This is a genomic window from Streptomyces sp. CB01881 (assembly GCF_002953255.1).
In the GTDB taxonomy this organism is placed as follows: Bacteria; Actinomycetota; Actinomycetes; order Streptomycetales; family Streptomycetaceae; genus Kitasatospora.
Window position 1 is genome coordinate 18,728 of sequence record NZ_CP026498.1, and the last position, 225,540, is coordinate 244,267.

General features: G+C 73.5%; 205 protein-coding genes and 6 pseudogenes (1 of these 211 running past the window's edge). 98 read left to right on the forward strand and 113 right to left on the reverse strand.

Features of this window, described 5'->3' with window-relative positions:
• Together C2142_RS00090 and C2142_RS00095 are read left to right on the forward strand one after the other, a co-directional pair.
• Positions 1-903: hypothetical protein (locus tag C2142_RS00090; RefSeq protein ID WP_194235739.1), on the forward strand; the 903-nt coding region annotated here is incomplete at its 5' end.
• 36 nt (positions 904-939) lie between these two features.
• Positions 940-2,193, forward strand: coding sequence for a tetratricopeptide repeat protein (locus C2142_RS00095; protein ID WP_148640471.1), 1,254 nt, complete (start codon positions 940-942; stop codon positions 2,191-2,193).
• A 55-nt stretch (positions 2,194-2,248) separates the two neighbouring features.
• On the opposite strand, the gene C2142_RS00100 is transcribed toward C2142_RS00095, so the two are convergent.
• The gene (locus tag C2142_RS00100) at positions 2,249-2,785 is read right to left on the reverse strand and encodes an HAD domain-containing protein (RefSeq protein WP_148640472.1); all 537 of its coding nucleotides are present in this window, start codon (positions 2,783-2,785) and stop codon (positions 2,249-2,251) included.
• A gap of 113 nt (positions 2,786-2,898) precedes the next feature.
• Positions 2,899-5,304, reverse strand: a complete 2,406-nt coding sequence (locus C2142_RS00105) for an excinuclease ABC subunit UvrA (protein ID WP_148640473.1) — start codon at positions 5,302-5,304, stop codon at positions 2,899-2,901.
• Positions 5,305-5,675: 371 nt separating this feature from the next.
• On the opposite strand from C2142_RS00105, the gene C2142_RS00110 reads away from it, so the two are divergent.
• The 4 genes from C2142_RS00110 (at position 5,676) to C2142_RS00125 (ending at position 12,366) form a co-directional block, all read left to right on the forward strand.
• Positions 5,676-6,389, forward strand: a complete 714-nt coding sequence (locus C2142_RS00110; protein ID WP_148640474.1) for a transglycosylase SLT domain-containing protein — start codon at positions 5,676-5,678, stop codon at positions 6,387-6,389.
• 247 nt (positions 6,390-6,636) lie between these two features.
• Positions 6,637-7,185: a hypothetical protein gene (locus C2142_RS00115; RefSeq protein ID WP_148640475.1), complete on the forward strand. Its 549-nt coding sequence runs from the start codon at positions 6,637-6,639 to the stop codon at positions 7,183-7,185.
• A gap of 368 nt (positions 7,186-7,553) precedes the next feature.
• The gene (locus C2142_RS00120; protein ID WP_206670876.1) at positions 7,554-8,876 is read left to right on the forward strand and encodes a serine hydrolase domain-containing protein; all 1,323 of its coding nucleotides are present in this window, start codon (positions 7,554-7,556) and stop codon (positions 8,874-8,876) included.
• Positions 8,877-9,600: 724 nt separating this feature from the next.
• Positions 9,601-12,366, forward strand: coding sequence for a M4 family metallopeptidase (locus tag C2142_RS00125; RefSeq protein WP_162002363.1), 2,766 nt, complete (start codon positions 9,601-9,603; stop codon positions 12,364-12,366).
• 216 nt (positions 12,367-12,582) lie between these two features.
• On the opposite strand, the gene C2142_RS00130 is transcribed toward C2142_RS00125, so the two are convergent.
• The 3 genes from C2142_RS00130 to C2142_RS00140 all read right to left on the reverse strand — a co-directional run bounded on the left by C2142_RS00130 (position 12,583) and on the right by C2142_RS00140 (position 15,617).
• Complete coding sequence (locus C2142_RS00130; protein WP_148640478.1) at positions 12,583-14,367, reverse strand: hypothetical protein; 1,785 nt, start codon at positions 14,365-14,367, stop codon at positions 12,583-12,585.
• A gap of 325 nt (positions 14,368-14,692) precedes the next feature.
• Positions 14,693-15,277 carry a hypothetical protein gene (locus tag C2142_RS00135; RefSeq protein ID WP_346766351.1) on the reverse strand — a complete coding sequence of 195 codons (585 nt, stop codon included), beginning with the start codon at positions 15,275-15,277 and terminating at the stop codon, positions 14,693-14,695.
• Positions 15,278-15,458: 181 nt separating this feature from the next.
• On the reverse strand, positions 15,459-15,617 hold the full coding sequence (locus C2142_RS00140; protein ID WP_162600477.1) for a hypothetical protein: 159 nt from the start codon (positions 15,615-15,617) through the stop codon (positions 15,459-15,461).
• Between the two features lie 240 nt (positions 15,618-15,857).
• On the opposite strand from C2142_RS00140, the gene C2142_RS00145 reads away from it, so the two are divergent.
• Both C2142_RS00145 and C2142_RS00150 read left to right on the forward strand, forming a co-directional pair.
• Positions 15,858-16,790 carry a hypothetical protein gene (locus C2142_RS00145; protein ID WP_148640479.1) on the forward strand — a complete coding sequence of 311 codons (933 nt, stop codon included), beginning with the start codon at positions 15,858-15,860 and terminating at the stop codon, positions 16,788-16,790.
• Between the two features lie 369 nt (positions 16,791-17,159).
• Positions 17,160-17,684 carry an AAA family ATPase gene (locus tag C2142_RS00150; protein ID WP_148640480.1) on the forward strand — a complete coding sequence of 175 codons (525 nt, stop codon included), beginning with the start codon at positions 17,160-17,162 and terminating at the stop codon, positions 17,682-17,684.
• Between the two features lie 87 nt (positions 17,685-17,771).
• Here the strand turns inward: C2142_RS00150 and C2142_RS00155 are convergent, their stop codons facing one another.
• Positions 17,772-18,089 (reverse strand): hypothetical protein, encoded by a 318-nt coding sequence (locus C2142_RS00155; RefSeq protein WP_148640481.1) that lies wholly within the window; start codon positions 18,087-18,089, stop codon positions 17,772-17,774.
• A gap of 114 nt (positions 18,090-18,203) precedes the next feature.
• Here C2142_RS00155 and C2142_RS00160 point away from each other — a divergent pair, with 114 nt between their 5' ends.
• Entirely contained in the window at positions 18,204-18,854 is a 651-nt protein-coding gene (locus C2142_RS00160; RefSeq protein ID WP_241003090.1) for a hypothetical protein, read from the forward strand.
• A 19-nt stretch (positions 18,855-18,873) separates the two neighbouring features.
• On the opposite strand, the pseudogene C2142_RS00165 reads toward C2142_RS00160, so the two are convergent.
• From C2142_RS00165 to C2142_RS00175, 3 genes and pseudogenes are all read right to left on the reverse strand, one after another.
• Positions 18,874-19,343: pseudogene (locus C2142_RS00165) on the reverse strand (DUF4037 domain-containing protein); the annotation flags it as partial.
• 73 nt (positions 19,344-19,416) lie between these two features.
• Positions 19,417-20,040, reverse strand: coding sequence for a phosphotransferase (locus C2142_RS00170; RefSeq protein ID WP_241002287.1), 624 nt, complete (start codon positions 20,038-20,040; stop codon positions 19,417-19,419).
• A gap of 321 nt (positions 20,041-20,361) precedes the next feature.
• Positions 20,362-20,652 (reverse strand): annotated as a pseudogene (locus C2142_RS00175) (transposase); the annotation flags it as partial.
• Positions 20,653-21,192: 540 nt separating this feature from the next.
• Here C2142_RS00175 and C2142_RS00180 point away from each other — a divergent pair.
• A complete protein-coding gene (locus C2142_RS00180) occupies positions 21,193-21,627 on the forward strand; it encodes a hypothetical protein (protein ID WP_148640483.1) in 435 nt (144 codons plus the stop codon).
• 197 nt (positions 21,628-21,824) lie between these two features.
• A complete protein-coding gene (locus C2142_RS00185; RefSeq protein ID WP_148640484.1) occupies positions 21,825-23,177 on the forward strand; it encodes an SMI1/KNR4 family protein in 1,353 nt (450 codons plus the stop codon).
• Here the strand turns inward: C2142_RS00185 and C2142_RS00190 are convergent.
• Both C2142_RS00190 and C2142_RS00195 read right to left on the reverse strand, forming a co-directional pair.
• Positions 23,146-23,415 (reverse strand): hypothetical protein, encoded by a 270-nt coding sequence (locus C2142_RS00190; RefSeq protein ID WP_148640485.1) that lies wholly within the window; start codon positions 23,413-23,415, stop codon positions 23,146-23,148. The two genes, C2142_RS00185 and C2142_RS00190, sit on opposite strands and share 32 nt — an antisense overlap.
• A 435-nt stretch (positions 23,416-23,850) precedes the next feature.
• Entirely contained in the window at positions 23,851-24,147 is a 297-nt protein-coding gene (locus C2142_RS00195) for a hypothetical protein (protein ID WP_194235740.1), read from the reverse strand.
• Between the two features lie 86 nt (positions 24,148-24,233).
• Between C2142_RS00195 and C2142_RS00200 the strand changes: the two genes are divergently transcribed.
• Together C2142_RS00200 and C2142_RS00205 are read left to right on the forward strand one after the other, a co-directional pair.
• Positions 24,234-24,395: a hypothetical protein gene (locus C2142_RS00200; RefSeq protein ID WP_153882739.1), complete on the forward strand. Its 162-nt coding sequence runs from the start codon at positions 24,234-24,236 to the stop codon at positions 24,393-24,395.
• Between the two features lie 68 nt (positions 24,396-24,463).
• Positions 24,464-24,574 (forward strand): annotated as a pseudogene (locus C2142_RS00205) (IS5/IS1182 family transposase); the annotation flags it as partial.
• A gap of 123 nt (positions 24,575-24,697) precedes the next feature.
• On the opposite strand, the gene C2142_RS00210 reads toward C2142_RS00205, so the two are convergent.
• Positions 24,698-25,159: a hypothetical protein gene (locus C2142_RS00210; protein ID WP_148640486.1), complete on the reverse strand. Its 462-nt coding sequence runs from the start codon at positions 25,157-25,159 to the stop codon at positions 24,698-24,700.
• A gap of 31 nt (positions 25,160-25,190) precedes the next feature.
• Positions 25,191-25,661 (reverse strand): cupredoxin domain-containing protein, encoded by a 471-nt coding sequence (locus C2142_RS00215; RefSeq protein ID WP_148640487.1) that lies wholly within the window; start codon positions 25,659-25,661, stop codon positions 25,191-25,193.
• A gap of 333 nt (positions 25,662-25,994) precedes the next feature.
• On the opposite strand from C2142_RS00215, the gene C2142_RS00220 reads away from it, so the two are divergent.
• Both C2142_RS00220 and argG read left to right on the forward strand, forming a co-directional pair.
• The gene (locus C2142_RS00220; RefSeq protein ID WP_148640488.1) at positions 25,995-26,792 is read left to right on the forward strand and encodes a hypothetical protein; all 798 of its coding nucleotides are present in this window, start codon (positions 25,995-25,997) and stop codon (positions 26,790-26,792) included.
• A 97-nt stretch (positions 26,793-26,889) separates the two neighbouring features.
• Positions 26,890-28,335: an argininosuccinate synthase gene (argG, locus tag C2142_RS00225; protein ID WP_148640489.1), complete on the forward strand. Its 1,446-nt coding sequence runs from the start codon at positions 26,890-26,892 to the stop codon at positions 28,333-28,335.
• A 147-nt stretch (positions 28,336-28,482) separates the two neighbouring features.
• On the opposite strand, the gene C2142_RS00230 is transcribed toward argG, so the two are convergent.
• The gene (locus tag C2142_RS00230) at positions 28,483-29,334 is read right to left on the reverse strand and encodes an SAM-dependent methyltransferase (RefSeq protein ID WP_148640490.1); all 852 of its coding nucleotides are present in this window, start codon (positions 29,332-29,334) and stop codon (positions 28,483-28,485) included.
• A 201-nt stretch (positions 29,335-29,535) separates the two neighbouring features.
• Between C2142_RS00230 and C2142_RS00235 the strand changes: the two genes are divergently transcribed.
• Complete coding sequence (locus C2142_RS00235; RefSeq protein ID WP_148640491.1) at positions 29,536-30,348, forward strand: SDR family oxidoreductase; 813 nt, start codon at positions 29,536-29,538, stop codon at positions 30,346-30,348.
• Positions 30,349-30,468: 120 nt separating this feature from the next.
• Here C2142_RS00235 and C2142_RS00240 read toward each other — a convergent pair whose 3' ends face one another.
• The 3 genes from C2142_RS00240 to C2142_RS00250 form a co-directional block, all read right to left on the reverse strand.
• A complete protein-coding gene (locus C2142_RS00240) occupies positions 30,469-31,194 on the reverse strand; it encodes a DUF2071 domain-containing protein (protein ID WP_174315562.1) in 726 nt (241 codons plus the stop codon).
• Positions 31,191-31,523 (reverse strand): metalloregulator ArsR/SmtB family transcription factor, encoded by a 333-nt coding sequence (locus C2142_RS00245; protein WP_148640492.1) that lies wholly within the window; start codon positions 31,521-31,523, stop codon positions 31,191-31,193. The genes C2142_RS00240 and C2142_RS00245 overlap by 4 nt, the downstream gene beginning before the upstream one ends.
• A gap of 154 nt (positions 31,524-31,677) precedes the next feature.
• Positions 31,678-32,439, reverse strand: coding sequence for an SDR family oxidoreductase (locus C2142_RS00250; protein WP_148640493.1), 762 nt, complete (start codon positions 32,437-32,439; stop codon positions 31,678-31,680).
• Between the two features lie 146 nt (positions 32,440-32,585).
• Here C2142_RS00250 and C2142_RS00255 point away from each other — a divergent pair, with 146 nt between their 5' ends.
• A complete protein-coding gene (locus C2142_RS00255) occupies positions 32,586-33,164 on the forward strand; it encodes a TetR/AcrR family transcriptional regulator (protein ID WP_148640494.1) in 579 nt (192 codons plus the stop codon).
• 133 nt (positions 33,165-33,297) lie between these two features.
• Here C2142_RS00255 and C2142_RS00260 read toward each other — a convergent pair whose 3' ends face one another.
• The 3 genes from C2142_RS00260 to C2142_RS00270 all read right to left on the reverse strand — a co-directional run bounded on the left by C2142_RS00260 (position 33,298) and on the right by C2142_RS00270 (position 35,823).
• Positions 33,298-33,990: an ester cyclase gene (locus tag C2142_RS00260; protein WP_148640495.1), complete on the reverse strand. Its 693-nt coding sequence runs from the start codon at positions 33,988-33,990 to the stop codon at positions 33,298-33,300.
• 189 nt (positions 33,991-34,179) lie between these two features.
• Positions 34,180-35,460, reverse strand: coding sequence for a sigma-70 family RNA polymerase sigma factor (locus tag C2142_RS00265; protein ID WP_148640496.1), 1,281 nt, complete (start codon positions 35,458-35,460; stop codon positions 34,180-34,182).
• A 12-nt stretch (positions 35,461-35,472) separates the two neighbouring features.
• Complete coding sequence (locus C2142_RS00270; RefSeq protein WP_148640497.1) at positions 35,473-35,823, reverse strand: YciI family protein; 351 nt, start codon at positions 35,821-35,823, stop codon at positions 35,473-35,475.
• Between the two features lie 186 nt (positions 35,824-36,009).
• On the opposite strand from C2142_RS00270, the gene C2142_RS00275 reads away from it, so the two are divergent.
• Positions 36,010-37,485 carry an MFS transporter gene (locus tag C2142_RS00275; RefSeq protein ID WP_148640498.1) on the forward strand — a complete coding sequence of 492 codons (1,476 nt, stop codon included), beginning with the start codon at positions 36,010-36,012 and terminating at the stop codon, positions 37,483-37,485.
• A gap of 79 nt (positions 37,486-37,564) precedes the next feature.
• Here the strand turns inward: C2142_RS00275 and C2142_RS00280 are convergent, their stop codons facing one another.
• Entirely contained in the window at positions 37,565-38,044 is a 480-nt protein-coding gene (locus tag C2142_RS00280) for a hypothetical protein (RefSeq protein ID WP_148640499.1), read from the reverse strand.
• A 172-nt stretch (positions 38,045-38,216) separates the two neighbouring features.
• Here C2142_RS00280 and C2142_RS00285 point away from each other — a divergent pair, with 172 nt between their 5' ends.
• From C2142_RS00285 to C2142_RS00335, 11 genes are all read left to right on the forward strand, one after another.
• Positions 38,217-38,678 (forward strand): NTP pyrophosphohydrolase, encoded by a 462-nt coding sequence (locus C2142_RS00285; protein ID WP_174315563.1) that lies wholly within the window; start codon positions 38,217-38,219, stop codon positions 38,676-38,678.
• 220 nt (positions 38,679-38,898) lie between these two features.
• Complete coding sequence (locus tag C2142_RS00290) at positions 38,899-39,519, forward strand: restriction endonuclease (RefSeq protein WP_346766352.1); 621 nt, start codon at positions 38,899-38,901, stop codon at positions 39,517-39,519.
• Between the two features lie 135 nt (positions 39,520-39,654).
• Positions 39,655-39,849, forward strand: coding sequence for a hypothetical protein (locus tag C2142_RS00295; protein ID WP_241002288.1), 195 nt, complete (start codon positions 39,655-39,657; stop codon positions 39,847-39,849).
• A gap of 272 nt (positions 39,850-40,121) precedes the next feature.
• The gene (locus C2142_RS00300) at positions 40,122-40,562 is read left to right on the forward strand and encodes an Lrp/AsnC family transcriptional regulator (RefSeq protein ID WP_148640502.1); all 441 of its coding nucleotides are present in this window, start codon (positions 40,122-40,124) and stop codon (positions 40,560-40,562) included.
• Positions 40,563-40,621: 59 nt separating this feature from the next.
• Positions 40,622-43,594, forward strand: a complete 2,973-nt coding sequence (locus C2142_RS00305) for an aminotransferase (RefSeq protein ID WP_148640503.1) — start codon at positions 40,622-40,624, stop codon at positions 43,592-43,594.
• Between the two features lie 350 nt (positions 43,595-43,944).
• Positions 43,945-44,280 (forward strand): sigma-70 family RNA polymerase sigma factor, encoded by a 336-nt coding sequence (locus C2142_RS00310; protein WP_148640504.1) that lies wholly within the window; start codon positions 43,945-43,947, stop codon positions 44,278-44,280.
• A gap of 231 nt (positions 44,281-44,511) precedes the next feature.
• On the forward strand, positions 44,512-44,928 hold the full coding sequence (locus tag C2142_RS00315; protein ID WP_206670877.1) for a DoxX-like family protein: 417 nt from the start codon (positions 44,512-44,514) through the stop codon (positions 44,926-44,928).
• A complete protein-coding gene (locus C2142_RS00320) occupies positions 44,925-45,926 on the forward strand; it encodes a DUF3419 family protein (RefSeq protein WP_148640505.1) in 1,002 nt (333 codons plus the stop codon). The genes C2142_RS00315 and C2142_RS00320 overlap by 4 nt, the downstream gene beginning before the upstream one ends.
• Before the next feature lie 67 nt (positions 45,927-45,993).
• On the forward strand, positions 45,994-46,740 hold the full coding sequence (locus C2142_RS00325) for a DUF2071 domain-containing protein (protein ID WP_148640506.1): 747 nt from the start codon (positions 45,994-45,996) through the stop codon (positions 46,738-46,740).
• 152 nt (positions 46,741-46,892) lie between these two features.
• Positions 46,893-47,657: a methyltransferase domain-containing protein gene (locus C2142_RS39045; RefSeq protein WP_241002289.1), complete on the forward strand. Its 765-nt coding sequence runs from the start codon at positions 46,893-46,895 to the stop codon at positions 47,655-47,657.
• Positions 47,654-48,076, forward strand: coding sequence for a hypothetical protein (locus C2142_RS00335; RefSeq protein WP_148640507.1), 423 nt, complete (start codon positions 47,654-47,656; stop codon positions 48,074-48,076). The genes C2142_RS39045 and C2142_RS00335 overlap by 4 nt, the downstream gene beginning before the upstream one ends.
• A 187-nt stretch (positions 48,077-48,263) precedes the next feature.
• Here the strand turns inward: C2142_RS00335 and C2142_RS00340 are convergent, their stop codons facing one another.
• Complete coding sequence (locus C2142_RS00340; RefSeq protein WP_241003092.1) at positions 48,264-48,872, reverse strand: DUF4360 domain-containing protein; 609 nt, start codon at positions 48,870-48,872, stop codon at positions 48,264-48,266.
• Between the two features lie 406 nt (positions 48,873-49,278).
• Between C2142_RS00340 and C2142_RS00345 the strand changes: the two genes are divergently transcribed.
• From C2142_RS00345 to C2142_RS00360, 4 genes are all read left to right on the forward strand, one after another.
• Complete coding sequence (locus C2142_RS00345; RefSeq protein ID WP_148640509.1) at positions 49,279-49,767, forward strand: HPP family protein; 489 nt, start codon at positions 49,279-49,281, stop codon at positions 49,765-49,767.
• A 175-nt stretch (positions 49,768-49,942) separates the two neighbouring features.
• Complete coding sequence (locus tag C2142_RS00350; protein ID WP_148640510.1) at positions 49,943-50,716, forward strand: class I SAM-dependent methyltransferase; 774 nt, start codon at positions 49,943-49,945, stop codon at positions 50,714-50,716.
• 168 nt (positions 50,717-50,884) lie between these two features.
• Positions 50,885-51,580 carry a response regulator transcription factor gene (locus C2142_RS00355; RefSeq protein WP_148640511.1) on the forward strand — a complete coding sequence of 232 codons (696 nt, stop codon included), beginning with the start codon at positions 50,885-50,887 and terminating at the stop codon, positions 51,578-51,580.
• A 113-nt stretch (positions 51,581-51,693) separates the two neighbouring features.
• Complete coding sequence (locus C2142_RS00360) at positions 51,694-52,149, forward strand: pyridoxamine 5'-phosphate oxidase family protein (RefSeq protein ID WP_148640512.1); 456 nt, start codon at positions 51,694-51,696, stop codon at positions 52,147-52,149.
• A gap of 126 nt (positions 52,150-52,275) precedes the next feature.
• Here C2142_RS00360 and C2142_RS00365 read toward each other — a convergent pair whose 3' ends face one another.
• From C2142_RS00365 to C2142_RS00375, 3 genes are all read right to left on the reverse strand, one after another.
• Positions 52,276-53,988: a GAF domain-containing sensor histidine kinase gene (locus C2142_RS00365; protein ID WP_241002290.1), complete on the reverse strand. Its 1,713-nt coding sequence runs from the start codon at positions 53,986-53,988 to the stop codon at positions 52,276-52,278.
• Positions 53,989-54,201: 213 nt separating this feature from the next.
• Positions 54,202-54,864, reverse strand: a complete 663-nt coding sequence (locus C2142_RS00370) for a hypothetical protein (protein ID WP_148640513.1) — start codon at positions 54,862-54,864, stop codon at positions 54,202-54,204.
• A 111-nt stretch (positions 54,865-54,975) separates the two neighbouring features.
• Entirely contained in the window at positions 54,976-55,944 is a 969-nt protein-coding gene (locus C2142_RS00375) for an EamA family transporter (RefSeq protein ID WP_148640514.1), read from the reverse strand.
• Between the two features lie 69 nt (positions 55,945-56,013).
• On the opposite strand from C2142_RS00375, the gene C2142_RS00380 reads away from it, so the two are divergent.
• Positions 56,014-56,937: a LysR family transcriptional regulator gene (locus tag C2142_RS00380; RefSeq protein ID WP_241002291.1), complete on the forward strand. Its 924-nt coding sequence runs from the start codon at positions 56,014-56,016 to the stop codon at positions 56,935-56,937.
• Positions 56,938-57,298: 361 nt separating this feature from the next.
• Complete coding sequence (locus C2142_RS00385; RefSeq protein WP_148640516.1) at positions 57,299-57,769, forward strand: flavodoxin family protein; 471 nt, start codon at positions 57,299-57,301, stop codon at positions 57,767-57,769.
• Between the two features lie 115 nt (positions 57,770-57,884).
• On the opposite strand, the gene C2142_RS00390 is transcribed toward C2142_RS00385, so the two are convergent.
• Both C2142_RS00390 and C2142_RS00395 read right to left on the reverse strand, forming a co-directional pair.
• A complete protein-coding gene (locus tag C2142_RS00390; protein WP_148640517.1) occupies positions 57,885-58,091 on the reverse strand; it encodes a DUF397 domain-containing protein in 207 nt (68 codons plus the stop codon).
• Positions 58,076-58,915, reverse strand: a complete 840-nt coding sequence (locus C2142_RS00395) for a helix-turn-helix transcriptional regulator (RefSeq protein ID WP_241002292.1) — start codon at positions 58,913-58,915, stop codon at positions 58,076-58,078. Before C2142_RS00395 ends, C2142_RS00390 begins: the two co-directional genes overlap by 16 nt.
• A 117-nt stretch (positions 58,916-59,032) precedes the next feature.
• Here C2142_RS00395 and C2142_RS00400 point away from each other — a divergent pair, with 117 nt between their 5' ends.
• Both C2142_RS00400 and C2142_RS00405 read left to right on the forward strand, forming a co-directional pair.
• On the forward strand, positions 59,033-59,236 hold the full coding sequence (locus C2142_RS00400) for a hypothetical protein (RefSeq protein ID WP_148640518.1): 204 nt from the start codon (positions 59,033-59,035) through the stop codon (positions 59,234-59,236).
• On the forward strand, positions 59,236-59,484 hold the full coding sequence (locus tag C2142_RS00405; RefSeq protein WP_148640519.1) for a hypothetical protein: 249 nt from the start codon (positions 59,236-59,238) through the stop codon (positions 59,482-59,484). Before C2142_RS00400 ends, C2142_RS00405 begins: the two co-directional genes overlap by 1 nt.
• Before the next feature lie 188 nt (positions 59,485-59,672).
• Here the strand turns inward: C2142_RS00405 and C2142_RS00410 are convergent, their stop codons facing one another.
• From C2142_RS00410 to C2142_RS00420, 3 genes are all read right to left on the reverse strand, one after another.
• Complete coding sequence (locus C2142_RS00410; RefSeq protein ID WP_148640520.1) at positions 59,673-60,179, reverse strand: GNAT family N-acetyltransferase; 507 nt, start codon at positions 60,177-60,179, stop codon at positions 59,673-59,675.
• Between the two features lie 132 nt (positions 60,180-60,311).
• A complete protein-coding gene (locus tag C2142_RS00415) occupies positions 60,312-60,986 on the reverse strand; it encodes a pyridoxamine 5'-phosphate oxidase family protein (protein ID WP_241002293.1) in 675 nt (224 codons plus the stop codon).
• A gap of 48 nt (positions 60,987-61,034) precedes the next feature.
• Positions 61,035-62,078, reverse strand: a complete 1,044-nt coding sequence (locus C2142_RS00420) for a zinc-dependent alcohol dehydrogenase family protein (protein ID WP_148640521.1) — start codon at positions 62,076-62,078, stop codon at positions 61,035-61,037.
• Positions 62,079-62,586: 508 nt separating this feature from the next.
• Here C2142_RS00420 and C2142_RS00425 point away from each other — a divergent pair.
• Positions 62,587-64,329, forward strand: a complete 1,743-nt coding sequence (locus tag C2142_RS00425; RefSeq protein WP_148640522.1) for a GAF domain-containing protein — start codon at positions 62,587-62,589, stop codon at positions 64,327-64,329.
• 44 nt (positions 64,330-64,373) lie between these two features.
• On the opposite strand, the gene C2142_RS00430 is transcribed toward C2142_RS00425, so the two are convergent.
• Positions 64,374-64,784: a hypothetical protein gene (locus C2142_RS00430; protein ID WP_174315564.1), complete on the reverse strand. Its 411-nt coding sequence runs from the start codon at positions 64,782-64,784 to the stop codon at positions 64,374-64,376.
• Between the two features lie 142 nt (positions 64,785-64,926).
• Between C2142_RS00430 and C2142_RS00435 the strand changes: the two genes are divergently transcribed.
• Positions 64,927-65,694 (forward strand): GNAT family N-acetyltransferase, encoded by a 768-nt coding sequence (locus tag C2142_RS00435; protein WP_148640523.1) that lies wholly within the window; start codon positions 64,927-64,929, stop codon positions 65,692-65,694.
• A 38-nt stretch (positions 65,695-65,732) separates the two neighbouring features.
• On the opposite strand, the gene C2142_RS00440 is transcribed toward C2142_RS00435, so the two are convergent.
• From C2142_RS00440 to C2142_RS00455, 4 genes are all read right to left on the reverse strand, one after another.
• Entirely contained in the window at positions 65,733-66,719 is a 987-nt protein-coding gene (locus C2142_RS00440; protein WP_148640524.1) for a nitroreductase family protein, read from the reverse strand.
• A 94-nt stretch (positions 66,720-66,813) separates the two neighbouring features.
• Positions 66,814-67,113 carry an SHOCT domain-containing protein gene (locus tag C2142_RS00445; protein WP_241002294.1) on the reverse strand — a complete coding sequence of 100 codons (300 nt, stop codon included), beginning with the start codon at positions 67,111-67,113 and terminating at the stop codon, positions 66,814-66,816.
• A 198-nt stretch (positions 67,114-67,311) separates the two neighbouring features.
• On the reverse strand, positions 67,312-68,028 hold the full coding sequence (locus C2142_RS00450; RefSeq protein WP_148640526.1) for a response regulator transcription factor: 717 nt from the start codon (positions 68,026-68,028) through the stop codon (positions 67,312-67,314).
• 121 nt (positions 68,029-68,149) lie between these two features.
• On the reverse strand, positions 68,150-68,755 hold the full coding sequence (locus tag C2142_RS00455; protein ID WP_148640527.1) for a hypothetical protein: 606 nt from the start codon (positions 68,753-68,755) through the stop codon (positions 68,150-68,152).
• A gap of 288 nt (positions 68,756-69,043) precedes the next feature.
• Here C2142_RS00455 and C2142_RS00460 point away from each other — a divergent pair, with 288 nt between their 5' ends.
• Both C2142_RS00460 and C2142_RS00465 read left to right on the forward strand, forming a co-directional pair.
• Positions 69,044-69,925: a universal stress protein gene (locus C2142_RS00460; RefSeq protein ID WP_148640528.1), complete on the forward strand. Its 882-nt coding sequence runs from the start codon at positions 69,044-69,046 to the stop codon at positions 69,923-69,925.
• A 52-nt stretch (positions 69,926-69,977) separates the two neighbouring features.
• Positions 69,978-70,916, forward strand: a complete 939-nt coding sequence (locus C2142_RS00465; RefSeq protein WP_148640529.1) for a universal stress protein — start codon at positions 69,978-69,980, stop codon at positions 70,914-70,916.
• A gap of 11 nt (positions 70,917-70,927) precedes the next feature.
• Here C2142_RS00465 and C2142_RS39050 read toward each other — a convergent pair whose 3' ends face one another.
• The gene (locus tag C2142_RS39050) at positions 70,928-71,347 is read right to left on the reverse strand and encodes an IS110 family transposase (RefSeq protein ID WP_241002295.1); all 420 of its coding nucleotides are present in this window, start codon (positions 71,345-71,347) and stop codon (positions 70,928-70,930) included.
• Positions 71,283-72,182: an IS110 family transposase gene (locus C2142_RS00470; RefSeq protein ID WP_241002296.1), complete on the reverse strand. Its 900-nt coding sequence runs from the start codon at positions 72,180-72,182 to the stop codon at positions 71,283-71,285. The genes C2142_RS39050 and C2142_RS00470 overlap by 65 nt, the downstream gene beginning before the upstream one ends.
• A gap of 505 nt (positions 72,183-72,687) precedes the next feature.
• Between C2142_RS00470 and C2142_RS00475 the strand changes: the two genes are divergently transcribed.
• Both C2142_RS00475 and C2142_RS00480 read left to right on the forward strand, forming a co-directional pair.
• Positions 72,688-73,221 (forward strand): flavodoxin domain-containing protein, encoded by a 534-nt coding sequence (locus tag C2142_RS00475; protein ID WP_148640530.1) that lies wholly within the window; start codon positions 72,688-72,690, stop codon positions 73,219-73,221.
• Positions 73,222-73,727: 506 nt separating this feature from the next.
• Positions 73,728-74,147, forward strand: coding sequence for an SsgA family sporulation/cell division regulator (locus tag C2142_RS00480; RefSeq protein WP_162002364.1), 420 nt, complete (start codon positions 73,728-73,730; stop codon positions 74,145-74,147).
• A 146-nt stretch (positions 74,148-74,293) separates the two neighbouring features.
• On the opposite strand, the gene C2142_RS00485 is transcribed toward C2142_RS00480, so the two are convergent.
• Positions 74,294-74,944, reverse strand: a complete 651-nt coding sequence (locus tag C2142_RS00485) for a DUF4190 domain-containing protein (protein ID WP_148640532.1) — start codon at positions 74,942-74,944, stop codon at positions 74,294-74,296.
• Positions 74,945-75,450: 506 nt separating this feature from the next.
• Between C2142_RS00485 and C2142_RS00490 the strand changes: the two genes are divergently transcribed.
• On the forward strand, positions 75,451-76,335 hold the full coding sequence (locus C2142_RS00490; protein ID WP_148640533.1) for an MBL fold metallo-hydrolase: 885 nt from the start codon (positions 75,451-75,453) through the stop codon (positions 76,333-76,335).
• 87 nt (positions 76,336-76,422) lie between these two features.
• Here C2142_RS00490 and C2142_RS00495 read toward each other — a convergent pair whose 3' ends face one another.
• Positions 76,423-77,730: a YncE family protein gene (locus C2142_RS00495; RefSeq protein ID WP_206670878.1), complete on the reverse strand. Its 1,308-nt coding sequence runs from the start codon at positions 77,728-77,730 to the stop codon at positions 76,423-76,425.
• Between the two features lie 258 nt (positions 77,731-77,988).
• On the opposite strand from C2142_RS00495, the gene C2142_RS00500 reads away from it, so the two are divergent.
• Positions 77,989-78,528 carry a hypothetical protein gene (locus C2142_RS00500; RefSeq protein WP_162002365.1) on the forward strand — a complete coding sequence of 180 codons (540 nt, stop codon included), beginning with the start codon at positions 77,989-77,991 and terminating at the stop codon, positions 78,526-78,528.
• A 27-nt stretch (positions 78,529-78,555) separates the two neighbouring features.
• Here the strand turns inward: C2142_RS00500 and C2142_RS00505 are convergent, their stop codons facing one another.
• Genes C2142_RS00505 through C2142_RS00515 form a run of 3 tightly spaced genes read right to left on the reverse strand, consistent with a single transcriptional unit; the run spans position 78,556 to position 81,421 of the window.
• Positions 78,556-79,272, reverse strand: coding sequence for an AIM24 family protein (locus C2142_RS00505; RefSeq protein WP_148640535.1), 717 nt, complete (start codon positions 79,270-79,272; stop codon positions 78,556-78,558).
• 30 nt (positions 79,273-79,302) lie between these two features.
• On the reverse strand, positions 79,303-79,995 hold the full coding sequence (locus C2142_RS00510; protein ID WP_148640536.1) for an AIM24 family protein: 693 nt from the start codon (positions 79,993-79,995) through the stop codon (positions 79,303-79,305).
• A gap of 34 nt (positions 79,996-80,029) precedes the next feature.
• On the reverse strand, positions 80,030-81,421 hold the full coding sequence (locus C2142_RS00515; protein ID WP_148640537.1) for a TerD family protein: 1,392 nt from the start codon (positions 81,419-81,421) through the stop codon (positions 80,030-80,032).
• A gap of 158 nt (positions 81,422-81,579) precedes the next feature.
• Between C2142_RS00515 and C2142_RS00520 the strand changes: the two are divergent.
• A pseudogene (locus tag C2142_RS00520) lies at positions 81,580-81,759 on the forward strand (permease); the annotation flags it as partial.
• A gap of 252 nt (positions 81,760-82,011) precedes the next feature.
• Here the strand turns inward: C2142_RS00520 and C2142_RS00525 are convergent.
• From C2142_RS00525 to C2142_RS00555, 7 genes are all read right to left on the reverse strand, one after another.
• Positions 82,012-82,491, reverse strand: a complete 480-nt coding sequence (locus tag C2142_RS00525) for a hypothetical protein (RefSeq protein WP_241002297.1) — start codon at positions 82,489-82,491, stop codon at positions 82,012-82,014.
• 80 nt (positions 82,492-82,571) lie between these two features.
• Positions 82,572-83,993, reverse strand: a complete 1,422-nt coding sequence (locus tag C2142_RS00530) for a GH1 family beta-glucosidase (RefSeq protein WP_241002298.1) — start codon at positions 83,991-83,993, stop codon at positions 82,572-82,574.
• A gap of 139 nt (positions 83,994-84,132) precedes the next feature.
• A complete protein-coding gene (locus C2142_RS00535; protein ID WP_241003093.1) occupies positions 84,133-84,969 on the reverse strand; it encodes a carbohydrate ABC transporter permease in 837 nt (278 codons plus the stop codon).
• Between the two features lie 67 nt (positions 84,970-85,036).
• Positions 85,037-85,978 carry a sugar ABC transporter permease gene (locus C2142_RS00540; RefSeq protein ID WP_148640539.1) on the reverse strand — a complete coding sequence of 314 codons (942 nt, stop codon included), beginning with the start codon at positions 85,976-85,978 and terminating at the stop codon, positions 85,037-85,039.
• Between the two features lie 38 nt (positions 85,979-86,016).
• Positions 86,017-87,303 carry an extracellular solute-binding protein gene (locus C2142_RS00545; RefSeq protein WP_148640540.1) on the reverse strand — a complete coding sequence of 429 codons (1,287 nt, stop codon included), beginning with the start codon at positions 87,301-87,303 and terminating at the stop codon, positions 86,017-86,019.
• 451 nt (positions 87,304-87,754) lie between these two features.
• A complete protein-coding gene (locus C2142_RS00550; RefSeq protein WP_148640541.1) occupies positions 87,755-88,846 on the reverse strand; it encodes a LacI family DNA-binding transcriptional regulator in 1,092 nt (363 codons plus the stop codon).
• Positions 88,847-88,982: 136 nt separating this feature from the next.
• A complete protein-coding gene (locus C2142_RS00555) occupies positions 88,983-90,098 on the reverse strand; it encodes an NAD(P)/FAD-dependent oxidoreductase (protein ID WP_148640542.1) in 1,116 nt (371 codons plus the stop codon).
• 82 nt (positions 90,099-90,180) lie between these two features.
• Here C2142_RS00555 and C2142_RS00560 point away from each other — a divergent pair, with 82 nt between their 5' ends.
• On the forward strand, positions 90,181-90,861 hold the full coding sequence (locus C2142_RS00560; protein WP_148640543.1) for a TetR/AcrR family transcriptional regulator C-terminal domain-containing protein: 681 nt from the start codon (positions 90,181-90,183) through the stop codon (positions 90,859-90,861).
• Positions 90,862-91,041: 180 nt separating this feature from the next.
• On the opposite strand, the gene C2142_RS00565 is transcribed toward C2142_RS00560, so the two are convergent.
• Positions 91,042-92,490, reverse strand: coding sequence for a glycoside hydrolase family 16 protein (locus C2142_RS00565; protein WP_206670953.1), 1,449 nt, complete (start codon positions 92,488-92,490; stop codon positions 91,042-91,044).
• Between the two features lie 363 nt (positions 92,491-92,853).
• Here C2142_RS00565 and C2142_RS00570 point away from each other — a divergent pair, with 363 nt between their 5' ends.
• From C2142_RS00570 to C2142_RS00580, 3 genes are all read left to right on the forward strand, one after another.
• Positions 92,854-93,216 carry a DUF1304 domain-containing protein gene (locus C2142_RS00570; protein ID WP_148640544.1) on the forward strand — a complete coding sequence of 121 codons (363 nt, stop codon included), beginning with the start codon at positions 92,854-92,856 and terminating at the stop codon, positions 93,214-93,216.
• Positions 93,213-93,767 carry a TetR family transcriptional regulator gene (locus C2142_RS00575; protein ID WP_148640545.1) on the forward strand — a complete coding sequence of 185 codons (555 nt, stop codon included), beginning with the start codon at positions 93,213-93,215 and terminating at the stop codon, positions 93,765-93,767. Before C2142_RS00570 ends, C2142_RS00575 begins: the two co-directional genes overlap by 4 nt.
• A 148-nt stretch (positions 93,768-93,915) precedes the next feature.
• Positions 93,916-94,389: a GreA/GreB family elongation factor gene (locus tag C2142_RS00580; RefSeq protein WP_148640546.1), complete on the forward strand. Its 474-nt coding sequence runs from the start codon at positions 93,916-93,918 to the stop codon at positions 94,387-94,389.
• Between the two features lie 87 nt (positions 94,390-94,476).
• On the opposite strand, the gene C2142_RS00585 is transcribed toward C2142_RS00580, so the two are convergent.
• Positions 94,477-95,127, reverse strand: a complete 651-nt coding sequence (locus tag C2142_RS00585) for a DUF1345 domain-containing protein (RefSeq protein WP_174315565.1) — start codon at positions 95,125-95,127, stop codon at positions 94,477-94,479.
• A 261-nt stretch (positions 95,128-95,388) separates the two neighbouring features.
• Between C2142_RS00585 and C2142_RS00590 the strand changes: the two genes are divergently transcribed.
• Positions 95,389-97,710: an FdhF/YdeP family oxidoreductase gene (locus tag C2142_RS00590; RefSeq protein ID WP_174315566.1), complete on the forward strand. Its 2,322-nt coding sequence runs from the start codon at positions 95,389-95,391 to the stop codon at positions 97,708-97,710.
• A 41-nt stretch (positions 97,711-97,751) separates the two neighbouring features.
• Here the strand turns inward: C2142_RS00590 and C2142_RS00595 are convergent, their stop codons facing one another.
• Positions 97,752-99,425 carry an FUSC family protein gene (locus C2142_RS00595; protein WP_241003094.1) on the reverse strand — a complete coding sequence of 558 codons (1,674 nt, stop codon included), beginning with the start codon at positions 99,423-99,425 and terminating at the stop codon, positions 97,752-97,754.
• A gap of 507 nt (positions 99,426-99,932) precedes the next feature.
• Here C2142_RS00595 and C2142_RS00600 point away from each other — a divergent pair.
• Both C2142_RS00600 and C2142_RS00605 read left to right on the forward strand, forming a co-directional pair.
• On the forward strand, positions 99,933-100,862 hold the full coding sequence (locus C2142_RS00600) for a LysR family transcriptional regulator (protein ID WP_148640548.1): 930 nt from the start codon (positions 99,933-99,935) through the stop codon (positions 100,860-100,862).
• A 142-nt stretch (positions 100,863-101,004) separates the two neighbouring features.
• Positions 101,005-101,802 carry an N-formylglutamate amidohydrolase gene (locus C2142_RS00605; RefSeq protein ID WP_148640549.1) on the forward strand — a complete coding sequence of 266 codons (798 nt, stop codon included), beginning with the start codon at positions 101,005-101,007 and terminating at the stop codon, positions 101,800-101,802.
• Between the two features lie 55 nt (positions 101,803-101,857).
• Here the strand turns inward: C2142_RS00605 and C2142_RS00610 are convergent, their stop codons facing one another.
• Positions 101,858-102,925, reverse strand: coding sequence for a hypothetical protein (locus C2142_RS00610; RefSeq protein ID WP_148640550.1), 1,068 nt, complete (start codon positions 102,923-102,925; stop codon positions 101,858-101,860).
• Positions 102,926-103,200: 275 nt separating this feature from the next.
• Between C2142_RS00610 and C2142_RS00615 the strand changes: the two genes are divergently transcribed.
• Positions 103,201-103,914 carry a hypothetical protein gene (locus C2142_RS00615; protein ID WP_148640551.1) on the forward strand — a complete coding sequence of 238 codons (714 nt, stop codon included), beginning with the start codon at positions 103,201-103,203 and terminating at the stop codon, positions 103,912-103,914.
• A 136-nt stretch (positions 103,915-104,050) separates the two neighbouring features.
• On the opposite strand, the gene C2142_RS00620 is transcribed toward C2142_RS00615, so the two are convergent.
• Positions 104,051-104,854, reverse strand: coding sequence for an NAD(P)H-binding protein (locus C2142_RS00620; RefSeq protein WP_148640552.1), 804 nt, complete (start codon positions 104,852-104,854; stop codon positions 104,051-104,053).
• Positions 104,855-104,917: 63 nt separating this feature from the next.
• On the opposite strand from C2142_RS00620, the gene C2142_RS00625 reads away from it, so the two are divergent.
• Complete coding sequence (locus C2142_RS00625; RefSeq protein WP_241002299.1) at positions 104,918-105,604, forward strand: AraC family transcriptional regulator; 687 nt, start codon at positions 104,918-104,920, stop codon at positions 105,602-105,604.
• A 422-nt stretch (positions 105,605-106,026) separates the two neighbouring features.
• On the opposite strand, the gene C2142_RS00630 is transcribed toward C2142_RS00625, so the two are convergent.
• Positions 106,027-106,353 carry a hypothetical protein gene (locus tag C2142_RS00630; RefSeq protein WP_148640554.1) on the reverse strand — a complete coding sequence of 109 codons (327 nt, stop codon included), beginning with the start codon at positions 106,351-106,353 and terminating at the stop codon, positions 106,027-106,029.
• 148 nt (positions 106,354-106,501) lie between these two features.
• On the opposite strand from C2142_RS00630, the gene C2142_RS00635 reads away from it, so the two are divergent.
• Complete coding sequence (locus C2142_RS00635) at positions 106,502-106,693, forward strand: hypothetical protein (RefSeq protein WP_148640555.1); 192 nt, start codon at positions 106,502-106,504, stop codon at positions 106,691-106,693.
• A gap of 251 nt (positions 106,694-106,944) precedes the next feature.
• Positions 106,945-107,082, forward strand: coding sequence for a hypothetical protein (locus C2142_RS00640; RefSeq protein WP_153882740.1), 138 nt, complete (start codon positions 106,945-106,947; stop codon positions 107,080-107,082).
• 197 nt (positions 107,083-107,279) lie between these two features.
• On the opposite strand, the gene C2142_RS00645 is transcribed toward C2142_RS00640, so the two are convergent.
• Positions 107,280-108,968 (reverse strand): AMP-binding protein, encoded by a 1,689-nt coding sequence (locus tag C2142_RS00645; protein ID WP_148640556.1) that lies wholly within the window; start codon positions 108,966-108,968, stop codon positions 107,280-107,282.
• Between the two features lie 135 nt (positions 108,969-109,103).
• On the opposite strand from C2142_RS00645, the gene C2142_RS00650 reads away from it, so the two are divergent.
• From C2142_RS00650 to C2142_RS00670, 5 genes are all read left to right on the forward strand, one after another.
• Positions 109,104-109,550 (forward strand): SRPBCC family protein, encoded by a 447-nt coding sequence (locus tag C2142_RS00650; protein ID WP_148640557.1) that lies wholly within the window; start codon positions 109,104-109,106, stop codon positions 109,548-109,550.
• A gap of 331 nt (positions 109,551-109,881) precedes the next feature.
• Positions 109,882-111,051 carry a peptidoglycan recognition family protein gene (locus tag C2142_RS00655; RefSeq protein ID WP_148640558.1) on the forward strand — a complete coding sequence of 390 codons (1,170 nt, stop codon included), beginning with the start codon at positions 109,882-109,884 and terminating at the stop codon, positions 111,049-111,051.
• 100 nt (positions 111,052-111,151) lie between these two features.
• Positions 111,152-112,048: an NAD-dependent protein deacetylase gene (locus C2142_RS00660; RefSeq protein WP_148640559.1), complete on the forward strand. Its 897-nt coding sequence runs from the start codon at positions 111,152-111,154 to the stop codon at positions 112,046-112,048.
• Positions 112,049-112,297: 249 nt separating this feature from the next.
• Positions 112,298-113,107, forward strand: coding sequence for a DeoR/GlpR family DNA-binding transcription regulator (locus C2142_RS00665; protein WP_148640560.1), 810 nt, complete (start codon positions 112,298-112,300; stop codon positions 113,105-113,107).
• Positions 113,108-113,382: 275 nt separating this feature from the next.
• Positions 113,383-113,901 (forward strand): histidine phosphatase family protein, encoded by a 519-nt coding sequence (locus C2142_RS00670; RefSeq protein WP_148640561.1) that lies wholly within the window; start codon positions 113,383-113,385, stop codon positions 113,899-113,901.
• Positions 113,902-113,911: 10 nt separating this feature from the next.
• On the opposite strand, the gene C2142_RS00675 is transcribed toward C2142_RS00670, so the two are convergent.
• Both C2142_RS00675 and C2142_RS00680 read right to left on the reverse strand, forming a co-directional pair.
• Positions 113,912-114,523, reverse strand: coding sequence for a maleylpyruvate isomerase N-terminal domain-containing protein (locus tag C2142_RS00675; RefSeq protein ID WP_148640562.1), 612 nt, complete (start codon positions 114,521-114,523; stop codon positions 113,912-113,914).
• Positions 114,520-115,473: an NAD(P)-binding domain-containing protein gene (locus C2142_RS00680; protein WP_148640563.1), complete on the reverse strand. Its 954-nt coding sequence runs from the start codon at positions 115,471-115,473 to the stop codon at positions 114,520-114,522. The genes C2142_RS00675 and C2142_RS00680 overlap by 4 nt, the downstream gene beginning before the upstream one ends.
• A gap of 132 nt (positions 115,474-115,605) precedes the next feature.
• Between C2142_RS00680 and C2142_RS00685 the strand changes: the two genes are divergently transcribed.
• Entirely contained in the window at positions 115,606-116,646 is a 1,041-nt protein-coding gene (locus C2142_RS00685) for a helix-turn-helix domain-containing protein (RefSeq protein WP_148640564.1), read from the forward strand.
• 78 nt (positions 116,647-116,724) lie between these two features.
• On the opposite strand, the gene C2142_RS00690 is transcribed toward C2142_RS00685, so the two are convergent.
• The 3 genes from C2142_RS00690 to C2142_RS00700 all read right to left on the reverse strand — a co-directional run bounded on the left by C2142_RS00690 (position 116,725) and on the right by C2142_RS00700 (position 120,635).
• Positions 116,725-117,756 carry an ABC transporter permease gene (locus C2142_RS00690; RefSeq protein WP_148640565.1) on the reverse strand — a complete coding sequence of 344 codons (1,032 nt, stop codon included), beginning with the start codon at positions 117,754-117,756 and terminating at the stop codon, positions 116,725-116,727.
• Positions 117,756-119,444, reverse strand: coding sequence for a sugar ABC transporter ATP-binding protein (locus C2142_RS00695; RefSeq protein ID WP_241002300.1), 1,689 nt, complete (start codon positions 119,442-119,444; stop codon positions 117,756-117,758). Before C2142_RS00695 ends, C2142_RS00690 begins: the two co-directional genes overlap by 1 nt.
• 147 nt (positions 119,445-119,591) lie before the next feature.
• Entirely contained in the window at positions 119,592-120,635 is a 1,044-nt protein-coding gene (locus tag C2142_RS00700; protein ID WP_148640566.1) for a substrate-binding domain-containing protein, read from the reverse strand.
• 404 nt (positions 120,636-121,039) lie between these two features.
• On the opposite strand from C2142_RS00700, the gene C2142_RS00705 reads away from it, so the two are divergent.
• Together C2142_RS00705 and C2142_RS00710 are read left to right on the forward strand one after the other, a co-directional pair.
• Positions 121,040-123,145 carry an RICIN domain-containing protein gene (locus C2142_RS00705; protein ID WP_148640567.1) on the forward strand — a complete coding sequence of 702 codons (2,106 nt, stop codon included), beginning with the start codon at positions 121,040-121,042 and terminating at the stop codon, positions 123,143-123,145.
• An 82-nt stretch (positions 123,146-123,227) separates the two neighbouring features.
• Complete coding sequence (locus tag C2142_RS00710; protein WP_346766353.1) at positions 123,228-125,372, forward strand: NPCBM/NEW2 domain-containing protein; 2,145 nt, start codon at positions 123,228-123,230, stop codon at positions 125,370-125,372.
• A gap of 67 nt (positions 125,373-125,439) precedes the next feature.
• On the opposite strand, the gene galK is transcribed toward C2142_RS00710, so the two are convergent.
• The 11 genes from galK to C2142_RS00765 all read right to left on the reverse strand — a co-directional run bounded on the left by galK (position 125,440) and on the right by C2142_RS00765 (position 140,311).
• Positions 125,440-126,576, reverse strand: coding sequence for a galactokinase (galK, locus tag C2142_RS00715; RefSeq protein ID WP_148640568.1), 1,137 nt, complete (start codon positions 126,574-126,576; stop codon positions 125,440-125,442).
• Entirely contained in the window at positions 126,573-127,691 is a 1,119-nt protein-coding gene (gene galT / locus C2142_RS00720) for a galactose-1-phosphate uridylyltransferase (RefSeq protein WP_148640569.1), read from the reverse strand. The genes galK and galT overlap by 4 nt, the downstream gene beginning before the upstream one ends.
• 150 nt (positions 127,692-127,841) lie before the next feature.
• Positions 127,842-128,879 carry a LacI family DNA-binding transcriptional regulator gene (locus C2142_RS00725; protein WP_148640570.1) on the reverse strand — a complete coding sequence of 346 codons (1,038 nt, stop codon included), beginning with the start codon at positions 128,877-128,879 and terminating at the stop codon, positions 127,842-127,844.
• Positions 128,880-128,934: 55 nt separating this feature from the next.
• Positions 128,935-130,650: a glycoside hydrolase family 36 protein gene (locus C2142_RS00730; RefSeq protein ID WP_148640571.1), complete on the reverse strand. Its 1,716-nt coding sequence runs from the start codon at positions 130,648-130,650 to the stop codon at positions 128,935-128,937.
• Between the two features lie 2 nt (positions 130,651-130,652).
• A complete protein-coding gene (locus C2142_RS00735; protein WP_148640572.1) occupies positions 130,653-131,489 on the reverse strand; it encodes a carbohydrate ABC transporter permease in 837 nt (278 codons plus the stop codon).
• Positions 131,486-132,427, reverse strand: coding sequence for a sugar ABC transporter permease (locus tag C2142_RS00740; protein ID WP_148640573.1), 942 nt, complete (start codon positions 132,425-132,427; stop codon positions 131,486-131,488). Before C2142_RS00740 ends, C2142_RS00735 begins: the two co-directional genes overlap by 4 nt.
• A complete protein-coding gene (locus C2142_RS00745) occupies positions 132,424-133,767 on the reverse strand; it encodes a sugar ABC transporter substrate-binding protein (protein ID WP_148640574.1) in 1,344 nt (447 codons plus the stop codon). The genes C2142_RS00740 and C2142_RS00745 overlap by 4 nt, the downstream gene beginning before the upstream one ends.
• Before the next feature lie 225 nt (positions 133,768-133,992).
• Positions 133,993-135,147 carry an aminotransferase class V-fold PLP-dependent enzyme gene (locus tag C2142_RS00750; RefSeq protein WP_148640575.1) on the reverse strand — a complete coding sequence of 385 codons (1,155 nt, stop codon included), beginning with the start codon at positions 135,145-135,147 and terminating at the stop codon, positions 133,993-133,995.
• Positions 135,148-135,327: 180 nt separating this feature from the next.
• Positions 135,328-138,267, reverse strand: a complete 2,940-nt coding sequence (locus tag C2142_RS00755) for an ABC transporter permease (RefSeq protein ID WP_148640576.1) — start codon at positions 138,265-138,267, stop codon at positions 135,328-135,330.
• 3 nt (positions 138,268-138,270) lie between these two features.
• Positions 138,271-138,987: an ABC transporter ATP-binding protein gene (locus C2142_RS00760; RefSeq protein WP_148640577.1), complete on the reverse strand. Its 717-nt coding sequence runs from the start codon at positions 138,985-138,987 to the stop codon at positions 138,271-138,273.
• A gap of 451 nt (positions 138,988-139,438) precedes the next feature.
• On the reverse strand, positions 139,439-140,311 hold the full coding sequence (locus C2142_RS00765) for a universal stress protein (protein ID WP_162002366.1): 873 nt from the start codon (positions 140,309-140,311) through the stop codon (positions 139,439-139,441).
• A gap of 346 nt (positions 140,312-140,657) precedes the next feature.
• Between C2142_RS00765 and C2142_RS00770 the strand changes: the two are divergent.
• Together C2142_RS00770 and C2142_RS00775 are read left to right on the forward strand one after the other, a co-directional pair.
• Positions 140,658-143,033 (forward strand): annotated as a pseudogene (locus tag C2142_RS00770) (phosphoketolase family protein).
• Between the two features lie 38 nt (positions 143,034-143,071).
• Positions 143,072-143,890: a universal stress protein gene (locus C2142_RS00775; RefSeq protein ID WP_148640579.1), complete on the forward strand. Its 819-nt coding sequence runs from the start codon at positions 143,072-143,074 to the stop codon at positions 143,888-143,890.
• 231 nt (positions 143,891-144,121) lie between these two features.
• On the opposite strand, the gene C2142_RS00780 is transcribed toward C2142_RS00775, so the two are convergent.
• On the reverse strand, positions 144,122-144,724 hold the full coding sequence (locus tag C2142_RS00780; protein WP_148640580.1) for a CBS domain-containing protein: 603 nt from the start codon (positions 144,722-144,724) through the stop codon (positions 144,122-144,124).
• A gap of 9 nt (positions 144,725-144,733) precedes the next feature.
• A complete protein-coding gene (locus C2142_RS00785) occupies positions 144,734-145,429 on the reverse strand; it encodes a CBS domain-containing protein (RefSeq protein ID WP_148640581.1) in 696 nt (231 codons plus the stop codon).
• A gap of 184 nt (positions 145,430-145,613) precedes the next feature.
• Here C2142_RS00785 and C2142_RS00790 point away from each other — a divergent pair, with 184 nt between their 5' ends.
• From C2142_RS00790 to pflA, 6 genes and pseudogenes are all read left to right on the forward strand, one after another.
• Positions 145,614-147,038: an MBL fold metallo-hydrolase gene (locus C2142_RS00790; protein WP_148640582.1), complete on the forward strand. Its 1,425-nt coding sequence runs from the start codon at positions 145,614-145,616 to the stop codon at positions 147,036-147,038.
• Between the two features lie 262 nt (positions 147,039-147,300).
• The gene (locus C2142_RS00795) at positions 147,301-147,543 is read left to right on the forward strand and encodes a DUF1918 domain-containing protein (protein WP_148640583.1); all 243 of its coding nucleotides are present in this window, start codon (positions 147,301-147,303) and stop codon (positions 147,541-147,543) included.
• A gap of 462 nt (positions 147,544-148,005) precedes the next feature.
• Positions 148,006-148,866: a universal stress protein gene (locus C2142_RS00800; RefSeq protein ID WP_148640584.1), complete on the forward strand. Its 861-nt coding sequence runs from the start codon at positions 148,006-148,008 to the stop codon at positions 148,864-148,866.
• 215 nt (positions 148,867-149,081) lie between these two features.
• Positions 149,082-151,725 (forward strand): annotated as a pseudogene (gene adhE, locus C2142_RS00805) (bifunctional acetaldehyde-CoA/alcohol dehydrogenase).
• A gap of 23 nt (positions 151,726-151,748) precedes the next feature.
• Positions 151,749-154,013: a formate C-acetyltransferase gene (gene pflB / locus C2142_RS00810; RefSeq protein ID WP_148640585.1), complete on the forward strand. Its 2,265-nt coding sequence runs from the start codon at positions 151,749-151,751 to the stop codon at positions 154,011-154,013.
• Positions 154,014-154,093: 80 nt separating this feature from the next.
• Positions 154,094-154,864: a pyruvate formate-lyase-activating protein gene (gene pflA / locus C2142_RS00815; RefSeq protein ID WP_148640586.1), complete on the forward strand. Its 771-nt coding sequence runs from the start codon at positions 154,094-154,096 to the stop codon at positions 154,862-154,864.
• 14 nt (positions 154,865-154,878) lie between these two features.
• Here the strand turns inward: pflA and C2142_RS00820 are convergent, their stop codons facing one another.
• The gene (locus C2142_RS00820) at positions 154,879-158,517 is read right to left on the reverse strand and encodes a hydantoinase B/oxoprolinase family protein (RefSeq protein ID WP_206670879.1); all 3,639 of its coding nucleotides are present in this window, start codon (positions 158,515-158,517) and stop codon (positions 154,879-154,881) included.
• A gap of 111 nt (positions 158,518-158,628) precedes the next feature.
• Here C2142_RS00820 and C2142_RS00825 point away from each other — a divergent pair, with 111 nt between their 5' ends.
• Positions 158,629-159,768, forward strand: coding sequence for a hypothetical protein (locus C2142_RS00825; protein ID WP_277347316.1), 1,140 nt, complete (start codon positions 158,629-158,631; stop codon positions 159,766-159,768).
• Between the two features lie 34 nt (positions 159,769-159,802).
• Here the strand turns inward: C2142_RS00825 and C2142_RS00830 are convergent, their stop codons facing one another.
• Entirely contained in the window at positions 159,803-160,426 is a 624-nt protein-coding gene (locus C2142_RS00830; RefSeq protein ID WP_148640588.1) for a hypothetical protein, read from the reverse strand.
• Complete coding sequence (locus C2142_RS00835) at positions 160,423-160,578, reverse strand: hypothetical protein (protein WP_153882741.1); 156 nt, start codon at positions 160,576-160,578, stop codon at positions 160,423-160,425. The genes C2142_RS00830 and C2142_RS00835 overlap by 4 nt, the downstream gene beginning before the upstream one ends.
• Before the next feature lie 229 nt (positions 160,579-160,807).
• Here C2142_RS00835 and C2142_RS00840 point away from each other — a divergent pair, with 229 nt between their 5' ends.
• The 4 genes from C2142_RS00840 to C2142_RS00855 all read left to right on the forward strand — a co-directional run bounded on the left by C2142_RS00840 (position 160,808) and on the right by C2142_RS00855 (position 163,722).
• Positions 160,808-161,089, forward strand: coding sequence for a dsRBD fold-containing protein (locus C2142_RS00840; protein ID WP_148640589.1), 282 nt, complete (start codon positions 160,808-160,810; stop codon positions 161,087-161,089).
• Positions 161,090-161,262: 173 nt separating this feature from the next.
• Positions 161,263-162,144, forward strand: a complete 882-nt coding sequence (locus tag C2142_RS00845) for a universal stress protein (RefSeq protein ID WP_148640590.1) — start codon at positions 161,263-161,265, stop codon at positions 162,142-162,144.
• A 293-nt stretch (positions 162,145-162,437) separates the two neighbouring features.
• Positions 162,438-163,121 (forward strand): DUF4389 domain-containing protein, encoded by a 684-nt coding sequence (locus C2142_RS00850; protein WP_148640591.1) that lies wholly within the window; start codon positions 162,438-162,440, stop codon positions 163,119-163,121.
• Positions 163,122-163,368: 247 nt separating this feature from the next.
• Entirely contained in the window at positions 163,369-163,722 is a 354-nt protein-coding gene (locus C2142_RS00855; RefSeq protein WP_148640592.1) for a putative PEP-binding protein, read from the forward strand.
• Between the two features lie 213 nt (positions 163,723-163,935).
• On the opposite strand, the gene C2142_RS00860 is transcribed toward C2142_RS00855, so the two are convergent.
• The 4 genes from C2142_RS00860 to C2142_RS00875 form a co-directional block, all read right to left on the reverse strand.
• Positions 163,936-164,316 carry a metalloregulator ArsR/SmtB family transcription factor gene (locus C2142_RS00860; protein WP_148640593.1) on the reverse strand — a complete coding sequence of 127 codons (381 nt, stop codon included), beginning with the start codon at positions 164,314-164,316 and terminating at the stop codon, positions 163,936-163,938.
• A 79-nt stretch (positions 164,317-164,395) separates the two neighbouring features.
• Entirely contained in the window at positions 164,396-166,108 is a 1,713-nt protein-coding gene (locus C2142_RS00865; protein ID WP_148640594.1) for a SulP family inorganic anion transporter, read from the reverse strand.
• Positions 166,105-166,452 (reverse strand): metalloregulator ArsR/SmtB family transcription factor, encoded by a 348-nt coding sequence (locus C2142_RS00870; RefSeq protein ID WP_148640595.1) that lies wholly within the window; start codon positions 166,450-166,452, stop codon positions 166,105-166,107. Before C2142_RS00870 ends, C2142_RS00865 begins: the two co-directional genes overlap by 4 nt.
• A gap of 3 nt (positions 166,453-166,455) precedes the next feature.
• The gene (locus tag C2142_RS00875; RefSeq protein WP_148640596.1) at positions 166,456-166,647 is read right to left on the reverse strand and encodes a hypothetical protein; all 192 of its coding nucleotides are present in this window, start codon (positions 166,645-166,647) and stop codon (positions 166,456-166,458) included.
• 275 nt (positions 166,648-166,922) lie between these two features.
• Between C2142_RS00875 and C2142_RS00880 the strand changes: the two genes are divergently transcribed.
• Together C2142_RS00880 and C2142_RS00885 are read left to right on the forward strand one after the other, a co-directional pair.
• The gene (locus C2142_RS00880) at positions 166,923-167,417 is read left to right on the forward strand and encodes a MarR family transcriptional regulator (RefSeq protein WP_148640597.1); all 495 of its coding nucleotides are present in this window, start codon (positions 166,923-166,925) and stop codon (positions 167,415-167,417) included.
• A complete protein-coding gene (locus C2142_RS00885; RefSeq protein WP_148640598.1) occupies positions 167,414-167,857 on the forward strand; it encodes a MarR family transcriptional regulator in 444 nt (147 codons plus the stop codon). Before C2142_RS00880 ends, C2142_RS00885 begins: the two co-directional genes overlap by 4 nt.
• Before the next feature lie 83 nt (positions 167,858-167,940).
• Here the strand turns inward: C2142_RS00885 and C2142_RS00890 are convergent, their stop codons facing one another.
• Positions 167,941-168,549: a GNAT family N-acetyltransferase gene (locus C2142_RS00890; RefSeq protein WP_148640599.1), complete on the reverse strand. Its 609-nt coding sequence runs from the start codon at positions 168,547-168,549 to the stop codon at positions 167,941-167,943.
• A gap of 9 nt (positions 168,550-168,558) precedes the next feature.
• The gene (locus C2142_RS00895; RefSeq protein ID WP_148640600.1) at positions 168,559-169,464 is read right to left on the reverse strand and encodes a LysR family transcriptional regulator; all 906 of its coding nucleotides are present in this window, start codon (positions 169,462-169,464) and stop codon (positions 168,559-168,561) included.
• 258 nt (positions 169,465-169,722) lie between these two features.
• On the opposite strand from C2142_RS00895, the gene C2142_RS00900 reads away from it, so the two are divergent.
• Positions 169,723-170,733, forward strand: coding sequence for an NAD-dependent epimerase/dehydratase family protein (locus C2142_RS00900; protein ID WP_148642097.1), 1,011 nt, complete (start codon positions 169,723-169,725; stop codon positions 170,731-170,733).
• A gap of 1 nt (position 170,734) precedes the next feature.
• On the forward strand, positions 170,735-171,643 hold the full coding sequence (locus tag C2142_RS00905; RefSeq protein ID WP_148640601.1) for an aldo/keto reductase: 909 nt from the start codon (positions 170,735-170,737) through the stop codon (positions 171,641-171,643).
• 80 nt (positions 171,644-171,723) lie between these two features.
• Here C2142_RS00905 and C2142_RS00910 read toward each other — a convergent pair whose 3' ends face one another.
• The 5 genes from C2142_RS00910 to C2142_RS00930 all read right to left on the reverse strand — a co-directional run bounded on the left by C2142_RS00910 (position 171,724) and on the right by C2142_RS00930 (position 176,108).
• Positions 171,724-172,230, reverse strand: a complete 507-nt coding sequence (locus C2142_RS00910) for a hypothetical protein (protein ID WP_148640602.1) — start codon at positions 172,228-172,230, stop codon at positions 171,724-171,726.
• Positions 172,231-172,339: 109 nt separating this feature from the next.
• A complete protein-coding gene (locus C2142_RS00915; RefSeq protein WP_148640603.1) occupies positions 172,340-172,645 on the reverse strand; it encodes a hypothetical protein in 306 nt (101 codons plus the stop codon).
• 108 nt (positions 172,646-172,753) lie between these two features.
• Entirely contained in the window at positions 172,754-173,755 is a 1,002-nt protein-coding gene (locus C2142_RS00920; protein WP_148640604.1) for a hypothetical protein, read from the reverse strand.
• Between the two features lie 534 nt (positions 173,756-174,289).
• On the reverse strand, positions 174,290-175,177 hold the full coding sequence (locus C2142_RS00925) for a PfkB family carbohydrate kinase (RefSeq protein ID WP_148640605.1): 888 nt from the start codon (positions 175,175-175,177) through the stop codon (positions 174,290-174,292).
• Positions 175,178-175,181: 4 nt separating this feature from the next.
• Positions 175,182-176,108, reverse strand: a complete 927-nt coding sequence (locus tag C2142_RS00930; protein WP_148640606.1) for a pseudouridine-5'-phosphate glycosidase — start codon at positions 176,106-176,108, stop codon at positions 175,182-175,184.
• Between the two features lie 112 nt (positions 176,109-176,220).
• Between C2142_RS00930 and C2142_RS00935 the strand changes: the two genes are divergently transcribed.
• Entirely contained in the window at positions 176,221-177,123 is a 903-nt protein-coding gene (locus C2142_RS00935) for a LysR substrate-binding domain-containing protein (RefSeq protein ID WP_162002368.1), read from the forward strand.
• A 64-nt stretch (positions 177,124-177,187) separates the two neighbouring features.
• On the opposite strand, the gene C2142_RS00940 is transcribed toward C2142_RS00935, so the two are convergent.
• On the reverse strand, positions 177,188-178,762 hold the full coding sequence (locus C2142_RS00940; protein ID WP_148640608.1) for a S8 family peptidase: 1,575 nt from the start codon (positions 178,760-178,762) through the stop codon (positions 177,188-177,190).
• A 234-nt stretch (positions 178,763-178,996) separates the two neighbouring features.
• Between C2142_RS00940 and C2142_RS00945 the strand changes: the two genes are divergently transcribed.
• The gene (locus C2142_RS00945; protein ID WP_148640609.1) at positions 178,997-179,266 is read left to right on the forward strand and encodes a hypothetical protein; all 270 of its coding nucleotides are present in this window, start codon (positions 178,997-178,999) and stop codon (positions 179,264-179,266) included.
• Positions 179,267-179,429: 163 nt separating this feature from the next.
• Here C2142_RS00945 and C2142_RS00950 read toward each other — a convergent pair whose 3' ends face one another.
• Complete coding sequence (locus C2142_RS00950) at positions 179,430-181,088, reverse strand: phospholipase D-like domain-containing protein (protein ID WP_148640610.1); 1,659 nt, start codon at positions 181,086-181,088, stop codon at positions 179,430-179,432.
• A 214-nt stretch (positions 181,089-181,302) separates the two neighbouring features.
• On the opposite strand from C2142_RS00950, the gene C2142_RS00955 reads away from it, so the two are divergent.
• Positions 181,303-182,151: a hypothetical protein gene (locus C2142_RS00955; RefSeq protein ID WP_148640611.1), complete on the forward strand. Its 849-nt coding sequence runs from the start codon at positions 181,303-181,305 to the stop codon at positions 182,149-182,151.
• A 212-nt stretch (positions 182,152-182,363) separates the two neighbouring features.
• On the opposite strand, the gene pgm is transcribed toward C2142_RS00955, so the two are convergent.
• Both pgm and C2142_RS00965 read right to left on the reverse strand, forming a co-directional pair.
• Positions 182,364-184,010, reverse strand: coding sequence for a phosphoglucomutase (alpha-D-glucose-1,6-bisphosphate-dependent) (gene pgm, locus C2142_RS00960; protein WP_148640612.1), 1,647 nt, complete (start codon positions 184,008-184,010; stop codon positions 182,364-182,366).
• 203 nt (positions 184,011-184,213) lie between these two features.
• Complete coding sequence (locus C2142_RS00965; RefSeq protein WP_148640613.1) at positions 184,214-184,513, reverse strand: YciI family protein; 300 nt, start codon at positions 184,511-184,513, stop codon at positions 184,214-184,216.
• 250 nt (positions 184,514-184,763) lie between these two features.
• Here C2142_RS00965 and C2142_RS00970 point away from each other — a divergent pair, with 250 nt between their 5' ends.
• The 4 genes from C2142_RS00970 (at position 184,764) to C2142_RS00985 (ending at position 187,074) form a co-directional block, all read left to right on the forward strand.
• Positions 184,764-185,057: a cupin domain-containing protein gene (locus C2142_RS00970; RefSeq protein ID WP_241003096.1), complete on the forward strand. Its 294-nt coding sequence runs from the start codon at positions 184,764-184,766 to the stop codon at positions 185,055-185,057.
• Positions 185,058-185,280: 223 nt separating this feature from the next.
• On the forward strand, positions 185,281-185,592 hold the full coding sequence (locus tag C2142_RS00975) for a hypothetical protein (protein WP_241002301.1): 312 nt from the start codon (positions 185,281-185,283) through the stop codon (positions 185,590-185,592).
• Between the two features lie 204 nt (positions 185,593-185,796).
• Positions 185,797-186,780: an aldo/keto reductase gene (locus tag C2142_RS00980; protein ID WP_148640615.1), complete on the forward strand. Its 984-nt coding sequence runs from the start codon at positions 185,797-185,799 to the stop codon at positions 186,778-186,780.
• 84 nt (positions 186,781-186,864) lie between these two features.
• Entirely contained in the window at positions 186,865-187,074 is a 210-nt protein-coding gene (locus C2142_RS00985) for a hypothetical protein (RefSeq protein WP_148640616.1), read from the forward strand.
• Between the two features lie 86 nt (positions 187,075-187,160).
• Here C2142_RS00985 and C2142_RS00990 read toward each other — a convergent pair whose 3' ends face one another.
• On the reverse strand, positions 187,161-187,550 hold the full coding sequence (locus C2142_RS00990; protein ID WP_241002302.1) for an alpha/beta hydrolase fold domain-containing protein: 390 nt from the start codon (positions 187,548-187,550) through the stop codon (positions 187,161-187,163).
• A 273-nt stretch (positions 187,551-187,823) separates the two neighbouring features.
• On the opposite strand from C2142_RS00990, the gene C2142_RS00995 reads away from it, so the two are divergent.
• Positions 187,824-189,356: an FAD-binding protein gene (locus tag C2142_RS00995; RefSeq protein ID WP_148640617.1), complete on the forward strand. Its 1,533-nt coding sequence runs from the start codon at positions 187,824-187,826 to the stop codon at positions 189,354-189,356.
• Positions 189,357-189,525: 169 nt separating this feature from the next.
• On the opposite strand, the gene C2142_RS01000 is transcribed toward C2142_RS00995, so the two are convergent.
• The 8 genes from C2142_RS01000 to C2142_RS01035 form a co-directional block, all read right to left on the reverse strand.
• Complete coding sequence (locus C2142_RS01000; protein ID WP_148640618.1) at positions 189,526-191,046, reverse strand: ABC transporter ATP-binding protein/permease; 1,521 nt, start codon at positions 191,044-191,046, stop codon at positions 189,526-189,528.
• Positions 191,043-193,727 carry a class III lanthionine synthetase LanKC gene (gene lanKC / locus C2142_RS01005; protein WP_148640619.1) on the reverse strand — a complete coding sequence of 895 codons (2,685 nt, stop codon included), beginning with the start codon at positions 193,725-193,727 and terminating at the stop codon, positions 191,043-191,045. The genes C2142_RS01000 and lanKC overlap by 4 nt, the downstream gene beginning before the upstream one ends.
• Positions 193,728-193,830: 103 nt before the next feature.
• Entirely contained in the window at positions 193,831-193,956 is a 126-nt protein-coding gene (locus tag C2142_RS01010) for a class III lanthipeptide (protein ID WP_194235742.1), read from the reverse strand.
• Positions 193,957-194,048: 92 nt separating this feature from the next.
• Positions 194,049-194,174, reverse strand: coding sequence for a class III lanthipeptide (locus C2142_RS01015; protein WP_194235743.1), 126 nt, complete (start codon positions 194,172-194,174; stop codon positions 194,049-194,051).
• A 111-nt stretch (positions 194,175-194,285) separates the two neighbouring features.
• A complete protein-coding gene (locus tag C2142_RS01020) occupies positions 194,286-194,411 on the reverse strand; it encodes a class III lanthipeptide (RefSeq protein ID WP_194235744.1) in 126 nt (41 codons plus the stop codon).
• 212 nt (positions 194,412-194,623) lie between these two features.
• Positions 194,624-197,539: a LuxR family transcriptional regulator gene (locus C2142_RS01025; protein WP_148640620.1), complete on the reverse strand. Its 2,916-nt coding sequence runs from the start codon at positions 197,537-197,539 to the stop codon at positions 194,624-194,626.
• Between the two features lie 133 nt (positions 197,540-197,672).
• Positions 197,673-197,885: a hypothetical protein gene (locus tag C2142_RS01030; protein WP_148640621.1), complete on the reverse strand. Its 213-nt coding sequence runs from the start codon at positions 197,883-197,885 to the stop codon at positions 197,673-197,675.
• A 53-nt stretch (positions 197,886-197,938) separates the two neighbouring features.
• The gene (locus tag C2142_RS01035; RefSeq protein ID WP_162002369.1) at positions 197,939-200,932 is read right to left on the reverse strand and encodes a type 2 lanthipeptide synthetase LanM family protein; all 2,994 of its coding nucleotides are present in this window, start codon (positions 200,930-200,932) and stop codon (positions 197,939-197,941) included.
• 328 nt (positions 200,933-201,260) lie between these two features.
• Here C2142_RS01035 and C2142_RS01040 point away from each other — a divergent pair, with 328 nt between their 5' ends.
• The 4 genes from C2142_RS01040 to C2142_RS01055 all read left to right on the forward strand — a co-directional run bounded on the left by C2142_RS01040 (position 201,261) and on the right by C2142_RS01055 (position 209,558).
• Positions 201,261-205,538 carry a bifunctional nitrate reductase/sulfite reductase flavoprotein subunit alpha gene (locus tag C2142_RS01040; protein ID WP_148640623.1) on the forward strand — a complete coding sequence of 1,426 codons (4,278 nt, stop codon included), beginning with the start codon at positions 201,261-201,263 and terminating at the stop codon, positions 205,536-205,538.
• A gap of 212 nt (positions 205,539-205,750) precedes the next feature.
• Complete coding sequence (locus C2142_RS01045; RefSeq protein WP_148640624.1) at positions 205,751-206,386, forward strand: hypothetical protein; 636 nt, start codon at positions 205,751-205,753, stop codon at positions 206,384-206,386.
• Positions 206,383-208,374 carry a GMC family oxidoreductase gene (locus C2142_RS01050; RefSeq protein WP_148640625.1) on the forward strand — a complete coding sequence of 664 codons (1,992 nt, stop codon included), beginning with the start codon at positions 206,383-206,385 and terminating at the stop codon, positions 208,372-208,374. Before C2142_RS01045 ends, C2142_RS01050 begins: the two co-directional genes overlap by 4 nt.
• A complete protein-coding gene (locus C2142_RS01055) occupies positions 208,371-209,558 on the forward strand; it encodes a ferritin-like protein (protein WP_148640626.1) in 1,188 nt (395 codons plus the stop codon). Before C2142_RS01050 ends, C2142_RS01055 begins: the two co-directional genes overlap by 4 nt.
• A 220-nt stretch (positions 209,559-209,778) precedes the next feature.
• Here the strand turns inward: C2142_RS01055 and C2142_RS01060 are convergent, their stop codons facing one another.
• Entirely contained in the window at positions 209,779-210,144 is a 366-nt protein-coding gene (locus C2142_RS01060) for a hypothetical protein (protein WP_148640627.1), read from the reverse strand.
• Between the two features lie 183 nt (positions 210,145-210,327).
• On the opposite strand from C2142_RS01060, the gene C2142_RS01065 reads away from it, so the two are divergent.
• Positions 210,328-210,492 carry a hydrophobic protein gene (locus C2142_RS01065; RefSeq protein ID WP_148640628.1) on the forward strand — a complete coding sequence of 55 codons (165 nt, stop codon included), beginning with the start codon at positions 210,328-210,330 and terminating at the stop codon, positions 210,490-210,492.
• Positions 210,493-210,675: 183 nt separating this feature from the next.
• Here the strand turns inward: C2142_RS01065 and C2142_RS01070 are convergent, their stop codons facing one another.
• The 3 genes from C2142_RS01070 to C2142_RS01080 form a co-directional block, all read right to left on the reverse strand.
• Positions 210,676-211,134, reverse strand: coding sequence for an ATP-binding protein (locus C2142_RS01070; RefSeq protein WP_148640629.1), 459 nt, complete (start codon positions 211,132-211,134; stop codon positions 210,676-210,678).
• Between the two features lie 69 nt (positions 211,135-211,203).
• The gene (locus C2142_RS01075; protein ID WP_162002370.1) at positions 211,204-211,590 is read right to left on the reverse strand and encodes an STAS domain-containing protein; all 387 of its coding nucleotides are present in this window, start codon (positions 211,588-211,590) and stop codon (positions 211,204-211,206) included.
• A gap of 35 nt (positions 211,591-211,625) precedes the next feature.
• Positions 211,626-211,946, reverse strand: a complete 321-nt coding sequence (locus C2142_RS01080) for a hypothetical protein (RefSeq protein ID WP_162002371.1) — start codon at positions 211,944-211,946, stop codon at positions 211,626-211,628.
• A 124-nt stretch (positions 211,947-212,070) separates the two neighbouring features.
• Between C2142_RS01080 and C2142_RS01085 the strand changes: the two genes are divergently transcribed.
• From C2142_RS01085 to C2142_RS01095, 3 genes are all read left to right on the forward strand, one after another.
• Complete coding sequence (locus C2142_RS01085) at positions 212,071-212,364, forward strand: helix-turn-helix domain-containing protein (protein ID WP_148640631.1); 294 nt, start codon at positions 212,071-212,073, stop codon at positions 212,362-212,364.
• A 234-nt stretch (positions 212,365-212,598) separates the two neighbouring features.
• On the forward strand, positions 212,599-213,264 hold the full coding sequence (locus C2142_RS01090) for a HemK2/MTQ2 family protein methyltransferase (protein WP_148640632.1): 666 nt from the start codon (positions 212,599-212,601) through the stop codon (positions 213,262-213,264).
• Positions 213,248-213,484: a CDGSH iron-sulfur domain-containing protein gene (locus C2142_RS01095; RefSeq protein WP_148640633.1), complete on the forward strand. Its 237-nt coding sequence runs from the start codon at positions 213,248-213,250 to the stop codon at positions 213,482-213,484. The genes C2142_RS01090 and C2142_RS01095 overlap by 17 nt, the downstream gene beginning before the upstream one ends.
• Here C2142_RS01095 and C2142_RS01100 read toward each other — a convergent pair.
• The 8 genes from C2142_RS01100 to C2142_RS01135 form a co-directional block, all read right to left on the reverse strand.
• Positions 213,458-214,453 (reverse strand): iron-containing redox enzyme family protein, encoded by a 996-nt coding sequence (locus C2142_RS01100; RefSeq protein WP_148640634.1) that lies wholly within the window; start codon positions 214,451-214,453, stop codon positions 213,458-213,460. The genes C2142_RS01095 and C2142_RS01100 overlap by 27 nt on opposite strands.
• The gene (locus C2142_RS01105; protein ID WP_148640635.1) at positions 214,450-214,755 is read right to left on the reverse strand and encodes a hypothetical protein; all 306 of its coding nucleotides are present in this window, start codon (positions 214,753-214,755) and stop codon (positions 214,450-214,452) included. The genes C2142_RS01100 and C2142_RS01105 overlap by 4 nt, the downstream gene beginning before the upstream one ends.
• A gap of 66 nt (positions 214,756-214,821) precedes the next feature.
• On the reverse strand, positions 214,822-217,278 hold the full coding sequence (locus C2142_RS01110; protein WP_148640636.1) for a SpoIIE family protein phosphatase: 2,457 nt from the start codon (positions 217,276-217,278) through the stop codon (positions 214,822-214,824).
• Positions 217,271-217,594: an STAS domain-containing protein gene (locus tag C2142_RS01115; RefSeq protein WP_241003097.1), complete on the reverse strand. Its 324-nt coding sequence runs from the start codon at positions 217,592-217,594 to the stop codon at positions 217,271-217,273. Before C2142_RS01115 ends, C2142_RS01110 begins: the two co-directional genes overlap by 8 nt.
• Positions 217,595-217,877: 283 nt before the next feature.
• On the reverse strand, positions 217,878-219,035 hold the full coding sequence (locus C2142_RS01120; protein ID WP_148640638.1) for a hypothetical protein: 1,158 nt from the start codon (positions 219,033-219,035) through the stop codon (positions 217,878-217,880).
• 267 nt (positions 219,036-219,302) lie between these two features.
• Positions 219,303-219,791 carry an ATP-binding protein gene (locus tag C2142_RS01125; RefSeq protein WP_162002374.1) on the reverse strand — a complete coding sequence of 163 codons (489 nt, stop codon included), beginning with the start codon at positions 219,789-219,791 and terminating at the stop codon, positions 219,303-219,305.
• A 325-nt stretch (positions 219,792-220,116) separates the two neighbouring features.
• Positions 220,117-222,420, reverse strand: a complete 2,304-nt coding sequence (locus C2142_RS01130) for a SpoIIE family protein phosphatase (protein WP_148640640.1) — start codon at positions 222,418-222,420, stop codon at positions 220,117-220,119.
• Positions 222,417-225,540 carry the 3' portion of a HAMP domain-containing protein gene (locus C2142_RS01135; protein WP_148640641.1) on the reverse strand. The gene runs 995 nt beyond the window's last position, so 3,124 of the gene's 4,119 nt are visible here — the last part of the coding sequence; the start codon falls outside the window, past its right edge — the gene reads right to left on this strand; its stop codon occupies positions 222,417-222,419. The genes C2142_RS01130 and C2142_RS01135 overlap by 4 nt, the downstream gene beginning before the upstream one ends.

Below are 225,540 nucleotides of genomic sequence, written 5' to 3' on the forward strand. Positions count from 1 at the left end.
CCCGCGTCCCCCTCCTTCTTCGACCTCGACCGGAAGGACCCAGACCTGATCCGACTGCGCGAGGTGGGCGCGGAGAGCGCTCTGCCTTTCGCCCTGATGGAGCGCCTGGTGAAGTCGGGCACCCCCTACGCGGAACACGCCCGCACCCTGCGCAGCGAGAACGTGACCGTGGCCGGGGCGAACTTCGACTGGTTCGACGCCGAGCTTCCCGGCGAGATCGCCAGCGAGATCAACCTGACGGACTACGAGATCGTCCAGCACACCGACGAGCGCCGCGCGGCGCTGACCCAGGCCCTGGACCACCTGTCGTTGGTCCACCCCGAGGGATTCGCCCGCGTGCGCGAGTTCGTCCGGGGGCTGCTGTGGGTCGGTCTCAAGCCAGGCATCCGCACCTCCTCGCTGACCAGCTCCAGTGACCCGGCGCTCCCGTACGTCATCGTGTTCTCCGAGAAGGCCCGGCACCACATCCCGCCGAACACCGTCAGCCCAGAGCCGTCGCTCCTCTTCCTGGCGGAGAACCTGCTGCACGAGGGGACGCACCAGTCGATCAGCTTCCACGTCCTCCAGCTCCAGGTCTTCGCCGACGGGTACTCGTCCAAGACGTCCCCCAAGATCGAGATCGCGTGGCGCGCCTCGCAGGGAGTGGCCCGTAACCAGTTCTGGGAGATTGACCGGGCGTTCCACGCGACCTGTGTGTACAACCAGCTACTGCGCTTCCGCCAGGTCGAGTTGGCCCGCGACGACCTGACGCCCAACGAGCGCGCGAGCTTCCAGAGCGCCCACGACGAGGGTCTGCCGGCCGTCCGCTACCTCATGCGCGAACTCGAACTTCTGAGTGAGCACTTCTCCCCCCACGGGGTTGAGCTGCTGGCCGACCTGCGCCACCAGACCGACCAGCTGTAGTGCCACGCTGAGCAGAACCGAACGAGAGAAGGTCCAGTGCTCCAGCACCTCATCGACCAGGACGAGGGCCTTCGAATGGTCCCCACCGACCGCAACGAGCTGACCACGGCGGTCAGCCAACTCAACGAGGAACTCCGGGGCTTGCCCGACGAGGCCGACCCCGCTCGTACTCGGCTCCTGACCAGGTGGATCGGCATCGGCCAGATGTGCCTGGGCAACCACGAGGAGGCCCGTACGCTTCTCCGGCAGTCGCTCGACCTGGCCGCAGCGATCGGCAACACCCGGGCCGTCGTCGCCACCGGTCTCAACCTCGGCGACGCTCACCGCTACGCCGGTGACGTGCAGACTGCGGACGCGCTCTACCGCAGTGCCCTGAACACCGCGCGAATCCAGCACCCGGAACTTGTCGACTTTGCGCTTCAGCACACCGGCAAGCACCTGATGGAGCGCGGCGACCTCGCGGGTGCCCGGGCCCGTCTCCAGGAAGCGCTGCGGCTGCGGGTCGCCAAGGGGGACGCCGGGCTGGTCGAGTCCACGCAGGCAGCACTCGCCCGGGTGGAACTGCTGATCGGCCAGGCCGACGCGCCGGCGGCAGACGGCGCGGTGCCACGCCGGTGGAGCGGCCAGTGGACCTCATGGCTCCAGTCCCGCACCACGGCCCGGACGCCGGCCCGGTGGGCAGAGGACTTCCCCGCTCTCCGGGACGCTGTGCGCGGGCTCACCGCACACCAGCGCGTGCACCCGCGCCTCCTGCGCCACCTGCGTGATCAGTCGCTCCCCGCCGAGCTGATCGCCGCTATGGCGAAGGAGGCCGAGAAGGCCGTAGCCGCTGACGGGTACCTCCACAACGGCAAGTGGAACGCGGCCGCCGGCGATGCCGCGAGCCGCTTCGCCGGGCAAGTCGATCTCGCCGCAGTCGTAGCGCGGTCCACCGGTCTGGATGTCGAACAGCCGCACACTGGGGTCTACATCGCGTACCTGGCGAAAGGGCAGTTCCTCGACTTCCACGTGGACGAGGTCGGCTTCGGCGAGGCCAACCTGATCCTGTGCCTCAAGCACGAGCGCCCCACCGGCGCTCCCAGGGCCAGCACCACCGTCTTCATCAACGCCGACGGCTACCTCGAATACGATCTCGCCGCGGGTGACTGCGTCGTATTCGACGGCGCGCTCACGCCGCACGGCCGGACGCCCCTCAGTGCCGGAGAGGGCATCACCCTCATCAGCTTCGGCTTCCGCGCGCGTGATCAGGCCTCGCGAACGGTCACGAACCTTCCACCGGTCCCTGCGTAATACCGGTGTGCCCTACGACTCCGGCGGGGCCGGCCGGGCCGATGTCAGGCCGGTGTCAGGAAAGCTGTCGCAGCCCCGCGTCGAGGGCGGCGTAGTCGCCGTCGGTCAGACCGCGGCGGGGGTCGACCCGGTGGAGCAGGGCGGCTCCCGGGTGGTGGGCGGCGACCCAGGCCCGGTCGGTGTCACGGATCTCGTCGTCGACCCAGGCGAACGGGCGGCCTGCCGCCCAGTCGACGAGGGCGCGGGTCTTCCAGTGGAGGCCGTCCCGCTCGTCCTGGTCGTCGGTGGCGGACGGCTCCGGCCAGGCCACCACCGCCAGCCTCGGCAGACCGATGCGCGGGGCTATGCAGTCGTTCGCGTCGTCCATCCACGTCGTGGCCCAGACCACCTCGCACGGGAGCGCCGCCAGCCGCGGCCCGTGCTCGGGGTTGATCCTCGCCAGGAGCGGGTTCGCGTCGGCGCCCGGCGGTCCTGCGCCCCACGGTCCGGGAGCAGCGGGATAGGTCGGATAGCGCCACGGCTCCGCGCCGAACGGGATGAGCGGTCCGTCGACATCCAGAAACAGCAGCGGACGCTGCCCCGAGGTGATCACGACAGCACCCTAGCGGCGGATCCCGACGCGGCACGCCCCGGTTCGACCCCGGGCCGGGCCCAGGTGGGCCCGGCCCGGCGGCGCCGCGCCGACCCGGCGCCGCGGCTCTCCGGTCAGGCGCCGACGTAGGCCGCGAGGTGCTCGCCGGTGAGGGTGGAGCGGTCGGCGACGAGATCGGCGGGTGTGCCCTCGAAGACGATCCGCCCGCCGTCGTGGCCGGCGCCCGGGCCAAGGTCGATGATCCAGTCCGCGTGCGCCATGACCGCCTGATGGTGCTCGATGACGATGACCGACTTGCCGGAGTCGACCAGGCGGTCGAGCAGGCCGAGCAACTGCTCGACGTCGGCCAGGTGAAGGCCGGTGGTCGGCTCGTCGAGGACGTAGACGCCGCCCTTCTCCGCCATGTGGGTCGCCAGCTTCAGCCGCTGCCGCTCGCCGCCGGACAGCGTGGTGAGCGGCTGACCGAGGCTCAGGTAGCCGAGCCCGACGTCGGCGAGCCGCTTGAGGACGGCGTGCGCGGCCGGGGTGCGCGCCTCGCCGGCCCCGAAGAACTCCTCGGCCTCGGCCACCGACATCGCGAGCACCTCGCTGATGTCGCGGCCGCCGAGGTGGTACTCCAGCACCGAGGCCTCGAACCGCTTCCCCTCGCACTCCTCGCAGACGCTGGCCACGCCGGCCATCATCGCGAGGTCGGTGTAGACGACCCCGGCCCCGTTGCAGTTCGGGCAGGCACCTTCGGAGTTGGCGCTGAACAGGGCCGGCTTCACGCCGTTCGCCTTCGCGAACGCCTTGCGGATCGGGTCCAGCAGACCGGAGTACGTCGCCGGGTTGCTGCGCCGCGAGCCGCGGATCGCGCCCTGGTCGACCACCACCACACCCGCGCCGGCCGGCCCCGGAGCGTCGACCAGCGAACCGTGCACGAGCGAGCTCTTGCCCGAGCCCGCCACGCCGGTCACCACGACCAGCACCCCGAGCGGGACGTCGACGTCGACGTCGCGCAGGTTGTTCGCCGTCGCTCCGCGGATCTCCAGCGTCCCGGTGGGCTTGCGCACCGTCTCCTTGACGGCGGCGCGGTCGTCGAAGTGGCGGCCGGTGATGGTGCCGCCCGCCCGCAGCCCGTCGACGCTGCCCTCGAAGCACACGGTGCCGCCCGCCGTCCCCGCGCCGGGCCCGAGGTCGACGACGTGGTCGGCGATCGCGATCGTCTCCGGCTTGTGCTCCACGACGAGCACCGTGTTGCCCTTGTCCCGCAGCCGCAGCAGCAGGGCGTTCATCCGCTGGATGTCATGGGGGTGCAGGCCGATGGTGGGCTCGTCGAAGACGTAGGTGACGTCGGTGAGCGAGGAGCCGAGGTGACGGATCATCTTGACGCGCTGCGCCTCGCCGCCCGACAGCGTGCCGGCCGACCGGTCGAGCGAGAGGTAGCCGAGGCCGATCTCCACGAACGAGTCGAGGGTCTGCTGAAGCGCGGTGAGCAGCGGTACCACCGACGGCTCGTCGAGGCCGCGGACCCACTCGGCCAGGTCGCTGATCTGCATCGAGCAGGCGTCCGCGATGCCGATCCGCTTGATCTTCGACGACCGGGCCCCCTCGCTGAGCCGCGTGCCGTCGCACTCCGGGCAGACGGTGAAGGTGACCGCCCGGTCCACGAAGGCCCGGATGTGCGGCTGCATGCCCTCCCGGTCCTTGGAGAGCATCGACTTCTGGATCCGCAGGACCAACCCCTCGTAGGTCATGTTGATGCCCGCGATCTTCATCCTGACCGGCTCGTGGTGGAGGAAGTCGCGCAGTTCCTTCTTGGTGTACCTGCGGATCGGCTTGTCCGGGTCGACGAAGCCCGACTCGCTGTAGAGCCGGTAGTTCCAGCCGCCCGTCGTGTAGCCGGGGATGGTCAGCGCGCCCTCGGCGAGCGACTTGGAGTCGTCGTAGAGCTGGGTGAGGTCGATGTCGGAGACCGCGCCCCGGCCTTCGCAGCGCGGGCACATGCCGCCGGTGATGCTGAAGCTGCGCCGCTCCTTCACGGTCTGCCCGCCGCGCTCCACGGTGACCGCGCCCGCGCCGCTGACCGAGGCGATGTTGAAGGAGAACGCCTTGGGCGAGCCGATGTGCGGCTTGCCGAGCCGGCTGAAGAGGATGCGCAGCATCGCGTTCGCGTCGGTGGCGGTGCCGACCGTGGAGCGGGGGTCCGCGCCCATCCGCTGCTGGTCGACGATGATCGCGGTGGTCAGCCCGTCGAGCACGTCGACCTCGGGACGGGCCAGTGTCGGCATGAAACCCTGCACGAAGGCGCTGTAGGTCTCGTTGATCAGCCGCTGCGACTCGGCGGCGATCGTGTTGAACACCAGTGAGCTCTTGCCCGAGCCGGAGACACCGGTGAACACCGTCAGCCGGCGCTTCGGGATCTCGATGCTGACGTCCTTGAGGTTGTTCACGCGCGCGCCGTGCACGCGGATCAGGTCGTGGCTGTCGGCGGGGTGCGGCCCGGACGACTGCGTGTCCGTCCTCGTGGCCATGCTCATCGTCTCTCCATCTGTTGCGCGGCGCCGTTCCACTGTCCGGCCGGACCGCCTTCACGGTCTCCGGAGGGGTTGCCAGGCTCGATCTAACCAGTTTCGGGCGCGTCCGTGACGATCACGCTAGTGCGCAGCGATGACCTGCGCTTCTCCGTTCCTGACCGGTTCCTGACGGGTTCCTGACCGGTCCGCCGGGCCGTCGGCCGAGCGGCGCGGACCGGGGGAAGGCCTCGGCGCCCGGCCTCTTTCCCGGCCGGATCACCCCGGTGCGGCGGCGGCGGTCGTCCATCATGGGAGGGCCGGGGGGAGGGCCCGGGAGCCCGGTCCTCCACCGGACTCTCCGTACGGTCCGACGAACCGGCAGAAGGTGGGACAGCATGGCCGAGGAAGCTCGCAAACGGCGTTGGCCCGCCATCGCGGTGGTCGTCCTCGGCCTCTGGTTCCTGGTGCGGGGCGGTGCCGGCGGGCACTCCGGCGAGCCGGCGACCACCGCCCGGCCGACGACCACCGCCTCGCCGGGCCGGTCCGCCGCGCCGACGGCCGGGGCGACGGCCGGGACGGCCGGGCCGGGCACCGCGTCCCCCTCGCCGAAGGCCGCCGACTCCGACTACGCACCGGGCCGGTTCGCGGGGCCCGTCCGTACGCACGCGGCCGGCGCCGGCGTCGACCCGCAGCTCCTGATGGCCATCCTCTACATCGAGTCGTACAAGCCGCACGGGCCCGAGGTGGAGCGCGCCTGGCAACGCCTCAAGCCGGACGCCGCGTTCGGCATCGCCAACATGCACCGCGCGGCCTTCGAAGAGGCCCGGCAGGGGCGCGACTTCGCCGGCCGGGCCTGGGAGGACCTCCCCGACGACCCGGACCTCGCGGTCGAGGCCGCGGCCTGGCACCTGCACGACCTGGCCGCCCAACTGCCCGCACACTGGTCCGGGCCGTACACCAAGGACGAGTTGATGGCCCTGGGCTACAACACCGGTGCGGGGAACATGCTGGCCTTCGCCCGGAACGTGCCCCCCGGTGCGGCGGCCCGCTCCTACCTCGACCGCCTGCACGACAACTGGTCCAAGGCCGCGGAGTCGCTGCGCCCGTGACCGGCCCGGCGTTGCCGCCTACCCGGTGGAGCCGCGTACCCGGTGCCACGTACCCGGTGGAGCAGGGTGGACCGGGGCTGGGCCGGTCGGGTGGGGTCGGGGGCGCACCGGTGTGGTGTCGGAGGACGGCGGCGGGCGGGGACGGGAGGCTGGTGCTCCGGAGGCAGGCAGGAGAGAGCTTGTGAGTGGGCGCGGCGGTCGAGGCGTCCGGGGTCCCGTGGCCGCGCGCGGGACCGCGGGTGAGGTCGTGGACGGGGATCCGTCGGCGGGTGATGCCGGGGTGCTGGGCACCGCGCTCGGCGTGGTGCTGGCATTCTCGCTCGCGCAAGGCTCCTGGCAGTGGTTCTCCACCTACCTCGGGGTGACGCTGCTCGCGGCGGTCCTGTCCTTCGGCCGGCTACCGGTGTGGGCGCCGGGCCGACAGCCTGCCTTCGGGTGGCGTCTGGCGGCGTACGCGCTGGTCGTCGGCCTCTGTGTCGCGCTGGCGCTGGCCCCCGCACTCCAGCGCTGGGACTGGCTGTTCCCCATGCCGGAGACCCGTCACGAGTGCGTGGAGTCAGGCCGGTACCAGAGCCTGCAGACGCAGGCCGCCCTGGGGAGCCTGGCGGGCCAGGCTGGTGACGCCCTGGCCCACGCGCAGCAGGAGCAGAGCCGCCAGGCCGTCGACGACTGCCTGGCGTCGACGACGACGCGCTGGCTGCCGGCGTACGCGTTGGGCACGGCTCTGCTGGTGGGTGCGACCTCGTGGTCGCTGGGGCGGGCAAGGGCCCGGAGGGCGGCGCCCCGGTCGCGCTGACCTCCGGTGCCTCACGGTGGGGCGACATCGGGCACGGGCAGCCCCGGGTGGCGGGTCGGCAACGGCCGTTTGAGGGCAACCGGTTGTGGGTGGTTGATTGACAACGACCGTTGATGGACGGCTGGTTGTGGGCGACTTGTCGAGAACATCCGCTTGGGTGTAGCCAGTTGTGGACGGCTGGTCGGGGAAACGGCCGCCACCGCACCGGGGGACCTGACAGCATGCCGGGTGCGGCGGGTCGCCAGTGGCGGGCCCGATGCCGAGGTCGTCCAGGTCGCCCAACCCGGAGGAACGGATCAGTGTTTCCACGTACTTCACCGTCGGACCGTTCGACGTGGTCGCGCCGCCTCCGGGTGACACCGGCCCTGGTGACGGTGTCGGCCCTGGCCGTGGGGCTGGCCCCGTCCGCCGCGTTCCCGGTCACCCTCCCGGCGGCAGCGGCCGCGCGGTCCGCGTCCGCCGTCGGCCCGGCCGGGTCGGCGGCCGCGGCGCAGGGCGGGGAGCAGGCGCAGCGGGCCCGGCTGCGGCAGTTGGCGCAGCGGCTCGTGGACACCGGGGCGCCGGGTGTGGTCGTGCGGGTCGACGACGGCCGCGGCCGGCCCGTCGAGATCGCCGCGCAGGCCCCCTGGTCGGTCCGGGATCACCGGCTGAAGGCGGGTGACGAGTTCCGGATGGGTTCCAACACCAAGACCATGATGGCCGTTCTGGTGCTCCAGCTGGTTGCCGAGGGAAGGCTCTCCCTGGACGACCCGGTGGAGAAGTGGCTGCCGGGCGCGGTCCCGAACGGCGCGGCGATGACGCTGCGGATGCTGCTGAACCACACCAGCGGACTGTTCGACTACACCCAGGACGGCGCGCTGCTGGGCTCGATCCTCGGCAGGGACCCGCACCGGTGGACCTCCACGGAGCTGCTCGCCGTGGGCGCGAGGCACGAGCCGCTGTTCGCCCCGGGCACGAAGTGGTCGTACAGCAACACCGATTACGCCGCGGTCGGCGCCGTCCTGGAGCGGGTCACCGGGGCCGCTCTCGCCGACCTGGTCCGGGACCGGATCGCCCGGCCGCTGAAGCTGGACCACACCTACCTGGCCACGGACTCCACCTGGCGGGGCCGGCACGCCCGTGGCTACGAACCGGACCCCGCCCACATGCCGCCGGGTGTGCCGGACGCGTTCAGGGAGGTCGCCGGGCCACGGCGCGACGGTCACGTGGACGTCTCCGGCAACGACCCCAGCTGGGGCGGCGCCGCCGGGGCGGTGGTGTCCATCCCGCAGGACTGGTCGCGTTTCTACACCGCCCTGATGTCCGGCAGGCTGCTGCCCGCCGCGCAGCTGCAGCAGATGCTCACCACCGTCCCGGTCGACCCGGAGAACCCGGGGGCTGGCTCCGGGCTGGGCATCGTGACGGCGGCCACCCCCTGCGGCACCGTCTGGGCGCACGACGGGGGGATCACCGGCTACTCCAGCAGCAACTACACCGACCGGGCCGGCAGCCGCACCGCCACCGTCCTCTTCTCGACGGAGCTGCTGTTCGAGTTCGAGGCCGACCCGAAGCTCGTCGAGGCGAGCCAGGAACTCCAGACCGCCGTGCTCTGCGCGATGTTCGACAAGCCCGTCCCCACCACGCCGCTGACGACCGCGCCGCCGACAGCCACACCGCCGACGGCCGGCCCGGCCACCGCCCGGGCGCGCTGACCGCGGCGGCCCGTCGGCGACGGACTGCCGGGGTGTCACCCCGCCTCGCGGGGAGCGCCCGCATCAGGAGGCCGGCGGGGTGGTCGGCAGGATGGTCGGCGCGGCCCTGCGGAAGGCCGGGACATCGCCGCTGCGAAGCAGGTCGAGGGCCGGTCGCCGGATCCCCGGGTCCTGGGCGGAGGCGCTACGACAACTCACCCTCGGCACACCCGAGGTCGTCGCCGGCGAACTCCGAATTCTTGCTGGCCGCGGACAGGGCAGGACTCCACCGCGGACCGGGTGGCCGCCCGCCCGAGGCATGGGAAGCCCGGTTCGTACACCCGAGGGCGATCCACGCCCGTGCCCGGTGCGCCGCCCCGACCCGTGCGGCCGACACCAGGACGGCGGCCCGCACGTCCGCGATCGCCTCCCTCAGCCGCGCGGTCAACCGCTGCGCCCGCTCCTCGGTGACGGGCTGCTGCCCGCTCCTCCCTGTCCCCGTGCCCGGTCCGATGCTGTCGAACCATCGGCGGGCTCCGACGGCGTGGCGGTGAGGACCACGCCCCGCTCGGCGATCAGTCGGACTGCATATGCAGGCAATCGACATATGAAGGGAAATGGCCTATGTTCGTCGCATGGCGGGCGGCCGGCTCCGGAGAACGGACGAGTCCCGGGGTGGGCGCCCGCTGCACACGCGTGGTCCGGCATGCGACCGGGCCCCCGTTTCCCCGAGGGAGGACCCGTAGTGCACCACCGTTCCCGCACGCCCAAACTGCTCGGCGCCGCCGTGGCCGTCGTTCTGGGCCTCGGCGTCGGCGTACCGCCGGCGTTCGCCGGACCGGCCGGGGAACCGGCCGCCGACGCCGACCCCGTGCCCGGCCTGGTCGCCGGCACGGACACCACCGCCCCGCAGCTGGTCACCGGCGTGGACGAGCCGGCCCCGGGCGCCGACGCCGCCGAGGCGGCCCGCGCCCACCTCGCCGCCCACCGGGACCGCTACCGGGTCGACCCGGCGCAGCTCGTCGTGACCGGCGTGGAGCGCTCGGCGGACAGCCGCCGCACCGTCCGGTTCGAGCAGCGGCACGGCGGCCTGCCGGTCTTCGGCGCCGCCTACCTGGTCCACCTGGCCGGCGAGGGCGACGCGCAGCGCGTCGAGTCGGTCGGCGGCAAGTACTTCACCGGCCTGACCGCCCCGACCACCCAGGCCGTGCCGGACGAGGTGCTGCGTGGCCTCGCGCTCGCCTCGGTCGAGGACGGCCCGGCCCGCACGGGCGTCACCGCCGAGGACCGCGGCCCGGTCGTCCTGCCCGGCGGCGCCGGCCGGCTCGCCCGGCACTTCACCGTGCGCGGGACCGACCGGACGATGTGGGAGGGCAAGGCCCGCGAGCTCTACCTGGACGCCGGCACCGGCACGGTCGCCCTCTCGCTCACCTCCCGGGTCCCCGCTGCCACAGGAGCGCCCGCCGCCGTGACCGCGCCCGCCGGTGCGTCGACGGCCGGCCTCGAACCCGCCGTCGGCACCGCGCCGGACGTCCAGGGCCGCCCGACCCGGGTGAACATCGCCCGCCTGCCGGACGGCACCTACCAGCTGATCGACCTCACCCGCCCCGCGCCCCTGACCGTCTACGACGCGGGCGGCCGGGACGAGTACGAGGTCGGCGGCCAGCTGCCCGACGGTGTCCGCCCGCCCTCCTCGCCGACCCCGGACTTCCCGGCCTCGCTCGCCGCCACCGGGGCCGCCGAGGCCCAGCGCAACGCCGGCGCCGTGTACGACTTCTTCCACGACCGGCTCGGCCGGGACGGGATCGACGGCGCCGGCGGCCCGGTCAACGCCGTGGTGAACGTGACCAGTGGGGGCGAGAGCCTGCCGAACGCCTACTGGAGCAGCGGGCGGATGACGTACGGGGGCGGCAACGCCAAGTTCTACCCGTTCGCCGTCGCACTCGACGTCGCCGGCCACGAGATGACGCACGGGGTCGTCGAGAACACCGCCAAGCTCGTCATGCGGGACCAGTCCGGCGCCCTCGACGAGGCCCTCGCCGACTACTTCGGCAACGCGGTGGAGGTCACCACCCGCGGCATCCCGATGACCGACCCGCGGGCCGCGCTGCTCGGCGAGAGCCTCTGCCGCACCGGCACCCCGGAAGCCTGCGCGCAGCGCCGCCTCGACACCGGCCGCAGCACCGTGAACGACTACGTCGGACTGCCGGTGCACTTCACCGAGGACGCCTCGCACGACAACTCGGGCATCATGAGCGGCGCGCTGTGGGACATCCGGCGCACCCTGGACCCGCTGCTCGCCGACCGGCTGGTCTACCGGGCGCTCGCCGAGTACCTCACCCCGCTGGACACCTTCGTCGACGCCCGCAACGCGGTGCTCGCCGCCGGCCGCTCGCTCGGCCTCACCCGTGCCCAACTCCGTTCGGTGACGGCCGCGTTCGACGCGCACGGGATCAAGGAGGGCTGGGAGCGGCGGATCGGCATGGACAGCCGCACGGTGTTGCGCTCGCTCACCGACGGCACCCAGAACCGGCCGGACGTGGCCAACGGCCGCTGGGTGATGGCCGCCGGGGAGTCGGGCTTCCTCGGCGTCCTCACCGGGACCGTCGGCAGCTCCGCCGAGCCGGTCCGGCTCAGCCCGGTCGGCGACAAGCGTTCGCACACCGGCCCCGCCACCGACGGCACCGTCGCGGCCTGGGCCTCCCAAGGCGAGACCACCCCGGGCCGGCCGGACTGGTCGGTACTGGTCCGCCCGCTCGACGGCGGCGCCACGCACACCGTCCACAGCGCCGCCGGCCTGATGGTCTCGGGCGTCCGGGTCGCCGGCGGGATCGTCGCCTTCGAGGCGATGGACTTCAGCACCGGCCGCACCCTGCCGTGGCTCTCGGTGGACGGCGCGCAGGCCGCGCCGATCGCGCTGCCCGACGGCCACCACGGGCAGGGCCTCTCGCTGCGCGGCGACCTGCTCGCCTGGACGGAGCGGTGGCAGGAAGGCGAGCGCACCGTCTACGCGCCGACCGTCTACTCGGTCTCCGCGGGCAAGGTCGTCGCCCGGTACGTCGCGGGCGGCACGGGCGGCACGGGCGGCACCGCGGGGACGCTGGCGGTCCACACGCTGCTGACCGCGAAGCGGCTGCTCTGGCTGGAGACGCCGCTCGACGGGAGCCGCGGCACCTCGATCCGCTCCGGCGCCCTCGACGGCTCCGGCGTGACCGACCTGCTGGCCGGCAGCACCACGGAGCCGCGCCAGATCGACGAGCTGACCGCCTCCGAGAAGGCCGTTACCTTCGCCTACACCTTCACCTGGCCGAAGGGCCGGCGCGTCGCCAACAGCGACCTGCCGAAGCTCTGGCAGCTCCCGATCGACGGCGGCACCCCGCAGCGGTTCTCCTGCAACCGGGGCGGCCAGTACATGCCGGTGGCCGACCGCGGCACCCGGGTGCTCTGGGCCGACGCCACGCCCGGCCGCACCGATCTGGTGATGCGCGAGCGCGCGGCCGTCACCTGCTGACCGAGGAGCGCTGCCCCAGGGTCCCACCCAGGGCGTCCCGCCCCCGGACGCCCGGACCCCGTTGCTTCCCCGTCTCCTGCCCGGCCGCTTCGCTTTGGCGGCCGGGCGGGGCCTTTTGTGTTGCGGGCCGGCCGCGCGCGGCCGAGCCCGACCGGCCGACAGGGCTGGAGCCGCAGGTGCGGGGCCGGCTCTGCTCACCCTGCCGCGGACATCTGGTTAGAGCTCCCTGACGTGCGGCGGGTTACCGGTGGAGATGGAGAGCTTCCCGTGCTGGATCTGGAGGTCGCTTCCCCCGACGATCATCCCGTTGGCGCGGGTCATCGAGACATTGCTCCGGCCGAAGGTGACCGAGATGCCGTCCCCGAAGGTCACCCACTTCTTGAACTCGTTGATCCCCTGGAACATGATCCGGTCCGGCATCGTGAAGAACATCCGCTCACCGTCGTGGCTGAGTTTCATCCCGCCGCCGACGGTGAGGTGACCCTTCACCCGCGCTTCACCGGAGACCCGTGCTTCACCGGTGTGCAGCTCGTTCAGGTCGGCCTTGTCCGCGGTGGCGGTGCCCAGCTCCTGGCCGCCGTCGCGCAGGACGCGCACGCCGGAGGTGGGGAACTCGATCCAGCCGTCGGTGGTGGCGCGGCCCTGGACCCACTTGGTGTTGATGCCGTTGAGGTCGGCCTTGTCGGCGGCGACGGTGCCCCACTCCTGACCGCCGTCCTTGCGGACGTTGATCCCGGACCGCGGGAACTCCAGCCAACCGCTACCGCCGTCACGGTCACCGACCCACTTCGTGTTCACGCCGTTCACATCGGCTCTGTCGGCCGTGAGGGTTCCCAGCTCCTGGGCGCCGTCCTTGTGGAGGCCGGCCCCGGACGAGGTGAACTCGATCCAGCCCGCGCCCGCGTCGCGGCTGCCCGCCCACTTGGTGTTGACGCCGTCCACGTCGGCCCGGGCGGCCGTGACGACGCCGGGGACGTTGGTCGGGCCGTGGTAGACGTTGACGCCCCTGTCCGGGAAGGTGATCCAGCCGTCGTCGTTGCTCCGTCCCTGGACCAGCCTGGTGATCACCCTGTCCACGTCGGCCTTGTCGGCCGTCACCCTCCCCAGGTCGTGCTTCGCGTCCCGGACGTCCAGGCCGTCCGCGGTGAAGACGGCGCGGCCCTTGTGCTCCGTTCCTTCGATCCACGGCGAGCGCGTCCCGTCCCCGAACTCGGGGACGAGCGCGTGGACGGTGGTGGTGAGGAAGTACCCCCGCTGATCACCGCCGTCGGGTGACTTGGCGACCAGGGTGTAGGTGGCGCCGCGTTTCGGAGCAGTGGTGGACCAGGAGTACTCCTGGTGAGCGGCCGCACTTCCCTGCGCCGCCGGCTCGCGGCGCACTTCGGCACCCGTCGCGTCGAGGATCCGGTAGTCGAGGGTGTTGGGCCCGTCCCACTTCAGGACGAGGGGCTCGTTCTGGTCCCCGTCCAGCAGGGACTTCTCCGCGCGGAAGTTGCGCGGCACCCTCGGCGTCTGCTTGACGAATCCGAGGGTGGTGGTGAAGGGCTGTAGCCGCATGGGCTCGTTCCGGTCGCCGCCGCCGGTCCTCTCGTGGATCTCCAGGAGGGACAGACCCGCTTCATCGGCGACCGGGATGTTCTCCAGCTTCAGGACCAGGGCCTCTCCGCTCTCCAGGAACGGGTGCCTCGCTGCGTGGGGCTGTGCCTGGTCGAACTGGGCCCGGAAGAGGAGCCGGCCGTTGTCCCACCTGAATTCCAGCTGGTCGTCGATGGGCCGCTGCTTCGTCCTCTCGATACTCGTGGTCACCGCGGCCGGATCGTTCGTCAGGGGCGAGGAGAAGGAGAGGAACGGCAGCTCGACCTCGATGTAGTCCCACTCCACCGCGGACTGGTGGGAGTTGGAGGCGATGATGTACACCGATCCCCGGGACGGTTCGCCGGGGAGCGACGCCTGGAGCCCCGTCGGATCGGTGATGATCTCGTACTTCAGCAAGGACGGCACAGTGCGGACTCCCTACCTCGGTGCTCCCGCGATGCGGGCAGACGACGGGACAGGTACTTACCGGCCCGTCAACGGTAGGCACCGCCCCGCCGTCCAGGAGCCGCGATCCCGCAGAGCTGGCCCGAACAGGCCTCCCTCTGGCTGGAACCACTGTCGAAGGAAGGGTCCCTGGCGCCCTGGCCCTGATCCGTCTCCAGACCTGGCGTGTCGTCATCGACCTCCCTGCCGGCCTGGTCAACAGGGAGGGGTTCCCCGGCCGGCCCACCCTGACGGCGACCGACGGCCGTGCGACCGCAGTCTTCTCGCGCCCGGCTGCCCGGTGGCCTCAGACGCGGGGCGGCAGGACCTCGATGATCTCGGCGGTGCCGGCGGCGGGTTGGGCCTCGTGCATGGTGATCACGTCACCGGCCTTCAGATGCCGCCACTTCTCGGACTGCAGGGGAGCCAGGCGGATGTCGGCCGTCTCTCCCGGTCCGAGTTGCGGTGCGAACTCCACCCAGAGCCGCGCGGTGTTCAGGTCTCGTTGTCCAACTGCGGTGTGGCTACCGATGTCCCACAGAGGCCTGAGCTGACCATCTCCGGAGAAGGCACTCTGGCGTCCGCCCTCGTCGGCTCCCAGCAGGGTCAAGGTCGCACGGATCGTACCGTGCTTGACCTCCCAGCCCCGCCACTCGCACCAACGGCGGCTGCGGCCGAGCATCATCTGCCGAGCGGCCTCGGTGAGCCTCTCCCAGAAGGTGACGGACACCGGATGGACATCCGCGATCTCGATGAGCATGTCGAGCGCCATCTCCCATTCCTGGAGCTCGATGTCCCTGCGAACATCTCCGACTGTCTGGCCGTTCTCTGCGGCGGCGTCCTCGGGCAGTAGGTCGGCGGCCTGCCGAAGGAGTGCGAAGGCGTCATCCATGTGCTGGATTGTCACCTGGTCCCTGGGGCCTTGTCACAAATGACCATGCAGGCGCAGCGGCACGCGGCGCGACCGGGCACTCCAGAGTTTCAGGATTTTCTGGCTGGTGGTGAGGCATCTGTCCCGCATCTGTTCCGCCGAACATGTGCGAGGTGGCGGCGACGGCATGAGCGGCAGTAGATCACGGGCAGTGATCGCGGGGCAGATGGGCTTCCCGTCCGGGATCGATGCGGTCGGCGAGGTAGATCAGGGTCGCCTGGGGGTCCATGCCGAAGGCGGCGGCGACGAGTCTCGGGTCCATGGCCTTCACAAGGTCGACCAGGCGGGTGCTGCGGATCACGCGGGGCAACGATGTCACGGAGGGCCGATCCGTACGCCGTGTTCCCGGCCCGCGCGAGGGGCGGCGGCCTGGCCATCGGGGGCGGAACGGGGTCCTCCCGGCCGGCTTGACCACAGGTCAGAGCAGGCGGTCTCGGCGCCGCCTTGCCATGTTCGATGCAGACTGACGACGACAGTCCGGCTACCCACTGTGGGCTATGATCGCGGCTCGGACTGCCTTCCGACATGAGAAGAAGCACCAGTGGACGCCAGGATCACCCGGATCCAAGCCAAACTCGCCGCACTGCCGACCACGGAGAAGGCCACACTCGGCCCCGTGCTCACCGTGACGCAGGTCTCGGACTTCGAAGACGCCCACGGCATCCGACTGCCCAAGGAGTTCCGACAGTTCCTCACCCGAATCGGGCACGGCGGATACGGTCCCACCTATGGACTCTTGCCCATGGAGCGGTGGCTCGGGCGGGGTCACCCGGGGCAACCTGCCGAACCTTTCCCGATCGCCCCGGACCTGGATCTTCCAACAGGTCCCGACGACCGAGGCGACCTCACGGGATCCTTTCCCGGCACCATCACGGTCGTTTACCGGGGCTGCAGCGACCTCACGCTGCTGGTCGTCGCAGGACCCGGACGTGGGCGTCTGGTGGAGGTCAACGCCGAGGGATTCTTCGCCCCTCGCTTCTACGCCGACCCCGACTTCCTTTCTTGGTACGAGCGGTGGCTCGACTTCGTCCTGACGGGACACCGGGACCTCAACTGGTTCGCCGACCAGATGGCCGGCGATGAGGATCAGCTCGTGGCCACACTCCTGGACGACGAGCTCCCGGCAAGGCGGCGAGCCGCCGCCTACACGTTCATCACCCGCCCAGACCCGAGCACCACCTTGCCCGGCACGCTGCTGCGGGCGCTGGCCGCAGAGACCCACCCGGCCGTCAGAGAAACGATCCTCCGTGCCCTCGCAGCTCAGGGAGAACACGGTCGAGACCTGCTGACCACGGCGCTCGCCGATCCGGTGCCTGACGTTCGCTCCCTCGCTGCCATCCTCATGGCGACGACCACACCGCCGAGCCGGCGGCTACCTGCCCGGCGGCGGGAGGCCCTCAGCCGGCACCTCGCGAGCGAGACAGACGACTCGGTCCGGGACACCCTTCAGAGAATGCTCGAACAATCAGCCTGACGTGGCACTACCCAGGCGCCCAATCACCGTCGCCGACATACCGCTGACACCCTCACCAGCAAGCACTGCGAGCCGCGCCGTCGCAGGTGCGGATAAGACGTGATCCACGTCCAGCATCCGGGCAGCCGGCTCTTGGTGCCTTGCAGCACCGGGTCGTGTGACTGCCGCCTGCCTGCCATCGCGCTGTGGCTCCCCGGGTGCCCCGCCCGCCGACCCGGGGCGGGCAGGTGGCGGTTTCCCGGCGTTCACGTCCCGCGGCGGGCAGCCCGCCCCCATCCGCATATCCCACACACCAGGACGTACAGCCACTGGCTTGATCATGGACGGCTGACCGACATCACGAATTCAAGTTCGGGTAGCGTCGGGCCCGTGATCATATGGCTCAACGGCACCCACGGCGCAGGCAAGACGACGACCAGCGCCCTCGTGCAGCAGCTGATCCCGGATTCACGGGTGTTCGACGCCGAGAAGGTCGGCGAGATGCTCATGGACATCACGCCGGGGCTGCCCGAGACGGACAACTTCCAGCACTGGCCGCCGTGGCGGCTGCTCGTGGTCGAGACCGCCCGCCGCGTACTCGACTACACCGGTGGGACTCTGGTGATGCCGATGACTGTCCTGGACGAGCAGTACTGGCGCGAGATCAGCACGGGCCTCGCCCAACACGCCATTCCGGTGCGGCACTTCGTCCTCCACGCCGACCAGGATACCCTCCGCGGGCGCATCGCAGGGGACACTGTTGTTGGTCCCAACTCCTGGTTCCGCCTCAAGTACCTTGAGCCCTACGCCGAGGCGGCCCGCACGTGGCTGCACGACGAGGCCGAAGTCGTCGACACCACGCACCTCACGCCCGCCCAGGCCGCCCTGCAGATCGTGGAGGCCGTCAACGGCTGAGGCTTGATCACGGCCCTCTTGAGCGTGGAGGGGCTGAGCTGCGGTTCCGCGTTCAGATGCCACACAGCTGCTCCATGAGCTGCGCTTTCACGACCAGCGAGCCCTTGGCGGTGCGAAGCAGGAGTCAGAGATGTGCTTGCGCACCGCGCCATCGACGTTCGCGGTCATCAGGAACGGCTGTGCGACGATCCGGGACACAGCAGGGTCGAAATCCGCGAACAGCAGCCGCGCCGGCTCCAGCCGGGACTCGTGGATCACCGGAGCCTGCTCCGTCGCCGACCAGAAGGACCCTGAATGGTGCTTCTGGCCCAGGTACCAGCGAAACATGCGCCATCGGGCCGCGTCGAAGAGGTCGCTCAGCGACACCTCACTGAAGGCGCACTCCGCGAACGCGCTGCCGTCCACGTTCCTCGCACGTAACGTCGCTGACGAAACAACACTTCCTACGGACACGAGTACGCAGCCCCTGCTGCCGCCCTTCAACCGCCACGAGAGCAATAGTCAAGACCTGTGGATGAGATGACGTGCAAGCAGGCTGCGGCGCCCAACGAGGTCGATCCTATGCTGAGGGTCGTGCAGGTACTGGGTAAGAGCAGTGAGGACGAGATGGTCGCCTGCTTCTTGAGCGGCGAGCTGTCCAGCCGGAGGTTCGGCCGGAACCTCCGGTCCCACCTGGCGGCAGCCGGGCAGGCCGAGCAGTTGCTGACGCATCCGGACCTCTTCGACGCTGGAGCGAACTTCGCACGTCGGGCTCTGCTCGCTGCGGTGCGCGGGTACGGCGAGAACCGCGATCTGTTCGAGAACTTCCCCGCTCACGTCACCTGGACCAGGGCGCTCCTGTCCGCCGACGAGGCAGCCGGCGTGCGCTACCTCGACTATTCCTACTGGGTCGAATTGTCGGGTGGCAGCCGCCGGCCGACCGACGCGGCTGCACGCATCAGGGCAGGGCAGCGGACGTTCGACGTGCCCAACGAACCGTTCATCGAGGCAGCCCAGGCGCTCATCGGAGGCGAGCGGTTTCCTCCGCTCATCCTCGTCGGCGAGACGCAGGACAACCTGGTCTGCATTGAGGGCCACCTGCGCCTGACCGCCTACGCCCTCGTCGGCTTCCCGACCGACATCGAGTGCCTGATCGGCACCGCGCCGACCATGGGACGCTGGGCGCGGTAATCCCGTCGCGGGGCCGGGTTCACCGTTTCGGGGTGGTGAGTGCGGCATGGGCGACGCCGCGTGTCAGCTCGGGGCGGCCGAAGACGTCCATGCTGTCGATGAACTGGTCGACGGCCCCGGCCATCGGCAGAGCGCGGACAGCGGGATCGGTGATGCGGGCGGTCAGGGCGGCTGTTCGAGGGGTGCGGGCGACGGCGGAACCGAGCCCGTCGCCTACTTCGCCGCAGCGGCCGACGAAAGCCTCTTCATAGGAGATGCGCTGCCATTGGCAGGCGAGCAGGTGGAGCCAGAGATCGTGGGGATACCAATCGAGATTGGCGCGGGCCGGTGCGAGTTGCCCGAGCCCGTCGTGGAAGACGGCGCCGGCGGTGACCTCGGCGAGGAGCTGGGGGTGGCCAGCCAGTCCGTCAGGGTGACGTCCTTGCGCGGGTCGAAGCCCAGTCGAGCGGTGAACCAGGCTCCAGGGTCGGTGACGTCGACGCGGTTGTTGCCCTGCATGGCGGTGCACCGACCGGACCGGCCGAGACTGTGGAGCTGCTACTCCGACATCACCCGATCAGATTCACTGCTCGATCAGGTGCCGGTTGGCCCGGCTCCAGGCGAGGCGGGCCCGGAGTTCGTCCAGGTGCCCTTCGGCGACCCAGGTGGCCTGGGGCTCGTGTCCCTGTTCAGCCAAGCGCCGGACGGCATCGATGCCGTGCTCCTGAACGGTGAGCACGGCATCGACCAGGCCCGCCGTGTCAGTGAGGCCGTAGGCGGCGGCGAACACCTCAAGGCGGTGACGCCGGTCGGGCGGCCGCGGGTAGCGCAGCCACCGCATGCACTCGCCATCGTCGCGGAACGGCGCCGCGTATTCGAGTGCGTACGCGACATCGTGCAGTCGTGGCGCCGGACGCGCGTGATCCCAGTCGATGATTCCTATCGGCCGGGCGCCGCGCCACACGGTGTTCCAGGGACCGAAGTCGCCGTGACAGATCACTTCGTCGCCGACGAGTCCGGAAGTGGTGGTGGACCAGCATGTCGTGTCCGGAGGTTGGTATCCGGCCACGGCGTCGTGGTAGTCGCGCAGGAGGCCGGCGAAGGTGATCAGGCCCTGGTCGTCGACGAGCTTGGCCCAACCGTCCGGACCGGATTCGCCGCTGATCCAGGTCAGTACCTCGCGGCCCTGCTCATCGAAGCCGAGCACGCGGGGCGCATGTTCGTAGCCGACGGCCTCCAGATGGCGGAGCAGGCCGTGAACCGCCGGGGTCCACGGTCCGGCCGGCCGGTGCACCGTGTTGCCGATGCGCTCGACCCGACCGAGATCTCGTGTAGTCACCTGGCAACCGTGGCGAGGAATCCGCCGTGACGCAACTGGTTATCGTGCCGTTGCACTGGCCGCAGCCGACCGCGGCCGGATCAGCAGCCTGCAGTGCACGGTGGCCGTGGCCTTGGTCGGGTTCACGATGGTGACCTGATCGATCGCCAGTTCCACCTGGGCCACGTGGCTGCCGGGGGCGGGGCTCGGTCATGCCGCCACCTCGGACCGCTCGACCAGGATGCCATTCTCGAAGCGGGCGCCGGAACGGACCAAGGCGACGAGGTGGGCGCCGGTGATCGCGCGCCATCGCGTCTGGGCGGACTCGACGAGCTTGAACATCGCGAGCGCGGCCGCCGGGCTGCCGGCGCCACGGGTGACCTTGGTGCGGAGCTTGACCGTCGAGAAGGTCGACTCGATCGGGCCCGTGGTCCGCAGGTGGATCCAGTGCTCGGCCGGGAAGTCGTAGAACGCGAGCAGTTCGTCCCGGTCGTTGCTGATGGCTGTCTCAACGATGACCACGGGTAACCCGAAAAAGTGAATGCGCTGACCAGCACTTCCACGCTCCTTGTCCCGTTAGGAACCCGCCAGACATAGCGGTCCGGAATTGGACACCGAAACGCGGAACCTACAAGGGACTTCGCGAAGGATCACCCTGACGAGCCGAAGTCAGTATCCAGTGCTCCTTGGCCTCCTGAGAAAGCCGGCGCACATTCGCGTCTGTCAGGCAGGTAAGGCAATTGGCCGAGCCGTCCGGTGCGCGCTCCGAACAGACCGCCGTTTCGATCGACTCCGTTGTATGTTCAGGGTGCGAGTCCTGCCGCGGCGGCGCGGCCGGTCTGATGTGGCTGAGCGTTGTAGGTGGCCTGTGGGCCTGTGAGCGTTTCAGTTGGCCCCGCTGAGTTCGTTGTTGGCCTCCGACGTGTGACTCGGCATGCCAACCGTGGTGTCGGCGACGAACCGGTCGCCCGAGACGGATGTCGATCTCGTGGTGTCGAAACTCGCATGCGCTTCCGCGGGGAATGTGCCACTCTCCGGCGCATGCCAGCTCGTAACCGCAGACTGCCACGCCACCTGTCGTGGCCGCTCACGCCGACGGACATCCGCGCGGTGCTCGGCGAACCACTGATGGACGAGGTCCATCTCGGCTTCGTCGAGCATCCTCAGTACGACAGCACGCTCCTGCAGGCCTCACGGAACCCCTTGACCACCTCGAACTACGGATACAACAAGTTCCCCGCCGAGTGGTCGCGCGTACGGATCACCATCGCCCCGCTCCCGGCCGGTGAACGGGCCCACGCCCGCGGCATCCTGCGTGAGCAGGCACTCCCCGAACTCCGGGACTGGGTGGACCGGATCCGACGAGCACCCGAATCGTGGAGCCTGACCCGCCACAGCCTCTCCTGGCGCGTCACGGGCCACGGTGTGGCCCGCCGCGAGGATGAACAGCCCTACCCTCCGGCCGAACCCGGGTGAGGCGGGTCGAGGACCCGCGGTCCGAGCGGGTCACCAACCGTCGGATGCCCTGCTGATTCAGCGACAGTTGTCGTGCCGGGCTGACCGACGAACCGCACGTCGAGCAGCGCCGTCGGCGACAAGTGACGTGCTGGGTCACGCAACGGCGTGCGGGGCCGACGGGGTCGGGTGTCCGAGCCCCCGGGTACGGTCTGTGTATGAATGATCAAGAGAATTCCACCTTTTCGATTCACGACTTTAGGACCTGGGAGCCCGTCCTGCGGCTCCTGCGGGCAGAACATGCGGAACAGCTCGCCGCCCCCGGCGGTCGCGTGGTGGGCCTCATCGGCCGGGGCGGCTGGAGCGTGCCCCTGAAGGACATGACGAACGACGCCGTGTGGCGGGTGCACCGCACTCTGGTGAAGGACGGCGTTGACGCTGTCACGTTCGCGGTGGAGATCGAGGCGGCGGGAAGGACCCGGCTCCGCATGCTCGAGTCCAGCCCGGCGGTGGAACCCGGCATCGCCCCGAATCCGGGGGCGCTTGTCCTGGTCGAGGACTCGCTTCCCGAGCCCTGGCGTCGCCTTCCCGATCCGGCGCCAGGCGCGGTGCCAGCGCCGTCGGCGGACCCGGCGCTGCTCGAGCGGACGCTGCGCGAGCGTCTGCCCAACGCCGTTGGCGCCACCGAAGCCGAGATCGCAGCGGCGGAGATGCGCCTGGGCGTCACCCTGCCCGAGGAGCTCAAAGCGCTCTACCGGGTGACACGGGCGGACTGGGCGGACTGGGTCGGTGACTACGAGGCGGCGAGCCGCCATTCCAGGGCGGTCGGCTGCGAACTCTTCGGCCTGGCAGGCCTGTACGTCGCCGAGGCGGCGACCCGCGAGTGCCCATGGCAGTTCGCGGCGTTGGAAGTGGTTGACACGCGGCCCTGCGCCGCCGTGCAGGGGCTGGCCGGCTCACCGGGCTGGATCGTCTTCGGCGACAACGGAGGCGGCGACCGGCTGGCCGTCGATCTGACGCCGGGCCCCCGCGGGCACACCGGACAGATCATCCTCATCTCCCATGAGCAGAACATCGGCGCCAAGCTCGTCGCCGACTCCCTCACCGACCTGGTGCTGGACCGGCCCGCCGCGCAAACCGGCAGCCTGGAGACTCACCCACCGGCCGCGGCTTCGGCCAACGCATACAGTCAGCAGAGCCTGGAGGACAGCGTCCACCCCGGCCTGGAAGTTCTGTCCATCGGCATGTCGACCAGTCAGCAAGTCAGCCTCGCACCGCTGATCGGGCTCCCACGGCTACGGACCCTCAGCGCCCACCCCGGCACGCTCGCCGACCCTTTGGAAATCACCGAGCTCACCGGGCTGGAATACCTGGAACTCGGGTCCCACGAGTGGCGCGTCCTCCTCGATGCCAACGTCGTCCCGCGCAGCCTGTTGGCGGCCGCCGTCAAGGCGCCCTACGACGGGGACCCCTTGGCCCTCGCTGACCTTGTCAACGAACTCCTCGCCCTGTGGGACCGGCCCCCGATCACCCGGACCGTCATCGAAGGCGACCTCGGTCCAGTGACCTAGAGGGCGTCTGTCGAGTGGCGATCATCATCCGGTCCGGGTGAGGTCTTTTCGAGTCGGGGTCGGTCAGGTTGATCTGGCCCTCGGGTCTCGCCGGCGGTGTGTACGGCTTCGGGGCGCCGCCGAAGCGGCGCCCGTCGCGCATCACTCCGTGGTCGGAGGCGGAGGCCTCGAACTTCGAGCCGTCGACGGCGAGCGGCGCCACCTCGACCAGGCCGGCCTCGGCGCAGGGACCGAGCACCTGGCCGAAGAGGTCAGCGAGGGCCCCCTGGTGGCGGACCCGGAAGCGGGCGATCGTCCGGCGTCGGGGGCCTGGTTTGCGCAGATCACCCTGAAGGCGACGTCCTCGCGGCAGCGGCGCTCGATCCCGCGCGAGCTTCGCTCACCGACGCAGGAGGAGTGGCGAGCAGGGGGGAGCATCGCCTTCGGCTCGTGGGCAGCCCGGCCGTGCCCATCGGAGTGACAGGGGCTGTAGAAGGGCTCGACGTGGAGCTGCTCGATCGCCTCGATCACGAACCAGGCGAGGTGGTCCTCGGGCAGCCAGCCGCGCAGGTCAGGTGGCTGCAGGGCTGCAGCAGCGGTTGGTCCCGATCGCATGCGAGGAAGTTCTGCGGCATGCCCGGATGGTCCAAAACGGCCTGGACAGCAAAAGTTTGTGCGACAGCGCCCTTGAGAATCAGGCGCCGGAGTTGTCGACGAACCCCAAGATATCGAGGTATTCGATTTTGGGCCGGACGCCATAAATGCCCGCCACCTTGTCGACGAGCTCCTCCGTGAAGAAGGAGCGGCCTTTCTCCTCGTCATCCCACACGTAGAAGTTCCTTGCCCGAACGCCGTCTTCGTCGAGCATGAAGCTCTTGAAGCGAAGGCCGGCCATGCCTTCAAACGGTCCGCGGAGTTCGCCGGCAATCTTTGCGAGAGTTGAACGATCGAACTTGTCGGTCTGCGTGAAAGTCACGAGCACGCCGATCATGGGGCCTCCTGTCGATTGGGTGAGCAACGGTCGATCGAGTGATGCTAGCGACGGAGCCTAGTACGCGCGGCCGGAAATTCTTGTGATTGGGCCGCGAGTCGGAGATGCGGCTCGCGGTCGGCGATGAGGGCCAGGAGCGCGTCAAGATGTACCTGCACGAACGCCCGCTCGAACGGGCGGGCGATTTGGCGCACATCATTCCGGCCAATACTTGCGGCCGCGCCTACCTGGCACGTATCGAGCCGTGATCAATGTGCGGGATTCCGCCCTCGCTCCGAGGTCTGATCAGGTGGATCGTCCTGCGTGACGCGAGTACAAGAGGGACCAGGCCGCAAACCGGGAGAACAAGGGTTCCAAGGGTGGCCGACCCGTCCGCCATGTTGTAGACCTCTGCAAGGAACGGAACACCGTCGAGCGCGTGATCAACAACCGCACCGCTCCTGGCAACCGACCGTCCGGACTCCCGGTGCGACAGCCGGTCCGTGCCCGACCGGAGGTTCCAAGGCCGGAGTCAGCCGTCCCGGCATGCCGGGACGGGGACGGCCGGGCGTCACGCCGGACCGGACGCCGATGTGCGGCCGGGCCCGCGCCACCGGCCGTGGCGGATCAGCAGGACGGTGAGGGCTGCCACCGCGACCGCCTGCGCCCAGGCGGAGGTGGTCTTGTCATGGGACCAGATCGGTTCGTACATGTTCGGCAGCGGCCCCAGGGCTCCGACGTCGACGTAGCGGTAGAGGAGGATCGCGGCGAGGCCGGCGGCGGCGGTCAGCCAGGCGAAGGCGTCGCCGATCCGGTGGCGCCAGAGCAGGACGAGAAGGACCGCCAGACTCGCCGCGGCGGCCTCGACGCGGAAGAGGGTCCCTTGACTGATCGTCGCCGTGACGGCGTCGTACTGGCCGGCGAGGCGGGCGTGCACGGCGGCGTCCACGGCCAGCCCGGCCGCCGCGAGCAGGCGCAGGACGACGTCGAGAGCGCGACCGTGGCGCACGGGGCCGGGGTCGGGGCTGGCCATGACGGATACCTCCGGGACCGGTGGGGCGGGGTCAGCTGACGGTGAGGGTGCCGTGCATGAACGGGTGGATGGAGCAGATGTAGGGGTGGCTTCCCGCCTGGGCCGGTGCGATGAAGGTCGCCGTCCCGCCGGGGGCGATGGTGCCGGTGTCGAAGGACTTGTCGCTCGCGGTGAGGGTGTGGGCGGTGGAGTCCTCGTTGACGACGGTCACCGTTGCGCCGGGCCGCACGGTGATGTCGGCCGGTTCGAACAGGAAGTTCTTGATCGACACCCGTACGGCGGCGTTGCTGTTCGCACCGGACGGCGACGCCGTGCCGGCGGGAGACGTAGCTGCCGGGGAGGCGGCTGCGGGAGACGTCGCCGCGGGAGAGGTGGCTGCCGGAGACGTCGCTGCGGGAGACGTCGTACCGCCGCCGCCCGATCCGGAGCTGGAGCAGGCGCTGACGGTGGCGGCGAGGAGCAGGGCGGCGCCGGCGGCCTGGAACAGGCGGGAAGTGGTCACTGGGCTCCGTTCGAAGGGGGGTGAGGAACCGTCGCACCGGCGGGGGCCGGTGGCGCGCTGCCCTCGTCCGGACGGTGGCCCCGCGCTGTCCTCGGAGCCACCGCCTCACCTTCGGCACGGCCCGCGCGGCGGCCGGGCCGCCCCCTCCGGGAAGCAGCGCCGGTTCACTCGCCCGGGCGACCGGGAGAGGTCCGGACGGCGGGCAGGGCACCGGACGGCGCGGGACCCGACAGGCGTCGCGCGGGCGCGTCCCGGGAAGGCCGTACCGCCGTCCGGGGGTGATGCGCCCTGCGGTCGGCGGGCTCCGCGCCACCGCGGTGCCACGATGTCGGCATGGCGACGCCGGACTGGTACCACCGAGAGATCCTGGACCCTGGGAAGCAGCCCCTGTTCTGCCTCCTGCTCGGCCTGATCGGGGCGTTCCTGTTCATCAGGATCAGCGTCCGGATGATCCGGGCGCAGGTGTCCTGGTGGCCGCAGAACGTGACACCCGGCGGGCTGCACATCCACCACGTGGTGTTCGGTGCCGTCTTCATGATCGTGGCGGGGATGGGGCTGGCCTCGCCGGCGGGGCACCACCGCCCCTGGGGCGAGGTACTCGGTGCGCTGTTCGGCATCGGCACCGCGCTCGTGCTGGACGAGTTCGCGCTGATCCTGCACCTGCAGGACGTCTACTGGTCCGAACAGGGCCGGCTCTCGGTGGACACCGTGGTCCTCGGCACGGCCGCGTGCGGGCTGCTGCTCCTCGGCGCCACCCCGTTCGGCGTGAGCGACGCCTCGACCGACGGCGCACCGGTCTCCGACTGGTCCTACGTCACCGCCATCCTCCTCAACGGGGCGCTCGCCCTGGTGACGATCGCCAAGGGGAAGACGTTCACCGGCCTGCTCGGCATCCTGGTGCCCCTGTTCGCCCTGGTCGGCGCCGTGCGGCTGGCCCAGCCGGGGTCGCCGTGGGCCCGCCGGTTCTACCGCGAGGGCAGCCGCAAGGCCGGCCGCGCCGTCGCGCGGGAGGAACGCGAGGGCTGGCGGCGCACGCTGCGGATCAGGGTCTACGACGCCATCGCCGGCCGGCCCACCGACGCCCGGCCCTCGACGCCGCCATCGAATCCGCCCCCGGCTCCACCGCAGTGACGGCGGCGGAGACGGGCCGGCCGGGCCTTCAGGCCAGCCGTGAGGGAGGAACACGGAGCCGCTTGCATGACCATGCGACATGATGCATACTCTTCCCATGTCCAAGGTCCTCACCTCCCTTCCCGCCGGCGAGCGCGTCGGCATCGCCTTCTCCGGCGGCCTCGACACTTCGGTCGCGGTCGCGTGGATGCGCGACAAGGGCGCCGTCCCCTGCACCTACACCGCCGACATCGGCCAGTACGACGAGCCCGACATCGCGTCGGTTCCCGGCCGTGCGAAGGCCTACGGCGCCGAGCTCGCGCGTCTGGTCGACTGCCGTGCGGCGCTGGTCGAGGAGGGCCTGGCCGCGCTCACCTGCGGCGCGTTCCACATCCGCTCCGGCGGCCGCTCCTACTTCAACACCACGCCGCTCGGCCGTGCCGTCACCGGGACCCTCCTGGTCCGGGCGATGCTGGAGGACGACGTCCAGATCTGGGGCGACGGCTCAACCTTCAAGGGCAACGACATCGAGCGGTTCTACCGCTACGGCCTCCTCGCCAACCCGCACCTGCGGATCTACAAGCCCTGGCTGGACGCGGACTTCGTGACCGAGCTCGGCGGCCGCAAGGAAATGTCGGAGTGGCTCCTCGCCCACGACCTGCCCTACCGCGACAGCACCGAGAAGGCCTACTCCACCGACGCCAACATCTGGGGCGCCACCCACGAGGCCAAGACGCTGGAGCACCTGAACACCGGTGTCGAGACGGTCGACCCGATCATGGGCGTGCGGTTCTGGGACCCGTCGGTCGAGATCGCGACCGAGGACGTGACCATCGGCTTCGACCAGGGCCGCCCCGTCACGATCAACGGCAAGACCTTCGCCTCCCCGGTCGACCTGGTGATGGAGGCGAACGCCATCGGCGGCCGCCACGGCCTGGGCATGTCGGACCAGATCGAGAACCGGATCATCGAGGCCAAGAGCCGCGGCATCTACGAGGCGCCCGGCATGGCCCTGCTGCACGCGGCCTACGAGCGGCTGGTCAACGCGATCCACAACGAGGACACCCTCGCCCAGTACCACAACGAGGGTCGCCGCCTCGGCCGGCTGATGTACGAGGGCCGCTGGCTCGACCCGCAGGCCCTGATGATCCGTGAGTCGCTCCAGCGCTGGGTCGGCACGGCCGTCACCGGCGAGGTCACGCTGCGGCTGCGGCGCGGCGAGGACTACTCGATCCTCGACACCACCGGCCCGGCCTTCAGCTACCACCCGGACAAGCTATCCATGGAGCGCACCGAGGACTCGGCGTTCGGCCCGGTGGACCGGATCGGCCAGCTCACCATGCGCAACCTCGACATCGCCGACTCGCGCGCCAAGCTGGAGCAGTACGCCGGGCTCGGCCTGATCGGCTCCGCCAACCCCGCCGTCGGTGCCGCCCAGGCCGCCGCGACCGGGCTGATCGGCGCCATGCCGCAGGGCGGCGCCCAGGCCATCGCCTCCCGCGGCGAGGTCTCCGGTGACGACGCGCTGCTCGACCGCGCCGCCATGGAGTCCGGCACGGACTGACGACCCGCAGGCGAAGGGCCCGGCCTGCCGGGCCCTTCGTCGTCTCCGCGTCTCCCGTGGGGACGGTGCGGCGCGGCGACCGGCGTTGCCGCCGGGCCCGGGGCATGGCACCGGGGCGCGGGGCGGCGGCACCGCGGCGCCCTGCGGTCACCGCTTGACGGCGACTCCGGCGTAGGCGGGGACCGCCTGCTGCCAGCCGTCCGGCAGCTCCTCCTTCGGGCGCCACAGCGGCAGTTGCACCAGCCCGGGGTCGGCCAGCTCGAAGTCGCCGAAGAGCTCCCGCACCTGGTCGCCGGTCCGCAGGACCAGCGGGGAGCTCGCCCGGCTGTAGATCCGCGTCGTCTCGGCCGCCGCATCGGCCGTCATGAAGTCCTGGGTCCCGTGCGAGAGGATCAGCAGGCTGCCCGGGGCCAGGGCGTCCCGCAGCCGGGCCACCGTCTCGGCGGCGCCCTCCTCGTCCCGGACGAAGTGCATCACCGCGACCAGCATCAGGGCCACCGGCCGGGAGAGGTCGATCGCCTCCTTCAGGCCGGGGTCGCCGAGTATCGCCTCCGGGTCGCGCAGGTCGGCGTGAAGGACCGTGGTGTGACCGACCGGGTGGTGGGCCAGCAGTGCGCGCGAGTGCGTGAGGACGATCGGGTCGTTGTCGACGTACACGACGCGGGCGTCGGGGGCCACCCGGTGGGCGACCTCGCCGGTGCTGCCCACCGCCGGGATCCCGGTGCCGATGTCCAGGAACTGGCGCACCCCCTGGCCGACCGCGAACTCCACCGCGCGGCCGAGGAAGTCGCGGTTGCTCTGCGCCGCGAGCCGGGCGTCGGGCATGACCTCGATGATCTTCTCGGCGGCCTCCCGGTCGGCCGGGAAGTTGTCCTTGCCGCCGAGGTAGTAGTCGTACATCCGCGCGGGGTGCGGGATCCCGGTGTTGAGCTCCGCCGGTGGCTGCCACTCCCCCGCCACCACCGACCACGGCCCGCCGGTCACCGCATCGTCCTGCATGAGCTCTCCCCGTACTCCGTGACGTCCAGTCACCTCATCCTAGCCAGGGCCCGCTCCGGCCCGGGAGGCCGGACTCCGGATGTCGGGCCTGACGCCGGACGCCGGGCCTGGACCTGACGCCGGACCTGACGCCGGACCTGACGCCCCGTAAGCATAGGATCCGATGGTCTGCGCACCACCGGCCCCACGGGAGGAACCCCCATGTCCGACCAGCGTGTAGTCGTCATCACCGGCGGCGGCACCGGCATCGGTGCGGCCACCGCCCGACTGCTGCGCGCCGACGGCCACCACGTGGTGATCTCCGGCCGACGCCCCGAGCCGCTGGAACGCGTCGCCCGCGAGACCGGTGCGGTCGCCCACGTCTCCGACGCCACCGACCCGGACGACGTCGAGGCCCTCGTCGAGGCCGCCGTCTCCAGGTTCGGCCGGCTCGACGGGCTCGTGCTCAACGCCGGGGTCGGCCGGGGCGGCGCGGTGGGGGACGTCGCCCTGGAGGACTGGGAGCTGGTGATGCGCACCAACGTCACCGGCCCGTTCCTCCTCCTGCGGGCCGCCCTGCCGCACCTGCTGCGGTCGCGGGGCGCCGTCGTGGCGGTCGCCTCCGTCTCCGCCCTGCGCAACGGCAGCGCCAACGCCGCGTACGCCACCTCGAAGGCCGCCCTGCTCCAGCTCTGCCGCTCGCTCGCCGTCGACTACGGCCGCGACGGGCTCCGGGCCAACACCGTCTGCCCGAGCTGGGTGCGCACCGAGATGGCGGACCGCCCGATGACCCGCCTCGCGGAGCGGGAAGGCCTGGCCGGCGGCGTCGACGAGGCGTACCGCGAGGCCACCCGGCTCACCCCGGCGGGCCGCCCCGGCGAGCCCGAGGAGGTGGCGGCGGCCATCGGCTGGCTGCTGTCCCCGGCGGCGGGTTACGTGAACGGCGCGGTGCTCACGGTCGACGGCGGGGTCACCGCCCTCGACCCGGGCACCACGGCCTTCGATTTCCGGATCGAGCCGCGCCGCCCGCACTGACGGCCGCCCGACCCGGCCGCCGCTCGACCCGGCCGCCGGGGACCGGCCCGCCCGGCGCTGACCCGCCGTCCGGGCGGCGCGGCAGGTGGCTCGGACGGGGGTGCAGACCACCCGGGCGGCTCAGGCGACGGCCATGGCCGGGAGCGGGCGCCAGGCGACGGGGACGTTGCGCATCACCAGGGCGCAGTCGAGGGTGGCACTGCCCGGGGGAAAACGGTCCGGGTCGTCGAAGAAGGACGACGCGGCGGAGCGGACGCGGCCCGCCTCGACGTGCCAGGCGCCGGTCCGCAGCTCCATTCCGTCCAGCCCGTGGTTCGCCCTGGTGGCCGACCAGCCCTTGGCACCGTCCTGGAAGAAGCGGGAGGCCTCCGCGAGGCCGGCGAAGAGGCTGCTGCCGTGCAGTTCGTCGACCAGGTCGACGGTGACGTCCGCCCGGGCGGCACCGTCCCGGGTCGCGAAGGCGACGTGCACACGGTCGGCCGTCTCGTGGACGTCGAAGTCGGCCCGGCCGTACTCCCCGGGGAAGATCCGGCCGCCGGCCCAGGCGTTGACCCGCGAGGCGGTGTCGCGGCGCGGGATGTAGACGCCGGTCTCGGTGCCGTCCGGCCCGTCCCACTCGACGGCGATCCGGTGGGCCGCGTTCTCGCTGCGCAGCCCGAACGCCCGGGGCGCCCAGCCCGGCCGGACTCCGCCCAGCCGCAGCAGGCAGATCCCCGCGACCGCGTGACCGTTCACCAGCTGCGGGCGCAGCCCGCCGGGGAGCAGGCGGGCGGCGGCCTCCGGGGCGATCCGGTAGTTCACCAGCAGCCGGCGTTCGACGACGCTGGACAGGTTCGGTTGTCTCATGCCCCCTCCTTCTGAGCACCTGAGCGCCACTTGGTGTGGCGCAGCACGATCTGCTCGGGGCAGACGGCGCTGAGGAAGCGGCCGACGGAGGTCGCCAGGCGCTCCTCGACGAGCGAGTAGAGGATGCGGTTGCCGTCCCGGCGTTCGGTGATCAGCCCGGCCCCCTTGAGCACGCCGAGGTGGCGGGAGACGGAGGGTGCGCTGATCGGGAACCGGGCCGCGATCTCGCCGGCTGCCAGCTCCCCGCCCCGGAGGTCCTCCAGGATCTGACGCCTGGTCGGGTCGGCGAGTGCGCGGAAGACGCCCGCGTCGTCCTGAGCTTCTGTCACGCCCTCATATTTAGCACCTTGGCTAAGTAGCTAACAAGTGCAGCCGACTCGGCGGGAGCCCCCGAAGCGGCACGGAGCGGGCGGCGCCCGGCCCGCGGCCCCGGACCTGCGTCACGCCTCGGACCTGCGTCACACCTCGGACCTGCGCCATGCCTCAGACCTGTGCCATGCCGCCGTCGACGAAGAGCTCGACTCCGGTGATGAAGCTGGAGGCGTCGCCGGAGAGGAAGGCCGCGGCCTTGCCCATCTCGCGGGGGTCGGCGATCCGCCCGGTGGGATTGCCCTCGCCCATCCTCCGTACCGCGGCGGGGACGGCGTCGGCGCCCTGCGCCATGGCGAGGGCGCTCCGCAGGGACTCGGTGTCGACGGCGCCGGGGCTGAGGACGTTCATGCGGATGCCGGTGCCCTTGATGTCCTGGATCCAGGACCGGATGAAGGCGCGCACCGCGGCCTTGGCGCCGCCGTACAGGCCCATGCCGGCCGGGGGCTGGATGGACGCGGTCGACCCGATGATGACGACCGTGCCGCCGGGCGGCAGCAGCGCGATCGTCGGCTGGACGGTGAACAGGACGCCCTTCGCGTTGACGCCGAAGGTCCGGTCGAACTGCTCCTCGGTGATGGCGCCGAGCGGGGCGTGTGCGCCGATGCCGGCGTTGGCCACGACGGCGTCGAGGCGCCCGTGCCGTGCGATGACCTCCTGGTACGCCGCCTCCATGTCCGCAAGCCTGGTGACGTCGGCCACGATGCCGGAGCAGTTCGGGCCGATCGTGGCGACCGCCTCGTCCAGTGCACCCCGGTGCAGGTCGGTGATGACCACGCGGGCGCCCTGGTCCACGAATTCCCGGGCGATTCCCAGGCCGACGCCGGATGCGCCCCCGGTGATCACAGCGACCTTGCCTTCGAGCGGGAATCCCATCGTTCTCTCCTCAGGGTGAATGCGCCCGCACCGCACGGACGCCGGCGGGATGCGCCTTACACTCAATAAGTGGAGGCGCCCCCGGTTCTGGGATTTAAGCGGAGGCGCCTCCACTTAGCAAGTGCACCAACGACGAAGGAGCCCCCATGACCACCGGCACCGGACGGCCGCTGCGGGCCGACGCGCGGCGCAACCGGGAGAAGATCCTCTCCGTGGCCGTGCGCGTCTTCGCCGAGGAGGGGCTGGACGCGCACCTCGAACGCATCGCCAAGGAGGCAGGCGTGGGCTCCGGCACCCTCTACCGGAACTTCCCGACCCGGGAGGCGCTGATCGAGGCCGCCTACCGCAACGAACTGAGCCGACTGTGCGACGCCGCCCCCGACCTCCTGGCGGCCATGCCGCCGCGTGAGGCGCTCCGCGCCTGGATGGGACGCTTCATCGACTACGCAACGGCGAAACTGGGGATGGCCGAGGCCCTTCGCGCCGTCGTCGACTCCGGCGTCAACCCCTACGCCCACAGCCGCGAGCTGATGATGACCGCCCTCACCTCGCTCCTGGACGCCGCAACCGCCGCCGGGACGATCCGGTCCGACATCAGCGCGGGCGACATGTTCGCGGCCCTCACCGGTGTCGCCCTCGCCTCGGGAAGGCCCGAACAGCGCGAGCAGGCCGAACGGCTCCTCGACCTCGTCCTGGACGGACTCAGGTACGGAACAGCGGGCTGACGCCGCAGGTGGCAGGGCCGGCGGACGGTCGTCCGCCGGCACTTCCGTGGCGGCGATCACGACCCCGCAGGTGGCAGGGCCCGTCCCGAGGTGGCACCGGCGGGCGCACGGCCGGCGCGACGCGGAGGAACGGTCAGCCGGGCATCATGCCCATCTGCCGCATCATTCCGACGCCGTCCCAGCTCCACCAGCCCTCCTTGACCATGCCGTCCTCGAAGCGGAACACCGTCATCCCGGCGGCCTCGATGGTCTTGTTGCTGGCCGGCATGCCCATGAACTCCCCGATGTGGGTGCCGCGCCAGACCCAGCGGGTCGCCACCTGGTCGCCCTCGGCGATCTGGGCCTGGATGTCGAAGGTGAAGTCGAAGGCCGTCCGGTAGCCCTCGATCATCTGCCGTACGGCCGCCGGGCCGACCGTGTCGCCGTCCATCGACGGGTCGTGGTCGCGGTAGTCCGGCGCGAGCAGCTCGTCGAGTGCGGACATGTCCCCGCTCGCGGGGTCGACCAGGAGCCGGCGGGCCGCGGCCTTCTGGAGCTGCTCGTCGCGGACCAGGTCCAGGTTGGTGAAGGTCGGCGGCTCCTGACAGAGCGCGACCATCTCGCGGAAGATCCGGTCGGTCTCCGGCAGCCCGGAGTTGCGCATCGCCGCCTCGTAGGACGGGAACTCGACGATCTCCACGATGTGCTGGGCGTCCGCCCGGTCCGCACCCACCATCGCGTGGGTGGCGGTGCGCCTGCCCTGGGTCTGCTCGATCCAGGTGTCCATCAGCCGGTTGAGCTCGTCCGGCCGCTCCGTGCGGCACTCGACGATCTGTACAAAGGTCATCGCAGACCTCCCGATCACTCCCCCTGCTGGCCGCCGTCCGCGATCGCGCCGCCTTCCACTCTCCTCCTGCCGCCGCCCCGTCACCACAAGAAGGCGCCCGGCCCGCAGACCGGGCGGCCAGGGGCCGGGACGGGCGCCCAGGGGCCGGACGGGCGCTCCCCCGGCGGCTGCTCCGGCGGGGCCACCGGCTCAGCCGCCCTCGCGCGGCCCCAGCTGCCGGAGGCGGCCGGTCAGGAAGTCGCGCTCGACGGTGTTCTCCGTCAGCAGCAGCGCCTCCTGGTAGGCGAGCCGCGCCTCCTCGGTGCGGTGGAGCCGGCGCAGGAGGTCGGCGCGGGCGGCGGCGAGGTAGCCGTAGCCGGCGAGCTGCGGTTCGGTGGCGAGCGCGTCGAGTGCCGCCAGTCCGGCGGCCGGGCCGTCGGCGAAGCCCATCGCCACCGCCCGGTTGAGGGCCACCACCGGTGACGGCCAGATCCGGACCAGCAGGTCGTAGAGGGCGACGACCTCCCGCCAGTCGGTCTCCTGCCAGCTCGGCGACCCGGCGTGGACGGCGGCGATGGCCGCCATCAGCGCGAACCGCCCCGGGGGCCTCGGGCGCAGGGCCTCGCGGACGAGCGCGAGGCCTTCCTCGATCGCGGCGCCGTCCCACCGCGTGCGGTCCTGTTCGGCGAGCAGGAGCAGCCGGCCGTCGTCGGCCGAACGGGCCTCGCGGCGGGCGTCGGTCAGCAGGATCAGCGCCAGCAGCCCGGCGACCCCGGAGTCCCCGGGCAGCAGGGTGCGCAGCATCCGGGCCAGGTCGAGGGCCCGTTCCACGAGGTCGCGGCGGACGAGGTCGTCGCCGGCCGGGGCGGTGTGCCCGGTGGTGAAGAGCAGGTGCACCACGGTGAGGACGGCGTCGATGCGCTCGGGCAGTTCGTCGGCGGGCGGTACCCGGTAGGGGATGCGCGCGGTGGCGATCTTCTTCTTGGCGCGGGTGATCCGGGCGGCCATGGCCGGCTCGCTGACGAGGAAGGCGCTGGCCACCTCGGCGGTGGTGAGGCCGCACAGCAACCGGAGGGTCAGTGCGACCTTGGCCTCCTCGGCGAGGGCCGGGTGACAGCAGGTGAAGATCAGCCGCAGCCGGTCGTCGGGGTACTCCTCCGTCGGCGACGGCTCCGGTGCGGGGCCGTCGGCAGGATCGGCGGCCGGGTGGGCGGCGGGGTCGAGGAGCTGCGGCAGCGACCGGCGCAGGGTCGCGTCGCGCCGCAGCCCGTCCAGTGCGCGGTTGCGGGCGGTCGTGGTGAGCCACGCCCCGGGGCGCTGCGGGATGCCGCGCTCGCCCCACACCGTCAGCGCCTTCGCGTACGCGTCCTGCACGCACTCCTCCGCCAGGTCGAGGTCGCGGGTGACGCGCGCGGTCGCGGCGAGCACGAAGGCCCACTCGCGACGGTGCGCGTCCGCGACCGCGGCGGCGACCACCGGGTCCGTGGCCATCGGCGGCCTCCGTCAGTCGATCACCCGGACGGGACGCACCTCGACGCCGCCGCCGAAGTGGAGCGGGACCTGCTTGGCCAGGCCGATGGCCTCGTCGAGGTCCGCGGCCTCCACCAGGTAGTAGCCGCCGAGCGCCTCCTTCGTCTCGGCGAAGGGCCCGTCCGTGACGGCGAAGCCGCCCGACCCGTCCTTGCGGACGGAGGTGGCCGTCTCGGTGAAGTGCAGGGCGTTGCCGCCGAGGACGGCCGTCGCGTTGCGTTCCTGGAAGGCGCGGTGGTCCTCGTGCACCTCGGCCAGGGTCTCCTGCGGGGCGGCGGCCCAGGAGGCCTCGTCCCCGTAGATCAGGATCAGGTACTGCGCCATGGTGTGCTCCCCTCTCGCTCGGGCCCGCCGTCCGGGCCCTCCACTCGTACGACGTGCGGCACCCGCCGGGATCGACAGCGCCCTCGGGGTCATCTTCCTGCGGCCGGTGTCGATCCGGCCTCCTTCCGTCCGTCGAAGGAGTGAGACCGGAAACCCGTTCCCCGATCCGCAGAGGATGTGGACCCCATGTCTCACGACGACTTCCCCCGCGCGCCCGCCGCGGCCCGGCCCCACCAGGCGTGGACCCTGGTGCTGGCCTCCCTCGGGTTGTTCATGGTCGCCCTCGACACCCTGGTGGTGACGACCGCCCTGCCCGTACTCAGAGCCGACCTGGGCGCGAAGCTCACCGACCTCGAATGGACGGTGAACGCCTACAACCTGGCCTTCGCGTGCCTGCTGCTGACCGGCGCCGCGCTCGGCGACAGGTTCGGCAGGCGGCGCGTGTACGCCATCGGAGTCCTCGGCTTCGCCGTCGCCTCGGCGGCGGCCGCCATGTCCGGCTCCGTCGGAGCCCTGATCGCCGCCCGCGCGGTGCAGGGCGGCTTCGCGGCGATCGTGATGCCCCTGACGCTCACCCTGATCAGCCAGGCCTTCCCGGCCGAGAAGCGCGGGATGGCCATCGGGCTCTGGGGCGGCATCGCCGGTCTGGCGGTCGCGATGGGACCGGTCGTCGGCGGGGCCATCACCAACGGCCTCGCCTGGCAGTGGATCTTCTGGCTCAACGTCCCCGTCGGGCTCGCCCTGGCCCCGCTCGCGCTGCGCCGGCTGACCGAGAGCTTCGGCCCCAGACCGCGCCTCGACCCCGTCGGCCTCGCCCTGGCCGGTACGGGCTTCCTGGGCCTGACCTGGGGGCTGGTCCGGGCGAGCACGGTCGGCTGGGGCAGCGCCGAGGTGCTCCTCTCGCTGCTGGCCGGGACGGCCCTGGTGACCGGCTTCCTCGCCTGGCAGCGGCGGGCCCGCAACCCCATGCTCCCGCTCGGCCTGTTCCGTCTGCGCGCCTTCTCCACGGCGAACGGCGTCAGTTTCTTCATGTACGCCTCGCTGTTCGGCGCGCTCTTCCTGATGTCGCAGTTCCTGCAGATCGGGCTCGGCAACTCTCCGCTCGCCGCGGGCCTGTGGATCCTCCCCTGGACGGCGACCCCCATGGTGGTCGCGCCCATCGCGGGCGCCCTGTCCGAGCGCTTCGGCAACCGCCCCTTCATGGCCGCGGGGCTGGCACTGCAGGCGGCCGGACTCGGCTGGGTCGCCGCGATCGCCGCCCCGGGCATGGGGTACGCCCAGCTGAGCGTCGCCCTCACGGTGGCCGGGGTCGGAACGTCGATGTGCTTCCCGACCGTCGCCAACGCGGTGATGGGCTCCGTGCCACAGCAGGAGGCCGGGGTCGCGTCCGGGACGAACAGCGCCATCCGGGAACTCGGCGGCGTCTTCGGTGTCGCCGTCCTCGCGGCGATCTTCACCGGGCCGGCCGTCTACGGCTCGCCCGACGCCTTCGTCGACGCCTTCAGACCCGCCCTCGGGGTCGGCGCGGGCCTGGCGGTCGTCGGCATCGTCTCGGCGCTGCTCGCGCCCCGGCGCGCAGGAACGCCGCGGGAGGGCGGACCGGGCCCGGCGGGCCGCCCCGCCGAACCCCCGGCCGTGCGGACCGTACGCACCGGCGCGTGATCCCGCCGGCCCCGCCCGCGTCCGTGCCCGTGTCACCGTCCTCGTCCTCGTCCGTGTGGTGTCCGGACGGGGGCGGGGGTCAGTCCCCGGAGGAGCCGAAGATCCCGACGTGGGTGGGCCGGCCGTCGGTGTGGAGGAGCACGTAGCGGCCGGTCCAGCGCATGGTGTGCTCACCGTTGAGCGTCGTGTCCGGGCCCGGGGTCCAGCGCAGGAGGGCCTCGTGGGCGCGGGCCGTCGCGGCCTCGTACTGCTCGACGGTCGGGCGCTCGGTGCCGAAGTGGTGCACCAGCCGCTCGGGGGCCAGGGGGCGCAGCGTCCCGTAGTCCGCGCCGCTGCCCATGCCCGGGGGTTCGGTCGTGGCGACGACGTGCCGCACGTCCAGGATCGAGTGCGTGCCCGCCTCGGCCATGTACTGCTCGTCGGCGTAGAGCTCGGCGCGGCTGCCAAACATGGCGCCGTCGCCGTAGAGCTCCTGGAAGACCTCTTCGTGGAGGGCATCCAGGGTGGCCTCCACGCTCCCCCGATACGGTGTGACGTACTCCCACGTACTGCCGCCCATGACCGCTCTCCCCTTCGTCCGCGCTCAGTGGGGGCAAAGCTAGCCTGCGGCACCGACAACGGCGGCGGCCCCCGGTACCCGGGCCGCGCGCCACGTGGACGGGCGCGGCGTGGACGGACGCCGAACGGACGGGCGCCGAGCGGACGGGCGCGGCGTGGCAGGCTTGCGGGCCATGAGCGCGAACGATGCGGGCGGGCCCGGCGGGCGGATGCCGCTGCTGGTGGTGGACGCCGCCAATGTGGTGGGTTCGGTGCCCGACGGGTGGTGGCGGGACCGGCAGGGGGCGGCGGAACGGCTGCGGGACGCGCTGGCGCACGTCGCGCGGAGGGGGCTCGCGGACCACGGCGGCGCGCCGGAACGGTACCGCGGCGGACCGCTGGAGGTGGTCCTGGTCGTGGAGGGCGCCGCGCGCGGGGTCACGGGAGTCCCCGGGGTCGAGGTCGTCGCCGCGGCCGGCAGCGGCGACGACCGGATCGTCGGGATCGTCGGGGACGCCCTGGCCCGTCGGCCACAGCGGGACTGCCTTGTCGTCACCGCGGACCGTGGCCTGCGCGCCCGCGTCACCGCCCTCGGCGCCGGCGTCACGGGCCCGCGCGCCGTGTGGCCCGCCCGGTCCGGGACGCAGACCGACTGAGGGCGGACGACCGGCGGACGGCTACCGATGACCGGCGGGAGAACGCCGACGGGCGCCGCCGGTGTGCTCCCGTACGCGTCTGCTGTGCCGGCCGTGGCGGCTGGTGTCATGGGGTCCTTCGTCTGGCAACCGAGTCGGAGGGGACCGGGTGGGATCACGCAGGCCGCCGGCACGTCGGGGACGGCCGGGAAAGAACAGCGGTGGTGAGTCTCTCGTCCTGTTGCTGTGCGGCGCCGTGGTCGTCGTCGGCCTCGTGCCGGCGTTGCTCCGGTGGCTGTTCGCGCACTGGTGGTTGCCGCTGCTCCTGTCGGCGGCCGGTGCGGCCGTCGGCGTGGCGGTGGTCCGGGGCCGACTGGCCCGGGCGGCCGCGGCGCGCGAGCGGCGGCGCCGGCTGCGGCTCGCGCTGACGGGGCCGGGCGGCCTCGACCAGCTGGGGCACCGGGCCTTCGAGTTCGCTGTACGGGACCTCCTGCGCCGCGACGGGTGCCGCGCGGAGCAGGTGGGCGGCGGCGGCGACCAGAGCGCGGACGTCCTGGCGACGGACCCGCTGGGCCGCCGCTGGGTCCTCCAGTGCAAGCACAAACAGGACCCGGCCGGCGGCTCGGCGGTCGGCGTCGGCGTGCTGTACGCGCTGGTGGGCACCAACGAGCGGGTGCACCGGGCCCAGGTGCCCGTCGTCGTCACCAACGGCAGGTTCACCGGCCCGGCGGTGAGGTGGGGCCGGGAACAGGACGTCGTCCTGGTCGACCGCGAGCTCCTCGGCCGCTGGGCGGCCGGCGGCCGGCCGCTCTGGGAGCTGCTGCCCCGCGTCCCGGCACCCCGACCCGGTCGGCACCACTGATCCGGCCCGGCTCTCCCTCCGCAGCCACGCCCCACGCACCCACCCACGCCCCCACACACCACACCCCACCCACCCATGCAGTCACACACCCACGCAGTCACATGCCCACGCAGTCACCAGAACGGGGACACACCGTTGACCATCAGCACGTCGGCGGCACTCGCCGTCATCATTCTCATCCGCCTCAACCGCCGCACCGAGGCCCGCAGCCGGGCCGACGAGCGGTTGATGGCCTTCCTCTGCATCGTGCTCGGCGTACTCATCGCCGCCTCGCCGTGGGGCCGGACCATCCTCCGGCTCGTCGGCGTGGTGACCCAGGCAACCCTCTGAGGCCGCCCCGGCCCGGCGCGAGGGGCGCTGCGGGGCGGTTCCCCCGCTGCGGGGGGCGCCGCTCGTACGGTCGCCGCGCCGGGTCAGGGTGCTGGTTTCGTCCGGACGTACGCACGATTCGAGCGTCAAGCATTGCCTCTACGCGTGAATCGATCGTATGGTCGTCCTGCACCCCACACCGGAGGACCAGCCATGCACCCCTTCCGTTCCCCCGGGTCGGCCGCCGGTCGGCTGCCGGGCCGCCCCGACCCCGCCGTGCGGCGGTGAGCGGGATGGACGAGATCGACCGGGCGATCCTGCGCGAGCTCCAGACGGACGGCCGCATCCCCTACGCCGAGCTGGGACCCAAGGTCGGGCTGTCGCCGTCGGCGGCCCGGCAGCGCTTGCAGCGGCTGATCGACGCCAAGGTGGTCCAGGTCGTCGGGGTGACCGACCCGGTGGCGATGGGCGGTCAGGCCATGGCGCTGCTCGGCATCCGGGTGGACGGCGACCCGCGGGCGGTGGCCGATGCCCTCTCCCGGCACGACGAGGTCGTCTACGCCGTCCTGACCTCGGGTGCCTTCGACCTGTTCACCGAGGTCGTCTGCCACAGCCCGGCCTCGCTGCTGGACTTCATCAACGACGTGGTGCGCCCGGTCGAGGGCGTCACGGCGGTCGACAACTTCCCCTACTTCGGGATCCACACCCACCGGTTCCTCTGGGACGTGGGCTGAGGCCCGCACCGGGCCCCTCCCTCCCCGCCGAGCCGTTCACCCAGGACAAGGACTCCCGCATGCCCCACGAGCAGCCCTCCGGCGTCGACTTCTTCGCCCGCAAGGCCCTGCCCGCTCCGCGCGTGAGCGGGTCGGACGCGCGCCGCATCGCCGCCGAACACTTCGGGCTCACCGTGCACGCCGACGTCCTCGGCAGCCAGCAGGACACCAACTTCCTGCTGCGCCAGGGCGACGGCGGCACGGCCGTCGCCGTGCTCAAGATCGCCAATCCGGCGTTCAGTGCGACCGAGACGGCGGCGCAGGACGCCGCCGCCGACCTGGTCGCCGAGGCGCACCCCGGGCTGCGGGTGGCGACCGTCCTGCGCGACCCCGCGGGGGCCCGGCGGGTGGCCACCGTCGTCACCGAGGACGGGCCGGTCACCGCGCGGCTGCTGCGCTTCCTGCCGGGCGGAGCCCTCTCCGGGCCCCGTCACCTGTCCCCGCGGACGGTGTCGGCCATGGGCTCCATCGCCGGCCGGGTCGCCACGACGCTCCGCGACTTCCGCCACCCCGGGCTGGAGCGGGTCCTGCAGTGGGACCCGCAGTACGCCGACCGGGTCGTCGGCGGCCTGCTCCACCACGTCGCCGAGGCGGACCGGCGCGCCGCCGTGGAGGCCGCCACGGCCGGGGCCTGGGCGGGGCTCGGCGAGGTCCGCGACGCGCTGCCCCGGCAGGCCGTGCACCTCGACCTCACCGACGACAACCTGGTCCGCTCGCCGGGCAGCCGAGCCGGCCTCCCCGACGGGATCATCGACTTCGGCGACCTGACGCACAGTTGGGCGGTCGCCGAGCTCGCCGTGTGCCTGTCCTCCGTGCTGCACCACGTCGGCGCGGAGCCGCACCACGTCCTGCCCGCCGTGCGGGCCTTCCACGCCGTGCGCCCGCTGTTCGCCGAGGAGGCGGCGGCGCTGTGGCCGCTGGTCGTGCTGCGGGCGGCCGCGCTGGTCGTCAGCGGCCGCCAGCAGGCCGACATCGACGGCGACAACGCCTACGTCAACGCGGCACTCGCCGGCGAGTGGCGGATCTTCGAGCAGGCCGTCTCGGTGCCGTCCGCGGTGATGGCGGGCCTGGTCGCCGACGCGCTCGGCCTCCCCTCGCGACCGGCCCCCTCGCTACCCGTCGGCCGTCCGCTGGTGCCGGGCCTCGCCCCGGACGGGATCGCCCTGCTCGACCTGTCGACGGAGGCCGACGCCATGGACCACGGCGCCTGGCTGGAGGCCGGCGCCGAGGGCCGGCTCGCGGCCGACCTGCTCGCCCAGGGCAGCGCCGCCGTCGCGACCCGGTACGGTCGGCCGCGGCTCACCGCCGCCACCCCGTTGTCCGCCGACTCCCCCGCGACCGTCGCGACGGGGGTCGACCTCTGGTTGGGCGGCGCGGCCGGCCTCCAGGCGCCCCGCGACGGCGAGGTGCTCGCCGCCTCGCCCGGCCGGGCGACCATCGGCTGCGGCCTCCACCTGCTGGACGTCTCCTGGGACGGCCCGGCCGCCCCCGGGGTGCGCGCCGGCGAACCCCTGCGTGCCGGCGACCCGCTGGCGGCCCTGCCCGCCGGGACGCGCGTGCACCTCGCGCTGCGGCGCCGGCAGAGCCCCGAGGTGCCCGCCCTGGTGCGGCCCGAGTACGCGGCCGGCTGGCTCGCCCTGACCGCCGATCCCGCCGGACTCCTCGGCCTGCCGGCCACCACCGGCACAACCTCGTCGGCGGAGCTGCTCGGCCGGCGCGACGCCTCCTTCGCCGGCGTGCAGGAGCACTACTACGACGACCCGCCGCGCATCGAACGCGGCTGGCGGCACCACCTGGTGTCCACCGACGGCCGGGTCTACCTCGACATCGTCAACAACGTCACGCCGCTCGGCCATGCGCACCCGCGCGTGGAGCAGGCCGTGTCCCGGCAGTTGCGACGGCTGAACACCAACTCGCGGTTCCACTACGCCTCGGTGGTGGAGTTCACCGAGCGGCTGGCCGCCCTGCTGCCCGAACCGCTCGACACGGTGTTCCTGGTCAACTCGGGCTCCGAGGCGGTCGACCTGGCCCTGCGGCTGGCCATCGGTGCCACCGGCCGCCACGACGTCGTGGCGCTCCGCGAGGCCTACCACGGCTGGACGTACGCCTCGGACGCCGTCTCCACCTCGGTGGCCGACAATCCCAACGCGCTGACCAGCCGCCCGGCCTGGGTCCACACCGTGGACTCGCCCAACCCGTACCGCGGTCGTCACCGCGGCACCGACGCCACCGCGTACGCGGGCGACGCGGTGCGGGTCGTCGACGACCTCGCGGCGTCCGGCCGGGCACCCGGCGCCTTCGTCTCGGAGTCCTTCTACGGCAACGCCGGAGCGGTGGCCCTGCCCGACGGCTACCTCCGGCAGGTGTACGCGGCGGTGCGGCGCCACGGCGGTCTGACGATCGCGGACGAGATCCAGGTCGGGTACGGCCGGCTCGGCAGCTGGTTCTGGGGGTTCGAGCAGCAGGGCGTGGTGCCCGACATCGTGACGGTGGCCAAGGCCATGGGCAACGGCCACCCGCTGGGCGCCGTCATCACCTCGCGGGCGGTCGCCGACCGCTACCGCGACCAGGGCTACTTCTTCTCCTCCACCGGGGGCAGCCCCGTCTCCAGCATCGCCGGCCTCACCGTCCTCGACACCCTGCGGGACGAGGACCTCCAGGGCAACGCGCTGCGCGTCGGCACCCACCTGCGCGACCGGCTCCGGGCCCTCGCGGACCGCCACCCCGTCATCGGCGCCGTCCACGGCGCGGGCCTCTACCTGGGCGTCGAGCTCGTCCGCGACCGCGTCACCCTCGAACCCGCCCCCGAGGAGACGGCGGAGCTCTGCGACCGGATGCTCGAACTGGGCGTCGTCGTCCAGCCCACCGGGGACCACCTCAACGTCCTCAAAATCAAGCCGCCGCTGTGCATCGACCGCGCGGCCGCCGACTTCTTCGCCGACATGCTCGACCGCGCCCTCACCGAACTCTCCCCGGGCCCGCGCGGGCACTGACCGCCCGGCGCCGGAAGCTCAGGACCAGGGCGAGGACCCGGCCGAAGTTCAGCCAGTACGTCGACCCTCCGGCGGACGTCCTCGCGGCGCTCACCCGGCTGGCACTCGGCGCCACGGCGGGCCGGCTGTTCCACTCGCAGCTCACGGGGGTCTACGCAGCCGTCGTCGTCGGGGCCTCGGCCCCCGCCCTCCTCAGTCAACTGGGCGCGGCCCGAACGGTCCCCGGCGCCCTGGAGACCCCCGGGGAGTCCGCCGACGCGGCACCGTCGGCCGGACAGGGCGTCAGGCCGGATTCGGGCGGGCCTGCTACGGGCAGGCCGGATGGCACGGTCGGCAATCACCTGCCCGCCATGCCTCCGACCCGCACTCCGAGCGGGAAGTCCGCGTCCTTCCGGCTGGGGCTCTCCACCGAGGCAATGCTCGGCTCGCTGCCGACCGGACAGGGCACGCGGACGGCGGTCGCGGTCCCCTCCGACAGAGAGCTACTGGACGCCGTGCACCGGCTCGAACCTCAGCAGCAGGAATGCGTCACCCTCCGTTTCCTCCAGGGCCTGCCGGTCGCCCAGACGGCGAAGATCATGGGCAGGACCGTCAGTGCGATCAAGCGGCTTCAGTACCGCGCCGTCCGCACCCTCGCCCGCATGGTCGACGGGATCGCGAGCGCCGAGGCCGCGCCACAGCTCTGAGACCACCGCGGGCCGTCCGGGGGGATCCGGGGGAATCCGGGGGGCCGTGCGCCATCCGGGGCTGTCCGGGAGGACGTCCGACCCGGAGTTGAACATGTTCAAACGAGTGCGCCATGATGATCGCGAGCGGGAGCGACCGGCCCCGAGCACGGGCGCCGGGCCGCCTCGCCGTACCCCGCCGCGCCCCGGTGCACGCCCCTGCCCGGGCGGCGGCAGAAAGGACCGTCCGCCGTGCCGACAACCTGGCAGAGCCGCTGCGCCGCCCTCGCGATCGCACTGATGTGGGGGTACGAGGGCCTCTGGTGCAAGATCTTCCCCGGCCGCGCCGACCAGCGGGCCATCGTCGAGGGCCTGCCGTTGCTGTCCGAGGGCGCCGCCACCGTGCTGCTCGTCGCCATCGGCCTGGCCGAACTGGCCCTCGGCGCCTGGGTGCTGAGCGGGCGCCGGCGCCGGCTCGCCGCGCTGGTGCAGACCGTGCTGGTGGTCGGCTTCAACACCGGCGGGCTGCTCGTCGGGGCCGACCACATCCCCGAGCCGGGCCGGCTCGTCGTCCAGGACCTGGCCTTCCTCGCCCTGATCTGGACGGTCGCCGCCGAACGCCCGGCACTCGCGGCCGCGCCCGCGCACCCCGTGGCGGCCGCCGTATGACCGCCCGCACCACCGCCCGCACCACCGCCCGCGCGGGCACCCCGTGGGCCGAGGGCCGGCTGCTCACCGTCCAGCCCCGGCAGCCGCGCGTCCTGTTCGGCCGGATGTACGAGGACCCGGCGGTCGAGCTCGCCGCCTTCCCGCCGCCCGCGGCCCGGGTGCTCTGCATCGCCTCGGCCGGGGACACCGCCGCCGCGCTCGCCGCCGCCGGCTACGAGGTCACGGCCGTCGACCTCAACCCCGCCCAGCTCGACTACGCCCGCGGCCGGCTCCAGGCCGGAGCACCGGCCGTCCCCGGCTCGGCCGAGCGCCTGCTCGCCACCGGCCGCGCCGCCGTCGGCACGCTGCTGCCCGCCTGGCGCCCGTCCGCACTGGAGCGGTTCCTGCGCCTGGACGACCCCGCCGAGCAGGCCCGGCACTGGCGGCGCACGCTCGACGGCCCCGGTCTGCGGCTGTTCCTCGCCGCCTCGCTCCGGCCCGCCGGAGCCCTGGCCGTCGGGCTGCGGCCGCCCTTCCGCGGCGTCGTGCCGGAGCGCTTCGACGCCGTGCTGCGCGTCCGGCTCGCCCGTGGCTTCGCCCGGCACCCCAACGCCGCCAACCCCTGGGCCTGGCGGCTGCTGCTCGGCCGCGAGCTGCCCGGAGGCGAACCTCGTGGGCGTGACCTGGTCGGGCCTGACCTGCCCGGACGTGACCTGCCCGGTGGTGGGGCGGCCACGGCCGGACCGGCCCAGGGGACCGTCCGGCTGCTCGCCGGGGACGTCGTCGACCACCTGGAGCGCTCCCCGGCCGGCCACTACGACGCGGTGACGCTCTCCAACGTCCTGGACGGGCCCGGCCCCGAGTTCGCCCGGCGGTTGCGCGCCGCCGTCCGGCACGCCGTGCGGCCCGGCGGGGTCGCCGTCCTGCGCAGCATCCGCGAGCCGGGCCCCGCCGGCCCCGGCGCCGCCGCCGAGGACCGCTCACTGCTGTGGGGCGTCGTCCGGGTGGTCCGGCCATGAACCCCGCCCGCCCCGCCTCCCGAAGGGCCTGACCGTGCGCCACCTGCTGCAACGCCACCCCCTCCCGATGCGCACCCACTTCGCGCACTCGCTCGTCCTCACCTACGCGCTGCCGCCCGAGCGGCTGGAGCCGCTGGTACCGCCGGGGCTCATCCTGGACACGTACACCGATCCCGGCGGCACCGAGCACGGCTTCGTCGCGGCCGCCGTGGTGGACGCCCGCGGCCTGCGCCCGGCCGGGTTGCCGGCCCGGCTCGGCGCGGACTGCGTGCTCACCGGTTACCGGGTGTTCACCCGCTTCCCCACCCCCGGCGGCCGGACCATGCGCGGCCTGCGCATCCTGCGCAGCGACACCAGCCACCGGCTGATGGTCGCGGGCGGCAACCTGTTCTCCCGCTACCACTACCGGCTCGCCCGGATCGGCAGCCGGGTCGTCGGCTCGACGCTGGAGTTCAAGGTGCGCAGCGCCGACGGCCTGGCCGACCTGCACGTCCGGGCCGACCTGGCGGGCGGCCCGGCGCCGCTGCCGCCCGGCAGCCCGTTCGCCGACGCCCGAGCCGCCCGCCGGTTCGCCGGGCCCCTGCCCTACACCTTTGAGTACGAGCCGCAGACCCAGTCGATGATCGTCGTCAAGGCCGTCCGCGCCCACTGGGAGCCGGTGCCGGTCTCGGTGGAGGTGCCGCGGCTGACGTTCTTCGACCACGGCCCACTGGCCGGCAGCCGGCCCGTACTCGCCAACGCCTTCCACGTCGCGGACCTCGACTACGGGTGGCAGGCGGGCAGCCGCCGCGCCCTCGACGGGGGAATCCGGTGAGCGGTGTCCGCCCGGTGGGCCGGGAGCCGCACGAGGTCCGTCCGCAGGAGCCTGCCGGCACCGAGGCCAGCGCGCCCGGCGCGGCCGCCGAGGCCGTGAGCACCGCCGGATCCGCGAGCGCAGGCGGATCCGCGAACGCAGCCGGTCCCACGGTGACCGATGCCGGCCGGCCCCACCGTCCGTCCGGGGTGCGCGAGGTGGTCGGCTACAACTGGCCGCTGTACGCCGCCGGGGCTCTCGCGGCCGGCGGGGGCTGGGTGCTGGCCCGGTGGCTGCCCCGCCCGGCGGCCCGGCTCGTCCGGGCGGGCGCGCTCACGGCGGGTTGGCTGCTCGCCGCAAGCACCGCCGCCACCTGGTGGGTCTACGACCGCTCCGGACTCCACGGCTACGCCTGGCTCGACGACCTCCTGCCGGAGGGGCCCGGCCGGCATCTCGTGGTCGCCACGGGCCTCGACGAGGCCAGCCGGCCCGTCGCGGCACGCCACCCGGCCGCGCCCCAGCGAACCGCGGACCTGTACGACCCGGCGCTGATGACGGAGGGCTCGATCCACCGGGCGCGCCGCCGGGTGCCGCCGGTGCCCGGCAGCCTGCCCGCCCGGCCGGGGGCGCTGCCCGCCGCGACCGCCTCACTGGACTCCGTGCTCGCCGTGTTCTCGGCCCACGAGCTGCGCCGGCCCGCGGACCGCGCCGCGCTGTTCGCCGAGGCGGCCAGGGTGCTGCGGCCCGGGGGTGCGTTCGTCGTGGTCGAGCACCTGCGCGACGCCGCGAACTCCGCCGTCTACGGTCCCGGCGCCCTGCACTTCCTGCCGCGCTCCACCTGGCTCGGCCATGCCGCCGGGGCGGGCCTGCGCCCGGCGGCGGAGCGGCGGATCGCCGGCCTGGTCACCGCGTTCGTGTTCCGGCGGGCCGGGGCATGAACGGACTCCTCGACCTGGCTGTGCAGTTGCGGCTCGTCGGCGCCGTGCTGGTGGGCGTCGGCCTGTTCCACGCGGCGCTGCCGCGCGTGATCGGATGGCCGGCCGACCTGGACGGGACCACGCTGATGACCCGTCGGGTCTCCTGGGCGCACCTCTTCTTCATCGGCCTGACCTGCGTGCTGCTGGGCCTGCTGCCGCTCCTGCTGGCCGGCGAGCTCCTCGCGGGCACGCCGCTGGGCACCGCGCTGCTGGCCGGCCAGACGGTCTTCTGGGGTGCCCGGTGGCTCTTCCAGTTCACCGTGTTCCCGTCCCGGCTCTGGCGCGGCGACCCGCTTCGCACCCTGGGCCACGTCGCGTTCGCGGTGCTGTGGACGTGGGTGACGGTGGTGTTCGCGTGCGCGCTGTGGCGGGTGCTGTAGCCGGCCCGGGCTCCGCGCCCGCCGGGGCCCCGGCCGGGGCGCCCGCCGACCGACCGTCCGCGCCCACCCGCCGGGGCACGGGCGGGCGCGGACGGATCCTCGGGGGCCCCTACGACTGAACGCGGGAGCCTACGGCGGGGCCGGGGGCCCTACGACGGAGCCTTGGCAGGGCCTTGGTGGGCCTTGGTCAGGGGCACCGCTTCCAGGCGAGGTGGTAGAGGGTGTTGATGCTGCCGTCGGTGGAGTCCATCGTCATGAAGCTGGTGGTCCTGGACGGGTCCGACGTGCCGGCGCTCACCCGGAGCTCGGTGTTGATGTTGAAGTTGCGCAGCTCCCCGCAGGGCGCCCAGACAAGGGCCTCGACCGCGACGGTGTCGGTCGCCTGCCAGCCGTTGTCGAGCGTCCCGGCGAACTGGTGGCTGCGCGAGGCGGTCTGGGGCGAGCCCTGGAAGTAGTAGCTGGCCTTCTGGAGTGCGGTCGCCCCCTTCTCCAGGTGGGCGTAGCCCCGGTAGTCGGCGGAGGCGATGGCGTAGGTGAAGCCCTGCGGGACGTGGACGTTCAGGTTGAGCTGACAGTTCTTGCGGAAGTCGGTGGGCTTGGAGCCGACGCCGACCTGGGCGATGTAGTCGCTGTACGTCACCGTGAAGGCGGTGTTGTCCGGGGAGACCGCGATGGCGGCCGTTCCGGCCGGGCAGCCGGACCCGTTGACGGTGGCCACGTCGATGACGATCTTGTCGGGCGGAGGCGTGGACCAGCCGGTGCCGGAGGCGGCTCCGGCGAGCTGGGTGACGAGCAGGGCCGCGGCTGCGCCGCCGACGGCCAGGACGCGTACGGTCACGGGCGTATCCTTCCGCTTTTCCCGCCGGTTGCCGGTCGCGCACCCCCACGTGCGGACCATCCGAGCGGGTTGTCGCGTACATGCCACCACCTCCGGTTCCGCGCGTACAGGGGGAGCAGGAGAGCGCATCACGTCGCGTCGGCGTGAACCCCCCGGCGCAGGGCGGCACGTTCACGCCCCCAGCGGGCGCCCCCGAGCACGTGCCCGGCCCGGAGCCCCGCATCCGATATGCGGTATGCGGTATGCGGTATGAGATCTTGATCGCGAGGGTCAAGTCGATTGCCACCAGGGCAATATTTTCCTCTTCAATCAACAATCTGTTTATCATCTCCGGGTCCTTGTCCTGCCTGCCCGGAGCCCCCGCATGCCTACGCCCCCGCCCGCCCGGCCCCGGCCGCATCCGCTGCACGTGCTGCGCACCACCGTCTTCGCGATCGGCGCACTCCTGGTACTGGTCGGGGTCGGTGTGGTGCTGCGGCAGCCGCTGCTGATCCCGCCGCTGGCCGCCAGCGCGGCCCTGGTCCACGGTGCGCCCGGGCTGCCGATCTCGCAGCCGCGCAACCTGGTCGGCGGCCAGCTGCTCTCCGCCGTGATCGGGTTCGCCACCCTCACGGTGACCGGGAGCACCGCCTGGGGCGCGGCGGTCGCGGCCGGGCTCTCGCTGGGCGCGATGATGCTGACCCACCTCTCGCACTCCCCCGCCGCCGCCACCTCCGTGATCGTGGTGCTCCAGGCGCCGTCGCCCACCCGGTTCCTCCCGCTGCTCGCCCTGTCCACCGCCCTCCTGGTGGCCATCGGCCTGCTCCCCGGCCGGATCGGCGGGCACCCGGAGCGCTACCCGCTCACCTGGTGAAACCTCCGCCCGAACCTGCGCCATGCCGGACCTGCGCCGGTGCCGGCCCGGCGGCCCGCGCCGTCCGCCGCCGGTGCCGCGATTCCCGCGTTGACGCACCGCCCTGCGGGCCGGTCCAGCCCGATTGCGCGGAACTGCCGCGCGCCGAGGGCCGGTTCGTGCCAGCATGCGCGGCATGACTGATCGCGCACTGAGCTTCGGAGTGATGGCGCAAGCATACGAACGGTTCCGGCCGGGGTACCCTCTGGAGCTCTTCGACCTGGTGACGGCGTACGCGGGCCGTCCGGTCCGGACCGCCCTCGAAATCGGTGCCGGGACGGGCAAGGCGACCCGCCTGTTCGCCCGGCAGGGGATCGCGGTCACCGCGACCGAACCCGACGGGGCGATGCTCGCCGAGCTGCACAAGCACGTGCCGGCCGGCGTCAGGACGGTCCGGGCGGCGTTCGAGGACCTGCCACCGGGCGACCCGTACGGGCTGGTCTACGCGGCGGCGGCGCTGCACTGGACCAGTCCGGAGGGCCGCTGGTCACGCATGGCCGGACTACTGGAACCCGGTGGCGTGTTCGCCTGTTTCGGCGGGCCGGTCCAGCCGGCCGACCCGGCCGTGGAGGACGCCGTCCGCGCGGCACGGGCACCGTTCCTGGAGAGCGACGAGGTCCCGTCCCCGGACGGGACGCCTCCGGAGCACGCCATGCAGTGGCCGGGCACGGAGCTCCAGCGGTCCGAGTGGTTCACCGGTGTGCGGCAGTCCGTCATCGAACGGCGTCTGACGATGAGCTCCCACGACTACGTCGGTCACCTCTCGACCGTCTCGGCCTACCTCGTCCTGCCTCCCCCGGAGCGGGAGGAGGTACTCGGCCGGATCCTGCGGGTGCTGCCGGAGACGGTCGAGATAGCCGCCGACATCACCGTCCACCTCGCACGCCGGCGCGACGGACGGCAGGAGTAGGCGGGCGGCGGGAGTGGACCGGTGCAGGGGTAGGCGGACGGCAGGAGTAGGCGGACGGCGGGAGCAATGGGGCCCTCCGGCCCTGGCGGACCGCCGCCGGGAAGGGCAGACTCCTCGGAGGTTTCATCCGGCCCGCCGCGGCAGCGGGCCCAGGCTTACGGAGAAGTCATGGCGGACAGCGCGGCGACCCAGGCGAACACCCCCGTCAAGGTGTTCCTCCTCGACGACCACGAGGTCGTCCGCCGGGGCGTGTACGACCTGCTGGACGCCGAGCCCGATCTGACCGTCATCGGCGAGGCCGCCACCGTCGAGCAGGCACTGGCACGCGTTCCGGCCCTGCGGCCGGACGTCGCCATTCTGGACATGCGCCTGCCGGACGGCGACGGCGTCACCGTCTGCCGCGAACTGCGCTCGCGGATGCCCGAGTTGGCGTGTCTGATCCTCACCTCCTTCGACGACGAGGAGGCCCTGCTCGACTCGATCATGGCCGGCGCCGCCGGCTACGTGCTCAAGCAGATCAGCGGCACCGACCTGGTCTCCGCCGTCCGCACGATCGCCTCCGGCCAGTCCATGCTCGACCCCGGCGCCGCCACCCGCCTGATGGCCCGCCTGCGCGGTGACACCCCCGCCCAGGCCCCCGCCTTTCCCGAACTCACCGAGCGGGAGCGGGAGATCCTCGCCCTGGTCGGCGAAGGGCTGACCAACCGCCAGATCGGCCAGCGGCTCTACCTGGCCGAGAAGACCGTCAAGAACCACGTCTCCCGACTGCTGGCCAAGCTCGGCGTCGAGCGCCGGGTCCAGGCCGCGCTCATCGCCACCCAGGCCACCGCCGCCGACCGCCCGACGGGGCGCTCCGTCCTGTGAGCCCCGACGCCCCCGTACCGGCCCACGGTCCCACCCCACCCGGGACCGTTCGGCGGCCGAGAGGGACCGAAGGCCCCTCACCCCGCGGCGGGTCCGGCAGGAGCATCGGTGTCATGACCTCCGCCCACACTCCGCCCGCCCCCGTTCCCCCCGACCACACGCCGCTGGACGAGCGGCAGTGCTTGCGGCTGCTGGCCGGGGCCTCGGTCGGGCGTGTCGTCTACACCGTCGGCGCACTGCCGGCCGTCCTGCCGATCCGTTACCGCCTCGACGACGACGGCAGCGTGCTGCTGCGCAGCGCCGCCCGTTCCGAGCTGGTCCGCGCGGTGGGCGGCGCGCTCGTCGCCTTCGAGGCCGGCGAGGTCGACGCCGCGGACGGCAGCGGCTGGAGCGTCACCGTGCTCGGCCGCGCCGACGTGACCGAGGACCCGCCGCCGACCGGTGCGGCCGGTGCGGCCGGTGCGGTCAAGGGCCCGCCGGCGCCCGTCCGGGTGTCGATCCGGATCCGCCCCGAGCTGGTGACCGGCCGCTTCCTCACCGACCCGGCGGTCGCGCCCCTCACGTCCTGACCCGGCGCATCCGCCGCCGCCCTAACCCGGCACCCGGCCCGCACCGGCCGGGCGGCCGTCCCGCACACGCCAGGCAGCCGGCGGCGCCGCCGGACGGCAGCCGGACAACCGCCTGACGGCAACGGCTCACCCGCCCAGCGGCGCCCACCAGACCAGCCTCGTGCCGCCCTCCGGCACCGGCGCGATCTCGAACACCCCGCCCACGCCGTCGGCCCGCTCCGCCAGGTTGCGCAGACCGCTGCGCCGCCCCTGCTCCGGGATTCCGACGCCGTCGTCCTGGACGGTCAGCCGCACCTGCGCCCCGGTCGCCTGGAGCACCACCTCGACCCGGCGGGCCCCGGCGTGCCGGGCGGCGTTGCTGAGCGCCTCGCCCAGGACCGCCACGACGTGGTCGGCGACCTCCGCCGGGACGTCCGTGTCCAGCAGGCCCTCCATGCTCAGCCTCGGCGGGAACCCGAGGACGGCCTGGGCCTCCTCCGCCGTCCGGACCACCCGGGCCCGCAGGCCCTGCCCGGCCCCCTCCTCCCGGGCCCGGAGGCCGAAGATGGTCGAGCGGATGATCTTGATGGTCTCGTCGAGGTCCCCGACCGCCCGGAGCACGCGGTCGGACGCCCCGGAGTGGTCGATGAACCGGGCCGCGCTCTGCAGCGTCATGCCGGTGGCGAAGAGCCGCTGGATCGCGAGGTCGTGCAGATCGCGGGCGATCCGGTCCCGGTCCTCCAGCATGGCGAGCTGCTCGGCGTCGCGGCGCCGCTCCCCGAGCTCCAGCGCCAGCGCCGCCTGGTCGGCGAAGCCGAGCAGCGGTCCGATCTCCCGCTCGGTGAACAGCGCCTCCCCCGCCCGCCGGGCGAGCAGCAGCACCCCCGCGATGCGCCCGGCGGAACGGCCCAGCGGCACCGCCACCGCCGGCCCCAGACCCTCGAACCGACGCGGGCCGGCGGTCAGCCGCGGATCGCCGTCCAGGTCGGCCGTGGTGACCGGTGATCCGTCGGCGCACGCCTGGCCCGACAGCGACCCGTCCTGCGGCACCACCAGACCCAGCCGCCGGGCGGTGTCCCCGCCGAGCGCCAGTTCCACCCGCAGCGTGTCCGCCCCGGCGACCGGCACCGAGACGTCCGCCAGGTCCGCCCCGGTGATCTCCCGTGCCCGCTGCGCGATCAGTTCCACGACGTCCGAGCGGGACGTCCCCGACAGCAGGGTCCGGTTGATCTCCGCGCTCGCGCTCAGCCAGCGCTGCTGGCGCTGCGCCTCCTCGTACAGCCGGGCGTTGTCGATCGCGACGCCCGCCGCGACGGCCAGCGTCGCGATCACCGACTCGTCGTCGGCGTCGAACTCCTCGCCGCCCCGCTTGTCGGTGAGGTAGAGATTGCCGAACACCTCGTCACGCACCCGGACCGGGACGCCGAGGAAGGTCCGCATCGTGGGGTGGTGCGCCGGGCAGCCGTAGGAGGCCGGGTGCTCGTTGAGGTCCGCCAGCCGCAGCGCCTCCGGGTGCCGGATCAGCTCGCCGAGCAGCCCCTTGCCGGTCGGGTAGAGGCCGATCCTCGCGATCTCCTCCTCCGACAGGCCCACCGTCAGGAACTGCGACAGCGTTTCGCCGTCCGGCCCGATCACGCCGAGCGCGGCGTAGCCGGCGTCGACCAGCACGGCGGCCGCCTCGACGATCCGCCGCAGCACCTGCGTCAGATCCAGCTCGCGGCCCACCGACAGCACGGCCTCCAGCAGGCTGTGCACCCGGTCGCGGGTGCCCCGGGCCGCGTCGATGCGCGCCTGGAGCTCCTCCAGCAGCTCGTCCAACCGCAGCTGTGGAATGCGCGACCGCTCTACGTCGCCGCCCACCGGTGCCCTCCTCGTCCCCGCCGTGCCCCTGCCGTGCTCCTGGCATGTCTCCGCCGTTCTCCGGCGACGACCCCGATTCTGGCAGAGCCCCCGCGACCAGCGGAACGGCACCGGGCACCCGCCCGGGGCCCGGGGCCGGCGGGCGGGGCCGGAGGGCGTCAGGGCGTCAGGGCGTCAGGGCGTCAGGGCATGGGGACGTGTCTCACGCGTGGATCAGGCACCGTGATCGGTCGGGCGGGAAGCCTTGTCCGTCCAGCCTCGGGCGAGGGCCAGTCGGCCTGACCGGTGTGCCTCGCGCTGTTCGGTGACCCATCGCTCCACCTGGTCCACGGATGCCGCCGGCGACCGGCCGCTGGTGTCGATCAGGTGGGTGCGCCATCGCGGGTCCCCGGCGGTCCACGTGGTCCACCGGTGCCAGGCCATCTCCGGCCGGCTCCCGTCGATGATGACGTCGGGCCGGAAGCGCGGGTCGCGGGCGTGCCCACGGTGCCAGGCCGCCCAGCCGCAGAAGGCGTCGGTAGCGGCCTGATCCCATCGGCCGCCGTCGCGTACGGCGAGTCGGTCGCGCCGGTCCTGGTCGGCGACATCGATCAGGCAGACGGCGATCCCGTCCAGCAGCGGTGCCGAGGGGGCGGCCAGAACCTCGCCCAGCGGCGAGTTGCCGGACAGCAGCAGGTCCATTCCGCGGGCCTGGTACTCCAGCGCGCGGCGCACCCACACCTCGGTCGTGCGATGGCGCCAGTCGGGCGGGATCGGTGGGTCCGGGACGCCGACCTCGTCGAAGTCGTGCACCACGACCCCGTCCAGTCGGTCGGCGACGGCGAAGGCGAGCGTGGTCTTGCCCGCTCCGCTGGAGCCGGTCAGCTTCAGCAGCATCCGGCCAGGATGACAGGCCGCCAAGGTTTCCGACCGGGATTTTCGGGCCCCGGCGGTCCTCCGCACTCGCCGGACTCCTCCCGCCGGCCCGCCGGCCACTCGTCGGCCTGGTCACCCGGCCTGGTGGACGGGCTCCGGCGTGGTGGGCTCCGGCGTGGTGGGCTCCGGCGTGGTGGGCTCCGGCGCGACCGCCGGGGTGCGGGGAGGTTCGGCGGGTACGCGCCCGCCCGTGCGGACGACGGCGACACCGGCGGTCACCACGCAGGCGACACCCACCAGGCCGGCCGGACCGGGGATCTGGCCGAGCAGCACGGCGCCGATGGCCGTGGCGATGGCCGGCTCCAGGCTCATCAGGGTGCCGAAGGCGGCGGTGGTGAGCCGTCGGAGGGCCAGGAGTTCGAGGCAGAAGGGGAGCAGCGGCGCGAGTGCGGCCAGGAGCAGGCCGACGAGCACCAGCGACGGCGTGAGCCCGCCGATCGCGGACGGGCCGGCGAGGACGGTGGTGACGAGCGCGGCGGTCGGCAGGGACACCGCGAGTCCCTTGAGGCCCTCCACCTGGTCGCCGGCGTGCTGGGTGAGGACGATGTAACCGGCCCAGCAGGCGCCGGCGCCGAGCGCGAGGGCGATGCCGACGAGGTCCGTGCCGCCGTGCCAGGGTTCGGTCAGCAGCAGGACTCCCGCGCCGGCCAGCGCGCTCCACCGCAACAGACCGGCCCGGCGCCCGCCGTACAGGGAGACCGCGAGCGGGCCGAGGTACTCCAGCGCGCTCGCCGTGCCGAGCGGGATGCGGGCGACGGCGAGCATGAACAGGGACATCATCCCCGCGGTGACCACACCGAGGGCCAGGCAGGCCCGCAGGCCGGCGCGGGTGAAGTCGGCGCGCCGGGGCCGGGCCAGCACCAGCAGGATCAGCCCGGCCCAGACCAGCCGGAGCCAGGCGGCGGCGACCGGGCCGAGCCGGTCGAACTGGGCGGCCGAGAGGGCGAGGCCGGCCTGGACGCTGGTCATGGCGGCGAGCGCCATGGCAGCGCCGTACCGGGAGCCGCCACGGCTCGACAGGGCCTGCTTGTGCGGGGTCATGGGGATCATTGGACCGCCTGATGACCATTGCCGTCCACGTGCCATTTCTGGACAGTCCGTTCATGAATCATGAACGATGGAGTGATGGACACCCGCCGTCTCGCCCTGCTCTGCGAGCTGACGCGCCTCGGCTCGATGCGCGCCGTCGCCGAGAGCCTCCACGTCACGACCTCGACCGTGTCGCAGCAGCTCGCCGCACTGTCGAAGGAGGTGGGGCAGGTGCTCGTCGAGCCGGACGGGCGCGGGGTGCGGCTGACCCCGGCCGGCCGGCGGCTCGCCGAGCACGGGGCGCGCATCCTGGACGCGGTGGAGGCCGCCCGGATCGACCTGAGCGCGGGCGCCGAGCCGAACGGCACGGTGCGGGTGGCCGGCTATCTCACGGCGGTGCGGGACCACCTCCTCCCCCTGGTCGTCCGGCTGGCCGAGGCGTACCCGCGGGTGCGGCTGCTGGTGCGCGAGCACGAACCGCCGGAGTCACTGGCACTGCTGGCGGACGACACGGTGGACCTGGCGCTCACCTACGACTACAACCTCGCGCCGGCCCCGGTCGACCCCTCGGCCGACGCGGCCCCACTGTGGACGGCCCGGTGCGGGCTGGGCGTACCGGCGGGCCTGGACGTGCCCGCCGGCGGCGCCGTCCGGATCTTCACCGCCTGTGCCGGGCTGGACTGGATCGTCAACTCCCGCCACACCGCCGACGAGGTGGTGGTGCGCACGCTCTCCTCGATGGCGGGGTTCGACCCCCGGGTCACCCACCGCGCCGACAGCCTCGGCCTCGTCGAGCACATGGTCGCCGCCGGCCTGGGCGTGGCGCTGCTGCCCGCGGGACGTCCGCCCGTCCCCGGTGTTCGCTTCGTCCCGCTGGACGACCCGCCCGTCGTGCTGCGCGCGTACGCGGTGGCGCGCCACGGCCGGCTGCGGTGGCCGGCACTCTCGCTGGTCCGCGAACTGCTGCGCGAGCAGGCCGACCCGGCCGGCGGGCCCCGGGCCTGAGCAGGTCCGCGAGCAGGCCCAGGACGAACACCCGTGCCCGGCGGCGCGGTTCCATCCGGGCGAACCGGCCCGCGATCCGCCCCATGGCCACATCGAACGCCTCCCGCCAACGGACGGGGTCTCTCCTGTGGCCCGCAGCCACCGACCGGTCTTCTGTCTTCACACGCCGGTGATCATCGGTGGCGCCGCACCCGACTCCGCACCGGTCCTGGCCAGCACCATCACCATCCATGACTGAACTGCTGAGCGGCCGGGCGCTCGTCGCCGTCCATCCGGTGTGACCGCCATCACGCTTGGGTGGTGTCACATCTGACGCCGCTGCCCTGTCTTCATGCCGGAAACGAGAGAAGGGATCGTGAAGATGAAGGCCGTCATCGTGTGCGCCTCCGTGTCGCACGGCAATACGCGTCGCGTCGCCGCCGGAATGGCCCAGATACTGGGCGCGAAGGTCGTCTCCCCCGAGCAGGCCGACCTGACGGAGCTGGCCGACGCCGACCTCGTGGGATTCGGCTCGGGTGTCTTCTACGGCAGACTCCACCCCCGCCTGACCGACTTCGTCAAGGCACTTCCCCCCAGGCGGGGCCGGGCGTTCGTGTTCGCCACCAGCGGGCTCCCCGAGATCCCGCCGGCGCCTTTCACCCGCCCCCTGGTCCAACTCCTCGAAGGCAAGGGCTTCCAGGTGGAGGGGAGCTTCTCATGCCGGGGGTTCGACACCTGGATGCCCTTCAAGCTCGTCGGCGGCATCAACAAACAGCGGCCGAACACCGAGGACCTGGCCGCCGCGCGGGCGTTCGCCGAGCGGCTGCGGGACAGGCAAGGGCCGGCGTCCTGACCAGTGCCGCTCCGGGGCGTCGGCCTCCACTGCATCCTGAAGCTCACGCGCCGCCCCGGCGGATTCCGGCCCGCGCCGCCCCGGGGCAGGGCGGCGCGGCCTTCGACGGGAAGACTCAGACGGCGCCGAAGTCGCCGACCCGGACGGCGGCGACGAAGGACTGCCAGGCGGAGGCGGGGAAGAGGAGGGCGGGGCCGTCGGGGTCCTTGGAGTCACGGACGGGCATGACACCGGGGAAGCCGTCGGCCACCTCGACGCACGCGCCGCCGCCACCACTGAAGGAGCTCTTCCTCCAACGCGCGTCTTTCAGATCGACGTCCATTCAAAATCCCTCCGTACCGAGCGGATCATCGCCATCGAGTCGGCCTGGTTCATGGCCTCGATCTGAAGTCGATCGTAGCTCTTGACCAGCGGGAGAACGGCTTCGGCCTCGCGATCGAGGAACCCCCGCTGCTCATTTTCGGAGTACCCGAGCACCCTGCGATCAGGCATGGTAAGGAGGAAAACCATGCGCATGAACGGCCGATTCTCCCCGAGGCTGAACGGGGCCACCTGGATGGCGATGTCCGGCCGCTGAGCCATCGCCTCAAGGTGCAGGAGCTGGGCGATCATCACATCCCGGCCTCCGATCGGTCGGCGGATGCAGCTCTCGTCCAGGACCGCGTGGACGAGCGGCGGTGACGTCCGTTCTAGGCACTGCTGCCTTGTCGTCAGAAAGTTCACACGCTCCTCGGCTTGTCCCCGGGTCGCGCTTCCCTGCCTGACATGCCCGGCCTCCAGAGCGGTTGCGTACTCCACGGTCTGCAACAACCCGGGAACGACATCGATCTCGAACAGGCGAATCTCCGCCGCCCGCGACTCGTAGTTCGCGTACTCCGGGAACCCCGGCACCAGGGCCGTGTGCCGGTGCTGCCAGTACATCAGCGACAGGGTGCCGCCGGTCTCCAGCACCTCGTCCGCCTTGGCGGCGAACTTTTCACTCGGAGGGCGCTGCGCAAGTTCGACGAACGAAACGTAGGACGGGTCGTACTTGACCTTGCGCGCCAGCTGCGCCTGCGTCAGGCCCTGCCCCTCCCGCGACCTGCGGAGTTGGACACCGAAGGGCGCCCACGGGCTGGACGTCGGGTCAAGTTGCTTCTTGTTCACGGCCGCTCCCCCAACATTCCTCGACATCGAGGTCAAGTCGATTGCCGCTTCCGATGCTAGCCGCCATCGCGCCACCATGGGCACGGAACGTGAATGTCCGACTTCGGAGGGTGCTCAATGAGATCTGCTCGACCCGACGCGTCCACCAGGCTCCACGGCTACGGGATCCGCTGGGACCAGGCCGCCCGCCTGTACCGGGTGCGCAACGAGTTCACCGGGGCGTGGCTGCGGGACAACTCCGGCGCGCTGCTGGGATTCTCCTCCTTCACCGCCGCCGACCGGGCCTGGCGCTCCTTCGAGCCGCACCGGCGGGTGGCCTGATGGGACCGATCCTCAACCGCGCGACCGCCGAGCAGCGCCGTGACGCCGCCCTCGCCGTCGAGGAACTCACCGCTGTCCTCGCGCTCGCCGACGCCAAGCTGCCGTCGCTCGAAGTGGACTGGGACTACGGCCGGCTGACCGGTGCCTACCTGATCAACCTCGGCTCCGCCCGCACCGCCCAAGTCCTGCGCATCACCGATCTCCTGCGCAAGGGCCTCCAGCACGAGCGGCAGGCCGACGGTGCCTGAGGTCATCGCCGTCCGGCTCCTCTGGCGGCTGTCCTTCGCCGCCGTCCTCCTCCTCGCCCTCACCCTGCGCCGCGCCGCGCCACGCCGTGTCCGAGAGCACCCTCAGGCGCCGCGACCCCCGCCGGCTCGCCGAGCTCCCCCTCCCCCCTCCACGGGCAGCGCGCCAACTGAGGCCTCCTGGGCGGCGCTCACGGTTCTCGCACCATGCGCAGGTTCGGCAGCCTTCCCCGCCAGAGCTCGCGCTCGCCCGTGGCCTCGAATCCGTGGCGCCGGTAGAAGCGGATCGCGCGCGTGTTGTAGTCGGTGACCCACAGCCGCACGGGTGTGTCCCCCGCCCACGCGAGGAACTCGCGCATCATCCGGTCGCCGAGACCCTGGCCCTGGGCTTCGTTCGACAGGTACATCGGGCCGAGCGTGACCGTCTCCTCCCGGCGGCCGCAGACGAAGCCGACGGTCTGCGCCCCGGAGCGGGCGACGAGGCAGAACAACAGGTCCGGCTGCCGCAGCGCCGCCTCGATGAACGCCCGCCACCCGGCGATCCCGTCCGCCGTGGCGGAGGAGCCGTGCTGCTCGCGGATCCAGGCTTCGTCGATCCCCGCGTCCTCGCAGGGATACGTCTCCAGCCAGACCCTCAACTGAAGAGGGCCGAGAGCCGGGGCGTCGTCGGGGCGGGGCGGTTCGAGTACGTGGGGCATGGACCCATTCTCGACGGCCCGGGGACCCTGCAGACCGGGGCCCCGGGGCAACCTGCGCGCGCAGCAGTCCGGTTCACCTTCGCCCAGGGGCTGTCCTGGACCCGGGCCGGCGCCACCGGGACCGACGTCCCGTCAGGCGGTGCCAAGGCGGCGGCCGGTGATCTCGTCGGGGCGGATGCGCACCCAGAGCGGACGGTCGCCGCCGGCCCACGGGGTGGTGCCGGGCAGTTGCGAGAGCCGCTCTGCCTCGTCGGAGTCGTCGACGTGGTGCGCCTCGCCCAGCACCAGCACGCTCCAGCCGCGGCTCAGGTGGTCGTCGATGTGGTCGACCTGGAACGAGACCGGCGAGCCGTCCGCCGGCGCGGCGCTGCCCCGGGCCGCCGTGCGGTAGACGATCGTGCCCTCGGTCACCGCGTAGTTGACCGGGTAGACGGCCGGCCCCGGCTGGACGGGGAGCCCGACCCGGCCGACACCGTGGGTGCCGATGAGCGACCAGCACTCCGGCTCGGTGAGGTGGAGCAGGAGCGGTCGCGGCCCGGGTGCGGACTGCCCCGGCGGGGCGTCGGCGCGGCCCTCCAACAACTCGGACCAGGACATCCGCAGGGCCCCGCCGATCCGGGCGAACCCGGCCGGGTCGAAGGCCGGGCCCGCGTTCAGCAGGTGCCGGAGGTAGCGGGGTGCCATCGCGGCCTGGTAGGCCAGCATCTGGTCGGTCATGCCGAGTTGGTCGCGCCGCTCGACGACGCGGCGGGCGACGTCGGCGGGGTCGGCCCGGCCGATGACGTCGGGGTCGGGGGTGTGGTTCACGGTGGCTCCTCGGCTCGTCACGGCGGTTCCCGCGCCGGCGCCCGTGGGTCACGCCCGGAAGAGGGCGACCTTCAGGGCGCCGTTCTCCCCGGCGTCGGCGAAGACGTCGTACGCGTCCTGCATCTCGTCCAGGCCGAAGCGGTGGGTGACCAGCCCGGCGACGTCCAGCCGGCCGGCGGCGAGCATGTCGAGCAGCAGCGGGGTGCTGTGGGTGTCGACCAGGCCGGTGGTGATGGTGAGGTTGCGGATCCAGAGCTCCTCCAGGTGCAGCAGGGCCGGTTTGCCGTGCACGCCGACGTTCGCGACCCGCCCGCCGGGCCGGACGACGCGGGTGCAGAGTTCGAAGGACTCGGGCACGCCGACCGCCTCGATCGCCACGTCCGCGCCCAGGCCGTCCCCGCTCAGCGCGCGCACCGCCTCCGGGGGCGCGTCGGCGACGGTGAGGGTGGTGTCCGCGCCGAACCGCTTGGCGGCGTCCAGACGGGCCTGCGCGAGGTCGACCGCGATGATGCGGGCGGGGCTGTAGAGCCGGGCGGTGAGGATCGCGGCCAGGCCGATCGGGCCCGCACCGACGACCACGACGGTGTCGCCGGGCCCCACCCGGCCGTTGTGGACGCCGACCTCGTAGGAGGTGGGCAGGATGTCGGCGAGCAGCAGCGCGGCCTCGTCCGTGACCCCTTCGGGCAGCCGGTGCAGCGAGTTGTCGGCGAAGGGGGTGCGGACGTACTCGGCCTGGCAGCCGTCGACCAGGTGGCCGAGGATCCAGCCGCCACCGCCGGTGCACTGGCCGTAGGCCGCCGCACGGCAGTAGGCGCAGCGGCCGCAGGCCGAGATGCAGGAGACCAGGACGCGGTCGCCGGCCTTGACGGTGCGCACGCCCGGCCCGGTCTCGGTGACGGTGCCGACGGCCTCGTGTCCGAGGACGCGGCCTTCGGCGACCTCGGGGACGTCGCCCTTGAGGATGTGCAGGTCGGTGCCGCAGATGGTGACCGCGTCCACCCGGACGATCGCGTCCTCGGCGTCGCGGAGGACGGGGTCGGGGACCCCTCCCCAGGTACGGCGGCCCGGTCCGTGGTAAGTCAGCGCCTTCATCTCCCGGTCACTCCTCTCGGGCTCCTCGGTCCTCCCCCGCCGTCGGAGCCGGGCGGTGGCGGAGCCGGGCGGTGGCCGGCCTGGACGGCAGCCGACAGCGGGCGGTGGCTGATGCGGGCAGCAGCAGATGCGGGCGGTCGCCGACGCAGGCGGCGGCGGACCCGGACGGTGGCCCCGGTTCCGTTTTGCTCCTCTTCCGTTACTCCTCCAGCCTTCCGCCGAACCGCGGCAGCCGCCAGGGGCGGGCGGGCCCCGGCCCTGGGCCGACCGGCCCTGACCACCGCCCCGGGGCGACGGAGGGCAACGGAGGGCGACGCCCCGGCGGCGGACGGCGACGCCCACGCGGGCGGGGCGGGCAGGCGGGCGGGGCGGGCAAGCGGGCGGGCCGGGGCGCGTTCGGGGGGCTCCGGGGGCGTGTTCGGGGCGCGTCGTCGAACACCAGGCAGGCGGGAGTCGGAAGTCGGGCCCTAGGCTGGTCGGTGGCGTAGGGCGAGCCAGGGAGGACCCCTTGGGCAGCGCATCGGAGAGTTCCGCCCCCGTACCACGGCTGCGTCTGGACGAGCTGCTGGACGAGCTCCAGGCCCGGCTGGACTCGGCCCGGGGCACCCGCGACCGGATCCACAGCCTGCTGGAAGCGGTGCTGTCGGTCGGCCGCGAGCTGGAGCTGACCCAGGCGCTCCACCACATCGTGGAGGCGGCGGTCACCCTGGTGGACGCCGAGTACGGCGCGCTGGGCGTGATCGGCGAGGACCAGCGACTGTCGCAGTTCGTCCCGGTGGGCCTCAGCGAGCAACGGATCAAGCTGATCGGCGCGCTGCCGTCCGGCCACGGCGTGCTGGGCGAGCTGATCCGGCACCCCGAGCCGCTGCGGCTCTCCCGGATCTCCGACCACCCCGCCTCGTACGGCTTCCCCGCCAACCACCCGCCGATGAGCTCCTTCCTGGGGGTGCCGATCCGGGTCCGGGACAGGGTGTTCGGGAACCTCTACCTGACCGAGAAGCGCGGCGGCGCGGAGTTCGACGCCGAGGACGAGTCGGTGCTCGCCACCCTCGCCGTCGCCGCCGGGGTCGCCATCGACAACGCCCGCCTGTACGCGCGGGCGCGGCTGCGCGAGCAGTGGCTGGCGGCGAGCGCCGAGGTGACCAGCGCCCTGCTGTCGGGGAAGGAGGAACAGGACGTGCTCGACCTGCTGGTCGCCCGGGCCGCCGGGATCTCCGGCGCGGACCTCGCCGTCGTCGCACTGCCGCTGCCGGACGGCGGCGCGCTGGAGGTGCGGATCGCCGCCGGGCTGGGTGAGCAGGCGCACCGCGGTCTCGTCCTGCCGGTGCACGGCTCCTTCGTCGGTGCCGCGGTCCTCACCGGCGGGCTGGTGGTCAGCCCGGATGTGCGCAAGGACCCCCGGATCACGTCCGGTCCGCCGCGCTGGGAGGGGCTGGGCCCGGCGGTGGCGGTGCCGATCGGCACGACGGAGCACCGGGTGCGCGGCGTGCTGATGCTGGCCCGGGCCGCGGGCTCGGCGCTGTTCGGCGAGGAGGAGTCCGGACCGCTGCTGGGCTTCGCCGGTCAGGCCGCCGTCGCGATGGAGCTGGCCGAGCGGCGCCGGGACTCCGAGCAGGTGGCGCTGCTGCGGGAGCGCGACCGGATCGCCCGCGACCTGCACGACCTCGCGATCCAGCGGCTCTTCGCCACCGGGATGACCCTTCAGGGCGCCACCCGCTTCATCGACCACCCGGAGGCGTCCGACCGCGTCCTGCGGGCGATCGACGACTTGGACGAGACGGCCAGGACCATCCGCGCCACCATCTTCGGCCTGCGCCTGCGCGAGAGCGGCCCGGCCGCGACCGGTCTGCGCAGCCGGGTGGTCGAGGTGATCGAGCGGGCCGCCCGGACCCTCGGCTTCACCCCCGGCCTGCGGATGTCCGGCCTGCTCGACGTCACCGTGCCCGCCGAGATCGCGGACGCGGCCGTCGCGGTGCTGGAGGAGGCGCTGTCCAACGTCGCCCGGCACGCGAACGCCGGCTCGGCCGAGGTGACGCTCACCGCCGGGACCGAGCTGTCACTGACCGTGACGGACGACGGCGTCGGCCTCCCGGCCGGCGGCCGGCGCAGCGGGCTGGCCAACCTCGCCGACCGCGCCGCCGCCCTCAGCGGCACCTTCACCGCCGGCCCCCGCACCGAGAGTGGCGGCACCGCTCTGGAGTGGCGCGTCCCGCTGGCGAACGAAGGGACCTCCGGGCAGCCAGCCCAGTGACAGGGGAACGTCCACCAGCCGTCCCGGGCGCACCGCGTCAGCACTCACACGTCGCGGCCGACAGCGAGGGTGGTCGGTTGCTCGTCGCGGTTCTCCGGGGTGAAGGCGTCGCGTCGGGCGAGGGTTACCGACAGAGGCAGGCCCAGCCGCTCGGCCGCGTGCCGCCGGACACGCACCTGCGCTCGGGTCCGGGGCCGGAACGAGGGGAGCCGCGAGCAGCCGCAGCCCGGGCGGTGATCGTAGGTCAGACCCTCCGCGAGCACGGTCGCAACGACGGACCATGCCTTCTTGTCGCGTCGCCGGGGCGCCGCGAAGTCGTAGCCGGCGAAGACGAGCGGCTCACGACAGCCGGGGCAGATGCGCTTCCGGATCGGCCACGTGCTGCCCTTGAAGGCGAGCCGGCACGCGACGCACACGTAGTGCCGGAAGGCGCCGTTGAACGCGTGGTAGCACATGGTCCGACAGACTACGCGTCGTCCGCGGGCGGGCCCAGCGGATTCGTGCGCCCCATCTGGCCGGTCAGCCGCCTCGTCAGCCGCCACAGCGCACGGGGGTTGTGGATGAGGGAACAGCGGGACAGCCCTTAGGATCGGCCGGATGCTACCCGTTTCCGTCCATGACCGGGCCGAGTTGGCCACCCTGCTGCGTCGCGATCCCGCACTGCACGCCTACGAGTTGGGCGACCTCGACGACTTCTTCTGGCCCTGGACGAACTGGTACCGCCTCGGTGACAGCGTCGCGTTGGTCTACCACGGCGCGGGGCTGCCGACCCTGCTCGCCTTCGACCGGCCCGAGGACGTGGGCACGCTGCGGAAGTTGCTCGACGGGCTGCTCGTCCTGCTCCCCCGGCGCTTCCACGCCCACATCGCCGAGGGGGCCGAGGACGTGCTCGGCTCGCGGTTCGACGTGGAGTCCAACGGGCTGCACCTCAGGATGGCCCTGACCGACCACGACCGGCTGCTGCGCCAGGAGGCCAGGGGCGAGCAGCTCACCCGTGCCGATCTGCCCGACCTGCTGGCGCTGTACGAGACGGCCTACCCGGGCAACTGGTTCGACCCGCGCATGCTCGACACCGGCCAGTACGTCGGCGTACGGGACAAGGGTGAGCTGGTCGCCGTCGCGGGCGTCCACGTGTGGTCGCCCGAGCAGCGCATAGCCGCCCTGGGCAACGTGACGACGCATCCGCGTGCCCGTGGCCGGGGCATCGGCAAGGCCGTGGTCGCGGAGCTCTGCCGGCGCCTGCTCGGCTCGGCCGATCATGTCGCCCTCAACGTCAAGGCGGCCAACCCGGCGGCGGTCGCGCTCTACACGGCGCTCGGCTTCGAGACGGTCGGCCGCTACCACGAGCTGTCCGTCAGCGGCTGACGGCGGTCGGGGCCGAGGGCTCCCCGGGCGGGCTGCGACTACACCTCCGGGTCCTCCAGCACGTCGGCGGTGGCCAGCCGCGGCGTGGGCGCGCCCTCGGGACCGTAGCCGAGGCGGATCAGCATCTGGACGTGGCCGGGGCGCAGGTGCGGCTCGCGGGCGGCCCAGCGCAGGTAGGGCCACTCCATCGCCTGGTGGAGCAGCGAGGCGCGGACGCCGTGGACGGTGGCGGTGAGCAGGACGTGCTCCAGGGCGAGGCCGGCGCGCAGCCAGTCCACCGGCCCGTCGCGGTCGGTGGCGAGGACGGCGATCCGCGGCTCGCGTTCGAAGGTGGCGGGGGTGCGGTGCTCGGCCGGCCGGATGGCGGCGAAGTCCCGCATCGGCAGTCGGCCCGCCCGGTCCTGCGGCCCGAGGGCGGTGGCGGGGATGCCGTACGGGACGGCGTCCCCGCTGCGGATCCAGTGACGGCTCTCGGTGAGCTGCGCCTGGTCGGTGGTGTTGCGCCGCTCGCCTTCGGCGGTGAGCTCCAGCAGGCGGGCCGTCTCGTCGTGGCCGGGGAGGTGGAGGAGGGCGTCCTCCGCCCGCGCGACCGTCACCAGTTCGTCGAGGACGGCGGGCGGGACCGGGTCCTCGGTGAACGGCATGCGGATGGTGTGGCGGTGCCAGACCGCCTCGTACAGCTGGTCCGTGCCGGGGAGCCGGACGGGCGCCGGGGCGTCCAGCCGGACGGCGGCGAAGAGGTCCGGTTCGGCCGGGTCCGGGAGCAGGCGCACGTCCGGCGCCCAGCCGAGGTGGCGGGCGGCGACGCGCAGGTTGAGCAGTGCCGCGCCGACCGAGATGTGCATGGCGCGGCCCTGGGGGTCGGCGGCCGGGACGGCGCGCTCGCGGGCGGCGCGGACCTCCAGGGTCGAGGTCTCCGGCTGGAGCCGGAAGCGCCAGGGCTGGCTGTTGTGGAGGGAGGGTGCGGCGACCGCTGCGGACACGAGCTTCTCCAGCGCGGCGGCGTCGAGGGTGAGGGTGGTCATGGCCGTCTCCAGGGGTGCGTGCCTTCTGCGGTTCGCGGTCAGCCGGCGGCCGGTCGCGGTCACCTGTTCGCGGTCAGGCGTCAGCGGTCAGCGGTCAACCGCCGGCCGCCGGCCGGCGGCCGGCGGCCGGCGGATCGCCGCGGAGCACGTCCAGGCGTCGGCGGTACTCCTCCGGTTCGATCTCGCCGCGGGCGAGGCGCTCGGCGAGCAGCCGTTCGGGCGTGGGCCGCTCGGTCGGCGGGCCGGCAGGGGGCGGGGCCGCAGGGGGCGGGGCCGCAGGGTGGTGCTGGGAGGCATGGCCGACGTACCGGACCAGGACCACCACGCCGAAGATCAGCAGACCCCAGAAGAGCAGCATGCTCACGGTCATCAGGCCGAATCCCCAGCCGCTCATACCGTGATCGTTCCAGTACATCATCGTGGGCTCCTCGGCCGGGCCGGTGAGGCTTTCCCCCTCACCACCACCGTGCGGCCGGGAGCGGGGCGGGCGCTTGGGCCGTTCGGCTCAATCCCGGGGGCCGTCGGGCTCGGGCGCGCGTCGGGCACGGGTCCCCCGTCGGGCGGCGCGGGAGCTCACGGCGGGCGCGGGAGCTCACGGCCGGTGGTGCTGGGGCGCCTCGGCGTGCGGGCCTTCCAGGTGGTCGGCGTCGGCGTGCGCGGCCAGGACGGCGGCCTGGAGTCGCCGCTCCACGCCCAGTTTGGCGAGCAGCCGCGAGACGTGGTTCTTCACCGTCTTCTCGGCGAGGTAGAGCTCCTGGCCGATCTGCCGGTTGGTCTTGCCCTCCCCCACCAGCGCGAGGATCTCCCGCTCGCGCGGTGTCAGCCGGGCGAGCGCCACGTCGGTCGCGCTCTCCTCATGGTGGCGCAGGCTCTCCATCAGCTTGCGGGTGGTGGCCGGGTCCAGCATGGACTGGCCCGAGGCCACCGTGCGCACCGCGCTGACCAGGTCGGCGCCCTTGACCTGCTTCAGCACGTACCCGGACGCGCCGGCCATGATCGCGTCGAGCAGCGCGTCGTCGTCGTCGAACGAGGTGAGCATCAGGCAGGCCAGCCCGGGCAGCACGTCCCGCAGCTCCCGGCAGACGCTGACCCCGTCGCCGTCCGGCAGCCGCACGTCGAGGACGGCGACGTCCGGACGCAGCGCCGGGACCCGGGCCAGCGCCTGCGCGCAGGTGCCGGCCTCGCCGACGACCTCGATGTCGGGTTCGGCCTCCAGCAGGTCGCGCACGCCGCGCCGGACCACCTCGTGGTCGTCCAGCAGGAACACCCGCACGGTCTGCTCCGGCCCCGCGGACTCCGTCGCGTCCATCGCCTGCTCCCTGGATAGCCCGGCCGTCCCCTCCCCGATTCTGCGCGCCCCGCCCGCCCCGTGCACCGGCGGGCCGGTCGGACCCGCCCGTCGGCAGGTCGGCCGGTGGCAGCCGGACCGGTCAGCGGCGGCCGGACCAGTGCGGCTCCACCCGCTCCCAGTCGGGCTCCCAGCTCCGCTCGGCCCTGCGGTCCAGGGTGTGGCGCCCGGCCTCGTACGCACCGGCCGCCGCCGTCGCGAGCATCGCTCCCGTGCCGAGGCCGACGAGCACGGCGTCCGAGGCGATCAGCCCGGTGCTCCTGGCAGCGGCCGCGGGGTTCCCGGAGTCGTCGAGCAGGATCGGGACGGACGTGCCGACGGGCGTCCCGGCCTGCACGTGGATCGTGCCGCTCCCGGGCCCGGCCGGGTACTCCCAGCGGGCCTCGGCCTGCGCTCGCGGGGCCCCGGCCCGGAAGTCGTCCGACCAGGCCGAGCCGGTCGTCACCGCGGTGACGGCGTGCCGGTGCCGGGCCGTCGCGGCGGCGGTGTGCGTCTCCGTCCGGTACACCAGCAGCGCCGCGCAGACGGACACGGCGGCCGCGGCCGCCAGGAGCAGCGCCAGTGTGGTCACGAGCCGGCTGTAGGCCCGGTCGAGCGGACGGCAGAGCGGGTTCCGGTCCCGGCCCGTGGCGCGGCGGACGTGTCGTCCGAGGGTCGTGTGCGTGGCCGGGAGCTGCTGGGCGGGCATGGCGCACCTCCTCGGGACCGGGCCTGGCGCTGCCGGTCGTGGCCCCAGTGTCCCCCCGCGGGGGCCGCCGCCGCAGGGCCGAGTGGGCCATGTCCCCGGGCCCTCCGGCCCGTGCCCGCCTGCGCGCCCGCCCGTTTTCCCGGCTGCCCGCCCACCCACCTGCCCGGCGACTGCGGGGCCCGCGGGGCCGGACGGCCCTCGCGGCGGGCGGCGGGTCTGCCTAGCGTGGGAGGTCAGGAGCGGGCCGACGTGGCCCCCGTCCGGTCGCCGAGCCTGTGTGGAGGAACCATGACAGCCGCGAGTTCGGACGGCCGGGACCGTCCGGTCGTCCTCGGCGTCGACGCCGCGGCCCCCGGGCCGATGGCGACCGTGTGGGCGGCCGACGAGGCCGCCCGACGGGGACTGCCCCTGCTGCTGGTGCACGCCGTCCCGCCCCAGGACTTCCACGCGCTCGACGAGGACCGCCGCCGCGCGAGGCGGCGTGAGCAGGCCTACGAGACCCTCGACCGGGCCGCGGCGGCGGCCCGCGAGCGGCACCCCGGCCTCGACGTGTCCACCGTCGTCGCGGAGGAGGTGCCGACGGTGGCGCTGTGCCGGGAGTCCGCCCGCGCCGGGCTCGTCGTCCTCGGCACGCGGCGGCTCAGCCGGATGGAGGAGGTGCTGAGCACCTTCTCGGTGACCGTCCCGGTCAGCGCCCAGGCCCACTGCCCGGTCGTCGTCGTCCGCGAGCCCGAGCACGTCACCCAGGACCCCCCGTACGTCGTGGTCGGGGTGGACGGCAGCGCGTCGTCGGCCGCCGCCGTGGACGTCGCCATCGGCCTCGCCGCGGAGCGGCACGCCGACCTGCGCGCCGTCCAGGTCTGGCACCGCCCGGCCATCGGCCGCGTCGACCCGCAGAGCACCGAGCAGGAGCTCCGGCGGCTGCTCGTCGAGGCCACCGCAGGCCCGCGCGGACTCCACCCCGAGGTCCACGTGGCCCACGAGGTGGTCCACGGGCACCCCGTCGAGGAGCTCGCGAAGGCGTCCGAGCACGCGCTCGCCGTCGTCGTCGGCCGCCGGGGCGACGGCGGCTTCACCGGCATGCGGCTCGGCTCCGTGCCGCACGGCCTGCTCCACCGCGCCCACTGCCCGGTCGTCACCGTGCCCACTCCCCCGGACGACGGGCCGTGAGTCCACCCCCGCCCGCCGCCCCCACGGTCCCGTCCGAGTACCGGAGGAACCCATGAACGGACCCGTCGTCGTCGGTTTCGACGGCTCGCCCGAAAGCCTCGCCGCCACCGGCTGGGCGGCCCGGGAGGCGCTGCGCCAGAGGCTCCCCCTGCAGATCCTCCAGGCCTGGCCGTGGCCGGGCACCGACGTGGTCGGGACGGACGAGGCGATCACCCTGAGCCGTCAGCGGCTGGCCGCCCGGGAGGCCGACCTGCGGGCGGAACTCGCCGGCCTGGAGGTGACCTCGGCACACGTCCACAAGGACCCGGCCGAGGCGCTGGAGGCCGCCGGACGGACCGCCTCCCTGCTGGTGCTCGGCTCCCGCGGGCTGAGCACGGTACGCGGCTTCCTGGTCGGCTCGGTGAGCCACCAGGTGCTGCGCAGGGCCGCCTGCCCGGTGGTGCTGGTCCGGGCGGGAGACGGCGGGAGTGACGGCGGCGGGGGCGGCGGCGACGGCGACGGCGGGGACGGGGACGGCAAGGGCCAGGACGGCAACGGTGACGGCGGGGACGGGGACGACGACGCGGGTCGGGAGGTCGTCGCCGGGGTGGACCTCGACCACCCGGGCGACGCCGTCCTGGCGTTCGCCTTCGCGGTCGCGGACCGGCGCCCGGCGCCGCTGCGGGTCGTCCACGCCTGGTCGCCGCGGAGCAGCAGTCACCTGGCGCTGGACGCGATCGGCGCCTTCGACCAAGAGCAGTTGACGGTCGGGACGAGGCGCCTCGCCGACCTCCTGGCGCCCTGGCGGTCCCGGTATCCCCGGGTCGTGGTGGTGCCCGACCTCGTCCAGGGCAGTGCCGCCGCGGCGCTGGTGGACACCTCGGCGGCGGCCGGGCTGGTCGTGATCGGCCGTCGGCTCCGCAGGTCGCCGCTGGGTGCGCACCTGGGCTCGGTGGCCCACGCCGCGATCCACCACGTCCGCTGCCCGGTCGCCGTCGTCCCGCACGACTGAGTTGCCCTGTGTCAAGCCGCTAGTTCGGGATCTTTGGCGAGCAGGGCTTGGAGGGCTCTGTGTCGGGCTGGGTTGTAGGCGGTGTGGTCCTGCCAGCAGTGCCAGATGACGTAGAGCCAGGATCGGGCGAGGATGCGGACCGCGTGCGGGTGGTCGCATCCTCGGTTGATTGCGCGGGTGTAGATGTCATCGGCCCAGGGGTTGGCCCGGCGTGAGTCGCCGGCGAAGTCGCAGACGGCGTCGCGGAGCTGTCTGTCGGCGGCCCAGCGGAAGCCGACATGGCGGGCCTTGCCGGATTGGCGGGTGGAGGGTGCCACTCCGGCCAGGCAGCTGAGGGATTCCGGGGTGGGGAAGCGTGCCCGGCAGTCACCGATCTCGGCGAGGAGTCGGGCTGCGCGGACGGTTCCCGAGCGGGGCAGGGAGGTGAACACGGGGGCGTCGGGGTGCAGGCGCAGTTGCTCGGTGATCTGGTCGGAGAGGGCTTTGATCTGCTCGGTGACGGTGTTCAGGGCCGCGACCAGGGCCCGGGTGACGTGGGTCAGGGCGGTGCCGCGGTTTCCGGTGGGCCCGCGGGGGGGCGTCCTTCAGGCGTCGGCACAGTGTCCGGGCGGTGGTGCGGCCGCTGTAGCCCGCGCCGTCCAGCCAGGCGCTCATGCGGGTGGGGGTGAGCCAGTCCGCGCGGTCCTGGCAGTCGAAGCGGACCAGGAAGCGCAGGCTGACGGGGCTGTCGATGTCGGCGAAGAGACCGACGGCGCCGGGAAGGGCGTTGCGCAGGTGGGCGCGGAGCTGGTTGGCCAGGGCGACGCGGTGGTGGACCAGGTCCTTGCGGGCCCGGCAGGTGACGCGCAGGGCGGTGGTGCGGGGGCTGTCCGGTGTCAGCGGCCGCAGGCGGGCCCGGTCGGTGCGCAGGGTGTCGGCCAGGACGAAGGCGTCGAAGCGGTCGTCCTTGTTCCCGGCCGAGCCGTAGCGCGAGCGGAGGTTCTTGACCTGGTTGGGGCTGATGACCACAACGGTCAGTGCGGCGTCGAGGAGGCTTTGGACCACCGGGCCGTCGGGGCGTTCGATGGCCACCTCCCCGGCGCCCGCCCGGTGCAGGCGTCGGGGCAGGTCGCGCAGTCCTTGGGCGGTGTGGGGGACGGTGAAGCGCTCCAGGGTACGGCCGGTGGCGTCGACGACGGCCACCGCGTGGTCGTCGCGGGCCCAGTCGATTCCGGCGGTTACCGCGCCGGACGGGGTGTTGGGCAGGTGGGCCGGGGCAGAATCCATCACAGCCTCCTCGCTGCTAGCCCAGTGGGGAGGCACCTTGGTTCCCGGACGCGGACTGCCGCTTCGCTCACTGATCGGCGCTCGGTGGCGCACAGCCCTGTAGACGGTCGGCGCGTACCGGTCCGCCGTCGGGCCTCGCGGAACTCAGTCCGGACGTCACAGCGTCGAGCGAGCGGGGCGATGACCCGGCGGCACCACGGTGCATCGGCGGCACGGACACCAGGCCGCCGACAGTCACCAGCCTCCACCAGCACGGTGACCTCGGCACCTGGACGACCTCACCACTGACACCACCAAGGTGCACCAGTGAGCCCGACGGCGCCCGCGGCGCCCGGGCCAGGGGCCCAGTGCCAGGTGACCACTGCCGGGTGATCTCTGCCGGATGACCTCCCGGGTGATCCCTTCCGGGACCGTTCGGCGGCACGGCCGGGCCGAACGGCCCACGCCGCCGTCCCGCGCGGCGCGGCAGCCTGGTGGTGACGACAGGTGACGAGAGGTGAGAGCCATGCACACCGTGATCGTGTACGAGAGCATGTACGGCAACACCCGCGAGATCGCCGAGGCCATCGCCGAGGGTGTCCACCAGGCCGACCCCCGGGCGTCGGTCGACTGCCTCCCGGTCGCCCGGGCGGACGCCGATGTCGCCCGGACGGCGGACCTCCTGGTGGTCGGGGGCCCCACCCACATGCGCGGCATGTCCTCCGGGCTCAGCCGCCGGATGGCCGCCATGGCCGAGGCGAAGAAGGAAGGGCACGAGGACGCCGCCCACGAGGCGTACGAGACCGCCGAGGGCCCGGGTCTGCGCAACTGGTTCCACCAGCTCCCCAAGACGGAGCACGGCACGCACGCCGCGGCCTTCGACACCCGGGGGGCCTCGCCCGGCAGCGGCGGCGCGGCCGCCGGCATCGCCCAGCGGCTCTCCCGCCACCACTACGACGTGGTCGCCGAACCCGAGGGCTTCATCGTCGAGAACGGCGACGGCCCGCTCCGCGAGGGCGAACTCGACCGGGCCCGCGCCTGGGGCGCCGCGCTGGTGTGAGGCCTGCGGCGAAGGCCGGGGCGGGACCCGCGAGCCGCGAGCCGCGCCTGACGGCGGTCCCGCGTGTGCCCGTGCACATGGGCCGGACGCCCCACCCGCGCGGGGTCCTGGCCCGGCCCCGGAGCGGGGGCCGGGGCCTCTGGGACCCGTGCCGGGCTCCGGGCCATGGTGGAGTCCTCCCCGAGAAGGTGACCGCGATGGAACGGATCAGGATCGCCAAGCACCCGGCCCGCCCGCGGCCGCGGCCCCCGCTCGACCTGCGGACCCCTCCGGTCGCCCGATGCCCTACTAACGCCGTGCACCGGCCCGGGTCGCCACCAGCCCGGGTCGTCACCGGCGCCGGACCGGATCGCCGGTGCCTCGGCCATGCCTTTGACAACGCATCGTGCGTGCAGAGGAGTTGTGGAGGTTCCAGACCTGCCGACTGGCACGCCCGGTCCCGGGTAGGCGACTGGGTGAGGGTCGGCCCACCGGGGGCCGGCGCAGCGTCGCAGGAGGACGAACCGATGCCGAGGTCCGCCGTTCACCCGTTGCCCGTCACGTTCCCCGACAGCCCGCTGCCCGACGTCGCGGTGGACGCGCAGCTCAGCTTCGACCCCGGCCTCCCCTACGCGGCGTGCCTCTCGTTCCCACTGGCCGGGTGCAGCTGCACGGGCAGCGATCCCCAGGTGTGCTGGTACTTCAGCCGTGAGCTGCTGGACGAGGGACGCCACGCCCCGGCCGGACGCGGGGACGTGAAGGTCTGTCCCGGGTGCGCGGGCGAGGTGCTGATCACCTTGGAGGGGCCCGTCGGCAAGGCGGTGCTCAGTGCTCCGGCCGACGCCGTCGCCGCGTTCCTCGCCGACTCGTTCGCGCTGGTGCCCGCCGGTTCGGAGAGCCGCCACCTCGACATCGACGCCGCGGTCGACCGGCTTCTCGACGACTGATCGCACGCCCGTGTCCGAGCCCTCGGCACGCCGTCCGGGCGGCAGGCCGGCCTGGGCACAGGTCCAGGCCATCGGGATCGGGTCGATGCCGGGTGCGGCCGGTGACGCCGGTCCACCGACCGTGACCGTCCGTCGCCGGAGGACGGTCAGACCGTCGACGGAGTGCCGGTCGGGGTGGCCGGCTTGACCGGGCCGGTCCACTCCGTCGCCGAGCTGTAGTAGCAGAGCGCCTCGTGGTCACCGGGCACCCACCAGGCGAGCGCCGACGGGTAGGACGTGCCCATGCTGGCGCCCCGCGGCCGTTCCGTGCCGCTCTGCCGCTCCTGGCAGAGCCGCTCGGCGGTCTCGCTGACGGCGTCCACTCCGGGGTAGGAGGTCCCGCCGGGGATGCGGACCACCGCGAACACCTCGTACCGGTGCGGCTGGTCGCACGGGACGACCTGGTAGTCGTCCGGGTCGTGGTCGCGCCTCGGCGACAGGTAGTCGGTGGCGCAGTCGCCCGCCTTCAGGTACCACTGGCCCGCCGGCCCGGCGTACTTCGGCCGACCGTCCGGGCCTCGCTCGGGGCCCGACGAGAGGTCGTGGAAGACGAAGGCGAGGAGCACCGCCACCGCGACGGTGACGAGCCCCCAGAAGCAGGAGAACACGAGCCCCCCGACGGCGAGGCCGAAGCCGCGCTGGCTGCGGCGCGAGATCCGCCGGAAGGCGCCGATGGAGAACCCGAACGACACCAGTGACAGCGGCGGGACGAACCCGAGGACGCCGAGCACGAGCGAGGTGACGGCGAGTCCGCTCAAGCGCTTCCGCGCCGGCTGGCCCGGCGCGTTCGGCGGCCATCCGTGGGCGCCCGGCCCGTAGGCCGTCCGCCCGGCCGGTGGCGGCGCGAAGGGGTCGGCCGGGCCCGGCGGCGGCACGGCGGGGCCTGCGGCCTCCGCCGGCGGTGCGGGCACGGCGGAGGACGGATCGTCGAGAGGCTGCGACACGGTGGCTGGATTCCCGGTGAGGTAGGCGGAGGCGCCCGCTCCCCACGGGCCGCGCGGCGAATATAGCGGATCATATGACCACGGATCATTCGCGTTCCGCCTGAGGATCGCCCGCGCATCGCCCAACACGGCGCCGGGGCGCGGGGCGCGGGGCGCACGAGCATCGCCTTGAAGGGCCGGGGAGTTGGCCGGGGCGGGACCGGGGCGGGCGGCGGGCGCCTGGTAGGTTCGCCAGGGCGGCTCACTGCCGAGCCGACGCCGGACGGGGGCGGCAACCGGCATTCCCGCCCGGTGCGGAGCCCGTTGACGGGAGAACGCGCATGACCTCCGGCCCGAACCCGGTGGACTTCTCGGACCAGGCCGCGCAGGCCGCACGGCGCTCGCTCGACGTGCGCTGGATCCACGGCTCCGAGTCGGCGAAGCACAACACCGACCCCGAGCTCCAGGTCCACCACTACGACGAGCACACCGTCATCCTGCGGCAGAACAAGGCGGTCGACTACGAGGCCCCGTTCCTGTTCCTGCTGTTCGGCGACGAGCGCGCGGTCCTGATCGACACCGGCGCCACCGCCTCCCCCGAGTACTTCCCGCTGCGGCGCGTCGTCGACGGGCTGGTCGCGGACTGGCTCGCCCGCCACCCGCGCACCGGCTACCAGCTGCTCGTCCTGCACAGCCACGGGCACGGCGACCACGTCGCGGGGGACGCCCAGTTCGCCGGCCGGCCGGACACGGTGGTGGTGGACGCCGCGCTGGACACCGTCCGGGAGTTCCTCGGCCTGGGTGACGATCCCGGCACGCCGGCCCTGCTCGACCTCGGCGGCCGCGTCCTGACGTGCCTGGCCAGCCCCGGCCACCACGCGGCGGCGATCACCTACTACGACCCGTTCACCGGCTTCCTGCTCACCGGTGACACCGTCTACCCGGGCCGCCTGTACGTCGCCGACTGGGACGCCTACGTCGCGACCGTCGACCGGCTGATCGCCTTCGCGGACGCCCACCCGGTCAGCCATGTGCTCGGCTGCCACATCGAGATGACCACCGAGCCCGGCGTCGACTACCCGATCCGCTACACCTACCAGCCCGACGAGCCGCCGCTGCAGATGACGGTCGGCCAGCTGCACGACATCCGCCGCGCGCTCGTCGAGGTGGCCGGCCGGCCCGGGCGGCACGTCTACGACGACTTCCTGATCGTCTACCAGGCGTAGCGCACCGCCGGGCGGCGGCCGGGACGGCGGCCGGCGCGCGGAGGGTCACTCGACGCGGAGGGCACCGTTCAGCGTGCGGGGGGCAGCTCACCGCGCCGAGGGCCCCGTCCAGCCGGCCGGCACGTGGCCGAGGCGTACGCGCTGCGGGTGGTCGCCGACCGGCACCGAGGCGGTCTTCCGTCCGGTCGCGAAGTCGATCGCGGTGACCTGGTCGGCGCCGCTCTCGGAGATCACACAGGACTTGCCGTCGCCGCTGACGGTGGCCCAGTAGGGCTTCGAGGCGGGCACCAGCGGTCCCTCCTGGAGGGTGGCGCGGTCTACCACCGTCGCGTAGTCGTCCATGGTGCCGGCGACGCAGAGCTTGTCGCCGGCCGGGTTCACCGACAGGCCGTGGTGGCGCGAGTCGTTGACCCAGGTGGTGCGGTCCTCGCTGGTCGCGGGGTTCTTCGGCAGCGTCTTGATGTGGGTGATCCGGTCGGCGACGACGTCGTACTCGACCAGGCCGTTGAAGAAGGACACCTGGAAGTAGAGCTTCGACCCGTCGGGGGTGAACGCGGCCGGCCGGACCGCGTCGGAGAGGTCCGAACGGCCGGCGGCGTCGAGCCGCTCCCGCATGTCGATGACCTTGACCTGTGCGAAGGTGTCGGCGTCGACCACGGTGATCCTGCGGTCGCCCTTCGTCCAGTCCAGCCACGGGGCGTCGAGGGCGGTGTTGACCTCCCCGATGGACATGTTCCAGATCCGCCGCCCGCCGTCGGTGAAGAGGTTCTCGTGGGGCTTGTCGCCGGTCGCGAAGGAGCCGAGCTGCGCGCCGGTGCGGACGTCGAGCACGTGGACCGTGTTGGAGGTGGAGGCGGAGACCGCCACCCGGGTGCCGTCCGGGGAGAGCGCCATGTGGTCGGAGCGGTAACCCGACACGGGGAAACGCCAGTTGATCCGGCCGGTGGCGACGTCGAGGGAGACGACGTCGGCGAAGCTCGGGCGGGAGACGACCACCGCGGACCCGTCCGGGGTGGAGTACATGTCGTCGACGAACTGGTCGTGGCCCTCCCCCGGGCCCAGGCGGATGCCCAGGAAGTAGGCGAGTTTGACGGGGTTGAGGTAGATCTCGGTGAGCCGCTGGTCCTTGTCGGGGACGACGTTGAGGCGGCCGATCCGGGCCAGGTCGCCGCTGGAGTGGATGACGTCCGCGGTGCCGTCCCAGTTGTTGCCCACGAACAGCACCTCGCGCAGCCCCTCCGTCCGCTCGGAGGCCGCACCGGCCGCACCCGCCGCGCCCGCCGGGGCTGCGGTGGCGAGGGACAGGACGACGACTGCGGCGAGGGCGCCGATGGCTCTGGTGCGGCGGGACTCGCGGTGGGGACCGGAGTCCGGCCGGGGCCTGGCATGGGACATCGCCACTCCTTCGCGGGTGCGATCAGGGTCCGGGACGAGGGTTCGCCCGATGCCGTTACTCGACGGTAGAGACAGGCCCTCTTCCTGACAAGACGTCAGCAAGGGCTTTCCTCCCCCGCGCGGGTGAGGAGGACCGTTCCCGCGACGGAGGACCGGGGCGCCCGGCCGGTGCGACCTTGGAAGCACGGCCCCGGCGGCCGGAAGAGCAGACTCGGCTGCACTGAAAGAGGTTTGACGATGCGTAGGCTCCTCGCAGGCATGGCGGTCCTGACCGCCGCGACGGTGTTCGCGGCCCCGGCCGCCTCGGCGGCGGCCGGGCCGAAGGCGGAGCTGCGGGGGTGGGCGCGGCTCGACACGACCGGCCCCGCCCCCAAGGACGACCGGCTCACCCTCGCCGTCGACGCCCGCTCCCGGCACCGGCCCGGCAGCACCACGGGCTCGACCGAGGCACGGGGGCACGCCACGATCCGGCACGAGTTCCCCGAGGGGGGCGTCGTGAACGCCGAGATCGACGTCGACTGCCTGATCACCACGGGCTCCACCACGGCCCTCACCGGGACGGTCTCGTCACTGACCATCACCATGCCGGGCCAGTCCCGGCCGGGGCCGGCGGCGGCCTGGCATCCCGAGACCGCCTTCAGCTTCTACACCGACGACAGCGGCCACCGCCGGGTCGGCTGGCGCATCCCGCGCTACGACGACCCGACCGCCCCGCCCGCCGCTGCCAGGTGCGAGGTGCCCGTCCGGGAGGACGCGGACTTCTACCTGGTCGAAGGCGGCTTCACCCGGCGGCGGTGACCGCGCACGGCACCGCTCCTGCGGGGGTCAGCGCAGCGGCACGCGCTGCGGCGGCAGCAGCTCGCTGGGCTGGACGATGACGAAGCCGTCACCGGTGAAGGACAGCTCCCACCCCTCGGTCGCGGTGCCGCGCCGGCGCCAGGCCTCCGTGTTGGCGCTCTGCGCCTGGAGCTGCACCTCCAGCGCCGACGACCAGCCGACCACGGCGTCCGCGTCCGCGTAGACGTACTCGCCCGCCCGGACCGGCATCACCAGCGGCCGGCCGGAGGTCATCACCACCACCGTGCCGCGGCCGGACAGTTCCAGGCTGCGACTGCCGACGCCGGAGATCCGCTCGCCGCCCTCGATCCCGACCGCCTGCCACGCGATGCCGGCGTCGAGGGCGAGGACGTAGTTGCTGGTGATGGTCAGCCGGTCGCGCTGCAGCTCCAGGATGTGCAGGTGCTGGGCGAGGTTGGCCAGGTAGACCGTGCCGGTGCCGGTGCAGCGCATCAGGTCCAGGGCGGCGGGCTGCGCCGCGCCGGGGCCACCCTGCCACCCGCCGTGGCCGGCCTGCTGGTTGCGCTGGCTGCGGGGCGGCCTCCAGGCGGTGAACCGGACCCGGCCGGTGTGCGCCACCATCGCGCCGGTACGCGCCAGCACCTCGGCCCGCCCGTCCAGCGCGACCCGCAGCAGCTGCGGGTTCTGCAGGGCGAAGCGCTCGTCGCCGACGAGGGCGGTGTGGTCGAGAAGGGGACTCTGCACGGTGCTCGTTGCTCCTCAGCTGCGGGCTGTTCAGCCGCGGATCTTGAGTCGGCCGGACGTGTCCTCGCTGGGCTGGACGACGACGAACCCCGAGCCCCTGAAGCCCAGTTGCACCGCCTCGCCGCTGCCCCGGCCGATCAGCGCGCCGACCTTGAGGGTCCGCCGGGTCCTGATCTCCAGCCCCGTCGTCCAGGCGACCAGCGCGTCCGGGTCGACGTAGGTCTCGGCCTCGGCGCAGTCCAGCACCACCGGGACGCCCCGGGAGGTGACCGACACCCAGCCGCTGCCGCTCACCGTCACGTTGTAGAGGCCGGTGCCGGCCAGCAGCGCCGGCCCCTTCACCTTCTCGACGGTGCAGCCCAGCGAGGCGTCCAGGGCCAGCAGGTGCGAGCCGTTGACCGACAGCGACTCGTCGTCGAGCTGGAGGTTGAGCACGTCCGCGCCGAAGTCGGCCAGGTAGAGCGTGCCGTCCCCGAACCAGCGCAGCAGCGGGCTGCGCTCGCCCGACGCCCACTCGCCCAGCGTGCGGCGGAACGACTGCGACACCGGCTCGTACTGGAGGAAGCCGTCGTAGGCCACCATCGCGCCCGCCTTGGCGAGCACGTCCTGTCCGCTCGTCACGGCGACCCTGCACATCGCACCGCCGTGGTTGGCCATCCGGGCCGTGGCCGGTGCGGCCGTGCAGCCCTCCAGGTACGTGCCCGACAGCAGCTGCCGCTCCATTCCCGACCTCCTTGCCCGGGGCTCTCTGCCCGGCTCACACCTCGAACGGCTGGACCACGATGAAGTTGCCCGGCCCGCCCCTGAACTGAAGGCTGTACGACTCCGCGGCGTGCCCCGCGTAGGCGGAGCGCCGGATCCGCACCGGCGCCGTGGTGATCACCTGCGCTCCGCGCGACCAGGCGACCAGTGCGTGGACGTCGGCGTACGTCTCCGGCCCGGGGGTGACCGGAAGCACCACCGGGATGCCGTTGGTCTTCACCACGACCGTGCCGTGACCGCTGAACTGGAGCGTGTAGAAGCCCCCGTTCGGCAGGCCCTCGCCCTCGATCCGGCGGACCTCGTGCTCCAGGTGCGCGTCGAAGGCGAGCACCCGGTCGGAGCTGACACAGATCGCGTCGCCCTCCAGCCGCACCGTGTGGAGGTGGCTCGCCTCGTCGGCCAGGAACACCTGGCCCTCGCCGGTCACCCGCATCAGCTTCAGCGTCTGCCCGGTGAGGTTGCCCGTCAGCCTGCGCAGCACCCCGGAGCTCTCGTGGGCGAACTCGGCCCGGCCCTGGTAGGCCACCATGCTGCCGTGCAGGGCGAGGACGTCCTGCCCCTTGGTGAGGGTGTAGCGGACGAGGTGGTCGTTCTGCTGCACCCAGCCGGTCTGCTCGGGGACCTCGGCGTACTTCACCAGGCTGATCCGGACTCCCGGCCGCGCGGGCGGCTCCGGCGGCACGGCTGGCGGGGTCGGGGGCGGCGGGGGCGGCAGCCGGACGGCCGCTGCCTCACCGGCGGGCACCGGCACGACGGGCACCTGAACGGTGGGCGCCGGCACGACGGGCACCCGGACGGTCGGCGCCGGCACGACGGAGGGCTGAGCCGCCGAGGCCGGGGCCGCCTCCGGCTCGTCCTCGATCGCCTCGCCGCCGAAGTTCTCCAGCAGCGCCCGCAGGCCTCCGTCGAAGCCCTGTCCGACCGGGGTGAAACGCCACTCCCCGTTCCGCCGGTAGACGTCCGCCAGCATCACCGCACGCTCGGTGCTGAACTCCGCTCCGGTGAACGAGTAGCGGCCGACCTCCACGCCGTCCGCGACCAGCCGGACGTACCCGGAGGCGACCTGCGCCATGCGGCCGTCGCCGTCGATGGTCGCGGTCAGGCTCAGCCGGTGGATGGCCGGCGGGACGTCCGGCAGCACCACCCGGAACGCCTCGGTGTCACCGGACTGCGCGCCCAGCAGGCGGATCGAGCCCTCGGGACTGGCGGGCTGGTTGAAGAAGACGAAGTAGCGGTCGTCGCTGAGCCGTTCCTCGGCGTCCAGCCCGAAGCAGCTGATGTCGAACACCAGGCCCGGCGCGCTCAGGTACACCCCGAGATAGAGGTCGGTCCCCGGTGTCAGATCGGCTATGCGCACGCGCGAGGCCTTGACGAGTTCCCTGGTCATAGCGCCGAACCGGCCCTCCCCCTGGCTGTAACGGGCGTGGTCCTGGCGACCTTACCCCACCCCGTTCGGGCGAACCAGGAAGGCGGCCGGTTGCCGTTGACCAGGCGTTCCGGTGTGTCCGGTGCCCGCAGCCGGTCCGGCCGCGGAAGGCTGACGGGATGACGCACGCGATCCTGCACGCCCTGTCGATCACCGGCTCGATGACCTGGGAGATCACCTGGGCCCTGATTCTGGGCTTCGTCCTGTCGGCCGGTGTCCAGGCCGTGGCGCGCAGGTCCACGATCGTCTCGGTGCTCGGCGACGACCACCCCCGGACACTCGCCCTGGCCGCCGCCCTGGTGATCCGGTTCCTGCGCACCGGCGGCCGCGCCATGCTCCGGATGATGGGCGGTTCTCCCGGCTCCCAGCACGAGGACCCCGACCCCCGGCCCTGACCCGGCCCTGCCCCCCGGCCCTGAGCCGGTCCTGCCCCCGGCGCGCCTCCACGCGGCGTCCGGCGACGCTCCCGGGCGGTTCGTGCCGTCACCGGGGGCGGAGGCGGCGAGGTCGTACGGGCACCCGGGCGGCGCCCGTACGACGTCGGTACGAGGTCACTCGAAGCCCAGCGGCCCGATGCCGAGGTCCTCGCGCATCAGGCCGCGCATCCGGGCCATGGCGGTGCGGCGCTGGGCGATCAGCGGCGCGTCCTCGACGGAGCCCACGACCACCCCGCGGGCGTAGGCATCACGGAGCCGGCGCAGGCTGAGGAAGGCCTCGTTGCCCGCCGTGACGACCGGCGTCGGCCCGACGAGCCAGAGGCGCTCGCTCGCCGTGTAGAGGCCGGTGCCGCGAAACGCCTCCCGGACCGCCGCGTCGCGGGCCGCCTCGGAGCGGTGGTCACCGAGGGCCACGGCCCGGATCTCCTCACCCGCCGCCTTGAGCGCGGAGACGAACTCCGTGTACGCCTCGCGCCGCACGTCCAGCGCGTGCCGGGCCTGCTCGCGCCGCCAGCGGGTGCGGTCGGCGATCAGGGTGGCGGCGATTCCGATACCGGCACCGGTGAGCGTGGAGAGCAGGGGCATCCAGTCCATGCGCCGCAGCCTGGCCAACCGGGCCGGGCCCGCGCCAGTGGATTTTCGGCTCTCCTCCGGCCGGGCCGCGCGCCGGGCGCTCAGACCGGGGGCCGGAGCGTGCCCGAGCGGACGACCTCGGCGTACCAGCGGGCGCTGTCCTTGGGGGTGCGCCGCTGGGAGGCGAAGTCGACGTGGACGATGCCGAACCGCTTGCCGTAGCCGTACGCCCATTCGAAGTTGTCGAGGAGGGACCAGAGGAAGTAGCCCCGCACGGGCGCGCCGGCGGCGATCGCACGGTGGACGGCGGTGAGGTGGGCCTGCAGGTAGGCGATCCGCTCGGGGTCGTGGACGGCGCCCGACGGGTCGCTGTAGTCGTCGTAGGCGGCGCCGTTCTCGGTGACGAGCAGGGGCAGGCCGGGCAGTTCGTCGCGCAGCCGGGTGAGCAGTTCGTACAGGCCGTCGGCGTCCACCGGCCAGCCCATCGCCGTGCGTTCGCCCTCGGCGGGCAGGAAGCGGATGCCCTGGTCGGCCGGCCAGGCGGAGCGTTCGCCGCCGCCGTGGCCGTCCTGGCGGGGGGCCTGGCCGGCCGGGCCGTCGGCGGCGACCACGGTCGGGGTGTAGTAGTTGATGCCGAGGGAGTCCAGCGGGCGGGAGATCTCGGCGAGGTCGCCGTCCCGGACGAAGGACCAGTCGGTGACGTGCGCGGTGTCGGCGAGCACGTCGGCCGGGTACCGGCCGTGGAAGACCGGGTCGAGGAAGATCCGGTTGGCCAGGCCGTCGATCCGCCGGGCCGCCTCCCGGTCGGCCGGGCCCTCGGTGAGCGGGCGGACGGCGGCCAGGTTGAGGGTGAGCGAAACCCTTGCCGTGGCGGGGAGTTCGGCCCGCAGGGCGCCGACGGCCAGGCCGTGGGCGAGCAGCAGGTGGTGGTGGGCGGCGAGGGCCGCGGCCGGGTCGGAGCGGCCGGGGGCGTGGACGCCGCTGCCGTAGCCGAGGAAGGCGCTGCACCAGGGCTCGTTGAGCGTCGTCCAGGTGGAGATGCGGTCACCCAGGCGGCCGGCGGCCAGCGTGGCGTACTCGGCGAAGCGGTCGGCGGTGGCCCGGTCCGTCCAGCCGCCAGCGTCCTCCAACTCCTGCGGGAGGTCCCAGTGGTAGAGCGTCGCGACCGGAGCGATGCCGTGTGCGAGCAGCTCGTCCACCAGCCGGTCGTAGAAGTCGAGGCCGGCCTTGTTGGCCGGACCGCTGCCCCCGGGCCGGATGCGCGGCCAGGAGAGCGAGAACCGGTAGGCGGGCAGGCCGAGTTCGGCCATCAGCGCGACGTCGTCGCGGTAGCGGTGGTAGTGATCGGTCGCGATGTCACCGGTGTCACCGTTGCGCACCCTTCCGGGCGTCCGGCTGAAGGTGTCCCAGATGGACGGGGTCCGGCCGTCCTCGTCGGCCGCGCCCTCGATCTGGTACGCGGCGGTGGCCGCGCCCCAGAGGAAGTCGGCGGGGAACGCGAGGGGCGGGGCTTGGTCGGTCATGTCGCCTTCCGGGGTCGCGGGTTCGCGGCTGCGGGTCGTCATTACTGGTTCGCGGTTGGTGGTTCGGGGGCGCTGATTCACGGCCGCTCGCTTGGGGTCGCGGGTTCGCGGTTACTGGCTTGGGGGGCGGACGCGGGCTTCAGCCCTTGACGGCGCCCTGCATGATGCCGCCGACGATCTGGCGGCCCAGCAGGCCGAAGACGAGCAGCACGGGGAGCGTGCCGATCAGGGTGCCGGCCAGGACGATCGACTGGTCGGGTACGTACCCCTGGCCGAGCGACTTCAACGCCACCTGCACGGTCGGGTTCTGGGAGCTGAGGGCGACGACCGGCCAGAAGAAGTCGTTCCAGGTGGCCATGAAGGTCAGCATGCCCAGCACCGCCATACCGGGCCGGGCCACCGGCAGCACGATCGAGCGGAAGATCCGCAGCAGCGAGGCGCCGTCGACGCGCCCGGCCTCGACGAGCTCGTCCGGCAGCGCCTGGACCAGGTACTGCCGCATGAAGAACACCCCGAAGGCCGAGACCAGCGAGGGCAGGATCACCGAGGACAGGGTGTTCTGCAGGTCGAGCCGGACGATCAGCATGAAGAGCGGGATCACGCCGAGCTGCGGCGGGATCATCATCGTGGCGACGGTGACGCCCAGCAGCAGCCCGCGGCCGCGGAACCGCAGCTTGGCGAAGGCGAAGCCGGCCAGTGTGGAGGAGAGCACCACCCCGGCCGTGACGGTGGCCGAGACGATCAGCGAGTTCAGCAGCGCCTCGCCGATCGCGGCCTGCCGGAGGGCCTCGCCGATGTTGTGCAGCAGGTTCGGTCCGGGGGTCAACGCCGGTGTGGCCGAGCTGAGTTCGGCGTTCGACCGGCTGGCGGCCACCAGCGTCCAGTAGAACGGGAAGGCGAACACCACGGTCGCGGCGATCAGCACCGCGTAGGCGAGCGGGCCGCCGTGCAGCGGCGAACGGGGGGCCGGCCGCAGCCGGGAGGCGGACCGCGGGCGGAGGGCCGGCCGCAGTCGGGAGGTCGGTCGCAGGAGCGTCACGGGATCACCGGTCCGTACGGTTGCGCCGGGCGGCGACGGCCGCGTTCAGCAGGGCGAGTACGACGATCAGCAGGAACATCACCCAGGCGACGGCGGCCGCCCGGCCCAGGTGGAAGAAGCTCCAGCCCTGCTCGTACAGGTAGAGGCCGAGGGTCTGGTACTGGTGGGAGATCCCGCCGCGGGAGTTGCCCTCGTAGAGCAGCGGTTCGCCGAACAACTGGGTGGCGCCGATGGTGGAGACCACCACGGTGAACACGATCGTCGGGCGCAGGCCGGGGACGGTGACGTGCCGGAACTGCTGCCACCGGGAGGCGCCGTCCACCGCGGCCGACTCGTACAGCTCACCGGGGATGGCCTGCATGCCGGCCAGGTAGATCAGCGCGTTGTAGCCGGTCCACCGCCAGGTGACGATCGCCGAGACGCCGAACTGCGAGGCCCAGGTGCCGGCCTGCCAGTCCACCGGGGAGAGCCCGACCTGGCCGAGCACCCAGTTGATCAGGCCGTAGTCACGCCCGAAGAGCTGGGCGAAGACCAGTGTGGCGGCGGCCACCGAGGTCGCGTACGGCAACAGCATCGCCACCCGGAAGAAGGTGCGGCCGCGCAGCCGGTAGTTGAGCAGGTGCGCCAGGCCGAGGGCCATCAGCAGCTGCGGGACGGTGGAGAGCACGCCGATGGTGAAGGTGTTGCGCAGCGCGTTCCAGAAGAACGGGTCGGCCAGCAGACGGGAGTAGTTCTGCAGGCCCAGCCAGTCCATCCGGTCGGCGCTCTGCAACTCGACGCGGTGCAGCGAGACGTACGCCGTGTAGAGAAGGGGGAAGAGTCCGAAGGCGGCGAAGAGGCCGAAGAACGGGGCGAGGAAGCCGTACGGCGCGAGCCGGCCGGCGCGACGGGTGCGGGCCTTCGCCGGCCCGGTGGCGGGCAGGCGGGCGGAGGAGACGGTGGCCATGGGCGGTGTCTTCGTGGTGGATTCGTCGCGACTGTCCGTCAGTTCCCAGCAGCCTTGCGGATGTTGTCGATCGCGTGCTTCCAGGCGGCGTCCGGCGCGGTGCCGGTCCGCTCGACCTCGCCGAGGGCGTCGGTGAAGGCCTTGCCGATCACGCCGTCGTCCACGCCGAGCACCTGGGCCGGCATGGCGGCCGCCGACTCGCTGAAGATCCGGCCGATCGGCGCGTTGCCGAAGTAGGGGTCGGTCACGTCCTTGATCGCGGCCTGCGCGCCGACGGAGGAGGGGAAGGAGCCCTGCTTGGTGAACAGGGTGGTCTGCTGCTCCTTGGCGGTCAGCCACTTGATGAGGTCGGCGGCCTCCTTCGGGTGCTTGGCCGTCCTCGGCACGGCCAGGTACGAACCGCCCCAGTTGCCGGTCCGGCCGGGGCCGGGGGCGACGTCCCAGGTACCCGAACCGGCCTCCCCCGCCTGGCCCTTGATGTAGCCGAGCATCCAGGCGGGGCAGCTCAGGGTGGCGAACCTGCCGGTGCTGAAGGCCTTGTTCCACTCCGGGCTCCACTGCGGCAGCTTCGCGGAGAGGCCGTCCGCGACGAGCCGGCCGGCGTCGGCCCAGGCGGTCTTCACGGCCTGGCTGGTCTCGAAGACCGGCTTTCCGCTCTCGTCGGCGTAGCGGACCTTCTGCTGGCCGACCTCGGCGGTGAACATGCCGGCCGCGCTGTCGGTCCAGACGTTGCCGGGCACGGCCTTGGCGACGTACTGCCTGCCGAGGTCGAGGTAGCCCTGCCAGGTCGACCAGCGGGCGGCCAGTTCGGTGCGGTCGGTGGGCAGGCCGGCGGCCTTGAACAGGTCGGTGCGGAAGCAGATCGCCTCCGGCCCGATGTCGGTGCCGGCGCCGAGCACCCGGCCGTCCGCGGTCTTCACGGCGGCGCCCTTCCACGGCACCAGCTCGTCGTTGACCGCATCGAGGCCGAGGGTCTTCAGGTCGGTGAACTTGTCGGCCTGCTTCTGCAGCACGCTCGCCACCCGGCCCACCTCCAGGCCCTGGATGTCCGCGAGGCCGCCGCCACCCGCCAGCTTGGTCTGCAAGGCCTGCCAGTACTGGCCCTCGTCCTGGGTGTCGGTCTGCTTGACGGTGATGCCGGGGTGCAGCTTCGTGTACTCGTCGTAGAGGCCGCTCTCCTTGAAGCCGAAGGTGCCGAAGAGGTCGACGGTGATGGTCACCTTGCCGCCGGCGGCGTCGGAGGAGCCGGTGGAGCCGTTGCAGGCGGTGAGCAGGAGGGCGGCGGCGAGGACGGTGCTGCCGAGGGCGGCGGTGGAGCGGCGCATGAGGTCTCCCTGGCGGGGCGGGTGGGCTTCGTGGCGAGGGTGGGGGCGCGGTGGGCGTGGCAGGGTGCGTGCGGCGGCGCGATCGGGTGCAAGCGGGTGCGTGCGGGGTGCCTGCGCGGGCTCGCGCACGGGAAACGGCGGCCCGAGGAGCGGCCGGGCGGAGCGGGTGCGGTGCCTTGCGTGTGCGAGAGCGCTTTCTGAGAGCGCTCTCAAGCGCTGAGAGGAGCGTGCCGTGCGGTGGCGCAGCGGTCAAGAGGCTGAAACCCGAACGTAATCTCTGCGGTGCCCCGGGCCGGGCGTTCAGGAGGTGAAGACTACGGCGAGCACGGCGCCGAGGAGCGCGCCGAACACCGCGCCGAGGAGTGCGGGAAGGACGGCGCGGTGAAGCCCGCGCTCAAGACCACGCGTCCGAACCGGGTTGGGGGCCGGGGTGAGCCGGGCCAGGCCGGGCTCAGGCCGAGGCCCGCCGGACCAGGCGGGTCGGGGTGATCACCGAGGTCGGACCGCCGGCCCGCAGACCGGTCGCGGGCACCGACGCCGGGCCGGTCCCGTCGAGGCGGCGCAGCAGCAGGCGGGCCATCAGCCGGCCCATCTCCTCGATGTCCTGGCGCACCGTGGTGAGCGGCGGCTCGGTCCAGTCGGCGATCGACTCGACGTCGTCGAAGCCGACCACGGCGACGTCCTCCGGCACCCGGCGCCCCGCCTCGCGCAGCACCCGCAGCGCGCCCGAGGCCATCGCGTCGGAGGCCGCGAACACGGCGTCCAGATCGGGCCGGCGGGCCAGCAGTTCGGCCATCGCGCGGCCGCCGCCGTCGGGGGTGAAGTCTCCCTCGGCGACCAGCGCCGGGTCCCCGTCGGGCAGCACGTCGCGGTAGCCGTCCAGGCGGTCGAGGGCGGAGGTCTGGTCGAGCGGGCCGGTGATGGTGGCGATGGCGCCGCGCCCGAGCGAGCGGAGGTGGCCGACGGCCAGCCGGGCGCCGCCGCGGTTGTCGCTGTCCACGTACACGAGTTGGCGGTCGGACTCGGCGCCCGGCCAGCCCGGGCGGCCGCCCACCACGAAGGGCAGGCCGACCTTGCGCGCCATCTGGGGCAGTGGGTCCGGCTGGTGCAGCGAGAACAGCAGCGCGCCGTCCACGTGGCCGCCGGCCAGGTACCGGCCCACCCGCTCGTAGTCGTGCTGGTCCTCGACCATCATCAGCACCATCTGGTTGTCGGCGGCCGACAGTTCGCGGCCGATGCCGCGCAGGTGCTGGGCGAAGAACGGGTCGGAGAAGAGCCGGCTGCCGGGCTCGGCCACCACGACGGCGACGGCGTGGTTGCGCCGGGTCACCAGGGTGCGGGCGGCCAGGTTGGGGAGGTAGCCGAGCTCCTCGACCGCGCGCTGGACCTTCTCCCGCAGCGCCTCGCGGACCCCCGCTCCCCCGTTCACCACCCGCGACACCGTGGCGCGTGAGACCCCCGCCCGCTCGGCAACCGACTCCAGCGTCGGGCGTGGCGCGGCCGGGTCGGCCTCGGCCGTGGGACGCGGCGTCTGCTCCGGCACCGTGGGCTCCTCTCGCTCGCGGACGGCCTGCCCCTGAGCCTAGTACGACGGTCGGACTGCATGACCTGACATGGGGTGATGTGCCGCATGCGCAGCGGCGGCGCCCAGTGGACCGGGCCGGTTCCCCGGTCCTCGTTCAGGCGGGCTGGAAGAAGGCGAGCATCTTCCGGCCGGCGCCCGGCGACGCCAGGACCTCCTGGACGTGCGCGGACTGCCGGCCGGCGGCGCTGGTCCGTTCGAACATCTCGCGTTCGAATTCCCTGACGGCGGCGGGGAGATCGCCCGGGTGCGCGGCCAGCGCGAGGCCGAGCAGCGCGCCGTCGAGCATGGCCATGTTGGCGCCCTGCCCCACCGGTGGCATCAGGTGCGCGGCGTCCCCGAGCAGCGTGACACCGGGTGCCGACGGCCAGGTCAGGCCGACCGGGAGGGTGGTGATCTGCCGCGGCAGGACCGTGTCGTCGCAGGCCGCGATCAGCGCGGTGACCCGTGGGTCCCAGCCGGCGAACAGGTCGGCGAGCCGCACCCGGGCGGCGGCCGGGTCGTGGAACGGGATCCCGCTGGTGGCGAGCCAGTCCTCGGCGGTGTTGTAGAAGCTGAGGTAGATGCGCACGCGGCCGTCGCCGTTGCGCTGCGCCGAGAGGGACTGTCCGTCGCCCAGCACCCAGTAGTTGCCGCGCCCCACCATCGCCGCGAGGCCGGGGTGGGTTCGGTCGATGTCGGGGATGCCGAGCTCGACGACGTTCTGGCCGGTGTGCGCCGGCCGGGCGTCGGTGAGCAGCGCCCGGACCCGGGAGTGCGCGCCGTCGGCGCCGACCAGCAGGTCGTACGTCGCACTGCCGCCGTCGGCGAAGTGCAGGTGCCCGTCGTCGGCGGATTCGAAGGCGTGCCCCCAGCGCACCGTGTGTTCGGGGAGGGAGTCCAGCAGCAGGTTGCGCAGATCGGCGCGGTCGACCTCGGGTCGGTCGAGCGGGGCGTCGTCGGGTGTGTCCTCCTGGAGCAGCAGGGTGCCATCCGGTTCGAGAAGGCGCAGGTCCTGGCCTTGGCGACGGGCGATCGCGTGGAACCGGTCGATCAGGCCCGCCTCGCGCATCGCCTGCTGCCCGGTCCCGGCGTGCAGGTCGAGCATGCCGCCCTGGCCGCGCGCGGCGCGTGATGGTTCACGTTCGTACACGACGGCGTCGACGCCGTTCACGTGCAGTACGCGGGCGAGGACCAGGCCACCCAGGCCGGCTCCGACGATGGCAATGTTCACGGCTACCCCGATTCGCCGTATCGGTCGATACACTGTATCAAGCGATGTCACTGTAACACCCTGGCGATGTATTGTCGGCGGCATGTTGGTGTGGGAGCGGCCGGAGCCGTCGGATCGACCGGTGCCTGCCCCGCTGAGCCGGGAGCGGATCGTCGGGGCGGCGATCCGGCTGGCCGACGCGGACGGCCTGGCCGCGGTGTCGCTGCGCAAGGTCGCCGCCGTACTGGACGTCGGGCCGATGCGGCTGTACGGCTACATCGCCACCAAGGAGGAGCTGCTCGACCTGATGGTTGATGCGGTGTACGCCGAGATCCGCCCGGCCGGAGACAGCTGGCGGGAGGTGCTGCACTCCCTTGCCGAAGCCACTCGGCGGGCCGCTCACCGGCACGAATGGTTCGCCGATCTGATCGGTGGGCGGCCGCAGCTCGGTCCGCACACGCTGGCCGGCGGGGAGGCCGTGGTGGCCGCGATGGGCGGTGTCGACCTGGACGTCACCGTGCCGGCGATCGCCGCGGTCAACGCGTACGTGGTCGGCGCGGTGCGCCGGGAGGTCACCGAGCGGCGCGCCGAGCGGGCCACGGGGATGGACAAGCAGCAGTGGCAGGCCGCCTTCGGGCCGTATCTGGAGCGGACCTTCGCAACGGGCCGGTTCCCCGCGCTGGCCACGGTCGTACGCGACGGCCCCCACCTGGACGCCGACCGGACCTTCCGGACCGGCCTCGACTTCCTCCTCGACGGCATCGAGGCCCGCATCTCGAACTGACGTCCGGCCGAGGGCCCGCACCAACTCCGACCGCCGCACCGGAGGGTCCTGGCGAACCGCTGAGAGCGCTCCCCTGCCCTCTCCTCCCCCCACCCGGGCTCCCCTGCCCTCTCCTCCCCCGCCCGGGCAGGCCGCAGCGGCGGCGGACGGTGCCCGTCCGCCGCCGCGCGCCACCCCGCGTCAGGTGGTGCTGAACGTGAACCAGTTGACGTTGACGAAGTCGGCCGGCTGGCCGCTGGTGAAGGTCAGGTAGACGTCGTGCTTGCCGGTGACCGCGCTGATGTTGGCCGGCACGGTGGTCCAGCTCTGCCAGCCGCCGGTGTTGGCGACGGCGAACGAGCCGACCGGGGCGCTGGTCCGGCTGTCCAGCCGGACCTCCACCAGTCCGCTGACGCCGCCGGCCGCACCCGAGGCCACCCGGGCCTTGAACTGCCGGGCCGGGGTGGTGCCGAAGTCCACACCCGGGTAGAGCGCCCAGTCCCCGTTGGCCAGGGCGGCGAGGTTCTGGCCACCGCCAACGTCCGTGGTGGTCTCCAGCGCCGCCCCCGACTGTCCGCCGTAGGCCTCGGCCTGGATGGTGCCGTACGCGCTGCCGGTGCCGCCGGGCGGCGGCGTGGTGGTGGGCGGCGGGGTCGTCGGGGGCTGCGTGGTCGGCGGCGGCGTGCCCGTACCCCCGGAGCTGTAGACCGCGACGTAGTCGACCAGCATCGGGACGCCGGAGGCGGTGCTCGCCGTCGGCGTGCGGTAGCCCGCCACCGGGTCCGGGAAGGCGCCGCCCATCGCGACGTTCAGCAGGATGAAGTGCCCGTGCGCGGTGGCCGCGTCCCAGCTGGCCGCGTCCATCTGCGCCGAGGTGACGGAGTGGTACTGCACGCCGTCGACGTACCAGCGCAGCTGCTGCGGGCTGACGGTGCGGTCCCACTCCAGTGCGTAGGTGTGGAAGTTGCCCTGGCAGGCGGAGCCCGGGCAGGCGTGCACGGCGCCGAGGCCGGTGGTCTCGTTGCACGGGCCGCCGGGGTTCCCACCGCAGTGCAGGGTGCCCCAGACCTGGTTGACGCCGTTGACGTTCTCCATCAGGTCGAACTCGCCGATGGACGGCCAGTTCCAGTAGTTGCCGCGGTACGGCGCTCCCAGCGTCCAGAAGGCCGGCCAGTAGCCGGCCGCGGCCGCGCCGGTCACGCTCGGCATCTGGATCCGGGACTCGATCCGCAGCTTGCCGCCGGCCGGCGGTTCGAAGTCGCTGCGCCGGGTCTCGATCCGGCCGGAGGTCCAGTTGCCGTTGGCGTCCCGGATCGGGGTGATGCGCAGGTTCCCGGCGCCGTCCTGGCGGAGGTTGGCGGTGTCGGCGGTGTACGTCTGGACCTCGCCGGTACCCCAGTTGGCGGCGCCGCCGGGGTAGCTCGTCCCGGTGTCGACGATCCAGTCGGCGCCGGAGGGCAGGGTGTTGGCGGCGCCGCCGAAGTCGTCGCTCCAGACGGTGGTCCAGCCGGCGGGGGCGGGCGGGACGGCCGCCGTGGCGGTGGAGCCCAACAGTGCGGCGCAGAGCGCGGTGGCCGCGCCGGCCGCCGTCAGGACGGTGGCCAGGGCCCGGCGGGGACGCCGTCGGCGGGTGGCGGTGGTGCTGGGCACGGTGGTGCTGGGCACGGTGGTTCTGGGCACGGTGGTTCTGGGCACGGTGGTTCTGGGCACGGTGCTTGCGGACACGGCGGGGCACCTCCGGGGGTGGGCGGACGTGGGGGCTCGGAGCTGGTGAGAGCGCTCTCATCCGATGCGCACCACTGTCCCGCCCCCGAACGACTGCGGTCAAGAGGTGAAGTGACGAACTTCTGCCCTCGACCAATGGGTTCATGCCTTGAAGCGAGTGAGGTCGACCGCCTTGCGTGGGGGTCGACCGCCTTCCGGGTGGGGCTGGCCGCCCTCCGAGCGGGGTTGACCGCCTTCCTGGACATGTGTCTATGATTAATGGACACTTGTCCAGAAAGGAGCCCGTCCATGGGCGTCGTGGCGAACACGCTGGTGGCCCTGGTGGCCGCGCTGCACGGATACATCCTGGTGCTGGAGATGTTCCTCTGGGAGCGGGCGCCCGGCCGGGGCCTCTCCGGCTTCGACGCGCAGATGGCGAAGGCCACCGCCCCGTTGGCCGCCAACCAGGGCCTCTACAACGGCTTCCTGGCCGCCGGCCTGGTCTGGGGCCTGGCCGCCGGCGACCCCACGGGCTTCCCCGTCCAGGTGTTCTTCCTGTCCTGCGTGGTGGTGGCGGGCCTGTACGGCGCGGCGACCGCCAACCGTCGGATCCTCTTCGCCCAGGCCCTGCCCGGCGCCCTCGCGCTCGCCGCCGTCCTGGTCGCGCGATGAGCGACGCACGGGCCGACCGCACCCGGGCCCGGCTCCGCGCGGCCCTGCTCGCCGAGTGCGCCGAACGCCCGCTGGCCGAGGTCAGCGTGGCTGCCGTGGTCCGGCGGGCGGCCGTCGGACGGGCCACCTTCTACCTCCACTACGAGGACCTCCAGGGCCTCGCGGTGGACGCCTGCGCCGAGGTCGTCCGGGACGCCGTCGACGCCCTGCACGCCTGGCGCGGCACCCCCGACCCGGCCGCCCCGCCACCCGCCCTGGCCGCCTTCCTCACCGAGGTGGACCGGCACGCGGCGGTCTACCGCTCACTGCTCCTGCCCGGCGGCACCGGCCCGCTGGGCGACCTGCTCCACCGTCAACTCCGCGAACGCAGCCGCACCGAGCGGCGGTTGGCCGGCGCCCCGCATCCCGACCTGGTCGCCACCGCCGTCGCCGCCACCTTCAGCGCCCTGCTCGCCGACTGGCTCCACGCCCTGGTGCCGGCCACCCCGGACGAGCTCGCGGCCCACAGCTGGCGCCTGCTGATCTCGCTCCACCGCACGCCGTTCGCCTGAGGTCCCGCGAGCCTCGGGGCCGCCCGTCCGGCGCCGGACGGGCGGCCTTCGCCCGCTGCCGCAGCGTCGCGACTTGCCTGATATCTTCGAGAATGCCGCAATTGTCCCGTGGCACTCGACCGTGCCGCCTGCACTCCAGGAGCCCGGAATGACCGGTCAGGCCCAGCCCATCAGCGCCGTCGCCCGCGAAGCACTGGAACGGGAGCGCGCCGGGCTGCGCACCGACCGCGAGAAGGTCGCCGCCACCCTGCGGGGCGGCGAGGAGGTGGGCGACCGGGCGGACCAGGCCGACGAGTTGCAGCGCGCCACGGAGGTCGACCGCCTGGACGCCCGCATCGCCGAGATCGACGGGCGCCTGCGCCAGGCCGCCGTGGCCGGCCCCCCGGGCACCGACGCGATCGGCGTGGGCAGCACCGTGCGGGTGCGGTTCGCGGACGGGACCGAGACCACCGTCCAGGTCGGCGAGCTCGCGGAGGCGCTGGACCGGACCCTGGTCACCACCGACAGCCCGCTCGGGCGCGCCCTGCTCGGACGCCGCGTCGGTGAGACCGTCGGCTACGAGGCACCCACCGGGCCGACGACCGCCGTCGTGCTGTCCCTCGGCGACGGAACCGGAGCGTAGCGAGGCGGAACGGGCGGCAAGGCCGGCGAGGGACCCTACGACGACGAGGGCATCGAGGCCGGCGAGGGCGGCAGCGCAGCCTCCCGGTCACCCCGTGACGATGCCGGTCACGAGATTGATGGTGGTGGCAAGGATGCTCGCCCCGAACACGTAGGACAGCAGGCAGTGCCGGAGGATGACCGCCCGCAGCCCGGAGCTGGAGACGCTGGTGTCGGAGACCTGGTAGGTCATCCCGAGGTTGTAGCTGAAGTAGAGGAAGTCGCTGTACCGGGGCGGGTCGTCGGTGTTGAAGTCGATCCCGCCGCCGGCCGCCCCGCCCCCGGCCGGCAGGTAGTAGATGTACGCGTAGCGGGTGGCGTACATCAGGTGCAGTGCCGCCCAGGAGGCGAACACACCGCAGAACGCCGTCGCGGCCGCCGCCTGGGTCTCGTCCGACCTGCCGACCAGCAGCAACGCCACGATGCCGGTCAGCCCGCACAACGCGGCCGCCACGACGACGAGTTCCTCGACGACGGGCCGGAACTCCTCGCGCCGCGCGTTGCGGTGGGTGGCGTCGGCGTCCATGGGCCACAGGACGCACCACCCCGCCACCACGAAGACCGTCTCCGCCGAGGCGATGCCCGCGAGGATTCCCAGCGCGGTGCTGGCCAGCGCGCCGACGACGGCGCCGGCCACCGCACCGACCACCGCCGAGCAGGCGAGCCGGGGGACGGCGGGGAGCACCAGGCGGTGGTACATGGAGGGCCTCAGGACGCAGGAACGGTCAGCGGTGGAGCAGGGGGTGGAACAGCGCGGGCGGGGAGGACAGCGTCAGCGTATCCGCGTGGGTGTCCCGGCGCGGACCCGCCGCACGGAGGGAGAGAGGGACGGAGCGAGCGAGCGAGGGTGCACCCCTGCGAAGGGCCCGGTACTGCCCACGGAGTCGAATGGCGTGGCCGGACCAACGGGCATAGCCTGCCCGAAAGTGCCGTTCCGTCCCCTCATGCCCGCTTCGGAGGGTTGAGTGTCGTGAGCACCAACAGTGACCAGCAGGATCCCCGGGAGGCCGGAGTGGGGCCCGTACCCGAGGCGGATCCGGAGTTCCACCCCTACCACCACCCCGCCGCCGGCTGGGGCGCGGCGAAGAGCGTGTCCCGCTTCATGGTGCGCGAGGGCGCACTGGTGGACGGCCCGCGGGCGATCATGCGGATGAACCACGAGAACACCGGTTTCGACTGCCCGGGGTGCGCGTGGCCGGACGACACCAAGGGCCTGCACCTGGACATCTGCGAGAACGGCATCAAGCACGTCACCTGGGAGATGACCCGCAAGCGGGTCGGACGCGAGTTCTTCGCCGCGCGCTCGGTGACCGAACTGTCCGGGTGGAGCGACTACGACCTGGAGAACCAGGGGCGGCTGACCGAACCGATGGTCTACGACCCCGAGTCCGACCACTACGTCCCGATCAGCTGGAAGGATGCGTTCGAGGTGGTCGGCCGCGCCCTTCGCGGGCTGGACGACCCGAACCAGGCCTCCTTCTACACCTCCGGCCGGCTCGGCAACGAGGCCACCTTCCTCTACCAGTTGATGGCCCGCGAACTGGGCACCAACAACCTGCCGGACTGTTCCAACATGTGCCACGAGGCCAGCGGGCGCGCTCTCCAGGCTTCCCTGGGCACCGGAAAGGGGACGGTCGACCTCAAGGACTGGGAGAGCGCCGACGCCCTGTTCATCCTGGGCGTCAACGCCGCCTCCAACGCGCCCCGGATGCTCACCGCCCTCGCCGAGGCCTACCACCGCGGCGCGCAGATCGTGCACGTCAATCCGCTCGTCGAAGCGGCCGCCACCCGGACCATCATCCCCCACGACATGATGGACATGGCCCTGTTCAAGACGACCCGGACCAGCACCCTGAACATCCAGCCGCGCATCGGCGGTGACATGGCCCTGCTGCGCGGCATGGCCAAGGCGATCCTGGAGCAGTCCGAGTCCGACCCCAGGGCCCTGGACCGGGAGTTCATCGACCGCCACACCGCCGGCTTCGACGAGTACCGCGCGTTGTGCGAGGCCACGTCGTGGGAGGAGATCGAGAAGCAGTCCGGGCTGAGCCGCGCCGACGTCCTCAGGGCGGCACGCGTGTACGGCGAGGCCGACCGCTCCATCATCAGCTGGTGCCTGGGGCTCACCCAGCACGAGCACGGCGTCGACACCGTCCGGGAGATCGTCAACCTGCTGCTGCTCCGCGGCAATCTGGGCCGGGAGGGCGCCGGCCCCTCCCCCGTGCGCGGGCACAGCAACGTCCAGGGCAACCGCACCTGCGGCATCGACCACCGCCCCAGCGGCGAGTTCCTGGACCGCCTCGCCGAGGTCTGCAGGATCCGGCCGCCGCGCGAGCACGGCCTGGACACCGTCAACACCCTCAGGGCGATGCACAGCGGTGACGTGAAGGTGTTCGTCGGCATGGGCGGCAACTTCGCGCTCGCTGCGCCCGACACCCCGTACACCTACGCGGCGCTGCGCTCCTGCGAGCTCACCGTCCAGGTGAGCACCAAGCTGAACCGCAGCCACGTCGTCCACGGCCGGCAGGCCCTCATCCTGCCGTGCCTCGGCCGTACCGAGAAGGACCACCAGCGCAGGGGCGTCCAGAGCACGTCGGTCGAGGACTCGATGAGCATGGTCCACCTGTCGGTCGGCATGAAGCGCCCCGCCTCACCGCACCTGCTGTCCGAGCCGGCCATCGTCGCCGGCATGGCCCGCGCCGCCCTGCCCGACAGCGCGACGCCCTGGGAGTGGTACGTCGAGGACTACGACCGGATCCGCGACACCATGGCCCAGGCCCTCGACGGCTTCGAGGACTTCAACCGTCGGGTGCGCCTGCCGCTCGGCTTCCGCCTCAAGCAGCCCGCCCGTGAACTGGTCTTCCTGACCCCGTCCGGGCGCGCCGAGTTCTCCACCGCCGCCCTGCCCGACGTCGTCCCCGCCCCCGGCACCCTGGCCCTGGGCACCATGCGCTCCCACGACCAGTGGAACACCACCATCTACTCCGACAACGACCGCTACCGCGGGATCAGGAACCTGCGCACGCTCGTCTTCATGAACCGGGCCGACATGCGCGAGCGCGGCATCGCCGACCTCGGGCCGGTCGACATCACGAGCACCGCGAGGGACGGTAGCCGTCGCTCGCTCCACGGCTACCTCGCCATCCCCTACGACATCCCCCGTGGCTGCGCGGCCGGCTACATGCCGGAGATGAACGTGCTCTGCGCGATCGGCGACCACAGCACCCAGAGCGACCAGCCGATCATGAAGCACCTCAAGGTCACCATCAGCCCCTCCGCCTGACGGCGGGTCGGCCCACTCTCGGTCCGCCGCCCGGCCCGCCGTCACCGGACGAACCGCTCCAGGAGGAGATAGGCGCGCTGCTCCGCGGCGGCGAGCTCGGTCGGGTCGACCTCCGCCGGCCAGAGGTCGCCGGCCGCGGCGTCGTCGGCCTCGCGCAACTCCACCACGGCTGCCGCCAGGTGCGTCTGGACGACCGGGAACGACCGCTCCAGGCGGCTCTCCAGCACCTGCTCCGCGTGCTCGGACGCCTCCGTGCACGCGGCCAGCGCGCGCTGCGCCCGGACCGCCGCCCGGTCGTGGACCACCAGCAGCGCACAGGCCAGCGCGATGCCGATGCCGAGAACACTGCTCAGCACCCGGTCCGTGACGAGGGTCCCGGTGGGCGAGGGGGCCGCCAGGTCGGTCAGCAGCAGCGCGAGCGGCGTGAGGAAGACGACCCCGAGGCCGTAGTTGCGGGCCACGACGTACTCCAGCAGGAACTCCAGGAGCACGATCACCAGCACGAGCGCCACGGGACCGGGGTGCGCGGCCAGCACGCCGAGCGCGAGCACCAGCCCGGCGGCCGTGCCCAGGGTGCGCTGGACGGCGCGCTGCGCCGCCGTGCGGACATTGACCGAGTGCAGCACCGCGGCGGCGGAGATGGCCGCCCAGTAGGCGTGGCCGAGGCCGAGCGGCAGGGCCGCCCAGCCTGCCAGCCCGGTGCCGAGTGCCATCCGCAGAGCAGGGACGAGCAGGACCGAGGAGTGGCCGGGGCCGCCCCCGCGCTGCCCCGTCAGCAACTCGGCGGCGCGAAGCTCGGCGGCGAGCAGCGCGGCGGCACGGCGGGTGGCGGGACCGGCCGGGTCCTGGCCCGGGGCGGCCCGGGTGGCGGCGGCCGGCGGCGACAGCTCCGACAGGAGCGGCGGCTCCCGGTGGCGACGGCTCACCAGCAGGCGGACCTGGCCACGCAGGTGCTGCGCCAGGCCGGTGACGTCCTCCGGCGGCCGGCGGCCGGACCCGATCAGCAGCGACCAGGAGAGGTCGGTCAGGCGCACGCAGGTACCGCCCCGGCCGGCGCCCAGCTCGGCGGCCGTCGGAGGCAGGACGTCGAGCATCCGGTACGCCTGCAGAACGGCGGCGGTCGCCCGGTGTCGGGCGGGCCTGCTCTCGCCCGCCGCCTCCCCGCTCATCGCACCGCCGCCGGTCGCCTCCCCGCCCACCGCACCGCCGCCGGTCGCCTCCCACAGGTACGTGAGCTCGCGCAGGGCCGCCGCCACGGCGAGCCGCTGCGGACGGTCCGGGTAGACGAACCAGCCCGCCACGGCCAGACCCCAGGCCACGGCAGCGCCCAGGGCGGCCAGGCCGGTCTGGGGAAGGACGTCGGCCGGGGCGGGTGCGCCGTTGGCCGCCACGGCGAAGGAGAAGAGCAGCAGCACCGCGCCCAGCCCGCCCAGCCGTGCCGCGTCACAGGCGAACTTCGCGATGCCGGCCACCACGGCCATGGCCGCGATCACCACGGCGGCGCCCGCTCCCCCGTCCCGTGGATGGGCCCACGCGGCGAGCGCCGAACCGCAGCCCACGCACGCCGTCATGGCCACCGCGACCAGCGCGAGCACCCGGGCGCGTCGCGCATAGGGCAGGTTGTGGCCGAACGTGGTGGCGAAGGATCCCAGCATCGTGTAGACGGCCTGGTCGGCGTGTCCGGCCAGGGCCAACGGCACCGCCGGCAACGCCATCGCCAGCGCGGCCCGCAGGGCGAAGGACAGGGCGCCGTCGACGCTCTTCAGGGCGAGCGCGCCCCGCGGGGAGAGCGCGCGCCGCACCCTGGCAGCCGCACGCCTCCGGCCGCTCCCCCTGGTCCTCAGCACGCGCCGACCCGCTCCTCGTCCCGGATTCATCACTCCGCGCACCTTCCGCGAATTTCCCGGAGAAGTCAAAGAGGGATTACCGATGGCCCGATCGGCGCCGGTTATCCGAAACGATAAGCCATACCTATCGGCTTATCGGCGGCCCCTCTTTGACTTTTCAGGACGGGCGACGGAAGCTGCTCCCACGCCAGAATTCGGATATTCGCGAACGACACTCGTGAATACCCGGAAATTCGGTGCACCCTCCGGACGGGGCGGAGAGGGAAAGAGCCGGACCGGATCATGAGCAGCTTCCGCCCCGTCCCACCGAGGCGCCGACCTGTCCCACCGAGGCGCCGACTGGCGTCCGAGCCGGCGGTCCGGTAGACCCGGGACGTGCTGTTCCGTCAACTCGAATACCTGGTGGCCCTCTCCCGGGAGCGCCATTTCGCCCGCGCCGCGCAGGCCTGTCACGTCTCCCAGCCCGCCCTCTCCGAGGCGATCCGCAAGCTGGAGGAGGAGCTGGACGTCCCGCTGGTCCTCCGCGGCCGCAAGTACGAGGGCCTCACGCCCGAGGGCGAACGCATCGTCGTGCGGGCGCAGCGGATCCTGGCCGACCGTGACGCCCTCCGGAGCGAGGTCGGCGCCCTGCGCAGCGGGCTGAGCGGCCGGCTGCGGATCGGGGCCGTCCCGACCGCGTCCGGCGCCGTCGCCCAGCTGACCGGCCCGTTCTGCGCGGCACACCCGCTGGTCACCGTGGAGGTCAGGGCCGACCTCCAGTCGGAGGAGATCCTCCGGCGGCTGCAGAACTTCGAACTCGACGCCGGAGTCACCTACCTGCACGGAGGCCTCTCCGAGAACCTCCGGGCCGTTCCGCTGTACGAGGAGCGGTACGTGCTGCTCACCGGCGGCGCCGACAGCCTCGCCCACCGGACCACGGCGACCTGGGCGGAGGCCTCGCAGCTGCCGCTCTGCCTGCTGACCCCGGCAATGCAGGGCCGCCGGGTGCTGGACGAGCTGTTCGCCGAGACCGGGCTGCGGCCGTCGCCCCGGGTCGAGACCGATTCCGTGGCGGCCCTCTTCGCCCACGTCCGGACGGGCAGGTGGGCCAGTATCGTCCCGCACACCTGGCTGCACGTCTTCGGCGTGCCGTACGGCATGCGGGCGGTGCCGATGACCGGGCCCGCCCGGGCGGTGCCGGTCGGGCTGGTGGTGTCCGCCCGCGAGCCGGGTTCGGTCCTGGCCCGCGCGCTCACGGAGACCGCCCGCGACACCGACGTAGCCGCCGCCCTGGACCGCCTCCCCGGCGACCCCGGGCCGCAGTAGACGAGCCGCGGTGAACGGACCGCAGCAGGCGAGCCGCGGTGAACGCGCCGCTGTGGACGAGCCGCAGCAGGCGGGCCGTCGGACGGACATGATGTCGGTGACACCTCATCACCAACCACACCCGACACGTTGCGAGGACCAGATGACCGACGCCTCCACCTCCTTCCGGCTCCACCCGGGCGCCCCCGACTCCCCCGTGATCCTGCACGTCCCGCACTCCTCCCGGGACATACCCGCCGGGGTCCGCGCCGGGATCGTGCTGGACGAGGAGGCGCTCACGCGGGAACTCGACCACATCACCGACGCGCACACGGCGGAGATCGCCGCGAGGGCGGCGGCCGCGGCGCGCGTCACCCCCTGGCGGTTCGTCAACCGGCTCTCGCGCCTGGTCGTCGACCCCGAACGCTTCCCCGACGAGCGGGAGGAGATGCTGGCGGCCGGCATGGGCGCGGTCTACACCCGGACCACGCACCGCGAGGCGCTCCGTCCGGAGGACTTCGACGGCCGGCCGTTGCTGGAGCGCTACTTCCACCCGTACGCGGAGGCGGTGACGGCCGCGGTCGAGGAGCGTCTCGAAGCGGTCGGTCGCGCGGTGGTCATCGACGTCCACTCGTACCCGACGAAGGCCCTGCCGTACGAGCTCCACGGCGAGGGGCCCAGGCCGCCGGTCTGTCTCGGCACGGACCCGTTCCACACGCCCGCCGCGCTGCTCGACGCGGCGCGGCAGGCGTTCGCGGGCTTCGGCGGCATCGGCCTCGACAGCCCGTTCGCGGGGACGTACGTGCCCCTGCGGCACTACGGGAAGGCTGCGAACGTCAGCGCCCTCATGGTGGAGATCCGCCGCGACCTCTACATGGACGAGCCCGGGGGCCCCGCCGGCCCCGGGCTCGACGCGCTGGCGGACGCGCTGGCCGACCTCGTCGGGCGGCTCTCCGGCTGACCCGGGGGCCGGGGGCCCGCGGCCTACTGGCTGACGGGCCTCCGGGCCCCGCGACCTACTGGATGCTCCAGCCGTGCGGATGGCCGGGGTCGGCGGGGCAGGCGAAGACGTTGAGCTCGCCCCAGCGGCCGACGGTCACCTCGGTGGGCGTGGCGTACCGGTGTGCCGGCAGGTCGCGTTCCTCCAGTGGTTTCCAGCTGCCGCTGCCGCCGTCCCACTCCGAGCTGTCGACGGTGAGCAGCAGGTGCATCGGTGTCTCGCAGGCCCGGCAGTCCATGGGGCCCGGGTCGGTCGTGTGCCAGGAGGCGAAGCCGCCGGCGCGCCAGCCGGGCGGGATGGAGAGGTCGTACTGGTAGCGGGCCGACCGGTCCGCGCCTTCGTCCGCCGACTCCTCGGCGTGCTCTTCGCGGTTCTCCTCGGCGGCCTCCTCCTCGGCCTCCTCCCGAGCGTCCTCCCAGGCGTGGATCCGGGCGCACAGGTCCTCGGGCAGGAGGCCGGCGAACGGGTACGTGGCCACCTGCTCCGGGTGCAGCACGCACGGCTCGGGCACGTACCCGTCGAAGCCGACCACCTGCGGCTGCGGCGGCGCGGCCAGCACCTCGGCCACCTCCCGGGAACGACGCCAGCGCAGGTCGAGGTGCATGCCGTAGCCGGTCGGGCCGTGCAGGTCGAAGGGGCACCAGAAGACCTGGAGCAGGTCGCAGCCGTCCGGTCCGGCCGACAGGTCGGGGAGGTCCCGGCGGTACAGCTGGGCCAGGCCGATCAACGGCGTCGGGGCGGCCGCGTCCTCCGGTTCGAGCCGGTACTCCCGCCTGAGTTCACCCAGGAGCTGCCGCTCCTCGTCGGTGGGGCCCGACGAGGGGTCGCGGGCCCAGGCCGTGTCCAGCACCTGACGGTAGCGGTGGATGTCGGCCGGGCGCCTGCCGCGGCGGCGGCCGTGCGGCTGGGGGCACACCGGCCACGGCTCGTCCGCCGGCCACAGCAGCGGCCCTCCGATGTGGCTGGCCGTCGCCTCCGGGCGGCCCGGCCGCGGGTGGAGCCGGGTGGTGGTGCCCCGGTGGGCGGCCAGTTCCGGGAAGAGCGCCTCGACGTCGAGCGGGCGCGGCGGGGTGGTCCTCGTCATGGTGACGACCCTAGACAGCCGCTGCGCCCGCCGTCCGGCCACCCCCGGCGGCGGGCGGCAGTCCCCACCCTCGGATGGCTGCCCATGACCCACCATCTCCACGGCGATCGCCCCTGTCCGACACCTCCGACCCGGCCCGAGGCCCGCCCCTCGGGCCGGGATCTCCACAACTTCGCTACAAGAACGCCGGGTTACTCCCCTATCGGCCACCTCCCTGGAAGCATCTCTGCTGGGCATCGGGGAGGTGCCCGTGGACGCGATCGATGGGGGTTGCGATGAACACTCGGATCAGCGACGCGAAGCCTCCGGCCCGGCCCCGGCCCCGGCCCCGGCCCTCCGGAGCGGTCACCCGCGCACTGACGAAGGGCCTGTTCCTCCTGGCAGGACTGGCCACCACCGTTCTCGGCTTCAGCTGGTTCGTCGACGCGAACGACGCGGTGGGCGCCTACCGCACCGCCCCGGTGTGCGGCACGGCGGCGCACACGCCCGGCACGGACTGCGTGCGGCGCGAGACCGGCAAGGTGACGGCCAGGAAAACCGGCACCGGCGGCGAGTCCACCACCTACACGCTGACCGTGGCACGCGAGACGGCCCCCGGGCACAGCTACACGGTCGACTCGGAGTTCTACTACGACGCGACAATCGGCGTGGACGTGGAGCTGGCGGTCTTCCGGGGGCAGGTGGCCGAGGTCTCCTACCACGGGCACCGCGCCCAGAACCCGGGCACGCCCTGGCTGACCTCCCTTGAGGTGGCCCTCCTGGTCGGCCTGGGATCGGCACTCACCGCCACCGGCGTGTCCTGGTCACGGCTGGGCCTGAAACCGGCCCCCTTCTATTTCTCCATCGCCGTCTTCGTCGCCGTCATGGCCTTCCTCGGCTGCCTCGTCTTCGTCACGTCGCAAGAGCCGCTCGCCGCCACCCTGGCCGTCCCCGTCCTCGGCTGGCTGCTCATGACCGCCTGCGCCACGGTGGCCACCTGGGACGGCTGAGGGCGCTGGTCCCACCCGGCGACCATGACCCCACACCCATCTGCGCGAGCTCTCACCAGCTCCGGCGAAGCACCAGAGGAGAACGGGCTGTATCCCTTGAACTACCAGAGGCCCGGCGGCCGTCGGCGACGCTCGGTTACGGCATTGCCGCGAATGCCTCCCGATGGTCGCGTGCCCACTGCTCAAACGTGCCCGCCGGCCGGCCGAGCACCCGCGGCACGTGGTCGGTGACGTAGGCCGCACCGCCGGCGCGTGCCCAGCCGATGCCAGTGACCATCCCGGCCGGCAACCGGTCGAGCACATTCGTGTCGGTGATCCTGACCGGCCGTTCCAGCACGCCCTCCAGGATCGCCGCCTGGTCTGCGGACGTCAGAAGCTCCGGCCCGGTCAGGTCGTACCGCTGCCCGTCGTGCGCATCGCTGGTCATGGCGGCGACGGCGACCGCGGCCACGTCCCTCGGGTCGACGATGGCCTGCCGGGAGTCGCCGGCCAGGTTCGGGATCGGTTCTCCGGCCTGGATCAGGGCCCGGTACCGCAAGAGGTTCGAGGCGAAGCTCGGCGGGCGAAGCATCGTCCACACGAGCCCGCTGGCCTCGATCGCCTCCTCCGCGGCGAGGTGCCACGCGCCGACGGTCGCCCCATCGAACCGCTCGCCGCTGCCGATGGCGGACAGCTTGACGATCTTACGGACGCCTGCCGCCCGCGCGGCCGCGACCAGGGCGATGTCGTGGTCAGCGGTTGGTACGGGGGGCACGGTTACGAGGAAGACCGTGTCGACGTCGGCCACTGCGCGCGCCAGCGACGCCGGGTCGTCGAAGTCGGCCCGCACCCCGCCGGGCCGCTCGCGGCGGGACATCGCCCGGAACGGTAGGCCCCGCTCGGTGAGCAGGCGGACGACGTGACTACCGATGGTGCCGGTGGCACCGGTAACAAGGATCATGTCCCGACGATGACAGCGCTCTCACACCTCGTGATAGGAAGTTTCGGCACTATCGTGGGCCGCATGAGTTCTCTCGTCGTGCCGCCTGCCCTTCTGCGGTGGGTGGCCGGGATCGATGTCGCTACGGCGGCCGGTTCGGCGGCGGTCGACGTGCCCGACCACGCCACCACACTTCTCCTGCGCACTGACAAGCGCGAGCTGATCGTCCTCGGCCCCCGTACCCGTGCCGCCTATCACGTCGCCGCGCCCGGCCACTCGTGCGTGCGGGTTCGTATGCAGCCGGGTCGTGCCCAAGCCCTGCTCGGACGTTCGCTGCATGGTCTCGCCGACGGTGTCCTGCCGCTCCGCGAACTACCGGACCTGGACATCGACGAGCTCGCCGCCGACCCGGTCACCGCTCTCGAAAAGGCATTGGCCGACCGCCCGGAGCCGTCGGAGCGGCTCGAAGAGGCGGCGCGTCTACTGGCCGGCACCACTGTCACCGCGACCGCGGCCCGGTTGCACATCAGTGAGCGCCGCCTGCACGCCCTGTTCACCGACGCCACCGGCTTGTCCCCCAAGCACTTCGCACGCATTGACCGCGTTCGCACCGTGCTCGCGGCCGATGCGGGCCGATGGGCGGACATCGCCGCGACGGCCGGCTACTACGACCAGTCCCACATGACGGCCGAGTTCCGCCACTTCATGGGTGTCCCACCGGCCGCGTTCACCGCTGGTCGGCGCCCCGCCGCGACTGTGTGCACTGCCTGATTTCCAGGACACCGCGCAGAGAAGCAGGTCTCCCGGTGATCACAGCGCGTCGCAATCCCGTGATCACCAGCCCTGTGCAAGGCGAAGAGGGGCCGGCCAGTCACGCGCCGGAACGTCATGTCGGTGACGGACCGAGTGGGTAGAGGCCGTTGCCGACTGCTCCGACCGGTGCGAGGAAGGGGCATTCAGGGGCCCGGCCGTCCTCCGTGGGGGACGTCAGAACAGCCGGGCCGGTCGGTGGGTTACTCCGAGTCGGGGTCAACGAGGAACACGCGCGTTACGGGTTGCTCCGTCTCGCCCTCCTGCCCTCTGCCACCTCGTTGTACTTCCTGACGAGGTCCGCGTACTGCGGGTCGGTCCAACTGTCCATGGAATCTCCCTTCCCGCATCAGCGTAGGGACTGCCCCGAGCGTGGCCGGCTGTTACGCCGGAACAACTTTGCTGGGCTTCGGCTTCGGCTTCGGCTTCTTCTCGATCTTGATCGGGCCGCAGTTCGAGCTGGGCGTGTGCCAGACGATCGACCGGACACCCGCCTCGCTCTCGTTCGGGCCGGCCCACAGCTCGCGGTCCGGGGCCACCCCGGCCGTCTCCATGATGGCCAGCGTCAGGGCGACGTTCTCGGCGTCGTACGCCATCTCCTCCGGCGTCTCCCGGATGTGGTCGAAGGTCCTCCAGCGCTGGGCGTCCTCCAGCGTCGCGCGGCCCGGCCCCTCGGCGCCGCAGGGGGTACCGTCCTCGGCCTCCCCCACGCACCGGAATGTGTGGAGCGCCGGCGGCCGGTCGGAAGCGACGTCGGGCTGAATGGTCCAGTCCAGGAGGCGGAAGGGTCCGCGCACAGGGGTACCTCGGGGGTGGGTAGGGACAGGCGGATGAGACGACGGGGCAAGCCCGGCGCGGATGACCCGCGCTCGTTGCCTGCCGGGTGTCGCCAGGAGCCGCGCCCACGGGTCGACGGGCTGGAGCCTGTCGGCGCTCAAGGGCATCTCCTGGCGCGGCAGTTGGTGCAGACGCAAGTGCGCGAGGATGGAGTCCCTCGACATCCGTTCGGCGGGCGTCGCGAAGCTGTCGTCCCGCCTGGCGGCCCGGTAGTCGTCCAGCGGGGACCACTTCACGGCTGGCTTGGTCGACGCGGGCGTGCGCACGGCACGCCTCCCGGGCTTGGAACGCGACGTTGACGACGCCATGAGGTTGCCCCTTTCGATCCGTTCTGCTGCCGGCGAGCAGAACCGATCCTCCCTCGTCACGCAGTGTCCGAGTAACGTCAACAAGGCGTCACTTCGGCCTTTTGCAAGGCGTCATTTCGGTGTCACAACGGCCTGCCACGGCCTACATTTGGACGCATGACGACCCCGAACGAGACATTCCGTGCCGTTCGCATCAGCCTCCGCCTCAGTCAGGACGAGATGGCACGCAGGCTCCGCGACGCAGGTGACGCCATGGGCGAACCCAACGACGCCAACAAGCGGCTTGTCCAGTGATGGGAGGCCGGTGACGTACGGGCTCCGCGCCCGGTGTACCTGCGGGCGCTGGAGGCCGTAACCAAGCTGCCCGCCGATCGCCTAGGGTTCCAGTCCGTTCACCTGCCGCCACGCGTTGCAGACGACGGAGCCGGAGGGCACGACGTGACACCTCTTCACCCGACGGAACTCCCCGCGCCCGGCCCGGCAGGCGACGACTACAGCGGGGGGCCTGCCTCCGCCGCGAGGCCCAGCAGGCCGGCGGCCTGTTCGCGCATCTCGACCTTGCGGACCTTGCCGGTGACGGTCATCGGGAACTCGTCGACGAGGTGCACGTAGCGCGGGATCTTGTAGTGGGCGATCCGGCCGGTGCAGTACGCGCGCAGGGCCTCGGGGGTCAGCTCGGGAGCGCCGGGGCGCAGCCGGACCCAGGCCATCAGCTCCTCGCCGTACTTGGCGTCGGGGACGCCGATGACCTGGGCGTCGAGGACGTCGGGGTGGGTGTGGAGGAACTCCTCGATCTCGCGGGGGTAGATGTTCTCGCCGCCGCGGATGACCATGTCCTTGATGCGGCCGGTGATGGTGAGGTAGCCCTCCTCGTCCATCACGGCGAGGTCGCCGGTGTGCATCCAGCCGTCGGCGTCGACCACCTCGGCGGTACGGTCCGGCTGGTCCCAGTAGCCGAGCATGACCGAGTAGCCGCGGGTGCAGAGTTCGCCGGGGGTGCCGCGGGGGACGGTCCGTCCGGTCTGCGGGTCGGCGATCCTGACCTGGAGGTGCGGGCCGGGCCGTCCGACGGTGGAGACGCGGCGCTCCAGCGGGTCGGTGGCGCGGGTCTGGGTGGAGACCGGGGAGGTCTCGGTCATGCCGTAGCAGATCGACACGTCGCGCATGCCCATCCGTTCGACGACCTGCTTCATGACCTCGGTGGGGCAGGGCGAGCCGGCCATGATCCCGGTCCGCAGGCTGGAGAGGTCGTGATCGGCGAAGCCCGGGTCGTTGAGCTCGGCGATGAACATGGTGGGGACGCCGTAGAGCGAGGTGCAGCGCTCGGCGGCGACCGCGTGCAGGGTGGCGGCGGGGTCGAAGGCGGGGGCCGGGATCACCACGCAGGCGCCGTGCGACAGGGCTGCGAGGTTGCCCATGACCATGCCGAAGCAGTGGTAGAACGGCACCGGGACACAGATCCGGTCGTGTTCGGTGTAGCCGCACAGCTCGCCGACGAAGAACCCGTTGTTGAGGATGTTGCGGTGCGAGAGCGTCGCGCCCTTGGGGAAACCGGTGGTGCCCGAGGTGTACTGGATGTTGATCGGGTCGTCCGGGGCGAGCCCGGCGCCGGTACCGGCATGGCCTTCGACGCCGGTACCGGCCGGGCCTTCGGCGCGGGCCGGCCCGTCGGCGTCGGCAGCAGCGGCAGCGAGGAGGCCGGTCCAGGCGGCGGAGCCGATCAGCAGGACGTCCTTCAGCTCCGGGCAGCGCGGCGCCGCCTCGGCGAGCATCGCCGCGTAGTCGGAGGTCTTGAACGAGGGCGCGGCGACGACCGTGCGGATGCCCGACTGCCTCAGCACGTACTCCAGTTCGTGGGTGCGGTAGCCGGGGTTGACGGTCACCAGGATCGCGCCGATCCGGGCCGTGGCGTACTGCACGAACACCCATTCCGCGCAGTTCGGGGCCCAGATCCCGACCCGGTCGCCCCGGCCGACGCCGAGGGAGAGCAGACCGACCGCGACCCGGTCGACCTCGGCGGACAGCTCGCGGTACGTCCAGCGGCGGCCGGCCGGCAGGTCGACCAGCGCCTCGCGCTCGGGGAAGGCGCGGACGACCCGGTCCAGGGCCGCGCCGATGGTTTCGTCGAGCAGGGGCGTGGCCGTGGCACCGACGCCGATGCTGGCGGGCGGGGTGGGCATGCGGGGGCTCCTCGGCTCGTCCGGACAGCTGGCGCCCGAGTCTATGCAGGGCCGCGCCTGACGTCATTCACCCGTGCGTACTGGAACCATGACGCAACGTCACCGAATTGTCGAAGGAAGGTCGGAGGAGGACCCATGGCAGGTCAGTTCGAGGCCGTGATCGAGGTCGAGCGGCCCATCGCGGAGGTGTTCGCCTACCTCGCGGACGGCAGGAACGACCCCGAGTTCAGCCCGCGAGTCCTGGAGATCAGCAAGGACCCCGACGGCCCGACGGCCCCCGGCACCGTGTTCACCAGCACGGTCAAGGACGCCGGGATGCGGACCAGGCGGCAGATCCGGATCACCGCACTGGACGCCCCGACCACGCTGCGCTGGACCGAGGTCTCCCGGAACCTCGTCACCTCCAGCGTCGGGGGCTACGACCTGACACCGCTGACCGGGACCACGACGCGGGTGCGGATCTTCAACTCGCTGGAGGGGCACGGGTTCGGCAGGCTCCTGGTGGGCGTGGCCCTGAGCGCGGCCCGCAAGGACGCGCCCGCGTTCGGCCGGCGTATCAAGGCGGCGGTCGAGGCCTCCTGACCGCGCCCCCTCTCCGGGTCGTCCTGACCGCGCCCCCTCCCCGGGTCGTCCTGACCGCGGCCCCGCCCCGGGGTGCAGGCCGGCGGCAGGTCGGCCCGGCACAGCGGCGGCCCGGGGCGGGTGCCGCCACACCGGGCCGCCGCCCTCCACCGCCCCGGTGCGGGCCAGGTGCCTCTTCGGGCAGGGATGTGCGGAGATCGTCCGCCGTCTGACCAGCCGAAACGATCAGTCGGGTACATTCGCGCCTGACTGATGATCAGTCAAGGGGGCGTGGGATCGGAGCAGGTCATCGCCCCCTCCCGGCCTTTCACGCACCCTGGACAGGACCTCCATGCCGAACCCGCAGCCCGCCGTGACCCGGCGCACCGTCGTCGGGGCACTGGGCGCCACCGCCGCCGCGCTCGCCGTCGCCCCGGCCGCCGCATCCGCCGCGACCGCCGCCCCCGTCCCGCCCGCCACCGCCCCCTCGCCCGCCTCCGGGCGGGCCGCGCGGACGGTCAGCGCGCCCGCCACCCGGGCACAGTCGGCGACGGGCCCGGAGGCCGCGACCGTCCGGGCCGGGTTCCCGATCCGGTACGTGGGCGTCAGCTGGGACGGCCCCCGGCGCGGCGCGGCCATCCGGCTCCACCGGGACGGCGCGGCCCCCGGCGCGTGGCAGCCCCTGCCCGCCGGCTGCGCGGGCGGGCCGGACGGCCCCGGGCGCCCGGCCGGTGCGGGCGCCATCGGCACCGCCACCGCACTGGTCGCCGCCGGCGGCGCGCCCGGCTACGACCTGCGCCTGCCCGACGGCGCCGGCAACGTCCGCACCGCCGCGATCGACACCGTGCACGGGCCGGTCCGCACGCTGGCCGTCGCCGCGTCCGCCCCGGCCTCCTTCGCCGGCGTCGAGTACCTCTCGCGGGCCGCGTGGGGCGCCGACGAGTCCAAGCGCTTCAAGAACGGCGTGGAGAACTCGCCCGCGAAGTACTACCCGCTCCAGACCCTGACGGTCCACCACACCGACACGCCGAACGCCGATCCCGACCCGGCGGCGACCGTCCGCGCGATCTACGAGTACCACGCGATCACCAACGACTGGGGCGACATCGGCTACCACTTCCTGATCGACGAGGCCGGCCGGATCTACGAGGGCCGCTGGTCCGGCGACGACGGCGTCCCGGCGCACGACACCGCCGGCAACGTGGTCACCGCCTTCCACACCGCGGGCTTCAACTCCGGCAACCTCGGCATCGCCCTGCTCGGCACCCTCAGCAGCCAGGACCCCACCCCGCAGGCCCGCCGCTCGCTGACCTGCCTGCTCGCCCTGCTCACCGGCACGCACCACCTCGACCCGCAGGCCCACGTCACCTTCGTCAACCCGGTCAACGGCGTGACGAAGCCGGTCGACATGATCAGCGGCCACCGCGACTGGCTCGCGACCGACTGCCCCGGCGGCACGATGTACGCGGGCCTGCCCGCGTTGCGCGCCGACGTCGCCGCCCTGGGCACCCCCGCGGGCTGACCCCGTCCGTGCTGCCCGCCCCTCGCCGGACGGGGCGGGCGGCAGGCGGCAGGCGGCGGGCGGCAGGTCGTTCGGACGGCGGCTGCCCTACGCTGGCTGCATGCCCCCAGACCGAGTCCCCGGAGAGCCGGCCGACCACGGGAGCGCGCCGCCGGCCCGCGGGCTGGACGCTGTCCGCCGGCTGCTGGCCGCGCGGGGCGTCGCCGTCCTGAGCGGCGCGGGACTGTCCACGGAGTCGGGCATCCCCGACTACCGCGGCGCCACCGGCCTGCTGCGCCGCCACACGCCGATGACCTACCAGGAGTTCACCGGCAGCGAGGCGGGCCGGCGCCGGTACTGGGCCCGCAGTCACGCAGGGTGGCGCTCGATCGCCGAGGCGCGGCCCAACGCCGGGCACCGGGCCGTCGAACGGCTGCGCCGGGCCGGCCGGGTGTCGGCGGTGATCACCCAGAACGTCGACGGCCTGCACCGCGCGGCCGGCACCGTCGACGCCGTCGAGCTGCACGGCGGGCTCGACCGGGTCGTCTGCCTCGGCTGCGGGCGCACCAGCACCCGCGAGGAGCTCGACCGCCGCCTGCACGACCTCAACGGCCCGGCCGCGGCCGCCGGCGCCCGGATCAACCCGGACGGGGACGTGGAGCTGCCCGACGCGCTGGCCGACTCCTTCCGCATCGCGCCCTGCGCGGCCTGCGGCGGCATCCTCAAGCCCGATGTCGTCTTCTTCGGCGAGAACGTGCCCCGGCCCCGTGTCCAGCACTGCTACGACCTGATCGACGACGCCCGCGCACTGCTCGTCCTCGGGTCCTCCCTCACCGTCATGTCGGGCCTGCGCTTCGTGCGCCACGCCGCACGCACCGGCAAGCCCGTCGCGATCGTCAACCAGGGCGCGACGCGCGGCGACGCGTACGCGGAGGTGACCCTCCCCCTCCCGCTCGGCGTCACCCTGACCGCCCTCGCCGAGCAGCTCGACACCGCGCCGGACCCTCGGCAGGCGTGAACCGTGCCCGACGGCGGCGCCCCCCGGCGTCCACTGCCGTGGCGGTCTCGGTGCCCCGGCGTCCGTCTCTCCGTTCGCTGGTGCAGCAGGGCTGGAAGGATGATCACACCGGGCCGCGGCTCCGGGTACCGTCCGCAGGTACGGAGGGACGGTACCGGTGGGTGCGGGGGGACGGCGCCTTCGGGTTGAGTATCCTTGGTAGTTGTTTGGTTCTGGTGTTTTCGGTTGGCTGATGAGGGGAGCGGGGCTGTGGCGGATTCGGGACTTCTGGCCCATCAGCGGCAGGCGCTGATCGCCGAGATCGTGCGCCGCAGCGGTGCCGTGCGGGTCGCGGACCTGGTCGAACAGCTGGGGGTCTCCGACATGACCGTCCGCCGGGACCTGGACGCGCTGGAGCGTTCGGGCACGGTGAAGAAGGTGCACGGGGGTGCCGTGCTCGGTTCGGAGACGGCGGTGGCCGAGCCGGGGTTCGAGGTGAAGTCCGGTCTGGAGTCGGCGGCCAAGGCCGCGGTGGCGGACGCCGCGGCGGCGCTGGTCGAACCGGGCAGCGTCATCGCGATCTCGGCGGGGACGACGGCCTTCGCGGTCGCGGCCAGGCTGCTGCGGGTGCCGCGGCTGACCGTCGTCACCAACTCGCTGCCCGTCGCCGACCTGATCCGCTCGGCCGGGGAGCAGCACGATCCGGACGCGCCGTCGCTGCTGCTGACCGGCGGCTCCCCCACGCCGTCCGCGGCGCTGGTGGGGCCGCTGGCGGACCAGTCGATCCGGGCGCTCCACGTCGACCTGCTGGTCCTGGGGGCGCACGGGGTGTCCGAGAAGGCCGGCCTGACGACGCCGAACCTGGCCGAGTCGCAGACCAACCGGGCGCTGATCGCCTCCGCCCGGCGCGTCGCGGTGGTCGCGGACCACAGCAAGTGGGGTGTCGTCGGCCTCAGCGGGTTCGCGGCGCTGGAGGACGTCGACGTGTTCGTCACGGACTCCGGGCTGGGCGAGCACGCCCGGGGCGTCCTGGCGGAGGCGGTCGGCGAGCTGGTGGTCGCCGAGGTGCCCGCGGCCTGAGCGCGTCGGCGCCCACCCGCGGATCGGCGCAACGCCAACGCCCGACGCCCCGGCACCCTGACGTCCCGAGCTCGCGTCCTCCCGACCGCCCGACCGCCCGGCTTCCCGACCGCCCAGCGCCGCGAACGCGCCCGGATCCGCAGCAGGAAGGGTCTGCGCCGGGGTGGCGGGCCCGTCCTCGCCGCCACGATCGGGCAACCTGGTGGTCCTTCCCGGTCACAGCACCAGCCCCGGCCGGGGAGCGAGTTGTCGGCCGTGTGGAGGAGGAGACCCTCGTGAGCACCGTGCGAACCCGCAGGATCGTCCTGGTCCGGCATGCCAAGTCCGAGCGGAGCGACGTCATCGACGACCACGAGCGCCCGCTGGCCGAACGGGGCCGCCGGGACGCGCCGGCCGCGGGCCGCTGGCTGGCCGGTGCGGGCATCACCCCGGACCTCGCCCTCGTCTCCACGGCGACGCGCACCCGGGAGACCTGGGACCTGCTCACCCCCGAGCTGTCCGAGCGCCCCGGGACCGTCTACGAGGAGCGGATCTACGCGGCGAGCCCCGGCGAGCTCCTCGCCCTGCTCACCGAGCTGTCCGAGGAGGTGGACGACGTGGTGATGGTGGGCCACAATCCCGGCATCCACGCCCTGGCGGAGATCCTCGCCGGCGAGTCCGAGGGCGACCTGACGGCCCGGATGAGTGCCGCCTTCCCCACCTCGGCCATCGCGGTGCTCACCTACGAGGGCTCCTGGAAGGCGGTCGGGCCCGGCGCCGCCCGGCTGGTCGCCTTCTGGACCCCGCGCTCCTGACCGCCGTCGTTCAGCGCACCCGGCCGTCCCAGCTCCACGCGCCGGCGGGCACCTCGGGCAGGCCCGGCAGGGCGATGCGGCCGGTACACCGGAGCAGGGTGCCCCCGGGGGCGTGGCCGGTCGGAGCGGCCGGGAACAGCCGGGCCAGGGCCGGGCCGGCGAGCTCGTCCGGAACCGACCGGTCGAGGCCCAGGCAGCCCGCCAGGTCCCAGCCGTGGACGAGGAGTTCGACCGTCCCCATGGCCGCGAATCCCGATCCGTCCGAGTGCCCCCACGGGTGCCATGCCCGGGCGTCCGCCGGTGCGTCCCGGACCGCTCCGGCCAGCAGGGCCGCCGCGATGCGCAGGCCCTCCAGGCAGTGCGGGATCGGCGCGGCCGGGTCGAGCGAGCCGAACAGGGTGATGTAACGGTCGGCCGGACGGGCCGTCAACAGGCCCGCGTAGCCGAGCAGGCCGAGCGCGAGATGGTCGAGGGTCGCGCGGCAGGTCCAGTCACTGCCCTCCGGGCGGCGCGACCAGTCGGCTTCGGCGGCCCGGTCGAGCAGCACGGTGGTCCGGGCGGCGGCCTCCGTCACCAGCGCGGGCCAGTCCGTGGCGGCGGGAGCCGGGGCGGCGGTCGTCACTTCCGGATCCCCTCGATCAGGCGGGCGTAGCTGTCGGCGCCGTGGCCGGCCTCGATGGCCTGTTCGGTCTGGCGGGCGAGGAGTTCGGGCAGGGCGGTGTCGACGCCTCGGGCCCGGGCGGCGTGCAACAGGTGCTCCATCGCGGCGAGGTGGACGGTGAGGCTGGCGTCATCCCCCGGGTACGCGCCGGCGTCGGCCTGGGCGGCGTAGCGGCCGATGAAACCGGCCACGGCACCGGCCAGCCAGCGGGTGGCGACGGGGGTGAAGTCGGCGGCGCGGACGCCATCGGCGCCGACCAGGGCCACGCCCTGGAGCCAGCCACTGAGCGAGGACCACATCAGACCGAGCAGCGCGGTGTCGTAGAGGCCGGCGAGCCCGGCGTCCGGGCCGAGGTCGACCTGGTCGCCGAGAACGGCGAGGGTGTCGCGGTGGCGGGCCAGCGCCCCGGGCGCGCCGCTGTAGAGCAGGGTCGCGTCGGGGCCGCCGATGCCGGGCGGGGTGATCATGATCGCGCCGTCGAGGTAGGCGAGGCCGTGCTCGGCGGCCCAACCGGCCAGCTCGCGGGCCTGTTCGGGGGAGCCGGAGGTGAGGTTCACCAGGGTCCGCCCGGGAAGCAGGGCTTCTGTTCCGGCGAGGACGGCGCGCAGGGCGTCGTAGTCGAGGACGCAGGCGACGATCAGCGGGCCCGCCGCAACCGCCTCGGCCGGGGTGGCCACCCGGACGGCGCCGCGGGCGGCCAGCGGTTCGGCCTTGGCGGCGGATCGGTTCCAGACGGTGGTGGGGTGGCCGGCGGCGAGGAAGGCGGCGGCGAGCACGCTGCCCATCGCGCCCAGGCCGAGGACGGTCACGGGCTCGCGGGCGGGATCGGCAGGGCCGGCGGCGCGGGCGGGATCTGCGGCGCGGGCGGGATCGGCAGGCCCGGCGGCGCGGGCGGGGTTCAGCGGCGGCATGGGGTGATCTCCCTGGTGGGATGCGGTCTTGATCGACATCGCTCACTCTCGTCGCCCGACGAGACCGCCGACAGTGGCAGGATTGCCCTTCGCCGTACTATTCCTGCCATCCCTGCCAGTAGGCTGCCGGGCATGAGCGCCTTACCGCACACCCCCGGACGCGGCCCCGGCACCGTGGCCGTCGCCGTTCTCGACCACACCGAGCTCCCACTCTGGGACCTGTACGAACTCGGTATGGCCTGCACAGTCTTCGGCATCCCGCAGCCCGAGCTCGCCGAGCGCTGGTACGAGCTGCGGCTCTGCGCCGAGACACCGGACGCCGAGGCGCCGCCCAGGCCGCTCGGCGGGTTCGGCTTCTCGCTGCGCGCCGAGTACGGCTGGGAGACGCTGGCCGACGCGGACACCGTGCTCGTCACCTCGGTGCCGGACGCCTGTGTGACGGGCGAGCGCGAGGTGCCGCCGACGCTGGTGGCGGAACTGCGGCGCGCGGCACGGGCGGGGGCGCGGATGGTGTCATTGTGCACCGGCGCGTTCGCCCTCGCGGCCGCCGGCCTGCTGGACGGACGCCGGGCCACCGCGCACTGGTCGCACACCGCCGACCTGGCCCGGCGCTACCCGGCCGTCACCGTGGACGACAGCGTGCTCTACGTGGACGACGGGGACGTGCTGACCAGTGCGGGCGTGGCGGCCGGCCTCGACCTCTGCCTGCACCTCGTCCGGCGTGACCTCGGCGCGCACGTGGCCAACCAGCTGGCCCGCAAGCTCGTCGTCCCGGCCCACCGCCCGGGCGGGCAGGCCCAGTTCGTGGACCTCTCGGTGCCCGTCGCGGACGACGACAGCCTCGCACCGGTCCTGCAGTGGGCGATCGCCAACCTCGAACAACCCCTGACGGTGGACGAGTTGGCCCGACGCGCCCGGATGAGCCCGCGCACCTTCTTCCGCCGCCTGCAGGCCGCCACCGGCACCACCCCGCTGCAGTGGCTGCTCAACCAGCGGCTCGCCCTCGCCCAGTCGCTGCTGGAGGCGACCGACCTGCCCATCGAGCAGATCGGCGAGCGCAGCGGCCTCGGCAGCGCGACCAACCTGCGCCGCCACTTCACCGCCCGGGTCGGCGTCACCCCGACCGACTACCGGCGGGCCTTCACGGCCCAGGCGGCCATGGGTGGACGCTGACGCGGGCTCCCGATCGGGCGGCAGGGCCAGCAGCGGGAGGACTGCCCCCGGCGGTGGCGCACCGGGTCCGTCCGCCGGCTATCCGGGCAGGCCGACCGCGCGCTCGCCGCTGCGACGCTGCTGGACGACCACGGCGACGACCAGCAGCGCGCCCTGGGCGACGTTCTGCCAGAACGAGTTGATGCCCTGCACGGTGAGGCCGTTGTCCAGCGCGCCCAGCAGGGCGACGGCCAGCAGCGTGCCGCCGACGCCGCCCCGGCCGCCCTTGAGGGCGCTGCCGCCCAGTGCGGCGGCCGTGATCGCCTTCAGCTCCAGCCCCTCGCTGCCGGAGACCGGCTGCCCGGAGCCGGTGCGGGCGGTGAGCAGGATGCCGGCGACCGCCGCCACCACGCCGATCAGGGCGTAGACGGCGACCAGGTACTTGTTGATCGCGATGCCGGCCAGCCGGGCCGCGGTGTCGTTGCCGCCGATCGCGTAGAGGTTGCGGCCGATGTCGGTGTACTTCAGCAGCACGTGCACCGCCAGGGCGGTGAGGATCAGGATCCAGACCATCACCGGCAGCCCGGCGATCTTTCCGCGTCCGAGGAAGACGAACACCGCGTCGTTGAGGACGTAGCCCTGCGCCCGGCCGTCGGAGACCAGTTGGGCGAGCCCCTTGTAGGCGGCGAGGCCCGCGAGGGTCGCGATGGTGGGGTTCACCCGGCCGTACACGATCACGGCACCGTTCAGCACGCCGACGAGCGCCCCGACACCGACGGCGGCGGCCATGCCGGCGAAGGCGCCGGAGCCCGCGGAGGTGAACGCTATCGCGCTGACCACCGAGGCGAGGCCGGCCTGCGAACCCACCGAGATGTCCAGGCCGCCGCAGATGATCACCACGGTCTGCACCACGGCGAGCAGGCCGGTGATGGTGGCGGCCTCGGCGATGACCTGGATGTTGGTCCAGCTGAGGTAGTTGTCGTTCAGGGCCCCGAAGACCGCCAGCACGGCGCCGAGCGCGCAGACGAGGCTGAGGTTCTGGCCGCCGATGCCGGCGAGCAGGGCCATCGGGCGGGCAGGGCGGCCGTCGGGCGCGCCCTTGAGGGCCGGCGGGGTGGTGGCGGTGGTCATCAGGATGCTCCGGAAGGGGTCGTGCCGGTGATGTCGTCGGCCATGGCGAGTTGGAGGACGGCTTCCTCGGTCGCGTCGTCGCGCCCCAGTTCGCCGGTGATCCGCCCGCCCTGCATGACCACGATCCGGTCGGCCAGGCCCAGGATCTCGGGCAGTTCGGAGGAGATGACCAGCAGGGCGACCCCCTCCTCGGCGAGGTCGGCGATGATCCGGTAGATCTCGGCCTTCGCGCCGACGTCGATGCCACGGGTCGGTTCGTCGAGGATCAGCAGTTTCGGGCGGCGGGCCAGCCAGCGGGAGAGGACGACCTTCTGCTGGTTGCCGCCGGAGAGCTTGCCGACCTCGTGCTCGACGGACGGGGTGCGCACCCGCAGGCGCTCCGCGTACTGCTGCGCGAGGTCGCGTTCGGCCGTGCGCTTCACGAAGCGCAGGCGGCGCAGCCGTTCCAGGACGGCGATCGAGGTGTTGTCGCGGACGGAGCGGTGCAGGAACAGCGCCTGGGCCTTGCGTTCCTCGGGGGCGAGGGCGAGGCCGGCCCGGATCGCCCGTCGGGGGCTGCCGGCGGGCAGGGGCCGGCCGTCCAGGGTGACGGTGCCGCCGCGCACGGGCAGGTCCCCGGCGAGGGCGAGGGCCAGCTCGGAGCGTCCGGCGCCGATCAGGCCGGCCAGGCCGACGACCTCGCCGGCGCGGACGGTCAGGTCGATGTCGCGCACGTGGTCGGTGGTGACGCCGCGGGCCTCCAGGACGACCCGGTCGGTGGCGACGGTGCGGCGCACGAACAGGGCCGACAGGTCACGGCCGACCATCTGGCGGACGAGTTCGCCCTCGCTCGTGCGGTGCGCGTCCTGCACGCCCACCAGGGCGCCGTCGCGCAGGACCGCGATCCGGTCGGCCAGCCGGAAGATCTCCTGCATCCGGTGCGAGACGTAGACGACCGCGATGCCCTGCTCGCGCAGCCGGCCGATGAGGGCGAACAGGGCCTCGACCTCGTGCTCCGAGAGCGAGGAGGTCGGCTCGTCGAACGCGATCAGCTTGGCCTCGCCGGTCAGGGCGCGCAGGATCTCGACCAGTTGGCGCTGGGCCGAGGTCAGCCGGGAGCCGGGCAGGTCGGGGTCGAGGACTCCGGCGAAGCCCAGCCGGTCGAGGTCGGCGGTGATCCGGCGGCGCAGTTCGGCGCGGTCCAGGCGGCGGCCGGCACCCCTGGGCAGGGAGCCGGCGTAGACGTTCTCGGCGACCGAGACGTGCGGGATGATCTCGGGCTCCTGCGGGATGATCCGGATGCCGAGGGCTCTCGCCCGGGCCGGGGACCGCAGGTCGACGCGCCGGCCGTCGAGGACGACGTGGCCCGCGGTGGGCTGGTGGTCCCCGGTCAGGATCTTCAGCAGCGTGGACTTGCCGGCGCCGTTCTCACCCATCAGCGCGGTCACCTTGCCGGCGGGGAAGTCGAGCGTGACGCCGTCCAGGGCCTGGACGGCTCCGAAGCGCTTGACGAGGCCCTCGACGCCCGCGGTGCGAGCCGGCGACGGATCGGCGGACGGGTCCGCGGACGGGCCGGCAGCCACGCCGGGGTCGGCGGACGGGTCCGGGTCGGCGGACGGGCCGGAGCCGCCGGACGAACGGCCGGCGTGCCGTGGGCCCGCGGGTGCGGGTGGCCGGGGCCCGGCGTTCGGGCGGCGCGCTCTGCTCATGGCTGGGTCACCTCGGGGGTGTCGGACGGGCGTGGCGGCGGGACGGGCACGGCCGGCGTACGGGCGAGGCCGGCCCGTCGGCACGTCGGCGGGGAACCGGGTGGCCGCCCGGCGCGGGCGGGCGGCCGGTGGCGGGGTGACGACCGCTCAGGAGCAGGTGACCCCGGCGCTCTTCCAGGTCGCGGCGTCGACCATGGTGGTCTTGGCGAACGCCTCGGCCGGCATCTCCTTGCCGCTCTTGAGCTTGTCGTACATCGTCTGGACGGCGAGCGCGCCGACGTCCCGGCCGTTGATGAACAGCGCGGCCTTCATCCCGGAGGCCTGGGTGCCGCTCCAGTCCTTGCAGGCCAGGTAGGCGCCGAGGCCGACCCCGATGACGTTGTCCGCGCTCAGCCCGGCGTTGCGCAGGGCGGTGACGCCGCCGTGCACGTTCTCGTCGTTGCAGCCCCAGACGACCCAGTGCTTGACGCCGGCGTTGGCGGTGATGGTCGCGGCGACCTTGTCCTGGGCGCCGGTGGGGGTGTTGTCGGTGGCGACGTCGATGGACTGGACGCCGGGTGCGACGGTGCCGAAGGCCTCCTTGGCCGCCTTGACCCGGTCGCCGCAGACGGTGACGTCCTGCTTCCAGGCCGCGATGACCCGGGTGTCGGCGGCGTTCCAGCCCGCCTTCGTGTACTCGTCGGCGGCCCGCTTGCCGACCTCGGCGCCCATCTGGGCGCCGCTGAAGCCGACCCGCGGGACGAGGTCGCCCTTGGCGCACACCGACGGGTCCGGACCGGTGGCGCAGACCTGGTCGTCCGAGGTGAGGAGGGCGATCCGGGCGTCCCGGGCGGTCTGGACGACCTGCGGCCCCACGGCCGGGTCGGGGACGACGACGATGACGCCGTTGGTCTTCTGCGCGATGGCCGCCTGCACCTCGCTGACGGTCTTGTTGGCGTCGTTCCCGAGGTTGACGACCTTGAGGTCGATGCCGAGCTCCGCGGCCTTGGCCTTGGCGCCTGCCGCCTCGCCGACGAAGTACTCCTGGTCGCCCTGCTTCTGGAGGTAGGTCAGCGAGATCTTGCCGCTCACCGTGGCGACCGACGAGGCGCCGGTGGTGGAGTCCTGGCCGTTGGAGCAGGCGGTGGTGGTCAGGCCCAGGGCGAGCAGGAGGCCGATGGCGGCGGCCCGGCCGGTGGTGCTGCGGATCATGGGGGAGCGCTCCTTTGTGCCGGGGGTGAGGACCGGGTCCGGCACGGCTGGTGAGGTCTGGGGTCGGGCGTGGGTCGGGCGTAAGTCGGTCCGGCTGAGCAGCTGCGCAATAAGCGATCAGATCCAAACACGTTCAAACGCGATGTGAAATATCACATGGCCTGGCGGCCTCGCGTCAAGCACTCGCACAGGACGAGATCAAGCTGTGACGTGGCGCGACGCCTCGGCGCCACCCGCACGGCCTACTCGGACCTGACCCCACGTCAATCGGCACCCGCACCGGACCTCTTGAGCACGAGCCCCGGACATGTCATGCTGCGTTGCTTTCTGTTTGATGTTCCGACAGAAACCGACGGCAACGAACTGCCGATCCCCCACCCTCGCTTGCGCACCCTGGAGCGCCCATGCGGATACCCCTGCCCCGCGCCCTCCCCCGGACACTGCCCCGCACCCTCCCCCGCGCCCTCGTCGCGCTCTCGCTCGCGGCGACCGGGCTCGGCACCGTCGTCCTCGGCGCGGCCGCCCCCGCCGCCGCCCTCGACAACGGGCTCGCCCTCACCCCGCCGATGGGCTGGAACTCCTGGAACACCCTCGGCACCGGGGTGACCCAGGAACAGGTCGTCCAGACCATCGACTTCATGTCCGCCAACGGGCTGGTCCAGGCCGGCTACGACACCGTCACGATCGACGACGGCTGGTCGCTCGGCCACCGCGACGGCCAGACCACCGACCTGGTCAAGAACTCCTACGGCGCGATGCAGCTCTACGACGCCAACCGCAACCCCGTCAGCGGCACCGACGGCACCGGGCTCGACCCGACCAGCGGCCACCTCGTCCCGGACCCGGACCACTTCCCCGCGCACACCGTCAACGGGCAGAGCCTCAACGGGATCCAGTACCTGTCCTGGTACGCCCACAGCAAGGGCATGAAGTTCGGCCTCTACGCCACGGACACCTACACCACCTGCCAGGGCCACCCCGGGAGCCTCGGCCACGAGTCCACCGACGCCGCCGACTTCGTCGCCTGGGGCGTGGACTTCGTCAAGTACGACGACTGCCCGTACGGGCCGCCGATCACCGGGCCCGACGGCCACAACTACGGGACGCAGGGCGAGGGGAGGGAGCTGACCCGCTCCGTCTACGCCCGGGTCCGCGACTTCCAGCGGGCGCTCGACGCCGCGTCCCAGGCCCAGGGTCGCCCGCGGGTGGCGCTCAGCGTCTCCGCGCAGCCGGTGCACACCGGCGTCCCGCCGCTGCTGGCCGCCGACGACCCGGCCCGCACCGACCCGGTGGTGGTCGCGGCCGGGACGCACACGAACGAGGCGCCCGGCTACGCCCCGACCGGGGTCTGGTGCGGGCAGGTGGCCAACCTCTGCCGGATCGGCGGCGACCGCGGCCCGGACCTGGAGGGCGTGCTCTACAACGGCCAGCTCCGGACGGCCCTGAAGTACCCGGACAACGTCCGTCCGGGCAGCTGGAACGACCTGGACATGATGTTCGCCGGCTGGCAGGACCCGTACGGCGTGTACGGCCAGACCGACACCTGCCCCTGCCACAGGCCCATGTCCCTGACCGAGTCGCGCAGCGAGATGTCGGTCCTCGCGATGATGGCCTCCCCGCTGATCTCCGGCGCGGACCTGCGCACCGCGGCCGACTCCCGGCACACCCAGGACGGCCTCACCTGGTCCACCGGCATCACCGCCGACCAGCTGGCCGTCTACAAGAACACCGACGTCATCGCGATCGACCAGGACCGGCTCGCCGAGCCCGCCGTGCTGGTCGGCAGCCCGCCCAACAGCAGCACGGCGTCGATCGTGCTCAAGCGGCAGCTCGCCAACGGTGACACCGCCGTCCTGCTCGTCAACCAGGACCCGTCCGCCCCCCGGACCGTCTCCACCTCTCTGGCCGACCTCGGCCTCACCGGCCCCGGCTACTCGGCCAAGGACCTGTGGACCGGCTCCACCGGCACTGCCACCGGCGCCCTCAGCGCCCAGGTCGAGCCGCACGGCGTCGCCCTGTACCGCCTCAAGGCGCTGCCGGGCACCATCCCCGCGACGGTGATCGGCGACGGCCGCTACCACGGCATCAGCGCCGGCGGCACCGGCGGCCAGGCGCTGGAGGTCCAGGGCACCTGCAGCGCCCCCGACGGCTCCCCCACCGACGTCAACACCTGGTGGGACTGGCACACCTCGGAGCAGTGGCAGTTCACGCCGAACGCCGACGGCACGGTGCGCATCACCGACAACTGCCTCACCCCGACGCAGACCCACGGCACGCTCACCGGAACGGGTACGCCCGGCCTGTCCGCTCTGGTCCGGAACGCCTACGACCCCGGCAGCGCCGCCCAGAAGTGGCGCGTCGTCCAGAGCGCCGCGACGGGTGCGCTGACCATCACCAACGTCGCGACCGGTCTGGTCCTGGCCGCCCCGCAGGCCGCCGCGACGTCCCCCGTCGTCCTCAGCCCGGCCGACGGGTCGGCGCCGGGGCAGTCCTGGACGTTGCTGTCCTGACCCCGGCCTCCCCCTGCTCCCCCGGCCCCGGCGCCTCGCCGGAGCCGGGGGTCCTACCCAACTCACCCTCTCTGGAGGACCTTTGCGCTCCCCCAGCACCTCGCAGACCCGCCGCACCTCGCCGTCCCGCCGCATGGCGTCGGCGTTGACGGCACTCACCCTGCTCACCGGCGGCGGGGCCCTCGCCGTCGGACTCCAGCTCGCCACCGCACCGCCGGCGGCGGCCCTCGACAACGGCCTCAACCTGACGCCGCAGATGGGCTTCAACAACTGGAACTCCACTTACTGCGGCGCCCAGTTCAACGAAGCCATGATCAAGGGCATCGCCGACCTCTTCGTCAGCAAGGGCCTGAAGGCGGCCGGCTATCAGTACGTCAACCTGGACGACTGCTGGGCGCTGCCCGAGCGCGACGGCTCGGGCAACCTCGTCGCCGACCCGGTCCGCTTCCCCGGCGGGATCAAGGCGCTCGCCGACTACGTCCACGCCAAGGGCCTGAAGTTCGGCATCTACTCCAGCGCCGGCGTCCACACCTGCGACGTCAAGGGCTTCCCCGGAGGCCTGGGCCACGAGCAGCAGGACGCCGACCTGTGGGCCTCCTGGGGCGTCGACTACCTGAAGTACGACAACTGCAACAACAAGGGCGTCGACGCCCAGAAGCGGTACAAGGCGATGGGCGACGCGCTGAAGAAGACCGGCCGCCCGATCCTCTACAGCATCTGCGAGTGGGGCAGCACCGGGCCGTGGAACTGGGCGGCCCCGGTCGGCAACTCCTGGCGCACCACCGGCGACATCAGCGACACCTGGCAGAGCATGATCTCCATCGCCCAGGCCAACCAGGGCCTGGCCAACTACGCCAAGGCCGGGGCCTTCAACGACCCCGACATGCTGGAGGTCGGCAACGGCGGCATGACCGGGACGGAGTACCGGACCCACTTCAGCCTCTGGGCCGAGATGGCCGCCCCCCTGATGATCGGCACCGACCTGCGCACCGCCGAGCCGGAGACCTTCGAGATCCTGACCAACACCGACGTGATCGCGGTGGACCAGGACCCGCTGGGCCGGCAGGGCGCCGTCGTCTCCAGCGAGAACGGCCTGGTGGTGATGGCCAAGCCGCTGGCGGACGGCAGCCGGGCGGTCACCCTGACGAACGAGGGCTCGTACGACGCCACCATCACCGCCACGGCGCAGACCGTCGGCATTGCCGGTGCGAAGTCGTACACGGTCAAGGACCTGTGGTCGAAGAAGATCACCAAGGGCGACGGGACCGTCAGCGCCACGGTGCCGGGGCACGGGACGGCGATGTTCCGGATCACCCCGGACTCGCCCGTCGCCCCGCCGACCGGGGTCACCCAGCTGAGCGACCTGCCGTTCGCCTCCGTCACCAACTTCTGGGGCCCGGTCGAGCGCGACCGCACCAACGGCGACCACGTGGCCGGTGACGGACAGGCCATCACCCTCCGCGGCCGGTCCTACGCCAAGGGCCTGGGCACGCACGCCCCGAGCGAGGTCGCCTTCCACCTCGGCGGCGCCTGCAGGAACCTGGTGACCGACGTGGGGATCGACGACGACGCCTACGGCAACGGCTCCGCGGTGTTCCGGATCTACAAGGACGACACGCTCGTCGCCGACAGCGGCACCCTCACCGGGAAGGACCCGGCCAAGCACCTCACCGCCGACCTGACCGGTGCCACCACCGTCCGCCTGGTCGCCACCGACGCGGGCGACGGCACCAGCTACGACCACGCCGACTGGGCGGGCGCGCGCATCGCCTGCGGCAGCGGCCCGGCCGCCGGCGCCCACCAGCTCTCCGACCTCGCCTGGTCCTCCGCCGGCAACAGCTGGGGCCCGGTCGAGAAGGACATGAGCAACGGCGACAACCAGGCCCGTGACGGCAGCACCATCACCATCGCGGGCGCCACCTACGCCAAGGGCCTGGGGGTCAACGCCCTCAGCGAGGTGGTCTACTACCTCGGCGGTTCCTGCTCCTCGCTCACCACCGACGTGGGCGTGGACGCCGAGGCGAACGGCCGCGGCACCGTCTCCTTCGAGATCTACAAGGACTCCGTCAAGGTCGCCGACAGCGGCCTGATGACCGCGCGCGACGCCGCCAGGCACCTCACCGCCGACCTCACGGGCGCCGACGAGCTGCACCTCGTGGTCACCGACGGCGGCGACGGCACCAACAGCGACCACGCCGACTGGGCGGGCCCCGTCCTCACCTGCTGATATCCGCCCCACCGGAAGGCGCGGTGCCGGGCCCCCGCCCGGCACCGCGCCGCGTCGTTCGCGGACGTCAGGCCAGGCGGTGGGCCCCCGCGGCGGGGGCGGTGGGAAAGACGAGCGGCGCGGTGTGCCCGGCTTCGGCGAAGGCGCGGGTCACCGCGGTGGTCACCGCGGCGGCCGCGCCGTCCGGGGCCAGGGCGATGACCGAGCCGCCGAAGCCCCCGCCCGTCATCCGGGCGCCGAGCGCGCCTGCGGCGACGGCGGCCTCGACGGCGAGGTCGGTCTCGGCGCAGGAGACCCGGAAGTCGTCGCGCAGCGAGGCGTGCCCGGCGGTGAGGACCGGGCCGAGGGCGGCCGGGTCGCCGCCGTCGAGCAGCGCCACCGCCTCGCGGACCCGGTCGTTCTCGGTGACCACGTGCCGCACCAGCGGCCTCAGTTCGTCCGGGAGCCCGGCGAGCGCGTCGCCGAGATCGGCGGCCGGGAGGTCGCGCAGGGCGGGCAGTCCGAGCAGGGCGGCGGCGCGTTCGCAGCCGGCGCGCAGCGCGGCGTACGCGCCGTCGCCGAGGTCGTGCTTGACCCGGGTGTCGATGACGAGGAGGGTCAGGCCGGCGGCGGCGGGATCGAACGGGACGTGCCGGACGGCGAGGTCCCGGGTGTCGAGGTGGAGGGCGGCCCCGGCCCGGCAGACCATGGACGCCATCTGGTCCATCATGCCGCAGGGCACGCCCGCGAACTCGTTCTCGGCCCGCTGCGCGATCAGGGCCAACTGCTGGTTGTCCAGGTCGAGCCGGTAGAGGTCGCGGTAGGCGGTGGCGACGGCGCACTCCAGGGCGGCGGAGGAGGAGAGGCCCGCGCCGGAGGGCACGTCGCTGTCGACGAGGAGGTCGGCGCCGCCGACGGGGTGGCCGGCCCGGCCCAGGGTCCAGACGACGCCGGCGGGGTAGGCGGCCCAGCCGGGCACGGCGCCGGGCGCGAGGGCGGCCACGTCCAGCTCGACCGGCGGTCCGTCGCTGCGGGTGGAGTGCAGGCGCAGCAGGCCGTCGTCACGGCGGCGGGCCTGGACGCGGGCGGCCTGCGGGAGGGCGATCGGCAGGACGAACCCGTCGTTGTAGTCGGTGTGTTCACCGATCAGGTTGACCCGGCCGGGGGCGGCCCACTCGCCGTCGGGGGTGTGGCCGTAGAGCCCCTGGAAGGAGGTGGCGGTCATCGGGCGACCTCCCGCAGGCGGCGGGCGGCGTCCTCGGGGGCGACGTCGTTCATGAAGGCCTCCATGCCGGACTCGGTGCCGGCCAGGTACTTGAGCTTCTCGGCGGTGCGGCGGACGGTGAACAGTTCGAGGTGGAGGGCGAGTTCGTCCCCACCGACGGCGGGCGCCTGGTGCCAGGCGGAGATGTAGGGCGCCCGGACGGGGCTCTGCGGGGTGCCGAAGAGCCGGTCGAAGCGGCGGAGCAGGTCGAGGTAGAGGCCGGGGAGTTCGGCGCGCTGGTCCTCGTCGAGGCGGGTGAGGTCGGGGACGCGGCGGTGCGGGTGGAGGTGGACCTCGTAGGGCCAGCGCGCGGCGAACGGCACGAACGCCGTCCAGTGCTCGCCGGCCGCCACCACCCGTGCCGGGTCGGCGCGTTCGGCGGCCACCAGGTCCTCGAACAGGTTGCGGCCGGTGGCGGCGCGGTGGTGGGCGGCCTGCTCGGTCATCCGGGCGGTGCGCGGGGTGGTGAAGGGGAGGGCGTAGATCTGGCCGTGCGGGTGGGCGAGGGTGACGCCGATCTCGGTGCCGCGGTTCTCGAAGCAGTAGACCTGCTGGACGCCGGGCCGGGCGGAGAGTTCGGCGGTGCGGTCGGTCCAGGCGTCCAGCACCAGGCGGGCGCGGTCCTCGTCGAGGTCGGCGAAGGAGGCGTCGTGGTCGGCGGTGAAGCAGACCACCTCGCAGCGGCCGGTTCCGGGCCGGACGGCGTGCAACCGGGCGCCGTCCGGCAGGTCGGCCGTACCGGGCAGGCCGGCGAGGGAGGGGAAGCGGTTCTCGAAGACGGCGACCTGGTAGTCCCCGGCCGGGATCTCGCTCAGCCGCCCGTCCCGGGAGGGGCACAGCGGGCACTCGTCGGCCGGCGGGTGGTAGATCCGGGCCTGGCGGTGCGCCGCGATGGTGACCCAGGCCCCGGTGGCCGCGTCGAGGCGGATCTCGGAGCCGCCGGAGGGCCGGTCCAGCGGACGGCGGTCGGTGGCGTCCCGGTCGGGCGCCGGACCGCAGTCGTAGTAGATCAGCTCACGCCCGTCGGCCAGCGTGGTCACGGTCCTGCTGGTCGGTGCGGCAGTGGTCTCGGCCATCTGTTCTTCGTCTTCCTTGCACGGCGACATGAGCAAACATTATCGAACAATACTCAACAGGGAAGCCCACAGGAAGGGCCCGCGTGGTCGACACGCGGGCCCGAGGGTGCGAACGTGGCCGGCGGCCTGCCGGCGGAAGCCTGCGCCGGGCTACTCCGAGCTCGCCCGGACGACCAGCTCGGCAGCCAGCACCTGCCCGGCGCCGGGCACGGACTCGCCCCGGACCTGGGCCAGCAGCAGCCGCACCAGGGTGGCGGCTATGGCGCGCAGCGGCAGCCGCACCGACGTCAGCGCGGGGTGCAGGTGCCGGCAGAGCGGGGTGTCGTGGAAGCCGGTCACCGCGATGTCGCGCCCGACGGCCAGGCCCTCGGCGCGGACCGCCTCGTAGACGTCCAGGGCCGGCAGGTCGCTCTCGGCCGCCACCGCCGTCGGCCGCTGCGGGCCGCGCAGCAGTTCGCGGAGCGCGGCCACCCGCGGCGCACCGGGTGCACCGGGTGCGCCCGGCGGCGACTGCACCACCTCCAGGCCCAGCCGGCGGGCCTCGGCGTGGAAGCCCTCGCGCCGCGCCGCCATCCAGGGCGGCTCCGCGTCGGACGCGACGAAGCCGACCCTGCGGTGGCCGCGCGCCGCCAGGTGCCGGACCACGTCGGCCATCGCCGCGCCGTTGTCGATGTCCACCCAGTGCTGCGGCAGGCCGGGCGCGGTCCGGCCAAAGGCGGCGAACGGGACGCCGGCCCGCGCCGCCCGTGCGACCCGGGCGTCCTCGTGCAGCACGTCCGCGAAGACCAGCCCGTCCACCTGACGGGCCGCCACCAGCTCGTCGATGGCCGCCCGGGCCGCCTCGTCACCCGCCGTCGGGCGGACCAGCAGGACGCGGTGCCCCTCGGCACCCGCCGCGTCCACCAGAGCCTCCAGGAAGCCCGCCATCAGCGGGTTCGGGTCGAAGGGGTCGTCCACCGGGGCGAGGTAGCCGATGGTCCGCCGCTCGCCGGTGCGCAGCGAGCGGGCCGACTGGTCGGGCCGGTAGCCGAGCTCCTCGATGGCCGTGGTGACCCGGGCCAGGGTGTCCGGGTGGACGCGGTGCGGGGCGTTGAGGGTGTTGGAGACGGTCTGCCGGGACACGCCCGCCGCGCGCGCGACCTCCGCGATGGTGGTGGCCCGGCGCGGCGGGCGTGCTCCCTGGGTCATCGGTGCTCCGGTCGGTGGGTCGGGACGGTGGACGGGGCGGTGGACGGGGCGGCCGCTATCCCTGCGTCCGGCGCAGGGTCAGCAGTCCCCCGCGGGGGACGGTGACCACGCCGTCGCCGGCCAGGTCGGCGGTGTCGCTACGGACGATACGCCCGCGGGCGTCGTGGACGGTGACCTCGGCCCTGCCCCGCAGGCCCGGCAGCCGCACCTCGGGGTCGTCGTCGGCGTTGGCGACGAGCAGGGTGTGCCACGGCCCGTCGCCGGCCCGCACCGGCAGCGGGGCGTAGCGGGCGACCGCCACCGTCCCGTCGCCGGTCGCGGTGACCATCGGGTAGCCGAGGTCGGGCCTGGCCGGGCGGAGTTCGCCGAGTTGCAGGGTGGTCAGGTGCTCGCGGACGACGCCGAGCCAGAACGCGAGGGCCTCGCGCTGCTCCTGGCTCTGGGCCGCCAGGTCGACGGAGATCTGCGGGACGGCGAAGAGGACGTTGATCAGGTGGCAGGCGATCTGCTCGGGCGGCTCGGCCGGGTGCCACATGAGCATGTCGGAGTGGACCGCGACCGGCCCGGCGACGAGTCGCAGGTCGAGGGTGCGCTGCCGGTTCTCCTGCGGGCTGAGCGGGCAGTCGGTGGCGCGGATCATGGTGGTCCACGGCCAGAGGCCGGGGCTGGTGTAGGGCTGGCGGTGCTCGGTCATCGCCTCCGGCTGCGCGGCGGTGATCCGGCGGTGGACGGCGGCGAGCAGCAGTTCGACGCCCTCGTCCACGGTGGCGCAGTCCGCCTCGGGCCCGGGGGCCGGCGGGTCCGGCACGGCGAACCAGTCGATGAAGTCGATCTTCAGTCCGTCCATCCCCCACTCCTCGACGGCCCTGGCGAGGCGGTCGGTGAGGTGCTCGCGGACGGCCGGGTAGCGGGGGTCGGCGACGACGGCGCCCATGTGCGCGGCGTCGGCGAGCGCGTAACGCCCGAGCCGGTCCCAGACGGCGCTCTCCTTGCCGATGAACGGCAGGGCGTACCAGAGCAGGTAGCGGACGCCGAGGTCGTGGACGCGGGCGACGTGGGCGGTGGCGTCGGGCAGCGAGAGGGGTTCCCAGTCGCCGCAGTGGGCGTAGCCGCGGGCGCGGTCCCGGGTCATCCAGCCGTCGTCGACGATGATCGTGTCGAGGCCGAGGGCCTTGCCGAGGGCGGCCTGGGTCTCCACGGCCTGCGGGGTGACGTTCTGCTGGAGCGTGTACCAGGTGGAGTAGGCGGGACGGCGGGCGGCCTCGGGGACGTGGGCCGTCCGCCCCTCCCCCCACCAGCCGGCGAGGTCGGCCAGACAGCCGGCGAAGTGGCGGCGGGAGGTGTCGATCCGGACGGTGAGGCGTCCGGTGGCCTGGGCCCAGAACCGGAACTCGCCGTTCTCCTCGACGACTCCGGCGCCGGCCAGGACGTCCGTGCGGTCGGCGGCGAAGGCGCAGAGGGCGACGTCACCGGTGCCGACCAGGGCGGCGACCGGCGCGCCCTTGGCCAGGGAGATCCGCCGCGGGGCGCTCCAGGCGGCGGGCAGCCAGCCGGTGCCGCGGGGCTCGGGGGTCCAGAAGGCGGTGGCGTCGGCGCACGGGACGCGCCACTCGATGCGGGTCTCGCCGCCGCTCTCGGCGGTCACCTCGATGACGCCCTCGGTGACCGGCCGGACCGTGGCGGTGCCGCCGGCCCGCAGGTCCAGTCCGTCGGCGGGCAGCGGCCGGAGAGCGCCGGCGGCGGGGGCGTGCGGTTCCCAGAGCTCGTCCATGGTCAGCCTTTCGTCGCGCCGGCCAGCAGGCCGGAGATGAACTGCCGCTGGAGGACCAGGAAGAGGACCATCATCGGCAGGGTGGAGACGGCGGTTCCGGCGAGGATGGCACCGTAGTCGGTGGTCGCCTCGCTGGCGTGCAGGGTGGCGAGCGCCACCGGCAGGGTGTGCATCTCGGGGCTGCGCAGGGCGATCAGCGGCCAGACGAACTGGTTCCAGGACCCGAGGAAGAGGAAGATCGCCAGTGCGGCCAGGGCGGGGCGCATGACGGGGACGACCACGCTCCACAGCACCCGCAGCTCGCCGGCGCCGTCGACCCGGGCGGCGTCCAGGAGTTCGTCGGGCATGCTGCTGAGGGACTGGCGCATCAGGAAGATCGCGAACGGCACGCAGAGGCCGGGCAGCACCACGGCCTGGTAGCTGTCGAGCAGGCCGATCGACATCATCATCTTGAACAGCGGCACCAGCATCACCTGTTCGGGCACCACCAGGGTGGAGAGCAGCACCGCGAACAGGACGGTGCGGCCGCGGAACCGGAACTTGGCGAAGGCGTAGCCGGCGAGCAGCGCGACGATCAGCGCGCCGATGGTCTGCAGGCCGGCGATGGCCAGCGAGTTGAGGACGACCCGGCCGAGGCCGATCTTGTCCTGGAGGTGGGAGAGGTTGTCGCCCAGATGGCTTCCGGGCAGCAGGTTCGGGGGCCAGTCGAAGATCTCGGAGTCGCCGTGGGTCGCGGCCACCACCAGCCAGTAGAAGGGGCCGACGGAGAGGCCGGCGACGCCCGCCAGGACGAGGGTCAGGGGCCAGCCGCGCAGCCGCGCGGACCTCGCGGTGCTCATGGGCGTTCTCCCATCAGGCGCATCTGGGCCGCGCCGAGCACCGACACCAGCAGGGTGAGTGCGTAGGCGATGGCGGAGGCGTAGCCGAAGTCGAAGTAGTGGAAGCCGTTGTCGTACAGGTACATCGAGACGGTGAGGGTGGCGTTGTCCGGGCCGCCGCGGGTCAGCACGTACGGCTCGTCGAAGAGCTGGAGGGTGCCGATGGTGGAGAGCACCACGGTGAACAGCAGGACCGGGCGCAGGGCGGGCAGGGTGACGGAGGCGAAGCGGCGCAGCGGGCCGGCGCCGTCCACCATGGCCGCCTCGTACAGCTCCCTGGGGATGCCCTGGAGGCCGGCCAGGTAGATCACGGCGTTGTAGCCGGTGTAGTGCCAGGTGAGGACGAGGACGACGGCCATCCGGGACCAGAACGGGCTGCCGAGCCAGTCCACGCCGGGCAGGCCGACCTGTTCGAGGAGGTGGTTGACGGCGCCCTGGCGGGTGTTGAGGAGGAAGGCGAAGACCACGCCGGTGGCGACCAGGCCGGTGACGGCCGGCATGAAGACGCCGAGGCGCCACGCCGTGCGCCACCGGACGAACACCGAGTTCATGCCGACGGCCAGGCCCAGCGCGAGCACGAGCATCAGCGGGACCTGCACGACCAGGATCTGAGCGGTGTTGCGCAGGGCCGTCCAGAACAGCGGGTCGTGGAGCAGGCGCCGGTAGTTGGCGGTGCCCGCGTTGCGGGTGGCCGCGCCGGCGCCGGTGGTGAGCGACAGCAGCAGCGAGGAGACGATCGGGTAGGCCTTGAACACGGCGAAGGTGATCAGGGCGGGCGCGAGGAGCAGGTACGGCACCGCCCTGCGGCGCCAGCGGGACCGGGGGCGCGGCTCGGACCGGCGGCGGGCGCGCGGCGCCGCCGGGCCGGCCGGGGCGGCGGTTCGGGTGGCCGTGGTCACCGGACCGTGCGCCCGGTCTGCTGGGCGAGCTGCTTGGCGGCGTCCTGGAGGGCGGCGGCCGGGTCGGCGCCCTTGAGGAAGACCTTCGTCTGGGCGTCGCTGGCGAGCTTGAGGGCGCGGGCGTAGTCGGCGGAGTAGTTGGTGGCGTCGGCGCCCTCGCCGAGCAGGTCGGCGAAGGTCCGCAGGACGGGCTGTCCGCCGTAGTAGGGGGCGGGCGCGGAGTACATCGGGTCCGCGTAGGCGGCGGTCAGCGCGGGGAAGACGCCGCCGGAGGTGAACATGGCGTTGACCGAGGCGGGCCGGGTGAGCGCGTACTCGACGAACTTCCAGGCGGCGACGCGGCGCGGGCTGGAGCCGGCGACGGCCAGGTAGGTGGAGTTGACGATCGCGGTGCGCTTCCCGCCGGGGGTGACCGCCGGCGGCCGGGTGAGGCGCCAGTTGCCGCTCTGGTCGGGGAACTTGGCCTCCAGGTAGTGCGCGGCCCAGGCGGGCAGGGGGCCGAGGGCGAGCTTCCCGGCCTTCATCAGGTTGCGCCAGCCGTGGTCGCCGGCGGCGTCGGCGACCAGTCCGGCCTCGTCGAGGCGCTTGATGATCGTGAGGGCCCGGACCGCCTCCGGGGAGCTCACGGTGATGTCGCCCTTGAGGTCGAAGTAGAAGGCGCCCTGGAGCTGCATCAGCGACTGGAGGAAGTCGAGGTCGGGCGCGGGGGTGGCGGGCCGGTTGAGCCCGACCAGGGCCATGCCGGGGTTGGCGGCCTTGAACCGGTCGCCGATGGCGAGCACGTCGTCCCAGGTCTGGAAGGTGGTCGGATCGATGCCCGCCTTGTCGAACATGTCCTTGCGGTAGAAGAAGCCGAGCGGGTTCACCTCCCAGGGCAGCGCGTGGACGCGGCCGTCCTTGCCGGTGACGACGGGCCAGAGCCCCTGGGCGAACTTGTCCTTGTGGGCGTCCGCGCCCAGCCCGGAGAGGTCGGCCAGGCCGCCGGGGAACTTCTCCATGTAGCCGGGCAGGTAGTCGCAGCCGATGTGCAGGACGTCGCCCAGGCCCTGGCCGCCGGCCGCCATGCCGACGGTGATCTTGTCCCAGATCGCGGGCTCGCCGAGGTCCTGGACGTCGACCTTGATCCCGGGGTTGTCCTTCTCGAAGGCCGGCACGACGCCTCGCAGGGCCTCGGCCGCCGTGGCCCAGGACCAGACGGTGATCATGCCGGTGGCGGCGTCCCCGCCCGGGGCGGCGTCGCCGCCGGAGCCGGAGCAGGCGGACAGCGCGCCGCCGGCGGCCAGGGCCAGCAGGCCGCCTCCGGTGGTGCGGAGCAGATCACGACGGGAAAGGTGTGACATTGCATTCCTCTCTGAGGGGTGGCCCGGCCAAGGGGTGGGCCCTGGCCTGCGGGGGGCTTGCGTGGTCGTGCGGTGGTTGCGCGGTCGTCGTGCGGTGGTTGCGCGGGGGCTTGCGGCTGGTGCGGTTGTTGCGGGAGGCGGAGGCTTGGGGCCTCCCGGCCGAACCCGGTCAGGAGACGGTCAGGAGGAGGCCGGGAGGCGGTCGGAAGGCGGCCGGCGTGCCGGTCAGCCGGCGGCGGCGAGCTTGAGGGCTCCGGCCAGCCGGGCGGCGACGTGCAGGTCGGTGCTGGCGTGCGGCGACAACCGGATCCAGTCACCGCGCCGGGTGGTGGACAGACCCTCCCGGGTCAGTGCGTCGTGGACGGCCTGCGGGTCGGCGCCGGGCAGCCGCAGCCGGGCGATCCCGCTGCCGCCGCCCTCCCCGGTGCCTCCGTCAGGGCCGCCCGCGCCTGGGCCGCCGGAGATCTCGGCGCCGGCCGCCCTGGCGGCGTCGAGCAGGACGCCGAGCACCTCGCCGATCCGGGCGTTGATCCGCGCCGCGCCGACGTCCCGGACCAGGGCGAGGCCCGCGCCCAGCGCGGCGACGGCCGGGCCGTCCGGGTTGGTGAGCGTGTGCGCGACGGCCCCCGGCCTGGCGGGGCACGGGTGGTCGGGCGCGTCGATCGGGTCGAGCACGCCCGACCAGCCGCCGAGCCCGGGGCCGAGCAGTCCGGCCACCCGGTCGCGGACCAGCAGCAGCGCGGCGCCCCAGCCGGACCGGAGCCACTTCTGGCCGCCGGAGGCGAGGATGTCCGCGGCGTCGGCGGCGAACTCCACGGCGCCCAGCGCCTGGACCGCGTCCACCACCAGGACCCGCCCCGGACCGATCACCTCCTTGATCGCGGCCAGCGGCGCCCGGAACCCGGTGGCGCTGTCCACCGCGCAGACCGAGACCGCACGGACCCGCTCGTCCAGGTGGGCCCGCACCACGTCCGCCGTGACCGGGCCGTCCAGCAGCCGCACCGTCAGACCACCGTTGCCGGCGGCCCGCAGCCAGGGGTAGACCGCACCGGGGAAGTCCGACCGGGAGACCAGGACGGTGCTCCCGGCCTGCGCGGCGGCGAAGGCGTGGGCCGCGGCGAACATGCCGTGCGAGGTCGAGCCGACGAACGCGATCTCGTGCGGCGCGCACCCGAGGAGCTCCGCCGCCGTCCGGGCCGCCTCCTCCCCCGCCACGTCCAGGGCTTCCAGCGCGGCCCACCCCCGGTCGCGGATCTGCGCGGCCGACCGGACCAGCACCTCGTGCACCGAGGCCGAAACCGGGCCGAACCGTGCGAAGTCCAGATACCCGGCCGGCTCGCCGAACTGCCGCAGATACTCCGGGACAGAGCGCACCGGCATGGGATCCCTCCGAGTTCGGACCGAGTTTGAACGTTCAAATCCACAAAATCAAGCAGAACCAAACAGGCCTGCGGGGTGGGAGACAGCAAACGCTTGTCGACCTGTTCCCGTCAAGACCCCTGCGCGACCACCTGCCACCCCGAGACACTTCCGTTACCAGACCCTTCCGTTACCCGGGGATCAGTCGGAGATGCGCACGGCGAGGGCCGGCCTGATCCGGGCCGCGTGCCGGGCGGGGCCGAGTGCCGCCAGCAGGGACGCGGCGAGGGTGACGCCCGCCAGGGTGAGGACGGGCCCCCACTCGATCGGGAACCCGCCTTCCAACCCGGCGAAGGCGGAACTCTTCTGGTACATCAGCCAGGTGGTGAGCACCCCCAGGAGGCTGCCCAGCAGAACGCCCTCCAGCGCGATGAAACCGCTCTCCCAGAGGAACGAACGCTCGACCGTCCGGGCCTGGCAGCCCAGGGCGCGCAGCACGCCGATGGTGCGGCGGCGCTCCCGGACGGCCCGGACCATGACGACGCCGAGACCGGTGATGCCGATCAGCAGGCCCAGGGCGAGGAAGCCCTGCATCAGCTTGAAGAAGGCGGTGTCGGCGGCGAACAGGCGGTGGACGTCGGAGGCGATCGGACTGGCCACCAGGCTGGCCGGGAGGTACTCGCCCTGGAGACGGCCGGCAAGGGCCTCCGGGGAGACCCCGGGGGCCGTGCGGACCAGCGCACCCGCGGTCCGCGCGTCGGCACCGAACTGCTGGGCCACGCTCCGCTCGCCGGCGATCACCGGGTAGACGGTGGCGCTGTTGCCGTTGGCGGGGTAGAAGGCGAGCCCGCTCTTCAGCACGCCGGCGATCGTCTTCTGCTCGGAGCGCCCGGTGCCCGGGTCGGTGAGCGTGAGGGTGTCGCCGGGGGCGAAGTACTTGCCTGCGGGACCGCCGGTGGAGCCGAAGAAGTTGTCCACGACGACGTACTGGGGGTGCGTGGCCAGCGCCTGCCAGACGGCCGGGTCATCGGGAAGACCCGGCAGCCGGTCCCGGAAGGCGATGCCCGTGACCGCCCCCTCGGGTACGCCGACGACCGCCGTGTCCAGCGGCCGCGTGGTCCGGTGCCCGGGGTCGGTCGACTGGCCACGCGCGTCGAGCAGCGGGGTGACGGCGGCCGTCTGGGCCGCGAGCGGCCCGGTGCGCAGGGCGGCGAGCGGGTCGCCGCCCACCGCCTGCGGGTTGTAGTCGAGCTTCAGGGTGTAGCCGGCGGTCGCGTCCCTGGTGGCCTGGCCGACGCTGGCGTTCACGAGACCGGAGATCTCGGTGAGCAGCACCAGGACGAGCGCGATGAGGGTGTACATCACCAGGGTCGAGCCGGTGCGGAAGCGTTTGGCCAGCGGGTACGCGGCGGCCAGCCGCAGGGCGAGGCCCTGTTGGGTGGGCCTCGCCATCACCCGGCGCAGCGGGCGGAGCAGGGCCTGCTGGTTCTCGCTGACCAGGATCACGGCGGAGAAGGCGGCGAGGCTGCCGAGGATGACGTAGACGGCCGTGGAGGGGGTGTCGAACACCCGCGGGCGCAGCACGCTGGCGGTCAGCGACCAGACCAGGACGAGTCCTGCGGCGACGCTGGTGACGGCGCGGCGCGGAAGCACCCGCAGGGCCGCGGGGACGGCGAAGAGCACGGCCAGGGCGGGCAGGAGGTAGGTCTGTTCCGCCTGGCTGCGGGCGACTGCGGGAACGGCTGCCAGTGCGCACAGCACGGCCAGCGCGGTGGCGACCACCAGGAGCCGGCGTCGGGGTCCGCGGCCGGGACCGGCAGGCTGTTCCCGGATCGCGGCGATGATGTTGAACCGGCTGATCCGGGCGCTGGTGGCGGCGATCGCGGCCAGCGCGATCACCAGGCCGGTCGCGGCCCCGTTGAGCAGGCTCGTCGGGGTCATGGCGAAGACGATGGAGAGGCCGCCGCCGTCCACCGACCAGCCGCGGAAGATCTGGGCGGCGATCAGGGCGACTCCCCAGCCCACGCCGACGCCGATCGCCACCCCGGGCACCGTGGCGGCCAGTGCGTAGACCGCACCCTCCAGGGTGAAGGAGCCGACCAGGCGGGAGCGCTTGAGGCCGACCGCCCGGAGCATGCCCAGCTGGGGCTTGCGCTCCTCGGCGAGCATCACGAAGACGTTCACCAGCAGCAGTGCACCGGCGATGATGCTGAAACTGCCGATCATCAGGAAGAGGGCACCGAGCACGTCACCGGTCCGCTGGGCCTCCACGAGCACCGTGTGTTTGGGGGTCTCGACGGCGGCGCGGCCCGTGTCGGGGCCGAGAGCGGTGCGGATCTTCGCCGTGACGGTGTCGGTGAGCCTGTCGCCCGTCTCGACGCCGCCGCGGTTGGAGACCACGGTCACCGACAGCGGCTGCGTGCCCGCCGCGCGGCTCGCGGCATCCAGCGCACCCGGTGGCAGGAACACGTCGCGGTTCTGGCGACCGCCGAGGCCGGCCCCGGCCAGACCCTGCTGCGCAACCACCCGCTCGACCCGGTAGTCCACCGGCTGCCCGTAGAGGTACAGGGTGATCATCTGCCCGCTGCCCACGTGGAGCGAGCGGGCGAGGGGCGCGTTGAGCACCACCTGGCCCGGCAGGGGTGCGGGCCCGTGCAGGCCGGAGTCCCCGCCCGCCGCGCCAAAGCGGCCGGCCGCGTCGAGGTCGGTCTGCCAGGCGAGGACACGGGGTTCGGCGACCGTTCCGCCGGCGCCCCGGGGGTTCGCGGCGGCGGCCTGGGCGACCTGGGCGCTGAGGACGCCGTCGACGTCGGGATCGGCCGTGAGCGGTTGCAGCCGGTCCGCCACGTCCCGTCCGACGGCGGGGTCGGTGGCGACGATGCGTTCGTCGAGCGGGCCGAGCGTCCGGTAGGCCTGCTGGCGGACCGAGAAGTTCAGGGTGTCGCCGACGACGAGGGCGCCGACGATGATGGCGGTGCCGAGCACGGAGCCGGTGATGACCAGAGCCGCCTCGGTGCGGCGCCGGGCGACCTGGCGCAGTGCCAGGCGCCGGACCACCGGCTGCCGCACGGCGAGCAGGAGGAGCGCGAGCAGGGCCGCGGCGGCCGAACCGAGCACCAGTGGAAGCAGGTTCGGGTACATCGCTCAGTCCACGTGTTCCAGTTCGGTCCGGAGGCTGTCGGAGACCAGACGGCCGTCGCGCATCCGCACCAGGCGCGGCAGCCGGCGGCCGATCGCCTCGTCGTGGGTGACCAGCACGATGGTCTGACCCTCGTCGCGGTTGAGCCCGGTCAGCAGGTCCATCACCTGGCCGGCCATGGCGCTGTCCAGGTTGCCGGTGGGCTCGTCCGCCCAGACGACGGCTGGCCGGGCGACCAGGGCCCGCGCGATGGTGACCCGCTGCTGCTCGCCTCCGGACAGCTCGCTCGGACGGTGCGTCACCCGGTCGCCGAGGCCGACCCGTTCCAGCATGCCGACCGCCCGGGCGCGCGCCTCGTGCGGCGGGGTTCCGGTGAGCAGCAGCGGGAGTTCGACGTTCTCGGCGGCCGTGAAGACCGGGATGAGGTTGAACGCCTGGAAGACGAAGCCCATCGCCCGGGCCCGGTGTTCGGTGCGCTCGGCGTCCGACATCGCGAACAGGTCCCGGCCGTCCACCTCGACCCGGCCGGCGTCGATGTCGTCCAGGCCGGAGAGGCAGTTGAGCAGGGTCGTCTTCCCCGACCCCGACGGACCCATCACCCCGACCAGCTCCCCGTGGTCCACCGTCAGGTCGAGGTCGCGCAGGGCGGCCACCTCGACCGTCCCGGTCCGGTAGACCTTGCGGACGTCGGAGGCCGCCAGCAGCGGCCGGCGGGGGTTCATGCCGGCTCCCGGCGTCAGTGGGGCAGCGGACGGCCGGACGGCCTGCGCGCGGCGCCGCCGGGGCGGGCGGGGCGGGCGGGGCGGGCGGGAACCTCGACGCGGATCATCTCCGCCACCTCCTCGGGGATCGGGCTCGTCTCCCACTCTCGTCGCCCCACCGCCGGACTCGCAGGGCCGGACGGTTCCCCCGCCGCGGCCGACCGGGGGCGTCCCCCGGGTGCCGACCGGCCCAGCACGCGGGGCCGGTCGGCCCTCCGGGCAGCGCCGAGAGCCGCCGTTCCTCGTCGGTGTCGTCGACGTGACGGGCCTCGCCGACGACGAGGACGCTCCAGCCGGCGCGTCGGCGCCGCACGTCACGACAGGCCGGTGTGGCGGCTCCCGTCTCCATCACAGCCGGTCCCTCCCGCCTCCGCCAGGGCTGGCCGACGTCCCGGCACCACGGGCTCCCGGCTCAGTCGTGCGGGACGACGGCGACCGGCGACTGCGCGTGGTGGATCACGGCGTGGGCCACCGGGCCGAGCCGCAGCCCGACAGGGTGGGGCCGCCGGCGACGGCCGACCACGGTGAGCGCCGCACCCGTGGAGGCGTCCACCACGGCACCGGCGCCGGTGCCGATCCGGCTGTCCTCGACCACGACGGTGTCCGGGAACTTCTCGCGCCAGCCCGTCAGCGCCTCGCTGAGCAGCTCGGCCTCGATGGAGCGGAACTGTTCGGTCTCGGTCTGCGGAGCCACCCACCCGGCGTAGCCCCAGACCGGCGGGGGCTCCCAGCCGTGGACGGCGTGGAGTACGGCGCCGCGCGCGGCGGCCTCGCGGAACGCGAAATCGATGACGGCGTCCGAGGGGGCGCGGGTGTCGATGCCGACGACCACCTTCGGGCCTTCGGGTGCGTCGGTGCGCTCCGTGTCCGACGCGCGGACCAGGACGACCGGGGCGTCGCAGCGCGCGGCGACACCCTGGCCCACCGAGCCGAGCAGCAGTCGGTCGAAGCCGCCCAGTCCTCGCGAGCCGAGGACGAGCAGTTCGGCCGTGGCGGCGGCTCCGGCCAGTACGTCGGCCGGGACGCCGTCGCCGATCAGCTCGGCCCGGATCTCCAGACCGGGGAAGGAGCGGCTGACCTCCTGCCGCGCGTCCATGAGCATGCGGGTCGTGAGGGCACGGACGTCCGCGGGTTGCCCCGGGTCCGCATCGATGTCGTCCTCCCAGGTCCGGGCGTGGACCAGGCGAAGGTGCAGACCACGGCGGACGGCCTCGTCGGCCGCCCAGCGTGCCGCCGTGAGGCTTTGCGGCGAGCCGTCGACGGCGGCCATCACGTAAGGGGTCATCGGTTTCCTCCGGGTGGGGTTGCGGGTTCGGGGTCGGGTGCGAGCTCGTCGCGGCCGGCCGGCCCGGCGAGGGAGGCGATGCCGCCGCCCACCGGGTAGGCCTTCGCTTCGCGCCCACTGCCCGTCATGTCCTGTCCGAACGTCGTCGGGCCTGCGCCGGTCGGCAGGCACGGCCAGCGTGCACCGGGAGCGGGGGTCGGGCGCAGGGTCGCGCGGGCCCCATCGGTGGGGCCACAGGTCCCCACCCGGGCCCCGCCGGAATACCCCGGTCGGCCCTGTGCGCGCCCGCCTCCGGAGCGTGACGATGACTGGAACACGTCCGACCGCTCCGAGGAGGCCCGCACGCATGGCCAGCATCGACAGTCCGGTGCCGCTCCCCCTGTCCCCCCAGGAGCTTCACGCCCTGAACGCGCACTGGCGGGCCGCCGACTACCTGGCGGCCGGCCAGATCTACCTGCTCGCCAACCCGCTGCTGCGTGAGCCGCTGCGCCCCGAGCACATCAAGCCGCGCCTGCTGGGCCACTGGGGCACCTCGCCGGGCCTCAACCTCGTGCACACCCACCTCAACCGCGTGGTCAAGGCCCGCGACCTGGACGCGATCTGCGTCTGGGGGCCCGGGCACGGCGGCCCTGCGGTCCTGGCCAACTCCTGGCTGGAGGGCAGCTACACCGATACGTACCCCACGGTGACCCGTGGAAGGGATGGCGCGGCTGTTCCGCCAGTTCTCCTTTCCCGGCGGCGTGCCCAGCCACGTCGCTCCCGAGACGCCTGGCTCCATCCACGAGGGGGGCGAGCTCGGCTACGCGCTGTCCCACGCCTACGGTGCGGCACTGGACAACCCCGGCCTGCTGGTCGCCTGCGTGATCGGCGACGGCGAGGCCGAGACCGGACCGCTGGCCGCCTCCTGGCACGGCAACAAGTTCCTCGACCCGGTACACGACGGCGCCGTCCTGCCGATCCTCCACCTCAACGGCTACAAGATCGCCAACCCGACCGTACTCGCCCGCCTGCCCGAGGCGGAGCTCGACGCCCTGTTGCGCGGTTACGGCCACTACCCGCTGTACGTCACCGGCGACGACCCGCTGACGGTCCACCAGGCGATGGCGGCAGCCATGGACACCGCACTCGACCGGATCGCCGCGATCCAGGACGGGGCCCGCGCCGACGGAAGCACCCGCCGCCCGCACTGGCCGCTGATCGTGCTGCGCACACCGAAGGGCTGGACCGGGCCGGCCGAGGTGGACGGCGTGCCGGTGGAGGGCACCTGGCGGGCCCACCAGGTCCCGCTCGACCAGGTCCGCGACAACCCCGAGCACCTCGCGGAACTGGAGGCCTGGCTGCGCTCCTACCGCCCCGAGGAACTCTTCGACGAGCGCGGCCGGCCGGCCAGGTCCTCGCCTGCATCCCCGAGGGCACCCGCCGACTCGGCGCCAACCCGCACGCCAACGGCGGGCTACTGCTGCGCGACCTCCCGGTCCCGGCGCCGGAGCGCTACGCCGTCCCCGTCGACAAGCCCGGCAGCACCCTGCACGAACCGACCCGGATCCTCGGTGACCTGCTGGCCGATCTGATGGCTGCCACTGCCGAGCGCCGGGACTTCCGCCTGGTCGGCCCCGACGAGACCGCCTCCAACCGCCTCCAGGCCGTCTACACCGCCACCGGAAAGGCGTGGCAGGCGGACACCCTGCCGGTCGACGAACACCTCGCCCGGGACGGCCGGGTGATGGAGATCCTCTCCGAACACACCTGCCAGGGCTGGCTGGAGGGCTACCTGCTGACCGGCCGGCACGGCCTCTTCTCCTGCTACGAGGCGTTCGTCCACATCGTCGACTCCATGGTCAACCAGCACATCAAATGGCTGCGCACCACTCGTCGGATCCCCTGGCGCGCACCGCTCGCCTCACTCAACTACCTGCTCACCTCCCACGTCTGGCGCCAGGACCACAACGGCTTCTCGCACCAGGACCCCGGCTTCGTCGACCACGTCCTCAACAAGAGCCCCGAAGCCGTCCGCGTCTACTTCCCGCCGGACGCCAACACCCTGCTCGCCGTCGCCGACCACGTCCTGCGCAGCCGTGACTACGTCAACGTCGTCGTCGCCAGCAAGCAGCCCTGCTTCGACTGGCTCACCCTGGACGAGGCCCGCGCCCACTGCGCCCGCGGCGCCGGCATCTGGGAGTGGGCCGGCACCGACCACGGCACCCGCGAGCCCGACGTGGTCCTCGCCTGCGCCGGCGACGTACCCACCCAGGAGGTCGTCGCCGCGGCCGACCTCCTGCGCCGCCACCTCCCCGACCTCGCGGTCCGGGTGGTCAACGTGGTCGACCTCGCCCGCCTGATGCCCGCCGAAGAACATCCGCACGGCATGCCCGACCACGAGTTCGACGCCTTGTTCACCACCGACCAGCCGGTGATCTTCGCCTACCACGGCTACCCGTGGCTCATCCACCGCCTCGCCTACCGCCGCGCCGTCCACCCGCACCTGCACGTCCGCGGGTACAAGGAGTCCGGCACCACCACCACGCCCTTCGACATGGTCGTCCGCAACGACCTCGACCGCTACCGGCTGGTCATGGACGTCATCGACCGCGTCCCCGGCCTCGCCGTCCGCGCCGCCGCCGTCCGCCAGCGGATGGCCGACCAGCGCGTGCGCCACCACGACTGGATCCGCGAACACGGCACCGACCTCCCCGAAATCACCGACTGGCACCTGAACGCCTGAACCGGAGCAGGGGGGATCACCCCAAGGAGAGCATCACCATGGAACTGCCCGTCACCGTCGGTGTGGACGCGTCCGCCGCGAGCCTGGCTGCCGTCGACTGGGCCGCAGCCGAGGCCCTGCTGCGCGACCGTCCGCTGCGCGTCCTGCACGCGCTGCCCCTGATGCCGTGTCTGCTGCCCAGCTGGGCCGTCGAACCGCTGCCGAGCGGGTCCGACCTGATCCACGAGGCCCGGCACGTCCTGGCGAAACGCCATCCGCAGGTGCGCGTGCACGCCGAGGAGGTCCACGACGTCGCCACCGCGGCTCTGGTGGCGGCTGCCGAGGACGCCGAACTGCTGGTGCTCGGGGCGCGCGGGGACGGCGGTTTCCCGGAACTGCGCGTCGGCTCCACCGCCCTGCACGTCGCCGCCTGGGCCGGCTGCCCGACCGTCGTTCTCCCGGCGGAGCAGCCGGGCCCGGGACCGCGCGAGCACGTGGTGGTCGGCGTGGACGCGCGCCGCCCCGCCGAGGCTGCGCTCGCGTTCGCCTTCGATGCCGCCCGGCGTTACGGCCTGCCGCTGAGAGCAGTGCACGCCTTCGGGGCCCGGTCAGCCGGTGGGACCGCCGGATACCGGGACGAGGAGGCTGCACTGCTCGCCCGCGTCCTCGAACCGTGGGCGACCGCCCGTCCCGACGTCGAGGTCCTGCAGGACGCGGAACCCGCGGGTGCGGGAATGCTGCTGGTCGACGCCTCGGTGAAGGTCCGGCTGCTGGTCCTCGGCCGCCGCCCCCTCAGCTCGGTGGGCCGACTCGGCCCCGTCGCCCACGCCGTCCTCCACCACGCCGAGTGCCCGGTCACCGTGGTGCCCGAGGCGTAGAGCCCAGGGGCCGGGAGCGTCGGTACCCGTGCCGGGGCTGCCCGGCCGCTGCGGGCGGAGCCCCGAATCGTACGAGGCTCCCCACCGGTCGGCAGGCCGCCCGTGTCCGGGCGCGGCGGGCCCGAACGGCGAGGTCCGTACCGAGGCGGACGTGCTCGGCGGGAGTCTGTCCGGGCGCCCCGCCGACGGGGAGACCACCGTGTCCCGTGTTCAGCCACCGGATCGCCCCGGTCAGGCCCGCGTGGTGAGCCGGAGCTCGACGCCGACGACTCCGGGCACGGACCGCACCAGGCGTTCCAGGACCGGTGCGGAGACGGCATCGGGCAGGTCACCGGACAGGGTGATCCGGCCGTCCTCGGAGCGGACGTCGGTGTCCGCCGAGGCGGCCGGCCCGAGCGTGGCGACCAGTTCGAAACGCACCCGGTCGGCGAGCTCGCGGTCGTCGCCGAGGTAGACCTTCAGCAGGTCGCCCCGGCTGACGATGCCGACCAGGTAGTCCTCCTCGTCGACCACCGGGAGCCGCTTGAGGCGGCCGCGGGCCATCGCCCGGGCGGCCTCGTCGAGCGAACTGCCGGGGTGGACGGTGACGGCGGGGACGGACATCATCCGCCCGGCGGTCAGGGCGTCGGCGCGCTCGCCGTCCCGGTCGCGGGCGGTGAGCAGGTCGGCCTCGGAGACCACGCCGATCACCCGGCCGTCGCCGGTCAGGACGGGGACGGCGCTGACCTGCCAGCGCTGGAGGGTCTCGGCGAGCTCGCGGAAGTCCGCGTCGCGGCCGACGGCGACCACCGCGTGGGTCATGACGTCGGCGACGGCGCTCGGTGTGCTGGTCACGGTGGCCTCCTACGAAGCGGCGCGGTAGGCGCGGGGGTGTTCCAGGGCCTGCTCAGTGTCGTCCTCCGTCCAGTCGAGGGTGGCGTGGACGGCGACCACGCCGTCCACGGCGCGGCAGAGCTGTTCGGCGATCGGGATGAGACTGCGGCGGGGAAGCCGCCCCTCCAGGGTGACCACACCGTCGTGCACCGCGACCCGGACGTCGCCGGGCGCCAGCCAGAGGGTCTGGCCCAGCACGTCGTGCGCGATCTCCTCGCGGATGGCGGCGTCGTGGCGCAGGAAGACCTGGAGCAGGTCCCTGCGGCTGACGATGCCGACCAGACGGCCGGCCTCGTCGATCACGGGCAGGCGCTTGACCCTGTGCTTGTCCATGGCCCGGGCCGCTTCGGGCACCGACCAGCCGGGGCGGGCGGTGACGGCGGGGCTGGTCATCAGCCCGCCGGCGGTCTCCGCCTCGGCACGGGCGCGGTCCTTCGCGTCCAGCCAGCGGCCGGGGTAGCGGCCCTCGGGGTCGGGCAGGACGGCCTCCTTGCGGATCAGGTCGGCCTCGGACACCATGCCGAGCGGGCGGTCCTGGTCGTCGAGCACCGGGATCGCGGTGATGTCGTTGCGGTGGAACAGCGCCGCGATCTCCTTGAACGGCGTGTCGGGCCGGGCGGTGACGACCTCACGGGTCATCACGTCGTTGACGCTGCGGTGCTGCATCGTCCTCACTCCTCCTCGAAACTCCTCCTCGAACGGGCCCGTAGGGAGGGTCCCGCCTTCACTCTCCGCCTGTGGCGCGCCTGCGCACAGGGCCGACCGGACCCGGTCGACCGGGCCGGTTCGGCCCAGGACAACGCGGCCGGTGAGGGTGAGGATGGGAGAACCCGACCTCGACGGAGGCGTCATGACCACGGACAGTGGCGGGCCCCGGCCCCAGCCCCGGCCGGGCCTGCTGACCTTCCTCGGCGGCGTGGGCACCGTCACCGGCAGCAAGTTCCTGGTCGAGACCGACCACGCCCGCCTGATGGTCGACTGCGGCCTGTTCCAGGGCCTGGCCGAACTGCGCCGCCGCAACCGGCGCCCGCTGCCGCTGGACCCGGCCGACGTCCGGGCCGTCGTACTCACCCACGCCCACCTGGACCACTGCGGCTACCTGCCCCGCCTCGTCCGCGACGGCTTCCGCGGGCCGGTGCTCACCACCCCCGACACCGCCCGGATCGCGGAGCTGATCCTGCGTGACAGCGCCCACCTGCTCCGCGAGGAGGCGGACCACGCCAACACGCACGGGTGGTCCAAACACCGGCCCGCCGAACCGCTCTACGACGACGAGGACGTCGAGAACGCGCTGAGGATGTTCGACCCCGTCCCGCTGGACACCGACGTCGAGATCACCGCCGGGATCGTGCTCCGGCTGCACCGCGCCGGGCACATCCTCGGGTCCGCCTGGGCCCACCTCACCCTGGAGGACGGCCGCACCCTGGCCGCCAGCGGCGACCTCGGCCGCCCCGTCCACCCGCTGCTGCGCCCGCCCGAACCCTTCACCGGCGCCGACGTGCTGCTGATGGAGTCGACGTACGGCCACCGGCACCACGAGGAGACGGCGGCCCGCGAGTGGTTCGCCCAGGCGCTGGAACGGACCCTGGCGCGCGGCGGGACCGTCGTCATCCCCTCGTTCGCGGTCGACCGCACCGAGGTGGTGCTGCACCAGCTCGCCGAACTGCGCCGCACGGGCCGGCTGCCGGCCGGCGTCCCCGTGTACGTGGACAGCCCGATGGCGCTCGCGACCCTGCAGATCTACCGCGAGGCCTTCGCTTCGGGCTCGGACCAGCTGCGGCCGGACGTCCTGGCCCGGGGCCCCGCCGCCCTGGACCCGGCGCCGTTCACCCTGATCCACTCGCTCCAGGACTCGCTCGCCCTGGACCGCGCCCACGCTCCGGCGGTCATCGTGTCCGCCTCCGGCATGGCCACCGGCGGCCGGGTCGTCCACCACCTGCGCCACCTGCTGCCCGACGTCCGCAACACCGTCGTCGTGGTCGGCTACGCCGCCGAGGGCACCCGCGCCCGGGACCTCGTGAACGGCGCCCGCGCACTGAAGATGTACGGGACGTACGTGCCGGTGCGCGCCGAGATCGTCAACGTCCCCGCCTTCTCCGCGCACGCCGACGCCGCCGAGATCATCGACTGGCTGCGCCCGGCCGCACCGCCGAGCGCGGTGTACCTCGTCCACGGCGAGCCCGAGGGCTCCGAGGCCCTGCGCGCCCGGATCGACCGCGAGCTCGGCTGGACGGCCGTGGTGCCCCGCTCCGGCGAGCGGGTGCTGATCCGCTGACCTCCGCCGGCCGGAGCACGGCTGCTCGACGCCGCGCGGGGAGCGGAGCTCCTGGTGGTCGCCGGCCGGGACCACTCTTCCGCGGCACCACCGCCTCCGGTTCGCCCGATGCCCACCGACGCTCCGGCCTTCCGGGCCGGGCGGGACCTCGGCAGGGGCCGTTCGGCCCCTGCCGACCCCGGCCCGCCGTGGTGCCATGGAGGTGCGGGGCCGTCGCCCCCCCGCCCCCCGCCCCGCGCCGAGGAACAAGCTGGAGGCCGTGATGAAAGCCGCAGTGGGAGACCGCCTCATCGTTCAGGGCACCAGGCCCGGCGCGGCACGGCGGGACGGCGAGATAGTCGGCCTGCACCATCCGGACGGCAGCCCGCCGTACGACGTGCGCTGGTCCGACGACGGGCGGGTGACGGAGTACTTCCCCGGCCCCGACGCGCACATCCACCACTACCGGCACGGTGACGCGACCACCGCTCCCGTCGGGGCCGACCCGCATCTCTTCGCCGACTGACGGGTCATGGTCCGCGGCCGACGCACCGGACCACCGCGATAGCCGGTCGACGCCCGCAGCGCGTCCGAGGCGGACCTCGCACAGGTTCCACCGGCCGCCCGACGGATCGGCAGTCCGGAGCCGCCCGCCGCCGGGGTTTCCGGGCGGCTCCGGCGGTACAGCGCCGAGGTCCGTCGGCACATCGAGGAGCGCATCCGCGCCAGCGGGCCCCGACAGGGCGGGGCGACGTTCCGGGGCCGTACGCCGCCCGGCGGCTGACCGCGCGGGGTGCAGGCCGGCCGGTCGGAAGGGGACGGCTGGGAGCCCTCCGTCCCCTGCGGGAGTCGTCGGCCGGGACCTTCGGCGCCTCGATGGGGCTTCTCGGCCCCTGGGACCGCTCGTGGACGGGGCGGGATTCTGGTCCCCGGTCGGGACGGCGCACTCCGGCGCCGCGGCCGGCCGGGACCATGGGAGGTCGCAGACATGTCGTACAGCGTGGTGGTGGGGATCGACGGTTCGGCACAGAGCGCGGCGGCGGCCGGGTGGGCTGCCCAGGAAGCCGACCGGAGGGGCCTCGGACTGCGGATCGTTCACGTCGCCGGGAGCGAGGTCGACGCCCTCGGCCGTGATCTCGGCGGCGCTCCTGGCGCGGTGCCGGCGTCCGTGGCGGCGATCCGCGACCGCATCGCGGCCTGCCTGCCCGGGCTGGAGGTCTCCTTGGAGATCGTCCCCGGGAACGCGGCGGAGGCACTCGCCGCCTCCCGCCGGTCCGAGGTGCTGGTCCTGGGATCGCGCGGCCTCGGTGGCTTCGCCGGCCTGCTGGTCGGGTCGGTCGGGCTCCGGGCTGCCGCCCGGGCCCGCTGCCCCGTGGTACTGGTCCGCGCCGGAGCGGACGGGCAGGGCGGATCGCCCGGCGACGTGGTCGTGGGCGTGGAGGGCGACCGGCCGTGCGACGCGGTGCTGGCCTTCGCCTTCCAGCACGCCGCCACCACCGGAGCCGCCCTGCGTGCGGTGGAGAGTCGGAACACGTCCCACGGCCCCTACACCACCGAAGCCCCGGTGGACCGGTGGGAGGTCCGGGAGTCGCTGGCAGCGGCCGAGCAGTTGCGGCTGCGGGACACGCTGGCCCACTGGCGGGACAAGTACCCCGAGGTCCGCACCGAGGCGGACATCTGCCCGTGGAGTCCGGCGAGGGCCCTGGTGGAGGCCTCCCGCAGCGCCTCCCTGGTGGTACTGGGACGGCGCACCTCCAGGCACCCGCTGGCCATGCCCCGGCTGGGGCCGGTGACCCAGTCGGTGCTCCACCACGCGCACAGCCCGGTCGCCGTCGTGCCGCACGACTGAGCACATCCGCGTGCCGGTGGCCGCGGTGCCCGCCACCGGTTGCGGCGGTGCCCCGCTCCGGGACCAACCGCACGCCGTGGCAGGGACCTTCGGGCCGCTGCCGAGGGCCCGAAGGGCGGATCCCCGTTCTGCCCGCACACGGAAGCCTGGTACCGAAGGCGCTCGCGGCCCCGCCGGCGCCCGATGTCGGACGATGACGGAAAAGGTGGTCCAGCATGTCCCCTCGCCCGAAGCACGAGGCGAAGCCGTCTCCCGCGAGCGGTCTTCCCACTCCGTCGGCGGCCGTTGACCGGCTGGTCGCATCCGCCCTGGCGTCCCTCCGGGAGTACGGCTCCTTCACCCAGGAGCAGGTCGACCACATCGTCAGGAAGGCGTCCCTGGCCGCGCTGGCGCGTCACACCGCACTGGCCGCACTGGCGGTGGAGGAGACCGGGCGCGGGGTCTTCGAGGACAAGGCGGTGAAGAACGTCTTCGCCTGCGAGAACGTCACCCATGTGATGGCCCGGACGAAAACGGTCGGGGTGGTGCACCGGGACGAGATCGACGGCATCGTCGAGATCGCCGAGCCGGTCGGCGTGGTCGCGGGCATCACCCCGGTCACCAATCCGACCTCGACCACCATCTTCAAGTGCCTGCTGGCGCTGAAGACCCGCAACCCGATCGTCCTCGCCTTCCACCCCTCGGCCCAGCGCTGCTCCGCGGAGGCGGCCCGGATCGTCCGGGACGCCGCGGTGGCCGCCGGGGCACCGGCGCACTGCATCCAGTGGATCGAGGAGCCGTCGATGGCGGCCACCAGCGCGCTGATGAACCATCCGGACATCGCGACGATCCTGGCCACCGGGGGCAACGCGATGGTCCGGGCCGCGTACTCGTGCGGCAAGCCGGCGCTGGGCGTCGGCGCGGGCAACGTCCCCGCGTACGTCGAGCGGAGCGCGGACCTGCGACAGGCGGTGAACGACATCGTGCTGTCCAAGACCTTCGACAACGGCATGATCTGCGCCTCCGAGCAGGCCGTCGTGCTGGACGCGGCCATCCGCGACGCCGCGCTCGCCGAGTTCCGCCGGCTCAAGGCACACCACGCGAGCGCCGAGGAGAAGACGCTGCTGGAGCACCACCTGTTCGGGACGGACGTCGGCACGGCCTGCGCGGGCGGACGGCTGAACGCCGCGGTGGTGGGCCGCTCGGCCGCGCAGATCGCCGAGGCGGCAGGCTTCAAGGTGGCGGCCGACACCTCGGTGATCCTGGTCGACTGCGAGCGGGTCGGGCCGGAGGAGCCGTTGACCCGGGAGAAGCTCTGCCCCGTACTCGCCGTGCTCACCGCCGGCTCCCGCCGGGAGGGTGTCGAACTGGCCGCAGCGATGGTGGAGTTCGACGGACTCGGGCACTCGGCCGCGGTGCACACCGAGGACGCGGCGTTCGTCGAGGAGTTCGGGCACGTGGTCAAGGCCTGCCGGATCATCTGGAACGCCCCCAGCTCGCAGGGCGGCATCGGCGACGTCTACAACGCCTTCACGCCCTCGCTGACCCTCGGGTGCGGCAGCTACGGGCACAACTCGGTGTCCGGGAACGTCTCGGCGCTGAACCTCGTCAACATCAAGCGGATCGGGCGGCGCAACACCAACATGCAGTGGTTCAAGGTCCCGCCGAAGATCTACTTCGAGCGCAACTCGGTCAAGTACCTGGCGAGCATGCCGAACGCGCACCGGATCGTCGTCGTGACCGACCACACCATGGTGGCGATCGGCCACCTGGAGCGGATCCGGGGCGTCCTCGACCGCCGCCGGGAACCGGTCGAGGTCCGGGTCGTCGACTACGTGGAGCCCAACCCGAGCATCGACACCGTGCGCAAGGGCGCCGCCCTGATGCGGGAGTTCGAGCCGGACACCATCATCGCCCTCGGCGGCGGCTCGCCGATGGACGCGGCCAAGGTGATGTGGCTGATGTACGAGCACCCGGAGGTCGAGTTCGCCGACCTGAAGGAGAAGTTCTTCGACATCCGCAAGCGCGCCTTCACCTTCCCCGACCTCGGTGAGAAGGCCAGGCTGGTCTGTATCCCCACCACCTCGGGCACCGGCAGCGAGGTCACCCCCTTCGCGGTGATCACCGACACCGCCACCGGCCAGAAGTACCCGCTGGCGGACTACGCGCTCACCCCGAGCGTGGCCATCGTGGACCCGGCCCTCACCACCCGCCTGCCGGGCGACGTCACCGCCGACACCGGCTTCGACGCCCTCACCCACTGCATCGAGACCTACGTCTCGGTCTACGCCAACGACTTCACCGACGGCCTGGCGCTGCAGGGCATCCGGCTCGTCTTCGAGAACCTGGAGCGGGCCGTGACCGACGGCCCGGGCGACCAGGTGGCCCGGGAGAAGATGCACAACGCCGGAACGATCGCCGGGATGGCCTTCGGCTCGGCCTTCCTCGGCGCCGTGCACGCCATGGCGCACACCCTCGGCGCCACCTTCCACATCGCCCACGGCCGCACCAACGCACTGCTGCTGCCGCACGTGATCCGCTGGAACGGCTCCGCCCCGGCCAAGGTGACCGGCTGGCCCAAGTACCGGAGCTACGTGGCCCCGGAGCGCTACCAGGACATCGCCCGGATGCTCGGCCTGCCGGCTGCGACCCCGGAGCAGGGCGTCGAGTCGCTGGCGGCGGCGGTCGAGGAACTGCGCGACCGGGCGGGCATCCCCCGCTCCTTCAAGGCGGTCGGCGTGGACGAGGCCGCATTCCGTCCTGCCGCAGCAGGCGATGAACGCCTACGAGGACCAGTGCGCCCCCGCCAACCCCCGGATGCCGATGCTCGCCGACCTGCAGCGGCTGATGCGTCAGGCCTACTACGGCGACCAGGCCTGAAGGCCCGGAAAGGGACGACCGAGATGACCTCCTCGCAGCACGAACGCACCTCCTCCGCCTGGGACGGCTTCACCGGCGGAGCCTGGCGGGACACGATCGACGTCCGCGACTTCATCCAGCGGAACTACACCCTGTACGACGGCGACGCCGCCTTCCTGGCCGGCCCCACGGGGCGGACCACCGAGGTGTGGCGGCAGATCACCGCCCGCTTCCCCGAGGAGCGTGCCAAGGGGGTGTACGACGTCGCGTACGACATCCCGTCCACCGTCACCGCACACGCGCCGGGCTGGATCGACCGGGAGCGGGAACTGATCGTCGGCCTCCAGACGGACGCCCCGCTCAGGCGCGCGATCATGCCGAACGGCGGCTGGCGGATGGTCGCGGGGGCGCTGAAGACCTACGGCTACCCGGTCGACCCGCAGCTGGAGAAGGTCTTCACCCGCTACCGCAAGACCCACAACGACGGGGTGTTCGACGCCTACACCCCCGGCATCCGGGCCGCACGCAAGGCCGGCGTCATCACCGGCCTGCCCGACGCCTACGGGCGCGGCCGGATCATCGGCGACTACCGCCGGGTCGCCCTCTACGGCGTGGACCGGCTGGTCGAGGCGAAACTCGCCGAGAAGACGGGGCTGGACGCCGCTCCCACCGACCCGGCGCGGCTGGAGGAGACGATCCGCGAGCGCGAGGAACTCGCCGAGCAGATCCGGGCCCTGGGCGAGCTCAAGGAGATGGCCGCGGCGTACGGCCACGACGTCTCCGGACCGGCCCGCACCGGCCGGGAGGCCGTCCAGTGGCTGTACTTCGCCTACCTGGCGGCGGTCAAGGAGCAGAACGGCGCGGCCATGTCGCTCGGCCGCACCTCCACCTTCCTCGACGTATACCTCCAACGCGACCTCGAATCGGGCAGACTGACGGAAAGTCAGGCCCAGGAACTGGTGGACGACCTCATCATCAAGCTGCGGATCGTCCGCTTCCTGCGCACCCCGGAGTACGACGAGCTGTTCTCCGGCGATCCGACCTGGGTCACCGAGTCGATCGGCGGCATGGGCGCGGACGGCCGCACCCTGGTCACCCGGACCTCCTTCCGCTACCTGCAGACCCTGTACAACCTGGGCCCGGCCCCCGAGCCGAACATGACCGTCCTCTGGTCGCCGCGACTGCCCAGGGGTTTCAAGGAGTTCTGCGCCCGGGTGTCGATCGACACCTCCTCGGTGCAGTACGAGTCGGACGAGCTGATGCGCCCGCGCTTCGGCGACGACACCGCGATCGCCTGCTGCGTCTCCGCGATGGAGGTCGGCAAGCAGATGCAGTTCTTCGGCGCCCGGGTCAATCTCGCCAAGACGCTGCTCTACGCCGTCAACGGAGGCCGGGACGAGAGGTCCGGCGAGCAGGTCGGGCCGGCCACCGTCCCGGTCGGCGGGGACGTGCTCGACTACGACGAGGTGCTGGCCCGCTTCGACGAGCAACTGGACTGGCTCGCCGGGACGTACGTCCACGCGCTCAACGTCATCCACTACATGCACGACAAGTACGCCTACGAGCGGATCGAGATGGCGCTGCACGACCGGGACGTCCGGCGCACCATGGCCTGCGGCATCGCCGGGCTCGCGGTGGCCGCCGACTCGCTGTCCGCGATCAAGTACGCGAAGGTCGTGCCGGTGCGGGACGGGACCGGACTGGTCACCGACTACCTCGTCGAGGGCGAGTACCCGGCGTTCGGCAACAACGACGACCGGGTGGACGGGATCGCGGTCCGGCTCGTCGAGGAGTTCATGCGGAAGGTCCGCAAGCACCCCACCTACCGCGGCGCGGAACACACCCAGTCCGTACTCACCATCACCTCCAACGTGGTCTACGGGAGGAAGACCGGCAACACGCCGGACGGCCGCCGGGCCGGCGAGCCGTTCTCCCCCGGCGCCAACCCGATGAACGGCCGCGACAGCCACGGCTACGTCGCCGCCGCGCTGTCCGTCGCCAAGCTGCCCTACGAGCACGCCGAGGACGGCATCTCGCTCACCAACACCGTCGCGCCGGACGCCCTCGGGCGCACCGGGGCGGAGCGGATCACCAACCTGGTCGGCGTGCTCGACGGCTACGTCACCTGCCGCGGCTTCCACATGAACGTCAACGTCCTCGACCGGGACACCCTGCTGGACGCCATGGCCCACCCGGAGAAGTACCCGCAGCTGACCATCCGGGTGAGCGGCTACGCGGTCAACTTCGTCCGGCTCACCCACGAGCAGCAGCTCGACGTGATCGGCCGCACCTTCCACGACGCGCTGTAGCCCGCCCCGCCCGCACGCGGTGCCGACGCCTCCCCGACGAAGGCGGCCGGCACCGCGCCTCCCCCGAGGAGTACTTCCCCATGACCGAAGCCGTGCTCGCCACCCCCTCCACCCGGCGCCCGGTGACCGGCCGCCTGCACTCCTGGGACCTGTCCACCGGCGTCGACGGCCCCGGCACCCGCTTCGTCACCTTCCTGGCCGGCTGCCCGCTGCGCTGCCTGTACTGCCACAACCCCGACACCCGGTACCTGCGCGACGGCCGGCCGACCTCCGCCGACGAGATCGTCCGGGAGGCCGCCAAGTACACCGCGTTCATCCACGCCTCCGGCGGCGGGGCCACCGTCAGCGGCGGCGAGCCGCTCCTCCAGCCCGCCCTCACCGGCGAGCTGCTGCACCGCTTCAAGCACGAGCTCGGCCTGCACACTGCGCTGGACACCTCCGGCTTCCCCGGCGCCCGCGCCACTGATGCCCTGCTCGCCGACACCGACCTCGTCCTGCTCGACGTCAAGTCCTGGGACCCTGACCTGTACCGGCACCTGACCGGGCGGGAACTCGCCCCCACCCTCGCCTTCGCCCGCCGCCTGGCCGACCGCGGCACCGAGGTCCGGGTCCGCTTCGTCCTCGTCCCCGGCCTCACCGACCCCGCCGCGAACATCGAGGGGGTCGCCTCCTTCGCCGCCTCGCTCGGCAACGTCACCCGCGTCGACGTCCTGCCCTTCCACAAGCTCGGCGCCGCCAAGTGGCGGGCGCTCGGGCTCGACTTCACCCTGGCCGACACCCCGGTCCCCACGCCCGACCAGACCGCCGCAGCCCGGACCGTCTTCGCCGCACACGGCCTGCACGCCGTGTGAGCAGAGCCCCCCGGTCAGGGCGGGCCCGGCGGCGCCTCCGGACGGCCGTAGCCACCACCCCCCGGAGTCTCGACCACCAGGACGTCCTCCGGCGCGACAGTGGTCGAGTCGCATCCCGACAACGGTTGCACGGACCCGTCCGAACGCTCGACGCGGTTGGCGCCGAGCGCTCCGGGCCCGCCGCCCGCCAGGCCGTACGGGGGCACCCTGCGGTGACCGGACAGCAGGTTCACCGTCATCGGCTCGCGGAACCTGATCCGCCGGACCGCCCCGTCGCCACCGCGCCACCGCCCGGCGCCGCCGCTGCCGGCCCGGACGGCGAACTCCTCCAGAAGAACGGGCAGGCGCCACTCCAGCACCTCGGGATCGGTGAGCCGGGAGTTCGTCATGTGGGTCTGCACGACGGAGGCGCCGTCGAACCCGTCGCCTGCGCCGGCGCCCGAACCGAGAGTTTCGTAGTACTGGTGCTGCGGGCTGCCGAAGCTGACGTTGTTCATCGTTCCGGAACCCTCGGCCTGAACCCCGAGGGCCGCGTACAGTGCGCCGACGACGGCCTGCGAGGTCTCGACGTTGCCGGCCACGACCGCGGCGGGGTAGCCCGGGGCCAGCATCGAGCCGGGCGGCACGACGATGCGCAACGGTCGCAGGCAGCCGTCGTTGAGCGGGATGTCGTCGGCCACGAGGGTGCGGAAGACGTAGAGCACAGCCGCGGTGACGACCGACGCGGGGGCGTTGAGGTTGGAGCCGAGCTCGGCCGAGCTGCCGGTGAAGTCGACGACCGCGGACCGGTGCCGGTGGTCGACCGTGACCCGGGCGGCGATCTGCGCCCCGGAGTCGGTCTCGTACCGGTGGACGCCGTCGTGGAGCCGGTCGATCACCCGGCGGACGGCCTCCTCGGCGTTGTCCTGGACGTGCCGCATGTACGCCTGCACCACGTCGAGGCCGAAGTGCCCGATCATCGTGGTGATCTCCTCGACACCCTTGCGGTTGGCCGCGACCTGGGCCCGCAGGTCCGCCAGGTTGGTCTCCGGGTTCCGCGAGGGATACGTCGCCTCCCGCAGCAGCCGCAGGGTCTCGGCCTCCCGCAGCCGCCCGCCCTCGACCAGCAGCCAGTTGTCGAACAGCACCCCCTCCTCCTCGATCCGGCGGCTGGCGGCCGGCATCGAGCCGGGGGTGAGGCCGCCGATCTCGGCGTGGTGCCCGCGCGAGGCGACGAAGAACAGGATCCCGGTTGCGGCGGCGTCGAAGACCGGCGTGACCACGGTGACGTCCGGCAGGTGCGTCCCTCCGTGGTAGGGGTCGTTGACGGCATAGGTTTCGCCGGCCCGCATCGAGCCGCCGCGGCGCCGGATCACCTCCCGGACGGTGGCGCCCATCGACCCCAGGTGGACCGGGATGTGCGGGGCGTTGGCGACCAGGTTCCCCTCGGGGTCGAACAGGGCGCAGGAGAAGTCCAGCCGTTCCTTGATGTTGACGGACTGCGCGGTCGATTCGAGTCGCACACCCATCTGCTGGGCGACGGACATGAAGAGGTTGTTGAAGACCTCCAGCAGGACCGGATCCGCCTCGGTGCCGACCTCCGCACGGGGCACCGCGGCGACCCTCTCCAGCAGCAGGTGACCGGGCTCGCCGACGACCATCCGCCAGCCGTCGTCGACCACGGTCGTGGCACCGGACTCGGCGACGATCGCGGGCCCCGCCACCTCCTGCCCCCGGGCCAGCAGTTCACGCCGGTACAACCCGACCGTACGCCACCGCCCGTCGGCGTACATGGGGACCTCCTCGGGCTCGCACGGCACTCCACCGCCGGTGGCGCCGAGCGCACCGAGATCGGGCTGCTCGGTCAGACCGGTGGCCTCCACGGACAGCGCCTCCACCACAATCGGGCGGTCCATCAGGAACGAGTAGAGGGCACGGTGACGATCCTCGAAGGCCGCGGCCATGGCGGACGCGTCGGCCAACTCCACCGGGATCGCGGTGTCCGTCCCGTCGTAGCGCAGCCGGGCCCGCCGGACGATCCGGATGCGCTCCGCCGCCACGTCCTCGGCCATCAGTTCGGTCCGGGCGGCCGCGGCGAGCGTCTCGGCGACCTCGGCGATCCGGTCCGTCGCCTGCGGCCCCAGTGGGACCTCGACGGACTGCTCGCGCATCACCGTGGTGTCCGCCAGCCCGATGCCGAGTGCGGAGAGCAGCCCGGCCATCGGCGGCACCAGGACCGTGCGGATGCCGAGGGCGTCGGCGACCGCGCAGGCGTGCTGGCCGCCCGCGCCGCCGAAGGTGGTCAGCGCGTAACGGGTGACGTCGTGGCCCTGCTGGATCGACACCCGCTTCACGGCGTTGGCGATGTTCTCCACGGCGATGCGCAGGAAGCCCTCGGCGACCTGCTCCGGACCGCGGTCGTCACCGGTGCGGGCGGTGATCTCCCCGGCGAGCGCGGTGAACGCCCCGCACACCGCGGACCGGTCCAGGCCCTGGTCCCCCTCGGGCCCGAACACCCTCGGGAAACGGCCGGGCTGGATGCGGCCCAGCATCAGGTTGGCGTCCGTCACCGTCAGCGGACCACCGGCCCGGTAGGACAGTGGCCCGGGTTCGGCCCCGGCCGAGTCCGGGCCGACGCGGTACCGGCTCCCGTCGAAGTGCAGCACCGAGCCTCCACCGGCGGCGACGGTGTGGATCGCCAGCATCGGCGCCCGCAGGCGGACCCCGGCCACCTGGGTGCTGGAGACCCGCTCGTACGTGCCCGCATAGTGGGAGACGTCGGTCGAGGTGCCGCCCATGTCGAACCCGATCACGCTCCGGTATCCGGCCAGTTCGGACATCCGGACCATGCCGACGATGCCGCCGGCCGGCCCCGAGAGGACCGCGTCCTTGCCCCGGAAGTGCCCGGCCTCCGCCAGGCCGCCGTTGGACTGCATGAACAGCAGCCGCACGCCTCGCAGTTCGGCCTCCACCTCGTCGATGTAGCGGCGCAGCACGGGCGTCAGGTAGGCGTCCACGACGGTGGTGTCCCCGCGTGGGACCAGTCGCATCAGCGGGCTGACCTCGCTGGAGAGCGACACATGGCGGAAGCCGACGCCGCGGGCGACCGCGCCGACCGACCGCTCGTGCTCGGGGTGGAGGTAGCTGTGCAGACAGACCACCGCGACCGAGCGGATGCCGTCCTCGTGGGCCGACCGCAAGCGGACGGCGAGTCCTTCGAGGTCGGGCGGGCGCAGCACCGTGCCGTCCGCGGTGATCCGTTCGTCCACCTCGACGACCCGCTCGTACAGCGGCTCGGGCAGGACGATCTCGCGGGCGAAGATGTCCGGCCGGTTCTGGTAGCCGATCCGCAACGCGTCACCGAACCCACGGGTGACCACCAGCGCGGTCCGCTCGCCGGCACGTTCCAGCAGCGCGTTGGTCGCGACGGTGGTACCCATCCGGACGGTCTCGACGCCGGCCTCCGCGAGGGACTGCCCGGGGGCCGCGCCGAGCAGGTGACGGATGCCTGCCACGGCCGCGTCCCGGTACCGGCGGTCCACCGACAGCAGCTTGTGCGTGACCAGGGCGCCGTCCGGGCGCAGGGCGACGACATCGGTGAACGTCCCCCCGCGGTCCACCCAGAACTGCCAGCCACGTCGGGCCACGGCCACCTCCGGATCGGGGTCGGGCATCGGGCCCCCGGTTCGAGTATCCGCGGCGGTCGGAAGGTCCCGCAAAGGCGGATACTGGGGGGGCTGGTCCTGTCGGTGGAACGGACGACGAGGTCGACGATGGCGGCCGTGATGCTGGGTCTGCTCCGTGAAGGGCTTCCTGGCGAAGCCCGGGTGGCTCTCGTCCCACGGTCGGTCCACGAGGTCGCCGACCTGGGTCTGACGGTGGTGGCGGAGGCCGGCGCCGGCGCCGCCGCCGGATTCCCGGACGCGGCCTACCGGGCGGCCGGTGCACGGGTCGTCCGTACGCGCGAGGCCGCCTCGGCGGACCTCGTGGTCTCGGTCCGCCGACCGACGGTGGACACCCTCGGGCCGCTCCGCCATGGACGGATCCTCGTCGGCCTCCTCCGGCCCATGGACGCCCCCTTCGTCATCCGGCGCTGGGCGGACGAGGGGGCGACCCTGATCAGCCTGGACCAGCTTCCCGCGGCCGCCGCGTCGGCGAGTCCGCTGGATGCGGCGTCGGCTCAGGCCGGCATCGCCGGGTACAAGGCGGTGGTAGTGGCCGCCGACAGGCTCGGCCGGGAGCTGGCAGACCACTTCACCGGGCCTGCTCAGGTGCTGGTCCTCGGTGGTGGCCCGGCCGGCGTCCGGGCGGTCGAGACGGCGCGGTCGCTCGGCGCGGCCGTCTACGCCCAGGGCGGCGACGCACGGGCCCGGGCCGCGCTCACCGCGGCCGGGGCGCAGCTCGTGAAGGCCCGGGAACGGCTGGACGCCCGGGCACAGCTCGTGGACGCCGGTGGGCGACCCGGGGACGCCGGTGGCCCGGGCCGCTCCTGGGTGTTCCCCGCCCTGCCGCCGGTGGATGTCGTGATCAGCACCTCCGAGCCCGTCGACGCGGACCGGCCCGCCCTGATCGGCGACGACGCCCTCCGGACGCTGCGCCCCGGTTCAGTCGTGGTGGATCTGGCCTGCGGGCCGTACGGTCGGACCATCGCAGCGGCCGAGCCCGGCATCGAACGGGTGACCGGCAACGGCGTCATCGTGATCGGCGCCGGCGACCTCGCCGCCCGGGTTCCGGTGACGGCCTCGGCAGCCTTCTCCGACAGTGTCACGGCCCTGCTGTCCCACCTCGTCCACGAGGGTGTGCCGGTCGTCGACCTCGCCGAGCCGGCCCTCGCGGAGCTGGTCGTGAGCCACGCCGGCACCATCCGTCACGAGGGCGTGCTGCGCCGGCTCGCAGCCATGACCGCCGCAGCCGGACTCCCGTAGTCGACCGGACGCTCCCCGGAGGGCCGGCCGGGGGTCAGCACCGTCCGGCGAACAGCGCCGCGTACCGAGCGGCCGACGCCGCGTGGGTCGCGCACCGGGCGAAGCAGCAGGCCAGCAGGACCGTGTCGACGGTGTCCGTCCGGTCGGTGGCCGCGCCGTCGAGCAGCCGCTCGTACAGCAGCCGCTGGCGCTGGGCGACGCCGTTGAGGCCTTCGTGCAGGTCCGCGACGATCTCGGCCGATGGCCCCCGGAGTGCCCCCGCCGCCCCTGCCACCATGGCGAGCGCGAGATCGCCGAGCCCCAGGAGCGGCGTCCGCAGACCCTCCGGCAGCGGTCCCCTGGCGCGCCGCGCCGAGGCGATCTCGCCGATCTGCCCGGCAAGTTCGGCCAGCTGCTGCAGGTCGCCACCGATGTGGACCGCGGCCACGACCTCACCGGTGCCCGGCAGGGCCCCCACGGGAACCCCGAGGAGACTCGAAGCGTCCTCCTCCAGCGCCTCGCGCAGCGCCCTGAGCTCTCGCTCGACGGTCTCCAGCTGCGCACCGACCTCGACGGCGGCCGGGCCGAGCGCCGCTTCCGACGCCCGTCGCAGGGCGTCCTCCACCAGGTCGGCCTGGTCCGCCAGCCGCTGGCTCGGGCCTGGGAACGCATTGGTCATCCGACGGCTCCCGTCCCGACCGCCCAGCGGCCGTCGTCCGCGACGATCGCGCTCTCCGTGGTGGCCCCGCCGTCGACGGCGAACGCGCTGCCGGTGGGTCCGGCGGCGTTCACGGCGACGGCCATCGCGACCCGGCCCCTCGGACGTCCCATGGCGCACTCCGTGCGTTCGATCCGCCGCACCGGTCGGGCGCGGTGTCCTTCCAGCCTGCATCGCACCGTGCGGTGCGGCGCGCCGGGGCGGATGTCCGCCGCTGACGTCGGCCGAGGCTCTCCCCGTGCCGGTGCACTCCGCTCGGCCCACCATGGAAGTGCGGGAGGCGGCCGGCAGGCCAACCAACCGGTGGGCCGAAGCCGCCTCCGTCGGTGAGGAGGACCGCCCATGAACGAGAGCGCCGCATCAGGCCCCGTCCGTACCAGGCGCTGGGCACTGCGACTGGACCTCTTCGAGGAGGGTGACGTCACCAAGGTCCACGCCGTGCTGGACACGGGCGACAACACGCTGGAGAGCCGCACCGAGGCCCACCGCAACCCGCACGACCCGCCCGTACCGGAGATCGGCGACGAGTACGCGGCCGGGCGCGCCCTGGTCGAGCTCGGGCACATGCTGCTCCGGGCCGGGATGACGGACGCGACCGCGAACGACAGGTCCGGCCCCGCCTGACATCAAGGGACCCGTCTGACGTCAAGGGGATCGTGGTGCACCTCCTCGGCATCCGGCCCGGCCGGCCGTTCCGGCGGGCGCCGGGCCCCGGCGGGGCGGTCACCGGGCTCGACCGCCTGCGGGGCTGACCGGTCACCGCACCGGGAATCCCCGCCCCGACACCGGAGGTCGGCATGAACGGACCGATCGTGGTGGGCTTCGACGGCTCGCCCGAGAGCGTGGCCGCGACCGGCTGGGCCGCCCGTGAGGCGGTGCTCCGCGGGCGGCCGCTCGAACTCGTCGAGGCCTGGCCGTGGCGGAGGACCGACGTCCTCGGCACCGAGGATGCGATCGCCTGGAGTCGGCAGAGGTTGGCGGCCAAGGAGGAGGAGCTCCGGGCCGTGCTCGCCTCGGGCGCCCAAATCACCTCGACCCACGTCCCCGAGGAGCCGGCCGACGCCCTGGAGGCGGCCGGCCGGAACGCCGCCATGCTGGTTCTCGGCTCACGGGGGCTCGGCACACTCCGCGGCTACCTCGTCGGATCGGTCAGCCAGGAGGTGCTGCGGCGGGCAGCCTGCCCGGTGGTGCTGGTCCGGGCGGAGGAGGGCGGTCCCACGACGGGCGGTTCGGCGTCGGGCGGTTCGGCGGAGGGCGACGTCGTGCTCGGCCTCGATATCCGGCACGCCTGCGACGACGTCGTCGCCTTCGCCTTCGAGGCCGCCCGGCTGCGCTCGGCGCGGCTCCGGGCGGTGCACGCCTGGATGCCGCCCACCGGCAGCGAGTACATGGCCTTCGCCGCGATCGGCAGCATGGACGCGGAGCTGTCGGCCGCCGAGCAGCGTCAGTTCGCGGACACGCTGTCACCCTGGCGGTCGCGCTGTCCGCAGGTGACCGTGAACGCGGAACTCGTGCGCGGCCACGCCGCGGCCACCGTCGTCGAGGCCGCCGCCGGCGCGGGCCTCCTGGTGGTCGGCCGCCGTGTCCGTCGTGCGCCGATCGGTGCACACCTCGGGCCGGTGGCGCACGCCGCCATCCATCACGTGCAGTGCCCGGTCGCGGTCGTTCCGTACGACTGAAGCCGCACGAAGGCAGGGCCACCGCCAGAAGCCGTACGGAGGCACGGAGGACCGGTCGTGCCGGTCGCACGGCGGCCTTCGACGGCCGCACCGGCATCGCCGTCCCGTGCGCCACCGGGCCCGGCGCGAGTGCGCCCGCCGTTGGCGTCCCCCGTGTTCCCGGAGCAGGCTGGAGGGAGGAGCTTCTCCGCGCCTTGCAGGGATGCGCACCGCAGGACGGCCGGAACGGGTTCGCCCGGCCCGCCCGGGTGCGCGCGTTGCACGCATGTCCGCAAGGGTCAGGAGGCTGTGCCATGGCCACCCCCACCACCTACCGGCCGGTCCGGCTGACGGCAGCGCTGGATGCCCCGCTCTCGCGCTGGCTGTGGCTTGTGAAGTGGGTCCTGGTGATCCCCCACATCGTGGTGCTGGCCTTCCTCTGGATCGCCTTCGTTCTGGTGACGGTGGTCGCCTTCTTCGCGATCCTCTTCACCGAGCGCTACCCGCGTGCCCTGTTCGGCTTCAACCTCGGTGTCCTGCGCTGGAGCTGGCGGGTCTCCTACTACGCGTACGGCGCGCTGGGCACCGACCGCTACCCGCCGTTCAGCCTGCGTGCCGAGCCGGACTACCCGGCGCGGCTCGACATCACGTACCCCGAGCGGCTGTCCCGGGGACTGGTGCTGGTCAAGTGGTGGCTGCTCGCCATTCCGCACTACCTGGTGGTCGGCATCTTCACCGGCGGCTGGCGCGGGGGCTGGACCGAGACCGGGCTGATCGGTCTGCTGGTGCTGATCTCCGCCGTCGCCCTGGCGTTCACCGGCAGCTACCACCGCGACCTGTTCGACCTGGTCATCGGCCTCAACCGCTGGGTGTTCAGGGTCGCCGCCTACGCGTCCCTGATGACCGACGAGTACCCGCCCTTCCGACTCGACATGGGCGGCCCGGAGCCGGAAGGCCCCGGCATGGGCGGCCCCGAGCCGTACGGCGACCTGCCGTGAACGCCGGCCCGGGTCCACGCCTCGCGCAGAGGGTCCGGCCGGCCCCTTCTCGCTGACCGACCGGCCCGGGAGCCGGGGGGCGGAGGCTCCTGCCATCGACACCCGTCCGCGACGGAAGGTGGCGGGGACGGGGCCCTCCGCACGTCCGTCACGAGGACGCCCCGCCAGCGCGCTGGGAGGCAGTCATGCGCCGTGTCATCCGCTTCCGCGAGCTCCGTCGGAACCACGTCGGCCTGGTGGGTGGGTCATGGCGGAGATTCCGTCCGGCATCCTGTTCGCCGAGCAGTTCGCCGAACGGTTCGACGGCTTCTCGATCGGCAGCAACGACCTGACCCAGCTCACCCTCGGGGGCGACCGCGACTCCGGCCTGCTCGCCCATCTCTTCGACGAGCGGGATCCCGCTGTCACCCTCAGCATCGAGAGCCTGATCGCCGCCGCCCACGCTGCCGACCGCCACGTCGGGCTGTGCGGCCAACGCCCCAGTAACGACCCGGACTTCACCCGTTTCCTGGTGGGAGCCGGGATCGGCTCGATCTCCGTCACACCGGACGGTTTCGCCGCCGTGAAGCACTCCCTGGCTGCGGCTGAACAGGCCGGCTGAGCAGCCGACGGTGGATCCGCGACACCTGTTCGCCTGCCGAGCACCTGGCGGGTGCCTGCCGGAGAGGGCGCTTCCGGTCAGGGAAGTGCCACGTGGCGGTGGTGCCCCCGCCCGGGCGTGGCGCCAGGGTGACCGTGCCGCCGTGGGCGCCGACACTGCGCCCCGGACTCCGACCCGGTCACCGTCCTCGCCTCACCGGCCGGGCGCCGCGAATCAGTCGCGGGGCGTGGAGTCGCTGCCGGGGCGCAGGTCGTCGAGGAGTTCGGCGCGGTCGGTCAGCAGGGCGGTGAGGACGGAGCGGGCGACGGTGAGAAGCTCGGCGATGTCGGGGCTGGTGAGCCGGTAGACGACGGTGGTGCCCTCACGACGGGAGGTCACGATGCCGGTACGCCGCAGGATGGCGAGCTGCTGGGAGAGGTGGGCGGCCTCGACCCCGACCTCGGGGAGCAGTTCGGCAACGGCGTGCTCGCGCTCGCTGAGGAGTTCCAGGACGCGGATGCGCACGGGGTGGCCGAGGGTTTTGAAGAACTCCGCCTTGTGCTGGTAGAGCGGTACAGCGGTGACGGACGGCTGTCGCGGGGCGTCGGCGTTCAGGGGTTCACCACCCCCGTCGGTTGTCGGCTGGGCTGGGCATCATCGGTTGAGACTGTACCAACGCCGGTGAACCGCCCGGTCAGCGTGGGGTGAGGTGGCGCCGGGCGTAGCCGATCGCATCCGGGGTCGCGGCGAACACCCGGTGTTCGGCGTGCAGGGCGTCGAGGACGCCGAGCGCGTCCAGCGTCTTGAGGTGGTCCTCCCTCGCGCCGGAGACGAGGACGAGGATGCCGCGGCGCTCCAGCTTGGCGATGGCGTCTTTGAGGACGAGGGCGCCGGTGGCGTCGATCGCGCTGACCCGCGACAGGCGCAGGATGACCGCCTTGACGTCGGTGGTCTCGGCGAGCTGGAGGAGGAAGCGGTGGGCGCCCGCGAAGAAGACCGGGCCGTCGATGCGGTAGGCGACGATGTGCTCGGCGAGCAGCGCCTGCTCCTCGGCGTGGTGGTCGGCCGGGGGCAGGCCCTCATGCAGGCCCACCCTGGTGAGCGCGGCGGAACGGGCGACCTGGCGCAGCGCGAGGGCGCCGGCGACCAGCAGGCCGACGATGACGGCCGTGACCAGGTCGAAGGCCAGGGTGGCGGCGGCGGTCAGGGCCAGGATCGCGGCCTCGCCCCGGCCGCTGCGGGCCAGTGCGCGCAGCGAGGCGACCTCGACCATGCGGATGGCGGTGGCGATCAGGACCCCGGCAAGCGCGGCCAGCGGGATGCCCTCGACCAGTGGGGCGGCGGCGAACACCACGACGGCCAGGACGGCGGCGTGGACGAGGGCGGCGAGGCGGGAGGCGGCGCCGGAGCGGACGTTGACGGCGGTTCGGGCAATGGCGCCGGTCGCGGCGACGCCGCCGAACAGCGGGGCGACCAGGTTCGCCACCCCCTGGCCGAACAGCTCTCGATCGCTGTCGTGCCGTTCGCTGACGCTCATCGCGTCCGCCGCCGTCGCCGACATCAGCGACTCCAGCGCCGCCAGCGCGGCCACGGCCAGGGCGGCGGTCGCCAGGTGGGGTACGGCACCGAGGTGGAGAAAGCCGAGTGAGGGGGCGGGCAGCCCTGCGGGCAGGTGCCCGATCGTTGCCACGTCCGGATCGGCCCGGCCCGTGACCAGGGTGGCCGCGATCACCGCGATCAGGGAGAACGGGACACCCGGGCGCAGCCTGGCGCCGACCAGCATGATCAGAGCGACGCCGCCCGCGAGTGCGAGCGGGGCCAGGTGCGGCGTACCGGCGAAGTCGGCAACCGCGTCCCAGGCGGTGACCACGACGTTCTCCGCGCCCGACGCCTTCACGCCGAGCGCGGCCGGTACCTGCTGGAGGCCGATCACCCCGGCGATGCCCAGCGTGAAACCTTCCACCACCGGGGCCGGCACGTACGCCATGAAGCGGCCGGCACCGCCGAGCGCGGCGGCGATCAGCAGCACTCCGGCCATCAGTCCGACCGTCAGTACGCCTTCGGTGCCGTACTGGTGGACGATCGGGACCAGGACCACCGTCATCGCTCCGGTCGGCCCGCTGACCTGGAGGTTGGAACCGCCGAAGAACGCGGCGAGCGCACCGGCCACCACTGCGGTCGCCAGTCCGGCCTCGGCCCCCGCGCCCGAGGCGACACCGAAGCCGAGCGCCAGTGGCAGCGCGACGATCGCGACCGTCAGCCCCGCCAGCAGGTCCTTGCGCGGCGAGCGGCCCATCGTCGCCAGCCCCGCCCGGTCCGGCAGCACCGCGCGCAGCCGCGCGTCCGCCCGCCGGGCGGACGTCGTGAAGGCGGAAGAGCTCGTGAGGTCCGTGGTAGCCCGACTCATGCCCGGCGTGCCTGCCGTCCGGGCTCGCGGAGTTCGGCGAGCAGGGTCCCCTGGTCGGCGATCAGCTCGGTGAGGATCCGCCGGGCCGCGCGCAGCAGTTCGGCCACGTCCGGGGTACTCAGCGCGTACATCACGGTGTTGCCCTCCCGGGTGGCCGTGACCAGCTGGGTGCGGCGCAGCACCGCGAGCTGCTGGGAGAGGTTGGACGGCTCGACCTCGATCGCGGCCAGCAGCTCGTGCACCGGCCGCGGCCCGTCCTGCAACAGCTCCAGGACCCTGATCCGCACCGGGTGGCCGAGCGTGCGGAAGAACTCCGCCTTGGCCTGGTACAGCGGCACCGCCATCGCTCAGTCCTCTTCCTCTTCGTCCGCCGCGCGGTCCAGCACGATGCCGTGGTGGGCGGCGATGCGCAGCAACTGTGTGATTCGCCCCCCGTATGCCTGCACGCCGTCCTCGTCGCCGGCTTCTCGTGCCCGGGCACGCAGCACCCGGGCCTCGGCGAGCTGCGCGCGCAGCTCCTCGTCGAACACGTCGCTCATCGTTGCCCTCCCATGGCCGGGCGCCGGGGCATCCGACCGCACTGGACTCTCAGTACAAGGATGCAGCATCTATGAATGTGAAGAATTCTTCAACTTACGTTCAAGGCAAGTCGCGGCCCGCGGGGCGGCGGGGCAGCCTCCGGGCGTCAGTACCGGACCGCGGCACGGCCCGGCCCGGCGTGCACCCGGCTGGAGCAGGCCCTGACGCCGCCTTCGGCACGGCGAGGGCTCGCAAGTAGTAGCCATGGACATAGTAGCCATGTACGCTATTTGCCATGAGCAAGGGTTCCACGGGCGCGACGCCCGGCTTCCTGGTGTGGCGGCTCGCCAACAAGTGGCGGGTCGCGGTCGATCGCGCGGTGGCCCCGCTCGGCCTCACCCACGCGCAGTACTCGGTGGTCGCCTCGCTGTACGGCATGCAGCGGACCGGCGAGCGACCCAGTCAACGCCGGCTCGCCGACCACACCGGCCTGGAGGCGCTGTACGTCTCGAAGCTGGCGCGCGCCCTGGAGGCGGCCGGCCTGGTCGAGCGCACCCGCGACCCGCGCGACCCGCGCGCCGTGCAGCTCGCCCTCACCGAGCAGGGCCTGAGCGTCACGCGGCAGGCGATCGCGGTGGTCCAGGAACTGCATGCGCGGCTCCTGGAGCCGCTCGGGGGCGTCGACGCCCCGCGGACGCTCGCGTTCACCGACGAGCTGACGGCCCTGCTCGACGCACCCCTCGCCCCATCCCGGTCCAACGACGAGAGCAACCAGGGGAGAACACCATGACCAGCACCGCACCCGTCGCCGACGCCCGCGTCCTCGGCCTGGCCCACTACGCCGCCCGCGGCGTCCTGGAGCACGTCCTGGCCCGGCACGGCCTCACCTTTCAGCAGCAGGTCGCCCTGCGCGTCGCCGTCACCGCCGACGCCCCGCAGACGCCCGACCAGCTCGTCACGCAGATCGGGGCCTCCCTGAAGGCCGGTCCGGCCGACGTCCGCACCACTCTCGACGAGCTGCTGGCCGAGCGGCTGCTCGTCGAGGACGGCGCGCACCTTCGCGCCACGGAGGCAGGGCGCGAGCTGTTCGCCGCCGTCGGCGCAGCGACCGCCCCCGTCACCGCCCGCGTCTGGGGCGGGATCCCCGCCGAGGACCTGGCCGCTGCCGGCCGTGTCCTCGCCCTGGTCACCGAGCGCGCCGACGCGGAGCTCGCAAGGCTGACCGCATGACCCGATAACCGCACGGCCGGATGACCGCCTGACCGCACGGCCGGATGACCGCCCGGTTCTGCGGCGTCGTGCCCCGGGTGGCCTCAGCGGGCCGGGCGCCACATGGTGGTGACGACGTGGCCCGAGGCGGTGGTGAGCTCGTCGCGGGGGGTGAAGCCCATGCTGCGGTAGCGGCCGAGGTTGGCGGGGTTGGACGACTCCAGGTAGGCGGGGGCTCCGAGCTCGTCGATCCGGGCCAGGCTCTCGGCCAGCAGGCCCATGCCCAGCCCCTTGCCGCGGTGGTCGGCATGGGTGCCCAGCAGGGTGAGGTAGAAGCACGGCTCCTTCGGGGCGACCGAGTAGAGCTGGTCGTAGACGGCCAGGATCGCCCCGGCCGTCGCCTCGTCGGTGGTCCGGGTCAGCAGGTCCGCCAGGCCGCCCTCCTCCTCCTGGGTGAGCTCGCTGCCGCCCGGCGGGATCCAGACCGCGGCGGCCTCGACCTCCGGCGTCACCAGCAGCCACGGGTACCGCAGCGCCGAGGTCACGTAGAGCCGCCACATCGCGGCCGCCTGCTCGGCACGCCGCCCGACGTCGGGGAAGGCCGGGCCCCACAGCGGGTCGTGGAAGAACGCGCTGGTCAGCGTCGACACGACGGCGTCGATGTCCGCGGGGGTGGCCGTCCGCACCGGGACACGAGGACTGTGGGAGGTCATCCACCCACCCTACGCGGCGCCGCCCACGTGCTCCCGGAGCAGCGCGGCCAGGGCCTGCGCGTACGAGTTGGGGCGGCGGCGCCGGGCGAGGGCGACGCCGAAGTGGCGGGCGGGGCGCGGGGGCTGCACCGGGACCACCCGGGTGCCGGGCTGGGCCGGTTCGAGGGCGGCGTACGGCACGAGCGAGACCCCGACCCCGGCGGCGACCAGCGAGCGGGCGAAGAAGTAGTCGGTGGTGGAGCCGGCCACCAGGAGTTCGAAGCCGGCCAGTTCGGCGTGCCGGCGCAGGAAGGCCTCGGTCTTGAGGCAGCCCAGCACCCAGCGCTCCCCGGCGAGTTCGGCCAGGTCCAGGGCATCCCGGCCGGCCAGCGGGTGCCCGGCCGGGAGCACCACCGAGAGCGGGTCGTCCATCAACGGCGTCCAGTCGAGGCCCGAGCGGTCGCCGGGGACGACGGGCAGCGGGCCGTCGAAGTGGTAGGCGAGGGCGAGGTCGGCGGTGCCCTCGCGGACCATCGGCAGGCTGTCCTCGGGTTCCCGCTCCAGGATGCGCAGTTCCGCCTCCGGGTGGTCGGCCGCGAACCGGGCCAGGACGGCGGGCAGCAGGTGCCGGCCGCCGCTGGTGAAGGTGGCCAGGGTGAGCCTGGGCCGGGCCTGGCCCAGCCGGCCGATCTGTTCCCGGGCGTGCCGCAGTTCGGCGTCGATGGCGCCGGCCGCCTCCACCAGCAGACGGCCCGCCTCGGTGAGCCGCACCCCGCGGGTCGAGCGCTCCACCACCGGTGTGCCGAGACCCCGTTCGAGCGCCGCGATCTGCTGGGACACGGCGGACGGGGTGAGCAGCAGGGCGGCCGCCGCCCGGTTGAAGCTGCCGTGCTCGGCGACCTCCCGGAGCATGGCCAGCCGTCGGACGTCGATCATCGCGCTCCCCCTGGTCACCCTCATCAGCTCATCAACCGATCAGCCCTGCCGGCCCGGGTCGGCCCGGTCGGCCGGGTCGGCCAGGACGGCCGGGTCATCCGCGTCACTGCCAGGCCGGGCCATCCGCGTCTGCCCGGGTCGGCCCGGTCGACAGTTCTGCTGTTGACGCGTTCAGTGGATCGGTAGTTCTGCTGAGGACCATACGCCAGCAGAGTGGTGTCCGTGGGAAGCACCCAGCACAACCTGAGGGGACAGGACATGCGAAACGTCTGCGTCATCGGCGGGAGCCGGTACTTCGGCCTCCACCTGGTCACCCTGCTGCGGGAGTCCGGTGCCCGCGTCACCGTGGTCAACCGCGGCTCGGCCCCGCCGCCGCCCGGCGTCGAGCACGTCGTCGCCGACCGGTCGGACGAGGCCGCGCTGGCGACGGCGCTCGGCGGCCGCACCTTCGACGCGGTGATCGACCAGGTGCTGTACACCCCCGATCAGGCGGCGGTGGCCCGCCGGGTCTTCGGCGACCGCACCGGCCGGTACGTGATGACCTCCACGATGGAGGTGTACGACCCGGCGACCTCGCCGCTGGTGCGCACCGTGCCGGGCGTGCCGGTGCCGGAGACCGCCGTCGACCCGGCCGGCTGGCCGGTGGACCTCTCACTGCCGTGGCACGACCCGGCGGCGCTCGCCCGCCGCTTCGACGAGGCGACCCGCTACGCGGAGGGCAAGCGGCAGGCGGAGGCGGTGCTCGCCCAGGACCCGCCGTTCTCCTGGGCCAGTGTGCGCAGCGCGCACGTGCTGGGCGGGGGTGCGCGGGACTTCACCGGCCGGCTGGCGCACTACACGGAGCTGATCGCGGCCGGGCTGCCGGTCGTCGTGCACGGCGAGCCGCAGCCGACCTCCTTCGTCCACCACGAGGAGATCGCCGCCGCCCTGGTGCGGATGGCCGCCATGGAGGCGGTCGGCCCGGTGAACGCCTGCTCCGACGGGCCGCTCGACGTGGTGGCACTCTGCGAGCTGATCGCCGGCCGGCTCGGCACCACCCCCCGCTACCGCGTCGTGCCGGGCGGGGCCGACACGGAGGGCACGACCGGCACGGGGAGCGGGGAGCGCGCGGCCGGCGCGGACACCTCGCCGTTCTCCTTCGACCGCTGGTACCCGATGGACAACCGGCGGGCCGCCGGGCTCGGCCTGGACTTCACGCCGACGGCGCAGTGGCTGCCCGGTGCCGTGGCCGCCTCCGCCCTCACCCCGACCTCCGCAAAGGTGGCTTGACATGCGACAGCGCACCATCGGCGGCACCTCCGTCGGCGCGATCGGCCTCGGCGCGATGCCGCTCTCCGTCGAGGGCCGCCCGGACGAGGACGCCGCGCTCGCCACCCTGAACGCCGCGCTCGACGCGGGTGTCACCCTGCTCGACACCGCCGACTCCTACCACTGGCATGCCGGCGAACTCGGCCACAACGAACGGCTGGTGGCCCGCGCCCTGGCCGCCCGTCCGGCCGCCGACCGCGCGGCCGTGCTGGTCGCCACCAAGGGCGGCCGGGGCCGGCCCGGTGACGGCTCCTGGACGGTCGACGGCCGGCCCGAGCACCTCCGACGGGCCGCGGAGGGCTCCCTGCGCCGGCTCGGCGTCGAGGCCATCGGCCTCTACCAGCTGCACAAGCCCGACCCGCTGGTGCCGTGGGCCGAGTCGGTGGGCGTCCTGCGCGACCTGCTGGATGCCGGGAAGATCCGCGCGGCCGGGATCTCCAACGTCGACGAGGAGCAGATCCTGACGGCCCGGGAGATCCTCGGCGACGGCCTGGTCTCGGTGCAGAACCGGTTCTCCCCCGCGGTCCGCGCCGCCGAACCGGAGCTGCGGCTCTGCGAACGGCTCGGCCTGGCCTTCCTGCCCTGGAGCCCGCTCGGCGGCCTGTCCCGCAGTGTGCTGGACGACCCCGAGGACACCACCGTCGGGCAGAGCGCCTTCCACCGGATCGCCGCCGACCGCGGTGTCTCACCCCAGCAGGTCGGCCTCGCCTGGCTGCTCGCCCTCTCCCCCACCGTCGTCCCGATCCCCGGCGCCCGGCGCCCCGCATCGATCCGCGACTCCGCCGCCGCTGCCGGGCTCGTCCTCGAACCGGCCGAACTCGCCGCCCTGGCCGAGCCGTTGGCCGACGAGACGGGGCCGGCAGGCCGGTGAGCGGCAGACTCGTGGGCGGCAGGCGGGTGGGCCGCCCCGCCCCACGGCATCCGAGGCAGGGCGGGGCGGCGCCGATGAGGTCAGTTGTTCTCCTCGGCCCGGACGATCTGGTCGATCCGGCGCTGGAGCGCGTCGGCCTCGGCACGGGCCCTCCGCGCCGCCTCGTGCTCGCCGAGCCGGTCCAGGGTGGCGGCCTTGCTCCGCAGGTCCGCCACCTCCTGCCGCATCTTCGGAAGGTCGTAGGTGACGGAACCGCGCGTGGACGGGCCGGTGGAGGCGGACTGGCCGGACCCGGTGTCGGGCTGGACGGCGCAGACCGCACTGACGCCGCCCGCGCCGAACAGCGAACCGCCGAACAGCGTGTTCAGCACGCCCTGGCAGGCGGCGGACTCCTGGGGCGTCTTCGGCCCGTTGTTGGCGGCGGCCGGCTGGGCGAGCAGGAGTGGGGCGGCCAGCAGCAGTACGGAACAGGCAGCACGGGTGGCGTACTTCAGCGACTTCGGGGTGTTCGGAGTGTTCGGGGACGTGACGGACCCTCCGGGTAGGTGATGGACGAGCGAGCCATCACTACCGGACGGTCGGTTCACGGCGGCGGATGCTCCGCCGTCCGTAGGCGTGTCAGCGAACCGTAGGCGTGTCCGCGGGCCGCAGGCCTGCCAGCAGGCCGCAGGCGCGTCAGCGGGCCGACGGGGCCGGTCAGTAGTCGTCGTCGGGATAGCCCCAGGTCACCGCCGCCTTCGCCGCCGGAGCGGTCTCGCCGACGACCCGGGCCACGGTCTCCTCGAACATCGGCCCCCAGCGGTAGAACCGGGTGATGATCAGCGGATGGCTGCTCTCGCCCGTGACGAAGAACTCGCCCTGGTCCTCCGCCCAGCCGATCGGCACCTCGTCCTCGATGCCCTCGTCCCGCAGGAGTCCGACCAGGGCGCCCAGAACGAGCTCGGCCTCCTCCCGCCCACTGAGCCCGCCGACGCTGAGATGAAGATCGATGTTGACTGACATGGGTCCGCATCGTAGCCGCCCCCACCGACAGCCCTGCGCGGGGCCGTTGCCGGTCCGCCGCCGGTCCGCCGCCGGGCAGTGGCCGGTCAGTGGCCGGTCAGTGGCCGGTCAGTAGCCGCCGAATCCGCCGTAGCTGTGCCCGCCCGTGAAGCCGCCGGTGCCGCCCATGCCGGTGCCTCCGAAGCTGGGACGGGGGCCGGAGCCCGGCGGACTCGGCGGGATCGGCTGCGGGTCGTCCTGCCTCACCGACCAGCCGTGCCTGGCCATCTCGCGCCACCACTGGGCGAAGGTGACGCGGACGCCCCGTGCCAGACACTCCTCCTCGACGGCGGCCCGGGCCGCGTCGTCCCACCGCAGGACGATCCCGGCCGCCTTCTGGGCGCGCGCCAACGCGTACAGGTCCTTCTCCAGCTCCGGCGCCGTCAGCGGCTCCTGGGAGAGCGCGGCCGGGTCCGCGGCGCCCGGATCCGCAGCAGCCGGCAGGAGGTCGGCGCGGAAGATCCGGACCCGGACCGGACCGTCGCCCTCCTCCCCGTCGTCCCCCGGCTCCTCGCCCACCGCGTACAGCCACACCCGGCGCGCGGCCACCTCCTCCAGGAGGGCGCGGCGCTGCTGCGCCTCCCGGGCCCGGGCCAGCTCGGCCGCCTGCCGCACCGCTCGCTGCTCCGCCAGGCGCCGGTCGATCTCCTCCCGGACAGGCCGGTAGGCCTCGGTCGCGCGCTGCACCTCCGTCAGGAAGGCGCGCTGGGCGGCTTCCGACCGTTCGACGGCCCGCTGCTTCCAGCCGGGCCAGTGACGCGGGGCGGGGATGGTGTTCCAGGCCCCGGTGCCCTTCTCCAGGTCGAACGTCGCGCCGCGGCCGCCGTGCGCCCGGTACAGCACCTCCAGCGCACGGGAGACGGCGGCCAGGAAGGCGCTCTCCGCTTCGCTCCACCGCTCGCGCTCGGCCTCGGAGCAGGCGACCGCCTCGCCCCAGTTGCCCTTGATCCGGTAGACCTCGACCTGCTCCGGCAGCTCCACCGAGGCGACCGGCTCGAACGCCCCTCCGCACCGCTTCGTCGCATGGAGCCGCACGTTGTCCTGGTGGACCTTGACCTCGGTGACCGCCACTGCGCCGACCTCCCGCCAGCCGATTCAACCGTCACCCACCATAACGGCGCGACCACCGTCCGCGTCAGCCCCTGGCACCGGGTCCGTCCGGCCCCGGGGGCGGGGTCGGACGGCAAGCCACGGGCACCGGGGGCGGGCACGACCGGTTCCGGCACCGTCGGGACGGTGGTGTTGCCGCGCCGGCCGGCGGCAGTGTCATCAGGGCCGGCCCCTCCCCCGCCCCTGGGATCGGCAGCGCGCGGACGGACGTCAGGCCGGTCCCGGCGCCCGGGGAGGTCCGGGTGCTGCTCCGGCCGGTCGGGGGCGTGCGGTTGACCGTCGCGCGCTCCGCGGTGAACGGTCACGCCTCGTACGGGCACCTCGACTTCGAGCACCATCCGACGAGGGCCGATGCCACGGCCACGCCGTGACCTGGTCCGTGGACCACGCCGGCGGTGCCGGGAGTCGCCGGCCGCCCAGGCAGCGCGCGGCGGGCCGCCCCGTCCTGGCTGCCACGCCCGGGGCGGGGAGCAGGCCCCCGCCCGGGGCGCGTCGTCAGCCCTCGCCGCAGGAGGCTCCCGGCGAGGCCAGGACCTTCGCCGCGCAGGCGTGCCCGCGGGCGGCGGCGGCCCGCAGGTCGCCGTCGGCGAGGTAGCCGGCCAGGAAGCCGGCGGCGAACGCGTCGCCGGCGCCGGTGAGGTCACGGACCTCGGCGACCGGCGGGACGGGCACGGCGAAGGGCTCCTCCCCGGGGGCGTCCACCACCGTCGCCTGCGCACCCGACTTGGTGACGACCGTGGTGGCCGCCAGCCGCGCCCGCCCGGGACCGGGCCTGCCGTCGGCCAGCAGGCCGAGGAAGGCGGACTCCTCCCGGTTGGCGAACAGCAGGGTGGGCGCCAACCCGGCGGCGAGGGCGAGGAACCGCTCGCGGCCGAAGCGGCCGAGCATCCCGGTCGAGGAGGCGTCGAGCGAGGTGGTGCCGCCCGCCCGGTGGACCCGCCGGAGAGCGTCGACGGCGGCGGCGGCGACCGGTTCCCCGTCGAAGGAGTAGGCCGGCACGTGCAGGTGGGCCAGCCCCTCCAGCCAGGCGTCCGGGACGGTGTCGAGCAGTGTCGCCGCGCCCCGGTCGGGGAGCATGGTCCGCTCGCCGGCCTGGTCGATCAGCACCACGATGCTCCCGGTCTGACCCTTCCGCACGACCCTCACATCGACGCCGTGGCCAGCCAGTTCGGCGACGACGCCGTCCCCGGCCGGGTCGTCCCCGACGCAGCCGAGGAAGCGCGCCGGGCACTGGCCGGCGGCGAAGCCCGCGACGTTGGCCGCGCTGCCGCCGCGCCGCCGGAAGACCCGGGCGCTGGAGTCGGTGCCGTGCCGCAGCGGGCCGTCCACCCAGACGACGATGTCCTCCACGAGGTCGCCGAGCACGCCGAGTACCCCGCCCACGGGGCTAGGCCTCGCTTCGCAGGGCGGCGAGCGCGGTCGCGATCTGCCCGCCGAGCCGGACGTTGCCCCGGTAGACCTCGACGTTGACGTCCAGGCTGCGCCCCTGGGTGTCGCGCTGGATGAAGTCGAGCAGGAATGGCGTCGACGCGTTGCCGGTGACGCCCTGTCGCTCGGCCTCGGCCCAGGCGCGGGCGAGCAGGGCGTCGAGCTCCTGCGGCGGCAGCTGCTTGGCGGGGTCGACCGGGTTGGCGATCAGCACGGCCTGCGGCAGCTCCAGGCCGTCCCGGGCCGCGATCACCCGGGCGGCCTCCTCGGGCGAGTCGACGCGGTAGTTGATCCGGTGGCCGGAGTCGGTGACGTAGAAGCCCGGGTACTGGTGCGTCCGGTAGCCGATGACGGGGATGTTGAGCGTCTCGAACCGCTCCAGCGTCGCCCGGATGTCGAGGATCGACTTGACGCCCGCGCTGATGACGGTGACGGGCGTGGCGGCCAGCGTGGTCATGTCGGCCGACTCGTCGAAGGTCTCGGACGCCCCGAAGTGCACGCCGCCGAGGCCGCCGGTGGAGAACACCGGGATGCCCGCCCGGTGGGCGAGGAAGGCGGTGGCGGCGACGGTCGTCCCGCCGTGCCGGCCGAGCGCGGCGACCAGCGGCAGGTCGCGCAGGCTCGCCTTGTCGAGGTCGTCCGCCTCGGACAGCTCCTTGATCTGGTCCGCGCCGAGTCCGACCGTGGGCACCCCGGCGTACACGCCGATCGTGGCCGGGACGACCCCGGCGGCCCGCAACTGCTCCTCCGCCTCCAGCGCGACCTCCAGATTGCGGGGCCGGGGCAGCCCGTGCGTGAAGATGGTCGATTCCAGGGCGACGACGGGGGCTCCGGCGGCAACGGCCTGGGCAACCTCGTCGGAGATGCGGACGGGCAGTGCGGTCATGGCACGGGCTCTCTCTGCGATGCCACCACGGTGTGGCAACTCGGACCCAGCCTAGAGACGGGTCGCATAGGCATCCAGAATGAGTCCTGGGCCTTCTCATAGGCTGCTGGCTATGGGTTTCACCTTGCGTCAGCTCGAAGTCTTCCTCGCGGTGGCCGGCACGCTGCACTTCGGCCGCGCCGCCGAGCGCCTGCACATCTCCCAGCCGACGGTCAGCCAGGAGGTGGCCCGGCTCGAACGGACCGTCGGCGTGGAGCTCTTCGACCGCAGCCGGCGGGCGGTGCGGCTGACCCCGGCCGGCGAGGTGATGGCCGCCGAGTCGGCCCGGCTCCTCGAACAGGCCGGCTCCCTGCTCGCCCGGGTGCGGCTGCACGAGGAGTCACGGATGGGGACGGCCCGGATCGTCGCCTCCCCCAGCGTCATGAACCGCCTGCTGCCGGCCGTGGTCAGCCGGGCCGAGCGCGAGCTCCCGGCGCTGGAGCCGGCCGAACTGGCCGTCGACACCGGCCACGTGTCGACGACGCTGGCCGCGGAGCTGGCCGACATCGGGCTCGGCCGCTTCCTGGAGGACGTGCCCGGCTACCGGCGGGAGAAGCTCGCCGACGAGCCGGTGCGGGTGGCGGTCAGCCGGCGCCACCCCCTCGCCGGGCGGGACGGCATCCACCTGCACGAGCTGCGCGACCTGCCGCTGCTGCTCTGGTCGCGGGAGCAGCACCCGCGGTACTACGACCACGTGCTCGGCCTCTGCTCGGCGCGCGGCGTCGAACCGCCGGTCCTGGTCAGCCCGCCGCGGATCGTCGGCTCGCGGCTCTACCTGCTCGCGCAGAACCGCGCGTTCTCGCTCGTCCCCGCCTCGATGGCCGGGCACCTGACCGAGGAGGTGGTCACCGTCCGCCTCGCGGACCGGGCCACCCTGCCGCTTGAGATGCAGTGGCGGCTGGACGACGAGCGGCCCCGGCTCGCCGCCCTGCGCGAGCTGATCCGGCAGGAGGCTGCCGCCCTCGGGTCCGGCTGAGCCGCCGTTCCCGGGGTCGGCGAGCCAGGCCGGCCCCGAGCGCGGCGCGCCGGGCCGCGGAGCGTCAGAACCGCAGCGTCCAGCTCTTGATGGCACCGGACCAGAGTCCGTAGACGTCGGTCGCCCGCAGCCGCCAGACGCCGTCGGCGGTGCACGCCGAGGCGTCGACGCCGAAGATCCCGGTGATCCCCGAGCCGCCGTCCCAGATCCGCTCCTCGCGCAGCAGGAACACCGTGCCGTTCGGTGCCACCAGCTCGACCCGCAGGTCACCGCGCCAGCCGTGCTCGATGTCGACCTGGATCTCCAGGTCCTTCGGTGCCTTGCCGGACACCCCGGAGACGGTGACCGGCGACTCGAAGGCGGCCTTGCCGTCGATGACCACCGGGGTGGTGCCGGCGAACAGCGGGCCGCGCGGCCGGTTGGCCACCGTGCCCGTGTAGAGCAGCCGGTCGGGCGAGCCCGGCCCCGCATCGACCACCGAGCCGGTGGTGGCCGCGGCGGTCAGCGCGGCGGCCACCTGGGCGGGTGTGGCGCCCGGGTGGTCCGACAGGTAGAGCGCGGCGGCCCCCGCCACGTGCGGGGACGCCATCGAGGTGCCCGACATGGAGAGCCCGAAGCCGCCGTAGTCGCTCCAGTTCGCCGTGGAGACGATGTCCACGCCGGGCGCGAAGAGGTCCACCAGCGGGCCGTAGTTGGAGAAGGACGCCTGCCTGTCGTCCGGGTCGGTGGCCCCGACGGTGAGGGCGGTGGGCACCCGGGCCGGCGAGTGCTCGGCCGCGTCGACGCTTCCGTTCCCCGCCGCCACCGCGTAGGTGAGGCCGGTGGCGATCGAGTTGGCCACCGCCGCGTCCAGCACCGGGTCCGGGTCGCCGCCCAGGCTCATGTTGACGACGGCGGGCTTGGCGGCGTGCTGCGTCACCCAGTCGATGCCCGCCACGACCTGCTCGGTCGTGCCCTCGCCGTCGTCGTTCAGGACCCTGACGGCGACGATCTTCGCCGACTTCGCGACCCCGAACACGCTGCTCGCCACCGTCCCCGCCACGTGCGTGCCGTGACCGTGGCCGTCCTCGGCCACGTTGTCCCCGTCGATGGCGTCGTAGCCGTACGAGGCCCGCCCGTCGAACTCCTCCTGGGTGACCCGCACTCCGGTGTCGATGATGTACGCGGTGACGCCGCGCCCCGCCGAGTCCGGGTAGGTGTACCGGTTGTCGAGCGGGAACCGGCGCTGGTCGATCCGGTCCAGGCCCCACGAGTCGGGTGCGGACTGGACGCCGTCCAGCCGGACCCGCCGGTTCTGCGAGACCAGGGCCACGGACGGGTCGGCGGCCAGCCGCCGGGCGTCCCGCGCGGAGAGCTCGGCGGAGAAGCCCTTCAACGCCGCGTCGTACGTATGCCGCACCTTGCCGCCGTAGGCGCGGGCGAGGCCCTGCGCCCCGCCCGCGACCGACCGGGCGGCGGCGGCCTGCGGCTTGAGCACGACGAGGTAGCTGCCCGGTACGGCGTTCGCGGATCCGGCGCCCTGGACCGCCCCCTCCGGCGTGGCGGCCGACGCGGGGAACACTCCGCCGACGCCGACGCACAGACCTGCGGTCACGCCGAGTACCGCGCAGATGCGGCCGAAACCTTGCCTCGGACTCATGGTCCCCCCTTTGGAATTCCCCTGGGGACCAGATTGACGGTTCGTCAAATAGCTTTCAATACAAGGGTATTGTCGTCTTCCGGACAAATGACGGACGGCCGGGTGGCCGGGTCCGCACCGCCGCCCACCGCTGCACAGCGGTGGCGCGGACGTCCACAAGGGGCGCGCGCCACGGCGTTCGCCACCGGAACCGTGCGCGCGGACCACAACCGCACCCACGGACGGCACGTTTGCATGCGCGTGAACCGCTTCATCCGAATCGCCCACCGCACCCGCCGACTCGCCGCCCATACGGGCACCGCCCTGGCACACGGAGCCCGCGCCCTCGTCGCCGCCGTCGTCCGCCTCGACGCCCGTGTCGAGGCCGCCGTGCGCTCCTGGACCCGGCCGCTCACGACCCGCCTGGGCGGTCTGCTGCGCCGTCTCGCCGCCGCCAACTGCAGCGACGCGCTGAGTCGCAGCCTCTCCTGCCGCGCCCGGGAACGCTCCCAGGACGACGGCTAGCCCGGCCGGACAGGGTTTCCGGGACGCCCCCCGCTGGAGATGATGCACCGCCGCGCCCGACCTGAGCCCCCTCGCCCCGTGGCTCGCGGCCGGACCCCGCCGACAGCCGTGCGCCCCGGAACACCGCCCGTGCGGACGGGCGGTGTTCCGGGGCGCAGCCGTGTCAGGCCTGGCAGAGCCCCTTCGTCCAGTCCACGGTCGCGGTGGCCTGCGAGTACTTCCACTCCGGGGCGAGCAGGTCGCGGTCGAGCTGGCCCGCCGCCGTCCTGTCCTCGACGACGTAGCCGAAGTCCTGGAGCCAGGCCGGATAGAGGTTCTTCGACCCGATGTAGAACGCCGAGCCGTCGACCGCGACCAGCTTGTGGTGCAGCGCGTACGGGTGGCCGTCCGCCCAGGTGGCGGTGGGCGCGGCGCGGAAGGTGGCGAGCTGGAGGTTGCCGCAGAGCGCGGCGCCGGCCTTGGCCTGGTCGCCGGTGAGGGCGGTCAGCCTGGCCTTCAGGACGTCGCTGATCTCGGCGAGCGACTTGATCTGCGAGTAGCCGCCGCTGCCGATGGTGCCGCGGTTGGCCGGGTCGCTGACCACGATCCGCACCTTCACGCCGGCGGCCAGCTTGGCGGCCAGCGCCTCGTACAGGCGGGAGTCGTAGCGGGGCAGCGGCGGGCAGGTGCCGTTCATGTCCTGCTGGGAGATCTCGATGTGGTCGGTCGCGCTGGAGACGAGCGCCCGCAGGGCGTTCTCCTCCGGGTTGACCGTCTCGTAGTCGCGGTCGGCGTTGGTGTTGTCGTGCAGGGTGAGCGGGCTGCACTTGGCGTCGGCCGCGCCGGGAACGGGGCCGGGCCGGTAGGCGGAGGTGGGGTCGTTGGCCTTGATGCCGACGCCGAGGCCGCCGACGGCGATCACCGGGACGGTGCCGGTGGCGGCCGGGGCGGGGTTGAGGTCCCGCTCCATCGAGGGGCTGCACGCGCCGCCGTTGGAGGAGGCGAACCAGGCGTTGTCGAACACTCCGGTGTGACCGCAGGTCCAGTCCCAGAGGGTGTCCAGGTAGCTCGCGGCCGAGCCGGCGGCGGGCCCGGTCAGCGCCAGGTCGACGTCCGAGACGGGGTGCGCGGTGTCGAGGTAGTCGTCCTTCCACCCGTTGATGCCGCCGGCGACGACGCTGCGGCCGTCGACCACCAGCAGCTTGGAGTGGTTCCAGGAGAACGCGGTGCGGGAGGTGGTCATCGACGCCACGTTCAGGGTGACCGAGCCGGCCGCGGGGCCGAGCTTGGCGATCAGCTCGTCCCGGTAGCGGGACGGCAGCACGTTGGCGTTGTAGACGGGCGCGGCGCCGACCATGATCCGCACCTGGAGGCGGTGGCCGGCCGCCACCGAGGCCTTGAGGCCCTCGACCAGGGCGTCCTGGAAGCCGCCGTTGGGGAACGGCGCGAGGGTGGAGACGTCGACGGTCCGGGTGGCGGCGGCGACGTCCGCCTTCATCCGGGCCAGCAGCGCGCGGGTGCCCGGGCGGTCGGCGCAGGCGGCGTCGCCCCAGCAGCCGGGCGTCTGGAGCAGCCAGCCGGCCGGGTTGTCGGCGGAGGCGTTCAGGCTGTTGCCCTCGGTCCGCTGCCAGACCGTGCCCGCCAGGCCGGGCGCCACCTCGCGCAGGGCTTGCTCGACCGCGTCGAGGTGGGCGGTGCCGCCCTCGCCGCCGACGACGGTGCCGGCGGCGGTGTCCGCGTGGGCCGGCAGGGACGAGGCGACGGTGAGCAGGGTGGTGGCTGCGGCGGCGGCCAGGGCCGACCGCACGAGGCGGCCGGACCGGCGGGACCAGGGGAGGTGCACGTGTGGTTCCTTCGAGAAGTGACGGGTGGTTCACCCGTGGGACGACCCGAGATTACCTGAAAGTAACTTGATGTCGAATCTGCGCATGACAATCAGTCACCGGGCCGGAACCCCACCCGCCGTCCGACCCCCGCCGATCGGCAGGGCCACCCGACAGGTGATCCTGACGGCGCGCCAGGCCGCACCGCACACCCGGACGCCGTACCGTCGGCCCATGTCCCTCGGCCTGCTCTCGGCCCTCCTGGCCGCGCTGCTCACCGGTTCCGCCACCGTCCTCCAGGCGGTCGGCGCCCGCCGGGCCGCCGCCGGCCACCGCGCGGGCGACGCGGCCGCGCTGACCGGCGCACTCCGTCAGTGGCCGTTCCTGCTGGGCGTCGGGATGGACATGCTCGGCTTCGCCGCCGAACTCGTCGCCCTGGAACGGCTGCCGCTCTACGAGGTCGAGGCCGTCCTGGCCTCCGCGCTCGCCGTGACCGCCGTCGGGGCCTCCCGCGTCCTGCGGGTACGGCTGCGCCGCAGCGAGTGGACCGGGGTGGCCGCCGTCTGCGTCGGACTCTGCGTGCTCGCGCTCACCGCCGGGCGGGACGGCAGCGGCCGGGGCGACACCGCGATGCGCGTCGGCGTGCTGCTGGTCGCGGTGGTCCTGACGGTCGCGGGCCGGCTGGTGGTCCGGTTCGCCGGCCGGCGCCGTGCCCCGCTGCTCGGACTGGTGGCGGGCCTCCAGTTCGGGGTGGTCGGCGTCGCGGTGCGGGTGCTTCCCGAGCCGCGCCTGCCGCAGCTGCTCGCCGAACCCTCGGCGTACGCGATCGCCGTGGCCGGCCTGGGCGGCTTCACCGCGCTGACCTGGGCGATGCAGAGCGGCTCGGTCACGGCCGCCACGGCGGCGATGGTCCTCGGCGAGACACTGGGCCCGGCCGTCGTCGGGGTGCTCGTGCTCGGCGACCACACCCGGCACGACGCGACACCGCTCGCGGTCACCGGCTTCGCGACCGCGGTCATCGGCGCACTGACCCTGGCCCGCTTCGGCGACGCCGAACAGCCCGCCGCGGCCCCGGCGCACTGACCCCGCCTCGGCCTCCTGATCCCCTGCCGTTGACGGAAGTTGACGATCCGTCACCCGTGGACCGGTGGGCGAGGTGAAGGGTGCGGGGGCGACCGGTCACACCGGCACCCGGCACGGCCTCCACCACCGGCCGCGGCGGCCGCCGGCAGCCCGGGAGCCGGCCGTCCCCGGGCACGGCCGCGGCGGCCGCGCCCGGGGCCCTCGCCCACGGCTCAGGCGCCGTGGCCGCCCAGGACCTCGCCGACCAGGTCGCGGGCCTCGGCCTGCACGCGGGCCAGGTGCTCGTCGCCCCGGAACGACTCGGCGTAGATCTTGTAGACGTCCTCGGTACCCGACGGGCGGGCGGCGAACCAGGCGTTCTCGGTGCAGACCTTGATGCCGCCGATGGCCGCACCGTTGCCCGGCGCCTCGGTGAGGACGGCCGTGATCGGCTCCCCGGCCAGCTCGCCGGCCTTGACCTGCTCCGGCGAGAGGCGGCCCAGCAGCGCCTTCTGCTCGCGGTCGGCCGGCGCGTCCACACGGGCGTAGGAGGGCGCACCGTGCCGGTCGGTCAGGTCGCGGTAGTACTCGCTGGGCGTGCGGCCGGTCACCGCGGTGATCTCGGAGGCCAGCAGGGCGAGCAGGATGCCGTCCTTGTCCGTCGTCCAGACCCCGCCGTCGCGGCGCAGGAAGGACGCCCCGGCGGACTCCTCGCCGCCGAACGCGATCGAGCCCTCCAACAGCCCGTCGACGAACCACTTGAAGCCGACCGGCACCTCGACCAGGTCGCGCTTGAGGTCGGCCGCCACCCGGTCCAGCATCGAGGAGGAGACCAGCGTCTTTCCCACCGCCGCGTCCGCCGGCCAGTCGGCACGGTGGCGGTACAGGTAGTCGACGGCCACCGCCAGGTAGTGGTTCGGGTTCATCAGGCCGTCGGGGGTGACGATGCCGTGCCGGTCGGCGTCGGCGTCGTTGCCGGTCGCGATCGCGTACTCGTCCCGGCGGCCGATCAGCGAGGCCATCGCGGCGGGCGAGGAGCAGTCCATCCGGATCTTGCCGTCCCAGTCCAGCGTCATGAAGCGCCAGGTCGGGTCCGTGACCGGGTTGACGACGGTCAGGTCGAGGCGGTGCGTCTCGGCGATCCGCCCCCAGTAGGCGACGGACGCCCCGCCCAGCGGGTCCGCGCCGATCCGCAGTCCGGCCGCCCGGATCGCGTCCACGTCCAGGACCGAGACGAGGTCCTCGGTGTAGGTGGTGAGGAAGTCGTACCGGCCGGTGGTCGCGGCGGTCAGCGCGCGGGCGTACGGGACGCGCTTGACGCCGCGCAGGCCGTCCCGGATCAGAACGTTGGCCCGGTCCTGGATCCAGCCGGTGGCGTCGGAGCCGGCCGGGCCGCCGCTCGGCGGGTTGTACTTGAAGCCGCCGTCACGCGGCGGGTTGTGCGAGGGCGTGACCACGATGCCGTCGGCGAGCGCCTGCGGGCTGCGCCGGTTGTGCGCCAGGATCGCGTGCGAGACGGCCGGGGTGGGGGTGTAGCCGTCGGCGCTGTCCAGCAGCACGGTGACGCCGTTGGCGGCCAGCACCTCGACGGCGGTCACCCGGGCCGGCTCGGACAGCGCGTGGGTGTCCGCGCCCAGGAACAGCGGGCCGGTGACGCCCTGCGCGGCCCGGTACTCGCAGATCGCCTGGGTGGTCGCGGCGATGTGGTCGTCGTTGAAGGCCGCGTCGAGCGAGGAGCCCCGGTGGCCCGAGGTGCCGAAGGCCACGCGCTGGCCCGGCTCCTCCGGGTCCGGGTGCAGGGCGTAGTACGCCGTCACCAGCCGCGCCACGTCCACCAGGTCGTCCGGCTGCGCAAGCTGACCGGCCCGTGCGTGTGCCATACGTGTCTCCCACCAGTCCCTGTCCGTACGCCGGCCCCGCCGGCCCGGCGCTTCCTTGCCCCGTGCTCACCGATCGTAACCAGAACACGACCGATGGCCGTACCCGGGCACTCGGCGGGTACGGCTCACAGCGGCCGGGACCGGGGTGGAGACGGACGTGGGGACGGACGTGGGGACGGTGACGGGACCGGGGTGGGGCCGGTTCAGGCGGGCAGCTGCTCGCGGAAGGCGTCGAGGGCGGGCGCGGTGGTGGTGGCGACGAACTCCGTCACCGTGTACTCGGCCAGCCCGGCCCGCGTGAACGGGTCGGTGCGGGTGATCTCCTCGATCGTCGCCCGGTCGGCGCCCGCGGCGAGGATGACACCCCCGTCCCGGGGCACCTTGCGGCCCGAGGCGAGGAAGGTGCCGGCCGCGTAGTGCTCCTTCAGCCACTCCACGTGCTCGGCGAGCACGGCGTCGATACGGTCCAGCGGCGCGGTGTAGGTCAGCTCCAGAACGAACATGCGGCCCAGGCTATCCGCACGCCCCGAGCCGCCGTCAGCCGCCCGGCTGCCGCGGGATTTTACCGAACGGTCGACCAACCGGGTCCGCCGCGCGGCTAGCGTTCGAGGCATCCCCGGACAGCAGGCGCGGGCAAGGCCGCGCAGGAAGAGGTGTGCCATGAACCGGACCGACGACCGATCCCGCGCCGGGACCGACGACCGGACCGACGCCGGGACCGCGACCGCGGGCGGAGCCGCGAGCAACGACCGGATCGACGTCCCCGCAGCCGCGGCGGCGCTGCCCCTCGCGTGGAACTCGCGGGTCCTGGGCCGGGTGGGCCCGACGGCGGTCAAGGTGCTGCGGATGGACGGGCTGCCGGTCGCGGAGGAGCGGCACGGCCACACCGAGGTGCTGCTCGTCCTCGACGGCCGGCTGGAGCTGGTCGTGGACGGCGCCGATGTGCCGCTGGGGCCGGGCGGGATGTACGTCGTCCCGGCGGGCGTCCCGCACGCCGTGGCGGCGGGGAGCCGGGGCACCCTGGTGATCGTGGAGGCGGCCGACTGAACCGGTGCGGCAGCGTGTCAGGCTCAATCATGCCCGGTCAGCGGCCGTTCCGGTAGGACTCAGCACACGTCCGTTTCTCCTTGCCCCGGCACCGCCCCGGCCCGCAGACTCGTCCGCATCCACTCCCCCGGCCCCGTGCCGGCACCCGTCCGCGGGCGCCGTCGCGCACGTCGTGCTGCCCAGCCGGCCGAGAGGAGTCGACGGATCAAGGGGGAATCAGGGCATGAACGGTGTGAACCAGGACGCGGTACTGCGGGCCCGGATGCTGCTGCTCACCACCGACCGGCGGGTGCTGCGCGGGCCGAACGCGCTGTCCGTCTACCGGCTGCTGACCGCGGTCGCGCCCGAGGTGTACGGGTCCAAGCTGGCCTACGTGCTGGTTGAGGCGGCCGGCTCCCCGGCGGTGCGTGAACTGCCGGACGCCCGGTGGGCGTTGCTGGAGGAGGCGGTCGCGGTGGCGGAGGCGCTGGAGCCGCGGAACCCGTTCCGGGCGAAGGTGCTCGCCCGGGCGCTGGCGGCCCGCCGGGCGCTGTGACCCGGCCCCGCCCCGCCCCCGGACCGGCCCGGGGGCGGGGCCGCCATCCCGTCAACGAGCCGGAGCTTCGCCAGGCCGGCATCACCTCGACAGGGCCGCGACCCGGCCGGTGCCGACAGCCGAGCACGGCCCCGTGTCACCCGGGGCACCCGGGTCGGCGCCCGCCGGGGAGCCCGCCGGGCCGCGCCGTGAGATCGTCAGCCCATGGAACAGCGCGTACTGGGCCGCACCGGCCGGCCCGTCTCGGTGGTGGGACTCGGCACCTGGCAGCTCGGCGCCGACTGGGGTGACGTCCGCGAGGAGGACGCCCTGGCGGTGCTGGACGCCTCCGTCGAGGCCGGCGTCACCCTCTTCGACACCGCCGACGTCTACGGCGACGGGCGCAGCGAGCAGCTGATCGGCCGGTACCTGAAGGGGCGTCCGGATGCGGAGGTGTTCGTCGCCACCAAGTTCGGCCGGCGGGCGGAGCAGCGACCGGAACACTACCGGCTCGACAACTTCCGCGCCTGGGCCGACCGTTCGCGGGCCAACCTGGGCGTCGAGCGGCTCGACCTGGTGCAGCTGCACTGCCCGCCGACGCCGGTGTACTCCGCCGACGAGGTCTTCGACGCGCTCGACACCCTGGTCGCCGACCAGCGCATCGCCGCGTACGGGGTCAGCGTGGAGACGTGCGCGGAAGCGCTGACGGCGATCGCCCGGCCGGGTGTCGCCAGCGTGCAGATCATCCTCAACGCGTTCCGGCTGAAGCCGCTGGAGCGGGTGCTGCCGGCGGCGGCCGCGGCCGGGGTGGGCATCCTGGCCAGGGTGCCGCTGGCCTCCGGGCTGCTCTCGGGCCGGTACACCGCGCGGACCACGTTCGCCGCGGACGACCACCGCACCTACAACCGCCACGGCGAGGCCTTCGACCAGGGCGAGACCTTCTCCGGGGTGGACTTCGCGACGGGTGTCGAGGCCGCCGCCGCGTTCGCCGCGCTCAGCCCCGAGGGCGCCACGCCGGCCCAGACGGCGCTGCGCTGGATCATCCAGCAGCTGGGCGTCACCACCGTCATCCCCGGCGCCCGCGACACCGGGCAGGCCCGCGCGAACGCGGCCGCCGCCGGCCTGCCACCGCTGCCGGACGCCACCCTGGCGGCGATCCGCGAGCTGTACGACGACCGCATCCGGCCGCTCGTGCACGACCGCTGGTGACCGCGAGCCCCCGTACCGCTGCGCGGCCCACCGTTGGGGCCCGCCGGATGGTGGCCCGCCCGGTCCTCGCCCACTCTGGTGGGCATGGGTAGCAAGCAGTGGGTTCCCGCGGTGGTGCACTGCCGTCCGGGCCAGGTGACGGGGGCGGAAACGGCCGCGGCGCACGTCGCCGGCGAGGTCCGCGTCACCGGCCGCTGGGTGAGGATCCGTACCGGCCACGGCGAAGCGGAGACCTGGATCTCCGCCGCCGCGGTCCAGCGCATCGTGTGGGGGGAGGCGCCGCCCGACGACTGAGCACGGCCGCCCGGGCACCGCCCGGGTGCACCGGAGGAGACCCGGCCCGGCCGGTTCAGGCCAGGGCAGGCCCCGGCACGGGTGGCTCAGGCCAGGGCGTGCGTGAGGGCCGATGTCCAGTTCGCGAGGGCGCGGCGGGCCAGTCGGCTGTCGGGGGCGTAGCCCTCGAACAGGTGGAACGCTCCCGGTACGACGTGCAGCTCGGTGTGGACGCCGGCGGTCATGAGCCGCCGTCCGTACTCCATCGCCTCGTCCCGGAGGGCGTCGGCCTGGCAGATCTCGACGTACGCCGGGGGCAGGCCGGCGAGGTCCTGCGCACGGGCGGGGGCCGCGTACTGGTCGGCGGCGGCGGAACCGAGGTCCAGCACAGGGCGGCGCAGCATCGACGGTGGCGCGACGAATACCGGGACCTCCGCGCCCGGCTCGACCCGGACACCACGGCCCGCACCCGGCTGCTGACACTCGGCATCGCGCACGAGCAAGGCTATGTCGCGTTCTGGGAGGCGCTGGCGGCCGACCCGGAGGGGACCGGCGAGCCGGGGCCGGAGGGGACCGGCGAGCCGGGGCCGGAGCCAGGGAGCCCGTAGCCGGGCGGAGCCCGCTCGGGTTTGCAGCACGGCACCGCGTCACCCGCCCATGACCCGCCCCGCCCGGCCCCCGAACCGCCCCCGGGGGCGGGGCGATTGCGTGTGTACGCGCCGACTGCGGTACAACACTGCAAATATGACGATTGATCGGAGAGATCTGTAATGAGCAAGTCAGCCCTGCCACGTCGCGGCCTGCTCGTGGGGGCGGCGGCCACGGTCATCGGGTGGAACACCGCCGGGCGTTCCTGGGCCGTCGCCCCCTCCGAGCGGACGGCCGAGGGGGTCGAGGCCGCCGGGGCCGGGGGTGCCGAGGAAACCGGCGCCTTCGCCGCGCTGCCGCGGCTGGACGGCACCGTCGTCGTCGATCCCGGCACGCTCGCCCGCTTCGGGGGCGACTTCGGGCACCTGGTCACCGCCGCGCCCAGGGCCGTCCTGCGCCCCGGGTCGGTGAACGACGTCGCCGCGGTCGTGGGCTTCGCCCGGCGGCACCGCATCCCCGTCGCGATGAACGGCCAGAGCGGCACCGGCACGGCCGCCGAGCTGGAGTCGCACTCCAGCTACGGGCAGGCCACCGCGCCCGGCGGCATCGCCGTCGACGCCCGCGGCCTGGACCGGATCGTCGCCGTCACCCCCGGCCGGGCCGTGGTGGAGGCCGGCGTCACCTGGGCTCAGCTGACCGACGCCGCGCTCGCCCAGGGGTGGATGCCGCCCTGCCTGACGGACTATCTGCACCTGTCCGTCGGCGGGACGCTGAGCGTGGGCGGGATCGGTGGCGCCGTGCAGCGGTTCGGGCTCCAGGCGGACAGCGTCGAGTCGGTCGACGTGGTCACCGGCACCGGGCAGCTGGTCACCGCCTCCCCCACCGCCAACCGGGAGCTGTTCGAGGCGGTGCTGGCCAGCGGCGGCCAGGCCGGGATCATCGTCCGCGCCACCCTGCGCCTGGTCCGGGCCCGCGAACGGGCGCTGGTGTTCAACCTGTTCTACGACGACCTGGGCCTCTACCTGGCGGACCAGGAGCGGCTGATGGCCGAGCAGCGCTTCGACCTCCAGGTCGGCGACGTCGCCCGCAACGCCGCCGGCACCGGCTGGCGCTACAAGGCGGAGCTCGTCGCCCACTACGACGGCACCGCCGCGCCCGACCGCGAGGCCCTGCTGCGCGGGCTGCGCTGCAACCCCGCCGAGACCACCGTGGTGGACCAGACCGCGCGCGAGTACGCGTTCCGGGTGGACGGCTTCGCCGACTACCTGAAGGCGGCCGGCCTCTGGGGCCTGCCGAAGCCGTGGATGAGCCTCTTCCTGCCCGCCTCGACCACCGAGACGTTCGTGCGCGAGGCCGAGGCGCTGCTGACGCCCGAGGACCTGGGCGCCGGGCTGCTGCTCTTCTACCCCTTCCGGACCGACCGGTTCACCCGCCCGATGGCCGTGATGCCGGCCGAGCCCGTCGGCTGGCACTTCGACCTGCTCTCCTTCCCCACGCCCGGCACCGACCACGCCGCCGCCCTCCGCCGCAACCGACGGCTGTACGACCGGGCCGTGGCACTCGGCGGCAAGCGGTACATCATCGGCGCGATCCCGGACATGACCCGCACCGACTGGCGGCGCCACTACGGCACCCGCTGGGCCGACGCGGTGGCCGCCAAGCGACGCTACGACCCGGCGGGCATCCTGACCCCGGGCCAGGGCATCCACGCCTGACATCCGTGAGGATGCAGACGGCTCCGCCCGGAGGTCCGACCCTCCGCCCGACCGATGCTCCGGCCCTTTCGGCCCCGAGCCCGCGGGATGGCTGCGCCTCACCTGGTGGTACGCGAAGAGCGGATCTCGGCCGAGATCCGCTCTTCGCGTTTGCGGGCGGGGCCGCGGGTCAGGTGCGGGCGGGGGTGGCGGACAGGGTGATGACGCGGTCGAAGTGGGCGTCGAGGTGTTCGTCGCCGTGGTGGACGACGAGGAGGCCACGGCCGGTGGTGCGTTCCTTGAGGGTGCGGAGCACCAGTTCCCGGCCGTTCTCGTCGAGGTTGGCGAAGGGCTCGTCGACGAGGTAGAGGTCGGCGTCCTCGCACAGGAGAGCGGCCACCCCGACCCTCTGGCGCTGGCCGGAGGACAGCTCCGAGGGGAGCTGGTCGGCCAGGGCGTTGAGGCCCATCGAGGTGCGCAGCCGCTCGTCGGCGACCAGTGCGCGCACCGGCAGCGGGGGCAGGTTCACCGGGGCGGTCAGGCTCGCCACCCGGGGCGGCAGCGCGACCAGGCCGGCGTCGGGGGCGAGCGTGCCCGAGAGGATGTGGAGCAGCGTGGTCTTGCCGCAGCCGTTGGGGCCCCGGAGCAGGAGGTGCTCACCGGCGCGCAGGTCGAAGTCGTCGATCGCCAGGGTGACGTCGTCGCCGTACTGGACCCGGGCGCCGTGGACCAGGACGGCCGGGCCTTCGTCGTGGTAGGGGGTCGTGCGGGAGCCGCGCAGGGTCTGGATCCGCTTGAGCACGGCGGTGCTCCGGCGGGCCTGCGGGATCATGTTGATGAGCTCGAAGATCCCGGTGACGGCCCTCCAGAGCGAGTTCACGAAGGCGAGGAAGCTGCCGAAGGACATCCGTCCGGCGAAGACGAAGTAGGCCCCGATCACCATCGAAGCGGTGTCCGACAGGTTCATCACCAGGTCGCTCAGGGTGTTCTGCTTCTGGGCCAGCCGGTAGTTGACGAAGGTGATGCCGAGGTAGCCGTCCAGTGCCTGACGGTTCACCTCCCGGGTGCCGGGCAGCAGCTTCGGCAGGCCTCTCAGCGCGTGGAAGGCCTCCAGGGTGCGGCTCAGCCGGTTGATGTACCCGGCCTCCGCGTCGCGTTCGGGCTCGGTGTTGTCCTCGATCCGCTTGGCGATGGCGTTGCTCACGACCACCAGCGGCGGCACGATGACGAGCAGGATGAGACTGGCCTGCCAGGACAGGTAGAGCAGCACCCCGACGAAGGCGAGGGACGACACCGCCTGCTTGGCGATGCGGATGGCGATGGCGATGGCGGGCAGGACGCCCTCGTACACGTCGTTGTGCACCCGGCTGACGTAGGAGGCGTTTCCCGCCTCGGACAGCCGCCGGCTGTCCTGGCCGAGCGCGCGGTCCAGCAGCTCCAGTTCGAGTTCGAGCACGAGCGCGTTCTCGAAGCGCTTGCGCCAGCAGCCGATCCAGTAGCCCCCGAGGTTGAGGACGAGGCCGAGCACCAGGTAGCCGGCGCCGAGCAGGAGGAACCGGCGGAAGTTCCCGGCCAGGATCGCCTGGTCGAACAGCGCCTTGAGCAGCAGCGGGTGCAGGACGGCCTCGGCCCCGCCGGTGACCATGACGGCGGCCGCGATCACCCCGAAGCGGGCCCGGTGTCCGTGCAGGAGGCGCCAGAGTTCCTTCACCGCGACACCTCGTCCAGGAGGAAGTCGGCCGTGCCGCCGTGGTTCACGCGGTGGAGGACCCGCAGCACGCCGGCCGATCCGGTCAGGTAGTCGGTGGAGCAGCGCAGCAGCCCCTCGCCGGGTACGCCCAGGGGCGCCACGCCGTCGCGCCGCGGTATCCCGAAGCGCTCGTCGGGCTCGAACAGGAACACCTTCCGGACGAAGTCGAGCTGTCGCAGGGCGGTGTCCCGGTAGGAGGTGTCGCCGGTGATGGCGGCGGCGTCCAGCATGGCGTCGGCGATCCCGGACATGCCGAACCCGTACCCGGGCAGCACCGACTGGGCGACGTCCACCGCGCGCAGGACGGTCCGCGCGTCGTCCAGCTCGCCGTAGCGCAGCAGCACCTGGGCGACGCCCGCCGAGCCCACCTCGACGTACGGCTCCATGGTGCCGCCGAAGTTGAACATGATCAGGCCGTCGTCGTCGCCGAGGGGTTCGGCGTGGTCCATCTCCCAGGCCAGCGCGCCGCGTCCGAGCCGCAGGCAGCGTTCGTCGCCGGTGACCTGGTACATCCGCAGCAGGAACACGGCGACGCCCGCCTGGCCGAAGCCCAGGCCGGTCAGCGGCCCGTCGGCGGAGAACTCGTTCAGCCAGTAGACGTGCCGGCCGTCCTGCTTCGCGGAGTCGCACAGCGCCCGCGCGCACTCCCTGGCCGCGGCGAGGTCGCGTTCGGCGTGGCTGCGCAGGTAGAAGTGCAGGTTCGTCATGCCGAGGCCGGCGAGGCCGTAGTAGAAGGTGTGGTCGCCGGTCTCCGGGGCGCGCCGGTTGGCGTGTGCCAGCAGTTCCCGGGCGTGGCTGCGGAGTCCGAGCGAGTCGGCGGCCCAGGCGATGCCGGCCAGGCCGTTCATGAGGCCGTCCGGGTACTGGGCCACGTCGATGCCGGTCAGCCTGTCCTGCAGCCAGTGGCGCCAGGCGGGCCGGACCGGGATGCCGGAGGCGTTCAGCGCCCACAGGACGCCGCTCGCCCCGAAGCCGAGGCTCAGCGGGTTGGTGACGTGCGCGAACGGGTCCACCGGGAAGAGGGTGTCCCGGTCGGTGTCGGCGGCGGCCTCGACGAAGGCGGCGACGCCGGCCCCGACCTCGGCCAGCCCGAGCGTCGACTCGACGACCGGCCGTGGCGGTGCGGGCCGGACCTGGCCGACCAGCTCGGTCTCCTGCTCCAGGAACTCCAGGACCTCGACGAGCGTGATCCGCGCCTGCGACAGGTCCATCAGCAGCTCGTGGATCCGCGCCGGCCAGCCCAGGCCGTCGGTGAAGACCCGGTAGAGGCCGAGCACCTCCGGGCGCAGGAAGGACATCGCGGCGATCGGGAAGACGAAGTACGCCATGGTGTTGGCCAGGGCGTGGAGGTCGTCCTCCGGTACGGGCGCGCCGGAGCCGCTCCGGGAGTGGCTGAACCCGGGTGTGTAGAGCTCGACCGGCTTCTCCAGGTGCCCGTCCGCCCCGTCGGGCCCGGCCAGCCTGCACGACTCCAGGTCGATGACGGTGACCTCGAAGGTGTCGGGGTCGACGAGCAGGTTCGAGGCGGACAGGTCGCCGAGGATCACGTTGCGTTCGTGCGCGGCCCGGACGGCGCGCGCGAGTCCGCGGAAGACGGCGAGGAAGATCCGCAGGAACTCCCGCGACCCCTCGGCGGTGATCACCGGCCGGGCGAGCGGGTTGCGTTCGAGCAGGACCGAGCGGATGTCGGTGCCCTCGACGAACTCCTCGGCGATGAAGTGGTGCTCCCAGTGGCTGAAGGTGACGATCGGGGCCGGGAAGCAGCCGGCGTCGGCCAGCCGGTTCAGGAAGGTCCACTCCCGGGCGAGGATGTCCACGGCGTCGTGGTCCTGGCGCGGGTTGGGGTTGGTGTGCGGGCGGGCCTCCTTGAGGATCACCTTCCGGTCGCCGCGCGCGGTGTCCTCGGCGGTGTAGACCCCGCCGGAGTTGGAGAACTGGATGGCCCCGGTCACCCGGAAGCGGCCGCCGAGCAGCTCCTCGTCGTCGGCGTCCTCCTCGGGCTTCCAGTCGTCGAACGGCCAGGGCTGCCACGATGGTTGGGCGAACCCGGGGCGCCGGTCGTCGGCGACCTCGCCGTCCGGTCCGGCGATCCGCGGCAGCCGCCGGCCCAGGATGTCGAGGGTGTGGGTGGCGAGGAACTGGCCGTACCGGAAGTAGAGCGACCTGGAGTCCCGGTAGCGCAGGTCGGAGAGCACGTACGCGCCCTCGGAGCCGTCCAGCAGGCGGGCCAGATCGGCCAGGCACGACCGGAACTCGTCGTCGTCGCGCGGGTAGACCGTGACGAGCTTGCCGCCACTGCCCCGGGTCATGCCCTTGGAGTTGAGCATCTCGAAGATGTTGAGATCGAGGGCGATCTTGAAGTCGATCCGCTTCCCGGTCAGGTAGGCGACCACGGAGGCGGCGACCTCACGCACGTTGTGCCGGCTCGCCGACACGTGGATCTTCCAGCCCTGGGCCGGCAGGTCCGGGTTGTGCCGGTGGCTCCACCAGATCCCGCTGCGGACGAAGCGCGCCCGGTGCCGCTCGTCCAGCGTCGCGAGGAAGTGGTCGGGCCTCGGCTCGTAGTAGACATCGAGTGGGTCGAAGAACAGTGTGTCGTTCCACGCGTAAAGGAATCGGTGGACCCATCGTTCGTCGCGCATGTCCGCCTCTGTGTGGTCGTTCGGGTGTGCCGCCGGGAGGACGGCGGGTGAGCCGGGAACGGCCCGTGCGGGGTGCCCGGTCCCCGCACGGGCCGCCGTCGGGTCAGTCCTTGACCGGCGGCTTGGTCGGCTCCTTGCAGCAGTCGCTGGAGCTGCTGCTCAGGCTGAGCACGGCGGTCCTGGCCGGGCTCATGACCGGCTGCAGGTTCTGGAGCTTGAGAACGCTCACGGGGATCAACTCCTCAGTGGTCCGTGGGAAGCGGGGAACGACGGGCGGCGGGCGGAGATGCACCTGGACCTCCGCGTGGTCCGCCCGTCGGGTCAGTCCTTGACCGGCGGCTTGGTCGGCTCCTTGCAGCAGTCGCTGGCGCTGCTGGTCAGGCTGTACACGCCGGCCGCGGCCGGTGTCAGCCGCGGCTTGAGGTTCTGGAGCTTGAGTACACTCATCCGGATCACCTCCCCCGGTGATCGGGAGCGCGCACGGGGCGCTCATGAGGTGGACGGGAGCTACCGGGGCCCGTGCGGGGAAAGGCTGAACCCCGCACGGGCCCCGCCGCGTCAGTCCTTCACGGGCGGCTTGGTCGGCTCCTTGCAGCAGTCGCTGCCGCTGCTGCTCAGGCTGAGCACGGCGGTCTTGGCCGGGGTCATGACCGGCTGCAGGTTCTGGAGCTTGAGAACGCTCACGGGGATCAACTCCTCTGGGGTCGAGAGCGCGAGGACGCGCTCGTTGAGCTGGGACGGGTTACCGGCCGATCGGCATGGCCCAGTCAACAGCAGTTGCTGATCAGGTACATGCGGGATCGGGCCCCATGTTTTCCCGTCCACTCCCCCATGTTTTCGGCGCGCCCTCCCCAGCGGACGGGCCGGCGAAGCGGGCCCGTCCGGAGGGGGACGGGTCAGGCCTCGCCGAGCTCGGCGGCCAGCCGGTGGAGCGCCGCGCGGTCGGGCAGACCGGTCTTGCGGAGCAGGCTCGCGAGGTGCTTCTCCACCGTGCGGGGGGAGATGACGAGCCGACGGGCGATCTCCTGGTTGCCGACCCGTTCGGCCATCTGCCCGAACACCTCGTACTCACGGATCGTCACGCCCTGGGCGCGCAGACCGGCCGGGATCCGGTCCCGGCCGGCCCGGCGCTGCGCGACGCTCGCACCGGTGCGGCGCAGCAGGCTCCGGCAGGCGCCCGCCACCGCGGGGACGTCCAGGTCGTGGAAGTAATCCTCGGCGGCGCGCAGCCAGGCCACCGGATCGCCCCAGCCGTCCTCCAGCGCGGCCTCCGCGACCAGGCGCAGGGCGAGCCGGCCGCCCGTCGGGAAGACCTCCTCGTGGGCCCGCATGGCCGTCACGGCCCGGGCGGCCTCGTCCGCCCTGCCCTCGCGGCCCAGCAGGACGGCGTCGGCCGCCAGCAGGAACTGCCGGTTCCAGGCGAGGGCGGCCGCCGGCGCGGCCGACACGGCGGCGAACCCGGCCCGGTCGGCCCGGCCCGCGAGGACGTCGAGCAGCGGACGCAGGCCGTACCGTCCGGCCAGGTAGAAGACGTTCGGGTGGTCGCGTTCCCAGTCCGCGGCGGCGGCCAACTCGGCCTCCGCCAGCGGCCGGTCCTCCTCCAGCAGGGCACAGACCGCCCGGCACAGGCCGAGCATCACCGGTACCAGGAAGGACCGGCCGCCGCCCGCCTGGTCGAAGGCCTGGAGGGTGGCCTCCATCTCGCGGCGGCGGCCCTGGTGGGCGGCGCGGGTGGCCGCGGTCAGCAGCAGGTAGCGGTGGGTGGCGAGGTTGCGCATCCGCGCGGTGACGTCGAGGCAGCGGTCGATGATCTCCCGGGCGCGTTCCGGATCGCCGGTGAGCACCGCGTACATGGCCAGCAGCCCCTCGGTGCGCTGGGCGCGCGTGATGGAACCGAGCTCCTGCGCCGCCGTCAGCGCCTCCTCCAGCGTCCGGGCGTCGCCGTTGCGCATGAAGGAGTTGGCGCCGAGGCGGATCAGGGCCTCGAACCGCCAGTTGGGCAGAGCGTGGGCCTCGGCGACCTCGAGCATCCGGGCCAGGTATCCGTCGGCCTCGTCGAAGCCGCGCTCGCGCGCCAGCATGGCGAGCAACTGCCAGGCCTGGCAGGCCAGTACCGGCTGCTCGGCCCGCTGGGCGTACTCGGCCGCCGTCAGCGCCCCCCACTCGGCGTCCGCCAGGTGCTCCTCCTGTCCCGGGAGCAGGGCCAGGTGACCGCGGACCACCGCGAGGGCGGCGGTGTGGGCGGGCGCGCCACGCTCGCCGAGGAGGGCCTGCGCCGCCGCCAGCTGTTCGGCGCCCTCGCCGCTGCGCTCGCCCATCAGCGCCGCCCAGGCCAGGCGGGTGTGCAGGGCGATCCTGCGGTCGGTGTCCAGCGCGGCGGCGCCGGCGGTCGGGAGGGCGCCCAGCAGCTCCAGGGCGCGGTCCAGCCGGCCGGCTTCGGCGAGGGCGTTCACCAGGGCCTCGGTGATGTCGGCGCGGTCGGCCGGGGCGGCGAGCCGCTGCCCGCGTTCCAGCAGCCGGACGGCCACGCCCGAAGTGCCACCGGCCAGGGCCTGCCGCCCGGCCTCGGCGTACAGCCGGGCGGCGGCTCCGTCGTCCCCGGCGGTCTCCAGCAGGCGGGCGGCGAGGTGACATCGGTCGTCGGCAGGGTCGGGTACGGGCTGCGGTGTCTGCTGGAGCGTGGCGGCGGCCCGCCTCGCGACGACGGCGCGTTCCACGGCCGGGACGCCTGCCAGCAGCGCCTCGCCGATCAGGGCGTGGCGGAACGCGTAGCCGTCCGGCACGGTGCGGTCGGGGACGACGAGTTCCGCCTCCACCAGTGCTCTCAACCCGGCGAACATCCGGCGGTCGTCGTGCCCGGTGATCAACTGGACGGTGCCGGCCGAGAACCGGGGGCCGAGCAGCGCCGCCAGCACGACGAGCTCCCGCGCCGGCGGGTCCAGCCGCCCGGCCCGGCCCGCGTAGGTGCGCACCACGCTGGCCGGGACGGTCGCGGCGAGGTCTCCCGCCACCCGCCAGCCCGCCCCGTCCCGGCGCAGCGAGCCGTTGCCGGCCATCTCGGCCAGTAGCTCCTCCACCAGGTACGGGTTCCCGCCGCCGACCTCCGCGAGCCGGTCGACCACGTCGGCCGGCACCCCGTCGGCCGGCACGCCGAGGCAGCCGGCGGCGAGGTCCCGTACGTCCGGCTCACCGAGCGGCCCGAGCGCGAACACGGACGCCGCCCGGCGCCGCTCGGCGGCCTGGAGCAGGTCGAACGCGGCCCCGGCCTCCGGCCGCAGCGTGGACAGCAGCAGCACCGGCAGGCCGGCGACGTTGTCCACCAGGTACTCCAGCACGGCCAGCGTCTCGGAGTCCGCGTCGTGCAGGTCCTCCAGCACCAGCACGCAGCCCGCCTCCCGGCCGAGCACGGCGAGCAGGCGCAGAAGCGCCTCGGCGAGCTCGACCACGCAGTCCGGCCGGCCGGGGGCGTCGGCCGTCCGCCACTCGGGGACCACCCGGGCCAGTGCCGGCCGGTACGGCACCAGCTCCGGGTTCTGCGGCGGGCCGGTCCGGCGCAGGCCGGAGCCCAGCGCCTCCATCAGCGGGCGGAAGGGCGTACCGGCCCCGCTCGGGCTGCCCCGGCCGCGCAGCACCGGCAGGCCCAGGTCGGCGGCCTGCCGGGCGCACTCCTCGGCCAGCCGGGACTTGCCGATCCCGGCCTCCCCGGAGACGAACACCGCGTGTCCGGAGTCGTCCTGAAGGGTCCTCAGTATCCGTTCGAGCAGCGCGATTTCGTTCTTCCGCCCGACGAGGGCCGGTGACCTGGTAAGCATGGCCGCAGGCTAATCGAGCTGATCATGATCCGGAAGGGCGTCGAACGGGCGCCGCCGGGGTGGCGGGGCGACGTGGCCCTCGGGACGCCGCCCACGCGTCCCGAGGGAGTCCCGAGGAGCTCTCGGGGTTCGGTCACACGTCCTCGCCGGCGTACCGGCAGGTCCAGGTCATGGTCTCCCACGGGTCGTGCGACAACGCCAGGGCTTCGCCACCCGACAGGGCGTTCGCCCGCCGGGCGAGGGCTCCGGTGGTCCACAGCCTGATCTCGCCGACCGGGTGTGCGTCCGTGCCCTCCTCCAGCTGCTGCGGCGGCTCCAGCACGGGGATCACGTCGAGGGTCTGCATGGGTGGTCTGATCCTTTCTCGAGCGTCAGGGCCTTGGCGCCGCTGACGCACACTCAGGGGGTCGGCGCCAGCAACAGGGCCGACGGCGTCCGGTCGGCGAAGCCGAGCCGCAGCAGTCCGTGGCCGATGCCCGCCAGTCCGGTCAGCAGCCCGGGCGCGACCAGGCCGGCCGGGGTTCCGCAGCGCGGGCCGTACCGGTCGAGCGCGGCCAGCAGGAGGTGCGTCCGGTGGTTCCGGGCCGTCGGCGCGACGGGGTCGGTGCGGTGGGCGAGCACTTCGAGGACGCCCAGCTCGCCGTGGCAGAGGCTGTGATCGGTCGGCGTCCGGGAGCCGGCCCCGGCGGCCCGGGCCGTGATCTCCGCCGGCCATGGGCCGTCCGCCGCCACCGGCCGGCCGGCGATCGCCAGCGCGAGGCCGGCCGGGCCGCGGCACCAGGAGTCGCGGGCGGGAGGCCCGTCGGTGGGCAGCCTTTCAGTGGCCGGCTTCTCGGTGGCCGGCGTCCCGGTGGACAGCCTTTCGGCGGCTGCTCGGAGCGCCGTCAGCCCCGCGCTCTCGTGGCCGGCGTCGCCGGTGGCCGCCGCGAAGCGGAGCAGCGCCCAGCCGATCCCGGCCGCACCGGTGGCGAAGCCCGGCCCCGGTGGCAGCCGGCGGGCGGCGAGGCGGTCCGCGCAGGCCCGCGCCCCGCGCCGGGCCTCCTCCGAGCCGGTGACCCGGTGGACGGCGAGCAGCGCCGCGAGGCCACCGGCCAGGCCGTCGGCGATGCCCGGGGCCGTCCCGGTCTCGGCGGCCCGCACGGTCAGGGCGGTCGCCGGGCCGGTCAGCGCGGCGAGTTGCGGGTCGTCCAGCGCGGCCGCCGTCATGGTGACCGCGTAGGCGATGCCGCCCAGGCCTGCGAAGCCGCCGGGGCCGACGGCCGCGAGGTCCTCCGGCCGGGCTGCGAGCCGCTCCAGCACGGCGGGCAGCGGCTGGAGGGCGCGCGCGGCCGTGTCCGCGTAGCGGTCGTCGCCGGTGAGCGCGGCGAGCTGGGCGAGGAACAGGGCCACCCCGGGGTAGCCACCGCCCAGATCCGCGCCGCACGGCCTCAGTTGCCAGTAGCGGTCGGCGACGAGGTCGAGGCCGAGCCAGTTGGTGCGTGCCGGGCCCTGGTGGGCCAGTTCGACGAGCCGGTCGCCGATGCGGCGGGCCGCGCCGAGCAGCCGTTCGGGGTCCACTGCCTCCGGGCCGGGGCCGCCCGGGACCGCCGACACCGGGACCGCCGGTGTGCGGGCGGCCGGTCCGTCGACTTCCGGTTCACGGGCGGCCGGTCCGTGGGCGGCGGCGGTCGACCGCGCGGCCATCGCCGCCCGGATGATCCACTGCTGCGCCGCGAGGTCCGCCTCCCCCATGCCCCGGATCCGTTCGGCCGCCCGGTCGAGGCCGGACCGGTCCAGCGCGCCGGCGATGCGCTCCCCGCCGCCGCTCCACAGGTCCACCGAGCCCGGCGTCGTGGTGAACAACGGCACGTCACCGTCACGGAGTTGGGCGATCTCGAACGCCAGGGCACCCGGGTGACCGGGACCGGCGGACTCGTCCGTGCCGAGCAGCCCGAACAGCGCCTCCCGCTCCGCCGCGTCCCGCAGGGCGTCGGGGTGGGTCGCCTCGGTCAGCAGCGTCGTGTAGATCTGCGTGGGGCGCACCACGACCCGGACCGCGGTGTCCGCGAAGCTGCTCAACATCCCCTGAGGGCCGAGCAGTTCGCGTCGGCCGGCGGCAATGGCCCGGTAGCCGCCGGCGAAGCCGGCGACCAACGCCTCGGTGTGCGCGGCGGGTTCGGCCCGGCCACCGGCCAGGCCGGGACGGTTGGCCGCACCGGCGAGCGTCTGCGGCCGGCGCACCAGCCGCATCCGGTCGGTGCCCGGATCCGCCCACTCCACCCCGTCCATCGGCAGCGGCGCGCCCGGGTCACCACCCAGTCCGGAGACGTCCATCGCCTCCCGGTCCCCGAGGAGCAGGTGCGGGAGCAACCCGATCCGGTACACGGACGACCGCAGGGCGAGCGCCGCCGGGTCGTCGGCCCGGGCGGCTGGCGGCGGGTGGAACAGGGTCTCGACGTCGATCAGCGCCGGTTCGTCCCCCCGGGCGACGAGGTTCTCGAAGTGCAGGTCCGTGCCCTCCAGGGCGTACAGCAACGCCAGCAGCGAGCCCTGACGGCGGTAGAAGCGGTCGAGCTGCGACCGCGTCTCGCACGGCCGGTGGGTGATGTACTCGACCCAGCCGTACGCGCCCCGGTCCAGCAGGGCCAGTACCGGCAGCCCGGGCGTACCGGGCCGCGCGTTGAACCATTCGAGCACGTCGTTGAAGTACCGGTGCGCCTGCAACGGCCGCGGTTTGTAGACCACCCGGCGGCCGTCGGCGAACCGCAGGACCGCCACCGTACGCCCCCGCCGGTGCCCGTCACCGGCCCCGGTGTCCACGCGGAGCAGGTCGCCGGGGTCCACCCCGCGCAGCAGCGTCGCCACGATCTCCGCCCGGTCGGCCGCGAACCGGCCGAGGAGCTCGTCCAGCGCCGCCACCGCGTGCAGACAGCTCTGCCCGATCACCCGCCCGAGCACCGGGTACGTGGTGAACAGCGCAGCGAGGGAAGCCTGATGCTTCATCGATTCGACGAAGCTGTCGAACCGTTCGGACGGCGTGCCCCCTCTGAGCCCACCTGCCGCCCTCGCCCCGTGGAGTTCCAGCACGAGCACACGGGCGCAGCGCCGCGCCAGGGCACGGGCCAGCCGACGCACGAACGCGGCCCGAACCGCGGCGCCCTCCCCGTGCCGGTCGGGCAGCCGTTGGGCGGCCCGCTCCGCGAACGGGGCAAGAATCGCCACGAACCCGGCATCCCAGGAAAGTTCACCGGCGGCCGGGCGGAAGGCTCCCGACGGCGGCCCGGCCACCACCTCGTCGACGAAGGCCGCCCAGTCCGGCCTGACCGCCCCGGCCCGCTCGGCCCCGGGCAGCGCCCGTAACCACCAGGTCGCCACACCCGGCGCAGCCGCCGACCGCTTCCACGTGTCGATCACAGCGCCCAAGCGTGCCAGCCACCAACCATCCACACAAGGTCCTCGGTTCGAACACAGCCCCGAGGCGGCACCGTGGTGGCGCGCGCCACCGGGAAGTGATCGACTCCTCCGCGATGCGGATGCGGCGGGACGCCGGAGCCGCCAGGCAGCGCCCTCACGGCCGCGGCAGCGCCCTCACAGCCGCGGCGAGGCCCGGTGCGGGCGGTGTAACGGCACCGAATCGATCTCCGTGGTCCACCGCAACACGCGCTTCCTAGGTTGGGCGTCCGTGCAGGCGCCGCCGCACGTTCGACGGGTGGGCCTGGGCCCGCATGGTGGAGGGGGACGTGTGATCGGGACTGCCGGCGGTCGGGCGAGGACGGTCTGTTCGTACTGCGGCGTGGGCTGCGGGGTCGTTCTCGACCTGACGACCGGCTCCGACGGCCGCCGCACCGTGGCGAAGGTGTCCGGCGACAAGGCGCACCCGGCGAACGGAGGGCGGTTGTGCACCAAGGGCGCGACACACGCGGACATGCTGGCCGCGCCGGGCCGCCTCGGGACGGCCCTCGTCCGCAGCACCCGGGAGGAACCCGCCGTCCCCGTCGACGTGGACGTCGCCGTGGCGGCGGTGGCGGGTCGGCTGAGGGCCATCCTGGACGAGCACGGACCCGACGCGCTCTCCTTCTACGTCTCCGGGCAGATGTCGCTGGAAGCGCAGTACCTGGCGAACAAGCTCGCGAAGGGCTTCGTGCGGACGAATCAGATCGAGTCCAACTCGCGGCTGTGCATGGCTTCGGCAGGTTCGGGATACAAGCTGTCGCTGGGCTCGGACGGCCCGCCCGGCTCGTACGAGGACTTCGAGCGGGCCGACGCCTTCCTCGTGATCGGCGCGAACATGGCCGACTGCCATCCGATCCTGTTCCTGCGGATGATGGACCGGGTCAAGGCGTCCGGTGCCCGGCTGATCGTCGTCGACCCCCGCCGCAACGCCACGGCCGACAAGGCCGATCTCTTTCTCCAGATCAGGCCCGGCACCGACCTCGCCCTGCTGAACGGTCTGCTGCACCTCCTGGTCGAGAACGGCCACACCGACCCCGGGTTCATCGCCGAGTTCACCGACGGCTGGGAGGAGATGCCGGCCTTCCTCGCCGACTACCCCCCGGCGAAGGTCGCCGGGATCACGGGCCTCCCGGAGGCCGACATCCGGCAGGCCGCGCAGTGGATCGGCGAGGCGGGCGAGTGGATGAGCTGCTGGACGATGGGGCTCAACCAGTCCACCCACGGCACCTGGAACACCAACGCCCTGGTCAACCTGCACCTCGCGACAGGTGCGATCTGCCGCCCCGGCTCCGGCCCGCTCTCCCTGACCGGGCAGCCCAACGCCATGGGCGGCCGCGAGATGGGCTACATGGGCCCCGGCCTGCCCGGCCAGCGCTCCGTCCTCGCCGACGACGACCGGGCCTTCATCGAGAGCCTGTGGGGCATCGACCAGGGCTCGCTGCGCACCGAGGTCGGCCGTGGCACGGTCGAGATGTTCGAGCGGATGGCCGCCGGCGACATCAAGGCGTGCTGGATCATCTGCACCAACCCGGTCGCCTCCGTCGCCAACCGCAGGACGGTCATCCAGGGCCTGGAGACGGCCGAACTGGTGATCACACAGGACGTCTTCGCGGAGACGGAGACCAACGCGTACGCCGACGTGGTGCTGCCGGGCACGCTCTGGGCCGAGTCCGACGGCGTCATGACCAACTCGGAGCGGAACCTCACCCTCGTCCCCGGAGTCGTCACCCCACCCGGTGAGGCCACCCCGGACTGGCTGCTCATCTCCCGTGTCGCCTGCGCGATGGGCTTCGCCGAGGCGTTCACGTACGACAGCGCGGAGGAGGTCTTCGAGGAGCTCAAACGGGCCTGGAACCCGAAGACCGGATGGGACCTGCGCGGCGTGAGCTACGAGCGGCTGCGCGACGCCCCGGTGCAGTGGCCGGCCGCACCCGGTGCCGGGGCCCGCAACCCGATCCGCTACCTCAACGACGGCATCAGCCAGACCCTGCTGGAACGATCCGACGGCACTCGCCCCCGGCTCGTCTTCCCCACCCCGAGCGGTCGTGCCCGGTTCTTCGCCCGCCCGCACCTCCCGGCTGCCGAACTCCCGGACGACGACTACCCGTTCGTCCTCAACACCGGCCGGCTCCAGCACCAGTGGCACACCCTCACCAAGACCGGAAAGGTCGCCAAGCTCAACCGGCTCAACCCAGGGCCCTTCATCGAGATCCACCCGGAGGACGCCCGGCGCCTCGGCATCACCGACAAGGACCACGTGGAGGTCGCCTCCCGCCGCGGCCGCGCCGTCCTGCCCGCCGTCGTCACCGACCGGGTGCGCCCCGGCAACAGCTTCGCCCCGTTCCACTGGAACGACCTGTTCGGCGAGTACCTCTCCATCAACGCCGTCACCAACGATGCCGTCGACCCCGTCTCCTACCAGCCGGAACTCAAGGTCTGCGCCGTGAACCTCGCCAAGACCTCCGCACCGGTGCAGGCCCGTCCGAGCACCGTGCCTGCCGCCGACACGGCCACGCCCGTGACCGCGGCCGCCTCCGGCTCCGGCTCCGACGCTGGGCCGGGAGCCGTCACGACCCTCGCGCACGGGCAGGCCGGTCCGGCCCCGGCTGCCCTGCCCGCCCTGGCCACGCTGTTCGGCCTCACCGACCTCGCTCCGCCGGCGCTGGCCGACCACCAGCGCCGCTACCTCTCCGGCTACCTCGCCGGCGTCGCCCTGGCCCCGCAGACCGACGTGCCCGTGCTCCCGTCGACCGCCCCCTTCCCCCCGGACACCGCCCTGTGGGTGAACGGCGTCCTCGCCGGCGCCTTCTCCCGCACCGGCGACCGCGGCGGCGACCGCACCGGCGCGCCGACAGCCGTCGACGAACCCGCGACGGCACCGGCTCCCTCCGCCGGGGCGCCGGCTCCGACCCGCCGCATGCTCGTCCTGTGGGCCTCGCAGACCGGCAACGCCGAGGAGTACGCCGCCGCCCTGAACGCGCGCCTCGCCGAAGCCGGCCACGCCCCCACCCTGCTCGCCATGGCCGATGCCGACCCGGCGCAGCTCACGGCCGGCACCGACGTGCTCCTGGTCACCAGTACGTTCGGCGACGGTGACGCCCCCGACAACGGCGCGGACTTCTGGCAGGGGCTCAGCGCCCCCGATGCCCCGCTGCTGCGCGACGTCCGCTACTCCGTCCTCGCGTTCGGCGACTCCGCCTACGACGACTTCTGCGGCCACGGCCGCCGCCTCGACGAACGCCTCGCCGCTCTCGGTGCCACCCGCCTGCACCCCCGCGCCGAGTGCGAACCCGACGACGGGGAGAGCGCCGACACCTGGTTCAAGGCCGTCCTCACCAACCTCGACGGCCCGGCACCGGCCCAGGGCTCCGCGAACGCTCCGGCGGCAGCGCCGGCGGCGGCACCGGTGTCAGCACCCGTGGCAGGCCCGGTCGCCGGCGCCGCCACCCGTCCCACCAGGAACGACCCCCACCGCGCGCCACTCTGCGGCAACCAGCTCCTCAGCCTGGCCGGCGCGGGCAAGGAGGTCCGCCGGTTCACCTTCGACACCGGCGACGCCCTCGCCTACGAGGCCGGCGACGCCCTCGGCGTCCGTCCCGCCAACTGCCCCGATCTCGTGAACGAGTGGCTGGCCGTCACCGGCCTCGACCCGGCCGCCGAGGTCGTTCTCGCCGGCACCGCCACCGCCGGCTTCGCCGAGGCGCTCACCCATCACCTCGACATCACCCGCATCACCCCCGACCTCCTGCGCCTCGCGGTCGAACACACCGGCGACCGGGATCTCAAGCGGTTGCTCCGCCCCGACAACAAGGACGGGCTCGCGAAGTGGAGCTGGGGCCGTCAGGCGGTCGACCTCCTCACCGAGTACCCCCTCCGGATCGGCGCCCAGGAGTGGACAGACCTCCTCAAGCGCCTCCAACCACGCCTGTACTCCATCTCCTCCAGCCCGCTCGCCACCCCGGGCAGGGTCAGCCTCACGGTCTCCGTGGTGCGCTACGAGGGCCCCCGCGGCCACCGGCGGAAGGGAGTCGCCTCGGCCTTCCTCGCCGATGTCGAACCCGGCACCGAGGTCCCGCTGTTCGTCCAGCGCTCCGCGCACTTCCGCCCGCCGGCCGACCCCACGACCCCGGCCGTCATGGTCGGACCCGGTACCGGCGTGGCGCCCTTCCTGGGCTTCCTCGACCACCGGCGCGCCCTCGGCCACCGCGCCGGAAACTGGCTCCTCTTCGGTGAACAGCGCCGCGCCACCGACTTCTACTACGAGCAGGAACTGGAGGAACTGCACCGCCACGGCACCCTCTCCCGCCTCGACCTCGCCTTCTCCCGCGACCAGCGCGCCAAGGTCTACGTGCAGGACAGGATGCGCGAGAACGGCGCCCTGCTGTGGTCCTGGCTGCAGGACGGAGCCCACTTCTACGTCTGCGGCGACGCCAGCCGGATGGCCAAGGACGTCGACCGCGCCCTGCGCGACATCGCCGTCACCCACGGCGGACTCGACGAGGACCACGCCGCCGCCTACGTCAAACAGCTCGCGGCCGAGAAGCGCTACGCCCGCGACGTCTACTGACAGTGGGGTTCGCACGGAGACCGTGGGCCCCCGCACCCTGACGCGCGCCGGTAACGACCATCACCCGGTCGGGTGAAACCGGGCGCGTGGCCCGGCTGGGCCGGGGCGGGGCCGCCCGGGTGGGCGATGATGCTGAACGGTTCGCCCAGGAACGGTTCTCGGGGCGGCGTCCGCCGCCGTCCGGGCGAAGTCCCCTGTGAGAGAGGAGCACGATGACGGTTCCCGCTGTGACGAAAGAGGTCGAGGAGTTCGTCGGCCTCTGTGTGCCGCTGACCGGCTTCCCCGCGTTCGACCTGTACGCCACCGGCATGGCCGAGCGTTACCTGGAGACCGCCCGGCAGCAGGTCGGGGCGGCCGCCTTCGCGGAGTTCTGGACCGCGTGGACGGTGGCCGCCTCGGAGTGCGGCGGTCCGAAGGACCTGTCGCCCGTCCACCTGGAGGTGGCCCGGGCGGTGACGTACATGTGGCTCACCGGCGCCTGGCCCCGGCTCGCGCCGGCCGCGCACGCGGCGCTGCGCCGCCAGATGGCCAACGAGGAGTTCGTGGTCGCACCGGAGGCGTACGTCGAGGGCCTGGTGTGGCGGACGTTCCACGGGCACCCGGCCGGGGCCAAGCCCCCGGGCTTCGGCACCTGGGCGGTCAGGCCGCCGGCCCAGCCCACCGCCGACGGACTGCGCCAGGACCTCGGCCTCGGTGAGGAGTTGGTCTGCCGCACCGGCCTGGAGTCCGAGGTCGCACTGGACGCCGTGCCCGATCACCTGCTGCCCGGCTACCGCGCCTGGCGCCAGATCCCGCCGTCCGCCGTCCCGACCTCGGCCGGGCCCGCCGCCCGTGAGGAGCACGCATGACCGAGAACGTCACCACCGTCAGCGCGGACGAGGCCGTCCGCCGGCGCTACGACGTCGTCATCGTCGGCGGCGGCTGGTCCGGCAGCCTGATCGCCAGGGAACTCGGCGACCTGGGCTGGAACGTCCTGATCCTGGAGGCCGGCAACAGCGGCACCGAAACCTGGCCCGGCTACCTCGGCTCGCTCACCACCTACCACTCCGCCGTCGCCAAGGTGCCCAACTCCGCCTACCGGCGCAACACCGCCGCCCCCTACCCGGACGTCCTCGACCTCGCCCCCGTGCGCGACCCGAAGCCGGGGCAGCCGGAGTTCACCGCCAACGGCTACTTCGTCCAGAACGGCCGGCTGCCCTACGGCACCGACTACCTGCGGGAGTTGGGCGGCGCGGCCATGCACTGGCTCGGCGCGGTGCCGCGCATGCACCCCGAGGACTTCGCCACCGAGGAGTTCGGCTACGGCCGCAGCTGGCCGGTCGGCGCGGAGGAGCTGCAACCCTGGTACGCCCGAGCCGAGTTGGAGATCGGCGTGGCCGGGAACGCGGACGACCAGCGCGCGATCGGAGTCGTCACCAGCGACGACTACGTCTACCCGATGCACCAGATCCCGGCCAGCTACATCGACGAGTACTGCCGGGGGCTCAACGGCACGAACATCCTCGACGAGGTCACCGCCGAGTCGTACGAGCTCCAGGTCAGGAGCCTGCCGCAGGCCCGCAACTCCACCCCGAACCCGGACTACTCCCCCGTCCCGTACCGGCCGGAGAGCGCGGTGGGCCTGCCGAACTACGGCGAACGCTGCGTGGGCAACGCGAGCTGCGTGCCGATCTGCCCGGTGCAGGCCAAGTCCCACCCGCTGCGCCAGCAGGCCCGGTTCTCGAAGACGGTCTCGCTCGCCACCCGCTGCGTCGCGACCCGCGTCCGACTGGCGGGCGCGACCCGGGGCGGCCGGGTGAGCGGGGTGGAGTTCCGCACCTACACCGACCCGGCCTCGCCCGTCGGCCGCTCGTACGTCGTCCAGGCGGACATGGTCGTGCTGGCCGCGCACGCCATCGAGAACGCACGGCTGCTGCTGTTCTCCGGCCTCGCCAACGGCAGCGACCAGGTCGGCCGCAACCTGATGGACCACCCGACCATCCTCAACTGGGCGCTCGCCGACGAGAGGCGCGGACCGGTCGGCCCGTTCCGCGGGCCCGGGCACACCTCCGGCTGGGAGGCCTTCCGCTTCGGCGACGGCCGCACCCGGCGGGCCCCGTTCCGGATCGAGATCGGCAACTGGGGCTGGGGCTGGGCCACCGGCGCGCCGATGAGCAACGTCGCCACCTCCCTCGGCATCGGCGGCGACGGGAACGGCGAGGTGCGACCGGACGGCGTGTTCGGACCGGAGCTGCGCCGCCTGCTCGGCTCCACCGTCGGCCGGCAGCTCCAACTGCAGATCGCCGTCGAGCAGTCGGCGAACCCGAACAACCGGGTCACCATCGACCGCCGCTACCGCGACGCGATGGGCAACCTCCGCCCGGTCATCACCTACGACCTCGACCGGCACACCCGGGACGGGCTGTTCGCCGCCCGGAAGGTCGCGCAGCGGATCTTCCACGGCCTCGGCGCCACCGACTACACCGACCACGCGCCGCGCGACGGCGTGCCCCCGCTCGGCCACTTCGAGCACACCCTGGACGGCGAGACCCTGCACCTGGCCTACAGCGGTGCCGGGCACGGCGCCGGCACGCACATCATGGGCGGTTCGGCGGCCACCTCCGTGGTCGACGAGTACCAGCGCACCTGGGAACACCCCAACCTGTACGCCGTCGGCTGCGGCAGCATGCCCTCCATCGGCACCAGCAACCCCACCATCACCATGCTGGCCCTGGCCCTGCGCAGCGCGGAGCAGATCCACCAGGACCTGCTCCTCGACCGCCGGCCGGCCGATCTCCGCGGCGCGGAGGGACGGCGACCGGCCGGCGGGGCCGACGAGTCGGAGGTACTGACGTGATCACCGCCCTCGAACTGGACCGAGCGGGCTTCGGCGTCCCGAGGACCATGCCCGACCTGCGCAAGTACCTCCAGGCCGCGCTGGAGGTGGAACACCTGACCGTCCCCGTCTACATGACCGGGATGTACACCATCTGCCCCGGCACCAACCGCACCGCGTACTACGCGATCCGGGCCGTCCTGCTGGAGGAGATGCTCCACATGACGCTGGTCGCCAACCTGCTCAACGCGGTCGGCGGCACCCCCAGGGTCAACACCGGCTTCGTCGCGAAGTACCCGGCCAGGCTGCCCTTCAGCGGCGAGACCGTACCGAGCATCGGACTGCAGCACTTCTCCCCCGACGCGCTCAGGACCTTCCTGCGGATCGAACAGCCCAAGGCGATGACACCCGCCGCCGAACGGGGCTCCGGCTGGACGTCCATCGGGCAGTTCTACGACACCGTCCGGGAGGGCCTGGAGTACCTCATCAGGACCCTCGGCCACGACCGGGTCTTCACCCGCGAGAAGCCGGGCCACCAGGTCGGCCCGGAGGACTTCTACAACTCCGGCGGCGAGGTCTTCCCGGTCGACGGCCGCAACTCGGCGCTCGAAGCGCTGGAGACCATCACCGAGCAGGGCGAAGGCGTCCACGACACCATCTGGAACAGCAACAACCGCTTCGGCGAACAGCCCGAACTCGCCCACTACTTCCGCTTCAACGAGATCTACACCGGGCGCAGCTACGGCCCCGACGACCGCCCCAAGGACGAGCCCAGCGGCCCGCTGATCGACGTGACCTGGGACGACGCCTACCCGATCCACGGCGACTCCAAGGTCGCCGACTACCAACGGTTCGAGGCCACCAGCGCGGTGTACGAACAGGCGGTGGCGTTCAACTCCCGCTACGCCGTGCTGCTGTGCTACCTGGACTCCGCCTTCAACGGACGGCCCCGGGACATGGCGCTCGCCATCCCCACCATGCTGGAGCTGCGCGACCGCGCCGGACAGCTCTACCGCAACCCCCACCCGGACCCGGAGCAGGCCGCCCTGGGCCGGTTCGCCAGCGCCACCTTCGAACTCGGGGCGCCCGACTTCCAGGCCGCCGAGAGGGAGGTCGTGCGCAACATCCAGGCGGCGTCGCTCGAAGCGGGCGCACCGATCGACCTGTCCGCCCTGGCCTCCGACTCCGCCGAGGCCTTCGCCTGACCGTCCGGTGACCCCGGCGGCAGGCTTCCTGACCCCGGGACAGGGCGTCCACACCGCATCCACACCCGACCCGACCCACGCGCCCCGCACTCGGAGATCCTCCGGGCGGCCGCGAAGGCCTCCGCCCGTCCGGCCGTCAAGCCGGTCGGACGGAGGCCTTCTCCCGTGTCTCCGGTCTCCGGCCTCCGGTCTCCCGTGTCTCCGGTCTCCCGTCGGGGAGTCAGCGGGGGTCGACGATCTCCGGCGCGAAGACGGTCCCCAGCGGTTCCGGGCCGACGTACTGCTGGCAGTTGCACTGCCGGGGCTCGAACTGCAGCGGCTTGCGCTCGGCGTCCCAGGCCGTCGGCACCTCGACCGCCTCGTGGCACTTGCCGTGCTTGTCGTGCTTGGCCAGGTGGTGGGTGCATCCGCAGACGGGCTCCGGGGGACGGCTCGCCGCGTCGAGTGCGAGCTGCCGCCGTTCAGCGGCCTGCAGCAGCTCCATCCTCCGTTCGTGGCGCATCTTCAGGGCACCCCGAACGTTGTCGCCGACCCAGCCCCCACCCACCATCACCGCGGGTATCAGCGCCCAGATCCAGCCACCCATGCCATCACTCCCCTTGATCAACCGGCCCCACAGCTTACGACCTGCCCGGGTGGACCCGCCCCACTCGGGCGGAGGCCGGGAAGGCCTCCGTACGAACGGCCGCGCGCCCGCACGAATGAACGGCCCTGCCCCGGGCACACGCGATGACCGGACATCCCGTAGCTCACGAGAGGGTCGATTCCGATGGTTGTTCTTGTCCTCGTCCTCCTGCTGGCCCTCATCCTGGGCGGCGCTGGTTTCGCCATTCACGCCCTGTGGTGGATCGCGCTGGCCGTCCTGGTGCTGTGGGTCCTCGGGTTCGTGTTCTCCTCGGGTGCCGGGGGCGGCCGGCGGTGGTACCGCTGGTGACCGCCGGCCCGGATCGCTCTTCGGGAACCGGGCCGCCCCCATCGGCAGCGGCGGAGCCACGCCCTGCCGTGCCCCACGCCCGTTCGCCACGCCCCGTTCGCCGGCCACCTGCCTGGTGGCCGGCGGCCTCATGGACGGACCTGACCGCCCCGCGTCCGCCCGGCACTGCGCCCGCGCCGCTGATCAGCGCGGCGGAGGCAGCCTCGGCGGGGGCGGGGACCTGCGTTCGGGCGGTAGCGGCAGATCCGCCCAGACCGCCTTGCCGCCGCCGTCCGGGTAGCAGCCCCAGCGCACCGCGAGGCGGTCCACGATGACCAGGCCGTGGCCACCGATCTGCCCTGGCCGGCGCGTGCCGAGGCGGGGCGGTTCGGGGCTGCGATCGGTGACCCGGACGCGCAGGCGGTCGCCGTGCCGGGTGAGGTCGAGATCGCGGGGGCCGCCGCCGTGGCGGACGGCGTTGCTGAGGAGCTCCGCGGCCACCAGGACGATGTCGTCCGTCGTCGGCGGTGAGTCGGCGAGATGCCAGCTGCGGAGGGCCTCACGGACGAAGGCGAGGCCGCCACGGACCGGGCAGGGGCCCCCGGAGTCCAGAGCCAGACGGCGGTGGCGGTGGAAGGCCGCTGGGGCGGTGAAGGGGCACATGGTGGAAACCGGCCTGTCGGGAGGCGTCTCTCGCCCGGGCGTGTGCCCCGGTACGGCCGGGTTATGTGTTCAGCCCTCGCCGGATACCGGTACGTCGCCGGATACCGGTACGTCGTGGTGGGCGGCGGCCTCCTCGGCGGTGGCGTGGACGGGGAACAGCGCAGCGGCCTCGGTGAGCTCCAGGACCCGGCGCACCATCGGGGCCGGCGCGACCAGGACCAGCGGGACGCCCTCGTCAAGGGCCCGTCGGCGCAGGGCCAGGAGAAGGTTGAGGCCGCTGGAGGTGAACAGGTCCACGCCCGAGAGGTCGACGGCGAGAACGGAGGGCTTCTGGTCGAGCGCGGCACCCAGGGCCTGCGCGGCGGCCGGCTCGCTGTCCATCGTCACGTCACCGGCCAGGGAGCACACCAGAGCGGCTCCCACGCTGACGGTACCGGTCGTGAAACTGTCGGGCACCGGTGTCTCCTCTGCGTCCGGTCCTGGTCGTAGGCTCAGGTCACCGTGTCTGCGGCGGCCCGCTCCGCCGTCGGCAGACCGGCGGCGGTCCCGGGCCCGGGGGCGTACGCCCAACTCTCGGCGATGCCCTCCAAGCTCTCCCAGAGCTCGGCGGCCTGGTCCCGCAGGTGGACCGCGATGGCGCTGCCGGCCTCGGTCGCCGCCAGGTAGGCGTCGATGCCGGTGACGGCGTGCCTGACGGTGCGGCGCATGGACTCCACTCCGCCGGCGTCGGCCCCTTCCTCGCAGGGCCGCCCGATCCTGTCGAACAGGAAATCGGACAGTCCGTTGAGCCTCTCGCGGGTCAGCTCTGTCACGGGGCCACCTCCCGGATCGCCGGTGCCTTATCAAGGGTTCGCCCGGATGCCGCATATGTCAAGGTTTGCGTGAATTTTATGTCGTGCTTTCGGCACCGTGAATCGGCGGTCGTATCCTGGGGTCGTGGAGAACAACACAGCGGCGGCGCGGCGGTGGACCTTCCTGACCAACCACGCCCGCGTGCTGGTCCAGATCGCGCGCGACCCGGGTATCCGGGTCCGCGACATCGCCACGAGCTGCCTGCTGACCGAACGCGCGGTCCAGCGCATCATCGCCGACCTCGAAGAGGCCGGCTACCTCACCCACGAGCGCACCGGCCGCAGCAACCACTACCACGTCATCGCCGGCAAGCAGCTGCGTCACCCCGCCGACAGCGGCCCCAGCCTCGCCGAGCTGCTGTCCGTCCTGCTGCACTGACCGGGCACCCGGCTGCCGGGACCCGGGCTCCACGGCGCGTGGCGCGCAGCCGGCGGCCCCGGTCACCGGGCGGTTTCCAGTGGCCGGGCCCATCCCGGCCGACCGCGCGTCTGCCGCTCCGCTGCGCCGTAACCGCCCCGGCCCGCCGCCCTTCCACCCGTCCCGTGCCGGACCGGGTGCCGTCCCGCGCGCCCGGTCAGGTGTGAGGCGCGGTGATCCGGGCAGCCGCCCGGCATGCTGCTGATCAGACCGCCGGGCGTCTATCCGCCCCAGGGGGACACCGATCTCCTCGTCGCGTGCGTGCGCCGTGAGGAACTGGACGGTTCCAGCCGGGTGCTCGACCTCGGCACCGGGACCGGCGCCGTGGCGCTCGCCGCCGCGGCGGCCGGGGCCCGGGTCACGGCCGTGGACCTGTCCGCCAGGGCCGTCGTGGCCGCCTGGCTGAACTCACGGCTGCGCCTGCACCGGATCCGGCTTCGCCGCGGTGACCTCGCCCGCCCGGTGGCCGGCCGGCGGTTCGACCTCATCACGGCCAACCCCCCGTACGTTCCGACCGCCGAAGACCCCCGCCCCGGAGCGACTCCGGGGCGCGGAGCGGCGCTGGCCTGGGACGCCGGGCCGGACGGGCGGCTGCTGCTGGACCGGATCTGCCGCGAGGCCCCACGGCTCCTGGCGGCCGGCGGGGTGCTGCTCTTCGTGCAGTCCTCGCTCTCGGACGTCCACGCCTCGCTGGCGGCGTTGCGCGCGGCCGGCCTGCGGGCGGCGGTGGTGGCCCGGCGGCGGCAGGCCTTCGGGCCGGTGATGACGGCGCGCGCGGCTCTGTTCGAGCGGCGGGGCCTGATCGGTCCCGGCGAGCGCGAGGAGGAGCTGACGGTGGTGCGCGGTGTCCGGGACGAGTGACCGGGCCGCGACCAGGGTGGTCGTCGTGCCCGGCGGGCCGTTGCTCGTCGAGGGCCCGGTGGAGGTCGTCCTGCCGAACGGCACGGTGCGCGTCGCCGACCGCCCGGTGGTGGCGCTGTGCGCCTGCCGGCGCAGCCGGCGCTACCCGTTCTGCGACACCAGCCACCGGCGGCGCGCCCGTGCGGACCGGAGCTCAGCCCGGCCCGGGCGGCAGGGGTGAACGCAGCGAGGTCCGGCCGGTGCGCCAGTGGCCGAGCAGGTGGTCGGCGAACCGGTCGTCCACGACTTCGGCGGCCGCGATGCCGAACGCGATGTCGGGTTCCAACCCGGGTTCCTGGACGGCCAGTTCCTCGATCACGCCACGGCGGACCAGTTGTTCGTGGACGGCGTCCGCCTCGACGTGCTCACGGTAGAACAGGGTGCCGTCCGGTCCGGCGCCGAGGCGTTCCAGCGCGGTGGCGAGGCGGGCGGAGGCCGGCGAGGAGGTGATCTCCAGGGCGGCGAAGTGCCCGACGGCGGCGCCGCGCAGGGAGCGGTGGAGTCCGAGGAGGGTCATCAGGTTGACCACCGCCAGCGCGGGCGCCGGGACCAGGTCGAGGTAGTGCCCGTACCCGGGGTCGAGGCCGAAGTCGGCCATCATCCGGGCGAAGAGCAGGCAGTGGGCGCGGTCGGGGCGCCCGGCGCCGTACTCGTCGTACGCCACCGTCATCAGGACCGCCTGGGCGGGGCCGTGGATGCGCGGCAGCATCCACAGCTGCGGGTCGGCCTCCTTGAGGTGGTAGACGGAGCGGTGCACGAGGTACTCGCGGGCGTGCCGGCGCTCGCCCTCGGCCAGGAGGAAGTGGGACGGCCCGCTCCCGTCGGCGGGCTCGGCCAGCAGCCGTTCCAGCGCCTCCGGCAGGGGCCGCACCGGGGCTGCGTCGGCGCGCACCGCCGCCAGGAAGGGACGCTCCAACTCTCCCCGGAAGTAGAGGAGTTCGGGCTCCCACTCCCAGTCGGGGTGGACCCCGGGCAGGCCGCGGTCGTGGAGCTCGTAGCAGAGGTGGAGGGCGAGCTGGTGGTCCTCGCCCCACGGATCGGTGCACGGGCCGGGCCGCGCGCGGAGGCGGCCGGCGCCGGGCGGTCCGGCGGTCACCAGGCCCAGCACGGCCTCCGACTGCGGCCCCCGCGGGGCCGGGAGCCGTCTCACCGCCCGCTCCGGCGGCCCTCGGTGCCGGCGCACAGCACCACGAAGGCGATACCCGGCGTCAGGGCCCAGCAGCAGGCGAAGGCCCAGAACACGGCCGCCACCGAGGTCCGCAGGCCCGCCACCAGCAGGCCCGGTGAGAGCAGCCCCGACAGCAGCACCGGGCGGGGCCGGAGCCCGGACACGACGTCCCGGGCCCGGCTGCGCAGTCCGAGGCCGGACCTGCGCAGCACGGCGTCCAGTTCGTGGTCCCTGCGGAGTCCGCCGTCGATCCGGAGCAGCGCCGCCCGTTCCTGCCGGTCCATCCTGACCGCCTCCTCGCGGTGGCCCGTCCCCCGTTCGCCGGAGCGGCTTCCCCGGATCCGCCCCGGCTAACGCCCGGGACCCGGCTCGACGGCCGGGGGCAGGCGCACGGCCAGCAGGCAGCTGTCGTCCGCGGGGTTGGGGCCGCCGAGGCCGGCGACGATGTGGTCGAGGCAGTCCGCGAGTGCGGTCGCGCCGCACTCCTCGGCGGCCCGCAGGAGTGGTTCCGGGCGGCCCGAGCCGCCCTCGCGGCGGTTGAGCAGGCCGTCGGTCCACAGCAGCACGGTGTCGCCGGGCCGGAGCGCCAGCTCGGCGTCGCGGTAGGCGGTGGCGCGGTCGGCCCCGAGCACGGTGCCGGCCGGGCCCTGCGCGAGGGCGGCGGTGCCGGCGCGCAGCACCGCCGGCGGCGGGTGCCCGGCGGCGCTCCAGACGAGTGCGCGGGCGGCCGGGTCGAGCAGGCCGCACAGGACGCTCGCGATGTGGCGGCTGCCCTGGTGGCAGAGCATGGTGTTGAGCCGCCCGAGGACCGCCGCCGGGCCGGCACCGGTGTAGCACAGGCCGCGCAGGGCGTGCCGGAGTTCGGCCATGCCCACGGCGGCCGCCACGCCGTGGCCGCTGACGTCGCCGACGGCGAGCAGGACCGTGCCGTCGGGCAGCGGCAGCAGGTCGTACCAGTCGCCGCCCACCCGGGGCTGCTCCCCGGCGGGCAGGTACCGGGCCGCGTGGTCGAGGCCGGAGGCCGACGGGTCGGGCCCGGTGGGCGTCGGCATCAGCGCGCTCTGCAGGGCCCGCGTCATCCGGTGTTCGGCTCCGGCGCGGCGCCGCTGCTCGGCGAGCCGGGCCCTGGCCGCCGTCAGGGCCTGCTCGGTGCGGTGCCAGGCGGTGACGTCCTGGACGACGCCGCGGACGGTCCGCGCGGGGCCGCCGGCCGGGGCGGTCAGCGCCTCCGCGGTGACCCGGACGGTGCGCGGCCCGGCACCGGTCGTGCCGACGGCGACCTCCAGGGTGGCGTTCCGCTGCCCCGCGAGCAGGCGGCGGGCGAGCAGCCGGACGGCGGGGCGGTCCGCGGGGGCGACGCACGCCAGGACCTCCGCGGGCGTGGCGCCGGCCCGGCCAGGGTCCAGGCCGAGCATCCGCAGCGCCTCCTCGGAGAGTTCGAGGCCGGGCGAGCCGGCGGACCACCAGAAACTGCCGAGGCCGGCCAGCCGGTGTGCCTCACCGAGCCGCGCCGCCCGCTCGGCCGCGCCGCCCCGGTGCCGCCAGGTGAGCAGGACCCCGTCGAGGAAGGGCACCGCCCGCAGGCTCAGCCTTCCGGCGGCCCCGGTGTCCGGCCGGGTGAAGTCCGTGGTCCAGCCCTCGTACGGGACGCCGTCGGCGGCAGCGCCCAGGATCCGTTCGAACGCGCCGGAGGCCACCAGCCCGGGGTGGAGCTCGCTGAGCCGCCGGCCCTCCGCCGGGCCCGGGCCGGCGGCGGCGTTGGCGTAGCCGACCCGCAGGTCGGTGATCGACCCGCCGTCGACGCCCCGGCGGACGGCCGAGAGCACCAGCACCGGCGCGTACATGGCGTCGAGGACCGCGCGGAACCAGTACTCGCCGCCCGGGACCTCCAGTCCCGGCCCGCCGTCGCCGGCGGCGCCCACCCGCAGGAGGTGCCCGGCCGCCAGGTTCGCGAGCGCGTCGACGTAACGGCTGGCCGCGCGGGCCCGGTCGGCCCGCCCCTCCCATCCGAGGCTCATCGCCCCGACGATCCGGTCGCCGCGGCGCAGCGGCACGGCGCAGGCGATCCGGCCCGGCACGATCCGGCCGGTGTCGGGCGGGCGCTCCCCGGGCCGGTCGGGGTCGAACTCCCAGACCATGCCTCCGCCGTGCGCCGCCGCGACCAGCGGCACCCCGGTCTCCGGCGGGATCCGGCGCCACTGGCTGATCCGGCGCGGCTCCACCCCGTGGCTCCCGACCAGGGCCAGGGCTCCGTCCGGTTCCAGCAGGCCGAGCACCACGGCGAGGACGCCCAGCGGCGCGAGCGCGACCTCGTGCAACAGCCGGGCCAGCTCCTCGGGGGTGTCCGCACCGGCGAGTGCCGAGGCGGCCAGGTGGTACCGGGCGGCCAGACCCGGCACCGGTGTCAGGCGCGCCGCAGCGGGCGGGGCCGGCACGGGCGGGTGCGGGTCCTGCAGCCGCGGCGGGACGGCGGCCGGCGCCGTGACGGGGCCGGGGACCGGGAGGTCCTCGTCGACCGCGGTGTCGCCCTCCAGCGGGGCCGCGATGCCCACCAGGCCGGCGGCGATGTCCGCCAGCTTGCGGTTGGTGTCCTGGGAGAGCTGGACGAGATGGCCGAAGGCCTCGTCCGGCGTGCAGCCGAGCCGTTCGGTGAGCATGCCCTTGGCCTGCTCGATCACCCCGCGGCTGCGCATCGCGCGGCGCAGCCCGTCGGCCTCGGCGCGCAGCCGGTCCACGGCCTCCCGCAGCACGGCCGTCTCCCCGGTGCGGGCGGACGTGCCGGAGCTGTCACCGGCGGGTTCAGACACAGGCCGCCGCCGTGTCGGGGTAGAGCGGCAGCAGCGCCGCCACCCCGGTGAGGTCGATCAGGTCCCGGACCCTCGGGCCGGCGCCGGCCAACCGCAGGGCGCCGTTCCCGTCCCGGGCCCGCCGGGCCGCGCCGAGCAGGACGTTGAGGCCGGTCGAGTCGATGAAGCCGACGGCGGCGAGGTCGACGACCAGACGGACCGCCCCGCCGTCCACCAGGAAGTGGAGCAGCCGCCGGACCTCCGTCGCCGCGAAGTCGTCGAGGTCCCCGCTGAGCGGGACCACCGTCCAGCCGTTGACCTCGGGAAAGTCCTTCATCTCGGTCACCCTCGACACCGTGGCCCCATGGTTCGGGGCCTCCTCAAGGCTAGGTCGTGGACGGCGCCGGGTGCGAACCGCCGTGGGGGGACGAGCGTGACGAAGCACGGGGCGGCGAACGCCATCGACCGTCGGAGCAGCTCGATGGTCCGACCCCGTTCCCAGAAGTCGGCCAGGGCGCACCGCAGGACGTCCACCAGCTCCGGCGGCGCACGGGCGCCGTCTGCCTCCGGACACGACCTCCTTCCCGGACACGGCGGGACCCTCGCAGCCGCCGTCGCCGTCAGGCGGGCCAGCGCAGCACGGCGCCGAGGCCGCCGGCCGGTCCCGGGGCGGTGTCGGGGACGAGCACGGCGTCCGCTCCGGCCGCGACCGCGCAGCGCAGCAGGGCATCGGCGGCCGGCGCCAGGCGCGGGTCGTCCACGCCCATGCTGCGGACGGTGGCCCGGTCGACACCGATGTGGTCGGCCCGCGGCCCGGTCCACACCGGGCGGTCCGGATCGTGACGGCCCGCCTGGACCAGGAGGGTGGCGAGCCGGTGCTGCTGTGCGGCGCTCACCACGGCGGGGACGCCCTGGGCGGCGGCGCCGGGCGCGGTCTCGGTGCCGCCGCCGTCCGTGGCGTGCTCACCGGGACGGCCGAGGCCCGCGTGGAAGTCGTCCAGGACGGCGTCGAGGTGTCGGCGCCGGTGGTCTTCCCAGGCCTCGTCCAGGCGCCGGTCGAAGACCTCGTGCGCGATGCCGCCGGCCCGCCCGCCGCCGTCGACCTCGGTGGTGACCGCCCGGAGGCCCTGCGGCAGCCGGTGATGGACCGCCCGGCGCTCGCCGACGTCGCCGGTGAGGACGAGCAGGCAGGCGCCGCTGTCGGGCCAGACCCGGGCGATGTGGTCGGCGATGATGCCCGCCGTGCGCTCCCAGGTGTCCTCGCGGCGGTGGCGGTAGTGCCACTCGCGACGGTCGGCGGGCGGGGCCCGGTGGCCCCGGGCCTGCCGCTGCGGCCCTTCGACGGTGCCGGCCGGCGTGTTGCGGCCGAGCGCGCGCAGCTCCAGTTCGGCGCCGGTGCGGTCGACGGCGGCGATCAGGCAGCCGGCCGCCGTGTCGTCCAGCAGGGCGAGCAGCGGGGCGGTGTGCGGCAGCGGCCCCCAGGTGGCGGCGACGTCCGGCGGGGAGGCGCTGAGCGGGGCGTCGAGCGCCACCGCGCCGTCCGCGGCGAACAGCGCCCGACCGGGCGGGGAACCGGCGGCCGGCAGGCCGGCGAGGTACTCGCCGACGGCGCCGCGGGTGGGCCCGTCGACGCCGAGGTCGGCGAGCCGGTGCACCGCGGCGCGGTCGATCAGTGCGCGGCGCTGCGCCGCGTCCTCGGTGGCGTGGGAGGTGTCGAGGTAGACGGAGGCCCAGGGACCGGGCCGTTCGAGCAGTGGAGCGAGAGAGGCGAGTTGCATGGCTGACTCCCCGTTTCGGTGGGTCGCCCGTGCGCCTACCCCGCGGCGGCGGGCGGACACCCCGGGGGCTGCCCGCGCATGAGGTTTCGCCGCCTGCGGCCCGGTCAGCCGCTCCGGCGAGGATCCCTGCGACGAACCGAGGCTGCCCTGACCGCGTTCGGCTCCTTCCTGTCCTGCGAGGAGTCCGGCCCCGCCCGGTTGGTCGGACAGGCCCGTCCCGCGGAGCGGGCCGGGTTCACGCGGCCGGCGGTCTCCGAGCGCGGGTGCTCAGCGCGGCGGCCGCCCGACGGTGGACGGCTGCCGCGGGGGCCGGTCGGTGCGGCGCTCGGGCAGTCGCAGTTCGCACCAGACGGCCTTGCCCGCCGACCGGGGTCGCCAGCCCCAGGAGAAGGCGACGTTGCTCAGCAGGAACAGCCCGAAGCCACCCGTCTCGTCCGCGCGGTACAGCGGCCGGGGCCTCGGCGGGTGCGGATTGCCGTCGGTGACCTCGATCCGCAGCACCCGCGGGCCGCGGGCGAGCAGCAGCGACTCCGGGCCGTCGGCGTGCCGGCAGGCGTTGGTGACGAGCTCCGACACCAACAGCACCGCGTCCGCGACCACCATCGGATCGGGTACGTCGGCGAGGACGGCGGCGGTGAAGGCGCGGGCCTCGCCGACCGCGCCGGGCCTGCGCGACAGGGGCAGCCGCCGCGCCCACGTCGGGGCTCCGCCGCCCCGTGACGGCTTGTTCGTCGGCGACAGCCGGGCTCCGGTCATGCCATCGGTCCTCCCGGTCGAGTTCGGTGCGACACGTTCTCGTCGCTCGTGGGTCGGTGCTCGAAGCTCAGTGCCCGACATGGGGCCCGGTGCGCCGTTGCGGGCGGGCCCCGGCCGGCGTACCGGCAGCCCGTCCGGTCTGGTCGGCGGCCCGCGGCTCCCGCCGGGACGCCTCCGCGCCCCCACGGGTTCCACGGGCCCGGCCGTCCGGTCCGGACCCAGGGCTCGCGCCTACCCCGGCGGGCGGACCGCTAACGCCGGCCGCCACCGGAACGTGCGGGGCCCGCCGATGGGGGCGACCGGAGCGGCCCCACCGCCGGCCGGCTCACTCGGCCTGGACGGCGATCAGGCAGGTGTCGTCGTCGGTGTCGGCCGGGCTGAGTTCCAGCAGGCGGTCCAGGTAGCGCTCCAGGTCCGGGCCGGGGGCACCGGCGGAGCGGATCAGCTGGTCCACGGACTCCTCGACCGAGCGGTCCCGGCGCTCGACCAGGCCGTCGGTGTAGAGCAGCAGGACCTCGCCCGGGGCCAGGTGGGCGGTCTGCTCCTCGTACGCGGCCTCCTCGACGGCGCCGAGCAGCACGCCGCGGGGCAGCGGCAGCACCTCCGCGCCGTCGGGGCCGAGCCGGACGGGGGGCAGGTGACCGGCTCGGGCCCACCGCAGTTCGCCGCCGGCCGGGTCGAAGACCACGCAGACGACGGTGGCGGTGACCTGCCCGGGGTCGCGCATCGCGGCGGTGTTGGCCCATTCCAGCAGCCGGCCCGGCCCCGCGCCGGTGACGGCGAGGCCGCGCAGCGTGTGCCGGAGCGCGACCATGCCGGTGGCCGCCTCGACGCCGTGGCCGGCGACGTCGCCGACGGCGAGCAGCACCCGCTTGTCGGGCAGCACGAGGACGTCGTACCAGTCGCCGCCGACCCGGTCGCGCCTGGCGGCCGGGCGGTACCGGACGGCGGCGCGCAGGCCGGACGCGCCGAGCGGGGGCGGCGCGGGCGGCAGGATCGCCTGCTGGAGGCGGAGGGCGAGCTGCTCGCTGACCGCGGCCTCCTGCTCGGAGTCGGCGAGGCGTTCCCGGGTGGCGCCGAGCGCGATCTCGGTGCGGTGCTGGGCGGACACGTCGTGGTAGGCGCCGCGGATGCCGGTCAGCCGGCCGTCGTCGTCGAGGACGGGCTCGGCGACGACGCGGGTGTAGCGGTGCGTGCCGTCCGGGCGGGCCAGCCGAAAGACCGCGGAGGAGGTGCGGTGGCGGTGCTGGACGGTGTCGACCAGCCTGCGGACGGCGGCCTGGTCGTCGCGGTGGGCGTACCGGGCCAGGTGGAGGAACGGGACGGGGGCGCTGTCGGCCGGCAGGCCGTACAACTCTGCCAGGCCGTCGCTCCACAGGATCCGGCCGGCGGCCGGGTACTCCTCGAAGCCGGCGACACGGGCGAGCCGCTGGGCCTGGCGCAGCAGGGCCGCCTGCTCCCCCTCGTCGGCCCGCATCTCCAGCTGCCAGCTGACCAGCAGCCGACCACCGAGCGGGGCGGCGGCGAGCAGGACGGTGGCGGGCAGGGCCCGCTCACCGTCGCGGAAGACCAGCCGCACGCGTTCGGCGGGCAGCGCCTCACCGGATTCGTGGACACGGAGCAGCCGCTCGAAGAGGCCGCCGGCGCCGGCCGCCGGGTAGGTCTCCAGGAATGAGGCGCCTTCCAGCGAGCTCCCGGGCCGGCCGAGCGGATCCGGGAATCCCTCGCCGGCGCGGACGATCGTGAAGTCGGTGACACGGCCGTCCCGGAGGGCCGGTTCGAGCAGCAGGGCGGGGCTGAGCAGCCCGTCGAGGACCGCCGCCTGGTGTTCGTCGGGGGGCGGGGGCGGGTCCGCCGTGTCGAGGAGGGTTGCGCAGAGGCCGGCGAGGCCGCGCAGTGAACGACGTTCGGCCGGGGCGAGGGACGGCCCGGGGGCGGGCCAGACGACCTCCAGGGCGCCGTGGCACCGGCCGGCGTCGCGCAACGGCAGGACGGCACGGGCGGAGCCGGCCGCGACGGAGGGGGCGGACGCCGCCCGGTCGCCCGGCCAGAGCTCCGCCCCTGAGGACCGGACCCGCTCGGCCGGGGTGCCCACGCCCGGCGGGACCCGGCTCCAGGCGGTGGCCTCGGCGGCGGGCAGTCCGGCGTGCGCGGCGAGTTCGAGCGCGCCGTCCGGCAGCCACCGCCAGACGGCGACGGCCCGGGCACCCGACGCCGCCCGGGCATGGTCGAGCACGGCCTCGGCCGCGTGTTGCAGGTCGGGGGTCACGGCGAGGCCGGGGGCGGGGACGGGGACGGCGGCGCGTTCAGGCGCGGGTGCGCCGGGTGCGCCGGGTACGTCGGGTACGTCGGGCACGCCAGGCACGCCGACTGTGCCGTCGGGCCGCCCGACGATGTCGGCGGCCAGGGTCACGGCCGGGACCCCGGCCCGACGCGCGAGCCGGGCGAGCTCGGCCGCGGCCTCGACGGGCGGGACGCCGAGGCGTTCGGCGAGGACGCCGGTGGCGAGGTCGGCCAGGGAGCGGTTGCGCTCCTCGGCCCGGGTGCGGGCGGCGGTGCGCTGGAGTCGGCGCACCACGGCGGCAAGGGCCCGGGCGGTGTCGGCCTCGGGGCCAGGCCCGGCCGTCATGAGGACTCCAGCCAGTGCCGCATCCGGTCGAGCAGCAGGCCGATGTCGACGGGCTTGGTGACGTGGTCGTCGGCGCCGGCGGCGAGGCTCTTGCCCTCGTCCCCGGGCATCGCCTTGGCGGTGACGGTGATGACCGGCAGCCGGGCGAAGCGCTCGTCGGCGCGGATCGCGGCGATCGCGGCGTAGCCGTCGAGGCCGGGCATCATCACGTCCATCAGGACGAGGCTGGTCTCGGGGTGGCCGCCCAGCATGTCGAGGCAGGCGCGTCCGTCGGCGGCGTGCAGGACGGTCAGGCCGCGCTGTTCCAGGGCGGCGGCGAGCGCGAAGACGTTGCGGATGTCGTCGTCGACGATCAGGACGGTGCGTCCGGCGAGCTCTTCGTCGACGGGCGCGGGGGCCGGGGCGGGGGCTGGGGCGGCGGGGCGGCCGCCGAGCAGGCGGATCACCCGTTCCCGCAGGTCGTCCAGCCCGTGGGTGATTTCGATGCCTCCGACGACGATGGCGGAGGGTTCCGTGGCGCCGTTGCCCTCGTAGCCGAGCACGGGCGTCCGGTCGCCCAGGGCCGCGAGCAGTCCGGGCGCGAGTTCGGCGGAGCCGGTGAGGTCGCACACGACGCAGCGGTAGGGGCCGGCGGCGAGGGCGCTCCGCAGTCCGGCCTCGTCGCCGGTGCTGTGGACCGTCACCGGCGGTTCCGGCGTCCCCAGGGCTTCCACCGCGGTGCGGGTGAGCAGGGTGAGCAGGGCCGGCGGGTCGGGTTCGACCACGAGGACCTGCGGTTCGACCGCCGGCCGGCCCTCGGGGCGTCCGGGCGCGCCGAGCGGCAGGTAGAGGGTGAAGCGGCTGCCCCGGCCGCTGGCGGAGCGGACGGTGATGGTGCCGCCGAGCAGCCGGGCGAGCTCGCGGCTGATCGACAGGCCGAGGCCGGTGCCGCCGAACCGCCTGCTGGTGGTGCCGTCGGCCTGCTGGAAGGCCCCGAAGATGGTGTCCAGGTGGGCGGCGTCGATGCCGATGCCGGTGTCCTCGACGTGGAAGGCCACCGCCTCGGCGGTGCGGGCGAGTTCGGCCGGCAGGTCCGGCTCCGTCACGCGCTCGATCCGTAGCTCGACCCGGCCGCTGTCGGTGAACTTGACGGCGTTGGAGAGGAGGTTGCGCAGCACCTGGCGCAACCTGTCCTGGTCGGTGACGAGTTCGGCCGGTGCCGCCGGGTCCAGGGTGGTCTCGAAGGCGAGGCCCCGCTGGTCGGCGAGCGGCCGGAAGGTGGACTCGACGTACTGCAACAGCTCCTGGACGGCGAAGGGTTCGGGGGTCAGCTCCATCTTCCCGGCCTCGACCTTGGAGAGGTCGAGGATGTCGTTGATGAGCTGGAGCAGGTCGGCTCCGGCGGAGTGGATGACGCCGGCGTACTCGACCTGCTTGGGGGTCAGGTTGCCGGCGGCGTTCTGCGCCAGCAGCTGGGCGAGGATGAGCAGGCTGTTCAGCGGGGTGCGCAGCTCGTGGCTCATGTTGGCCAGGAACTCGGACTTGTACATCGACGCGAGGGTGAGCTGGCGGGCCCGTTCCTCCAGCTCCTGGCGGGCCTGTTCGATCTCCAGGTTCTTGGCCTCGATGTCCCGGTTGCGCTCGGCCAGCAGCGCGGCCTTCTCCTCCAGCTCCGCGTTGGAGCGCCGGAGCTCCTCCTGCCCGTTCTGCAACTCCTCGGAGCGGTCCTGGAGTTCGGCGGTGAGTCGCTGGGACTCGCCGAGCAGTTCGTCGGTGCGGGCGTTGGCGAGCAGGGTGCCGATGTTGACGCCGCAGGATTCGGCGAACTGGGCCAGGAAGTCCCGGTGGACCTGGCTGAACGGATGGACGGAGGCGAACTCCAGCACGCCGATCAGCCACTCCTCCAGGGCGATCGGCAGGAGCACCAGCGAGCGGGCGTCCGCGGCCCCGGCGCCGGAGGCGATCGTCGCGTAGCCGGGCGGCAGGTCGTCCACGACGATCGTGCGGCGGCTGCGGGCGGCCTGCCCGACCAGGGTCTCCCCGAGGCGCACCCGCTTCTGCGGCGGGTCGGCGGGCGACCTGCCGTAGGTGCTGATGCGGGCGAGTTCGGGCTCGGTGCCGTCCTCGGGCTCCCGGACGAGGTAGAAGGCGCCGTACTGGGCGCCGACCAGGGGCGTCAGCTCGTCCGTGATCATGTCGGCGACGGCCTGGATGTCGCGGCGGCCCTGGATGGCGGCGGAGAAGCCGGCGAGGTTGGTCTTCAGCCAGTCCTGCTCCTGGTTGGCGAGCGTGGTGTCGCGCAGCGACCCGACCATCGCGTTGATGTTGTCCTTGAGGTCGGCGACCTCGCCGGAGGCGTCGACGGTGATCGAGCGGGTGAGGTCGCCGGCGGCGACGGCGCTGGCCACCTCGGCGATCGCGCGGACCTGCCGGGTGAGGTTGCCGGCCAGTCCGTTGACGTTCTCGGTGAGCCGCTTCCAGGTGCCGGAGACGCCCTCGACCTCCGCCTGGCCGCCGAGCCGGCCCTCGCTGCCGACCTCGCGCGCCACCCGGGTCACCTCGGCGGCGAAGGAGCCCAGCTGGTCGACCATGGTGTTGATGGTGGTCTTCAGCTCCAGGATCTCGCCGCGCGCGTCGACGTCGATCTTGCGGGTGAGGTCGCCGTTGGCGACCGCCGTGGTGACCTGGGCGATGTTGCGGACCTGGTTGGTGAGGTTGTTCGCCATGGAGTTGACGTTGTCGGTGAGGTCCTTCCACGTCCCGGCGACGTTCGGGACGAGCGCCTGGCCGCCGAGTATGCCCTCAGTGCCGACCTCCCGGGCCACCCGGGTCACCTCGTCCGCGAAGGCGGAGAGCGTGTCGACCATGGTGTTGATCACTCCGGCGAGGGCCGCGACCTCGCCCTTGGCCTCGACAGTGATCTTCTGGGAGAGGTCGCCCCTGGCCACGGCCGTGGCCACCTGGGCGATCGAGCGGACCTGCCCGGTCAGGTTGGAGGCCATCACGTTGACGTTGTCCGTGAGGTCCTTCCAGGTGCCGGAGACACCCCGGACGGTGGCCTGGCCGCCCAGGTTGCCTGCCGTGCCGACCTCGCGGGCCACCCGCGTAACCTCGTCGGCGAAGGCGGACAGCTGGTCGACC

What these genes read in the sequence shown, in the direction of transcription:
- C2142_RS00105 (WP_148640473.1), bottom strand. Translation starts at nt 5,304, where the DNA reads ATGAGCATGGCCACGAGGACGGACACGCAGTCGTCCGGGCCGCACCCC.
- C2142_RS00110 (WP_148640474.1), top strand. Translation starts at nt 5,676, where the DNA reads ATGGCCGAGGAAGCTCGCAAACGGCGTTGGCCCGCCATCGCGGTGGTC.
- C2142_RS00135 (WP_346766351.1), bottom strand. Translation starts at nt 15,277, where the DNA reads ATGGATGACGCCTTCGCACTCCTTCGGCAGGCCGCCGACCTACTGCCC.
- C2142_RS00160 (WP_241003090.1), top strand. Translation starts at nt 18,204, where the DNA reads ATGACGTGCAAGCAGGCTGCGGCGCCCAACGAGGTCGATCCTATGCTG.
- C2142_RS00180 (WP_148640483.1), top strand. Translation starts at nt 21,193, where the DNA reads ATGCCAGCTCGTAACCGCAGACTGCCACGCCACCTGTCGTGGCCGCTC.
- C2142_RS00185 (WP_148640484.1), top strand. Translation starts at nt 21,825, where the DNA reads ATGAATGATCAAGAGAATTCCACCTTTTCGATTCACGACTTTAGGACC.
- C2142_RS00195 (WP_194235740.1), bottom strand. Translation starts at nt 24,147, where the DNA reads ATGATCGGCGTGCTCGTGACTTTCACGCAGACCGACAAGTTCGATCGT.
- C2142_RS00210 (WP_148640486.1), bottom strand. Translation starts at nt 25,159, where the DNA reads ATGGCCAGCCCCGACCCCGGCCCCGTGCGCCACGGTCGCGCTCTCGAC.
- C2142_RS00220 (WP_148640488.1), top strand. Translation starts at nt 25,995, where the DNA reads ATGGCGACGCCGGACTGGTACCACCGAGAGATCCTGGACCCTGGGAAG.
- argG (WP_148640489.1), top strand. Translation starts at nt 26,890, where the DNA reads ATGTCCAAGGTCCTCACCTCCCTTCCCGCCGGCGAGCGCGTCGGCATC.
- C2142_RS00230 (WP_148640490.1), bottom strand. Translation starts at nt 29,334, where the DNA reads ATGCAGGACGATGCGGTGACCGGCGGGCCGTGGTCGGTGGTGGCGGGG.
- C2142_RS00235 (WP_148640491.1), top strand. Translation starts at nt 29,536, where the DNA reads ATGTCCGACCAGCGTGTAGTCGTCATCACCGGCGGCGGCACCGGCATC.
- C2142_RS00240 (WP_174315562.1), bottom strand. Translation starts at nt 31,194, where the DNA reads ATGAGACAACCGAACCTGTCCAGCGTCGTCGAACGCCGGCTGCTGGTG.
- C2142_RS00250 (WP_148640493.1), bottom strand. Translation starts at nt 32,439, where the DNA reads ATGGGATTCCCGCTCGAAGGCAAGGTCGCTGTGATCACCGGGGGCGCA.
- C2142_RS00255 (WP_148640494.1), top strand. Translation starts at nt 32,586, where the DNA reads ATGACCACCGGCACCGGACGGCCGCTGCGGGCCGACGCGCGGCGCAAC.
- C2142_RS00260 (WP_148640495.1), bottom strand. Translation starts at nt 33,990, where the DNA reads ATGACCTTTGTACAGATCGTCGAGTGCCGCACGGAGCGGCCGGACGAG.
- C2142_RS00265 (WP_148640496.1), bottom strand. Translation starts at nt 35,460, where the DNA reads ATGGCCACGGACCCGGTGGTCGCCGCCGCGGTCGCGGACGCGCACCGT.
- C2142_RS00270 (WP_148640497.1), bottom strand. Translation starts at nt 35,823, where the DNA reads ATGGCGCAGTACCTGATCCTGATCTACGGGGACGAGGCCTCCTGGGCC.
- C2142_RS00275 (WP_148640498.1), top strand. Translation starts at nt 36,010, where the DNA reads ATGTCTCACGACGACTTCCCCCGCGCGCCCGCCGCGGCCCGGCCCCAC.
- C2142_RS00280 (WP_148640499.1), bottom strand. Translation starts at nt 38,044, where the DNA reads ATGGGCGGCAGTACGTGGGAGTACGTCACACCGTATCGGGGGAGCGTG.
- C2142_RS00285 (WP_174315563.1), top strand. Translation starts at nt 38,217, where the DNA reads ATGAGCGCGAACGATGCGGGCGGGCCCGGCGGGCGGATGCCGCTGCTG.
- C2142_RS00300 (WP_148640502.1), top strand. Translation starts at nt 40,122, where the DNA reads ATGGACGAGATCGACCGGGCGATCCTGCGCGAGCTCCAGACGGACGGC.
- C2142_RS00305 (WP_148640503.1), top strand. Translation starts at nt 40,622, where the DNA reads ATGCCCCACGAGCAGCCCTCCGGCGTCGACTTCTTCGCCCGCAAGGCC.
- C2142_RS00310 (WP_148640504.1), top strand. Translation starts at nt 43,945, where the DNA reads ATGCCTCCGACCCGCACTCCGAGCGGGAAGTCCGCGTCCTTCCGGCTG.
- C2142_RS00320 (WP_148640505.1), top strand. Translation starts at nt 44,925, where the DNA reads ATGACCGCCCGCACCACCGCCCGCACCACCGCCCGCGCGGGCACCCCG.
- C2142_RS00325 (WP_148640506.1), top strand. Translation starts at nt 45,994, where the DNA reads ATGCGCACCCACTTCGCGCACTCGCTCGTCCTCACCTACGCGCTGCCG.
- C2142_RS00335 (WP_148640507.1), top strand. Translation starts at nt 47,654, where the DNA reads ATGAACGGACTCCTCGACCTGGCTGTGCAGTTGCGGCTCGTCGGCGCC.
- C2142_RS00345 (WP_148640509.1), top strand. Translation starts at nt 49,279, where the DNA reads ATGCCTACGCCCCCGCCCGCCCGGCCCCGGCCGCATCCGCTGCACGTG.
- C2142_RS00350 (WP_148640510.1), top strand. Translation starts at nt 49,943, where the DNA reads ATGACTGATCGCGCACTGAGCTTCGGAGTGATGGCGCAAGCATACGAA.
- C2142_RS00355 (WP_148640511.1), top strand. Translation starts at nt 50,885, where the DNA reads ATGGCGGACAGCGCGGCGACCCAGGCGAACACCCCCGTCAAGGTGTTC.
- C2142_RS00360 (WP_148640512.1), top strand. Translation starts at nt 51,694, where the DNA reads ATGACCTCCGCCCACACTCCGCCCGCCCCCGTTCCCCCCGACCACACG.
- C2142_RS00370 (WP_148640513.1), bottom strand. Translation starts at nt 54,864, where the DNA reads ATGCTGCTGAAGCTGACCGGCTCCAGCGGAGCGGGCAAGACCACGCTC.
- C2142_RS00375 (WP_148640514.1), bottom strand. Translation starts at nt 55,944, where the DNA reads ATGACCCCGCACAAGCAGGCCCTGTCGAGCCGTGGCGGCTCCCGGTAC.
- C2142_RS00380 (WP_241002291.1), top strand. Translation starts at nt 56,014, where the DNA reads ATGAACGATGGAGTGATGGACACCCGCCGTCTCGCCCTGCTCTGCGAG.
- C2142_RS00385 (WP_148640516.1), top strand. Translation starts at nt 57,299, where the DNA reads ATGAAGGCCGTCATCGTGTGCGCCTCCGTGTCGCACGGCAATACGCGT.
- C2142_RS00390 (WP_148640517.1), bottom strand. Translation starts at nt 58,091, where the DNA reads ATGGACGTCGATCTGAAAGACGCGCGTTGGAGGAAGAGCTCCTTCAGT.
- C2142_RS00400 (WP_148640518.1), top strand. Translation starts at nt 59,033, where the DNA reads ATGAGATCTGCTCGACCCGACGCGTCCACCAGGCTCCACGGCTACGGG.
- C2142_RS00405 (WP_148640519.1), top strand. Translation starts at nt 59,236, where the DNA reads ATGGGACCGATCCTCAACCGCGCGACCGCCGAGCAGCGCCGTGACGCC.
- C2142_RS00410 (WP_148640520.1), bottom strand. Translation starts at nt 60,179, where the DNA reads ATGCCCCACGTACTCGAACCGCCCCGCCCCGACGACGCCCCGGCTCTC.
- C2142_RS00420 (WP_148640521.1), bottom strand. Translation starts at nt 62,078, where the DNA reads ATGAAGGCGCTGACTTACCACGGACCGGGCCGCCGTACCTGGGGAGGG.
- C2142_RS00430 (WP_174315564.1), bottom strand. Translation starts at nt 64,784, where the DNA reads ATGTGCTACCACGCGTTCAACGGCGCCTTCCGGCACTACGTGTGCGTC.
- C2142_RS00435 (WP_148640523.1), top strand. Translation starts at nt 64,927, where the DNA reads ATGCTACCCGTTTCCGTCCATGACCGGGCCGAGTTGGCCACCCTGCTG.
- C2142_RS00440 (WP_148640524.1), bottom strand. Translation starts at nt 66,719, where the DNA reads ATGACCACCCTCACCCTCGACGCCGCCGCGCTGGAGAAGCTCGTGTCC.
- C2142_RS00445 (WP_241002294.1), bottom strand. Translation starts at nt 67,113, where the DNA reads ATGAGCGGCTGGGGATTCGGCCTGATGACCGTGAGCATGCTGCTCTTC.
- C2142_RS00450 (WP_148640526.1), bottom strand. Translation starts at nt 68,028, where the DNA reads ATGGACGCGACGGAGTCCGCGGGGCCGGAGCAGACCGTGCGGGTGTTC.
- C2142_RS00455 (WP_148640527.1), bottom strand. Translation starts at nt 68,755, where the DNA reads ATGCCCGCCCAGCAGCTCCCGGCCACGCACACGACCCTCGGACGACAC.
- C2142_RS00460 (WP_148640528.1), top strand. Translation starts at nt 69,044, where the DNA reads ATGACAGCCGCGAGTTCGGACGGCCGGGACCGTCCGGTCGTCCTCGGC.
- C2142_RS00465 (WP_148640529.1), top strand. Translation starts at nt 69,978, where the DNA reads ATGAACGGACCCGTCGTCGTCGGTTTCGACGGCTCGCCCGAAAGCCTC.
- C2142_RS00470 (WP_241002296.1), bottom strand. Translation starts at nt 72,182, where the DNA reads ATGGATTCTGCCCCGGCCCACCTGCCCAACACCCCGTCCGGCGCGGTA.
- C2142_RS00475 (WP_148640530.1), top strand. Translation starts at nt 72,688, where the DNA reads ATGCACACCGTGATCGTGTACGAGAGCATGTACGGCAACACCCGCGAG.
- C2142_RS00480 (WP_162002364.1), top strand. Translation starts at nt 73,728, where the DNA reads ATGCCGAGGTCCGCCGTTCACCCGTTGCCCGTCACGTTCCCCGACAGC.
- C2142_RS00490 (WP_148640533.1), top strand. Translation starts at nt 75,451, where the DNA reads ATGACCTCCGGCCCGAACCCGGTGGACTTCTCGGACCAGGCCGCGCAG.
- C2142_RS00495 (WP_206670878.1), bottom strand. Translation starts at nt 77,730, where the DNA reads ATGTCCCATGCCAGGCCCCGGCCGGACTCCGGTCCCCACCGCGAGTCC.
- C2142_RS00500 (WP_162002365.1), top strand. Translation starts at nt 77,989, where the DNA reads ATGGCGGTCCTGACCGCCGCGACGGTGTTCGCGGCCCCGGCCGCCTCG.
- C2142_RS00510 (WP_148640536.1), bottom strand. Translation starts at nt 79,995, where the DNA reads ATGGAGCGGCAGCTGCTGTCGGGCACGTACCTGGAGGGCTGCACGGCC.
- C2142_RS00515 (WP_148640537.1), bottom strand. Translation starts at nt 81,421, where the DNA reads ATGACCAGGGAACTCGTCAAGGCCTCGCGCGTGCGCATAGCCGATCTG.
- C2142_RS00525 (WP_241002297.1), bottom strand. Translation starts at nt 82,491, where the DNA reads ATGGACTGGATGCCCCTGCTCTCCACGCTCACCGGTGCCGGTATCGGA.
- C2142_RS00530 (WP_241002298.1), bottom strand. Translation starts at nt 83,993, where the DNA reads ATGACCGACCAAGCCCCGCCCCTCGCGTTCCCCGCCGACTTCCTCTGG.
- C2142_RS00540 (WP_148640539.1), bottom strand. Translation starts at nt 85,978, where the DNA reads ATGGCCACCGTCTCCTCCGCCCGCCTGCCCGCCACCGGGCCGGCGAAG.
- C2142_RS00545 (WP_148640540.1), bottom strand. Translation starts at nt 87,303, where the DNA reads ATGCGCCGCTCCACCGCCGCCCTCGGCAGCACCGTCCTCGCCGCCGCC.
- C2142_RS00560 (WP_148640543.1), top strand. Translation starts at nt 90,181, where the DNA reads ATGTTGGTGTGGGAGCGGCCGGAGCCGTCGGATCGACCGGTGCCTGCC.
- C2142_RS00570 (WP_148640544.1), top strand. Translation starts at nt 92,854, where the DNA reads ATGGGCGTCGTGGCGAACACGCTGGTGGCCCTGGTGGCCGCGCTGCAC.
- C2142_RS00575 (WP_148640545.1), top strand. Translation starts at nt 93,213, where the DNA reads ATGAGCGACGCACGGGCCGACCGCACCCGGGCCCGGCTCCGCGCGGCC.
- C2142_RS00580 (WP_148640546.1), top strand. Translation starts at nt 93,916, where the DNA reads ATGACCGGTCAGGCCCAGCCCATCAGCGCCGTCGCCCGCGAAGCACTG.
- C2142_RS00585 (WP_174315565.1), bottom strand. Translation starts at nt 95,127, where the DNA reads ATGTACCACCGCCTGGTGCTCCCCGCCGTCCCCCGGCTCGCCTGCTCG.
- C2142_RS00595 (WP_241003094.1), bottom strand. Translation starts at nt 99,425, where the DNA reads ATGGCGTTGCCGGCGGTGCCGTTGGCCCTGGCCGGACACGCCGACCAG.
- C2142_RS00605 (WP_148640549.1), top strand. Translation starts at nt 101,005, where the DNA reads ATGACCGACGCCTCCACCTCCTTCCGGCTCCACCCGGGCGCCCCCGAC.
- C2142_RS00610 (WP_148640550.1), bottom strand. Translation starts at nt 102,925, where the DNA reads ATGACGAGGACCACCCCGCCGCGCCCGCTCGACGTCGAGGCGCTCTTC.
- C2142_RS00615 (WP_148640551.1), top strand. Translation starts at nt 103,201, where the DNA reads ATGAACACTCGGATCAGCGACGCGAAGCCTCCGGCCCGGCCCCGGCCC.
- C2142_RS00620 (WP_148640552.1), bottom strand. Translation starts at nt 104,854, where the DNA reads ATGATCCTTGTTACCGGTGCCACCGGCACCATCGGTAGTCACGTCGTC.
- C2142_RS00625 (WP_241002299.1), top strand. Translation starts at nt 104,918, where the DNA reads ATGAGTTCTCTCGTCGTGCCGCCTGCCCTTCTGCGGTGGGTGGCCGGG.
- C2142_RS00635 (WP_148640555.1), top strand. Translation starts at nt 106,502, where the DNA reads ATGACCCGCGCTCGTTGCCTGCCGGGTGTCGCCAGGAGCCGCGCCCAC.
- C2142_RS00640 (WP_153882740.1), top strand. Translation starts at nt 106,945, where the DNA reads ATGACGACCCCGAACGAGACATTCCGTGCCGTTCGCATCAGCCTCCGC.
- C2142_RS00645 (WP_148640556.1), bottom strand. Translation starts at nt 108,968, where the DNA reads ATGCCCACCCCGCCCGCCAGCATCGGCGTCGGTGCCACGGCCACGCCC.
- C2142_RS00650 (WP_148640557.1), top strand. Translation starts at nt 109,104, where the DNA reads ATGGCAGGTCAGTTCGAGGCCGTGATCGAGGTCGAGCGGCCCATCGCG.
- C2142_RS00655 (WP_148640558.1), top strand. Translation starts at nt 109,882, where the DNA reads ATGCCGAACCCGCAGCCCGCCGTGACCCGGCGCACCGTCGTCGGGGCA.
- C2142_RS00660 (WP_148640559.1), top strand. Translation starts at nt 111,152, where the DNA reads ATGCCCCCAGACCGAGTCCCCGGAGAGCCGGCCGACCACGGGAGCGCG.
- C2142_RS00680 (WP_148640563.1), bottom strand. Translation starts at nt 115,473, where the DNA reads ATGCCGCCGCTGAACCCCGCCCGCGCCGCCGGGCCTGCCGATCCCGCC.
- C2142_RS00685 (WP_148640564.1), top strand. Translation starts at nt 115,606, where the DNA reads ATGAGCGCCTTACCGCACACCCCCGGACGCGGCCCCGGCACCGTGGCC.
- C2142_RS00690 (WP_148640565.1), bottom strand. Translation starts at nt 117,756, where the DNA reads ATGACCACCGCCACCACCCCGCCGGCCCTCAAGGGCGCGCCCGACGGC.
- C2142_RS00695 (WP_241002300.1), bottom strand. Translation starts at nt 119,444, where the DNA reads ATGAGCAGAGCGCGCCGCCCGAACGCCGGGCCCCGGCCACCCGCACCC.
- C2142_RS00700 (WP_148640566.1), bottom strand. Translation starts at nt 120,635, where the DNA reads ATGATCCGCAGCACCACCGGCCGGGCCGCCGCCATCGGCCTCCTGCTC.
- C2142_RS00705 (WP_148640567.1), top strand. Translation starts at nt 121,040, where the DNA reads ATGCGGATACCCCTGCCCCGCGCCCTCCCCCGGACACTGCCCCGCACC.
- galK (WP_148640568.1), bottom strand. Translation starts at nt 126,576, where the DNA reads ATGACCGCCACCTCCTTCCAGGGGCTCTACGGCCACACCCCCGACGGC.
- galT (WP_148640569.1), bottom strand. Translation starts at nt 127,691, where the DNA reads ATGGCCGAGACCACTGCCGCACCGACCAGCAGGACCGTGACCACGCTG.
- C2142_RS00725 (WP_148640570.1), bottom strand. Translation starts at nt 128,879, where the DNA reads ATGACCCAGGGAGCACGCCCGCCGCGCCGGGCCACCACCATCGCGGAG.
- C2142_RS00730 (WP_148640571.1), bottom strand. Translation starts at nt 130,650, where the DNA reads ATGGACGAGCTCTGGGAACCGCACGCCCCCGCCGCCGGCGCTCTCCGG.
- C2142_RS00735 (WP_148640572.1), bottom strand. Translation starts at nt 131,489, where the DNA reads ATGAGCACCGCGAGGTCCGCGCGGCTGCGCGGCTGGCCCCTGACCCTC.
- C2142_RS00745 (WP_148640574.1), bottom strand. Translation starts at nt 133,767, where the DNA reads ATGTCACACCTTTCCCGTCGTGATCTGCTCCGCACCACCGGAGGCGGC.
- C2142_RS00750 (WP_148640575.1), bottom strand. Translation starts at nt 135,147, where the DNA reads ATGCCGGTGCGCTCTGTCCCGGAGTATCTGCGGCAGTTCGGCGAGCCG.
- C2142_RS00755 (WP_148640576.1), bottom strand. Translation starts at nt 138,267, where the DNA reads ATGTACCCGAACCTGCTTCCACTGGTGCTCGGTTCGGCCGCCGCGGCC.
- C2142_RS00760 (WP_148640577.1), bottom strand. Translation starts at nt 138,987, where the DNA reads ATGAACCCCCGCCGGCCGCTGCTGGCGGCCTCCGACGTCCGCAAGGTC.
- C2142_RS00765 (WP_162002366.1), bottom strand. Translation starts at nt 140,311, where the DNA reads ATGACCCCTTACGTGATGGCCGCCGTCGACGGCTCGCCGCAAAGCCTC.
- C2142_RS00775 (WP_148640579.1), top strand. Translation starts at nt 143,072, where the DNA reads ATGGAACTGCCCGTCACCGTCGGTGTGGACGCGTCCGCCGCGAGCCTG.
- C2142_RS00785 (WP_148640581.1), bottom strand. Translation starts at nt 145,429, where the DNA reads ATGCAGCACCGCAGCGTCAACGACGTGATGACCCGTGAGGTCGTCACC.
- C2142_RS00790 (WP_148640582.1), top strand. Translation starts at nt 145,614, where the DNA reads ATGACCACGGACAGTGGCGGGCCCCGGCCCCAGCCCCGGCCGGGCCTG.
- C2142_RS00795 (WP_148640583.1), top strand. Translation starts at nt 147,301, where the DNA reads ATGAAAGCCGCAGTGGGAGACCGCCTCATCGTTCAGGGCACCAGGCCC.
- C2142_RS00800 (WP_148640584.1), top strand. Translation starts at nt 148,006, where the DNA reads ATGTCGTACAGCGTGGTGGTGGGGATCGACGGTTCGGCACAGAGCGCG.
- pflB (WP_148640585.1), top strand. Translation starts at nt 151,749, where the DNA reads ATGACCTCCTCGCAGCACGAACGCACCTCCTCCGCCTGGGACGGCTTC.
- pflA (WP_148640586.1), top strand. Translation starts at nt 154,094, where the DNA reads ATGACCGAAGCCGTGCTCGCCACCCCCTCCACCCGGCGCCCGGTGACC.
- C2142_RS00820 (WP_206670879.1), bottom strand. Translation starts at nt 158,517, where the DNA reads ATGCCCGACCCCGATCCGGAGGTGGCCGTGGCCCGACGTGGCTGGCAG.
- C2142_RS00825 (WP_277347316.1), top strand. Translation starts at nt 158,629, where the DNA reads ATGCTGGGTCTGCTCCGTGAAGGGCTTCCTGGCGAAGCCCGGGTGGCT.
- C2142_RS00830 (WP_148640588.1), bottom strand. Translation starts at nt 160,426, where the DNA reads ATGACCAATGCGTTCCCAGGCCCGAGCCAGCGGCTGGCGGACCAGGCC.
- C2142_RS00835 (WP_153882741.1), bottom strand. Translation starts at nt 160,578, where the DNA reads ATGGGACGTCCGAGGGGCCGGGTCGCGATGGCCGTCGCCGTGAACGCC.
- C2142_RS00840 (WP_148640589.1), top strand. Translation starts at nt 160,808, where the DNA reads ATGAACGAGAGCGCCGCATCAGGCCCCGTCCGTACCAGGCGCTGGGCA.
- C2142_RS00845 (WP_148640590.1), top strand. Translation starts at nt 161,263, where the DNA reads ATGAACGGACCGATCGTGGTGGGCTTCGACGGCTCGCCCGAGAGCGTG.
- C2142_RS00850 (WP_148640591.1), top strand. Translation starts at nt 162,438, where the DNA reads ATGGCCACCCCCACCACCTACCGGCCGGTCCGGCTGACGGCAGCGCTG.
- C2142_RS00855 (WP_148640592.1), top strand. Translation starts at nt 163,369, where the DNA reads ATGGCGGAGATTCCGTCCGGCATCCTGTTCGCCGAGCAGTTCGCCGAA.
- C2142_RS00865 (WP_148640594.1), bottom strand. Translation starts at nt 166,108, where the DNA reads ATGAGTCGGGCTACCACGGACCTCACGAGCTCTTCCGCCTTCACGACG.
- C2142_RS00870 (WP_148640595.1), bottom strand. Translation starts at nt 166,452, where the DNA reads ATGGCGGTGCCGCTGTACCAGGCCAAGGCGGAGTTCTTCCGCACGCTC.
- C2142_RS00875 (WP_148640596.1), bottom strand. Translation starts at nt 166,647, where the DNA reads ATGAGCGACGTGTTCGACGAGGAGCTGCGCGCGCAGCTCGCCGAGGCC.
- C2142_RS00880 (WP_148640597.1), top strand. Translation starts at nt 166,923, where the DNA reads ATGAGCAAGGGTTCCACGGGCGCGACGCCCGGCTTCCTGGTGTGGCGG.
- C2142_RS00885 (WP_148640598.1), top strand. Translation starts at nt 167,414, where the DNA reads ATGACCAGCACCGCACCCGTCGCCGACGCCCGCGTCCTCGGCCTGGCC.
- C2142_RS00890 (WP_148640599.1), bottom strand. Translation starts at nt 168,549, where the DNA reads ATGACCTCCCACAGTCCTCGTGTCCCGGTGCGGACGGCCACCCCCGCG.
- C2142_RS00895 (WP_148640600.1), bottom strand. Translation starts at nt 169,464, where the DNA reads ATGATCGACGTCCGACGGCTGGCCATGCTCCGGGAGGTCGCCGAGCAC.
- C2142_RS00900 (WP_148642097.1), top strand. Translation starts at nt 169,723, where the DNA reads ATGCGAAACGTCTGCGTCATCGGCGGGAGCCGGTACTTCGGCCTCCAC.
- C2142_RS00905 (WP_148640601.1), top strand. Translation starts at nt 170,735, where the DNA reads ATGCGACAGCGCACCATCGGCGGCACCTCCGTCGGCGCGATCGGCCTC.
- C2142_RS00915 (WP_148640603.1), bottom strand. Translation starts at nt 172,645, where the DNA reads ATGTCAGTCAACATCGATCTTCATCTCAGCGTCGGCGGGCTCAGTGGG.
- C2142_RS00930 (WP_148640606.1), bottom strand. Translation starts at nt 176,108, where the DNA reads ATGACCGCACTGCCCGTCCGCATCTCCGACGAGGTTGCCCAGGCCGTT.
- C2142_RS00935 (WP_162002368.1), top strand. Translation starts at nt 176,221, where the DNA reads ATGGGTTTCACCTTGCGTCAGCTCGAAGTCTTCCTCGCGGTGGCCGGC.
- C2142_RS00940 (WP_148640608.1), bottom strand. Translation starts at nt 178,762, where the DNA reads ATGAGTCCGAGGCAAGGTTTCGGCCGCATCTGCGCGGTACTCGGCGTG.
- C2142_RS00945 (WP_148640609.1), top strand. Translation starts at nt 178,997, where the DNA reads ATGCGCGTGAACCGCTTCATCCGAATCGCCCACCGCACCCGCCGACTC.
- C2142_RS00955 (WP_148640611.1), top strand. Translation starts at nt 181,303, where the DNA reads ATGTCCCTCGGCCTGCTCTCGGCCCTCCTGGCCGCGCTGCTCACCGGT.
- pgm (WP_148640612.1), bottom strand. Translation starts at nt 184,010, where the DNA reads ATGGCACACGCACGGGCCGGTCAGCTTGCGCAGCCGGACGACCTGGTG.
- C2142_RS00965 (WP_148640613.1), bottom strand. Translation starts at nt 184,513, where the DNA reads ATGTTCGTTCTGGAGCTGACCTACACCGCGCCGCTGGACCGTATCGAC.
- C2142_RS00975 (WP_241002301.1), top strand. Translation starts at nt 185,281, where the DNA reads ATGAACGGTGTGAACCAGGACGCGGTACTGCGGGCCCGGATGCTGCTG.
- C2142_RS00980 (WP_148640615.1), top strand. Translation starts at nt 185,797, where the DNA reads ATGGAACAGCGCGTACTGGGCCGCACCGGCCGGCCCGTCTCGGTGGTG.
- C2142_RS00985 (WP_148640616.1), top strand. Translation starts at nt 186,865, where the DNA reads ATGGGTAGCAAGCAGTGGGTTCCCGCGGTGGTGCACTGCCGTCCGGGC.
- C2142_RS00995 (WP_148640617.1), top strand. Translation starts at nt 187,824, where the DNA reads ATGAGCAAGTCAGCCCTGCCACGTCGCGGCCTGCTCGTGGGGGCGGCG.
- lanKC (WP_148640619.1), bottom strand. Translation starts at nt 193,727, where the DNA reads ATGCGCGACGAACGATGGGTCCACCGATTCCTTTACGCGTGGAACGAC.
- C2142_RS01015 (WP_194235743.1), bottom strand. Translation starts at nt 194,174, where the DNA reads ATGAGTGTACTCAAGCTCCAGAACCTCAAGCCGCGGCTGACACCGGCC.
- C2142_RS01025 (WP_148640620.1), bottom strand. Translation starts at nt 197,539, where the DNA reads ATGCTTACCAGGTCACCGGCCCTCGTCGGGCGGAAGAACGAAATCGCG.
- C2142_RS01030 (WP_148640621.1), bottom strand. Translation starts at nt 197,885, where the DNA reads ATGCAGACCCTCGACGTGATCCCCGTGCTGGAGCCGCCGCAGCAGCTG.
- C2142_RS01045 (WP_148640624.1), top strand. Translation starts at nt 205,751, where the DNA reads ATGACGGTTCCCGCTGTGACGAAAGAGGTCGAGGAGTTCGTCGGCCTC.
- C2142_RS01050 (WP_148640625.1), top strand. Translation starts at nt 206,383, where the DNA reads ATGACCGAGAACGTCACCACCGTCAGCGCGGACGAGGCCGTCCGCCGG.
- C2142_RS01060 (WP_148640627.1), bottom strand. Translation starts at nt 210,144, where the DNA reads ATGGGTGGCTGGATCTGGGCGCTGATACCCGCGGTGATGGTGGGTGGG.
- C2142_RS01065 (WP_148640628.1), top strand. Translation starts at nt 210,328, where the DNA reads ATGGTTGTTCTTGTCCTCGTCCTCCTGCTGGCCCTCATCCTGGGCGGC.
- C2142_RS01070 (WP_148640629.1), bottom strand. Translation starts at nt 211,134, where the DNA reads ATGTGCCCCTTCACCGCCCCAGCGGCCTTCCACCGCCACCGCCGTCTG.
- C2142_RS01090 (WP_148640632.1), top strand. Translation starts at nt 212,599, where the DNA reads ATGCTGCTGATCAGACCGCCGGGCGTCTATCCGCCCCAGGGGGACACC.
- C2142_RS01105 (WP_148640635.1), bottom strand. Translation starts at nt 214,755, where the DNA reads ATGGACCGGCAGGAACGGGCGGCGCTGCTCCGGATCGACGGCGGACTC.
- C2142_RS01115 (WP_241003097.1), bottom strand. Translation starts at nt 217,594, where the DNA reads ATGAAGGACTTTCCCGAGGTCAACGGCTGGACGGTGGTCCCGCTCAGC.
- C2142_RS01120 (WP_148640638.1), bottom strand. Translation starts at nt 219,035, where the DNA reads ATGCAACTCGCCTCTCTCGCTCCACTGCTCGAACGGCCCGGTCCCTGG.
- C2142_RS01125 (WP_162002374.1), bottom strand. Translation starts at nt 219,791, where the DNA reads ATGACCGGAGCCCGGCTGTCGCCGACGAACAAGCCGTCACGGGGCGGC.
- C2142_RS01130 (WP_148640640.1), bottom strand. Translation starts at nt 222,420, where the DNA reads ATGACGGCCGGGCCTGGCCCCGAGGCCGACACCGCCCGGGCCCTTGCC.